General features: G+C 29.0%; 211 protein-coding genes, 3 tRNA genes and 4 pseudogenes (2 of these 218 only partly in view). 110 read left to right on the top strand and 108 right to left on the bottom strand.

The genetic code is table 11. The features are described 5' to 3' along the window. Both BLT70_RS13560 and BLT70_RS13555 read right to left on the bottom strand, forming a co-directional pair. Positions 1 to 1,487, bottom strand: the 5' portion of a protein-coding gene (locus BLT70_RS13560; RefSeq protein WP_091895377.1) for a 4Fe-4S dicluster domain-containing protein. Its footprint begins 136 nt before the window's first position; the window shows 1,487 of its 1,623 coding nt (coding positions 1–1,487); the start codon lies at positions 1,485 to 1,487; its stop codon lies beyond the left edge, outside the window. Between the two features lie 61 nt (positions 1,488 to 1,548). Then, positions 1,549 to 2,895, bottom strand: coding sequence for an NAD(P)/FAD-dependent oxidoreductase (locus BLT70_RS13555; protein WP_091895374.1), 1,347 nt, complete (start codon positions 2,893 to 2,895; stop codon positions 1,549 to 1,551). A gap of 201 nt (positions 2,896 to 3,096) precedes the next feature. Between BLT70_RS13555 and BLT70_RS13550 the strand changes: the two genes are divergently transcribed. From BLT70_RS13550 to BLT70_RS13500, 11 genes are all read left to right on the top strand, one after another. Next, complete coding sequence (locus BLT70_RS13550) at positions 3,097 to 4,206, top strand: sensor histidine kinase (RefSeq protein WP_091895372.1); 1,110 nt, start codon at positions 3,097 to 3,099, stop codon at positions 4,204 to 4,206. After that, on the top strand, positions 4,203 to 4,916 hold the full coding sequence (locus tag BLT70_RS13545; RefSeq protein ID WP_091895369.1) for a LytTR family DNA-binding domain-containing protein: 714 nt from the start codon (positions 4,203 to 4,205) through the stop codon (positions 4,914 to 4,916). Before BLT70_RS13550 ends, BLT70_RS13545 begins: the two co-directional genes overlap by 4 nt. A 97-nt stretch (positions 4,917 to 5,013) precedes the next feature. Next, positions 5,014 to 6,201, top strand: a complete 1,188-nt coding sequence (locus tag BLT70_RS13540; protein WP_091895366.1) for a DUF1566 domain-containing protein — start codon at positions 5,014 to 5,016, stop codon at positions 6,199 to 6,201. 148 nt (positions 6,202 to 6,349) lie between these two features. Next, positions 6,350 to 7,588 carry a DUF1566 domain-containing protein gene (locus BLT70_RS13535; RefSeq protein WP_091895364.1) on the top strand — a complete coding sequence of 413 codons (1,239 nt, stop codon included), beginning with the start codon at positions 6,350 to 6,352 and terminating at the stop codon, positions 7,586 to 7,588. Between the two features lie 24 nt (positions 7,589 to 7,612). Continuing rightward, the gene (locus tag BLT70_RS13530; protein WP_091895361.1) at positions 7,613 to 8,683 is read left to right on the top strand and encodes an arylsulfotransferase family protein; all 1,071 of its coding nucleotides are present in this window, start codon (positions 7,613 to 7,615) and stop codon (positions 8,681 to 8,683) included. 74 nt (positions 8,684 to 8,757) lie between these two features. Beyond that, positions 8,758 to 9,630 (top strand): hypothetical protein, encoded by an 873-nt coding sequence (locus BLT70_RS13525; RefSeq protein ID WP_091895359.1) that lies wholly within the window; start codon positions 8,758 to 8,760, stop codon positions 9,628 to 9,630. Between the two features lie 25 nt (positions 9,631 to 9,655). Further along, entirely contained in the window at positions 9,656 to 10,657 is a 1,002-nt protein-coding gene (locus BLT70_RS13520; protein ID WP_172824419.1) for a glycoside hydrolase, read from the top strand. Between the two features lie 79 nt (positions 10,658 to 10,736). Further along, positions 10,737 to 11,570, top strand: coding sequence for a universal stress protein (locus tag BLT70_RS13515; protein WP_091895352.1), 834 nt, complete (start codon positions 10,737 to 10,739; stop codon positions 11,568 to 11,570). A gap of 8 nt (positions 11,571 to 11,578) precedes the next feature. Beyond that, entirely contained in the window at positions 11,579 to 12,976 is a 1,398-nt protein-coding gene (locus BLT70_RS13510; protein WP_157691910.1) for a hypothetical protein, read from the top strand. Beyond that, entirely contained in the window at positions 12,976 to 14,250 is a 1,275-nt protein-coding gene (locus BLT70_RS13505) for a POTRA domain-containing protein (protein ID WP_368086338.1), read from the top strand. The genes BLT70_RS13510 and BLT70_RS13505 overlap by 1 nt, the downstream gene beginning before the upstream one ends. Before the next feature lie 67 nt (positions 14,251 to 14,317). After that, entirely contained in the window at positions 14,318 to 15,049 is a 732-nt protein-coding gene (locus BLT70_RS13500) for a metallophosphoesterase family protein (RefSeq protein WP_091895343.1), read from the top strand. A 176-nt stretch (positions 15,050 to 15,225) separates the two neighbouring features. On the opposite strand, the gene BLT70_RS13495 is transcribed toward BLT70_RS13500, so the two are convergent. After that, positions 15,226 to 17,316, bottom strand: a complete 2,091-nt coding sequence (locus BLT70_RS13495) for a S46 family peptidase (protein ID WP_091895340.1) — start codon at positions 17,314 to 17,316, stop codon at positions 15,226 to 15,228. A 38-nt stretch (positions 17,317 to 17,354) separates the two neighbouring features. After that, complete coding sequence (locus tag BLT70_RS13490; protein ID WP_091895337.1) at positions 17,355 to 18,239, bottom strand: sterol desaturase family protein; 885 nt, start codon at positions 18,237 to 18,239, stop codon at positions 17,355 to 17,357. Positions 18,240 to 19,057: 818 nt separating this feature from the next. Between BLT70_RS13490 and BLT70_RS13485 the strand changes: the two genes are divergently transcribed. Beyond that, the gene (locus tag BLT70_RS13485; protein WP_091895334.1) at positions 19,058 to 19,426 is read left to right on the top strand and encodes a hypothetical protein; all 369 of its coding nucleotides are present in this window, start codon (positions 19,058 to 19,060) and stop codon (positions 19,424 to 19,426) included. Between the two features lie 224 nt (positions 19,427 to 19,650). Here BLT70_RS13485 and BLT70_RS13480 read toward each other — a convergent pair whose 3' ends face one another. Continuing rightward, positions 19,651 to 20,205 (bottom strand): hypothetical protein, encoded by a 555-nt coding sequence (locus BLT70_RS13480; protein ID WP_091895332.1) that lies wholly within the window; start codon positions 20,203 to 20,205, stop codon positions 19,651 to 19,653. Positions 20,206 to 20,520: 315 nt separating this feature from the next. Beyond that, positions 20,521 to 20,997: pseudogene (locus tag BLT70_RS17445) on the bottom strand (VOC family protein). A 136-nt stretch (positions 20,998 to 21,133) separates the two neighbouring features. Here BLT70_RS17445 and BLT70_RS13470 point away from each other — a divergent pair. Both BLT70_RS13470 and BLT70_RS13465 read left to right on the top strand, forming a co-directional pair. Next, positions 21,134 to 21,409 (top strand): helix-turn-helix domain-containing protein, encoded by a 276-nt coding sequence (locus BLT70_RS13470; RefSeq protein WP_091895329.1) that lies wholly within the window; start codon positions 21,134 to 21,136, stop codon positions 21,407 to 21,409. A gap of 379 nt (positions 21,410 to 21,788) precedes the next feature. Then, positions 21,789 to 24,032, top strand: a complete 2,244-nt coding sequence (locus BLT70_RS13465; RefSeq protein ID WP_091895325.1) for an LruC domain-containing protein — start codon at positions 21,789 to 21,791, stop codon at positions 24,030 to 24,032. Positions 24,033 to 24,225: 193 nt separating this feature from the next. On the opposite strand, the gene BLT70_RS13460 is transcribed toward BLT70_RS13465, so the two are convergent. The 11 genes from BLT70_RS13460 to BLT70_RS13410 all read right to left on the bottom strand — a co-directional run bounded on the left by BLT70_RS13460 (position 24,226) and on the right by BLT70_RS13410 (position 36,242). After that, a complete protein-coding gene (locus BLT70_RS13460; protein WP_091895321.1) occupies positions 24,226 to 25,044 on the bottom strand; it encodes a purine-nucleoside phosphorylase in 819 nt (272 codons plus the stop codon). A 5-nt stretch (positions 25,045 to 25,049) separates the two neighbouring features. Beyond that, positions 25,050 to 25,652, bottom strand: a complete 603-nt coding sequence (locus BLT70_RS13455) for a TIGR04282 family arsenosugar biosynthesis glycosyltransferase (protein WP_091895318.1) — start codon at positions 25,650 to 25,652, stop codon at positions 25,050 to 25,052. Continuing rightward, the gene (locus BLT70_RS13450) at positions 25,645 to 26,139 is read right to left on the bottom strand and encodes a rhodanese-like domain-containing protein (RefSeq protein WP_091895315.1); all 495 of its coding nucleotides are present in this window, start codon (positions 26,137 to 26,139) and stop codon (positions 25,645 to 25,647) included. The genes BLT70_RS13455 and BLT70_RS13450 overlap by 8 nt, the downstream gene beginning before the upstream one ends. Before the next feature lie 6 nt (positions 26,140 to 26,145). Continuing rightward, entirely contained in the window at positions 26,146 to 26,973 is an 828-nt protein-coding gene (locus BLT70_RS13445; RefSeq protein WP_091895312.1) for a metallophosphoesterase, read from the bottom strand. After that, positions 26,961 to 28,292: a sodium:solute symporter gene (locus BLT70_RS13440; protein ID WP_091897701.1), complete on the bottom strand. Its 1,332-nt coding sequence runs from the start codon at positions 28,290 to 28,292 to the stop codon at positions 26,961 to 26,963. The genes BLT70_RS13445 and BLT70_RS13440 overlap by 13 nt, the downstream gene beginning before the upstream one ends. 1 nt (position 28,293) lies before the next feature. Beyond that, positions 28,294 to 29,730 carry a SusD/RagB family nutrient-binding outer membrane lipoprotein gene (locus BLT70_RS13435; RefSeq protein WP_091895309.1) on the bottom strand — a complete coding sequence of 479 codons (1,437 nt, stop codon included), beginning with the start codon at positions 29,728 to 29,730 and terminating at the stop codon, positions 28,294 to 28,296. 38 nt (positions 29,731 to 29,768) lie between these two features. Continuing rightward, positions 29,769 to 32,963, bottom strand: a complete 3,195-nt coding sequence (locus BLT70_RS13430; protein WP_091895306.1) for a SusC/RagA family TonB-linked outer membrane protein — start codon at positions 32,961 to 32,963, stop codon at positions 29,769 to 29,771. A 199-nt stretch (positions 32,964 to 33,162) separates the two neighbouring features. Continuing rightward, the gene (gene arsS, locus BLT70_RS13425; protein ID WP_091895303.1) at positions 33,163 to 34,218 is read right to left on the bottom strand and encodes an arsenosugar biosynthesis radical SAM (seleno)protein ArsS; all 1,056 of its coding nucleotides are present in this window, start codon (positions 34,216 to 34,218) and stop codon (positions 33,163 to 33,165) included. A 197-nt stretch (positions 34,219 to 34,415) separates the two neighbouring features. Then, on the bottom strand, positions 34,416 to 34,751 hold the full coding sequence (locus BLT70_RS13420) for an arsenosugar biosynthesis-associated peroxidase-like protein (RefSeq protein WP_091895300.1): 336 nt from the start codon (positions 34,749 to 34,751) through the stop codon (positions 34,416 to 34,418). Between the two features lie 38 nt (positions 34,752 to 34,789). Further along, positions 34,790 to 35,500, bottom strand: a complete 711-nt coding sequence (locus BLT70_RS13415) for a DUF547 domain-containing protein (protein WP_091895297.1) — start codon at positions 35,498 to 35,500, stop codon at positions 34,790 to 34,792. A gap of 55 nt (positions 35,501 to 35,555) precedes the next feature. After that, positions 35,556 to 36,242 (bottom strand): queuosine precursor transporter, encoded by a 687-nt coding sequence (locus BLT70_RS13410; protein ID WP_091895294.1) that lies wholly within the window; start codon positions 36,240 to 36,242, stop codon positions 35,556 to 35,558. Between the two features lie 193 nt (positions 36,243 to 36,435). Between BLT70_RS13410 and fabD the strand changes: the two genes are divergently transcribed. Then, entirely contained in the window at positions 36,436 to 37,323 is an 888-nt protein-coding gene (gene fabD, locus BLT70_RS13405; RefSeq protein ID WP_091895291.1) for an ACP S-malonyltransferase, read from the top strand. A gap of 98 nt (positions 37,324 to 37,421) precedes the next feature. Here the strand turns inward: fabD and BLT70_RS13400 are convergent, their stop codons facing one another. From BLT70_RS13400 to BLT70_RS13390, 3 genes are all read right to left on the bottom strand, one after another. Continuing rightward, a complete protein-coding gene (locus BLT70_RS13400) occupies positions 37,422 to 37,874 on the bottom strand; it encodes a GNAT family N-acetyltransferase (protein WP_091895288.1) in 453 nt (150 codons plus the stop codon). Continuing rightward, the gene (locus tag BLT70_RS13395) at positions 37,864 to 38,805 is read right to left on the bottom strand and encodes a TIGR01212 family radical SAM protein (protein WP_091895285.1); all 942 of its coding nucleotides are present in this window, start codon (positions 38,803 to 38,805) and stop codon (positions 37,864 to 37,866) included. Before BLT70_RS13395 ends, BLT70_RS13400 begins: the two co-directional genes overlap by 11 nt. Positions 38,806 to 38,977: 172 nt before the next feature. Then, positions 38,978 to 41,827 carry a pitrilysin family protein gene (locus BLT70_RS13390; protein WP_091895282.1) on the bottom strand — a complete coding sequence of 950 codons (2,850 nt, stop codon included), beginning with the start codon at positions 41,825 to 41,827 and terminating at the stop codon, positions 38,978 to 38,980. A gap of 215 nt (positions 41,828 to 42,042) precedes the next feature. Between BLT70_RS13390 and BLT70_RS13385 the strand changes: the two genes are divergently transcribed. The 16 genes from BLT70_RS13385 to tsaB all read left to right on the top strand — a co-directional run bounded on the left by BLT70_RS13385 (position 42,043) and on the right by tsaB (position 56,176). Beyond that, on the top strand, positions 42,043 to 42,606 hold the full coding sequence (locus BLT70_RS13385) for a porin family protein (protein WP_091895280.1): 564 nt from the start codon (positions 42,043 to 42,045) through the stop codon (positions 42,604 to 42,606). A gap of 191 nt (positions 42,607 to 42,797) precedes the next feature. Continuing rightward, positions 42,798 to 46,157 (top strand): class I tRNA ligase family protein, encoded by a 3,360-nt coding sequence (locus BLT70_RS13380; RefSeq protein ID WP_091895277.1) that lies wholly within the window; start codon positions 42,798 to 42,800, stop codon positions 46,155 to 46,157. Positions 46,158 to 46,244: 87 nt separating this feature from the next. Then, positions 46,245 to 46,502 carry a SemiSWEET family sugar transporter gene (locus tag BLT70_RS13375; RefSeq protein WP_197678366.1) on the top strand — a complete coding sequence of 86 codons (258 nt, stop codon included), beginning with the start codon at positions 46,245 to 46,247 and terminating at the stop codon, positions 46,500 to 46,502. A 130-nt stretch (positions 46,503 to 46,632) separates the two neighbouring features. Next, positions 46,633 to 47,403 carry an enoyl-CoA hydratase/isomerase family protein gene (locus BLT70_RS13370; RefSeq protein WP_091895274.1) on the top strand — a complete coding sequence of 257 codons (771 nt, stop codon included), beginning with the start codon at positions 46,633 to 46,635 and terminating at the stop codon, positions 47,401 to 47,403. Positions 47,404 to 47,433: 30 nt separating this feature from the next. After that, positions 47,434 to 47,991 carry an MOSC domain-containing protein gene (locus tag BLT70_RS13365; RefSeq protein WP_091895270.1) on the top strand — a complete coding sequence of 186 codons (558 nt, stop codon included), beginning with the start codon at positions 47,434 to 47,436 and terminating at the stop codon, positions 47,989 to 47,991. Further along, positions 47,991 to 48,548, top strand: coding sequence for a hypothetical protein (locus BLT70_RS13360; RefSeq protein WP_091895267.1), 558 nt, complete (start codon positions 47,991 to 47,993; stop codon positions 48,546 to 48,548). Before BLT70_RS13365 ends, BLT70_RS13360 begins: the two co-directional genes overlap by 1 nt. A gap of 289 nt (positions 48,549 to 48,837) precedes the next feature. After that, the gene (gene cyoE / locus BLT70_RS13355) at positions 48,838 to 49,740 is read left to right on the top strand and encodes a heme o synthase (RefSeq protein WP_091895263.1); all 903 of its coding nucleotides are present in this window, start codon (positions 48,838 to 48,840) and stop codon (positions 49,738 to 49,740) included. Between the two features lie 3 nt (positions 49,741 to 49,743). Further along, positions 49,744 to 50,331 (top strand): cytochrome c oxidase subunit 3, encoded by a 588-nt coding sequence (locus BLT70_RS13350; RefSeq protein WP_172824418.1) that lies wholly within the window; start codon positions 49,744 to 49,746, stop codon positions 50,329 to 50,331. 55 nt (positions 50,332 to 50,386) lie between these two features. Next, entirely contained in the window at positions 50,387 to 51,367 is a 981-nt protein-coding gene (locus BLT70_RS13345) for a cytochrome c oxidase subunit 3 (RefSeq protein ID WP_091895262.1), read from the top strand. Positions 51,368 to 51,387: 20 nt separating this feature from the next. Further along, positions 51,388 to 51,729, top strand: coding sequence for a cytochrome C oxidase subunit IV family protein (locus BLT70_RS13340; protein ID WP_091895261.1), 342 nt, complete (start codon positions 51,388 to 51,390; stop codon positions 51,727 to 51,729). Positions 51,730 to 51,879: 150 nt separating this feature from the next. Further along, on the top strand, positions 51,880 to 52,551 hold the full coding sequence (locus tag BLT70_RS13335; protein ID WP_091895260.1) for a hypothetical protein: 672 nt from the start codon (positions 51,880 to 51,882) through the stop codon (positions 52,549 to 52,551). Beyond that, entirely contained in the window at positions 52,548 to 53,192 is a 645-nt protein-coding gene (locus tag BLT70_RS13330; protein ID WP_091895259.1) for an SCO family protein, read from the top strand. The genes BLT70_RS13335 and BLT70_RS13330 overlap by 4 nt, the downstream gene beginning before the upstream one ends. Next, positions 53,185 to 53,727, top strand: coding sequence for a DUF420 domain-containing protein (locus tag BLT70_RS13325; RefSeq protein WP_091895258.1), 543 nt, complete (start codon positions 53,185 to 53,187; stop codon positions 53,725 to 53,727). Before BLT70_RS13330 ends, BLT70_RS13325 begins: the two co-directional genes overlap by 8 nt. Further along, entirely contained in the window at positions 53,720 to 53,941 is a 222-nt protein-coding gene (locus BLT70_RS13320; protein WP_091895257.1) for a hypothetical protein, read from the top strand. Before BLT70_RS13325 ends, BLT70_RS13320 begins: the two co-directional genes overlap by 8 nt. Before the next feature lie 125 nt (positions 53,942 to 54,066). After that, on the top strand, positions 54,067 to 55,398 hold the full coding sequence (locus BLT70_RS13315; protein WP_091895256.1) for a TolC family protein: 1,332 nt from the start codon (positions 54,067 to 54,069) through the stop codon (positions 55,396 to 55,398). Between the two features lie 91 nt (positions 55,399 to 55,489). Continuing rightward, the gene (gene tsaB, locus BLT70_RS13310) at positions 55,490 to 56,176 is read left to right on the top strand and encodes a tRNA (adenosine(37)-N6)-threonylcarbamoyltransferase complex dimerization subunit type 1 TsaB (protein ID WP_091895254.1); all 687 of its coding nucleotides are present in this window, start codon (positions 55,490 to 55,492) and stop codon (positions 56,174 to 56,176) included. Here tsaB and BLT70_RS13305 read toward each other — a convergent pair. The 3 genes from BLT70_RS13305 to BLT70_RS13295 form a co-directional block, all read right to left on the bottom strand. Further along, positions 56,166 to 56,966 carry a mechanosensitive ion channel family protein gene (locus BLT70_RS13305; protein ID WP_091895252.1) on the bottom strand — a complete coding sequence of 267 codons (801 nt, stop codon included), beginning with the start codon at positions 56,964 to 56,966 and terminating at the stop codon, positions 56,166 to 56,168. The two genes, tsaB and BLT70_RS13305, sit on opposite strands and share 11 nt — an antisense overlap. 63 nt (positions 56,967 to 57,029) lie before the next feature. Further along, on the bottom strand, positions 57,030 to 57,386 hold the full coding sequence (locus BLT70_RS13300; protein ID WP_091895250.1) for a DUF1304 domain-containing protein: 357 nt from the start codon (positions 57,384 to 57,386) through the stop codon (positions 57,030 to 57,032). Positions 57,387 to 57,459: 73 nt separating this feature from the next. Further along, positions 57,460 to 57,660, bottom strand: coding sequence for a dodecin family protein (locus BLT70_RS13295; protein ID WP_091895248.1), 201 nt, complete (start codon positions 57,658 to 57,660; stop codon positions 57,460 to 57,462). Positions 57,661 to 57,824: 164 nt separating this feature from the next. On the opposite strand from BLT70_RS13295, the gene BLT70_RS13290 reads away from it, so the two are divergent. Next, positions 57,825 to 58,178 carry a toxin-antitoxin system YwqK family antitoxin gene (locus tag BLT70_RS13290; RefSeq protein ID WP_091895246.1) on the top strand — a complete coding sequence of 118 codons (354 nt, stop codon included), beginning with the start codon at positions 57,825 to 57,827 and terminating at the stop codon, positions 58,176 to 58,178. Positions 58,179 to 58,250: 72 nt separating this feature from the next. Here BLT70_RS13290 and BLT70_RS13285 read toward each other — a convergent pair whose 3' ends face one another. The 7 genes from BLT70_RS13285 to BLT70_RS13255 form a co-directional block, all read right to left on the bottom strand. Beyond that, positions 58,251 to 58,655 carry a hypothetical protein gene (locus BLT70_RS13285; RefSeq protein ID WP_091895243.1) on the bottom strand — a complete coding sequence of 135 codons (405 nt, stop codon included), beginning with the start codon at positions 58,653 to 58,655 and terminating at the stop codon, positions 58,251 to 58,253. A 306-nt stretch (positions 58,656 to 58,961) separates the two neighbouring features. Next, a complete protein-coding gene (locus BLT70_RS13280) occupies positions 58,962 to 59,681 on the bottom strand; it encodes an energy transducer TonB (protein ID WP_091895241.1) in 720 nt (239 codons plus the stop codon). A gap of 65 nt (positions 59,682 to 59,746) precedes the next feature. Next, positions 59,747 to 60,031 carry a VanZ family protein gene (locus tag BLT70_RS13275; RefSeq protein WP_231962724.1) on the bottom strand — a complete coding sequence of 95 codons (285 nt, stop codon included), beginning with the start codon at positions 60,029 to 60,031 and terminating at the stop codon, positions 59,747 to 59,749. A 58-nt stretch (positions 60,032 to 60,089) separates the two neighbouring features. Further along, on the bottom strand, positions 60,090 to 60,470 hold the full coding sequence (gcvH, locus tag BLT70_RS13270; protein ID WP_091895235.1) for a glycine cleavage system protein GcvH: 381 nt from the start codon (positions 60,468 to 60,470) through the stop codon (positions 60,090 to 60,092). Positions 60,471 to 60,501: 31 nt separating this feature from the next. Continuing rightward, positions 60,502 to 67,572: a cell surface protein SprA gene (gene sprA / locus BLT70_RS13265; protein WP_091895231.1), complete on the bottom strand. Its 7,071-nt coding sequence runs from the start codon at positions 67,570 to 67,572 to the stop codon at positions 60,502 to 60,504. A gap of 4 nt (positions 67,573 to 67,576) precedes the next feature. Further along, on the bottom strand, positions 67,577 to 68,158 hold the full coding sequence (gene ruvA, locus BLT70_RS13260; protein ID WP_091895229.1) for a Holliday junction branch migration protein RuvA: 582 nt from the start codon (positions 68,156 to 68,158) through the stop codon (positions 67,577 to 67,579). Between the two features lie 31 nt (positions 68,159 to 68,189). Continuing rightward, positions 68,190 to 70,466, bottom strand: a complete 2,277-nt coding sequence (locus BLT70_RS13255) for an NADP-dependent malic enzyme (protein ID WP_091895226.1) — start codon at positions 70,464 to 70,466, stop codon at positions 68,190 to 68,192. 213 nt (positions 70,467 to 70,679) lie between these two features. Between BLT70_RS13255 and BLT70_RS13250 the strand changes: the two genes are divergently transcribed. Both BLT70_RS13250 and moaD read left to right on the top strand, forming a co-directional pair. Beyond that, a complete protein-coding gene (locus BLT70_RS13250) occupies positions 70,680 to 73,151 on the top strand; it encodes a DUF5686 and carboxypeptidase regulatory-like domain-containing protein (protein WP_091895211.1) in 2,472 nt (823 codons plus the stop codon). A gap of 19 nt (positions 73,152 to 73,170) precedes the next feature. Beyond that, entirely contained in the window at positions 73,171 to 73,413 is a 243-nt protein-coding gene (gene moaD / locus BLT70_RS13245; protein WP_091895210.1) for a molybdopterin converting factor subunit 1, read from the top strand. 67 nt (positions 73,414 to 73,480) lie between these two features. On the opposite strand, the gene BLT70_RS13240 is transcribed toward moaD, so the two are convergent. Then, on the bottom strand, positions 73,481 to 74,482 hold the full coding sequence (locus tag BLT70_RS13240; protein ID WP_091895209.1) for a phosphotransferase: 1,002 nt from the start codon (positions 74,480 to 74,482) through the stop codon (positions 73,481 to 73,483). A gap of 27 nt (positions 74,483 to 74,509) precedes the next feature. Then, positions 74,510 to 74,785: a DUF3817 domain-containing protein gene (locus BLT70_RS13235; RefSeq protein ID WP_091895208.1), complete on the bottom strand. Its 276-nt coding sequence runs from the start codon at positions 74,783 to 74,785 to the stop codon at positions 74,510 to 74,512. 136 nt (positions 74,786 to 74,921) lie between these two features. Here BLT70_RS13235 and BLT70_RS13230 point away from each other — a divergent pair, with 136 nt between their 5' ends. Next, complete coding sequence (locus BLT70_RS13230; protein ID WP_091895207.1) at positions 74,922 to 75,344, top strand: molybdenum cofactor biosynthesis protein MoaE; 423 nt, start codon at positions 74,922 to 74,924, stop codon at positions 75,342 to 75,344. Between the two features lie 233 nt (positions 75,345 to 75,577). On the opposite strand, the gene BLT70_RS13225 is transcribed toward BLT70_RS13230, so the two are convergent. Beyond that, a complete protein-coding gene (locus BLT70_RS13225; protein ID WP_091895205.1) occupies positions 75,578 to 76,606 on the bottom strand; it encodes a heme A synthase in 1,029 nt (342 codons plus the stop codon). Between the two features lie 93 nt (positions 76,607 to 76,699). After that, a complete protein-coding gene (locus BLT70_RS13220; RefSeq protein WP_091895198.1) occupies positions 76,700 to 76,891 on the bottom strand; it encodes a cold-shock protein in 192 nt (63 codons plus the stop codon). A gap of 357 nt (positions 76,892 to 77,248) precedes the next feature. On the opposite strand from BLT70_RS13220, the gene BLT70_RS13215 reads away from it, so the two are divergent. The 6 genes from BLT70_RS13215 to BLT70_RS17345 all read left to right on the top strand — a co-directional run bounded on the left by BLT70_RS13215 (position 77,249) and on the right by BLT70_RS17345 (position 87,325). Continuing rightward, the gene (locus tag BLT70_RS13215) at positions 77,249 to 78,220 is read left to right on the top strand and encodes a ribonucleotide-diphosphate reductase subunit beta (RefSeq protein WP_091895197.1); all 972 of its coding nucleotides are present in this window, start codon (positions 77,249 to 77,251) and stop codon (positions 78,218 to 78,220) included. 140 nt (positions 78,221 to 78,360) lie between these two features. Continuing rightward, the gene (locus tag BLT70_RS13210; protein ID WP_091895190.1) at positions 78,361 to 80,760 is read left to right on the top strand and encodes a ribonucleoside-diphosphate reductase subunit alpha; all 2,400 of its coding nucleotides are present in this window, start codon (positions 78,361 to 78,363) and stop codon (positions 80,758 to 80,760) included. Between the two features lie 187 nt (positions 80,761 to 80,947). Next, on the top strand, positions 80,948 to 82,711 hold the full coding sequence (locus BLT70_RS13205) for a Na/Pi cotransporter family protein (protein ID WP_091895189.1): 1,764 nt from the start codon (positions 80,948 to 80,950) through the stop codon (positions 82,709 to 82,711). Between the two features lie 10 nt (positions 82,712 to 82,721). Next, the gene (locus tag BLT70_RS13200) at positions 82,722 to 84,059 is read left to right on the top strand and encodes a deoxyguanosinetriphosphate triphosphohydrolase (protein ID WP_091897691.1); all 1,338 of its coding nucleotides are present in this window, start codon (positions 82,722 to 82,724) and stop codon (positions 84,057 to 84,059) included. A 62-nt stretch (positions 84,060 to 84,121) separates the two neighbouring features. After that, positions 84,122 to 86,842, top strand: a complete 2,721-nt coding sequence (locus tag BLT70_RS17440) for a T9SS type A sorting domain-containing protein (protein ID WP_231962722.1) — start codon at positions 84,122 to 84,124, stop codon at positions 86,840 to 86,842. Positions 86,843 to 86,851: 9 nt separating this feature from the next. Continuing rightward, entirely contained in the window at positions 86,852 to 87,325 is a 474-nt protein-coding gene (locus BLT70_RS17345; protein ID WP_197678365.1) for a hypothetical protein, read from the top strand. A gap of 58 nt (positions 87,326 to 87,383) precedes the next feature. Here the strand turns inward: BLT70_RS17345 and dxs are convergent, their stop codons facing one another. Then, complete coding sequence (gene dxs / locus BLT70_RS13180; RefSeq protein WP_091895188.1) at positions 87,384 to 89,150, bottom strand: 1-deoxy-D-xylulose-5-phosphate synthase; 1,767 nt, start codon at positions 89,148 to 89,150, stop codon at positions 87,384 to 87,386. A gap of 68 nt (positions 89,151 to 89,218) precedes the next feature. Here dxs and BLT70_RS13175 point away from each other — a divergent pair, with 68 nt between their 5' ends. Both BLT70_RS13175 and BLT70_RS13170 read left to right on the top strand, forming a co-directional pair. Next, the gene (locus BLT70_RS13175; RefSeq protein WP_091895175.1) at positions 89,219 to 89,668 is read left to right on the top strand and encodes a nucleoside deaminase; all 450 of its coding nucleotides are present in this window, start codon (positions 89,219 to 89,221) and stop codon (positions 89,666 to 89,668) included. Between the two features lie 104 nt (positions 89,669 to 89,772). Then, positions 89,773 to 92,280, top strand: a complete 2,508-nt coding sequence (locus tag BLT70_RS13170) for a DPP IV N-terminal domain-containing protein (RefSeq protein ID WP_091895174.1) — start codon at positions 89,773 to 89,775, stop codon at positions 92,278 to 92,280. Positions 92,281 to 92,511: 231 nt separating this feature from the next. Here BLT70_RS13170 and BLT70_RS13165 read toward each other — a convergent pair whose 3' ends face one another. From BLT70_RS13165 to BLT70_RS13130, 8 genes are all read right to left on the bottom strand, one after another. Beyond that, the gene (locus BLT70_RS13165) at positions 92,512 to 92,718 is read right to left on the bottom strand and encodes a helix-turn-helix transcriptional regulator (RefSeq protein WP_091895173.1); all 207 of its coding nucleotides are present in this window, start codon (positions 92,716 to 92,718) and stop codon (positions 92,512 to 92,514) included. 1 nt (position 92,719) lies between these two features. Further along, positions 92,720 to 93,340 carry a DUF2975 domain-containing protein gene (locus BLT70_RS13160; RefSeq protein WP_091895154.1) on the bottom strand — a complete coding sequence of 207 codons (621 nt, stop codon included), beginning with the start codon at positions 93,338 to 93,340 and terminating at the stop codon, positions 92,720 to 92,722. 4 nt (positions 93,341 to 93,344) lie between these two features. After that, positions 93,345 to 93,848: a DUF2975 domain-containing protein gene (locus tag BLT70_RS13155; protein WP_091895151.1), complete on the bottom strand. Its 504-nt coding sequence runs from the start codon at positions 93,846 to 93,848 to the stop codon at positions 93,345 to 93,347. Between the two features lie 4 nt (positions 93,849 to 93,852). Continuing rightward, positions 93,853 to 94,437, bottom strand: coding sequence for a DUF2975 domain-containing protein (locus tag BLT70_RS13150; protein WP_091895149.1), 585 nt, complete (start codon positions 94,435 to 94,437; stop codon positions 93,853 to 93,855). Positions 94,438 to 94,512: 75 nt separating this feature from the next. Further along, positions 94,513 to 94,947, bottom strand: a complete 435-nt coding sequence (locus BLT70_RS13145; protein WP_091895148.1) for a LexA family transcriptional regulator — start codon at positions 94,945 to 94,947, stop codon at positions 94,513 to 94,515. A gap of 167 nt (positions 94,948 to 95,114) precedes the next feature. After that, complete coding sequence (locus BLT70_RS13140) at positions 95,115 to 95,393, bottom strand: DUF2007 domain-containing protein (RefSeq protein WP_231962719.1); 279 nt, start codon at positions 95,391 to 95,393, stop codon at positions 95,115 to 95,117. A gap of 108 nt (positions 95,394 to 95,501) precedes the next feature. Beyond that, positions 95,502 to 96,767 carry a Y-family DNA polymerase gene (locus BLT70_RS13135; protein ID WP_091895146.1) on the bottom strand — a complete coding sequence of 422 codons (1,266 nt, stop codon included), beginning with the start codon at positions 96,765 to 96,767 and terminating at the stop codon, positions 95,502 to 95,504. 80 nt (positions 96,768 to 96,847) lie between these two features. Then, entirely contained in the window at positions 96,848 to 98,347 is a 1,500-nt protein-coding gene (locus tag BLT70_RS13130) for a PLP-dependent aminotransferase family protein (RefSeq protein ID WP_091895139.1), read from the bottom strand. Between the two features lie 66 nt (positions 98,348 to 98,413). Between BLT70_RS13130 and BLT70_RS13125 the strand changes: the two genes are divergently transcribed. The 3 genes from BLT70_RS13125 (at position 98,414) to BLT70_RS13115 (ending at position 102,752) form a co-directional block, all read left to right on the top strand. Continuing rightward, positions 98,414 to 100,234: a TonB-dependent siderophore receptor gene (locus BLT70_RS13125; protein WP_091895137.1), complete on the top strand. Its 1,821-nt coding sequence runs from the start codon at positions 98,414 to 98,416 to the stop codon at positions 100,232 to 100,234. 326 nt (positions 100,235 to 100,560) lie between these two features. Beyond that, on the top strand, positions 100,561 to 101,130 hold the full coding sequence (locus BLT70_RS13120) for a hypothetical protein (RefSeq protein ID WP_231962716.1): 570 nt from the start codon (positions 100,561 to 100,563) through the stop codon (positions 101,128 to 101,130). An 8-nt stretch (positions 101,131 to 101,138) separates the two neighbouring features. Next, complete coding sequence (locus BLT70_RS13115) at positions 101,139 to 102,752, top strand: flotillin family protein (RefSeq protein WP_091897685.1); 1,614 nt, start codon at positions 101,139 to 101,141, stop codon at positions 102,750 to 102,752. An 830-nt stretch (positions 102,753 to 103,582) separates the two neighbouring features. Here BLT70_RS13115 and rseP read toward each other — a convergent pair. Further along, on the bottom strand, positions 103,583 to 104,929 hold the full coding sequence (gene rseP / locus BLT70_RS13110) for an RIP metalloprotease RseP (protein ID WP_091895133.1): 1,347 nt from the start codon (positions 104,927 to 104,929) through the stop codon (positions 103,583 to 103,585). Between the two features lie 175 nt (positions 104,930 to 105,104). Between rseP and BLT70_RS13105 the strand changes: the two genes are divergently transcribed. The 5 genes from BLT70_RS13105 (at position 105,105) to BLT70_RS13085 (ending at position 108,933) form a co-directional block, all read left to right on the top strand. Then, entirely contained in the window at positions 105,105 to 105,785 is a 681-nt protein-coding gene (locus BLT70_RS13105) for an SCO family protein (protein ID WP_091895131.1), read from the top strand. Positions 105,786 to 105,836: 51 nt separating this feature from the next. After that, the gene (locus BLT70_RS13100) at positions 105,837 to 106,064 is read left to right on the top strand and encodes a FeoA family protein (protein WP_091895127.1); all 228 of its coding nucleotides are present in this window, start codon (positions 105,837 to 105,839) and stop codon (positions 106,062 to 106,064) included. Between the two features lie 5 nt (positions 106,065 to 106,069). Beyond that, positions 106,070 to 108,181, top strand: a complete 2,112-nt coding sequence (gene feoB / locus BLT70_RS13095) for a ferrous iron transport protein B (protein WP_091895124.1) — start codon at positions 106,070 to 106,072, stop codon at positions 108,179 to 108,181. Continuing rightward, positions 108,181 to 108,297, top strand: a complete 117-nt coding sequence (locus BLT70_RS13090; RefSeq protein WP_091895116.1) for a FeoB-associated Cys-rich membrane protein — start codon at positions 108,181 to 108,183, stop codon at positions 108,295 to 108,297. Before feoB ends, BLT70_RS13090 begins: the two co-directional genes overlap by 1 nt. Before the next feature lie 93 nt (positions 108,298 to 108,390). Next, positions 108,391 to 108,933 (top strand): DUF2911 domain-containing protein, encoded by a 543-nt coding sequence (locus BLT70_RS13085; protein ID WP_091895114.1) that lies wholly within the window; start codon positions 108,391 to 108,393, stop codon positions 108,931 to 108,933. 84 nt (positions 108,934 to 109,017) lie between these two features. Here BLT70_RS13085 and galE read toward each other — a convergent pair whose 3' ends face one another. Beyond that, complete coding sequence (gene galE / locus BLT70_RS13080) at positions 109,018 to 110,031, bottom strand: UDP-glucose 4-epimerase GalE (protein ID WP_091895112.1); 1,014 nt, start codon at positions 110,029 to 110,031, stop codon at positions 109,018 to 109,020. A 23-nt stretch (positions 110,032 to 110,054) separates the two neighbouring features. After that, positions 110,055 to 111,218 carry a DegT/DnrJ/EryC1/StrS aminotransferase family protein gene (locus BLT70_RS13075; protein ID WP_091895102.1) on the bottom strand — a complete coding sequence of 388 codons (1,164 nt, stop codon included), beginning with the start codon at positions 111,216 to 111,218 and terminating at the stop codon, positions 110,055 to 110,057. Between the two features lie 74 nt (positions 111,219 to 111,292). On the opposite strand from BLT70_RS13075, the gene BLT70_RS13070 reads away from it, so the two are divergent. Continuing rightward, a complete protein-coding gene (locus BLT70_RS13070; RefSeq protein ID WP_091895097.1) occupies positions 111,293 to 113,677 on the top strand; it encodes a penicillin acylase family protein in 2,385 nt (794 codons plus the stop codon). A gap of 220 nt (positions 113,678 to 113,897) precedes the next feature. Here BLT70_RS13070 and BLT70_RS13065 read toward each other — a convergent pair whose 3' ends face one another. The 4 genes from BLT70_RS13065 to BLT70_RS13050 all read right to left on the bottom strand — a co-directional run bounded on the left by BLT70_RS13065 (position 113,898) and on the right by BLT70_RS13050 (position 118,966). Next, positions 113,898 to 116,642 carry a helix-turn-helix domain-containing protein gene (locus BLT70_RS13065; RefSeq protein WP_091895096.1) on the bottom strand — a complete coding sequence of 915 codons (2,745 nt, stop codon included), beginning with the start codon at positions 116,640 to 116,642 and terminating at the stop codon, positions 113,898 to 113,900. A 213-nt stretch (positions 116,643 to 116,855) separates the two neighbouring features. Further along, positions 116,856 to 117,542, bottom strand: coding sequence for an RluA family pseudouridine synthase (locus BLT70_RS13060; protein ID WP_091895095.1), 687 nt, complete (start codon positions 117,540 to 117,542; stop codon positions 116,856 to 116,858). 6 nt (positions 117,543 to 117,548) lie between these two features. Then, on the bottom strand, positions 117,549 to 118,160 hold the full coding sequence (yihA, locus tag BLT70_RS13055; protein ID WP_091895094.1) for a ribosome biogenesis GTP-binding protein YihA/YsxC: 612 nt from the start codon (positions 118,158 to 118,160) through the stop codon (positions 117,549 to 117,551). A 41-nt stretch (positions 118,161 to 118,201) separates the two neighbouring features. Beyond that, positions 118,202 to 118,966, bottom strand: coding sequence for an alpha/beta fold hydrolase (locus tag BLT70_RS13050; RefSeq protein ID WP_091895093.1), 765 nt, complete (start codon positions 118,964 to 118,966; stop codon positions 118,202 to 118,204). Positions 118,967 to 119,171: 205 nt separating this feature from the next. Between BLT70_RS13050 and mraZ the strand changes: the two genes are divergently transcribed. From mraZ to BLT70_RS12980, 14 genes are all read left to right on the top strand, one after another. Then, the gene (gene mraZ, locus BLT70_RS13045; RefSeq protein WP_091895092.1) at positions 119,172 to 119,639 is read left to right on the top strand and encodes a division/cell wall cluster transcriptional repressor MraZ; all 468 of its coding nucleotides are present in this window, start codon (positions 119,172 to 119,174) and stop codon (positions 119,637 to 119,639) included. After that, positions 119,626 to 120,546, top strand: a complete 921-nt coding sequence (rsmH, locus tag BLT70_RS13040) for a 16S rRNA (cytosine(1402)-N(4))-methyltransferase RsmH (RefSeq protein WP_091897682.1) — start codon at positions 119,626 to 119,628, stop codon at positions 120,544 to 120,546. Before mraZ ends, rsmH begins: the two co-directional genes overlap by 14 nt. 7 nt (positions 120,547 to 120,553) lie before the next feature. Beyond that, the gene (locus tag BLT70_RS13035) at positions 120,554 to 120,880 is read left to right on the top strand and encodes an FtsL-like putative cell division protein (protein ID WP_091895086.1); all 327 of its coding nucleotides are present in this window, start codon (positions 120,554 to 120,556) and stop codon (positions 120,878 to 120,880) included. A gap of 58 nt (positions 120,881 to 120,938) precedes the next feature. Next, the gene (locus BLT70_RS13030; protein ID WP_091895084.1) at positions 120,939 to 122,900 is read left to right on the top strand and encodes a penicillin-binding protein; all 1,962 of its coding nucleotides are present in this window, start codon (positions 120,939 to 120,941) and stop codon (positions 122,898 to 122,900) included. 1 nt (position 122,901) lies between these two features. Beyond that, complete coding sequence (locus BLT70_RS13025) at positions 122,902 to 124,368, top strand: UDP-N-acetylmuramoyl-L-alanyl-D-glutamate--2,6-diaminopimelate ligase (protein ID WP_091895082.1); 1,467 nt, start codon at positions 122,902 to 122,904, stop codon at positions 124,366 to 124,368. A gap of 1 nt (position 124,369) precedes the next feature. Further along, the gene (mraY, locus tag BLT70_RS13020; protein ID WP_091895081.1) at positions 124,370 to 125,596 is read left to right on the top strand and encodes a phospho-N-acetylmuramoyl-pentapeptide-transferase; all 1,227 of its coding nucleotides are present in this window, start codon (positions 124,370 to 124,372) and stop codon (positions 125,594 to 125,596) included. A gap of 140 nt (positions 125,597 to 125,736) precedes the next feature. Beyond that, complete coding sequence (murD, locus tag BLT70_RS13015) at positions 125,737 to 127,122, top strand: UDP-N-acetylmuramoyl-L-alanine--D-glutamate ligase (protein WP_091895080.1); 1,386 nt, start codon at positions 125,737 to 125,739, stop codon at positions 127,120 to 127,122. Between the two features lie 130 nt (positions 127,123 to 127,252). Then, a complete protein-coding gene (locus BLT70_RS13010) occupies positions 127,253 to 128,440 on the top strand; it encodes an FtsW/RodA/SpoVE family cell cycle protein (protein ID WP_091895079.1) in 1,188 nt (395 codons plus the stop codon). Next, positions 128,427 to 129,518 (top strand): undecaprenyldiphospho-muramoylpentapeptide beta-N-acetylglucosaminyltransferase, encoded by a 1,092-nt coding sequence (murG, locus tag BLT70_RS13005; RefSeq protein WP_091895078.1) that lies wholly within the window; start codon positions 128,427 to 128,429, stop codon positions 129,516 to 129,518. The genes BLT70_RS13010 and murG overlap by 14 nt, the downstream gene beginning before the upstream one ends. Next, complete coding sequence (murC, locus tag BLT70_RS13000) at positions 129,515 to 130,867, top strand: UDP-N-acetylmuramate--L-alanine ligase (RefSeq protein WP_091895077.1); 1,353 nt, start codon at positions 129,515 to 129,517, stop codon at positions 130,865 to 130,867. The genes murG and murC overlap by 4 nt, the downstream gene beginning before the upstream one ends. Beyond that, positions 130,857 to 131,582, top strand: a complete 726-nt coding sequence (locus BLT70_RS12995; RefSeq protein WP_091895076.1) for a cell division protein FtsQ/DivIB — start codon at positions 130,857 to 130,859, stop codon at positions 131,580 to 131,582. Before murC ends, BLT70_RS12995 begins: the two co-directional genes overlap by 11 nt. 7 nt (positions 131,583 to 131,589) lie before the next feature. Next, the gene (gene ftsA / locus BLT70_RS12990; RefSeq protein ID WP_091895075.1) at positions 131,590 to 132,924 is read left to right on the top strand and encodes a cell division protein FtsA; all 1,335 of its coding nucleotides are present in this window, start codon (positions 131,590 to 131,592) and stop codon (positions 132,922 to 132,924) included. A gap of 61 nt (positions 132,925 to 132,985) precedes the next feature. Next, on the top strand, positions 132,986 to 134,872 hold the full coding sequence (ftsZ, locus tag BLT70_RS12985; RefSeq protein ID WP_091895073.1) for a cell division protein FtsZ: 1,887 nt from the start codon (positions 132,986 to 132,988) through the stop codon (positions 134,870 to 134,872). 203 nt (positions 134,873 to 135,075) lie between these two features. After that, positions 135,076 to 135,291, top strand: a complete 216-nt coding sequence (locus BLT70_RS12980; protein WP_091895072.1) for a hypothetical protein — start codon at positions 135,076 to 135,078, stop codon at positions 135,289 to 135,291. Between the two features lie 316 nt (positions 135,292 to 135,607). Here BLT70_RS12980 and BLT70_RS12975 read toward each other — a convergent pair whose 3' ends face one another. Both BLT70_RS12975 and BLT70_RS12970 read right to left on the bottom strand, forming a co-directional pair. Then, the gene (locus tag BLT70_RS12975; protein ID WP_172824416.1) at positions 135,608 to 136,795 is read right to left on the bottom strand and encodes a pyridoxal phosphate-dependent aminotransferase; all 1,188 of its coding nucleotides are present in this window, start codon (positions 136,793 to 136,795) and stop codon (positions 135,608 to 135,610) included. 27 nt (positions 136,796 to 136,822) lie between these two features. Further along, entirely contained in the window at positions 136,823 to 137,914 is a 1,092-nt protein-coding gene (locus BLT70_RS12970) for an acyl-CoA desaturase (protein WP_091895071.1), read from the bottom strand. A 122-nt stretch (positions 137,915 to 138,036) separates the two neighbouring features. Here BLT70_RS12970 and rsmG point away from each other — a divergent pair, with 122 nt between their 5' ends. Beyond that, positions 138,037 to 138,666 carry a 16S rRNA (guanine(527)-N(7))-methyltransferase RsmG gene (gene rsmG / locus BLT70_RS12965; RefSeq protein WP_091895070.1) on the top strand — a complete coding sequence of 210 codons (630 nt, stop codon included), beginning with the start codon at positions 138,037 to 138,039 and terminating at the stop codon, positions 138,664 to 138,666. Positions 138,667 to 138,739: 73 nt separating this feature from the next. On the opposite strand, the gene BLT70_RS12960 is transcribed toward rsmG, so the two are convergent. The 19 genes and pseudogenes from BLT70_RS12960 to BLT70_RS12870 form a co-directional block, all read right to left on the bottom strand. After that, positions 138,740 to 139,441 (bottom strand): hypothetical protein, encoded by a 702-nt coding sequence (locus BLT70_RS12960; protein ID WP_091895069.1) that lies wholly within the window; start codon positions 139,439 to 139,441, stop codon positions 138,740 to 138,742. Positions 139,442 to 139,678: 237 nt separating this feature from the next. After that, positions 139,679 to 140,527, bottom strand: a complete 849-nt coding sequence (locus BLT70_RS12955; protein WP_091895068.1) for an SDR family oxidoreductase — start codon at positions 140,525 to 140,527, stop codon at positions 139,679 to 139,681. Positions 140,528 to 140,625: 98 nt separating this feature from the next. Further along, the gene (locus tag BLT70_RS12950; RefSeq protein ID WP_091895067.1) at positions 140,626 to 141,291 is read right to left on the bottom strand and encodes an aspartate/glutamate racemase family protein; all 666 of its coding nucleotides are present in this window, start codon (positions 141,289 to 141,291) and stop codon (positions 140,626 to 140,628) included. A gap of 2 nt (positions 141,292 to 141,293) precedes the next feature. Further along, the gene (locus BLT70_RS12945; RefSeq protein WP_231962713.1) at positions 141,294 to 142,295 is read right to left on the bottom strand and encodes an L-histidine N(alpha)-methyltransferase; all 1,002 of its coding nucleotides are present in this window, start codon (positions 142,293 to 142,295) and stop codon (positions 141,294 to 141,296) included. 1 nt (position 142,296) lies between these two features. Continuing rightward, complete coding sequence (gene egtB / locus BLT70_RS12940) at positions 142,297 to 143,445, bottom strand: ergothioneine biosynthesis protein EgtB (RefSeq protein ID WP_091895066.1); 1,149 nt, start codon at positions 143,443 to 143,445, stop codon at positions 142,297 to 142,299. Between the two features lie 15 nt (positions 143,446 to 143,460). Beyond that, positions 143,461 to 144,189, bottom strand: coding sequence for a siderophore-interacting protein (locus tag BLT70_RS12935; protein ID WP_091895065.1), 729 nt, complete (start codon positions 144,187 to 144,189; stop codon positions 143,461 to 143,463). A gap of 6 nt (positions 144,190 to 144,195) precedes the next feature. Continuing rightward, positions 144,196 to 144,816, bottom strand: coding sequence for a ferric reductase (locus tag BLT70_RS12930; RefSeq protein ID WP_091895054.1), 621 nt, complete (start codon positions 144,814 to 144,816; stop codon positions 144,196 to 144,198). Continuing rightward, the gene (locus BLT70_RS12925) at positions 144,816 to 145,196 is read right to left on the bottom strand and encodes a nuclear transport factor 2 family protein (protein WP_091895052.1); all 381 of its coding nucleotides are present in this window, start codon (positions 145,194 to 145,196) and stop codon (positions 144,816 to 144,818) included. Before BLT70_RS12925 ends, BLT70_RS12930 begins: the two co-directional genes overlap by 1 nt. Positions 145,197 to 145,200: 4 nt before the next feature. After that, on the bottom strand, positions 145,201 to 145,398 hold the full coding sequence (locus BLT70_RS12920) for a hypothetical protein (RefSeq protein ID WP_091895050.1): 198 nt from the start codon (positions 145,396 to 145,398) through the stop codon (positions 145,201 to 145,203). A 93-nt stretch (positions 145,399 to 145,491) separates the two neighbouring features. After that, positions 145,492 to 146,121, bottom strand: coding sequence for an O-methyltransferase (locus tag BLT70_RS12915; RefSeq protein ID WP_091895048.1), 630 nt, complete (start codon positions 146,119 to 146,121; stop codon positions 145,492 to 145,494). A gap of 205 nt (positions 146,122 to 146,326) precedes the next feature. Beyond that, positions 146,327 to 146,776, bottom strand: a complete 450-nt coding sequence (locus BLT70_RS12910; protein WP_091895046.1) for a MoaF N-terminal domain-containing protein — start codon at positions 146,774 to 146,776, stop codon at positions 146,327 to 146,329. 90 nt (positions 146,777 to 146,866) lie between these two features. Further along, on the bottom strand, positions 146,867 to 147,736 hold the full coding sequence (locus BLT70_RS12905) for an AraC family transcriptional regulator (protein WP_091895045.1): 870 nt from the start codon (positions 147,734 to 147,736) through the stop codon (positions 146,867 to 146,869). A gap of 264 nt (positions 147,737 to 148,000) precedes the next feature. Further along, positions 148,001 to 148,918, bottom strand: coding sequence for a glutaminase (locus BLT70_RS12900; RefSeq protein ID WP_091895043.1), 918 nt, complete (start codon positions 148,916 to 148,918; stop codon positions 148,001 to 148,003). A 111-nt stretch (positions 148,919 to 149,029) separates the two neighbouring features. Continuing rightward, the gene (locus BLT70_RS17255; protein ID WP_091895041.1) at positions 149,030 to 149,221 is read right to left on the bottom strand and encodes a hypothetical protein; all 192 of its coding nucleotides are present in this window, start codon (positions 149,219 to 149,221) and stop codon (positions 149,030 to 149,032) included. 266 nt (positions 149,222 to 149,487) lie between these two features. Next, positions 149,488 to 149,658, bottom strand: a pseudogene (locus tag BLT70_RS12890) (phage tail protein); the annotation flags it as partial. Positions 149,659 to 149,967: 309 nt separating this feature from the next. Next, positions 149,968 to 151,662 carry a lysine--tRNA ligase gene (lysS, locus tag BLT70_RS12885; protein ID WP_091895039.1) on the bottom strand — a complete coding sequence of 565 codons (1,695 nt, stop codon included), beginning with the start codon at positions 151,660 to 151,662 and terminating at the stop codon, positions 149,968 to 149,970. Positions 151,663 to 152,005: 343 nt separating this feature from the next. Then, a complete protein-coding gene (locus tag BLT70_RS12880; RefSeq protein ID WP_091895037.1) occupies positions 152,006 to 153,106 on the bottom strand; it encodes a DUF4407 domain-containing protein in 1,101 nt (366 codons plus the stop codon). 122 nt (positions 153,107 to 153,228) lie between these two features. Next, positions 153,229 to 155,235, bottom strand: a complete 2,007-nt coding sequence (locus BLT70_RS12875) for a M56 family metallopeptidase (RefSeq protein ID WP_091895035.1) — start codon at positions 155,233 to 155,235, stop codon at positions 153,229 to 153,231. Then, on the bottom strand, positions 155,232 to 155,603 hold the full coding sequence (locus tag BLT70_RS12870) for a BlaI/MecI/CopY family transcriptional regulator (protein ID WP_091895033.1): 372 nt from the start codon (positions 155,601 to 155,603) through the stop codon (positions 155,232 to 155,234). Before BLT70_RS12870 ends, BLT70_RS12875 begins: the two co-directional genes overlap by 4 nt. Positions 155,604 to 155,716: 113 nt before the next feature. Between BLT70_RS12870 and BLT70_RS12865 the strand changes: the two genes are divergently transcribed. Further along, positions 155,717 to 156,340, top strand: a complete 624-nt coding sequence (locus BLT70_RS12865; protein WP_091895031.1) for a peptidylprolyl isomerase — start codon at positions 155,717 to 155,719, stop codon at positions 156,338 to 156,340. Positions 156,341 to 156,418: 78 nt separating this feature from the next. Here the strand turns inward: BLT70_RS12865 and BLT70_RS12860 are convergent, their stop codons facing one another. The 4 genes from BLT70_RS12860 to BLT70_RS12845 all read right to left on the bottom strand — a co-directional run bounded on the left by BLT70_RS12860 (position 156,419) and on the right by BLT70_RS12845 (position 163,310). Then, positions 156,419 to 157,600: an OmpA family protein gene (locus BLT70_RS12860; protein ID WP_091895029.1), complete on the bottom strand. Its 1,182-nt coding sequence runs from the start codon at positions 157,598 to 157,600 to the stop codon at positions 156,419 to 156,421. A 163-nt stretch (positions 157,601 to 157,763) separates the two neighbouring features. After that, entirely contained in the window at positions 157,764 to 160,091 is a 2,328-nt protein-coding gene (locus BLT70_RS12855) for a DPP IV N-terminal domain-containing protein (protein WP_091895027.1), read from the bottom strand. Between the two features lie 104 nt (positions 160,092 to 160,195). Continuing rightward, complete coding sequence (locus BLT70_RS12850; RefSeq protein ID WP_091895025.1) at positions 160,196 to 161,845, bottom strand: M1 family metallopeptidase; 1,650 nt, start codon at positions 161,843 to 161,845, stop codon at positions 160,196 to 160,198. A 76-nt stretch (positions 161,846 to 161,921) separates the two neighbouring features. After that, complete coding sequence (locus tag BLT70_RS12845) at positions 161,922 to 163,310, bottom strand: dipeptidase (protein ID WP_091895023.1); 1,389 nt, start codon at positions 163,308 to 163,310, stop codon at positions 161,922 to 161,924. Between the two features lie 104 nt (positions 163,311 to 163,414). Here BLT70_RS12845 and BLT70_RS12840 point away from each other — a divergent pair. Both BLT70_RS12840 and BLT70_RS12835 read left to right on the top strand, forming a co-directional pair. Then, positions 163,415 to 163,496: transfer RNA gene (locus BLT70_RS12840), tRNA-Leu, on the top strand. Positions 163,497 to 163,628: 132 nt separating this feature from the next. Further along, positions 163,629 to 163,919 (top strand): hypothetical protein, encoded by a 291-nt coding sequence (locus BLT70_RS12835; RefSeq protein ID WP_091895021.1) that lies wholly within the window; start codon positions 163,629 to 163,631, stop codon positions 163,917 to 163,919. 12 nt (positions 163,920 to 163,931) lie between these two features. Here BLT70_RS12835 and BLT70_RS12830 read toward each other — a convergent pair. From BLT70_RS12830 to BLT70_RS12820, 3 genes and pseudogenes are all read right to left on the bottom strand, one after another. Next, positions 163,932 to 164,731 (bottom strand): annotated as a pseudogene (locus BLT70_RS12830) (DNA/RNA non-specific endonuclease). 2 nt (positions 164,732 to 164,733) lie between these two features. Next, positions 164,734 to 165,177, bottom strand: a complete 444-nt coding sequence (locus BLT70_RS12825) for a thioesterase family protein (protein WP_091895019.1) — start codon at positions 165,175 to 165,177, stop codon at positions 164,734 to 164,736. Positions 165,178 to 165,249: 72 nt separating this feature from the next. After that, positions 165,250 to 167,388, bottom strand: coding sequence for a carboxy terminal-processing peptidase (locus BLT70_RS12820; RefSeq protein WP_091895017.1), 2,139 nt, complete (start codon positions 167,386 to 167,388; stop codon positions 165,250 to 165,252). Positions 167,389 to 167,621: 233 nt separating this feature from the next. On the opposite strand from BLT70_RS12820, the gene surE reads away from it, so the two are divergent. Genes surE through BLT70_RS12795 form a run of 5 tightly spaced genes read left to right on the top strand, consistent with a single transcriptional unit; the run spans position 167,622 to position 172,323 of the window. Continuing rightward, complete coding sequence (gene surE, locus BLT70_RS12815) at positions 167,622 to 168,392, top strand: 5'/3'-nucleotidase SurE (protein ID WP_091895015.1); 771 nt, start codon at positions 167,622 to 167,624, stop codon at positions 168,390 to 168,392. After that, complete coding sequence (locus BLT70_RS12810; RefSeq protein WP_091895013.1) at positions 168,380 to 168,667, top strand: hypothetical protein; 288 nt, start codon at positions 168,380 to 168,382, stop codon at positions 168,665 to 168,667. The genes surE and BLT70_RS12810 overlap by 13 nt, the downstream gene beginning before the upstream one ends. Next, complete coding sequence (lpxB, locus tag BLT70_RS12805; RefSeq protein WP_091895011.1) at positions 168,668 to 169,780, top strand: lipid-A-disaccharide synthase; 1,113 nt, start codon at positions 168,668 to 168,670, stop codon at positions 169,778 to 169,780. A 7-nt stretch (positions 169,781 to 169,787) separates the two neighbouring features. Then, positions 169,788 to 170,267, top strand: a complete 480-nt coding sequence (locus BLT70_RS12800; protein ID WP_091895009.1) for a C40 family peptidase — start codon at positions 169,788 to 169,790, stop codon at positions 170,265 to 170,267. Between the two features lie 34 nt (positions 170,268 to 170,301). Then, a complete protein-coding gene (locus BLT70_RS12795; RefSeq protein ID WP_091895007.1) occupies positions 170,302 to 172,323 on the top strand; it encodes a ComEC/Rec2 family competence protein in 2,022 nt (673 codons plus the stop codon). A gap of 5 nt (positions 172,324 to 172,328) precedes the next feature. Here the strand turns inward: BLT70_RS12795 and BLT70_RS12790 are convergent, their stop codons facing one another. The 4 genes from BLT70_RS12790 to BLT70_RS12775 all read right to left on the bottom strand — a co-directional run bounded on the left by BLT70_RS12790 (position 172,329) and on the right by BLT70_RS12775 (position 178,273). After that, positions 172,329 to 172,874, bottom strand: coding sequence for a thioredoxin fold domain-containing protein (locus BLT70_RS12790; protein ID WP_091895005.1), 546 nt, complete (start codon positions 172,872 to 172,874; stop codon positions 172,329 to 172,331). 51 nt (positions 172,875 to 172,925) lie between these two features. Then, positions 172,926 to 174,473, bottom strand: a complete 1,548-nt coding sequence (locus tag BLT70_RS12785; protein WP_091895003.1) for a peptide MFS transporter — start codon at positions 174,471 to 174,473, stop codon at positions 172,926 to 172,928. Positions 174,474 to 174,538: 65 nt separating this feature from the next. Next, entirely contained in the window at positions 174,539 to 176,044 is a 1,506-nt protein-coding gene (locus tag BLT70_RS12780; protein WP_091895001.1) for a peptide MFS transporter, read from the bottom strand. 33 nt (positions 176,045 to 176,077) lie between these two features. Further along, complete coding sequence (locus BLT70_RS12775) at positions 176,078 to 178,273, bottom strand: S9 family peptidase (RefSeq protein ID WP_091894999.1); 2,196 nt, start codon at positions 178,271 to 178,273, stop codon at positions 176,078 to 176,080. Between the two features lie 143 nt (positions 178,274 to 178,416). Between BLT70_RS12775 and BLT70_RS12770 the strand changes: the two are divergent. The 5 genes and pseudogenes from BLT70_RS12770 to BLT70_RS12755 all read left to right on the top strand — a co-directional run. Beyond that, positions 178,417 to 179,685: pseudogene (locus BLT70_RS12770) on the top strand (hydroxymethylglutaryl-CoA reductase, degradative); the annotation flags it as partial. A gap of 93 nt (positions 179,686 to 179,778) precedes the next feature. Then, positions 179,779 to 180,150: a DUF1569 domain-containing protein gene (locus tag BLT70_RS17435; protein WP_368086357.1), complete on the top strand. Its 372-nt coding sequence runs from the start codon at positions 179,779 to 179,781 to the stop codon at positions 180,148 to 180,150. Then, complete coding sequence (locus tag BLT70_RS12765; RefSeq protein WP_091894995.1) at positions 180,150 to 181,106, top strand: GYDIA family GHMP kinase; 957 nt, start codon at positions 180,150 to 180,152, stop codon at positions 181,104 to 181,106. The genes BLT70_RS17435 and BLT70_RS12765 overlap by 1 nt, the downstream gene beginning before the upstream one ends. A gap of 12 nt (positions 181,107 to 181,118) precedes the next feature. Beyond that, the gene (locus BLT70_RS12760) at positions 181,119 to 182,387 is read left to right on the top strand and encodes an NAD(P)/FAD-dependent oxidoreductase (protein WP_091894993.1); all 1,269 of its coding nucleotides are present in this window, start codon (positions 181,119 to 181,121) and stop codon (positions 182,385 to 182,387) included. A gap of 100 nt (positions 182,388 to 182,487) precedes the next feature. Beyond that, positions 182,488 to 183,042, top strand: a complete 555-nt coding sequence (locus BLT70_RS12755; RefSeq protein WP_091894990.1) for a thioredoxin family protein — start codon at positions 182,488 to 182,490, stop codon at positions 183,040 to 183,042. A 16-nt stretch (positions 183,043 to 183,058) separates the two neighbouring features. On the opposite strand, the gene BLT70_RS12750 is transcribed toward BLT70_RS12755, so the two are convergent. The 9 genes from BLT70_RS12750 to BLT70_RS12710 all read right to left on the bottom strand — a co-directional run bounded on the left by BLT70_RS12750 (position 183,059) and on the right by BLT70_RS12710 (position 189,935). Further along, positions 183,059 to 183,442, bottom strand: a complete 384-nt coding sequence (locus BLT70_RS12750) for a VOC family protein (protein ID WP_091894988.1) — start codon at positions 183,440 to 183,442, stop codon at positions 183,059 to 183,061. 240 nt (positions 183,443 to 183,682) lie between these two features. Next, complete coding sequence (locus BLT70_RS12745) at positions 183,683 to 184,180, bottom strand: hypothetical protein (RefSeq protein WP_091894986.1); 498 nt, start codon at positions 184,178 to 184,180, stop codon at positions 183,683 to 183,685. 109 nt (positions 184,181 to 184,289) lie between these two features. After that, the gene (locus BLT70_RS12740; RefSeq protein WP_157691908.1) at positions 184,290 to 184,667 is read right to left on the bottom strand and encodes a hypothetical protein; all 378 of its coding nucleotides are present in this window, start codon (positions 184,665 to 184,667) and stop codon (positions 184,290 to 184,292) included. Positions 184,668 to 184,759: 92 nt separating this feature from the next. Further along, positions 184,760 to 185,719 (bottom strand): L-lactate dehydrogenase, encoded by a 960-nt coding sequence (locus BLT70_RS12735; protein WP_091894982.1) that lies wholly within the window; start codon positions 185,717 to 185,719, stop codon positions 184,760 to 184,762. A 244-nt stretch (positions 185,720 to 185,963) separates the two neighbouring features. Then, positions 185,964 to 186,845, bottom strand: coding sequence for a ChaN family lipoprotein (locus BLT70_RS12730; RefSeq protein ID WP_091894980.1), 882 nt, complete (start codon positions 186,843 to 186,845; stop codon positions 185,964 to 185,966). Positions 186,846 to 186,925: 80 nt separating this feature from the next. After that, complete coding sequence (locus BLT70_RS12725) at positions 186,926 to 187,159, bottom strand: hypothetical protein (protein WP_091894978.1); 234 nt, start codon at positions 187,157 to 187,159, stop codon at positions 186,926 to 186,928. 9 nt (positions 187,160 to 187,168) lie between these two features. Beyond that, positions 187,169 to 187,774: a thiamine diphosphokinase gene (locus BLT70_RS12720; RefSeq protein ID WP_091894976.1), complete on the bottom strand. Its 606-nt coding sequence runs from the start codon at positions 187,772 to 187,774 to the stop codon at positions 187,169 to 187,171. A 78-nt stretch (positions 187,775 to 187,852) separates the two neighbouring features. Beyond that, positions 187,853 to 189,295, bottom strand: coding sequence for a hypothetical protein (locus BLT70_RS12715; RefSeq protein WP_091894974.1), 1,443 nt, complete (start codon positions 189,293 to 189,295; stop codon positions 187,853 to 187,855). Positions 189,296 to 189,398: 103 nt separating this feature from the next. Further along, on the bottom strand, positions 189,399 to 189,935 hold the full coding sequence (locus BLT70_RS12710) for a hypothetical protein (protein WP_157691907.1): 537 nt from the start codon (positions 189,933 to 189,935) through the stop codon (positions 189,399 to 189,401). Between the two features lie 101 nt (positions 189,936 to 190,036). Between BLT70_RS12710 and BLT70_RS12705 the strand changes: the two genes are divergently transcribed. From BLT70_RS12705 to BLT70_RS12680, 6 genes are all read left to right on the top strand, one after another. Beyond that, a complete protein-coding gene (locus tag BLT70_RS12705; protein WP_091894970.1) occupies positions 190,037 to 191,137 on the top strand; it encodes a diphosphomevalonate/mevalonate 3,5-bisphosphate decarboxylase family protein in 1,101 nt (366 codons plus the stop codon). A 27-nt stretch (positions 191,138 to 191,164) separates the two neighbouring features. Next, positions 191,165 to 191,560: a toxin-antitoxin system YwqK family antitoxin gene (locus BLT70_RS12700; protein ID WP_091894968.1), complete on the top strand. Its 396-nt coding sequence runs from the start codon at positions 191,165 to 191,167 to the stop codon at positions 191,558 to 191,560. 60 nt (positions 191,561 to 191,620) lie between these two features. After that, complete coding sequence (locus BLT70_RS12695) at positions 191,621 to 192,547, top strand: mevalonate kinase (RefSeq protein WP_091897672.1); 927 nt, start codon at positions 191,621 to 191,623, stop codon at positions 192,545 to 192,547. Positions 192,548 to 192,557: 10 nt separating this feature from the next. Then, the gene (locus BLT70_RS12690) at positions 192,558 to 193,475 is read left to right on the top strand and encodes a geranylgeranylglycerol-phosphate geranylgeranyltransferase (protein WP_091897669.1); all 918 of its coding nucleotides are present in this window, start codon (positions 192,558 to 192,560) and stop codon (positions 193,473 to 193,475) included. 38 nt (positions 193,476 to 193,513) lie between these two features. Further along, entirely contained in the window at positions 193,514 to 194,482 is a 969-nt protein-coding gene (locus tag BLT70_RS12685; protein ID WP_091894966.1) for a pseudouridine synthase, read from the top strand. A 73-nt stretch (positions 194,483 to 194,555) separates the two neighbouring features. Then, entirely contained in the window at positions 194,556 to 195,005 is a 450-nt protein-coding gene (locus BLT70_RS12680; protein WP_157691906.1) for a DUF1569 domain-containing protein, read from the top strand. A gap of 98 nt (positions 195,006 to 195,103) precedes the next feature. On the opposite strand, the gene BLT70_RS12675 is transcribed toward BLT70_RS12680, so the two are convergent. Further along, a complete protein-coding gene (locus BLT70_RS12675) occupies positions 195,104 to 195,574 on the bottom strand; it encodes an Lrp/AsnC family transcriptional regulator (protein ID WP_091894962.1) in 471 nt (156 codons plus the stop codon). 161 nt (positions 195,575 to 195,735) lie between these two features. Between BLT70_RS12675 and BLT70_RS12670 the strand changes: the two genes are divergently transcribed. Beyond that, a complete protein-coding gene (locus tag BLT70_RS12670; protein ID WP_091894960.1) occupies positions 195,736 to 196,668 on the top strand; it encodes an NAD-dependent epimerase/dehydratase family protein in 933 nt (310 codons plus the stop codon). A gap of 58 nt (positions 196,669 to 196,726) precedes the next feature. On the opposite strand, the gene BLT70_RS12665 is transcribed toward BLT70_RS12670, so the two are convergent. Continuing rightward, positions 196,727 to 196,799, bottom strand: a tRNA-Phe gene (locus BLT70_RS12665). A 99-nt stretch (positions 196,800 to 196,898) separates the two neighbouring features. On the opposite strand from BLT70_RS12665, the gene BLT70_RS12660 reads away from it, so the two are divergent. The 7 genes from BLT70_RS12660 to BLT70_RS12630 all read left to right on the top strand — a co-directional run bounded on the left by BLT70_RS12660 (position 196,899) and on the right by BLT70_RS12630 (position 204,531). Further along, positions 196,899 to 197,627 (top strand): type III pantothenate kinase, encoded by a 729-nt coding sequence (locus tag BLT70_RS12660; protein WP_091894958.1) that lies wholly within the window; start codon positions 196,899 to 196,901, stop codon positions 197,625 to 197,627. Further along, positions 197,624 to 198,910 carry a hypothetical protein gene (locus BLT70_RS12655; protein ID WP_091894956.1) on the top strand — a complete coding sequence of 429 codons (1,287 nt, stop codon included), beginning with the start codon at positions 197,624 to 197,626 and terminating at the stop codon, positions 198,908 to 198,910. The genes BLT70_RS12660 and BLT70_RS12655 overlap by 4 nt, the downstream gene beginning before the upstream one ends. Before the next feature lie 15 nt (positions 198,911 to 198,925). Further along, positions 198,926 to 200,257 carry a lipopolysaccharide assembly protein LapB gene (locus BLT70_RS12650; RefSeq protein ID WP_091894954.1) on the top strand — a complete coding sequence of 444 codons (1,332 nt, stop codon included), beginning with the start codon at positions 198,926 to 198,928 and terminating at the stop codon, positions 200,255 to 200,257. Between the two features lie 5 nt (positions 200,258 to 200,262). Continuing rightward, positions 200,263 to 200,829, top strand: coding sequence for an LPS export ABC transporter periplasmic protein LptC (gene lptC, locus BLT70_RS12645; protein ID WP_231962709.1), 567 nt, complete (start codon positions 200,263 to 200,265; stop codon positions 200,827 to 200,829). A 4-nt stretch (positions 200,830 to 200,833) separates the two neighbouring features. Further along, positions 200,834 to 201,034 (top strand): hypothetical protein, encoded by a 201-nt coding sequence (locus BLT70_RS12640; RefSeq protein ID WP_091894950.1) that lies wholly within the window; start codon positions 200,834 to 200,836, stop codon positions 201,032 to 201,034. A gap of 14 nt (positions 201,035 to 201,048) precedes the next feature. Further along, positions 201,049 to 202,317, top strand: coding sequence for a hemolysin family protein (locus BLT70_RS12635; RefSeq protein WP_091894948.1), 1,269 nt, complete (start codon positions 201,049 to 201,051; stop codon positions 202,315 to 202,317). A gap of 123 nt (positions 202,318 to 202,440) precedes the next feature. Beyond that, positions 202,441 to 204,531 carry a peptidylprolyl isomerase gene (locus tag BLT70_RS12630; RefSeq protein WP_091894946.1) on the top strand — a complete coding sequence of 697 codons (2,091 nt, stop codon included), beginning with the start codon at positions 202,441 to 202,443 and terminating at the stop codon, positions 204,529 to 204,531. Between the two features lie 301 nt (positions 204,532 to 204,832). Here the strand turns inward: BLT70_RS12630 and rho are convergent, their stop codons facing one another. Then, positions 204,833 to 206,548, bottom strand: coding sequence for a transcription termination factor Rho (gene rho, locus BLT70_RS12625; protein ID WP_091894944.1), 1,716 nt, complete (start codon positions 206,546 to 206,548; stop codon positions 204,833 to 204,835). 197 nt (positions 206,549 to 206,745) lie between these two features. Here rho and BLT70_RS12620 point away from each other — a divergent pair, with 197 nt between their 5' ends. From BLT70_RS12620 to BLT70_RS12605, 4 genes are all read left to right on the top strand, one after another. Next, entirely contained in the window at positions 206,746 to 207,177 is a 432-nt protein-coding gene (locus BLT70_RS12620; RefSeq protein ID WP_091894942.1) for a DUF4293 domain-containing protein, read from the top strand. Positions 207,178 to 207,459: 282 nt separating this feature from the next. Continuing rightward, positions 207,460 to 208,125, top strand: a complete 666-nt coding sequence (locus BLT70_RS12615; protein WP_091894940.1) for a response regulator transcription factor — start codon at positions 207,460 to 207,462, stop codon at positions 208,123 to 208,125. Between the two features lie 97 nt (positions 208,126 to 208,222). After that, positions 208,223 to 208,915, top strand: a complete 693-nt coding sequence (locus tag BLT70_RS12610) for a hypothetical protein (RefSeq protein WP_091894938.1) — start codon at positions 208,223 to 208,225, stop codon at positions 208,913 to 208,915. Between the two features lie 11 nt (positions 208,916 to 208,926). Next, positions 208,927 to 210,702 carry a tetratricopeptide repeat-containing sensor histidine kinase gene (locus BLT70_RS12605; protein WP_091894936.1) on the top strand — a complete coding sequence of 592 codons (1,776 nt, stop codon included), beginning with the start codon at positions 208,927 to 208,929 and terminating at the stop codon, positions 210,700 to 210,702. Here the strand turns inward: BLT70_RS12605 and BLT70_RS12600 are convergent. Next, the gene (locus tag BLT70_RS12600; protein WP_091894934.1) at positions 210,699 to 211,196 is read right to left on the bottom strand and encodes a metallophosphoesterase; all 498 of its coding nucleotides are present in this window, start codon (positions 211,194 to 211,196) and stop codon (positions 210,699 to 210,701) included. The genes BLT70_RS12605 and BLT70_RS12600 overlap by 4 nt on opposite strands. A 98-nt stretch (positions 211,197 to 211,294) precedes the next feature. On the opposite strand from BLT70_RS12600, the gene truA reads away from it, so the two are divergent. The 3 genes from truA (at position 211,295) to BLT70_RS12585 (ending at position 214,390) form a co-directional block, all read left to right on the top strand. Further along, entirely contained in the window at positions 211,295 to 212,020 is a 726-nt protein-coding gene (gene truA / locus BLT70_RS12595; RefSeq protein WP_091894932.1) for a tRNA pseudouridine(38-40) synthase TruA, read from the top strand. A gap of 3 nt (positions 212,021 to 212,023) precedes the next feature. Further along, on the top strand, positions 212,024 to 213,790 hold the full coding sequence (locus tag BLT70_RS12590; protein WP_091894930.1) for an ABC transporter ATP-binding protein: 1,767 nt from the start codon (positions 212,024 to 212,026) through the stop codon (positions 213,788 to 213,790). A 153-nt stretch (positions 213,791 to 213,943) separates the two neighbouring features. Next, positions 213,944 to 214,390 carry a hypothetical protein gene (locus tag BLT70_RS12585; protein WP_091894928.1) on the top strand — a complete coding sequence of 149 codons (447 nt, stop codon included), beginning with the start codon at positions 213,944 to 213,946 and terminating at the stop codon, positions 214,388 to 214,390. A 78-nt stretch (positions 214,391 to 214,468) separates the two neighbouring features. On the opposite strand, the gene cdaA is transcribed toward BLT70_RS12585, so the two are convergent. The 4 genes from cdaA to BLT70_RS12565 form a co-directional block, all read right to left on the bottom strand. Beyond that, the gene (cdaA, locus tag BLT70_RS12580) at positions 214,469 to 215,245 is read right to left on the bottom strand and encodes a diadenylate cyclase CdaA (RefSeq protein ID WP_091894926.1); all 777 of its coding nucleotides are present in this window, start codon (positions 215,243 to 215,245) and stop codon (positions 214,469 to 214,471) included. 52 nt (positions 215,246 to 215,297) lie between these two features. Next, a complete protein-coding gene (locus tag BLT70_RS12575) occupies positions 215,298 to 215,903 on the bottom strand; it encodes a biopolymer transporter ExbD (RefSeq protein WP_091894924.1) in 606 nt (201 codons plus the stop codon). A gap of 265 nt (positions 215,904 to 216,168) precedes the next feature. Next, positions 216,169 to 216,990, bottom strand: coding sequence for a dihydropteroate synthase (folP, locus tag BLT70_RS12570; protein ID WP_091894922.1), 822 nt, complete (start codon positions 216,988 to 216,990; stop codon positions 216,169 to 216,171). 1 nt (position 216,991) lies between these two features. Next, positions 216,992 to 217,573, bottom strand: a complete 582-nt coding sequence (locus tag BLT70_RS12565; protein ID WP_091894920.1) for a TIGR00730 family Rossman fold protein — start codon at positions 217,571 to 217,573, stop codon at positions 216,992 to 216,994. Between the two features lie 88 nt (positions 217,574 to 217,661). Between BLT70_RS12565 and BLT70_RS12560 the strand changes: the two genes are divergently transcribed. The 3 genes from BLT70_RS12560 to BLT70_RS12550 all read left to right on the top strand — a co-directional run bounded on the left by BLT70_RS12560 (position 217,662) and on the right by BLT70_RS12550 (position 219,920). Beyond that, positions 217,662 to 218,198, top strand: coding sequence for a DUF1599 domain-containing protein (locus tag BLT70_RS12560; protein ID WP_091894918.1), 537 nt, complete (start codon positions 217,662 to 217,664; stop codon positions 218,196 to 218,198). 121 nt (positions 218,199 to 218,319) lie between these two features. After that, positions 218,320 to 218,955, top strand: coding sequence for a hypothetical protein (locus tag BLT70_RS12555; protein ID WP_091894916.1), 636 nt, complete (start codon positions 218,320 to 218,322; stop codon positions 218,953 to 218,955). After that, positions 218,952 to 219,920 carry a BT_3928 family protein gene (locus BLT70_RS12550; protein WP_091894914.1) on the top strand — a complete coding sequence of 323 codons (969 nt, stop codon included), beginning with the start codon at positions 218,952 to 218,954 and terminating at the stop codon, positions 219,918 to 219,920. The genes BLT70_RS12555 and BLT70_RS12550 overlap by 4 nt, the downstream gene beginning before the upstream one ends. Positions 219,921 to 219,950: 30 nt before the next feature. Here BLT70_RS12550 and BLT70_RS12545 read toward each other — a convergent pair whose 3' ends face one another. Then, positions 219,951 to 221,252: a voltage-gated chloride channel family protein gene (locus tag BLT70_RS12545; RefSeq protein WP_091894912.1), complete on the bottom strand. Its 1,302-nt coding sequence runs from the start codon at positions 221,250 to 221,252 to the stop codon at positions 219,951 to 219,953. A 165-nt stretch (positions 221,253 to 221,417) separates the two neighbouring features. Here BLT70_RS12545 and BLT70_RS12540 point away from each other — a divergent pair, with 165 nt between their 5' ends. Continuing rightward, complete coding sequence (locus BLT70_RS12540; RefSeq protein ID WP_091894910.1) at positions 221,418 to 222,119, top strand: crotonase/enoyl-CoA hydratase family protein; 702 nt, start codon at positions 221,418 to 221,420, stop codon at positions 222,117 to 222,119. Positions 222,120 to 222,378: 259 nt separating this feature from the next. On the opposite strand, the gene BLT70_RS12535 is transcribed toward BLT70_RS12540, so the two are convergent. Continuing rightward, positions 222,379 to 222,993, bottom strand: a complete 615-nt coding sequence (locus tag BLT70_RS12535) for a DUF1684 domain-containing protein (RefSeq protein WP_091894908.1) — start codon at positions 222,991 to 222,993, stop codon at positions 222,379 to 222,381. Positions 222,994 to 223,050: 57 nt separating this feature from the next. Continuing rightward, complete coding sequence (locus tag BLT70_RS12530) at positions 223,051 to 223,362, bottom strand: hypothetical protein (protein ID WP_091894906.1); 312 nt, start codon at positions 223,360 to 223,362, stop codon at positions 223,051 to 223,053. A gap of 259 nt (positions 223,363 to 223,621) precedes the next feature. Between BLT70_RS12530 and BLT70_RS12525 the strand changes: the two genes are divergently transcribed. Next, positions 223,622 to 224,830: an MFS transporter gene (locus tag BLT70_RS12525; RefSeq protein WP_091894904.1), complete on the top strand. Its 1,209-nt coding sequence runs from the start codon at positions 223,622 to 223,624 to the stop codon at positions 224,828 to 224,830. Here BLT70_RS12525 and BLT70_RS12520 read toward each other — a convergent pair. Continuing rightward, positions 224,827 to 225,759 carry a calcium/sodium antiporter gene (locus BLT70_RS12520; RefSeq protein WP_091894902.1) on the bottom strand — a complete coding sequence of 311 codons (933 nt, stop codon included), beginning with the start codon at positions 225,757 to 225,759 and terminating at the stop codon, positions 224,827 to 224,829. The two genes, BLT70_RS12525 and BLT70_RS12520, sit on opposite strands and share 4 nt — an antisense overlap. Before the next feature lie 499 nt (positions 225,760 to 226,258). On the opposite strand from BLT70_RS12520, the gene BLT70_RS12515 reads away from it, so the two are divergent. The 4 genes from BLT70_RS12515 to BLT70_RS12495 all read left to right on the top strand — a co-directional run bounded on the left by BLT70_RS12515 (position 226,259) and on the right by BLT70_RS12495 (position 227,789). Next, positions 226,259 to 226,411 (top strand): SsrA-binding protein, encoded by a 153-nt coding sequence (locus BLT70_RS12515; RefSeq protein ID WP_091894899.1) that lies wholly within the window; start codon positions 226,259 to 226,261, stop codon positions 226,409 to 226,411. Positions 226,412 to 226,422: 11 nt separating this feature from the next. Further along, positions 226,423 to 226,653: a DUF2007 domain-containing protein gene (locus BLT70_RS12510; RefSeq protein ID WP_091894898.1), complete on the top strand. Its 231-nt coding sequence runs from the start codon at positions 226,423 to 226,425 to the stop codon at positions 226,651 to 226,653. Positions 226,654 to 226,711: 58 nt separating this feature from the next. After that, positions 226,712 to 226,785, top strand: a tRNA-Arg gene (locus BLT70_RS12505). A gap of 482 nt (positions 226,786 to 227,267) precedes the next feature. After that, positions 227,268 to 227,789: a hypothetical protein gene (locus tag BLT70_RS12495; RefSeq protein WP_231962706.1), complete on the top strand. Its 522-nt coding sequence runs from the start codon at positions 227,268 to 227,270 to the stop codon at positions 227,787 to 227,789. A gap of 248 nt (positions 227,790 to 228,037) precedes the next feature. Here the strand turns inward: BLT70_RS12495 and BLT70_RS12490 are convergent, their stop codons facing one another. The 5 genes from BLT70_RS12490 to BLT70_RS12470 form a co-directional block, all read right to left on the bottom strand. Beyond that, complete coding sequence (locus BLT70_RS12490) at positions 228,038 to 228,310, bottom strand: hypothetical protein (RefSeq protein ID WP_091894894.1); 273 nt, start codon at positions 228,308 to 228,310, stop codon at positions 228,038 to 228,040. Positions 228,311 to 228,313: 3 nt separating this feature from the next. Further along, positions 228,314 to 228,589: an ATP-dependent Clp protease adaptor ClpS gene (locus BLT70_RS12485; protein ID WP_091894892.1), complete on the bottom strand. Its 276-nt coding sequence runs from the start codon at positions 228,587 to 228,589 to the stop codon at positions 228,314 to 228,316. A 24-nt stretch (positions 228,590 to 228,613) separates the two neighbouring features. Continuing rightward, a complete protein-coding gene (gene prmA / locus BLT70_RS12480) occupies positions 228,614 to 229,450 on the bottom strand; it encodes a 50S ribosomal protein L11 methyltransferase (RefSeq protein ID WP_091894890.1) in 837 nt (278 codons plus the stop codon). Between the two features lie 78 nt (positions 229,451 to 229,528). Beyond that, complete coding sequence (tpiA, locus tag BLT70_RS12475; protein WP_091894888.1) at positions 229,529 to 230,287, bottom strand: triose-phosphate isomerase; 759 nt, start codon at positions 230,285 to 230,287, stop codon at positions 229,529 to 229,531. A gap of 82 nt (positions 230,288 to 230,369) precedes the next feature. Next, positions 230,370 to 230,686, bottom strand: partial view of a TlpA disulfide reductase family protein gene (locus tag BLT70_RS12470; protein ID WP_091894886.1) — the 3' portion only. 178 nt of this gene lie beyond the right edge of the window; 317 of the gene's 495 nt are visible here — the last part of the coding sequence; its start codon lies off the right edge, out of view; it ends in the stop codon at positions 230,370 to 230,372.

The raw sequence follows: 230,686 nt of genomic DNA, 5'->3' as shown, positions 1-230,686 counted from the left end.
CCTACACAGCTAGAACGAACAATGTTTTCACCTTTTTGTGCATAAGCTCTAACATCAATTCCTTGCTCACAATAGGTAGAGCAATTTCCGCAAGAAATACATTGACCACCATTTGTAGTAATTCTAAAACGCGATTTAAAACGCTGAACAAATCCTAGATAAGCCGCTAAAGGACAACCAAAGCGACACCAAACTCTGTTGCCAAAAATTGGATAAAATCCTGTACCAATTACACCCGCAAAAATAGAACCGATTAAGAAACCGTAAATATCTTGTATGGTTTGTGTTTTAATACCTAAAACTTGGTATTCGCCAGAGAAAAAAGTGTACAAAGCAAAAGCTGTCATCACTAAAACGAAAACTAAAACAGAATGAATTACAATACGTTCTGTTCTCCAAGAAAGTAATGTTTTACTAGAATTTTGTCTATACGGATCTCCTAAAGTTTCTGCTAAACCACCGCAACCACAAACCCAAGAACAATACCATCTTTTACCAAAGAAATACACCATTACTGGCACAACTACAATCGTTAAAAGAATTCCCCAAACTAAAATAAATAAACCTAAACCACCACTTGCAATTAACTCTTCTAAATTCCATTTAAAGAAAAAATCATAATCTAAAGGAAATGCATTTTTAAAATCGTACCAAGGTTGATTAAAACGCACTAATATTTCTGGAATTAAAAAAGCAAATACAATTTGGAAAAATAATACAGAGGTTGTTCTTAAAATTTGATATTTATTATGTCGATATTTTATATACATTCTTATCGCCATAACTGTCATTACCACACAATATAAAAATCCGTATAAAAACCATTGACCTGCAGGATTACCGCTAAGAGATTTACTAATTGGGTCTACTAAATATACCCAGTTTACTATAAAATCTGGATAAAAATAAAGGAGAATATAAAAGGTAACTAAAAAGATAAACGTAAACCAACCAATCCAACCACGGTTTGTAGCTGCGCTAAGAAAAATTCCATCATTTTTAATGCCAGGTTTTCCTAATAAAACAACATCAGGAATTATAAACATTAAAGCTCCTAAAATGCCTAAACCAAAAGTTAAAAACCAAGCTAAACCTGTATTATCAGCAGCTAAACCTTTACCAGATTTTTTTGCCAGTTCAAAACTGATACTATGTGGTTTTCCAGATATTTTATATTTAAATTGTGCTCCTTTTTTAGTCCAATTTTTTTCTGCATTGTATTTTGCAATCAAGGCATCATAATGATTATTAGAAGCTTCAAAAGCACCAATAACTTTACTAGAGAATTGAAAAATATTTAAATTTTCTTCTGTTACAATTGCTTTTGTTAGCTCTTCTTTTAGAACTTCACTTTTATATCCCTTTTCTTGGATAAAAGTATCTAATTCTGGTTGCGTTAAATTAAAAGAACCTGTAAAAAGTATGCCTATGAAGAAGGTTAATCCTGCTAAAAAAATGATTAAACCTGATTGTTTTATAAGTTTCAAAATAATTATAGGGTGTTATGAGTTAAAATTGGATTTTTTTTTGACGTTTTTATCATTCTAATTAATGACTAAAAATTCGTTTCCAACTTTTCTTTTTTAGGGTGATATTTGTATTATTTTCTTTATTAAATTTTGCTAAAATTTCAGCTTCATGTAGTTTATAAAATTCTGGATCAAAATTTGCATCGGCTAAAAATTCCAAAACATGTTTTATAGATTTTTTTTCGGTTAACCATTTATCAAAAATCTCATGACGCATTCTAATTCCGAAGGTATTTATACCTAAAAATTTATTGGTATTTTTATCAAAAGAAATAGTAATACATTTATTATCTGTTGGATGTTGCCATTGAAAATAGGCTTCATTCTCTTGTTTACTTCTTTCGCTAAAAACCCAACCGTATGTTTGGTATTCTATATCTAAAAATTTTGCAGAATTAAACCAATGACCTGGTTTGTATGCCGTTTTGTTACCGCAAATTGTTTGAGCAAGTGTTTCTCCCATCATTCTACCTGTGTACCAAACTGCTTCAATATTTCTACGTTGCCCAATCGCTTCGTGTTGTTCTGCACAATCACCAATTGCAAAAACATCTTTTACATTTGTTTCTAAAAAGCGATTTACTTTTACACCTCTACCTAGTTCTATTCCAGATTCTTTTAAGAAATCTATATTTGGTGTTACACCAGCAGTTAAACCAACTACATTACAAGGAATTTCTTCTCCTGTTTCTTGAATAACAATCGATTTTACGCGTCCGTTTTCATCAGATTTAATCTCTTTTAAATTGGTACTTAAACGTAAGTCTATATGGTGATCTTTTATATGATTGTTAATCATTGCAGATTCTTGAGCGGGTAAAACTCCATTCCAAAAACTAGTTTCTCTTACTAAAAAAGTAACTGGAATTTTTCTGCTTCGTAACATTTCTGCTAATTCAATTCCAATTAATCCACCACCAACAATAACAGCTCTTTTACAAACTTCTTTATTGGGCGCATATTTTTCTAATTTTTCTAGATCTTGTTTATGATACATACCTAATGTACCTTCTAAATCTTGACCAGGCCATCCAAATTTATTTGGCTTAGAACCTGTTGCAATAATCAATTGGTCGTAAGAAAGTGTAGAAGAATCTTTAAATTCTAATTTTTTTTTCTCCGTATTTACATTGCTAACTAAAGCTTCTTTAAGTTCTATTCTATTTTTTTTCCAAAACCAATTTTCATAAGGTTGTGTATGTTCAAACTTCATATGTCCCATATATACATACATAAGGGCTGTTCTAGAAAAGAAATATTTAGTTTCTGCAGAAATAATAGTTATTTTATGATCAGAGTTTTTTCTGATATGTCTTGCTGCAGTAACTCCAGATATTCCGTTACCAATTATTACAATGTGCTTCATAAGTAGATTAATTCTTAGGTTGAGTCGTAGTTAAAGTTAAGAACTTAATTCCGGATATTAATTTAGAATGGTTTTAAATAGATTTTTATATTTTTTCATTGATTTAAATCAACTTTCTATTGATAATAATTAAATGTTATAAATAGAAATACCATATTTGTTTTCTATTATAATTAACTGTATTTTAAATAAAAATAAACGATGTCTAAAAATCTACTTAATAAGCAAAGTTCTAGTTTTTTTGAGTCTATTTTTATTTTTCTATTTTGGATATTATTATTTTTATTGCCACTATTTTATCAATGGGTTAATAGTGGTTTTATCCGATGGAGTGTCATTTTTAATGTGTGGATTGATTACTTACCTTTATTAATCGTTTTTTGTGTAAATAGGTTTTTATTAACTCCGTTTTTATTATTTAAAAGGAAACAATTTTTTTATTTAGTTGCTGTTGTTGTAGTTATTTCTTTTACCGTATTTGGTTCTATTAATATACGTAAAAATGTAATATTTCAAGAAATAGTTCCTTTGCATAAACAAGGTGGACTTCAATTTCCTGATTCAAATAAAACGGGAATAAAAAAAGGTTTACAAAATCGGCAAGCTCCCGTAGGAACATATCCTCCATATGTAAATTTAATTTTATTATCTATTTTATTGGTTGGTTTTGATACCGGAATGAAACTTTCTGTAAAATGGGCAGAAACACAACAACAAAAAGCAGAAGTAGAAAAAGAAAGTGTTAAAAATGAACTGGCTTTTTTACGAAATCAGGTAAGTCCTCATTTTTTAATGAATACACTTAATAATATTCATGCATTAATTGATTTTGATACGGTAGAAGCAAAGCGTTCTGTAGTAAAATTATCAACTTTAATGCGCTATTTATTATATGAATCTAATGATAAACCGATTGCTTTATCCAAAGAAATTAAATTTATAGAAAGTTATGTAGAATTGATGAAATTGCGTTTTTGCGAAGAAGTAATCATAGAATTGAACCTTCCAAAAAACCCACCTAACATTTCAATTCCAACGTTGTTATTTACCAATATTATTGAAAATGCTTTTAAATACGGAATTAGTTACGAGCAAAACTCGTTTGTTAATATTCGTCTATTTGTTCATGAAAATGAACTTGAATTTACAATTCAGAATAGTGTACATAAAAAATTAGAAACTGTAGAAAGTTTAGGAATTGGTATAGAAAATACAAAGAAACGTTTAAAGTTACTTTACAATAATGATTATATATTTACATCCATAGAAAATGAAAATGTATTTAGTTCAACTATAAAAATACCGATATGATAACTTGCATCGCTATAGATGATGAACCTTTAGCACTTAGACAAATTGTTTCTTATATTGATAAAACACCTTTTCTTCAATTGAAAGGAAAATTTACCAATGCGTTGGATATTGGCGATTTTTTGAAAGAGAATCCGGTAGATTTGTTATTTTTAGATATTCATATGGCAGATTTAAACGGATTAGAGTTGGCTAAAACGTTAGAAAATTCTCCTAAAATTATCTTTACGACTGCTTATAGCGAATATGCTGTTGAAGGTTATAAAGTAAATGCAATTGATTATTTATTGAAACCGATTGAATATGTAGATTTTTTATCCGCAGCAAATAAAGCTGCAGATACAATCAAAAAAGAGCGTCAATTATCAGAAGTAAAAAAGAAAGACGATTTTTTATTCATAAAATCTGGTCAGCAACATATTCGTATCAATTTTAACGATATTAAATATCTAGAAGCTCAAAAAGAATATGTTTCTTTAAACTTAGTAAATGGAGAACCTGTAAGAACATTACTCCGTCTTAAAAATATCGAAGAAGTGTTACCTAAAGAAAACTTTATGCGTATTCATCGTTCATTTATTGTTAACCTCAATCATATTGTTACAGTAGAACGCAACCGAATTATTTACAGTAGAAAAGAATCTATAGTGGTAAGTGATACCTATCAAGAGGAATTTAAAAACTTTTTAAATAAAAATTTTTTCAGTTAAATTTTCATTGATAGAAACCTTCCTTCTGTTGATTTCGTTCTTTTCTTTATAATTTGTTTTAGACCTTTGATTAAGCTAAATATTAAAACGTAGTATTATGAAAGATTTTATAAATGAAGAATTGATCTTATTAGTTATTTGTTTCACAGTTTTCTACACTGTAACCGGACAAACAACATACCCAATTGTAGATACAAATGTTTCTGAATTTTATAGTAATAATGATGTAATTTCAGAACCAAATATTGGTGATGTTTTTTACGGGCAAGATGCTACTTATAAAGGAAATCAATCATCCTATACAGATAATGGAGATGGTACAATTACCGACAATGTAACGGGTTTAATTTGGGAAAAAGATATGGGTGATAAAATGACATATGAAGCCTCGTTTTCTAAAGCTCAAAAATCTAATTTAGGCGGATATTCAGACTGGAGAGTTCCTACAATTAAAGAATTGTATTCTTTGATATTATTTACTGGTAAAGTAAAAGGAGCGAAGTCTTTTAAATTATTTATTGATACCAATTATTTTAATCAGCCGTTAGGAAATACTAATATTGGCGAACGAGAAATTGATGCACAAACATGGTCATCTACAAAATATGTAGGAAAAACGATGAACGGAGATGAAACTGTTTTTGGTGTTAATTTTATTGATGGCCGTATAAAAGGATACCCTACATTTAAGAAGCGAACTCACTCTGAAAATATCATGTATTTTAGAATGGTAAGAGGAAATACAGATTACGGAAAAAACAATTTTATAGATAATGGAGATGGTACTGTAAGTGATTATGCAACAGGATTAATGTGGCAAAAAGCAGATGATGGTAAAGGTAGAGATTGGCAAGCATCCTTAGCGTATTCAGAAGATTTAGAACTTGCAGATTATACTGATTGGCGTTTGCCAAATGCCAAAGAGTTACAAAGTATTGTAGATTATTCAAGATCACCTCAAACCACAAATTCACCAGCTATAGATCCTATTTTTTCTACTACAGAAATTAAAGATCCAGAAGGGAAGTCTGGACAATATCCCTTCTTTTGGACAAGCACAACGCATTTAGATGGTGTAAATCCATCAGCTAGTGCTGTATATATTGCTTTTGGAGAAGGACAAGGAAAAATGAGAAATCAGTTAATGGATGTGCACGGTGCTGGTTGTCAAAGAAGTGATCCTAAAAGTGGAAATGAAAATCAATATCCTACATTTTTTGGACCTCAAGGAGATGTACGTTATGTGTATAATTATGTAAGAAGCGTTCGTACAATTAAAATGTAATTTTCAATTATTAAAACTTTTCAGTCCCTTATTAAATTGGGCATAAAATAACAATTCATGGGCTATATTATGGATTTCGTTGGTACTTTTTTTATTACAGAAATTCATTATAGATCTGTGAAACATGTTAAAACTAAAAACATAAATTATGAATTTTAAATTTTTAAAAACAGCAATAAGTTTACTCACAATTTTAACTATTTTCTCTTGTGAAAAAGATTCCGAAGCGAGTATTGTAGAAGAACAAGAAGAAGGAGATGAAATTGTTACAACGAATTTTTCTTATACAGTTGTAGATACAAATGTTTCAGATTTTTATAGTAACGACGCTATAATTTCAGTACCTATAAAAGGTGATGATTTTTATGGTCAGGATGCAACATACAATGGCAATCAACCTTCTTATACAGATAATGGAGATGGTACGGTTACTGATAATGTAACAGGATTAATGTGGCAGCAAGACATGGGGGATAAAATGTCTTATGCAGATGCTGTTGCGTTAGTAGAAACATTTAATTTAGGAGAATATACAGATTGGAGAATTCCAACAATTAAAGAGTTATATTCTTTAGCTCAATTTACAGGACGATGTTTTGGTGATGATGCTGTAGATATGTTTATTGATGTAAATTACTTTAACCAACCAATTGGTAATGAGTCTATTGGTGAAAGGGAAATTGATGGGCAAACTTGGTCTGTTACACAATATGTAGGAGAAATAATGACAGGAAAAGAAGCCGTTTTTGGGTACAATTTTGTAGACGGAAGGTTAAAAGGATATCCTAAATATAAGCCAGCAACAGGAGCTGCTAATACTATGTATTTTAGAATGGTAAGAGGAAATACATCTTACGGTAAAAATGATTTTGTAGATAATGAGGATGGTACAATTACAGATAATGCTACTGGTTTAATGTGGCAACAAGCAGATAATGGAGAAAATTATGACTGGGAAAATGGTTTAAAATACGCAGAATCTCTTATCCTTGCAGATTATAGTGATTGGAGAATGCCTAACGCAAAAGAATTACAAACTATTGTAGATTATACTAGATCTCCTCAAACTACAAATTCTCCTGCTATTGATCCTTTATTTAGTTGTACAGAAATTACAGATTATAATGGTAACTCTGGTCAATATGGTTATTACTGGACTAGCTCTCCTTTACAAGATGGGCCAACTCCATATACAGATGCTGTGTACTTTTGTTTTGGAGAAGCAGAAGGAGAAATGAATGGTGTATTATTAGATGTTCATGGAGCTGGTGCACAACGTAACGATCCTAAATCTGGTAGTACAGCTGATTATCCTGATACTTTTGGACCTCAAGGAGATATTCGTAAGGTGTATAATTTTGTTAGATGTGTAAGAAATGTAAATTAAAGCTATTTTTAATCAAGATATATAATGAGAAGTTTTAAAATAAGAAACATTAAAATAACAAGCATTCATTTATCATTATTAATGGTATTGCTATTTTTAATTATTGCTTGTGATAAAGAAGATATTATAAATGATGAAACAAATACAAATCCCGATGTTGAGGTAACAAATAATATAACCGATGGGTTTGTCTTGTATTCTTTTATTGGAGATACTACAACTCATCTCATAGATTCTTTAGGTGCAGATGTTAAAACATGGTCATCTTCGAATACGTCTGCAGGGGGCTGTTATTTATCAGTAAATAAGAATCTATTGCGTTTAGGTAAATTATCAGAAGTAAATAACGGATCATTTTCTACAGGAGGTTTAGTTGCCGGAGTCATTGAAGAATTAGACGATAATAATAAGGTGGTTTGGTCTATTGAAAGATTTAGTGATGCATCAACATTTCATCATGATTTTAAAGAAATAGATGCTAATACAATTATTGCTTTATCTTGGGAGTTAAGAGAATATAACAATTCAGATTATTGGAATGAGTTGATTGTTATGATTGATAAGACAGACAATTCTGTTATTTGGAATTGGAGTGCCATGGATGATGGTGGTATTGTACCAGAAAATAAAGATAAAGTAGATTATTTACATTTTAATTCTATTGATTATAAAAATGGTGAAATTCTTATAAGTTCAAAAAATAAAAATACTCTGTATATAATTAATAAAGAAAGTAAAAAAATTACAAAAAGCTTAACTGCTGATGAAACTTTAGTAGGGCAACATGATGCAACCTTCTTAGAGAATGGAAACATACTTGTTTTTAATAATAATGCAGAAACTAACAAATCTGCTATATTAGAAATTACAAAATTAGATGTTGTTGTTTGGGAGTATTCAAATAGTTTTTATTCAGACCATATTTCAGGAGTTCAACGTCTAGATTCTGGTAATACTTTAATTTGTTCAGGTGTGGAAGGGCAGTTTATAGAGGTTACCGAAAAAGGAGAAGAAGTTTGGAGTTATATACCAGAGAATGTAACTTTAAGTAAGTCTTCTAATATATTTAAAGCTCGTAAATATGCTGATTATTAAGTTTAAGATAAAATGTAAGTTATAGGTAAATGTTAAGACTGATGTTATAATAAAATATAATTAATCAGGAAAACATGAAAAAACAACAACTTAAAATTTTAATAACAATACTTTCTTTTTTTAGCATACATTCTTATGCGCAAGAAGACGTAGATGCAAGTAAAAGTAACATCCAAACCTATACTCCATCAAAATTATTAAACAAAGGTCAATGGGATATTAAGTTTTTTAACAATTTGTATACAGAAACCGAAGGGAATTATAATGGAGTAAAATCTGACAAAGTAAGAGAAACCTATTTTACATCGACTTTAGATATTTTTACAGGAATTTCTGATAACAATCGATTAAATATTGGATTATTGTTAGAATACCGATCAAATACAAAAAATGGAGAAAATGCTACTTCAGTTTTTGGTTTTAATGATGATGTAAATTCAAGAAACGGATTATCCTCATTTGCACCAGCTTTAAAATGGCAACCAATTGAAAGTATTGGCAATTTCTCAATTCAAAGTGCATTTCATATTCCTGTTATTTCCGATGAATCGGATGAAAACGGCGTTTATTTAGACCAAACCGCATATACATTTCAAAATCGTTTTTTCTATGATTATACTTTGCCAAGTGGAGATTGGCAATTGTTTACAGAGTTAAATACAGAATATAATTTTGGTGACAAAGAGAGTTTTGCTAATAAAACATTTGTGCTAGCACCAGGTGTTTTTATGAGTTATTTTCCTACAGATAAATCTACAATTTTAGGTTTTGTGCAACATTATCAGCGTTTTGGAGATTTTACACAAAATTTTTCTTCGGTAGGTTTTGGAGGTAAGTATCAGTTAAGTAACGCTTTAAATTTAGAGGCTTTATACAGTAAATTTGTAAGAGGAAATGATACAGGTTTGGGGCAAAGTTTTAACATTGGTTTAAGAATTTTGTTTTAGTAAAAAGTAGTATTTTGTGAGAAATATGAAAGCAACAAAATTCCTTTTTTTACTTCTTATCTTTTTGCAAGTTTCTTGTAAAAGTCAAACCAAAAAAATTAATGGATTAAGTTTTGTAGCTTCAAGAGATAAAATTGATACTACACATATAAACCCGGCTTTAAAGGTTCATAGTAATTATGTTGCATTAATGCCTTTTGGTTCTATAAAAGATTTATCATCACCATCAATTAGATACAATTCTGGAAGAGAATGGTTTGGAGAGAGTAAAAGAGGTTTGTTACAATACGCAGAAGAATTTCAGAAAAAACAAGTAAAAATTATGGTAAAACCTCAACTATGGGTTTGGCGTGGAGAATTTACAGGTTTAATAGAAATGCAATCTGAAGAGCAATGGAAAATTTTAGAAGATTCGTATTCGAGTTTTATATTAACGTATGCAAAAGTAGCGCAAGAAATTAATGCAAATATTCTTTGTATAGGTACAGAATTAGAAAAATTTGTTCTTAATAGACCTCAATATTGGTTAAATCTAATTGTTAAAATTAGAGAAATTTATAAAGGGAAATTAACCTATGCTGCAAATTGGGATGAATTTAAAAGAGTACCTTTTTTAAATGAAATTGATCTTATTGGTATCGATGCTTATTTTCCTTTAAGTGATAAAAAAACACCAACCGTAAAAGAATTAGAAATTGGTTGGAAACCTCATAAAGAAGAAATTATTAGAATTCAGAAAAAATTTAAAAAGCCAGTTTTATTTACCGAATTTGGCTACAGAAGTGTAGATTATAATGCAAAACAACCTTGGTTTGTAGATCGTTTTGAGGGCAATGTAAATTTACAAGCACAAGTAAATGGTTTACAAGCAATTCATAATCAATTTTGGAAAGAAGAGTGGTTTGCAGGTGGTTTTGCTTGGAAATGGTTTCATAAACACAAAAATGTTGGCGGTAAAAAAGACAATAGATTTACACCCCAAAATAAACCTGCGGAAGCAACCATTAGAAAATTATACCAACAATAATTTTTTAAATATGATATATATCTTATAATAAATTGTCAATTCTAATTAAATTTGTTTCAGAAACCTTAAATTAATCAACATGAAAAAAATTATTGTACCAATAGATTTCTCAGAACATTCAGAAAACGCTTTAAAGGCTGCAGCTCTTTTTTCAAAAAAAGTTAAAACAGAGGTTTATGCTTTGCATATGTTAGATATTCAAGAGATTAATTTGTCTCAAAGTGAAGATTTTAGTCAAGAAAAATCAGTCTTCTTTTTAAAATTAGCAGAAGAACGTTTTAAAAAGTTTTTGCAAAAAAGCTATTTAAAAGGTGTTAAAATAATTCCTATTATTAAGCATTATAAAGTTTTTAGCGAAATAAATGAAATAGCTAAAGAAATAAATGCAGATTTAATAATTATGGGCTCTAATGGAGCAACTGGGTTAAAAGAATTTTTTACAGGTTCAAATACCGAGATTGTTATTAGGTATGCAGAAACGCCAGTTTTAGTAATTAAAAATGAGTTAAATGATGTAGATTTTTCTGATGTTGTTTACGCAACCGATTTTTCTGAAGAATCAATACCAGCTTTTAAAAAAATGCTAACTTCTTTAGCTTTTTTAAATGCAGAAATTCATCTTTTGTATGTAAATTTACCCAATGATAAATTTTTAACAACTCCAGAAATGGATGCTTTAGCTAACAACTTTTTAATGACTGCAGAAGGTCATATAGATAGATTTATAAATGTAAATTTTGTTTGTGCAAAAACTATAGAAAAAGGTATTTTAAGTTTTTCTAATGCTGTGGGTGCAGATTTAATTTCGGTAGCTACACATGGTAGAAAAGGATTATCTCATATTGTTGCTGGTAGTATTTCTGAAGATATTTCGAACCATTCGACCTTACCAATAATGACATTTCAAATTTAAATTAATTTATGAAGAAAATCTGTTTTCTATTACTTCTTGCTTTCTCAATGTTCTTTTTTTCTTGTTCAGAAGATAGTGATATTACAACTCCTAGAAATTTAGAGGCTTATGTGGCATCTATATCAAACAAAGAACTAGGAGAAGTTACTGCCTTTGCAGCAAGTACAGGAGAAAGTAATTCTTATATTTATTATTATCCAGAAGAAGGTGCTACAGATATTAGATATTATGAAGCAGACAGTTTAAATATTGATGAAACTGATTTTTCTAAATATAGAAGAAAAGAATTAACGATAACAGATGTTTTTGGTGGAAAATTAGAAAGTTTTTCAAGATCAGATTCAGAAGATAATTGGTGTTTGGTAACTTATATGTTAGATGGAAAGTTGCATAAATCTGATCCTATTCATTTAAAAAATGAAACAAGTTTAACCGGTTGGACCGATGTTGCAACAATTAAATATCCAGAAACATTAACGCCAAATTTTACGTGGTCAGATTTTGGAATATCGGGAAATACAATTTATTTTGAAGCAATTTCAAGAACAGAAGATGATGAATTTATTTCAGGGACTTTTACATATGATAAAGTTTTTAATTATTTTGATTCATCAAATATTGTTAAAAATATTAATGTTCCAGAAACTCCAGATGATTTAGAAGAAGATACAGAATATCTATTTACTATGATGGCAATTAGTGATGATAACTGGGTTAATTTAGTGATTCAGAAAACATTTATGCTAAAAAATTTACAAGAGTATTTAGATGATAATTCAGAAAAAACTATAGAAACCGGAACAGCTTTTGCAGCAAGTAGTAGCTCATCAGAAAGTTTATCATACATTTATTATTATCCCTTACTTGGTTTTTCTGAAATGAGATATTATGAAACAGAAAGCTTAACTGTTGATGAAAATGACTTTAGTAATTATAGAAGAAAAGATTTAACAGATGCAGCAGCTTTTGGTGGTAAACTTAGAAGATTTTCAAGAACTGATGATGAAGAAAGTTGGGGTATTGTTACGTTTGTTGTTGATGAGGTTTTGTATAAATCAAATCCAATAAAAATAAAAAATGTAACAAAACCTACAGAATGGTTTACAGATGTTACGATCGAATATCCAGAATCTTTAAATCCAAAATTTACTTGGTTAGATGGTACTTATTTAGATAGCTCTACTTATTTTCAGGTAATTACAGACAGTGAAAGTAGTTTTTTATCTGGCACATTTACAACAGAAAAAACGTTTCAATATAATAATAACTCTAATGTAACATCAACCATAAATTTAGAAACACCAGAAACTTTAATTTTAGATGATGAATATAAATTTACATTAATGGGTATAAGTGATGATAATTGGGTAAATTTGGTTATTCAAGAATCATTTATAGTTGAATAGTGTGGTATAAAAATATTTTTCTTTTTCTTTTTATTTTATTTTCGTCACTTTTATTTTCTCAAGAAAATATAATTGCTGATGTTAAAATTAAAGGCGAAAAAAAGATTAAAGCATCTTTTCTTCATAAACTTTTAGTAACAAAAAAAGGAATCGTTTTAGATTCTTTAACGATAGAAAAAGATATAGTTCTTCTAAAAAGATTGCCAGCAATTAGCAATGTGTATTATCAAGTATCTCATTCTCATGATAATTTTTATACAGTTTTGTTAAACATAGAAGAAAATTATACGATAATACCAAAATTAAATCTTTGGAGCACAACAAATAAACCAATTTCTTATAAATTAGGTCTCTATGATTATAATTTTTTAGGAAGAAATATGACTTTTGGAGGTTTTTATCAAAATAACGGATTTCATTCTTACGGTATTAATTTTAGTGCGCCCAATTTATTTTCTAAAAAATGGGGTTTAGAGTTAAATCATAAAAACTGGAAAAGTGAAGAGCCACTTTATTTCGAAGATGAAACGGCTAATTATTTATACAATAATATTTCTTTTGAAGTGTTGGGTTCGTATCAAGTTGATTTAAAAAATCAGCTTATTTTTAGTGTTAATTTCTTTAATGAAAAATATCAATATTTATCTGGCGTAACAGACGATTCTATTCCTCTAAGTTTAGATTTAAATAAAGTGCAGCTTAAATTTGTTTATACTTATGATAATTTAGACTATAATTATCAATATATAAACGGTTTTAAAAGTGTTTTATACACGCAGTTTGTAACTTCAAAAAATCCTTTTCAAAAAGATTTTTTTATTGCTTGGAACGATTTTTTTTACTACAAAATAATTGGTGATAAAGGAAACTGGGCAAATAGATTGCGTTTTGGTTTATCAACAAATGAAAAAACACCTTTTGCACCTTTTGCTTTAGATAATAATGTAAACTTACGCGGAACCGGTATTTTGGTTGATAGAGGTACAGGAAGTTTTGTATGGAATACAGAGTATAGACAAACAGTCTACGATAAAAAATGGTTAGCAATTCAAACCAATATTTTTACTGATTTTGGTTCTTGGCGAAATCCTGGAGGAAAAATAAATGATTTTTTTGAAAGTAAAAATTTAAGAGTATATTCTGGTTTAGGTTTGCGTTTTATCAGTAAAAAAATATACAATGCTACTTTTAGAGTCGATTATGGTTTTCGAATTTCTAACAATCCTGGTCAATCTAAAGGAGGTCTGGTTTTTGGAATTGGGCAATATTTTTAATCTAAATTTAATATTAGTTTCTAGTAACTTAAAATGAAACCCTTAGTTTTGCAAAAACAAAATTTAGATGAGCACTTTTGCAATTGGCGATATTCATGGAGGATTAAAAGCCTTACTACAGGTATTAAATCAATTAGAAGTTAAAGAAGATGACACCATTATTTTTATGGGCGATTATGTTGATGGTTGGAGCGAATCTGCACAGGTTGTTGACTTTTTAATTGGTTTATCAGAAAAAATTAACTGTATTTTTATCAAAGGAAATCATGATGTTTGGTGTCAAAACTGGTTAAAAGATTCAAACGATGTAAATCCTTCTTGGTTTTTGCATGGAGGTAAAGAAACCATGGAAAGTTATGAAGGTTTTTCTGATGAGAAAAAACAACAGCATCTTCATTTTTTTGAAAATTTGCCCTTATATCATTTAGATAATCAAAAAAGATTGTTTTTGCATGCAGGTTTTACTTCTTTACATGGAGTTGAAAAGGAAAAGTTTCAAGAATTGTTTTATTTAGACAGATCTTTGTGGGAAATGCTTTTGGTAATGGATAAAAGTATTGAAAAAGATTCTATGTTTTATCCGAAGCGATTACAGCATTACAAAGAAATTTATATAGGTCATACGCCAACAACAAACTATAATGAAACTTCACCAATAAACATTGCCAATGTTTGGAATGTAGATACTGGTGCTGCTTTTAAGGGAAAAATAACAGGTTTAAATATAGAAACTAAAGAATTTTTTCAGAGTGATAATTTGCCAGGTTTATACCCAAATGAAAAAGGTAGAAATAAGTAATTTTTATATTACTTATGGTTTGTTTTGATATTTCAAATGAGAAACGATATCGAAACCTTCTACTAGATATTACTATTTAGTGACAATAATACTTTGATTTTTAATACAAAAGAAGGTTTAAGAAACATTAACTTTGATGTTTCATAAACCTTCTTATTTTTTAATAAAAAAAATAGTTATTTTTTCTTAGGATGAACTAATGTCATTTCATCGATTAAATGAGTAGCTCCGGCATATTTATCAACAATAAATAAAACATATCTTAAATCTACCATGATGTTTCTACAAATTTCAGGATCGTAGTTCATATCACTCATTGTTCCTTCCCAAACTCTATCAAAATTTAAGCCTATTAAGTTACCTTCTGCATCTATTGCAGGACTGCCAGAGTTACCACCGGTTGTATGGTTTGTGCCTAAAAAACAAACAGGTACTTTCCCGTTTTTATCAGCATATTCTCCATAGTTTTTAGTTTTATAAAGTTCACGTAATTTTTCTGGAACATCAAATTCATAATCTCCAGGAATATATTTTTCAATAACTCCATCTAAATAACTTACAGGGTTGTAATAAACAGCATCTCTAGGCGCATAACCTCTAACTTGCCCGTAAGTTACACGTAAAGTACTATTTGCATCCGGAAAATAGCGTGCATTTGGTAAAGCTTCCATTAAAGCTTTCATGTATTCTTTTTGAAGCGCTACAATAGGTGCATTTTTTTCTGAGTATTCTTTGTTAATACTGGTGTAAAAAGCTTCAATCATAGGTTTTGCATATTGATATGCAGCATCATTATTTAATTTTTTAAGTACCTTTTTAGCTTTTCCATTAAATAAACCTAAAGCGGTATTTAAATTGGTAAATGCTGTTTTATCATAAATAGTAGCATCTATATTTTTAGTATAAAAAGGCATTACATTTTCAAAAACGCCTTTGTCTACAGTAACATCATAATTTTTATGAATACTTTTTAAAGTATTTTCTATAGAAGCCCTTGCCTTGTCTAAGTCTTTTGGATTTTTAGTAACAGCTTGCTCAAATTGATAAGCTCTAAAAGTCATTGACATTAATTCATTTGTTACTAAAAAGACTTCTATAAAGTTTCTTCTTTTAATATTTATAGCCGCAAAATCTGTATACAATTTATCAAATTCTGGAAGTATATTTCCATATTTTTCTGTTAAGTTGTTTTCTTGTAATGCTTTTGTAAAAGTAGCTTCAAACTCTTGTCTTTTTTCTATTGCGTTACTTTTTTGAATACCTAAATTCTCTCCAATCCATTTTTTCCAATAATTTGCAATTCTAGCTTGTTTAGAAGCGTATTTAATGCGAATTGCATCGCTCTCTTTCATTTTTGCATCAATCACTTTTAAAGCAGCTTCTCTAATAGCAATATTTGTTGGGTTGTATTCTTGAGTAATGTGTTTAATGGCAACGGCAGGTAAATATTCGTCTGTAGTTCCTGGAAAACCAAAAACTAAAGTAAAATCGCCTTCTTCTACACCGTCTAAAGAAACGGGTAAAAAATGTTTTGGTTTGTAAGGAACATTGTCTTTACTGTATTTTGCAGGATGATTGTTTTTATCAGCATAAATTCTAAACATAGAAAAATCGCCAGTATGTCTAGGAAAAACCCAATTGTCTGTATCGCTACCAAATTTACCAATATTTGTTGGTGGTGCACCAACTAAACGGATGTCTTCAAAGCGTTCTGTAACAAATAAAAAGAATTGATTTCCTTGAAAAAAGGATTTTATTTTGGTTTGTTGCCAAGCTTCTTTCTCGGTTGTTTTTTGTAAAGCATTCCCATTTTTTGTAATAATAGATTGTTTTTCTCTTTCAGTTAAAGAATCATTTACACCTAATAGAACACTGTCTGTTACATCTTCTATACGAACAATAAATTCTACATATAATCCTGGGTTTGGTAATTCTTCATTTAAATTCATGGCCCAAAAACCATCTTTTAAATAATCATTTTCTAAAGTAGAGTGTGCCTGAATTTGTCCAAAACCACAATGATGGTTTGTTAAAATTAACCCTTTTGGCGATATTATTTCACTTGTACAGCCGCCATTAAAATGCCCAATTGCATCTTTTAAGCTAGAGTTGTTTACGTTGTAAATGTCTTTTGCTGTTAACTTACTTCCTAAAGAAGTCATTTCTTGTTCATTCATTCCTTCTAAAAGAGAAGGAATCCACATACCTCCTTGTTGTGCAGATATTTGTACAACAAAGAAAAAAAGTACTATTTTAATATATTTCATATAGATAAAAATTAAGTGGCATAAAGGTACGGAAAGCTTTACTTTTTAACTAAAGGATACATTTCTTGATGCATAAAATCTTTAGGGAAATTTTCGTCATCATCAAAACCAAGTTCTATATCTCTACCATTATAGGGAATGTAATTGGTTTTAAAAATATAATCCCAAATACTTAGTGTAATTCCAAAATTAACACCATTTCTTCGTTCTTTTGGCAACTCTTTTGCATGATGCCAAATATGCATTCTGGGGTTGTTTAAAATGTATTTTAAAAAACCATAATCCCAATTAATATTTGCGTGGTTTAAATGCCCAATGGTAATATTAAAGAAATGCACAAGTGCAACATCTTGGGCGTTAAAGCCGCCAATAATTGCTAACGGAATGTATTTTAATGAACTGTAAACAACAGGTTCCATCCAATGATAACGTAGATGTGCAGCAAAACCCATTTCTTTTACAGAGTGATGTACTTTGTGAAAATTCCAAAGAAATTCGAATTGATGTAACAGTCTGTGCGTACACCATTGCACAAAATCAACAACAATAAAGAAGACTAAAATTCTAGCCCAAAAAGGAAAATCGTTGATTTCGAAAAGTTGAAAATCTGAAATTGAGATATTAAAAATACTTAAAACATCGTTGAATAATTGTGCGGCTGAATTGGATAGGGCAATTAATATAATAAGGTTTAATAAAAAGAAATTAAAGAACATGTAAAATGTATCTAGCCAAAAATCTTTTCTAAAAACAGCTTGATTTTTGCGCCAAGGAAATAGCATTTCTAAACTCCAAACTACTAAAGATATGAGGATTAATCCGTAGAAATAATTTTCCCAATTGAGTTCCATCAATACAGATTTTTGGAGGTAATTCCAATAACCATTGTATGAATTTTTTATAATATCTAAGTAGGTGTCCATGATAAATTCAAATTTACAAAGAGATTTTAAATTATAGATACTCTTGGTGTCACTTTTATACTAGTCGTAATAAAAATCTAATTTATACAATATATTCATTACGTATTAAGGTTGAAATAATTTTGATACACCCAATTTAGAAATAGCTGCTTTTTAGTTTGCAATTACTGTTGGAAAAGGATCCGTAAAAACAGGTGTCAGCATTTGAATAGTTAGGAGGTACTTTGACAAGAATACGTGTAAAAATGTTTTTAAATCATTAATGTTAAAAGCGTAAAAGTATTGCGAAATATATTTTATAGTTTGGCAATCTTTATAAACGAGTTTTAGTGGTAATTGCTTAAAGGAGCAACTTTGACACGCGTTAGTAACTTTTTTATCACCGGTCAGTAACTTATTTGTCATCGAATAGGGAGAGTTTTCTAAAAGTATTAGTAAAGTTGGCAGAACATACTAGTATAGTTGATTAAAAATACTAGTATAGTTTATTGAAAATTGTAGTATTTTAACAAAGCGATGAAATAGCTTGTAAAAACAATGCTTGGATAAAGATACACAAAAAATAATCAAAAATTATAGGCATAAGATACAGAATTACTAAAAAGAACCAACAGTATTCAAAATAAAAAAGAATAGTACATTATACAAGCGATTACCACAGATGTGCTAGATTTAGAGATGCTAAGCAGCTCCATCAGCAGCGAATATAGTTTGAATAGAGTAGGTGTGTAAGCAGTATTGTATTCATTGGGTATTAAATTAGAGTTTTATTTACCCCGCTGGCACGGATTTGTAATCCGTGACCATTTCAATGATGAATGAAATTAATTGCCTTACTAGTACTCGGTGTAATATATACGAGTAGCTCAACTAATGAAGAGGAAAAAACAGATACAACTGCACTAACAGTTTTAATTCAAAGTCCTAATTTAAATCAAACTTATGTAGGATATTGGGGTGGCGCATGGCCAGAGGCAGATAAGGTGAGTTTAAAAGCATTAGGGGTTGATGATACAAAAATTGCATCAATGAAACTGACAGTTATAAATGATAGCGGAACTGTTGTCTTTGCAAAAACAGTTAATAGCTCTAAAAGTACTCAAACAGAACTTGTTATTTCCGAAAGTTTCACACCACCAGAAATTGGAACTTATAGTGTTATATTTAATGCTATTGATCAAAACTGAAATATTGAAAATTCATCAGCTCGAACTTTTTTAGTTGAATAGTATTGATTTTAGAAGAACTACATACTTTACTTTAAGCACTCGCTATCGTTGTTGTATATGGTTTGTTGCGTGTTTCAAGCAACTAATTTACTAAATAATTACGGACAAAGAAAGTCCGCGAGGACTTTCGCAAGTAAGCAAGAAGCCAGCAATAAATTATATACTTTGTTACCCAACGTTTTTTATTCATTATCTATTTTTCTGTAAATATCATTTATTGTTTCATTGTGTGATTCTTTCAGATATTTATAGACTAAATTATTATAACACTCAAATTCAGATTGAATCAGACAACCCATTCCGAAAGTTTCTATTTTATATTTATTGTCTAATATTTTTGCTAATTCCGTATCATAACCAATTCCGTAAAAGAAATACTTTATTTCTTCTTTTTTTAAATCACTTGCAAATCGAGTTTCCATTTCTTTACAAGATTTCAATTCATAATATTCCGAAAGAATTTTATTCCTTTTATTCATTTGATATTTATAAAATCCAACGTAAGAATTTATTGCTAATGAAATAAAAACCAGTCCAATAGTAATATTTTTAATTTTCCTACTTTCTTTAGCTATTAAATAAATAATAAATCCGATAATTCCAATTACTATTAAAATGGCAGAAATATTCAGTAATAAGTTGAAGTTATTAATATTCCTAACATTAGAATTGGAAAACAATAAATATATTACTAAAGAAGAAAGAATTAAAATTATTATTGATGTTTTGAGTTTCATTTTCTATGTTGGGTAACGTTGTTTAAAGAAATATATCCGAGCGATGGGTTTCATTGTACTTGCAAAGTTACAAATACCTTTTTAGTTATAAAATCTTACTGTTTTAGATAAAAGATAAAATTATATAACTTAAAACGAAAATGTTTATCAAACGAAAAAAGAGGAAAGTTAAATTTTTTCCTCTATTGATTTTTTTTGACACAAAATATCAAATTATGTTTGCTAATTTTTTATTTATAAGTTAACAGTTATGCCTTATTTATTTTTATTAGTAAGTGTTTATTTAGCGTAAGCGCCAGAAGAGTAAGTTAACTCTTAACTGTGTGTGTAAATTTCAAAAACAATACCAAACGGGTCTTCTACATAGCACATTTTAAAAGGTTTAGCTTTTGGATAATATTCTCAAATTGGCATTCTTTGCTTTCCTCCGTAAGAAAAAATTTTATCAATAAGTTCTTTAATAATTGGATCTTGTATGCAAAAATGAAAAGACCAGTATTAAAAGGATTAAATTCTGGTGCTTCTTTAATTCCGTTAGGAAAAGAAAATAATTCAATTCCAATTCCGTCTGAAGTTGCTAAATGAGCAATTTCAAATTCAGTACAGTCGTTTCCAAAAAGGTCATTGCATATTTGACCAATAGCTGTTTCGGTTTCTTTTTTTAACAGTAGCAGCTTCCAAAATAATGCACCATTCCATAACTTCTATATAGAATTTTACAGCTTCTCATATATTTGGTACTGTAAGACCAATATGAGAAAATGATTTAGGGTAATTTTTATTAGCTATCATAATATTTAATTAAAAGTGCAAAATTAATTTATATTTGTTTGTAGGCAATAATTTACTAAAAATAGTAAAATAATGATAATCAGTAAGATGAAATTATAATTTGGATAAAAATAATAACTGTCCTTTAAATTATACAATGAATTTAATAGACACAAAATGGAAACCTTTAATTCTATTTCATTTATTAGAAGATGGTTTGCGTTCTGGAGTTTTACAAAAACAAATAGAAGGCATTTCTAACAAAATGTTTACCCAAACTGTTAGAGAATTAGAAAAAGATGGTCTTATTTCTAGAAAAGTTTATCAGCTAGTTCCTCCAAAAGTTGTATATAAATTAAGTCAAAGAGGAGAATCGCTTGAAAATATTTTAAGAAGTTTAGATAAATGGGTTTTAGAAGATGTTAAAAGTTAATTAGATAAATTGTTGTGTATTTTAAGTTGTATTACTTTTTATAGTTTTAGCTTGTTGTATTTTTTCTTGTAAAATTATATCAAGAATTTAGTTATTAATGAAGAATCCTTATTCCTGGTGTAAAATTTACTCATTTCAATTTTAAGAGTTAATTGAGTAAATCTGGTTTATAAGATTGTAACAAGGTAAGCTTAATACCTGTTTTTTTAAGTGTTTTTGTCTGCTTAAAAAGTCAAGTCGTCGATATTAATTGGTTAATTAACGTGTAAAAATTTTTAATAGAGTTAAAAACTATAATTTTATACAAGATTTAAGAGATTCTTATTTTTAATAACAAAGAAAATATAAATTTATTACAATTAACCCAATACCAATTATTATGAAAACTAAATTTTTTACACTAATTTTTTCCTTTGCATTATTACTAAGTTGTACTAATGAACTACCAAAAGGCGAAACTGAAATAGTTGAATATATTACTGATGACATAACAACATTAGTAGTACCAGAAGGTCATGATTTAAGACCAATTGCATTGCAAAATACTAATATAAATTTATCAGAAGATTCTCGTGCAGACATTGTTAAAGTAAGAATTTATAAAATTGAAAATGATGAGAATAAATTAATATACAGTGGTGCAATAGACAGAAATACATCAATAAATAGTATTGTTAAAGTACCAAATCATGTAAGTTTATTATCTGTACAAGCAGATTTAGCAGCAGGTACAAGAGAATGGATAGTTACACCTGCAGAATTAGAAAGTTTAATTATTGAAGATGAAGAAGTAGTAGATGTTGATGAAGATGAAACTGAAGCTAAAGCTAAAAGCGCTACAGCAGCTAAAACAAGTGTAACATACGCTCAAAAAGATGCACCAACTTGGAGTTGTGATGATTATAAAGATTTTTCTGGCAACGATAATGGCGATTTTAAAATAAGTAATAATTCAACTCAAGGAATTAATGTTGATAAAAAAACAGAAATATATATCTGTAGTGGAGGTTCTTGGAAACCAGGTTATTTAAATGATAATGGTGGTAAGCTTACTATTTATGTAGCTAGTGGTGCAACTTTAACACTTTCAGGATCTATAAATTCTACTATTTACAATATTGGTACTTTTAATGGTACAAACTTAGAGGTTAAAGAAGATAGTAAATTTGAGAACTGGGGAACAGCAAATATTACTGGAGCTTTTAATGTTTCTTCTAATGATGTAGAAAATTATGAAGGTGTTTTTAATGTTTCTGGCTCTTTAAGTGTTAGAGATAAAGGAGATTTTGATAATGAAGGTGGTACAATAAATGTAGGCGGACATGTTACAGTTTCTGGTAATCTTCATAATAAAGAAAATTCAACTCTTAATGTTGCTGGGCATTTTACTGTCAATAGTAAAGGAGATTTTGAAAATGAATGTAGAACTATTATTTCTGGAAATTTTATAAATAATCAAAAAGTTAATTTTGATAATGCTTCTTATACAGTGGTTACAGGGAGTTTTACAAATAATTCTAATGGAGAAGTTTCTATTAAAGAAGGTTCTATTTTTAAATGTGCTAGTATTATGTCTAATGCTAAAATAAAAGGAAGTAAAGCATATTCTATTATAGAAACTGGCGCTATAACTTTTAATGGAAATTCAAGGTTTGAAGGGGAATTAGATATTTGCTCTGATAGTTTTAAAGACGACATGGGAAATAACAAGGTATTGAGCACATGTACTACTTTTATTTCATCAGGAGGTTGTTCTCCAGGATATAATAATTTAATTGACGAAGATAAAGATGGTGTAATTGCAGGTGTAGATGTAGATGATAACAACCCAAATGTATCATCTTATAATTATCCACAAGGACAAAATAGTTTTTTTACAACGATATACGAAGATTTATATCCATGTATGGGAGATTATGATTTAAATGACTTGGTACACAATTACAGTTATAGTGAAGGGGTTAACACAAGTGGTTCTGTAACAGAGATTGCATTTGACTATAAGTTTCCTGCAATGGGAGGAGCTTTTAATAACAGTTTTGTTTTAAGAGTTATGGATGAAGATGATAATGCAACTTTAAGTTTAGAAAATTCAACTTATTATTCAGCAACAGGAATACAAAGATTACATGATAGCGAAAATAAAACAACGTTATTTATCTTTAATAATATTAAATCTATATATACTAGTAATACTGGTGCAATTGTAAATACAGCTCGTGAAGATTATACAGTTATTCCTGTAATTTCTGGAAAGGTTTTAAATATAAACGGAGCTTATGATGAATTTTTATTACAAGATGGAAAATTAGGTCATGAAATTCATCCATTGTATAATAAATTACATGCTAATTACGCAGCTTTAAATAATCCTTCTATGTATAATGATTCTAGTAATTTTTTAAGATGTGATGATAGTTCTTCTGTAATTACAAGTCTTTTTGTAAACTCTAACGGATTTCCTTGGGTGTTAAATGATTTGCCAATGGATTTACCTTGGCCAAAAGAAGGAGTTTCAATATTAGAAGCGTATCCTAATTTTGATGATTTTGTAATCTCAAATTCATCTTTAGATTGGTATTCAAACATTAATGGAAACAGAATTTTATCTAACTTAAATTAAAGTTAAGTCATAAATTTAAATCCCTCAATACTATTAAGTAAATAGTATTGAGGGATTTTTTTGTGATAAAAATGAAGAAATTAGATTTCAAAAATCGTTTTTAATTTCTGAAATAATTTCAAGTAAACTCTTACTTTGTATAGTAAACTTTACATTTTTTTTCTTTGGATAAATGCTGTTTTAAATATCTAAATTATAAAACTTTAATTACTTCTTTAAAAAGAGTAATCATTTTAGGTTCTGCTTCACCAGCAATTGCAATAATTTCTGCAATATCTACAGGTTGTAAGTTTTTAGGATCACATTCATCAGTTAACACAGAAATAGCTGCACAAGGTAAATTTAGTTGTTTGGCAACAATTACTTCTGGAACTGTACTCATGCCAACAGCGTCAGCTTCTAAAATTTGTAACATTCTATATTCTGCCCTAGTTTCTAATTGAGGACCTAATACACTTGCATAAGTTCCTTGATGTAAAAGAATATTTTCCGTTTTTGCTACTTCAATAATTTTTGAGTTGATTTCTTTTGAATATGGTGCTAACATATCTGCAAAAATATTACCAAAAGTATTTGCCCCTTTAAAGGCTAATGGAGATTGACCTTGCAAATTAATGTGATCTTCAATCAACATTAAATCGCCTTTTTTGTAAGATAAATTAATAGCACCTGCAGCATTAGAAATTAGCAAATTTTTGATTCCTAATCCGTGCATTGTTCTAATTCCGTAAGTAACTTCCCAAGGAGTATACCCTTCATATAAATGAAAACGACCAGACATTACAAGTACTTTTTTTCCTGATATTTCTCCGTAAATTAATTTACCTGAATGAAACTCTACAGTTGCAACAGGAAAATTTGGTATATCTGTATAAGCAACTTGTTTTTCTATGGATATTTCATTAACTAATTTCCCTAAACCTGTACCCAAAACGATTCCTATTTCTGGATTTGTAATTCCTGCTGATGCTAAAAAATCGATAGTTTGTGCTAATTGTTCTTGCTTACTCATTACTTTTATTTTAAAAATTTTTGAAATGCAGGATGAAACTCAATGTCTTCAAAAACATCTACATCATTTAATTCTTCTAACAAATGTACTTTTTTATCCTTTAAATCTAACATGGTTTTTGCTCTAACACTTGCTGTACCCCAATCTTTATTTTTGAATACTTTTTCTTCTAAAAAATTCATCCCTAAAAGGTAATAACCACCATCTTCTGCAGGACCAATTACAACATCATTATTATTTAATTGATAAAAAGCATCATCTATAATTTCTGTTGTTAAATCGTACAAATCACTACCAATAATCATTACTTTTTCGTAGCCAGAATCAAAACCATTTTTAAAAGCATTTAACATTCTGATACCTAAATCTTCACCAAATTGTTGTTGTTTTTGATAAATGCTTGCATCCCAAATGTCATTTTCTCTGATTTTGACGGAATAATAAACGGCCTTATCTGCATTTACTTTTAATGAAATATCTCTAGTTTTTAGCAGTAAAAATTTATAAATTTCTAATGCAATTTTATCACCAACTGTTTTTGCTAAGCGTGTTTTTGCTTTACCTAACTCTGGGTTTCTTGTAAATATTAATAGCAAATTTTTACTCATAAACTTTCTTTCCTTTTTTTAGCCATTTGCTCCAATTTTTATTAAAAGCATGTACTTTTTCTGTGTTATTACCTAAAGTATCTATTACTTTAAAATCGGCGTTTTTCCATTCGAAAATTCCACCATACAAATTATAAACATTGGTATAACCAGCTTTTATCAACTTATCCGCAACAATTTCTGAGCGAATACCTAAAGAGCAATACACAACAATTTTTGCTTTTTTATCTTCTGGCAATTTTGCGATAGTTTCCTCTAATTTAAAATTATCAAAACCAACACAAATTGCATTTTCTAAATGACTTACTTTATACTCTTTTTCTTCTCTAGCATCCAATAAAATTGCATCTGTTTTTGGTAAAGCCAAAGTTTTTACAGACATATAGGGTACATTTCTGGTATTCCATTTTTTAAGTAATTTATCTAATTTTTTCTGCCCAAAAGTTGCTGAGCTTATCACTAAGAAAAGTAAAACTATTTTTTTCATAAACGATTATAATTGAATTCCAAAACCTTGTAAACCACTTTCTATAGCTGGTAAAATTTCTGTATTATCCCAAATTCCTGTAACGATTGTTCTAGAATATTCTTCTGGCAATAACCCATTTCGCATTAATTTACTAGTTAATTTATAGTTATAATCTAAGGTTTTGTGTGTAAAACTAAATTGATCATTAGCATCATCTAAAATTGCATACCAAACAGAAGAATTACCGTCATTTGCAGGCATACCTATAACACCAGGGTTTAACCAAATTTTATTTTCTTGCTGATGACTGAAAGGCAAACCACAATGCCCTGCAATAATTACATTACTATTTGTAGCTTTAAAATTTGGATTTTTTACACTCCAATCTGTAGATTTATAAATAAATTCTGATACGTTAAAAAATGATCCGTGAACAACACTCACTTTTTTATTTGCGTAAGTAAAGTTAATATAATTTGGTAGCGTTTTTATAAATTTCAATGAATTTTCTGACAATTTACTTTGTGCATAAGGATACCAAAGTTGCGAAAAACTATCGCATCTAGAGCCTTCTCTAAAATCACAACCACAATCTTCTGCATTTTCTCTAAGTTGTATTTCTACATTACCTAAAATACTTTTTGCTCCCCAAATTTTAAAAAGCTGAACTGCTTCTTCTGGTTGTGCACAATACCCAACAATATCTCCAGTACAAATACAGTTTTCTGGTGCAATGTTTTCTTTTTCAGAAATTTGTTTTAAAGCCTCTAAAGCTTGTAAGTTACTGTAAACACCTCCAAAAACCAGCATTTTTCCTGATAGCTTGCCTAAGCAATGTGTTATTTGATCCATTTAGGAATAAAGTATAAAATGATACAACTTAAAATTCCCCATAAATTTACCCAAAGTAAACTTGCATATTTACCTTCTGTAAAAATTAAAGCCTGAGGAAAAGCATTAAAAACCAATAAGATTCCAAAAACCAAACCACAACCAATAGACAAGTAAAAGCTAATTTTTGGCACTTTATATTTCCAGAAAATAAACATTGGTGTAAGCCCAATAACCATAGTTCCAGAAATAGTAGTTGCAGATAGAATTTCTGCATTTAAAAAAACGGGTATTGTACCTAAAACAGCAACTGCAACCATTGCAATTCTACCAAAAGAAACAGATTTTCCTAAATTTAAATCTACTGCTAACAATTTAGAAAACGACGAAAATGTAGAATCTAAGGTAGATGCTGCAGAAGTAATCATTATAAAATTAATAACCAATAAAATAACTACGCCAAATGCTTTACCTACTTCTACAGCAGCTTGACCTTTTAAGCCTTGTGATTGTGCATAAATACCAATAAAACTAAAAAAGATAATACAAAAAGCACCTAAAAGACCTGCCCACAAAAAACTTCTTCTGGTAACTTTAGGACTAGAAATAAAACCTCTATCTGTTAAAACAGGATCGTGAAAAGGATAACTAAATGATTGTAAAAGTGCTGCAAAAAAGAGGTTTAAACCAAGCTCAAAACTCCAAGTTCCTGAATTTATTATTTCTTTGGATGAAAAATCATCTGTAGCAAAAATAGTTCCTAAAATAACGATGAGTAAAACAGAAAATAAAACCATTTGAATTACATCTGTAAATATAGAGCTACTTAAACCACCTTTTAATGCATAACTTAAAGTTAATAAGGTAAAAACAACAATTGACCAATAATAAGGTGTACTGCCTTGCGCACCAAAATAATTACCAATAACCATAGTATTACTCCAAACCTCATTAAATAAACGAAAAGCAATTAGAATAGAAAAAATAGCTACTGCTTTTTTACCGAATTTTGTGGTTAAAAACTCGTGAATGCTTTTATAGTTTCCTTTTGTCCTTAATTGATAAATAACAACACCAGCAACTGCAAAAGACAAATAATAACCTGCATAGGCTACACCACCAACCAAACCATAATCTAAACCTAGGTTTGCTGCATTTGTTATGCTTTTTGCAAAAATCCAGGAGATGATTAAACTACCTGTTAATACTAAAGTATTTGGGGCCTTTTTTTTATGAACAGCTTTAAAAAACTCATCTGTTGTTTTTGCTAGTGGCGATAAAAAGAACATGATTAAACTTGAACATATTACTAAAAGCCATTGCCAATTTATTACATCCATATTATTCATTCCACCAAACTTTTACATCTAAACTATTACCATTTGTTGCTGCTTCTGCTACACTATAATTCTCTTGATTTAAAGTTGCTGCTTCTGCAGGATAAGGCATTCTTGCAGGAATTAAACCGTTATTTAAACTTGCAGCAACATCTTTTAATGCAGGAAAACCTGTTCTTCTATACTCAACCCAACCTTCATAACCATTAATTACAGCAGCAATCCATTTTTGAGTAATAATTTGCGATAAAGGTGATGTACCAGCATTATAATTAGCATTACCATTTAAATAATTTGTTGGTAATTCTGTATTCCAATATTCAAAAGCTTGTGCAATTCCTAAATTATACAAAGTTTCTGCATCTGTAGAAATGTATCCTTTTAATGCTGCTTCTGCTAATAAAAAACTGGTTTCCCAAGCTGTCATAAAATTAGCATCTAAAGTAGAAGTATCTTCTCTAAAAATAGTACCTGCAAGCGAATAATCTGCTATTGCTATAGAAGTTGTAGATGAGTTTATTCCGTTAATTAATCCATTAAACTCATTTGCTGTAGAGTTGGCAAAAGTTCTAAAAAATGTTGACATTCTATTATCACTTAAATCAAACAAAATTTCTTCCATAGTTTCAGACATTACAAAGTTATTGAAATCTCCAACTCTTAATTGCGCTAATCTAAAACTGTTAGGTTCTGAGTTTGTAAAATCAAATACTGCATTCTCTGTATTTGTGCTGATGTAATTGCCATTATTAAATAAAGTTTGTAATTCTGCAGAAACATCAACCTTATCAGAAATACGAATTAAATATTTTATTTTTAAAGAATTAGCAAACTGAATCCAAGATTGAAAATCGCCATTAAATAGAATATCACCTTCTAAAGCAATAGAACTTGTATAAGCGTTAATAGCTGCAATACCTTTGTCTAGATTATCTAAAATTCCGTTTTCGTTTTGATAAATATCTTCTTGTAAATCGTATTGTGGAGTAACAGATCCATCAACTCCATTAAAAGCATCAAAATAAGGAACATCACCAAATAAATCTGTTAACCCAGCAGCCATATATGCTTTTAAAATTAAAGCAGGCCCTTCGTAAACAGCATAAGCAGCTGTTTCTCTACTCTTATTTAAAATGATTTCATTATCACGTAAATTAACGTAAAAAATAGACCAAGGATTACCCCCTAATTGTGGACTTTTTAAATCGTGTCTATCAAATAAATTAAAATCTAAAGCTGTTCTGTGTTGTGCTAATAAATCTCCTGCAACAAAACCTTCGTAACTCATTTGTTCACCAAAATCGTAAATAACTTGTCTTAACAACAAACTGGGTTGTACAGCAACTGGAGCATTTGGGTTGGTATTTATCTCTTCAAAATCTTTGGTGCAACTTGTAGTTATAAATGCTAAAATTGCGAATATGTATATAATTTTTTTCATTGTATTATTTTTTATTTCGATTTTCACCTTAGTGAAAACTAGAAGTTAAAACCTACTTTAAAACCTAAACTTCTGCTAGTTGCATAACTCATATCTTCAACTCCACTTACAAAACCATTACCTTGTACAGCAACTTGCTCTGGATCGAAATGCGGATTTTCTGTAATTACAAATAAGTTATTACCTATAAAAGAAAAGTTCATTGTAGACGGGTTTTTTAACCCTAAAAAACCTTCGTTTAACTCTAAAACATAACCAATTGAAAATTGACGTAATTTTAAAAAAGAAGCATCATACACATTATTTTCTTCGTGATTTCTATCGTAAAACTGTCTATAATAACTTTCTGCAGTTACTGCAACAGTATTAGGTAAACCTGTATTTACATTAACCCCTTGTGCAATAATACCTGCATCTGGTCTGTAGGCTGTTTCTGCTAATTGCCCACCAACATTACCTAAAGCTCTTGTTCTAGATACAATTTCTCCTCCTTGTCTCCAATCAAACAAAAAGCTTGCATTCCAGTTTTTGTAGGTAAAGGAATTGTTCCATCCTAAAGTGAAATCTGGATTGTAATTCCCAATTTTTATCAACTCATTATTGGCAATATATCTTCCATCATCATCTAATAAAAATTCTCCATCAGCATTTTTTTCATAACCTGTTCCATACATATCACCTATTTGACCTCCTTCTTCTACTTGAAACCAAACTGTTTGATTAGCACTGTCGTATATTCTACTATAAGCTAAAGTTAAACGACCATCATTTTGAGGTAAATCTTTAATTACAGATTTGTTACTTGCAAAATTAAAAGTGGTATTCCATTTAAAGTTTTCATTTCTAATAGGTGTACCACCTAAAATAATTTCTACACCACTTGTATTTACTTTTCCTCCATTAATTACTTGCTGATTATAACCTGAAGAAATTGGAATTGGTAAAGAAATAATTTGATCTTTTGTGGTAGCATTATAATATGTAAAATCGATATTTAATCGATCTTTAAAGAAACGCAAATCTGCACCCAACTCATAAGAAGTTGTAATTTCTGGTTTTAAATCTGAATTTGGTATAAAATCTTGATTGCTAAAAGTGGCTTGACCATTAAAAGTTGTTTGAGATACAAACGCGCCTGAAGTTTGATAAGGATCTGTATCATTACCCACTTGTGCAACACTTGCTCTTAATTTTGCAAAAGAGATACTTTCTGGCAAATCTGTGTAGTTTGATAAAATAAAACTAGTAGATACTGAAGGGTAAAAGAATGATGTGCCATCTACAGAAAAAGGTGTAGCCAAAGCACTAGACCAATCATTACGTCCTGTAATATCTAAAAACAGATAATCTTTATACCCTAATTTTGCAATTCCGTAAAGCGAGTTGATTCGTTTTTTAGATTCGAACTCAAAAACCTCTATAGGCGAAGCTGCATTATTTAAACTAAAAATACCTGGCTGAGCCAAATTTGTAGTTTGTGTTTGTTTGGTTGATGCATTTTGGTCTAAACGATTTCCTCCAAATGAAACATCAAAAGAAACATCACCAAAATTATTATTGTAATTAATTAAAAAATCTGTATTAATTTCTCTGTAAAAAACATCGTGCTCTGCATACGCTCCGTTTTTAAAACGATTGCTACTAAAATTACGTTTAAACTCTCTATTTTCTGATGAAAAATCCATCCCTGAACGTAAAGAAACACTTAAATTATCTGTAAAATAATGTTGTAAGGCAATGTTCCCAAAAACGCGATCTCTATTAAATGAGTTTGTGTTTTCGTGTAAAATAAAAAACGGATTATCGAAATAGGTATAGTTAAATGAATATTGTTGTACACCCTCTAAACCTGGTTGCCAATAATTGCGTAAGTTATCTATATTCAACGATCTTGGACCCCAAGCTACTAAAGAATAATTGGCGTTTTCACTACCATAACCATTTGCTGGTCTATTATCTGAACTTGAGTTTACATAATTTATAGAACTTGTAATTTTTGTTTTTTCTGATGGATTAAAATTTAGTTTTAAAGCAGCTGTTTTACGTTCTAAATTTACACCAGGAATTATAGACTCACTATCTAAATCTGTAATAGACAATCTGTAAGAGCCTCTTTCAAAACTATCGTTAATAGCTATATTATTAATGGTTGTAACCCCTGTTTGATAAAAATCTTTTAAATTATCTGGATTAGATTCAAATAAAGTTGGTGTAATTGACAAACCATTATACAAAGAAGTATCTCCACCTCTAACTACTGTTCCATCTGCTAAAGTTACTGGAGAATCGAATTGAGGAATTAAATTACCTGCATCTAATTTTGGCCCCCAAGAATAGGTAATTACATCATTTACTCCACTACCTAAACCATCTACATATTCGAAATTTCCTGAATTTCCTTGTCCATATTCGTTTTGGAAATCGGGTAAACGAAAAGCTGAATCAAAAGTTATGGATGAATTTATACTTACTCCTAATCCTTTTTTCTTACTACCATCTTTAGTATTAATAACAATAACTCCATTAGATGCACGTGTACCATATAAAGCTGCAGCACTTGGCCCTTTTAAAACTGTTATAGATTCTATATCATCTGGATTTACATCCATAGCACCATTACCAAAATCAATTTCTTGAAAACCAGCAGCAGCTTCGTTTGTAAAATTAAATACTGAATTATTGTTTATTGGTGTACCATCTACAACAAAAAGCGGATTATTATTAGAGAAAGAAGCCTCACCTCGAATTGTAATTTTTGAAGATGAACCTACACCTGTTGCTCCTTGAGATATAGTTACACCTGCTAATTTACCAGATAAATTATCTAAAAAATTTACTGTTTTTACATTAGCAACATCTTTTGCTTTTATTTCTTGCACAACATAACCTAACTCTTTGGTTTTTCTATTTAAACCCAAAGCTGTTACAACAATTTCATCTAAACCTGTTTCATCTTCTTCTAATTGAATGTTGATGTTTGTTAGATTGTTAATTGGTATTTTTTGAGTTTTATAACCCAAATAAGAGAAAGTAAGAAACTTGTTTTCTTTTAGAACAGTTATGGAGTAGAATCCGTTAATATCTGAAACTGTTCCGTTTTTTGGTGACGAGGTAATACTTACGTAAGGGAGTTTTTCTTTGGTTTTTTTATCGGTAATTGTACCCGTAATTTTAGTTTGTGAAATGCTAATACTTGTAAAGAGTAAAAACATCCACAGATAAAGGTGCTTCATTTAAAATGATTTATTTTTTGTTTTGGTTAATTTTTTGTGATAAAATCGAGATATGCACAAAATACAAAAACATAGATTAAAATACGCGTTATATTATTGAAAAAATGCGTTTTTTACAAATACAATAAGTTATTCATAATAATTATACTTATTTTTTGCAAATACAATAATTAAATAGCATGGGTTGTTGCTTTAAATTTTAAGCTACAACCCCCTGACAGCTACTACCTGCACCTGCAGTACAACCATAGCAATGTTGGTTAATGATGATATTTCTATTTTGCAATAACTCTTCATTATATTCTGAAATGTGCTTTACCTTAGCGTTTACTTTTAAATTTAGCATCTGATTAAAATCGCAATCATACAACCAACCATCCCAACTGATAGATAGTGTATTTGTACACATTACATTTTCAACAGCAGCAGGATTGTAAGCATCAACCAAAGCAAACATATAATCTTCATAATTTTCTGATGCAATTAAATAATCTAAAAAACGACTGATAGGTAAGTTTGTAATAGCAAATAAACTATGAAAATCAATATTAAAATCAGCTTTTAAAGCCTTTTTAAAATCGTTTTCTAAAGCCATTTGATCTCCAGGTAAAAATGCACCTGAAGGATTGTACACTAAATCTAATTTTAAATCAGAATCTGGCATACCATAACCTACTGCATTTAACTCTTGTAAAGCTTTTATAGATTTATCAAAAACTCCACTTCCTCTTTGTTTATCTGTTTTTCCACGCGTCCAGTGAGGCATTGAAGAAACTATATGTACATTGTGTTTTTTAAAGAATTCTGGTAAATCGTAATATTTTTTATTAGCTCTAATAATTGTTAAGTTAGAGCGAACAATAAAATCTTTAATTCCGGCTTTAGCTGCTTCTTCTACAAACCATCTAAAATTAGGATTCATCTCTGGCGCTCCACCAGTTAAATCTAAAGTATGTGCATTTGTTTTTTTGATGACTTCTAAACACTGATTCATGGTATCAATAGTCATTATTTCTTTACGATCTGGACCAGCGTCTACATGACAATGAGAGCAAACTTGGTTACACATATAACCTAAGTTTATTTGCAAAATTTCTAATGTTTTTGGGCGTAAAGGAAACTGATTTGTTTCTTTTATTTTGTTTGCAAAAGTTGGTAATTCTCCATTAGCAAAAATTCCTTCAGAAAGAATTTCCATCTGTCGAGATGTATTTGCAATATCGTTGTTTCTTGCTTTTAATGATTTTGTAGCCATATATTAATTCTGTCAGGTCGAGCGCAGTCGAGACCTAAATATAATCTCTCGACTGCGCTCGAGAAGACAATTGTTTTCTAAAGTGAATTTTTTCTGAGGATAAGCGATTCACGTTATTTTGATTCATGAGATCCTTCGTGAAAAACTCAGGATAAGCGATCTCTAAAATTTTGCTAAAAAGCAAAATTAGAGCCTGCTTACATTTCTAATTTATTAACTTTATTCATCATTTGAACTCCATGCACTAAAGTTGCACCACTTTTAATTGCAGCACCAACATGAATGGCTTCCATCATTTGTTCTTTTGTAATTCCTCTTTGCAAACCGTCTTTTGTGTAAGCATCTATACAATACGGGCATTGTTCTGTATGAGCAACAGCCAAAGCAATTAAAGATTTTTCACGAGCAGTAAGTGCACCTTCTTCAAAAACTTTACCATAATAATCAAAAAACTTGTTACCAAGTTCTTCATTCCATTCTGTTATTTTTCCGAATTTTCTTAAATCGGCTGCATCGTAATATGATTTTGACATTTGTTTTTTTTGTTTATTTTGGATGAAAAATAAAAGTACTATTTTCCGTTTAAAGTCCAGTCGTATTTTAAGTAACTAATTTTTGCTTTTGGGCTAATTTTAGTTTCTGAATATTTGTTAAAAAAGTCGATAATAGAACCGTTTTTTGTAAAATCTTCCTTAAACCAATCGAAAATTGAAGAAATTTGAACTTTCTTTTCAGAGATTTTATTTCTTGAAGAATCGTTGATGAAATCTTTCATTAAACGCGTTAATTCTGCTTCTACGTTTTCTTCTGTAAAAGCTTTGTTGCCTAATTTAGGACAAGAACCAGAAGCACAATTTACGCCAACGTGAATTTTTGGGTCTGAAAAGTTTTTTCGTAAAATTTCATGTTCTATAAAATCTAACGTATAAGTTTTATGACCAACTTTAGCAAAAGGAATTTTCCAAGCAGTTTTTCCTTCTTGTTTGATATCTAAGATAGATTTTAATGGATAATTTTCTAAAATTATTTTGATAGTATATGCGTTGTAAGCGTTTATCCAAAAGGCTTTTTGTTTATTTTCTGACCAAGATTCTGCTGGCGAAGTTTTTTCTAAATAAGAAATGTAGTTGTCTAATTTAGCCTCGTCATTTTTGAAAGATTTGTAATCTACAATTCCGTTTTTTGAAACATGTTTTCGTAATAAATCATTAAAAACAGCAGTTTGTGCATTTACTTGCGACACCAATAAAAAGGCAACTAATAATAAACCTATTTTTTTCATTCTTATTTTCATTTCTAAATATATAGACGAAGCTTGTTTGAGTTAATTACAAAAATTACTCCAAAATTTCTTCGCCAACTTTTAAGTTGAATCTTTTTCTAAAAAGAAAAACAACTCCATATAAAACAGGCGTATCCAAAGCTGCAATAATTATTTTAAAGAGAAAACCACTTATTAATAGACTTGTAAAAATATTCCAAGGTAAAACGTTGAATGAGCATAATAGAAAAACGACTGTAAAAGTGTCTATAAATTGAGAAGCAAATGTGGAAAAATTATTTCGCAACCATAAATGTTTTCCATTGGTTAGTTTTTTCCAGAAGTGAAATATTTTGATATCTACAAATTGTGCAAATAAATACGCCATCATAGAAGCAAAAACCGCTAAAGGAGATAACCCAAAAACTTGATGGAAAATTTTATCATTAATTGGAGAATTGGTTATAGCAGGAGTGAAATCTGCAATTAAAATAATAAACATTGAAAAAAAGGAAGCAAAAATTCCTGCAATTACAACTTGATTCGCTTTTTTCTTTCCATAGATTTCTGATAAAATATCTGTAATTAAAAATGTAATTGGATACGGTAAAATTCCAACAGAAATTTCAAAACGATAAATACCAAAAGGTTCCCAATAAAAGAATTTTTGAAAAATTAAATTGGATGCAACTAAAGAAGCTATAAATAATGCAGCAAGAATTAAATAAATACTATCTGCTAATTGTTTGTCTTTTATTGTCATTGAGCAAAGTTAATAAATATTTTATCAGTTTTAGAATTGCTATTTGTTCATTGATAGACTTAGCCCTGATTGAAACGGCATCCTTTTTGTTTTTTACAAAAAGATATAGTGGAAAGCAGGAAATAGCTTCAAATAAAAATGATTATTTTTGCCAAATATTAAATGAATAAATAGTTACAAAAACACATATTTTATGAAAGCATATATTTTTCCAGGACAAGGAGCACAATTTACAGGAATGGGATTGGATTTATACGAAAAATCTAGTTTGGCGCAAGAATACTTTGAAAAAGCAAACAAGATTTTAGGTTTTTCTATAACAGATATTATGTTTGAAGGAACTGCTGAACAATTAAAAGAAACGAAAGTTACACAGCCAGCAATTTTTTTACATTCTGTGATTTTAGCAAAGGTTTTGGGAGATTCTTTTCAACCAGAAATGGTTGCAGGTCATTCTTTAGGAGAATTATCGGCGTTAGTTGCAAACGGAGTTTTATCTTTTGAAGACGGATTAAAATTGGTTTCTCAAAGAGCTTTGGCAATGCAAAAAGCGTGTGAAGTTCAGAAATCTACAATGGCTGCAATTATTGGTTTAGAAGATGCTTTGGTTGAAGAGGTTTGTGCTGCAATTGATGGTGTTGTTGTTGCTGCAAATTACAATTGTCCAGGTCAATTAGTAATTTCTGGAGAAATTGAAGCAGTAGAAAAAGCATGTGAAATCTTAAAAGAAAAAGGTGCAAAAATGGCGGTAATGTTGCCTGTTGGAGGTGCATTTCATTCGCCAATGATGGAACCTGCAAGAGAAGAATTAGCTGCTGCAATTGAAGCAACTGTTTTTAGTAATCCAACTTGCCCAGTTTATCAAAATGTACCTGCAAGTGCTGTTACAAACCCTGATGAAATTAAGAAAAACTTAATGCTTCAATTAACAGCACCTGTAAAATGGACGCAATCAATACAAGCAATGATTGCTGATGGTGCAACTGAATTTATCGAAGTTGGCCCAGGAAAAGTGTTGCAAGGTTTAATGCGTAAAATTGATAGACGTATGGCTGCAAGTGGCGCTACTTTGCCTGAATAAATTTTATAGAATTAGTTATAAATAAAAAAAACGAACTTGAGAGAGTTCGTTTTTTTATGCCTGATTTTTAGTTGAAATAAACAAATTGATTTAGAGCGTTAAAAGTGTAATTTCATTCCTTCGTGAGTTGCTTTAAAACCTAGGTTTTCATAAAATTTAATTGCTCTTGGTCTTTTTTTATCAGAGGTTAATTGAACCATGTGAGCGTTTTTTTCTTTAGCTCTATTTATTGCCCATTCAAACATTTTTTTTCCAATTCCAAGTCCTCTTTGCTCTTTTCTGATAAAAACATTTTCTATTTGTGCTCTAATTCCTCCGCAATAAGAAATATATTGAATAAATGATAATTGTAAAGTTCCAATAATTTCAAGGTTTTCATTTTCCAGAACAATAAGTTCTTGATTTTCATCAGTATCTATTTTTTTAAAAGCATTTATATATGAAGTAGGCAAAGGATCTTGAAGGTTTTCTCTTTTTTTGCCGAGTATATCATCAGCCATCATTTCAACGATTGTATAAATATCTTTTTCTGTTGCTTTTCTAAATTTCATTGTTGATGTAGTTTTTTCCTTGCCAAGTATTTTCTAGTTCCATTTGTTTATCAATTTTAGAAACAATCTCAAAGTTTTTAAGTCCGTTCCAATTAGGAGCAATTAATAAATCAAAAGGCGCTTGACTTATAAAGCGTTCAATCACTAAATTTGGTCTTACTAATGTTACAAATTCAGAAATAAATTTGATATAACTTTCTGAAGTAAAAAGATCAAAATTTTCTGGATTTTTTTTGTATTGTGATGCCATTATAGATTGTTTTACAATTTGCAAATGGTGTAATTTTAAAGTGTCAATTGGTAATTTAGAAACCTCAATTGCATGGTTTAATAAATCCTTTTTTGTTTCTCCAGGTAAACCAATAATTAAATGTGCACCTAAATGAAAGCCTCTGTTTTTACATTTTTCATAAGTTGCAATGGTTTCATCATAAGAGTGACATCTGTTTACTTTTTCTAAGGTTTTGTTTAAGGTGCTTTCTACCCCAAACTCTAAAGAAATAAAGTGTTTTTTTGATAATAATTCTAAATAATCGATTATTTCATCAGAAATACAATCTGGTCTTGTGCCAATTACTAAACCAATAACATTAGGAACGCTTAAAGCTTCATCGTACATTCTTTTTAAAGATTCAAAATCTGAATATGTATTTGTGTAGGCTTGAAAATAAGCTAAATATTTTTGAGATTTATATTTTGTAGAAAACCTAGAAATTCCTTCTTCTAATTGTTGTTTAATTCCTTTTTGAGGTTCACAGTAATCTGGATTAAAAGTATTATTGTTACAATACGTACAGCCGCCAAAACCTTTAGACCCGTCTCTATTTGGACAAGAAAAACCAATATCTAAAGATATTTTTTGAACTCTTTCTCCAAAGTTCAATTTTATAAAAGAGGAGTAATCTAAATAACGTTTCCCTGTAAATTTCATTAAAAGTAAGGTTAAGAAGTTGTGTAAATTAATTTGTTAGTTAGAGAATGAATTATTACTACAAAAACTCCAATTGTTAATGATTGGAGTTTTTGTAGTGAAAACTTTATTTTTAAGCTTTTTATCATTTGTAAAAAACTTTTAATATTTTTTTCTGCTATCTCTTTTAACGTTAGTTTTTTATTTGCTTTTGTCTTTCGTTTAATAAAACGGGTTCTCCATAACCTAATTCTTTCATTCTTTGTAATTGCGTTTCTGCATCACCAACAACTAACCAAATCATTTTATTAGGATTTACATATTTATTAGCTAACGTTGTAATTTGTTCTTTAGTCATATTATTAACAGTGTTTTCTCTGTCTTTAACATAGTCTGGTTTTAAATCATAATTACTTATGTTGGCTAACATATTTAATTTAGCTCTATCAGTTTCAAAAGCTCTAGCGTTACTTTTTATTAAGAAACTTTTTGTGGTTTCTAAATCTTTATCAGAAAATGTAATTGGGTAATCTTCTAAAATTTTCTTAACCAATTGTGCAGATTCTAAAGTAACATTACTTCTTACGCCACTAGAAATGGTAAAAGCACCTTTTGCTTTTGTTCCAGAAAATCCAGAACGAATTCCGTACGTATAACCTTTTCCTTCACGTAATTCTTGTGTTAAACGCGATGCAAAACCACCACCACCTAAAATATAATTCATAACAGAAGCAGCATAAAAATCTTTATCAGTTGCAGCTAAAGCAGGCGCACCAAATTGTAAAACAGATTGTTTTGCATTTGGAATATCATAAAAATAAACTGTAGGTTTTGTAGGTGCTTCTGGAGTTTTATATTCAGGAATTGTAACTTCTTTAGCAATCCAATTTTTGTTTAAGCTAGTTAATGAAGCAACTACTTTTTCTTTAGAAATATCACCAACCACTAATATTTTTGCAACTGAAGGCGAAATATAGTTTTTGTAAAATATTTTAAGATCATCAATAGTTATTTTTTCTACGGATGCTACACTTCCTAAAGTGTTTTTAGAACGAATATTGTCTTTTCCGTAAATTAATTCGTTATAAGTATTTCTTGCAACAGCATTAGGGTCTGCTTCATCTTGACGTAAATTTGCAATTGTTGCTTTTTTTAATAAATCGAATTCTGTTTCATCAAAACGAGGTTCTAAAAGCATCTCTTGTGCTAAAGCTAATGTTTTGTTGTAGTTTTTAGCTAAAGTAGTTCCGCTTAAAGTAATATTTTCTGTATTAGAATACACATAAATAGAAGCACCTAATTCTTGAATAGCTTCTTCTAGTTCTTTAACCGTTTTGGTTTTAGTTCCTTTATTTAATAAGTCTGCAGTTAAATTTGCAACTCCTAATTTATCGAAAGATTCTAATAATTGTCCGCCATCAATAGTAATATTAAAACGAACAAGTGGTACTTCGTTGCTTTCAATTCCAAATATTTTTAAACCATTTTCTAAACTACTTTCATATACTTCTGGAACCGCTAAAGAAGGCGTTTCTCCATAAGGAGGTTCTATGCTTCTATCAAAAGAAGAAGGAGTTTTCTCGTAAGTTGCAGCAATTTTTGGGTCGAATTTTTCTTCTGCGCCAGTAACAATTTGTTCTTCAACAATATCAGCTAAAACGGCGCCTTTTAAAGCTAGTTTTGCAGCGTTTTTAGGAACAAAACTAGTAGCAACATAGTTTTTGTTTTTAATGTATTTGTTATAAACACGCATTACATCATCTGTTGTTACTGCAATTGTGTTTTTTAAATCTTCTGTTACAAAACCAGGATTTCCTGTATATGTGTTGTAAGAAGCTAAGCTAGTTCCTTTTCCTAAAACACTAGATAAACTTGAATAAAATCTTGTTTCTTGACCTGCTTTAATTCTGTTTAAATCTTTTTCTGAGATTCCTTCTGCTTCAAATTTTGTAAACCCTTTTTCAATTCCAGCTTTTACATCATCTAAATGTATACCATCAAAAGCTCTCACTATTAATTGCGTTTCTCCTGCAATTTCTGATGCATAATTATACATTGTTGTGTTTGATGTTAATTTTAAATCATCTACCAAAACCTGATTTAAAGGAGCTGATTTTCCATCAGTTAAATATTGTGTTAAAACATCTAAGGCGTAAGAATCTGCATCATATTGTGCTACACTTGGCCAAACCATTGTTAATTGCGGAACTCTAGCAAAATTATCTTCATAATATAAAGACTTAATTTTGTCAACTTTTCCAGGTCTTTTTACAAGTGCCGGAATTTCATCTGTTCCTTTAGGAATTTCATCAAAATATTTATGAACCCATTTTGTAGCTTGATCAACATCAATATCTCCAGATAACACTAAAGTTGCATTATTAGGAACGTACCATTTTTTGAAAAAAGTTTTTACATCTTCTAAAGTAGCGTTTTGTAAATCTTCTAAAGAACCAATTACTTGCCAGTTGTATGGATGATCTTTTGGATACAAATTTTTACCAATTACATATTGATTATGTCCATAAGGTCTGTTATCTATACTCTGTCTTTTCTCATTTTTAACAACTTGTTTTTCTTTAGCTAAAACAGGATCTGTAACAGTGTTTATAAACCAGCCTAATTTGTCTGCTTCTGCCCAAATCATTTTTTCTAAACCATCTTTTGGTACAGTTTGTAGGTAATTTGTTCTATCTCTAGAAGTAGAACCATTTGCGCCAGAACCACCAATTCTTGCACTCATTTTATCTAAACCGCCTTTTCCTAAGTTTTCTGATTCTAAGAATAATAAATGTTCAAATAAATGAGCAAAACCAGTTCTACCTTCAATTTCCCTAGCAGAACCCACGTGAACCATTAGTTCTACAGCTACAACAGGGTCAGATTTATCAACATGAAAAACAACTTCTAAACCATTGTCTAGTTTTATTTTATTATAGTTGATACTTAGTTCTGGAATTTTATCTTCCGTTTTTTCTTCGGATGAGTTTTTACAGCTAATAAAAGCAGCTGCAAGTAAAAAAGTAAATAATATTTTCTTCATTTGGGTTGATTTTTAAGACTTTAAAAATACAGAAATCAAAAAAAATATAACTCTTTTTTTTAGTTAAATTAAAACTAAAAAAAGCATAGTGTTATTATTTAGAGGTATTCGTCAAGTTTTCAGTTAGTTAATTTTAATGCTTAAAAAAATAATAAATCAAGTAACAAAATGGCATAACATTTGTTTTTATTGGCGTAAATAAAAACTAAAAAATTATGATTAAAAAATTATGGATTGCTTGTTTTGCAATTGTTTTTGCAAGTACAATAAATGCTCAAGATGTAAAAATCGGATTTAAATTAGGAATGAATGTAGCTTCTGTAAATGGTAACGATGCTAATAATCTTGATTCTAGAACTGGATTTGTTTTTGGAGCAACGGCAGAAGTTCCTTTGTCAGAAAAATTTTCTATTCAACCAGAATTATTGTATTCGGCACAAGGTGCACAACAAAGAGATAATTTTAAATACGATTTAAACTATGTTTTACTTCCAATAATGGCAAAATATTATATTGCAAACGGATTTACTGTAGAAGCCGGCCCGCAATTTGCTTTTTTAGTAAAAGATCAATTGGTACCAATAGATCAAAATAATGGAGGGTCAAAAGAAAATACAAATTCAGAAAACTTTGACCTTGCCGCAAATTTAGGTTTAGGTTACCAGTTTCAAAGTGGTATCTTTTTTCAAACAAGATATAATTTAGGATTAATTGCAATTACCGAAAATCCGGATATTAAAAATGGTGTTTTTCAAATGACTTTAGGATATCAGTTTTAAATAAAAAAGTATAATATAAAAGCCTCTTCATTTTTTTAGATGAAGAGGTTTTTTTGTTTTATAGAAGCCTGATTTTATGTTTGTTTTTGTTGATTTTAGAACGCGTAATAGTATCAATTTAAGCAAGTTCATTTTTACTTTAATCTTCTAAAGAATAAATGTAAATTTGCACACTTTAATAAAATAATCAAATGCAATATAATCATCAAGATATAGAAAAGAAATGGCAAAAATTTTGGGCAGAAAACCAAACTTTTAAAGCCAGTAATGAATCGGAGAAGCCTAAATATTATGTGTTAGATATGTTTCCTTATCCTTCTGGAGCAGGTTTACATGTTGGGCATCCTTTAGGTTATATTGCAAGTGATATTTATGCACGTTACAAACGTCATAAAGGGTTTAACGTATTGCATCCGCAAGGATATGATTCTTTTGGATTGCCGGCAGAACAATATGCAATACAAACTGGTCAGCATCCAGCAAAAACCACAGAAGAAAACGTTGCAACGTATAGAAGACAATTAGATAATATTGGTTTTTCTTTTGATTGGAGCAGAGAAGTAAGAACTTCAAATCCTGAATATTATAAATGGACTCAGTGGATTTTTATCCAACTATTTAATTCATGGTATAATAAAGATTCAGACAAAGCAGAAGATATTTCTGAGTTAGAAAAAACCTTTAAAAAAGAAGGAAATGCAACAGTAAATGCAGTTTCAGATGAAGAAATTACTATTTTTTCTGCAGATGAATGGAAAGCATTTTCTAAAGCAGAACAAGAAGAAATATTATTACAATATCGTTTAACATTTTTATCAGATACAGAAGTAAACTGGTGTCCTGCTTTAGGTACCGTTTTAGCAAATGATGAAATTGTAAACGGAGTTTCAGAACGTGGAAGTCATCCTGTTGTTCGTAAAAAGATGAAACAATGGTCTATGCGTATTTCTGCATACGCACAACGTTTGTTAGATGGATTAGAAAAAATTGATTGGCCACAACCTTTAAAAGATTCTCAAACCAATTGGATTGGGCGTTCTCAAGGAGCAATGGTAACTTTTAAAGTAGAAGAAAATACTACAAAATCAAATTCTGAAGTAAAGTTATCTTATAAAGAATTAGAAGCATTAAAAGAATTACGTCAAAATTTATCGAAAGCAGAAACAACACTTTGGGATGAATTAAAGAATAAAAAAGGAGCATCAAAATTTAGAAAAAAGTACACTATTGGTACTTTTATGGTAGATTATGTGTGTGTTGCTAAGAATTTAATTGTTGAATTCGTTGGTAAAGAAGATGAGGAAGAAAGAACCGCATTTTTTCATAAAGAAGGATTTAATGTAATTCGTTTTACTAATGAAGAAGTTTTACAAAATGTTGTAAAAGTAGTTTCAGAAATTAATTTTGCGATTCAATTTCCAAAAGTAATTGATAAATCAGCAGAAAAAGAGACTGAAGTAAAAGTTGAAAATCAATATAAAATTGATGTTTTTACAACAAGACCAGATACAATTTACGGAGTAAGTTTTATGACTTTAGCTCCAGAGCACGAATTGGTTTCTAAGATAACAACAGATGCTCAAAAAGCAGAAGTTGAGGCTTACGTTACAGCTACAGCAAAACGTTCTGAAAGAGATAGAATGGCAGATGTAAAAACCATTTCTGGTGCTTTTACAGGTGCTTATGCAATTCATCCTTTTTCTGGTGAAAAAGTTCAAATTTGGATTGGAGATTACGTTTTAGCAAGTTATGGTACAGGAGCAGTTATGGCAGTTCCTTGTGGAGATCAACGTGATTATGATTTTGCAAAACACTTTAACATTCCAATTCCTAATATTTTTGAAGGTGTAGATATTTCTGAAGCTGCTCATGCAGATAAAGACGGAACTGTAATTACAAATTCAGATTTTTTATCAGGATTAAAATATAAGAAAGCATTAAAATTAGCCATTTATGAAATGGAAAAACGTGGTTTTGGTTATGGTAAAATAAACTATAGATTACGTGATGCAGTTTTTAGCAGACAACGTTATTGGGGAGAACCATTTCCAGTTTATTATAAAGACGGAATGCCTCAAATGATTGATGAGAAACATTTACCAATTGTGTTGCCAGAAGTAGAAAAATATTTACCAACTGAAGATGGAAAACCACCTTTAGGAAATGCAACAGAATGGGCTTGGGATTCTCGTGGAAAGAAAGTTGTTTCTAACGAAAAGTTAAAAAACAAAACGGTTTATCCTTTAGAATTAAACACAATGCCTGGGTGGGCAGGAAGTTCTTGGTATTTTAATAGATATATGGATGCTACAAATTCTACTGAATTTGCAAGTAAAGAATCTTTAGAATATTGGAAAGAAGTAGATTTATATATTGGTGGATCTGAACACGCAACAGGACATTTATTATATGCTCGTTTTTGGCAAAAGTTCTTGTTCGATAAAGGAATTGTTCCTGTAGATGAGTTTGCAAAAAAACTGATTAATCAAGGAATGATTTTAGGAACTTCTGCTTTTGTATACAGATCAACTGCTTTTGTTAAAAATGGTTGTGGTTGTGCAGATGAAAAATCTTTGGATGATGTTTTAGAAAAGATACCTACAGTAATTGTTTCTAAAAATTTATTTAATTCTGATGATGAGTTTGAAACTGTTGTAAAAAATTACTTACTAGATAATAAGTTTTTAGATCCTAATTTTGCAGATTTGGTAATGATTACTAAAACAGCGATTCATTCTGATGTTTCTTTAGTAAACGCTTCTGATGAATTAGATGTTGATGGATTTAAAAATCATCCTTTAAATGCAGATTACAAAAATGCTGAATTTGTTTTAGAAGAAGGAGTTTATAAAGTTGGACGTGAGGTTGAAAAAATGTCTAAGTCTAAATACAATGTTGTAAATCCAGATGCTATTTGTGAACAATATGGAGCAGATAGTTTACGTTTATTCGAAATGTTTTTAGGACCTTTAGAACAAGCAAAACCTTGGAAAACTTCAGGTATTTCTGGAGTTTCTTCATTCTTAAAGAAATTATGGAAACTATATTTTAATGGTGAAATATTAGAAGTTTCTGATGCAGAACCAACAAAAGCGGAGTTAAAAACATTACACAAAACAATTAAAAAAGTAGAAGATGATATAGAGAATTTCTCTTTTAATACATCTGTTTCTACATTTATGATTGCTGTAAATGAGTTAACTGCTTTAAAATGTAATAAACGTACAATTTTAGAACCTTTAACAGTTTTAGTTTCTCCTTATGCACCTCATATTGCAGAAGAATTATGGAGTTTATTAGGAAAAGATGAGTCAATTTCTACTGCAGATTTCCCAGTATTTGAGCCAAAACATTTAGTTGAAAGTGCTAAAAATTATCCTATTTCTTTTAACGGAAAAATGCGTTTTACGCTAGAACTTCCTTTAGATATGTCTAAAGATGAAATAGAAAAAACTGTAATGGCACATGAAAAAACAATTGCTCAATTAGATGGTAGAACTCCTAAAAAAGTAATTATTGTTCCAGGTAAAATTGTAAATATTGTAGGCTAAATATTAAGTCTTTTCATTTTTATAAATGTTTTGTGATTTTTGTACATACAATAATCACAAAAGATTTCATTCAAAAAAGGTAAAAGAGTGATTAATCTTCATGAAATTATTGGTTTAGTTGCTGCTGTACTTACAACAGCATCATTTTTGCCGCAAGTTTTTAAAACACACAAGACCAAAAATACCTCTGGACTTTCTTTAACCATATATATTGTCTTTTTTATTGGGGTGGTTTTGTGGTCAATTTATGGTTTTTATATAAACAGTTTATCAGTAATTTTAGCAAATTCTATTACAGCAATTTTAGCTTTATATTTAATTTTTATGAAGTTAAAATATAAATAAGAAATCAAAAGTTATAAAATTTTAAAAGTCATTACATTATAAGTAATGGCTTTTTTTATACTAATATCTTCATCAATTTAGATTGATATTCTTGATATAAAAACCTACTTTTGAGTAAACTTATAATGCAATGAAAACGACAAGACAAAACGGAAGTTTATATACAAGTATTCAAAAAAATATTGCAATTATAGAATTTGGTCATCCAGCAAGTAATTCTTTTCCGAGTGAATTGTTAGAAAGGCTCACAAAAGAACTAAATTCAATTGCTAAAAATGATGCAATTTCTGTAATTGTTTTAAAATCTGAAGGAGAAAAAGCATTTTGTGCTGGTGCTTCTTTTGATGAATTAGTTGCTATTTCTAGTTTAAAAGAAGGGAAACAATTTTTTGCAGGTTTTGCAAATGTGATAAATGCCATGAGAACTTGTGGTAAGTTGATTGTTGGGCGAGTTCAAGGAAAAGCAGTTGGAGGAGGAGTTGGTTTAGTGGCTGCTTGCGATTATGTTTTGGCAACAGAAAATGCATCTATAAAATTATCAGAATTTACAATTGGTATTGGTCCTTTTGTAATTGCACCTGCTGTAAAACGTAAAGTTGGCGTTGCAGGTTTATCAGAATTAACGTTAGATGCCACAAATTGGAAAAATTCGTATTGGGCAAAAGACAAAGGTTTGTATGCTAAAGTTTTTGAAACCATTAAAGAGTTAGATGAAGAAGTAGAACTTTTAGCATCAAAATTAGCTTCTTATAATCCAGATGCTTTATCAGAAATGAAAAAAGTTTTATGGGAAAATACTCAAAATTGGGATGAATTATTAGTAGAAAGAGCTGCAATTTCTGGTGAATTAGTTTTATCAGAAATTACAAAAAAAGCATTGACTAAATTTTCTAAGAAGTAAACCTGATTCAGTATTTAAAAGAAAATATAAATGAAAATTGTTTCCACAAATATTGGCGAACGAAAGGAAGTTATTTATAAAAAGTTAAGAGTAACTACAGGTATTTTTAAATTTCCTGTTGATAAACCTGTTTTTTTAGATATAGAAGAGGTAAAAGGAGATGCAATTTGTGATCGAGAAAATCATGGCGGAATTGATCAAGCTATTTATGGATATTCTCTAAAACATTATGAGTATTGGAAACCTTTGTATCCGAAGTTAGTGTGGAGTTTAGGGATGTTTGGAGAAAATTTAACAATTGATGATCTTGACGAAACTAAAATTCATGTTGGCGATACTTTTAAAGTTGGAGAAACTATTTTAGAAGCAACATTACAAAGAAGTCCTTGTTATAAATTAGGAATTCGTTTTAATAACATGAAAATTGTAAAACAATTTTGGAATACTACTTTTTGCGGAGTGTATTTTAAAGTGTTGCAAACGGGATTTGTAAAAGCTGGTGATGAATTTGAGCAGATAAAAAGTTGCCCAAAAAAACCAACAATTGCAGATTTATTAATCAAAAGAAAAAAAGAAGAAGAAATTTAATGAAATTTAAAAAAATACATTTTACACTTATATTTTTTGCAATTTTACCCTTTTTAAATTTTATTCATTTTGATGATTATTGTTTTGGTATTGCAGATTTATTAATAATAGGGGGGCTAACAATTATGTTCTTCATCTCTTTTTTAGTGATAACTTTTTATGATTTGTATAATCTTTCTATCCGAAAGTTACGATTCAATTTTTTACCTTTATTAATTGTTTTAATTTTTTCTGTATCCTTATTTATTGGTGTTAAATATCAAGGAAAACATTTTTTAAAGAATATAACAAAATCATACAAAAATGAAGTAGGTGAAGAAGCTACCTCAAAAATTCTTTTATTTACTGATAAAACTTTTGAGTTTCAGCAAGTTGATGAAAATGAAGTTTGTTATAAAAAAGGTACTTATTATTTTAAAAACGATTCACTTTTTTTAGAAAAAAATGATAAATCTGTTAAGGATGTTGTTTTTGATAGCATTTATTATTTTAGTTATAAAGAAAATTTATTAATTCCGATTAACAAAACACTACCGAATTTTAAAACTAACAAATAGTTTTTTGTCTTTAAATAACCTTATTTATTGAGGTTAACGTATTTTTAGAATAAAAAAAAGGATGTAAATGTAGAATTCATAAAAAAAGCATAATTTAATTTTGTTTTTTTAAATAAATAATCTGTATATTTGCATGTGGTTTTTAATTAAGCCACACTTTTTCTTTTTCATAGCAATTTTCCCACTCAATTTATTGAGTGGGTTTTTTTTGAAATAAACAAAACCTTACAAAATATATTGTAAATTGATATTTATAAAATATATTTGCAACCGATTTGTAGTATTTATAATGAATTCAATAGTAATTTCAGAGACAAAAATATCAATGAACACACTTTTTACAGACTTAAAACAGCTTACAAAAGTTGGGCTTTCTTTAAGTGTGGTTTTTTCTTCTGTTGCTGGATATTTATTAGCGGTAGATATTATTAATTACGCAACACTTTTATTATTAGCTTTAGGAGGTTTCTTTATGGTTGGTGCATCAAATGCATTTAATCAAATTATAGAAAAAGAAACAGATGCAATTATGTTGCGTACTCAAAACAGACCTTTGCCAACAAATAGAATGACTGTAAATGTGGCTTTGACAATTGCTGTTTTATTTACTATTTTAGGAATTTCGATTTTATATAGTATCAACCCAAAAACAGCTTTATTTGGCGCGGTTTCAATTTTTATTTATACTAGTGTTTATACGCCTTTAAAATCGGTAACGCCTTTATCTGTTTTTGTTGGTGCAATTCCTGGCGCAATTCCTTTTATGTTGGGTTGGGTTGCTGCTACAGATCATTTTGGTATAGAAGCAGGTATGTTATTTATGATTCAGTTTTTCTGGCAATTTCCACATTTTTGGGCAATTGGTTGGTTACAATTTGAAGAGTATAAAAAGGCTGGCTTTAATATGTTACCAATGAATACCAAAGATAAAGGAGCTGTAAAACAGATCATTTTTTACACTTGTATAATGATTTTAGTTTCAATAGCACCAGTTTTAAAATTATCAGGAAAGTTTTATATTTATCCAATAACAGCAATTATTGTTGCTTTATTAGGAATTGTAATGTTATATTATGCACTACAGTTGCATAAATCAGAAAAAAATGCAGACGCAAGAAAGTTAATGTTGTCTAGTGTTTTGTATATTACCGCTGTGCAAATTATTTATGTAGTTGATAAATTTTTACATTAAAAGATGATAGGAGAACAAGCTTTAAAGCAAGAATATACTGTAGCTAAAAAAAAGTCTGCAAAACCAATGTTGTGGATTTCTATGATAAGTATGGTTATGTTTTTTGCAGGATTAACAAGTGCATACGTAATAAGTATGAAACGTGATGATTGGGTTTCTTTCGATTTGCCAGAAGCGTTTTATATTAGTACACTTCTAATTGTTTTAAGTAGTATTACATTATTTTTATCACAAAGATTTTTAAAACAAGATAAAAGACAATTATCATTAATTATGATACTTGTAACATTAATTTTAGGAATTGGTTTTATCTGGCAACAATATGTTGGTTTTAATCAGCTTAAAAGTGTAGGTTTATTTTTTACCGGCCCAGAAAGTACTGTGTCAACATCTTTTATAATTGGTATTACTTTTATGCATGTTTTACACTTATTTGCAGGTGTAATAGTGCTTTTGGTCGTTATTTATAATCATTTTAAATACAAATACAAATCGGATGATATGCTTGGTTTTGAACTAGGTGCAATCTTCTGGCATTTTGTAGATTTATTATGGATTTATCTATTTTTCTTTTTCTATTTTATTAGGTGATTAAAAATAGCTATTTTTGGCAAACTAACTAAGAACAATTAATATAAATTATTATATGGAAGCAAATATTGCTATACCTTCGGATAGTAAGGAGACTTGGAGTGGAGGTAACGTAAAACCATTTGGTGCAAGTTATGGTAAAATGATGATGTGGTTTTTTATCGTTTCTGATGCATTAACCTTTTCAGGGTTTTTAGCGGCTTACGGTTTAACACGTTTTAAATTTATCGATTCGTGGCCAATTGCAGATGAAGTATTTACACACATACCTTTTATACATGGTAATTACCCAATGTATTATGTGGCATTTATGACATTTATACTTATTTTTTCTTCAGTAACAATGGTGCTAGCTGTTGATGCTGGGCATAAAATGCAAAAAAGTAAAGTAGCATGGTATATGTTTGCTACAATTATTGGTGGTTTAGTGTTTGTAGGTTCTCAAGCTTGGGAGTGGAATACTTTTATTAATGGATCTTATGGTGCTGTTAAAACTACAAATGGTAAAGTTTTACAATTTGTTAAAGATGGTCATCAAATAGCATTATCAGATTTTGTTGTTGGTGAAAGAATGGATGAAAGAGTTTCTAGTGTAAAACAAAATGGTTTATGGTTTGAGAGCGGAGATGCTGTTCCGCAATATTCTCTAGCACAAATTACAGCTTCTTATAATGCAGATCCTTCAGTTCAAATTAGAATTGAAAAAATGGATTTAGATACAAAACAGAAAGTTATTTTATCTAGAGAAAAAGGTTTAACAGAATTAGCAAAAGGTAAAATGGTTATTGAAGGTGCTAATTTAAAAGCAAACGAATATGGAAATACAATCTTTGCAGATTTCTTTTTCTTTATAACAGGTTTTCATGGATTTCACGTTTTATCTGGAATCATCCTTAACATTATTATTTTCTTTAATGTTGTCTTAGGTACTTACGAAAAAAGAGGACATTATGAAATGGTAGAAAAAGTAGGGTTATATTGGCACTTTGTAGATTTAGTTTGGGTATTTGTATTTACTTTCTTCTACTTAGTTTAATTATAAAATAAAAACAAAAGATGGCACACGCACACGAATCTAATGTAAAAAGAATCTGGATGGTATTTGGTTTACTATCTGTGGTTACAATTATTGAAGTTTTTTTAGGGATAGTAAAACCAGAATCTTTACACTTAACTAGTATTTTAGGTACAAGCCCATTAAATTGGATCTTTATTATACTTACATTATTTAAAGCATATTATATTACTTGGACTTTCATGCATATGGAAGGAGAAAAAAAATGGTTTAGACGTTCTGTAGTTTGGACAGCAGTTTTTTTAATCTGTTATATAGTAACATTACTTTTAATAGAAGGTGGTTATTTACACAGCACATTAGCACCACTTGTAAAATGGTAATCTAAAAAATAAAGAGGTGGTTTTTACCACCTTTTTTTATATAATAAATGTTATGAATTCGCAGCAAAAAAAATAGTATTTTTGTAACTGCTTTTTAGGAAGTAAAAGTTTATTTAATAAAAGCATTAAATTGTTTTAAAATAAGATATAATGAAATTCTTAACAAAGAAAAAAGTAGTTCTATTTTTACTTTTTATTTTTCCATTAATTTGTTTTTTAATTCTTTCTACTGGTAAAAATAATTTTATAAAATTACCAATAATAACAAAAAACATTATTGATGTTTCCCAAATAAATACTACAAAACACTTACAATTTAAAGATAATGTATCAATTGTTTGTTTCTTAGGTAATGATGTAAACACAAATAAATCTCGTCTTTTTAATCTAAATGAAAAGGTATACAAAAAGTTTATAGATTATAAACAGTTTCAAATTGTAGCTATTTATCCAGAAGGTAAAGAAGTAGAAATACAGAGGCTTAAACAAGAAATAGGTGCTTTTACAGACATGCAAAAATGGAAGTTTGTTGCAAGTTCTAAAGATGAAATAGAAGTTTTTTATGCAAGTTTTTCTTTTGATGAACCTCTTGTTGACTTAGCCTCTGCTAATGCATTTTTAATTGATAAAGATGTTAATTTAAGAGGAAGGTTAAAGGATGCAGATAGTAAAAATAGTAAGCTTTATGGTTACAATATGAACTCTGTTTCTGTGTTAAACGGAAAATTAAAAGATGATGTAAAAGTACTTTATTACGAGTATTACGCAGCTTTTAAAGATAAAAACAAGAATAAAGCAGATAGAAAAGAAGTAGGATTATGAAAAAAAAATATTCTTATGTAGGTGTTACCTTTATTATTTTACTATTCGGTATTTATACGGTTCCTAAAGTTGTAGACCATTTTAAAGAAGTAGGTTTACATAAATTTAATAAAGTGCCAGACTTTGAATTTATAAACCAAGAAGGTAAAATAATAACAAACGAATCTTATAAAGGTAAAGTGTACGTTGTAGAGTTTTTCTTTTCAACTTGTCCGTCAATTTGCCCAATAATGAATCAGAAAATGTTAACTATTCAAGATGAGTTTTTTGGAAATCCAGAATTCGGAATTGCTTCAATCTCAATAACTCCAGAAATTGATACTCCAGAAATTTTAAAAGAATATGCCAAGAAAACTGGTATCACACATAAAAATTGGAACTTGTTAACAGGTAAGTCAGAAGAGATAGTGTATACTTTATCAAACCAAGGTTTTAAATTATACGCAGGAAAAGGAGATGAAGATCATGCTGGTTTTGAGCATTCTGGTTTATTTGCGTTGGTAGATAAAGAAGGTTATATTCGTTCTCGAAAAGATGAATTTGGTAACCCAATTATGTATTATAGAGCTTTACAAGAGCAAAGTTTTCCAGATCAAATAGTAGAATTAAAAGAAGATATTAAATTGTTGTTAAATGAATAATAATCTAGCACTAGAAAAAAAGTATAGAAAGATAATTACAGCTTTATCAATTATAATTCCAATTGCAGTAGCAGCTTTGTTTGGTGTTAATTTAAGAGATTTAGGTTTTAATGTAGAACCACTTACCTTCTTACCGCCAATTTATGCTTCTATAAACGGGGTAACTGCTGTAATTTTAATTGCAGCCGTAATCGCTATTAAAAAAGGGAATAAAAAATTACACGAACAATTAAATACCTTTGCTATTATTTGTTCTTTAGCTTTTTTATTGATGTATATTGCATATCACATGACTTCTGATTCTACAAAATTTGGTGGAGAAGGAGCAATTAAATATGTGTATTTCTTCATTTTATTTACGCATATTGTGTTATCTATAATTGTAATTCCTTTTGTGTTGTTAACCTTTATGAGAGCCAAGTTAGGTAACTTTGCACAGCATAAAAAAATTGCTAAAATCACTTTTCCTATATGGTTATATGTTGCAGTTACAGGTGTTATAGTTTATTTAATGATTAGTCCTTATTATGCTTAAAAAAATAATAGTTAGTTATTTTTTATTGATGTTTTTTACAGTAAAAGTATCTTATTCTCAATGTGCAATGTGTAAAGCTGTTGTAGAAAACGGAAACGATTCTATGGCCGAAGGTGTAAATAATGGTATTACTTATTTAATGGTTTTTCCTTACTTATTAATAGGTGTTTTATTTTACACAATTTACAGATATAAAAAGAGAAGTAAAAATTAACATTTCAATAAGACTAATTTGTTGTAACATATTTTACTTTTAGTCGTCTTATAAATACTATCAAAAGAAATTGTTTTGCTTTTGAAGTATTTTAAAGTATAACCAATCAAAAAACAAAAGACGTTTTGAAAATTAAATTTATCGTATTAATTGCTTTTTTAACATCACTAAGTATTTTTTCTCAGAAACAATGGAGCTTAAAAGAATGTGTTGATGAAGCTTTAGCAAAGAACATTAGCATTCAACAGAACAAATTAAGTTTAGAATTAGCTAAAAAAGATGTTGAAATTTCGAAAGGAAATTTTTTACCAAATTTATCGGCTTCTACTAGTGGCGGATTTAATTCTGGTTTATCTTCTGATGAAAATGGTATTTTGAAAAACACAAATAACTTTTCCTCTAATGTAGGATTATCTGCAAGTGGTATTATTTTTAATGGTTTTCGAAACACAAATACTTATAAGCAAGCACAATTAGGTGTAGAAACAAGTATTTTAAATTTAAAAAATATAGAAAATGATATTTCATTATTGGTTGTAAACGGATACTTAAATATCCTTTTTGCAAAAGAAAATTTAAATGCAGCTAATGTTCAATACGAAATTAGTAAAAAACAAATTGAGGCTGCAGAAAGTAGGTTTAAAGCAGGTGTAATACCTAAAGGAGATTTGTTAAATGCACAATCTACAGCTGCTTCAGATCAACAAAGTGTAATTACTCAAGAAAACTCTTTAGATTTAGCACTCTTAAATTTAGCCCAATTAATACAAGTTCCTGTTGCTGGTTTTGATGTTGCTTCTATTAATGTTGGATCGCCATCTGCTATGTTATTGTATAACAATTCTAATTTAGTTTATCAAAAATCTTTAGTAGAAATGCCAGAGATTAAAAGAGCACAATTAGCAATTGAAAACGCAGATTTAAATATCGAAATTTCTAAAGGCGCTTTTTTACCAACTTTATCTTATTCTTTAAGTTCTGGTACTTCTTTCTATCATCAGTTTAATAATTTATTACCAAATCAAACAAATTCATCTTTCTTTGGTCAAGTAGAAGATAGGTTACAACATGGTTTAAGCCTTTCTTTAAGTATTCCTATTTTTAATAGATTTCAAACTAAAAATAGTGTAGCTAAATCTTATATTAATAAAGAAATTTCTGAAACTCAATTAGAAAGCGAAAAATTAAGTTTAAAACAAACTATAGAGCAAGCTTTTTTAGATGTTAAATCTGCATTAAAATCTTATGAAGTTGCTAAAATATCTTTAGCAGCTCAAAAAGAAGCTTTTAAAAACGGACAAGAACGTTATAATTTTGGTGCAATGACACAGTTTGATTTTGATCAAGTAAGAACTCGTTTGGTAAATGCACAAGCTACTTTAATTAGCTCTAAGTACGATTATGTTTTTAAAACTAAAGTATTACAATTTTACGCTGGCGATTTAGTTTTAGAATAAATATTAATAAAACATATTATATATAGCCTCACAGTAATATTAATTCTGTGAGGTTTTCTTTTTAATTTATATTTGCAAAAAGTTTTATATTTTGAGTATCATTTTAAACATAGAAACAACCACTAAAAATTGTTCTGTAAGTATTGCTAATAATGGAACTATTTTAGCAATTAAAGAATTAAATAATGGAAATTATTCTCACGCCGAAGTACTACATCCTTTTATTGTTGATGTTTTAAAAGAAGCTAATATTTCTTCGGATAAAATAGACGCTGTAGCTATAAGTAAAGGACCTGGTTCTTATACAGGCTTAAGAATTGGTGTTTCTGCAGCAAAAGGACTTTGTTTTGCGTTTGATAAACCTTTAATTTCTATTGATACGTTAACTTCTTTGTCTTATTCTATTTCTATTGATACAGGTTTTTTAGTACCTATGTTAGATGCACGAAGAATGGAAGTTTATGCGGCTGTTTTTAATGAAAAACATGAGAAAGTTAGGGAAATAAAAGCAGAAATTATAGATGAAAATTCTTTTTCTGAATATTTAAAAAGTAAAAAAGTTTATTTTTTGGGAGATGGCGCTCAGAAATGTAAAGGTATTATTACTCACAAAAATGCTGTTTTTGTAGATGCTAAATTTCCATCAGCAAAAGAAATGGCACAATTATCTTATGATAAATACAAAAAAAGCGACATAGAAAATGTCGCTTATTTTGAACCTTTTTATTTAAAAGATTTTGTTGTTATTCCTGAAAAGAAAAAGAAACCTATTTATTAACGTTTACTCTATGAGGATAAGGTATTTCAATTTCTGCTTTATCTAATGCTATTTTAACATTTTCTGTAACTTCAAAATACACATTCCAATAATCAGCAGTATTACACCAAGGTCTTACGGCAAAATTTACAGAACTATCTGCCAATTCAAGCACAGTAACTCCTGGAGCCGGATCTTTTAATACTTTTGGATGTGAAGTTAAAACATCCATTAAAACTTCTTTAGTTTTTTTGATATCAGCATCATAAGAAACGCCAATTACTAAATCTACACGTCTTGTACCTTCTGTAGAATAATTTAAAATTGTTCCGTTAGACATTTCTCCATTAGGAATAATTATTTCTTTATTTGATAAACCAATTAATTTAGTAGTAAAAATTTCGATTTCTTTTACAACTCCAATTTGACCTTGAGCTTCAATTAAATCGCCAATTTTAAAAGGCTTAAAAATCATTATTAAAACTCCACCAGCAAAGTTAGCTAACGAGCCTTGCAAAGCTAAGCCAACTGCTAAACCTGCAGCGGCAAGTATTGCTGCAAAAGAAGTTGTTTCTACACCTAGCATAGAAATTACTACAATAAATAATAATATTTTTAAAACCCATCCTCCAAGGTTTCCTAAAAATTTTTGAAGAGTAATGTCTATACCTCCTTTAGCCATTATTTTTTTTGCTGATTTTATAATAATTTTAATCATATATAAACCTACGATTAGAATTAATAAAGCCGCAATTACTTTTGGAGCATAAAAAAATAATATTTCTTTTGCTGATTCAATGTATTTTTCCATCTTATTTTTTGTTAGAAATTAATTACAAAAATAAAGGTTTCAATTTTAAACCTCTAATTATTTTTAGTTTAATAGAATAAATAGTATTCCTATTGTTGCGGGTATTGTTTGTATATATAAAATGCTTTTTTTCTTTGTAGAATATGCGCCATAAATACCAGCTATAAAAACACAAGTTAGAAAAAATATTGCAACATCAGTTTTATTTATAATAATAGACCAAATTAAACCTGCTGCTAAAAAACCATTATATAAACCTTGGTTTGCAGCCATAACTTTAGTTTCTTCTGCAAATTCTTTGTTTTTTAGTCCAAAAGTTTTTATTCCTTTTTTGGTAGTCCAAAGTGCCATTTCTAAATAGACAATGTAAATATGTATAAGAGCAACGAAACCAATAATAATATTTTGAATTATGTTCATAATTGAATATTTAAAAATTAAAACGATTTAATATCTTTATTAAATCGTTTTAATAATGTTTGAGTCTTTATTATTAATTTATTTCGAAACTAATTTTTAGGTTTACTCTAAATTCTATAACCTCATCTCTATCAACCACTGCACTTTGAGACTGTACAAAAACAGATTTTATATTTTTTACAGATTTTGATGCTTGTTTTACAGCTTTTCTTGTTGCGTCTTCCCAGCTTTTTTCAGAATTTGCTAATACTTCAATAACTTTCATTATTGCCATAATATTTATAATTTATGAAGATTAATATTATGTAAATATAAAAATTAATAATTTAAGTTTAGTTTTTGAACCTCAATGTTAATTTAATGTTATGTAAATGTTTTGTAATTGTAATATTATTGTTATATTTGTAAAAGTAATGTTAACCTTAAAATACAATCATCATGAAAAATATAATAACAATTTGTATGCTTAGTCTTGCAACTATTGGATTTACACAAGATAAAGAACCTACTTTTAAAGCAGAAGGAGATTTAGTAAAGGCTACATATTATTTTGAAGATGGTTCTGTTAAAACTCAAGGTTTTTTTAAAGATAAAAAACTTGCAGGAGAATGGACAAGATTTGATAAAAAAGGTAATAAAACTCAAATTGCTTTTTATAACAAAGGTAAAAAAGTAGGAAAGTGGTTTATTTGGTCTAAAAATTCGTTAAAAGAAATTAATTATGAGGATAATGTAATTGCTTCTGTTAATGAATGGAAACCTGAATCTAAAGTTGCTTTTATTAATGAATAAATAGTAAAATAATATTTTAAAAAAGGCTCATTAAATCTTTAGTTTTAATGAGCCTTTTTTATTGAGTTATATTTATTTTTTAAATTCGTTATTTTCTATAACTTCAAAACCAAATAAACCTTTATTTATAATAAATTTAATTGTGTTATACTCAGAATATTTTTTATTTAAATTATAATGTTCAGATAAAGTTCGTTTAACTATTTTTCCATCCTTTTCTAAAGTAACCTTCAGATTATTCCTTCTAATTTTTTTTCTTCCACGGGTTTTATACTTAACAATTTTTTTAATATTGTATTCAATTTTTTTTGAATTACTATTTTTCCCTATATAATTTAATCCAAGAATAGTCGCATTTATTACATATCCAAAAATTACTGTAGCTCCTATTATGGTTAAAAAACAAACTAAAAACATATAGAAATTCAATTTCTTGCCTTTTATCTTTTTATAACTTTTAGTATTCAATAATTCCATTTTACGAATAAAATATATTCCTTAATCCCTGCAATAACTAAGTTTACTCAAAATAATGTATTGTTATAGAAAGTTAAATCAAGTAAGAGATAAACCAAGAAATGAAATATTCCTCCAATTATTGTAAACAGTTTATAATTCAACGATTTTCTTTTTGACTTTTTCTTTTTTATTATTCAATTTAAAATTTTGCTTTGGCAATTATAGAATGCTTTATGATATAGGATAGGCTATTAATAGATTTTAAAATTAAAAAAAGCGTTTAGAATAACTCTAAACGCTTTTTTTAATTTTTGTGTCTTTTTTTTACTCAACTAGTAAAGTAAAAGGAATACTATATTTTACACCTACTGGTTTCCCTCTTTGTTTCCCAGGTTTCATTTTAGGTAATTGTTTCATTACTTTAATAACTTCATCTTCAATTTTTGGATGTGGTCCTCTAGCCTGAACGTTTACAATATTTCCGTTTTTATCAATTTTAAAACCAATGAATACTCTTTTTCTACCTGAAGATAAACCAAGTTCATTTGGTAGTTCTGCATCAAATTTTCTAGAGAAGTGTTTTTGTACCATTTTACTAAAGCAATCTTTTAACTCGTCTTTATTTCCAGAACAACCAGGAAAAACAGGTACATCTTCAATAATCATGAAACTTACGTCTTCTATAACTTCTTCTACTTCTTCTACCTCTACAATTTCAGCAACTACTACAGCTACAGTTTCATCAGTTTCAGTAGTTTCTATTACCGTTTCTACAATTTCTTCTTCATCCTTAACGATTTCAATCTTTTCTGGAGCTGGTGGTGGTGGAGATTTTGGTTCTATTCGTTCTGGTTTAACAGTAATAGGAATTTCTTCTTCCATTTCTGCACTCATATTAACGACACCTAAATCGCCGTAGGTTTTGTCAAAAGTTTTGTATTCTATAGACTTGTACGTAACAAATAAAGCCAAAACTAGCCCAATTTGCATAAAAATTTTACTAAAATTTTCTAAATTTGATTTAGGACTTTTCTTAATTTCCATTCTTAAAGATTTTTTAATAGGTTGCTAATTTAATTAAATTATTGTGTAAAATACAAGTGTTATGGTTAATTAATGTATTTTTTTTTAGAAAACACATTAAAAATTAATAAAGCTAATAGAATTCCGCATGAATTTGCAATGGCATCTAGATAATCTCCTGACCTGTAACTTGTTAATTTACCTTGCATTACCTCAATTATTATGCCAAAAATAATACAACAAATAACAATTAAATATTTCTTTTCTGGTTTCTTATAATATGAAAACAACCAAGTTATACCTAAAGTAAAGTATGCTATACTATGATAAGCTTTATCAATATTGGCAATTTTTACGTCACTACTTGGCATTTTAATAAGACTTAAAAACACAATGGTAAACGTAATAATTATCGCTACTATATAAAGTTTATCCTTCAATAAGTTTTTTATAAGCTTCAGCATTTAGTAATTTTTCTATTTCAGAGCTATCTTTAATTTCTATTTTAATCATCCAACCTTTGCCATAAGGATCTGTATTTACCAATTCTGGCTCATCTTCTAATGTTTCATTAAACTCTACTACTTCTCCAGTTAAAGGCATAAACAAATCTGAAACTGTTTTTACGGCTTCTACCGAACCAAAAACTTCTCCTTCTACTACAGTATCATCTAAAGTATCTACATCAACATAAACAATATCTCCTAATTCTCCTTGGGCAAAATCTGTAATTCCTACAGTTGCAATGTTACCTTCAATTTGAATCCATTCGTGATCTTTAGTGTACTTTAATTCAGCTGGGATATTCATTTTATTTAATTTTTATTTTATTGATTTGTTTTTAATTTCCTCCTAAGTTATATACTAAGTTAATACCTCCATTAATTGCTTGTCTAGGAAAAGTCGTAGAAATAGCATATTTTGATGTTTGATGATTGTAATAAAACGATGCGGTTAAATTACTATTTAATGTGTAATCTGCGGTAAATTTAATAGAAAATAATGTTTGACCACCACTAATTTGATCATTATCTTCATCTACATATCTAATTTGTGTTAAATTGTCTCTTAAAGACACATCTGCTCTTAAGTTAATATCACCTTTTAAAGTTGTTTTTTTACCGGTAAAACGAGTATTCATTTTTACATCTTTAAATACATAACCGAAGCCAAAAACATATTCTGTACCAGCAATATCTGTTAACGTACTATTGTTAAAATTTAGAGTTAAAGTTCTGTCTTTTTTGATTTCACCTCTTAGTGAGAATGAATTTTTCATTTTCATATCTACTTTAATTAATGGTGAAAATTCATCAACCAAAGTAGCCGCTGCAACTAATCTTTTTGATTCATAATTTCCTGCAGCATTTGTTTTTGAATATGCAGTGTCATCACTGTATTGTAAGTTATTTGTAAAACTTGAAATTGTATATGATGATCTATATCCGTGAGAAAGTACAAATGTAGAGAATGTTTTCTTAAACCAATTTAATTTCATTAAACCATTATAACGTAAAGTCCAGTTTGGTATTGGTATGTTTCTAAATAAACCTGTGTTTACTTTATTAGGGTTTTTACCAGAATATGCAGCCATAAAAGAAGGTAATAATACTTGTTGGCTATTTTCTCCAAAACCTGCAGCTGGCTCACCTGTTTCTGTAGCTAAACGATTAGAAATAATACTTCTGTAATCTTTCATTGTTTGAAAAAGTTCATCACCATTTGTAAACGCTGTTGAAAGCATAGAATAACTTGTGCTAAAGTTTCCGGTTTCAAAAACTGGAGTATCTTCAAAAGCACTTTTACCTTCTATTAAATCTATTTGTTGAGAAATATCAGAAGTATTTATCTTATTACCTATTACATCAATATTTAAATCGTTAATAGGTTTTAATGTAAATGTATAATCTAACTTATCGTATTTAGTTCTGCTAAATGTTTTGCTAAAATATTCGCCTCCATCAGTTCTTGTAACTAGCCAGCCATTTTCTAATGCTTTGTTTCTAATATTAACTTGACTACCAAAAGCGAACGAGGTTGGTGCGCCGCCTAAAAAACCTATATCTTCTATATATCCTTGTAAGTATTGGCCATTATTTTCGGTGTAACTTATTTTACCTTGTTTTACAGATGTAACAATATCCCAAGTGGTTTTTAATATTTTTTTACCAAGTGGTAGATTTTTATTAGGTTTTATTCTTGCAGTGTTTTTACCTTTTGCATTTTTACGTTGTGTTTTTGTTAGTAGTAATTTTTCAAAACCAATTTGTTTGTAAAGTTTATCAAAAGTAAGTGTTGTATTTATATTATGTGTATTTGCATTCTGAATAACATTACCAATTTGTTCTACAATTGTTTCATCTTGCGAAGAAACTTGCCAATCAAAATCTGCTGTGTAGGCATAATCTGCTTTCATAAAACTTAGAAAAGGAAATTTATTTAAAGGAATGTTGTAGGTTGTATTTAATTTTTGATGATAATGGTTTGGTCTTCCTGTGTTAAAGAAGTCATCAAAAACTTGTAAATCTTCTCCGTCTCCAAAAGTATCATACATATAACTATTAGTAGCATTAAAGTTTAATTGTAACGATTTTGTTAAGTCGAAACCAATAGCATAATCCCAATCAAATAAAAATCTACGTTGTTTTAATTCTGGTTGAGCAGATAATCCTTCAACTAAATTTCTAGATTGTTGTTCGTTATAACTTCTATTAATTCTAGAGTTTATGGCTAATGTTTGTGGTATTGGATTAAAATTTAAATCTTTTATAAATTTCCAATATTTACTTTTAAAGCTTTCTGAGTTTTTAAATAATTCTATAGATTTTGACTCAAAGTTAAAATTATAACCGGCAGAAGCGGTAACATTTTCGTTTATATACTTTTCTATGTTATAGTCTCTATGATATTCTTTGTTATGAGAATAGGAAACAGCTAAGTTTTCTACATCATAAAATTTCGGTTTTTTTGTAGAATTAGGGTTTCTATTCTTTTTAACATTTATAAAGCTGATGCTTGTTCTTTTGGTATAATCTCTAGAAAACTCACTATTATCATTTTGTTCTAGTGCATCTTTTAGAGTTACATCTTGGTATTGTGGGTCGTATTTTGGATCTATAAATTCTTCGCCAACACTATAACTCATAGGTAATTGAATTCCCCATTTTGCAGGCGTAAAGACTTTTCCTAAATTTATGGTTGTTGAAACATTATATTGTTTAGTCTCATCTAAACTTCTTTGGCTAACTCTATCATCTACACTACCAAAACCAATTGTTTCTATACTACCAGAAACAGATACGTTTGCTACATCTGCAAAATTTGCATCAGCACTAACTACGGCTGCCCAACCGCCTTCATTATCAAAATTAGCAGAGCGTAATTCATTAAACCAAATTTCACCACTTTTGTTAATTGAAGAATTGTTTTTTACACCTAAAGTTATTGTTTTTATCTGTGCCAAAGTAGGGTTTCCTTTAACTCTTACTCTATATTCTGGAGCTTCACCAATAATTTCTGCAGGATAAATGTCATTTACTAATAAACCTAAGCCATCTCTTTCTACTTTTAAAAGTCCTAACTCTTCTAAAAGGGCATCTAAGTTGTTTGCTTCTGGCCAAATATCAAAATCAGTAGTACTACTTGTAGATACTTTTAAAGGTACTTCTATTTGATAAAAGTTATCTGTTAAATCTGTTCCTAATCTAATAATTGCAGAAAAATCATCATCGCTAACAGATTCTCTACCTTCATTTTCTTCTAAATGCATAAACATTTTTAAGTTTTTAAAACGTCTTAAATCTATGCTTATATTTTTATAAATTGCTCTTGTTTGGTTTGGTTCTAAATCGTTAACTGTTAATGTTACAGATTGCTCATTTTGTAATTGTACAGTAGTACTACCTTGTAAACTTTCTCTATCTATTCCTGGTGGTTCAATATAGCTTCCGTTGTTTTGTTCAATACTAACAACACCAACTTCAAAATTACTTAATTCTGTTTGTGTTAAATCTGTTTCAGTATCAGAATTAATGTCAATAGTTTTTGTGTAACGTCTCCAATCTCCACGAACTAAATCAAGTTCACCAAAACGAACAACCACAGGCATTTTAAAATTGGTTAAAAACATTCTAATAAAACGGATACTATTAAAATCTGTAATACCATTGATAGCTGTTCCGTTATTAATTGGTACTCTAAATTGATACCATTTTGTTTGCTGTGTGTTTCCGTTTTCTAAAGAAACAGAAGTTGTTTTTTCATCAACAATATAATTTCTACCATTTACTAAATCGGCTTGGTTTAATGATATTTTATATTCATAATAACTCTCAACAGTATTCATTGTTTGATCTTTGTTGATGTCTTCTACATCTGGATATGTAGATGATGATGTTGTATATGTTTCTGTAGATTGATTTAATGTGGGCGAGTTGCCTTGTGTATTGTTATAATTTTTATATCTTCTTAAAATTGAAGCATCGATATTGTCTAATTCTGAGCCTCTAAAAAATTGAAAGTTATCTCCCGCCGGATCACTTAAAGAACTATAAGCACCAATGTTTGCTAGTGATTTTTCTTCAATATCATTTAAACCATCTAAACCGATATCTTGATTTAGCCTGTCTTCATCATTTTCACTAAAAGCATAAATAATAGAAGTTGTTTTTGGTACATCTCCCCAAGTAGTTCTATCAACATTTGATCCATTAAGTTTTAAACCATCTTCTGGTAAACCATTTTCAAACATTTTTCTATTATCTTTTACAATATCTTCCGAAATGTTTCCTAAGTTAATATATAAATCTCCTACTTGATTACTTATATCTTTAGGGTTTATATTTGTTGGTAAACCTTCTTCGTTTGTAATAGAATAGTTTTGATATGGATCCATTACCCAAAATTGAATGTACTCTACATTAGCTTGATCAAAATTAGTGGTTGTTAAAGCACGCATAACTCCACCCCAATTAGATTCAGGATTTGTTAACGTTACATTATCATTCTCAATATTTGCTGTTGGATTGTAGTTATAAGAACCTCTTTCTTGTGGAAAATAGGCTAAATTTAAGGTGTTAATCAAAGAATTTTGAGTAATATCTAATTCTACATTTGGAAATAATTCATTATAATTAATTTGTCTTGTTTCTGCTCTAGACAACTCATCAGCATCAATATTTGCGGGTGTATCTCCATATCCATAAAAAATTTGATCAATACTATACCAAGCTAATTTTCCTCTTTTATAATTGTAAGATAAATCGCTTTGGTTGCCAAAAAAACCATCAAAATATTTAGGAGTACTTGCTTCATGCCAATCTAATGGAGAGAGTAAACTTATTGGTATTTGTGATGCTTCAAAATCATCAATATAAGAAGTTGCAGCACCAGTAACATCTATTCCGCTTGGAGTTCCTGGTATTAAATAAGCCATATCTGCTCTTACAGATAAATTAGAAGGCACATCTGTATCTACAAAAGGTAATTTATTAGCCAATTTTGTAAAATAAGGAACCTCTGTAGAATAATCGATATTAAAACCAAACATGGTGTTATTTATAGGTTCTGATCCATAATTAACTTTAGATGTTAATGGTCTTTCATTTACATTTAAAATAGTAGCACCAACAATAAAATCTTTAGAAAATTGATGCTCTACATCTACACCCATAAAAGTTTTTCTTTGTTGATTAAAAACAGCATTATTTTCTGTTGATATATTTATAGGCGTGCCAGAAGCTTCTAAACTAGGATCTATAATTTGCACTTTACCAGCTAAATAATCTACCACAAAATCTACTCCTTCTATCAACTGTTTTCCACCTGCGGTAACCGTTACAGAACCTTGAGGTACGTTGTAAGCGCCAATAGAAATTCCTCCAGAATTTTCGGAAGTAAAATATCCTTTTAAGTAGTATTTGTCTTTGTCTTGATAATTGTTTTTTATATTGGTTTTTGTGTTTAAGTATAGTTCTTTAAATAAATATGCCTCATCACTTGTGTTAGTTAATTTTTCTGCTAATCCATTTCCAAAAGGTTCTGGATCTGGAAAAATAATATAACCATTATCAGCATTTACAGTTATGCCTTCTACAAAATCAAAATATCCATCAGGAGTTTTATATTGACTTTGATCTAGTTGATCTAGTTTTAATACCTGAATTAAAGGTGTGTTGGTAATATCTGCAGTTTGGGCGTTTTGCAATACATTTGATGAAACTCCTGTTTTATCATCTCTATATTGAATTTCGAAAAGAAAACCATCTTGCGTTAACGGATAGGCGCCTAAAGCATAAACGTTTTTCATCATTAATCGCCAAGTAGGAAAAGCTTCTTTTCCACCAAAACCATCACTTCTAGTTGTTGTTAAAATTTCACTTCTTAATAATTTTACAGCTAAATTGTCGGGTGAAGATATTCCGTCGTTAGAAAATTCACCAACTTTAAAAGATTTTTCTGTACTTCCGTTTACGGTTCCTGCCACTGTATATTCATAAGCAACAGCTAAAACTTCGCTATCATTTAATCTTCTGTTTAAAGAAATATATCCTAATTGCGAGTTTAAAGTATATTCACTTGTACTTAATTTTCTAGCATTTTCTAACATAGAATAATCTGTGCCTTGCTCCATTTGAAAATTACCGTTTAAGGTGCTTTCTACAGTAGAAATATCTCTAATACCATCTAAAATATTAGTAGTGTAAATATTATTAGAATTATTTTGGGGTAAGTTTAAACTTTGTCCGTTAGCAGTAATACTAACAGGGTTTGTGTTTTGAACGGTTCCATTATCATCAACTAAATTTTTGTAGGTAGCATTTGTATTATTAGATTCTCCAATATCGGCAAGTGCCACAATACTTCTAAAATCTTCTGTTGTTGCGCTTGTATTAGTTACCCAAACCTCTATTCTTGTAATATTAATTTGACTACTTATTAGAGGGTAATTTTTTAAAGAGTTAGCATAATTATCTATAAAAAATTGCGATAAGAAAAAGTGTCTGTCATTATCATAATCTGTAGTTTGTAACTCAAATTCTTGTATAGAAGCACCTGCTTCTGCTACTACAGTTTTACTTTCAGAATTTTGCTGAGAGAAAACTGCGGTTACATTTGTGTTGCCAAATTTTAATTTTGTTTTAACACCAAATAAACTTTGAGCTCCGTTTATTAAAGAGTTCTTTATTGGCATTTCTATATTACCAGCTTCTAAACCTTGTAAAATATCGTCTTCTGTTGGTGTAAAATCTATTTTTACTTGGTTTTGAAAATCGAAACTAGATTGAGTATCGTAATTTGCAGTAAACTCTAAGCGCTCACCAACTTTAGCACGTAAACTAGCATTAATTTGTTGATCAAAATCAAAAGTAAAACTACTCCTATTTTCTTCGGATATTTGAGGGTTTTCTGTATTCTGATAAATAACACCAAGTTTTAGATTTAAATTCCCTGTAGGTGTAAATTTCACTGTATTTCCACCAAAAATAGATTCAAAAAACTTAGAGTTAACATAATAAGAAGGTAATAAATCTTTTTGAGCATCTAAAGAACCTTTCTTTTTACTATTAGTTGCACTTACTTTATCTTTAAAATATTGCAACATATCTCGTTTTAAACGATATTGTTTATATTCTTTTTGTGTTAAAAAAACAGGTGTTTTTGTATAATAATTACCAATTTTTTCAATAATTACATATCTATTCAGCTCTTTATCAAAAATAACTTCTTTTTCTGCTAAATTATCTAAAAAAAGATTCCCTTTTTGGGTGTGATTAAAATCGTATTTTAATTTTAAAGTGTCTTTTTTAACCTTTGTAGAGTCTTTATTTTGAGTTGTTTGGGCATAACTAGATGCGTTTACTGCGAAAGTAAAAAGTACTAATAAAAGTATTTTTTTTAGTGATGTAATCAATGTACTATAAGTTTTTTAAAGCTAGTTTTATGATTTTTTCTACAGAAGCGTCTGGGTTTTCTTTTAACACAGCTGTTATAATTTTTTCTGATTGTTTTCTTTGAAAACCTAAAACCTCTAATGCAGATAACGCTTCATCTTTATTTGTATTGCTTGTTTTTACAGAAACTTCATCAATATCAAACGTTTTTAAAATTTTATCTTTTAAATCTACAATAACTCTTTGAGCTGTTTTAGCACCAATACCTTTTACAGATTGAATTAAAGCCACATTTTCTGATGCTATTGCGTTTTGTATCTCTTCAGATGTCATAGAAGAACACATTGTTCTTGCAATACTTGGTCCTACACCAGAAACTGAAATTAATAATTTAAAAACTTCTCTTTCTGTTTTATTAATAAACCCAAAAAGTGTGTGAGCATCTTCTCTTATTGATAAATGTGTATATAAAACTACATTTTCATCTGCAGGTAAACCAGAAAAAGTATTTAAAGAAATGTGCAATAAATAACCAACACCATTGCAATCTACAACAACCTCTGTTGGACTTTTTTCTACCAATCTTCCTCTAACTTGTGTAATCATAAATTCTTTTTCTGGGCTCTAATGTAATAAATTATTTACTCTTTTGCTTTTGTTGTGCATCAACACAGGCTAAAGCTGCCATATTTACCATTTCATCTACACTTGAACCTAATTGTAAAACGTGTACAGCTTTACTTAATCCTAAAATCATTGGTCCTATAGATTGCGCACTTTCTACTTGTTTTAGAAGTTTATAAGTAATATTAGCAGACTCTAAATTAGGGAAAATTAATACATTTACTTTTTTACCGTTTAATTTAGAAAATGGAAATTCTTTAGCTAGTAATTCTGGGTTTAAAGCAAAATCTGCTTGCAATTCTCCATCAACAATTGCATCAGGAAAATGTTTGTGCATAAAAGCAACAGCTTCTCGAATTTTTTTGGATGTATCTGTATCTGAAGATCCAAAATTAGAAAAAGACAACATGGCAACATTTGGTTTCATACCAAACATTTTTACCAAATTAGAAGTCATTTGAGTTGTCTTTATCATATCTTTTGCAGAAGGATTGATATTAATTGTGGTATCTGCTAAAAATAAAGGACCTTGTTTGGTTAACATTAAATTACAAGCTGCAATTTTAGAAACTCCTTTGTCTTTATCAATAAGTTCTAAAATTGGTCTAAGAACACTTGGGTAAGGTCTAGAATATCCTGTAATTAAAGCGTCAGCTTCATTTTCATTAACTAACATTGCGCCAAAATAATTACGCTCTCTCATTAATTTTATTGCTTCGGATAAAGTTCTTCCTTTACGCTGTCTATTTTTCCAATAAACTTCTCCAAAACTCTGTCTTCGTTCTTCTTCTTCATCTGTTTTTGGATCAAAAATTGGTACATCAGCAGTAAAACCAATTTCTTCTTTTAGCTCTAGAATCAACTTTTTTCTACCTAATAAAATAACTTTTCCAAGTTTTTCTTCATGCACTCTTTGTGCAGCTTTTAAAACATCTAAATGATCTGCTTCTGCAAAAACAATTCGTTTAATATTGCTTTTAGCTCGATTATGAATCATTCTAATTTCTTTGCTTCCAGATCCAGAGCGTTCCATTAATTCTTCTCTGTAATTTTCCCAATCTGTAATTGGTTCAAGTGCAACTCCAGAATCCATAGCAGCTTTTGCAATTGCTGGTGGAATTTCGTAAATTAATCTAGGGTCAAATGGTTTAGGAATAATATATTCTCTACCAAAAGAAAGGTTTACTTCATCATAAACAATATTTACTTTTTCTGGTACAGATCTTTTGGCTAAATCTGCTAAAGCATGAACAGCAGCCATTTTCATTTCTTCATTAATCTTAGTAGCTCTTACATCTAAAGCACCTCTAAAAATAAACGGAAATCCAAGTACATTATTAACTTGGTTAGGATGATCTGATCTACCAGTAGCCATAATAATATCTTTTCTAGTGGCAATTGCTAAATCGTATTCTATTTCTGCAACAGGGTTTGCCATTGCAAAAACAATAGGATCTTTAGCCATTGATAATAACATTGTTGGAGAAACTACGTTCCCTTTAGATAAACCGATAAAGACATCTGCATTTTGCATCGCGTCATCAAGTGTGTGTAAATCTAGATCTGTTGCAAATTCTGCTTTTTGAGAAGTTAAATTATCTCTATCTTTTCTGATGACACCTTTGCTATCGCACATTACAATATTTTCTAATCTTGCACCAAGTTTTACATATAATCGTGTACAAGAAATAGCTGCAGCTCCAGCTCCATTAACTACAATTTTTGTTTTAGAAATGTCTTTTTTTGTAATTTCTATAGCGTTTTTTAATGCAGCAGCAGATATTATTGCGGTTCCATGCTGGTCATCATGCATTACCGGAATGTCTAATTCCTCTTTTAACCTTCTTTCTATTTCAAAAGCTTCTGGAGCTTTAATATCTTCTAAGTTTATTCCGCCAAAAGTAGGGGCAATCGCTTTTACAGTTTCTACAAATTTATCAACATCAGTAGCATCTACTTCAATATCAAAAACATCAATATCAGCAAATATTTTAAATAACAAAGCTTTTCCTTCCATAACTGGTTTAGAAGCGTCTGGACCAATATTACCTAAACCTAAAACAGCAGTTCCGTTAGAAATTACAGCTACTAAGTTTCCTTTAGAAGTGTATTTGTATGCGTTATTTTTATTTTTTTCAATTTCTAAACAAGGTTCTGCAACTCCAGGAGAATAAGCTAGTCCTAAATCATGTTGAGTTGCGTATTTTTTAGTAGGTACAATTTCAATTTTACCTGGTTTTGGTTTCGCGTGGTATAATAAAGCCTCGTGTCTTTTTCTAGAATCGCTCATAAGATAATTGTTTGCTTATTTATAACTTACAAATATATGCATTTCAGTTAAAGAGTTAAGTAACTTTTTAATCTTTTAAGTGGTTGTTATTTCTATGTAAATCGATGGTTTTTTAAGTTTTATCATTTTTTATTTTGTGATATTATTATAACTGGTTTAACTTTTTTTTTAAAACATAAACTTTATGTTTGTGTTTTTAATAAAAATCTACCTATGAAAAAAACTACTTTTCTATTTTTTCTTTTTATTTCATCAGTATTTATTGCACAAGTAAAAGGGAAAATTACCGACATTAATAACAATCCATTATCTTTTGTAAGTGTTTATTTAGATAAAACAGTTACAGGAACAACTTCTAATGATAATGGCGATTATATTTTAGAGCTTAAAAAGAAAGGAAAACATACAGTTGTTTTTCAGTTTTTAGGCTATAAAACATTAAAAAAGGAAGTAGATATTGCTTCTTTTCCTTTTGAGTTAAATGTGATTCTAAATGAAGAAAATGTAGAATTGACAGGGATTTTAATTTCTACAAAAGACAATCCGGCAAATGGAATTATTAGAAATGTAATTGCTAATAAAGATAAAAATACCGATAAATTTGCACAATACACGGCCAATTTTTACTCGCGAGGTTTGTATAGGATTAAAGATGCCCCAGAGAAATTTTTAGGTCAGTCTTTGGGCGATTTTGGTGGTGGTTTAGATTCTACAAGAAGCGGAATTATTTATCTTTCTGAAACAGTTTCTGATATTAAATTTAGGAAAAAGCCTAAAGATTTTAAAGAAAATATTATTGCATCTAAAGTTAGTGGGCGAGATAATGGTATTAGTTTTAATAGGGCAGAAGATGCAAATATTAACTTTTATGAAAATAGTGTAGAGTTTGGTAATGATTTAATTTCGCCAATTTCTACAAATGCATTTAGTTATTATAATTATAGATTAGAAGGAACTTTTTATGATAAAAACGGGAAACTTATCAATAAAATAAACATCATTCCTAAGCGTAAAAATGATCGTGTTTTTAGCGGTTCTTTGTATATTGTAGAAAATGATTGGGCTTTGTATGGCGCAGATGTTGCTGTTACTGGAGCTCAAATAAATATACCAATGGTTGATGTTTTAAAACTAAAACAGAACTATAATTATTCTGATGAAAATGATGCTTGGGTTTTAATTAGTCAGAGTATAGATTTTAAGTTTAATGCTTTTGGATTTAAGCTAGATGGTCGTTTTTCTTCTGCTTTTTCTAACTATAATTTTACGCCTAATTTTACAGAAAAAACGTTTACTAACGAAGTTTTAACGTTCGAGAAAGAAGCTACAGAAAAAGACACAACGTATTGGAATAATTTAAGACCTGTGCCTTTAACATCAGAAGAAGTAAATGATTATTCGATAAAAGACAGTCTTAAAATTGTGCGAAAATCTAAAGTGTATTTAGATTCTATAAATAAAAAGGAAAATAAATTTAGTTTTCTTTCTCCAATTATGGGTTATACGTATCGAAATTCTTACGAAAAATGGTCTTTATCTTTTGATGGAATAATTAGTGATTTTAATTTTAATACAGTCCAAGGATTAAACTCTTCTGTTGGAATACGTTATTTTAAAAGTCTAAATGAAACTGGAAAATGGTGGAGTATTGGCGCAAAAGTTAATTATGGTTTATCCGAAGAAATAGCAAGACCAACTTTCTTTTTTGCTAAAAAATGGAACAATTTATCAAGACCAAGATTAACTATTTCTGGCGGTGTAACAACATCTCAATTTAACGATAGAAAACCAATTTCGAAGTTAGATAATATGATTCGTTCTTTAATTTATAGAGAAAATTACTTAAAAATTTACGAAAAAGAATTTTCGAAAATTCAATATTCAGAAGAAATTAAAAACGGAATTTACCTTTCTACTTCTTTAGAATATGCAAATCGAAAACCGCTTTTTAATACCAGTAATTATTCTTTTGCGCGTCAAAGATTAAACGAACCTTATACTTCTAACAATCCTTTAGATGCTACAGATTTTGTAAATGCAGGGTTTACAGAACATAAAATTGCAACTTTAAATGTAGGTGCAACTTTTGTTTTTGGTCAGAAATATTTGTCTTATCCAGATCGAAAATTTAATATCGGAAATGAGAAATATCCAACCTTAAGTGTTAATTATAGAAAAACTTTTGGCGCACCAAATGCTGATTTTAATTCTGATTTATTTGTAGCTAATTTAAGACATAATATTAACGCTGGTAATTATGGGAAACTAGCTTATAATATTAGAGCAGGTGTGTTTTTAGAAAAGAAAAATATTGCTTTTATGGATAATTTACAGGTTAATGGAAATCAATTAAAATATAATTTAAGCGATCAATTAAATAATTTTGGTTTGTTAGAATATTACAAGTTTTATACAAACGATAAATATGCAGAAGCACATATATCTCACAATTTTAAAGGTGCTCTTTTAGGTAAAATTCCGTTAATAAATAAACTGAATTTTCATTTAATTGGTGGCGCAAAAAGTTTAATTATGGCTGATAAAAATCCGTATACAGAATATTCTGTAGGTTTAGATAATATTGGTTTTGGTAAATGGCGTTTTTTAAGAGTTGATTATGTGAAGTCTTTTAATGCAGGAATTAAAAATGACGGATTTTTATTCAGTTTAAATATGTCAAACTAATATTTTATCTTTGTATATAATGAATATAAAAACACTTTTTTTCGGAATTACAACAGATCTTGTTGGCGCATCAGAATTACAAATTGATGTTACAGAAAATACATCAGTAAAAGATTTTAAATTAGTTTTAAAGAAAGCGTATTCTCAATTAGAAAATATTAATTCGTACGCAATTGCTGTAAATGAAGAATATGCAACAGATAATTTAATTCTTAAAAACGGTGATGTTGTTGCGGTAATTCCGCCTGTAAGTGGCGGTTAAAAATCTTGACTTTTATTTTTTACAGAAGATTCAGACTTCGATTAAGTACTAAAATAGTAATTAATTTTTACGTGTTGGTAGTAGTTATTTCTTTTGCTTTATAATAATTCATCCAAGATTTTATTCTTCCAACAAACATTTTTAGATAGTTTTCAGTCAAGAATATATTAGACCAATCAAATCTTTGTGCTTGTACGCCAAGGTAAAAAGCAAAAATAGACGCTCCAGATTCTGGAATTAATTTAATTTCTTCGGCTGTAAGTTTTCTTATTTTTTGATAACCGTTTAAAAAACTTTTAACTTTAGATTCGTATTGTTTTTTGTCTGATTCTATGAAAAATAGTTGTTTACAGAAATAACCAATATCAAAAATCAATAATCCATTTCCGCAATTATCAAAGTCAAATATTGTGATTTCGTTATTGCTATTAACGGCTAAATTATCATACCAAATATCAAGATGAACAATTCCTTTTTGAATTTTTGATTCGTTAATTTCTTCAAAGGTTTTAGAAATTTCAGAGCCAAGTTCTTTTAAATATTTCATTTCGGATAAATCCTCTGCAAAAAATTGTGTTAATTGATTATAAGATTTTTTTAAAAGTAATTCAGAATTGTATTTTGTTCTCTTAATTGTTTTGTTTGCTGTAATATTATGAATTTTAGCCATGCATAAACCGATTTCAAAACAAGTATCATTGTTCATGAATCTCATTTTTTCTCCTTCAGCAAATGAGAAAAGAACAACATAACGAAGTCCTTCTGGTGCATTTATTTCTTGAATAAATTCTCCTTTTGTATCTTTAATAGGAAAGGAAACACCTAAATTATTGTCACTTAATAAGTTTAAAAGTTTTATTTCTTCAATAATTTCAGATTTTGATCTCCAATTATGGCTATAAACTCTCAAAGCATATTTAGTCTCATTATCCGAAAGAAAATAAGTGTGATTTATTCCTGTTCTAAATAATTTACAATCGTAATTATTATTTAGGTCGTATTTTTCTTTTGCAAATTCACCCAATTCTTTTGCTGAAATTGTAGATGCTGTAACTGGGAAAACTGTCATTTTTTAATTATGGATAATCGTCAGTAACTATTTCTGCAAATACTTATAATCCATATAAAAAGTACCAAAAGGAAGCATAGAACAAAGTAAAACGATGCCTAAATCTTTGTTGTTCCAATTCATTTCTTTTTTAAGCATAATTGCTAAAACAATATAGAGCATAAATAAAATTCCATGAGGCATTCCAAACATTTTTACAAAACTTGGATCGTTTAAAACATATTTGTAATACAAGCCTAAACTCATTAATAATAAAAAAGAGATTCCCTCTAAAAGACTAACAACTCTAAAGATATTTTTCATGTATTTATTTTTTGTCATTGCGAGATTACGAAGCAATCTATCAATTAATAAGTAGATTATTTGCTTTTAAAACCTTTGTAAAGACGTTTCATTTAATTGCAAAAATACAATTTTGTTTTCCTATTTTTGTTGATGTATGCAAAGAACTTCAATTAAAATTACGGCAGAAAAACTAGATTTACAAGAATGTTACAATTTTGTAGAAGATGCTTCTTGTGGCGGAATTTCTGCATTTATTGGCACAGTAAGAAATGATACGCAAGGAAAAGAAGTTACGCAACTAGATTTTTCTACTTATAAGCCAATGGCAATTAAAGAAATGCAAAAAATTGCTAATGAAACTTTATCAAAGTTTGATATCAAAAAAATAGCCATTCATCATGCAGAAGGAATGTTGCAAATTGGTGATATTCCTGTAATAATAACAGTTTCTTCAAAACATAGAAAAGCTGCTTTTTTAGCCTGTGAATTTGCAATTGACACTTTAAAAGAAACCGTTCCTATCTGGAAAAAAGAACATTTTTCTGATGGTGAAATTTGGGTAAATGCACATCCGTAAATGAGTTTTAGAGTTTTAGAGTTGCCGCGTTTTAAAAGAGGGGCAAGTCAGTTCGAGTGAAATTATTTTTTCAAGAATTTTGTATCGAGAACTTTTTTCTGTCAATGACTTTTTATTTTTGCTAACTGCTAACTGCTAACTGCTAACTGCTAACTGCTAACTGCTAACTGCTAACTGCTAACTGCTAACTGCTAACTGCTAACTGCTAACTGCTAACTGCTAACTGCTAACTGCTAACTGCTAACTGCAACTGTTTTTCTACTTTGAATCCATAAATAAAATTGCAATCCAAATAAAATTGCGCCAGACAATAAATGTATTGCTTGTGTTCCTAGTGGGAATTCTGCATAATACATTAAAATTCCTGTAATCGTTTCTATAAAAATTAAGAAAACAATCCAATTTACCAATTTGTAACCTAAGTTTTTAATTTGATTGATGTAAAATAATCCGAAGTTTACAAGTACAATTGCAATTGTAAAAGATCTATGAAAATAGAATTTAAAACTAGGATTCATCAAGCTGTAATCCTTATTTTCAAAACCAAATAGTTTTATTTGTTCGTCTATAAATTGTCTTACTTGTGTTCCCATTGCAATTTGAATTAAAGAGAAAATTACAGAAACAATCAATAATTTACTAAATAACGAGTTGTAGTTGTGTTTCTTTTTATTGTCAGAAACTATAAATTTTAATTGTAATAAAAGGGCAATAATTACCAAGCCAATAACCATGTGTATTGTTATGATACTTGGTTTTAAGTTAGTGTCTACAACTATTTTACCTAAAACAGCTTCAACTAACATCAAGAAAAAAGCGGTAAATGCCAATAACGGAATTCTTTTGTCTTCTTTTCTAAATTTAAAGGCGGCAATAATTAAAAATAAGAATACAAAACCAGATAAAACCGATGATAATCTGTTTATATATTCTGTCCAAGAATGATATTTATTAAATTTATTATAATCGTGTTTTGTGTATTTAGCCCAATTTTTTTTATTAAAGTTTGCTTCAGTTTTTAAATCATGTTCTGCTACAAATAAAGCTTCGTCTTTAATAATAATCATTCCTTTTTTAAAATCAGAATTTGGTTTCCAAGTAATTTGTTCTTCAGAAGTTGGCGGAATATAATATCCAAAACATTTAGGCCAATCTGGGCAACCCATTCCAGATCCAGTCATTCTTACAACAGAACCAGCTAAGAAAATTATATAGACAGAAATAAGAGCTATTTGAACAATTTGTGGAAACTTATTTTTCATTATTTATAAAGTTTTCGCAAAAATACGGCAAAAAAAAATCGTCTAAAACTAATTTAGACGATCTTTTTTCTGTAAAAAATTTAAGTTATACGCTTAGATAACTCTAACGTCTACTGCATTTAAACCTTTTCTACCTTCTTTAAGATCAAATTCTACTACATCGCCTTCTCTAACTTCGTCGATTAAGCCTGATACGTGTAAAAAATACTCAGTTTTTGATCCATCTTCAATTACAAATCCAAATCCTTTAGATTCGTTGAAGAATTTAATTGTTCCTTTTTTCACTTTGATAAATAATAAATGTTAATAATACACAAATATACATATTTTAAGTGTCCATTTATTGTTTTTTTGATAAAATGATGTAATGTTTATATTAATTTTTCTTTAGAATAAAACTTAAAAAAAGAATGTCAGTAAAATTAGGGGCTTGAGCGTTTTTTTATTTTTAAATATTTGATATACAGTTTTTTGAAAAGTATAATAAAAATCGTCAAAAAATTAAAAAATAATCATTTTGTTAAAAACTTCAAGGGTTTTGTGAATAAGTATGGCTTTCATTTTGGGACAAAAAACTACATCTTTGTACGAGTCGTTTTTAGCGATTTATACTTTATATTAATTCTCAAATCTCAATAATAAATGTCTTTTATAGAACCTATCTTACAACCAAATGACAATCGCTTTGTAATTTTTCCTATTCAACATGATGATTTATGGGAATGGTATAAGAAACAACAAGCTTGTTTTTGGACAGCAGAAGAAATTGATTTACATGCAGATATTGTAGACTGGACAAGTAAATTAACAGATGATGAGCGTTATTTTATAAAACATATATTAGCCTTTTTTGCTGCTTCGGATGGAATTGTAAACGAGAATTTAGCAGAGAACTTTGTAAATGAAGTTCAATATTCTGAAGCTAAATTTTTCTATGGATTTCAAATTATGATGGAAAATGTGCATTCTGAAACCTATTCTTTATTAATTGATACCTATGTAAAAGATGAGGTAGAAAAAGATAGATTATTTAGAGCGATTGAAGTTTTTCCTGCAATTAAGAAAAAAGCAGATTGGGCATTAAAATGGATAGAATCAGATTCTTTTGCAGAACGTTTAATTGCTTTTGCAGCAGTTGAAGGAATTTTCTTTTCTGGTGCATTTTGTTCAATTTTCTGGTTAAAGAAAAGAGGATTATTACCAGGATTAACTTTTTCTAACGAGTTAATTTCTAGAGATGAAGGTATGCATGCAGATTTTGCTGTGCATTTACATAACAATCATATTGTAAATAGAGTTTCTCCAGATCGTATTAGAGAAATTATAATTGATGCTTTAAATATTGAACGTGAGTTTATTACAGAGTCTTTACCAGTAAGTTTAATTGGTATGAATTCTAAATTAATGACACAATATTTAGAGTTTGTTACAGACAGATTATTGCTAGAATTTGGCTGTGAAAAAGAATACGATGCTACAAATCCGTTTGATTTTATGGAAATGATTTCATTAGAAGGAAAAACTAATTTCTTCGAAAAAAGAGTTTCTGAGTATCAAAAAGCTGGTGTAAAATCTGGTGGAACAGGAAGTATTAGTTTCGATTCAGATTTTTAAATTTAGTTTAAATCCCAAAACTAAATCTCTATAAATATTAAATATAAATTCTGATTATCATCAGGATGAAAAAATCAACTGCCAAAAAGTGGATGTTTTGGTGGCTACATAAATAAGTCTAAAATAAAACAAGAAAACCAATGTACGTAGTAAAAAGAGATGGCAAAAAAGAACCAGTGATGTTCGATAAAATCACTGCAAGAGTAAAAAAGATGTGTTATGGATTAAATAAAATTGTTGATCCTGTAAAAGTAGCAATGCGTGTAATTGAAGGTTTATATGATGGTGTAACTACTTCAGAACTTGATAATTTAGCAGCAGAAACAGCCGCAACAATGACAACTGCTCATCCAGATTATGCAAAATTAGCAGCAAGAATAGCCGTTTCTAACTTACATAAAAACACCAAAAAATCATTCTCAGAAACAATGGATGATTTATATTATTATGTTAATCCACGTACAGAAAAGAAAGCGCCATTGTTGGCAGATGATGTGTATAAAATCATTAAAGACAATGCTGCAAAATTAGATTCTACTATTATTTATAATAGAGATTTTAACTACGATTATTTTGGTTTTAAAACTTTAGAACGTTCTTATTTATTAAAATTGAACGGTCAAATTGCAGAACGTCCACAACACATGTTAATGCGTGTTTCTATTGGTATTCATAAAAATGATATTGATGAAGCAATTGCAACTTATGAGTTAATGAGTAAAAAATATTTTACACATGCAACTCCTACTTTATTTAATGCGGGTACGCCAAAACCACAAATGTCTTCTTGTTTTTTATTACAAATGCAAGACGATAGTATTGAAGGAATTTACGATACTTTAAAACAAACTGCAAAAATATCGCAATCTGCTGGTGGTATTGGTTTGTCTTTACATAATATTAGAGCAACAGGAAGTTATATTGCAGGAACAAATGGAACATCCAACGGAATTGTGCCAATGTTAAAAGTATTTAATGATACCGCACGTTATGTAGATCAAGGAGGAGGAAAACGTAAAGGTTCTTTTGCAATGTATTTAGAGCCTTGGCATGCAGATATTTTCGCTTTTTTAGATTTAAAGAAAAATCACGGAAAAGAAGAAATGCGCGCAAGAGATTTATTTTATGCAATGTGGATTTCAGATTTATTTATGAAACGTGTAGAAGAAGATGCAAACTGGACTTTAATGTGTCCTCATGAATGTCCTCATTTATATGATACGTATGGCGAAGAATTTGAACGTTTATATACAAGTTATGAAGTTGCTGGAAAAGGAAGGAAAACAATTAAAGCACGAGAATTATGGGAGAAAATCTTAGAATCTCAAATTGAGACAGGAACTCCTTATATGTTATATAAAGATGCTGCAAATAGAAAATCTAATCAGAAAAATTTAGGTACAATTCGTTCATCAAACTTATGTACAGAAATTATGGAATACACAGCAAAAGATGAAGTTGCTGTTTGTAATTTAGCATCTATTGCATTGCCAATGTTTGTTTCTGAAAAAGAAAATGGAGAGAAATTCTTTAATCACAAAAAATTATATGATGTTACTAAAAAAGTAACTCGTAATTTAGATACCGTAATTGATGCCAATTTTTACCCAGTAATTGAAGCAGAAAACTCAAACTTTAGACACAGACCTGTAGGTTTAGGAATTCAAGGTTTAGCAGATACTTTTATTAATTTACGTTTGCCTTTTACTTCTGATGAAGCTAAAAAACTAAATCAAGAAATATTTGAAACAATGTATTTTGCTGCTGTAACTTCTTCAATGGAAATAGCAAAAGCAAAAGAACCATATTCTACATTTAAAGGTTCGCCAATGGCGCAAGGAGAGTTCCAATTTAACATGTGGGGAATTAAAGATGATGAATTAAGTGGAAATTGGGATTGGGCTAAATTGCGTAAACAAGTAATGAAACATGGTGTAAGAAACTCATTATTAATGGCGCCAATGCCAACTGCATCAACGTCACAAATTTTAGGAAATAATGAAGCTTTTGAGCCTTATACTTCTAATATCTATACGCGTAGAGTTTTATCCGGAGAATTTATTGTTGTAAACAAACATTTACTAGAAGATTTAGTAGAATTAGATTTGTGGGATAATGATATGAAAGAAAACATTATGCGTGCAAATGGTTCTATTCAACATATACCTGAAATTCCTGCGGATTTAAGAGAATTGTATAAAACAGTTTGGGAAATGAGCATGAAAGATATTATAGATATGGCGCGCCATAGAGGATATTTTATAGATCAATCTCAGTCTTTAAACTTGTTTATGAAAGATCCAGATTTTGGTAAATTAACTTCAATGCATTTCTACGGATGGAAATCTGGTTTAAAAACAGGAATGTATTATTTAAGAACAAAATCTGCAGTAAATGCAACGCAGTTTACAGTTTCTAAAGAAAAGAAAGTAGAAGAAATTGTTGAAGATAAACCAATGAGTCCGGCAGAATTTAAAGCAATGGTTGATGCTTCTAAAAATGGAGCGCCAGATGATGATTGCTTAATGTGTGGTTCTTAAACTATAAAACGTCATTGCGAACAAAGTAAAGTAATCTATCAATTAAGATTCTAAATCTTATTTATGATGTAAGAATTAAAACAATCAAAAAAAGAGAAGTAGAAATGCTTCTCTTTTTTATTTATAAATAATATCTTTATGTTTACAAATTCTTTACAAAACCTTAAAAATTGAAGCATCCTTTAAAATGATTAAAAAAATAGTCTTTATTTCTTTTTTAGCGATTTTAGCTGTAATTCTATTTTTTAATCCGAATCTTAAAACAATAGCAGCAGGAGTTGCAGTGCTGTTATTTGGAATGGGAATGTTAGAAGAAGGATTTAAAGTATTTACGAAAGGGCCGCTTCAAAATATTTTAAAAAAGTCAACAGATAAATTATATAAAAGTATTACGGCAGGTGCTGTTGTTACAGCTTTAATACAATCTAGTTCTCTAGTTTCTGTAATTACAATTTCTTTTATAAGTGCAGGTTTGTTAAGCCTTTCTGGAGGTTTAGGCTTAATGTTTGGCGCCAATATTGGTAGCACAGCAACCGCTTGGTTAGTTGCAGGTTTCGGATTAAAAATTGATATTTCTGCTTTGGCAATGCCAATGATTATTTTTGGATTAATTTTTACTTTTCAAAAAAAAGAAAGCTTAAAAGGAACAGGAAATGTTTTAGCAGGATTAGGTTTTTTCTTTTTGGGAATTTATTTTATGAAAGCAGGATTTGATGTTTTTAGTACACAAATTAATTTAACAGAATACGCTGTTTCTGGTTTTAAAGGAGTTTTAATATATACAGGTATTGGCGTTGTACTTACAGTAGTTTTACAATCTAGCGCAGCTTCATTAGTATTGGTTTTAACTGCGTTAGCGGCAGGGCAAATTGAATATGAGAACGCGTTGGCGCTGGCTATTGGTGCAAATATTGGTACAACTATTACTGCGGTTTTAGGTGCTTTAAATTCTAATATAGCCGGAAAAAGATTGGCAGCTGCACATTTAATTTTTAATGTTCTTACAGGTGTTGTGGCTTTATCCTTAATTTATCCTTTGGCAAAATTAGTTAATAATATTGCTGATTTTGTACATATTAAACAAACAGATTATACTTTAAAATTGGCATTGTTTCATACCATATTTAATGTTCTTGGTGTTGTTATTATGGTTCCGTTTATTAAAAAATTAGAGATATTTTTATTAAAATTATTCAAAGAAAATATAGATAAAGATGTTGATAAACCTAAATATTTAAATGAAGCAATTTTAAAATTTCCAGGAACACTTATTTCATCACTTTTAAAAGAATCGAAAGATTTGTACAAAAACACCATTTTTGAAATTGTTGCGCATTCATTAAATATCCATAGAAATGCAATTACATCTGATGAAAAAATTAAAAAGATTGTTCAGAATTCTAATGAACAAATGAATGTAGATATAGATCAATTATACTATAATAAAGTAAAAAATATCTACGGACAAATTATTAGTTTTGCGGCTAAAGGTCAACAAAATTTAAAATTTACCAATGCTCAAAATAAACAACTTACTCAAATTAAAGTTGCAAATAGAACCATGGTTCAAATTGTAAAAGACACCAAAGAGCTATCTAAAAATGTTGCTATTTTTTCTAATTCTGATAATGAGCATATTAAAAAAGAATATGATAAATTTAGAAAAAAAGTAATTAAAGTTCTTAGAGTTATTTATTTGTTTAGAACAAACGACAAAAAGGAAGAACATTATCAAGAGTTATTAAAGCTAAAAAAGAGTGCTAAAAAAGCTGTTAATTCTGATAATAAATCGATTGATAAATTGATACGGAAAAATCTAATTACAATAGATATGGCGTCTTCTTTGGTAAATGATAATGTAAACGTAAATGATTTAGTAGGAAATTTAATTCAGGTAGCTGAATTATTATATTCAGAAAAAGATGCAATTTTAGATAATGATAACAAATAATAAAAAGTTAATGAACTGGGAACAATTACTTTCTCTAAAACGTTTTGGAGATACACAAAAACGACCAAGAATTGCACAAGATGAAACTCGTTTGGGTTTTGAAGTAGATTTTGATAGAATTATATTTTCATCAGCATTTAGAAGTTTACAAGACAAAACACAAGTAATTCCGTTATCGGAAACCGATTTTGTGCACACTCGTTTAACACACAGTTTAGAGGTTTCTGTTGTGGGTAGAACTTTGGGTAGAAGAGTGGGGAAGGTGTTGTTAGAACGTCATCCAGAATTAATAGAATTAGGATATACTTTTAACGATTTTGGAGCTATTGTTGCAGCAGCTTCTGTAACACATGATATTGGAAATCCGCCTTTTGGACATTCTGGTGAAAAGGCAATTGGCGAGTATTTTAAATCTGGAAAAGGAGCAAAATACAAAGACCAATTATCAGCAAAAGAATATCAAGATTTAATAGATTTTGAAGGAAATGCAAACGGATTTAAAATTCTTACAGAATCTAGAGAAGGTGTTTTTGGCGGATTAAGATTGAGTTATGCAACTTTAGGAGCGTTTTTAAAATATCCAAAAGAAAGTTTACCAAAAAAGCCAACCAAACATATTGTTGATAAAAAATATGGAGTTTTCCAATCAGAAAAAACAGAATTTTTAGATGTTGCTCAAGAGTTAGGTTTGTTGCAAAAATCGACAGAAAATATTTCTTTTTATAGACATCCGTTAGCTTATTTAGTAGAGGCTGCAGATGATATTTGTTACACAATTATTGATTTTGAAGACGGAATTAATTTAGGCTTAATTGAAGAAGAATTTGCTTTAGAATACATGATAAAGTTGGTTAAAGATACCATTGATATTAAAAAATATCATTCTTTACAACATAAAAAAGATAGAGTAAGTTATTTACGAGCATTGGCAATTGGCGTTTTAATTAATGAAGCTGTAGCTATTTTTCTTGCAAATGAAACACAAATTCTAGAAGGAACTTTTGAGAAATCCTTACTAGATAAATGTAAGTATGAAGCACAAATTAACGACATTATAAAAATTAGTGTAGATAAAATTTACAAAAGCAAAGAAGTGGTAGAAAAAGAAGTTGCTGGTTACAGAATTATTGGCGATTTATTAGATGTTTTTGTAACAGCTTTAAATAATAAGTTTGATGAAAATACATCTAATTATGACAGGTTAGTTTTAAATTTATTACCAGAAGAATATCAGATAGAAAGCAATAGTGTATACAACAGAATTATGCTAGTTTGTAGTTATGTTGCAGGTATGTCTGATAGTTATGCAATAAGAATGCATAAAAAAATAATGGGGAATATTGTCTAAAATTGATTATTAATTAATAATAATAGCTAAATTAGTGCTTTTATTAAATACTATATAAAATTATGAATAAAAAATTACTACTTCCTTTTATTGCAATAATCGTTATTTGTGTTTTTTATGTTAAAAAACAAAATGAAAATAACGAATCCTTTATCATAACGCCAGAGGGTAAATTAAAACTTAAGTCAAAGCCAGAAAATGCTAGACAACTTTATTCTATTGAAAGAGAAAAGTTTGAGTTTGATATGCAAAAAAATCCTCTAACAGGGTTAGTGCCTAAAGATGAGAAAACAAAAGAATATGAAACATCCTTAAAACTAAAACAACAAAAAAGTTATCAAAAAAGTGCTTCTATGTCATTTACGTCAAGAGGTCCATCAAACTTAGGAGGAAGAACAAGGGCTTTTGCTGTTGATATCTCTGATCCTACGAGTAACACTATGCTTTCTGGTGGAGTTAGTAGTGGTTTGTTTAGAACTACAGATGGTGGCGCAAGTTGGGTAAAAGTAACATCAGAAGGAGAAATAAATAATGTTACCGCTATAGCACAAGATCCAAGAGTTGGTTTTCAAAATATATGGTATTATGCTACAGGAGAATTCTCTGGAAATAGTGCCGCTTTAGGAAGCTTCTATTTTGGTCATGGTATTTATAAATCTATTGATAGTGGATTAACTTGGACTAAATTATCAGGCACAGACTCTGATCAAACTATTTATGATAGTTATTTTGATCTTACTAATAAATTAGCAGTAAGTCCTATTACTGGAGATCTTTTTATAGCCGTTTTAAATAGAGTTTATAGATATGATGGAGCGAGTTTTACATTAGAAATTGAAGACACTTCTGATGGTAATGATTGGACAGATGTTGTAGTTACAAATTCTGGAAAAGTATATGTAGCTATCGATGGTTCTAGTACAGGAGAAAATGGAGTTTGGGAATCACCAACAGGAAATGGTTCGTGGACACAAATTGCCCAAAACGGAATACCAAATGGTTGGGCTGCAACCGGTAGAATGGTGTTAGCAAAAGCACCATCTAACGATGCAATAATTTATGCACTTTTTATGAATGATGATGCGGCGGTAATAACAGCAGGTTTGTGGCAATATAATTCTACTGCAAATACTTGGACAAATTATACTTCTAAATTACCAGATGAAGCAGGAGGAGATTTAGCAGGAAATGATCCTTTTGATGCGCAAGGTGGTTACGATCTTGTGGTTTCTGTGAAGCCAGATAACGAAAATTTTGTTGCTATTGGAGGAACAAATGCATACAAAATAGAAGATATAACAACAGATACAATGTTTGTTAGAATTGGCGGTTATGCAGATAACTTTAGTTACGCTCAATATAGTGTAGGCGGTGTTACACATCACTCAGATATTCATGTTTTAGAATTTGATCCAAATAATAATAGTGTTTTATTTAGTGGTACAGATGGTGGTATTCATAAAACAATAGATGTAACTGCGGATATTATTCCATGGATAAGTTTAAATAATAATTACATTACGTATCAATATTATCATGTTGCTTTAGACCCTTTAACTGGTAGTAATATTGTAATTGGTGGAGCCCAAGATAACGGAACTACTCTAGGAGGTACAGATTCTGGTTTATCGAATAATACAATAATGAATTCTATTGCTGGTGGAGATGGTGTTGCTGTTGGTATTGCTAGAAGAAGTACTAAACAACAAGCAAACGTGTATACACAATTGTACTTTGGTACTCAACAAGGTTCAATTTATAGTAATTATCAAGGTTCTACTTCAGAGATTACACCAACCGATGCTCCTAGTGGAAATGATGCACAATTTGTTACTTATTTTTACTTAGATCCAGATAATAATGATAATCTATATTATGCTGCAAACGATGAGTTATATAGAACGAGTAATGCAACATCTGTTACTTCAGAAACTTGGATAAGTGCAAATACATTAGCAACAAATGAAAATATTCGAACCATGGCAACTACTAGAGGGGCTTATAATGCTGCAACAAGTTTCTTGTTAATAGGAGGTAGTAGTGGTGGAGTTTTTAAAGTAGATAATCCAAAAAGTGTTACAAATATTAGTTTAGCTAAAAATATTACTCCTTCAGGAGCCTCAACTTCTTCAGGAACAATTGTTAGTGATATTGCTATACATCCTACAAATTCGGATATAGTTTTAGTTGTATATTCAAATTATGGTGTTTCAAATATATTTTTAACAACCAATGCTACTGATCCTTTACCAACATGGACTTTAGTTGAAAGAAATCTATCTGCGCACTCAATTCGTTCAACAGAAATAACTCAAGTAGGTTCTGAGATTATATATTTTGTAGGAACTGCAAGAGGTTTATACAGTTCAACAGATCCTACAACTAAAGATTGGGAATTAGAAGGAGCAAATACTATAGGCCTTTCTTTAATAAGTGGGTTAGTATATAGACCATCAGACAATAAATTATTGATAGGTACTCATGGTAATGGAATGTTTGAAACTACTGTAGAAGGTACTCTTTCTACAAATGATTTTAATAAAGATAAAATTGATGTATCTTTTTATCCAAATCCTGCTCAAAACGAATTAAATATACAAAGTAGTACAATTGATTTAAGTAATAATGTAAGTTATTATATTTCTGATATTACAGGGAAAAGGGTAAAAAAAGGAGTTGTAACTGATAAAAAGATTAATGTTCAGAACTTAAATTCTGGAGTATATCTTATTAATTTAAATATTGAAGGTAAAAAACAAGGTTTTAAGTTTATAAAAAATTAATAAAGGATTATGACTAAAATAAAATTCTTAAATTTTCTTCTTTTATTCATTCTTATAGGATGTGCAAATAGCTATAAATTAGAAAAAAAATCTATTCTTAGTTTTAATGAATCTTATTATAGTCCTTGGTCTTCTGGTGTTAAAGGTGGTGGATCTGGATATCATGTTTATTTATTAATTGATGAAAATATAAATCTTATAGATAAAAATATTAAGATTGAAGGTGTTTATTTTAAAGGGAAATTTGCCAATCTTAAACTCCAAGAATTAAATAAATATCAAGCATTTATTAGGGAGAATAGTAATTCGGATATGTTAGAATTTGAAAATAATTTAAAAAATAAAACTGAAGAAACTAAAACAGAGAAAATACCTTTTGTCTTAAAAGATAATGAAGCGGTTATAAGTTATGTTACTAAAGGTAAAAACAAGTATGTTAAAATAAAACTTAATAAAAAACAAACAAAAGGTTTTCCTATGTAAGAAATAATAAAATACTGTTTTAATCATAAAAAAGACGTCAATTGACGTCTTTTTTATTTTATTGTTTCTCTATATAACAAGTTAAACTCTTCACATCTAGCCCAATTTTCTGTTGCAATATTTCTACACTTCCATGTTCTATAAATTCATCAGGAATTCCTAAAACTTTAATGTTGTTTTTATAGTTATTCTTGGCTGCAAATTCTAGAATTGATGACCCAAATCCGCCTTTTATAGTTCCATCTTCAATGGTAATTATTGTTTGATCTTTCTCAAAAATACCATGCAATAATTTTTCATCCAAAGGTTTTATAAAACGCATATCAAAATGCGCAATTTCATCACTTTTTTTCGATAAAATAATTGCTTCGGATACGTTGTCTGCAATTGTGCCAACAGATAAAATAGCAATGCTTTTTCCTTCTTTTAAACAAATTCCTTTTCCAATTTTTGTCTTTTCAAAAGGTTTTTGCCAATCAATAATTTTTCCTTTTCCTCTTGGGTAGCGAATTGCAATCGGATTTTTTAAACCTAATTGAGCGGTGTATAAAATATTACGCAATTCAATTTCATTTCTTGGCGCAAAAATAATCAAATTAGGAATGTACCTTAAATAAGCCAAATCAAAAACGCCATGATGTGTTGCGCCATCTTCGCCAACCAAACCAGCTCTGTCTAAACAAAAAATTACAGGTAAATTTTGCAAAGCAACATCATGAATTATTTGATCGTAAGCGCGTTGTAAAAAAGTTGAATAAATATTACAAAACGGAATTAATCCTTGAGTTGCCATTCCTGCCGCTAAAGTAACTGCATGTTGTTCTGCAATTCCTACATCAAAAGTTCTTTTTGGAAATTCTTGCAACATAAATTTTAACGAACTTCCTGTTAACATTGCTGGTGTAATACCTACAATGTTTTCATTTTGTTGTGCTAATTCTACAATTGTTTTTCCAAAAACATCTTGATATTTCGTATATAAACTTTCCTCTTTTTTAATTCTTTCTCCAGAAATTTTATCAAATTTTCCAGGAGCATGATAAGTAACTTGATCGTCTTCTGCTTGCTGTAAACCTTTACCTTTTGTGGTAATTACATGTAAAAATTTAGGGCCTTTTATGGTTTTTAATCGTTCTAATTCTGATAAAATTTTGGGTAAATCATGACCGTCAATTGGGCCAGAATAATCAAAATTTAAAGCTTTTATAATATTGTTTTGAGCAGCTAATCTTTTATCGGTTTTTACTTTTGTTAAATATTCTTTTAATGCACCAACAGAAGGGTCAATTCCAATAGCATTATCATTTAAAATAATTAATAAATTGGCTTTAGAAACTCCTGCATGATTCAATGCTTCAAAAGCCATTCCGCTAGCAATAGAAGCATCGCCAATAACTGCAATATGTTGTTTTTCTGTTTCTCCTTTTAAGTTTGATGCAATTGCCATTCCTAAAGTTGCAGAAATAGAAGTAGAAGAATGCCCAACGCCAAAAGCATCAAATTTGCTTTCTTTTCTAGACGGAAAACCTGCAATTCCACCAAATTGTCTATTGGTGTGAAAAACGTTTTTCCTGCCCGTTAAAATTTTATGACCATAAGCTTGATGCCCAACATCCCAAACCAATAAATCATTGGGTGTGTCAAATAGATAATGCAGCGCAATTGTGAGTTCTACAACACCTAAACTTGCGCCTAAATGGCCTTCTTTTGTTGATACAATATCAATAATAAATGCTCTCAATTCTTTCGCTAATTGAGGCAATTGGTCTTGATTTAATTTTCTTAAATCTGATGGATTTGATATATTGTCTAACAAGTTTTTCATTCGAATGCAAAAATACAATATTACTCCTCAAAAAGTTTTTGTAATATTGAAAACTTAATTTTTTATAAATGATACAACCTTTTGACGATATTTATTTTATGAAAAAAGCTTTGCAAGAAGCAGAAACTGCCTTTGATAAGGGTGAAGTTCCTGTTGGTGCAATTATTGTTTTTAAAGATAAAATTATAGCAAGAGCACATAATTTAACAGAAACATTGAATGATGTAACTGCACATGCAGAAATGCAAGCTTTTACAGCTGCTGCAGATTTTTTGGGCGGCAAATATTTAAAAGATTGTGTGTTGTATGTTACTTTAGAACCTTGCCAAATGTGTGCTGGTGCAAGTTATTGGGCACAAATTGGTAAAATTGTGTTTGGCGCTTCAGAACCAGATAGGGGTTTTATCAATTTAAAAACTACTTTACATCCGAAGACAAAAGTTGTAAGTGGCGTTTTAGAAAATGAATGCTCTCAACTTTTAAAACGTTTTTTTGTTGAAAAACGAAATCTGAATTAATGTTAAAATGTGTTAAACTTTAAACATAAATTGCTTTAAAATTTGTGGTATAATTTGTTTTCTTGAACTTTAGCTCGTAAATCAAATTAAACAAATACTACAAAATGAAAAAAACTATTTTATTTTTTGTGCTGTTATTTACTGTTTCAGTAATTTCTGCACAAGAAACTCCAACTCCAAACTATAGGCAGGCAGCTAAATATTCGCCAAAGAATTTAGCAAAAATGGTGCACTCAACAAGTGTAAATCCGCATTGGTTAAAAAAAGGAAACCGTTTTTGGTATGCTTATAAAACATCCGAAGGGTCAAATTATTATTTAGTTGATGCTGATAAAAAGACTAAAAAAGAACTTTTTGATAATGTTAAAATGGCAAAATGGTTAACAGAAATTACAAAAGATCCTTATGATGCAAAACATTTGCCTTTTTTTAGATTTAAGTTTAATGATGCAGAAAATGCAATTCGTTTTAGAGTAACATCAACAGAAGAAGTTGATGTAGTTGATGAAAAAGAAGAAGTAAAAAAAGATTCGATTTCTGCTAAAAAAGAAAAATCAAAAAAGGCAAAAAAACCAAAGAAAGAAAAGAAAACATATTATTTAGAATATAGATTAGGTAGTAATGGTTTAACAATTATCAACAATAAAAAAGAAGATAAAAAACCTTGGAAAAAATGGGCAAATGTTGCTCCAGACAGTTCTATCGTTTTATATGGCAAGAATCATAATTTGTATTGGATGGATAAAATAAACTTTAAAAAGTTTATAAAAGATGAAAAAGATAGCACTGTTGTAGAAAATCAATGGACAAAAGATGGTGAAGAAAACTATGGTTATACTTGGGATGGAAGAGATGATAATGTTGATAAAGAAAAAAATAAAGACAAACGCAAAGGAGTTTGGGGAACTTGGTCTCACGATTCTAAAAAGTTTGTTTTTCAAAAATCAGACTCTAGACATATTAAAGATTTATGGGTAATTAATTCTACTGGTAAAAAAAGACCAACTTTAGAAACCTATAAATACCACATGCCAGGAGAACAAGAATATTATAAATCAGAATTATTAATTTTTGATATTCCTACAAAAACACATGTAAAAGTTCCTTTAGATACTATTAAACAACAAAGTATTTCTGTTTTTAGAGCGCCAAGAAAACAATCTGAAAGAGATGATGATTTTACACCTTCTTTGCTTTTATCAAAAAAAGGAAAAATATATTTTAGTGTAATTTCTAGAGATCGTAAAAAGTATGATATTAATGTTGCTGATATTAATACAGGAGAATATAAAACCTTAATTGAAGAGCGTTTTAATACGTATATAGAATCTCGTCCTTTAATTTTATTGAATAATGAAAAAGAAATGTTGCATTGGGCAGAACGCGATGGTTGGGCACATTTTTATTTATATGATACAGAAGGAAACTTAAAAAATCAAGTTACAGAAGGCGATTATCATGTTGCAGGTTTCGAAGGTTTAGATGAAAAAAGTAGAACGTTATATTTTACAGCTAATGGAGTAAACAAAGAGCAAGATCCTTATTATACACATTCTTATAAAATTAATTTAAACGGAAGTGGAATGAAGACTTTGAATCCTGGTGACTTTACAGCAACATCTTCTATGTCAGATTCTAATCAGTATTTTGTAAGTAATTATTCTCGTGTAAATACGGTTCCGAAATCGGAAGTTAGAGATGTTAACGGACGTAAAGTTATGGACTTAGAAACAGCAGATTTATCGCAATTATTTGCATCAGGATATAAATTTCCAGAACCTTTTAAAGTAAAAGCAGATGACGGAATTACAGATATTTACGGAGTTATGTACAAACCTTTTGATATGGATTCTACAAAAGTTTATCCGCTTTTAGAATATGTTTATCCTGGTCCACAAACAGAAGCTGTTAACAAATCTTTTTCTTACAGAATGGATAGAGTTGATAGAATGGCGCAAGTTGGTTTTGTAGTAATTACGTTAGGAAACAGAGGTGGTCATCCAGACAGATCTAAATGGTATCATAATTATGGTTACGGAAATTTACGTGATTATGGTTTGGCTGATAAAAAGTACGTTGCGCAACAATTAGCAAATAAACATAAGTTTATCGATATCGAAAAAGTAGGAATTTACGGTCATTCTGGTGGTGGATTTATGTCTACAGCGGCAATGTTGGTGTATCCAGACTTTTTTAAAGCAGCAGTTTCATCTGCAGGAAATCATGATAACAATGTGTACAATTCTTGGTGGAGTGAAACGCATCATGGTGTAAAAGAAGAAATTGACGAGAAAGGAAAAAGTTCTTATAAATATAAAATTGATGTAAATCAATCTTTAGCAAAAAACCTAAAAGGACATTTAATGTTGATTCATGGAGATATGGATAATAACGTAAATCCTGCAGGAACGATAAGAATGGCAAACGAATTAATTAAAGCAAATAAACGTTTTAAATATATGATTATGCCAGGACAAAGACATGGTTTTGGTAATATGACAGAATATTCTTTCTGGTTAAGAGCAGATCATTTTAGTAAATATTTGTTAGGTAAAGAAGCTACAGATGTAGATTTTATGTATATGAATTTAGACAAACCAATGAATAGATAATTTTTTAGAATGTCTGTTCGAGCGAAGTCGAGAACTAATTAATAGAATTAAAATTAACCAAAAACTCCGAATGAAAATTCGGAGTTTTTTTGGTTGAATTTAAAAGTTCTCGACACCTTTTTTTCTTCCTTTGTCAGAAAAACCACTCGAACTGACAATTAGATTTCTTTAAAGTTTTAGTCTGTTACATCGAGTGATTTTGCTTTTTTGCAAAATTGTATCGAGATGCTTTTAATCTTGTTGATACTCTAAAATATCCGCAGGCTGGCACTCTAATGCTTTGCAAATTGCCTCTAAAGTAGAAAACCGAATTGCCTTTGCTTTTCCTGATTTTAAGACAGATAAATTTGCGGTGGTAATTCCGATTATTTCTGCCAATTCTTTACTCCGCATTTTGCGTTTGGCAAGCATTACGTCTAAGTTTACTATGATTGCCATATTATATTGTTAAATCGTTTTCTTGTTTTAATTCTTGGCCTCTTTTAAAAACTTCTCTTAATGTATAAAAGAAAATAATTGCAAGAGGATAATAGATTAAAAAATCAAAAGTTATTCTTCCAGATGTTATAAAATGGGGTTTTCCAGAATCTTCAAAAACCATACTTATAGGATCACTATAACCTTTTACGACGAAATTAAATAAGAATAATAAAATTATAAGTTTCAAAATATTATTAATTAGTCTAATATTTTTTTGAAAAAACAAGTCGAAATTTTTAGTATTTCTAATAATTTTATCAAACAAAAATAATACAATAAAGAAGATAGTAAAAGTGGCTACTTTTGTCCATATTATACTAAATTTAGAATAATTATCTAATTTTACATAATAAAATAATTTATTGGAAGATTCCCATTCTTTATAGGTTTTAGGAGCTTTTTCTATGTCAAATATATATTGAATATTTCTTTCTTTATTAACAATTAAATTTGAATATTTTTTGGGATAAAACATCGAATGAAAATAAATAAATGCTAAAGAAAAAGCGATTAGAAATGAGATACTCATTAAAAATTTTAAAAAGTAAGATGATATTTTTAAGGTTTTTACTGTTTTCATAGCTTTATATTGTTAAATCGTTTTCTTGTTTCTGATGTTTTGCAATTTTAAATACTTCACTTAAAACTAAAAAGAACAATCCTAAACAGATAATTACTAAATGTTGATTTAAACCAAATTCTAAAGACACTTTTTGTTCGAAATAAACTTTACTAATCATAGAAATGGTGAGAGAAATAACTCCTGAAATGGATAATAAGTGTCCAATTTTTTTGAAGGATGAAATAACGATTTCTTCAAATATTTTTATTCTTACAAAGTAGTTTAAGGTTTTTCTAAAAAAATACAAAGCAGCAATGATTAATAAATGATTTAGTCCAGAAACAACCAATAATATTTTTGATAATAAAGTATTTTTATCAAAGTTTACTGAATTTATTGTGATGTTTAATTCTCCTAAATCCACAAAGAAAATTGCGATAGAAAATCCAAGAATTACTAAGATTATTGGCATAGAGAGTATCCAAAGTAAATCTACAATTGCTTTTAAAATATTAATTTTTCGCATGGTTCTATATCGTTAAGTCGTTTTCCTTTTGTAATAAATTACCTTCTTTAAAGATTTCTGCCAAGATAAACGCAATAAGCATAAATATTAAAGGTGTAAAATTCATGGAAAAATTGGTCATGCCTCCTTGTTGAAACCGAATTTTAAAATAACTAGAGAGCAGGAAAATAATAAAAAGATATTTCCCTATTTTTCTAAAGGAATCAACATTATTTTTTTGAAATGTATTAAGATTTTTAACAGATTTCATTATTTTTTGAAATTCTTTAATAGATAAAAACAAAAGAAATAAAACCGCACTCAGTTTCATGTAATTAATAAATAAAGATGTTTTTGTTATTTTATTTAAAGCATATACTTCTTTATCTTCAAGTTGTTGTTTACCGGGAAGTCTAATTTTCCATCTACTAGATTTGGTAATATTAACTAAATTTGAATTTTTATACGTATAATCGACACCTTTATAAGAGTCTGGTGAAAATAGAACATGTATAAAAAGTGTTGTTAGTACTATAAAGATAAATACATAAAAAACTTGTATTATTTTACAAAGAACAACTGCAATACTTAAAAGTTTATTTTTTTTCATGACTTTACATATTTGACACTGCAAATATATAAAAATTATTGAATAACAATAATAAAATATTTAAAAAGAGTAATTTTATACTTTTTTGATGACGCTTGTTACAATTCCCCAGATCATAAAATCATTCTCTTCTGTAATGTTTATAATTGGGTAATTAGGGTTTTCTGGTTGTAACCAAACTTCATTTTTTTCTACACGAAGTCTTTTTACGGTAAACTCGCCATCTAAAAAACAAACAGCAATTTTATTGTTGGTAGGTTCTAAACTTCTATCAATAACTAACAAATCGTTATCATCTAAACCTGCATTAATCATAGATTGTCCTTTTACTTTGGCAAAAAAAGTAGCGTCTTTGTTTTGTATCAATTCATCATCTAAAGAAATTCTGGTTTCTCTAAAGTCATCTGCAGGCGAAGGAAATCCAGCAGAAATGCCAACATCAACCAAAACGGCTCCATCTCCAGAAGAAGCCTTTGGTGTAAAAAAAGTAAGATTTTTAGTTCCAATCATAAGTAGTTGCAAATTATAACTTTTCTTGAAATATTTTAGATATTATTTTAGAATTAAAAATGTTGTGAATTTTAAGTTATTAAATTGTTCTCGATACAATTTTTCGTGCCTCAAAATCACTCGAACTGACATATTAGAATTAAGAAAGGTAAAAATAAAACAGGTAATTAAAATACTGTTTTACAATTATTACAGATGTGTTTTGTTTTTTCAAAAAAAGGAAATAGCATAAAAAATATATTTTTTCTTTTAAGAGGAGCAATTAAAATTTTAGTAGAATTACAGTTAGGACAAAAAATATCGTTTCCATTTTTATCTTTTTGATACGTTCTAATTTCATTGTAAATAGTAGCAGCTTTTTCAAAATCGTTTTTATGAACCAACAATTTTACGCCACCAATTGCATTGCTAACCAAAGGATCAGTATCTATCGTTTTTTCGTCCATTAGTAAGGTTCTTAAACCTTCTGAATCTAATTTAGATTTGGTAACATGTGCTTCTGTAGAATAATCAAAAACGGCTAAAATTTTAATTGCTCCTCTTAAAAAAAAAACTTATTTAGTGGCTTTTACAATTAAAATATCATTAATATTTGTTGTAAATCTAGGTGATAAACGTTCTTGACGCATTTTCCAAGTGCGTTTTAAATCTTGATTTCCTAATTTAATTTTGTCTGCTTTAAATTTACGATTTAATTTGTCAATTGCAGACATTAATGGCTTGTGTTTTGGGTTTTCGTGCGAAAATAAATTGAGTTGAAAATTATCATTAGGTACTAAACCAGTAACAATTACACCAGCTCTTTTGTATTTAATTCCGGATTTAAAAATCATTTTTACAGCTTCTACAGCAGCTTTAGAAATAGTTAATGTAGAATCCGTTGGATACGAAAAAACCACTGTTTTACTTTCTCTATGTTGTGGTGCGTTTTTTTGATGACGATCGCTAGACAGTTGTACAATTACCATGTGACAACTCGATGCTTGGTTGCGTAATTTTTCTGCACAACTTGCTGCAAAAGTAGAAATACGTTCTTTTATGTTGTCAATATCAGAATAAGTGTACTCAAAACTGCGCGTTGTTGCAATCATTTTTTTTGAAGAAACTTCTTCTAAAGGAATTTTAGAAATGCCTTGTAAATCTTTTTGCAAACGCCATTCTACAACAGAAAATTCTTTTAAAACCCAATCGCTAGAAAGTTGTGTAAAATCATAGGCAGTTCTACAACCTTTTTCTTGCAATCGTTTTTTTAAACGACGGCCAATTCCCCAAACGTTGCCAATTTCTGTCCATTTTAAGGCTTTAATTCTGTTTTCTTCACAATCAATAATACAAATTCCTTTAGATTGTTTTAGGTTAGAACGCGCAATTTTATTGGCAACTTTACTCAATGCTTTGGTTGGCGCAATTCCTACACAAGTAGGTATTCCGGTCCATTTTAAAATTCTATTTCTAATTTTTGTAGCATATTCTTCTAAGTCATAATTTTCAAAACCTTTTAATTGTAAAAAAGATTCGTCAATAGAATACACTTCTACATCCGGAGAAAAATCAGCTAAAATATTCATTACTCTAGCACTCATATCTCCATATAAAGGATAATTAGAAGATAAAACCGTAATATTTTTTTCTTTGCAAAATTGTTCCCATTTAAAAATTGGCGCACCAAATGGGAGTTCTAATTTCTTAGCTTCGTCGCTCATAGAAATTACACAACCATCGTTATTGCTTAAAATAGCAACCGGTTTTCCTTGCAAGTTTGGATTAAAAACTCGCTCGCAAGAAGTATAAAAATTATTACAATCTATTAGTGCAAACATGCTATAAAAGTACCTAAAAAAAGCAGGTAAAAAAGCATCGTTAATATTTTAATTTGTTAAAATAAGTAAGAAATTACAATCTAACTAACAGACAATTTGTTATAAGCATTTTTTAGTTTTTTAATAATAATTGCTATTTCTTCTGTTTCTAAATGACCAAAACCAAAACGTATGGCGCAAGTATTTTTATCTTGATATAGAACTGTTTTTGGTAAAAACAAATCGTTTTTTTTTGCTTCTTCGGCTAATTTTACTAAGGATATTTTAGGCTGAAATTGTAACCAAATAGCCAATCCGCCAGCAGGAATTTTCCAATGTGCAATTTCGGAAAAATGTTGCGTTAAAAGTTGGCACAAACAATCGCGTCTTTGTTTATAAATAACAATATTTTTTTTCATGAGACGATAAATTTCACCTTCATGAATTAATTCTGATAACATTTGTTCTTGAATTAAATCGCCTTGTTTGTCTAATAATTGTAAATAATTTTTTGCTTCAGAAATTAAATTTTCTGGCGCAATTACAAATCCTGTTTGAAAACTAGGAAACAATGATTGTCCTAATTTTCCTAAATAAATAATCATTCCGTTACTATCTGCACTTGCCATTGGTAACATTGCAGAACCATCAAACTGAAAATCGTAATCGTAATCATCTTCAATAATTGCAAAGCCATATTTTTTTGCTAAATCTAACAAAGCTAAACGTCGTTCTACGCTTAATTTTACACCTGTTGGATAATCTCTATGCGCACAAATATAAATACATCGAATGCTGTTTTTTATAAAATGTTTTTTGATGTAATCTATGTCTAAACCATCAGCATCTACAGGAATTGTTTTAATAGTTGCACCTGTTTGCTGAAAAATCATATTAGCAACATAATTACTTAGATTACCAACCAAAACCACATCGTTTTGTTTTATAAGTAATTGAGAAACAATGTATAAGCTCATTTCTGTACTACGAGTGCTAATTAAGTTTTTTGGGTTTATATGAAAACCTCTAGTTGCGTTTAAAAAGTTGCAAAGTTGTGTTTGAAATAAAGAATTAGAAGATTCATTTAATTTATTCCATTTTTTTACCAACGTTTTTCGTTTCATGGAAGCGCTGTACCATCTTGTAAATTCATTTATAGGATGTAAACGTAAATCTGGTTTACCGTCGTTAATACTGTATTTTGCATTTGTTAATTCTGCTGTTGATGCTAAATGAAAAGATTTTTGAAAGGGAAAACCTGTAGTTTTAGCATAGTTATACGCTTGATTTATTTTTTGTGAAGTTGCTTTTATTTTTGCTGTTTTTAATTCTGGTTCTAAAACAAAAGTACCTTTATTGGGAATTATTTCTACCCAACCTTGCGATGCTAATTCTTCGTAAATTGCAACTGCTGTATTTCTATGGATTTTTAATAATTTTGCAAAGATGCGAGTGCCTGGTAAAATGGTTCCTTTTGTTAAATAATTTCGTTGTATTGCGTTTATAATTTGCTGTGAAACTTGTATGTAAACAGGTTGTGATATCGATTTATCAAAATTAATTAATTGTTTAAAAAGGGTATTAACCGGACTATCTATCATTTTAAAACTGGACTATTTTAATCGTCCGGAAAGTTACGACTTTTGCACTGTTTTTAAATCACTATTATGAAAATTAAAATTACTGTAATAATTGCATTATTATTTTATGCTGTGCAAGCAAAAGCACAAGTAGAACCTGTAAAAAGAGATACTTTAAAAGAAGTTATTATTACTTCTACAAGAATAGATTTACCTTTTAAGAAAAATTCTAGAACGATAAACGTAATTTCATCCGAAGAAATAAAAAATAGTGCCGCAACAAATGTGGCAGATTTGTTACAACAAGTTGCTGGTGTAGATATTAGAAGAAGAGGAACTGCAGGAAGTCAAGCAGATTTATACATTAGAGGTGGAGGTTTTGACCAAACGTTATTATTAATAGATGGTATTAAAATGGATGATTCACAAACTGGGCATCATACTTTAAATGCAGTTTTACCAGTTGAAGTTATCGAAAGGATAGAAGTAATTAAAGGACCTGCAGCAAGAGTTTTTGGTCAAAATGCATTTACAGGAGCCATAAATATTGTTACTAAAAACAAGTTAAATAATTTAGTTTCTGTAAATGTGGAAGCTGGTTCTTTTGGTCAACTAAATGGTTCTGTAACTATTGGTAAAGAGTTTGAAAATTCGTCTGTAATGGCACATGTTGGTATTTTAACTTCAGATGGTTATAGACATAATTCTGATTATAATAACAAGAACTATTTTATAAAAGGAATTTTTAATAAAAAAGAACAACCTATAGAAGTAATTGCTACTTTTTTCGATAAAAAATTTGGTGCAAATGGTTTTTATGCAAGTGCAACTGCTACAGAACAATATGAGGAAACTCAAAGTAGTTTATTAGGAGCTTCTACTACTTTTAAAACCGAAAATTTTAAAATTACACCAAGAGTTTATTGGAAAAGAGGTCAAGATGATTATGTGTATATAAGAGACAATCCAAGTGTGTATAGAAATTTACACATTACTAATAAAATAGGTGTAGAAACAAATGCTTCTTACACATCAAACCTAGGAATTACAGGTTTTGGTATAGATATTTCTAGAGTTTTTATTAGTAGTAATAATTTAGGAAATAGAAACAGAACAATGGTAAATTTGTTTTTAGAACACCGTTTTAAATTAGCAGATGACAAAATAGATATTACTCCTGGAGTTGCGGTTACTTATTTTTCTGATTTTAAATTTCATGCGTTTCCTGGAATAGATGTTGGTTTTAAATTGTCTGATAATTTAAAAGCGTATGGAAATTTAGGGATTACGTATAGAATACCAACGTATACAGATTTGTTTTATAATGACAGAACTACCATTGGTAACGAAAATTTAAAATCAGAAGAAGCGTTTTCTCAAGAAATTGGATTGAAATATGACACAGAAATACTTACAACTTCTGTAGCATTTTTTAATAGAGATGCTGATAATTTAATTGATTTTATTAGATCTGATTTAACATCAAAGTATGCTGCAACTAATATTCCAAAATTTAATACAAAAGGTTTTGAATTTAATGCCGATTATCGTTTTAAAATTAATGAATTTAATCAGACTTTATCATTTGGATATAATTTTTTAGATGATAACTTTACAGAAGAAAAGAAAGAATTTTCACGTTATTCTTTAAGTACCTTAAAACATCAATTTATAACTCGTTTTGCAAGTAAGCTGTTTAAAAATGTAAGACAAAATATTATTTACAAATATGCAGAACGCACCGTTGGTACAAGTTATAATGTTTGGGATGCTTCCGTAATTGTAGATTTTAATCAATTAAGTTTTACAGTAACTGCTAGTAATATTTTTGATGCAGATTATATAGAAACAGGTTATGTGCCAATGCCGCCAAGTAATGTTTTATTCGGATTTCGTTATAGTTTTTAATCTCAGGGCGATAGCCGAGATTTAATTCCTCAAGGCTTGTCTTGAAATACTAAATATTTATTTCGGAAGCATAATTCGTACCTTTGGGTTGAGGTTGTTGATTAAAAAAATAGCCTCATTTAATAAAAGCCTTGATAAATTGTTATCAAGGCTTTTTTATTTTATCATCAAATTATAATATTTTAAATATTGTTTGTAACAAAAGGTTAGTTTTAGCTACTTATATGTAAAGATTTATTTTAAAAATTGCTATTTTATTGACAAAATAAATCACTTTATTAGGTCAAAAATCTTTATATTTATTCACTTTAAAACTACACGTTATGATGGAATGGTTTGCAGAGTTACCCTCTTTTTTAAAAACGTATTGGATTATTACAATTATATCAACTTTTCTGTTTTTAATTGTGTTAATCTCTACAGTTATGGGCACAGATTCTGATGATATTGGTGACGTTGATGCAGAAATAGATGCAGATACTGGCGCAAGTTTTCAGTTCTTTACAGTTAAAAACTTAATTGCATTTTTTACCATTTTTGGTTGGAGTGGAATTGCAAGTTCTGATGCAGGATATTCTAATCCAGTAATTATTGCAATTTCTATATTTTGTGGTTTAGCAATGATGACGGTAATGGCTTCTTTGTTTTATTACATCAGTAAATTAAACTCAAGCGGAACTTTAAAAATGCAAAACGCATTAAATGCTATTGGCGAAGTTTATTTAACGGTTGGTGCAAACAGATCTAAAATAGGTAAAGTACAAATAAAAGTACAAGGAGCGTTAAGAGAATTAGAAGCTTTAACAGATTTTGATAAAGATTTAAAACAAGGAAATGTTATAAAAGTAATTGAAGTAACAAATAACGGAATATTAATTATAGAACCTCAAAAATAATAATGACTATGTTAAATTTAATTGTATTAGAAAGCAGCCCATTTGCTGGATTAGTTGGAATAGGAATTGCAATTCTGTTCATATTTATAGTGTTAATGACACTTATAAAACGCTATAAAAGATGTCCTTCGGATAGGATTTTAGTAGTTTATGGAAAAGTAGGTGGCGGCGAATCTGCTAAATGTATTCATGGTGGAGCAGCTTTTATTTTTCCGGTAATTCAAGATTATGAGTTTTTAGATTTAACACCAATTTCTATAGAAGTAAATTTGGTAAATGCACTTTCTAAGCAAAATATTCGTGTAAATGTGCCAAGTAGATTTACAATTGGGGTTTCTACAGAGCCAGGAATTATGCAAAATGCAGCAGAAAGATTGTTAGGTTTAAATCAAGATAATATTCAAGAGTTAGCGCAAGAAATTATTTTTGGTCAATTACGTTTGGTAGTTGCGTCGATGGATATTGAAGAAATAAACAATGATCGTGATAAGTTTTTAACGAATATTTCTCAAAGTGTAGAAACCGAGTTAAAGAAAGTAGGTTTAAAATTAATTAACGTAAATATTACAGATATTGTTGATGAATCTGGTTATATACAAGCTTTAGGTAAAGAAGCTGCAGCACACGCAATTAATGCCGCACGTAAATCTGTTGCAGAAAAAAATAGAGATGGTTCTATTGGTGAGGCAGATGCTGTACAAGATGAAAGAATTAAAGTTTCTGAGTTACAGGCAAAAGCAAAAATTGGAGAAGCAAAAGCTGCTCAAAATGAAAGAACTCAAGTTGCAGCCTCAATGGCAGAAGCAAAAATTGGAGAAGCAAATGCAAATCAGAATGAAAGAGTGCAAACAGCAAACGCAATTGCATTGGCTAAAATTGGTGAAGCAGAAGCATTAAAATCAGAAAGAATAAAAACATCCGAAGCAAATGCACAAGCAATTACTGGAGAAAATACAGCAAAAATATCAATTGCAGAATCTGATGCTTTAAGAAGAGAACGAGAAGCAGAAGCAGAAAAAAGAGCTGTTGCTACAGAAAAAATACAAGCCGCAAAAGCGTTAGAAGAATCTTACTCAGCAGAAAAAGATGCAGAGAATGCACGTGCATCAAGAGATAAAGCAACTAAATATGCAGATATTGTTGTGCCGGCAGAAATTGCAAAAGCCAAGGTAGAAATTGATGCAGAAGCAGAAGCAGAAAATATTAGAAGAATTGCAAAAGGTGAAGCAGATTCAATTTTCTTAAAAGCAGAAGCAGAAGCAAAAGGGTTGTATGAAGTTTTAACAAAACAAGCAGAAGGTTTAGATCAAATTGTAAAAGCTGCTGGTAATAATTCTAAAGACGCGGTATTACTTTTAGTTGCTGATAAATTACCTGAGTTAGTTAGAATTCAAGCAGAAGCTATTAAAAATATTAAAATTGATAAAATTACTGTTTGGGAAAATGGTGGTGGAAAAGATGGTAAATCTTCTACATCAAACTTTATTTCTGGTATGTACAAATCTGTGCCACCTTTACAAGAAATGTTTAATATGGCAGGTATGGAATTGCCAGAATATTTAAAAGGAAAAGAAATTCCTGCTGCTTTAGTTGAAGAAAAAAAAGAAACAACTGAAGAATAAAGTAAAAACAAGTTTAAAAGTTAGCTTTTAAAGCATTCATATAATAAATAAAAACCATCCTTAATTTTTAAAAGGATGGTTTTTTTATGATTTTATTTAGAAAGAGCAGATTAAATAATTGTAAATATAAGCACTACTACTTACTTTTAGGTAATTGGTTTTTAGTAAATTGCTTGCGTTAAAAAAAGCTATAAAAAACCAAAACTAACTAATTAATGAAAGCTTGCCCTAAGTGCAAATCTGATTCAAAGCACAGAATGAAGCGAAGACCGTTTGTAAAAATAATACCAGGTAGTAAATCATATTCTTGTGATAAGTGCAATACTGTATATACTTGGTTTCCTTTTGTAAATATATCTTTTAGAGTTTAAAAATTTTCTTGCAATTTAAAACTATAAGGCTTTTTTATTTGTCTTGTTCTAAAAAGCAATACATTAAAAATATCTAATTAAAGAATTAATTAATTATTAGTCAATAGAATGAAGTTAGTTATTTATATAAGTTAAATTGCTTTGTTAGAATAGTATAGAAATAAATCAATTCTACATTTCTTTGAATATAAAATTTTAAATATATTGCAAAACCCCCAAAGCTTTAAATAAACTAACTAACTATGAAAGCTTGTCCAAAATGTAAATCTGAGTCTCGGCACAGGTTAAAAAGAAAACCGTTAACGAAATTAATTCCGGGAACTAAAACTTATGGTTGCGATAAATGCAATACAATGTACACTTGGTTTCCTTTAATTAATTGCTCATTTAGAGCTTAAAAAAAACCTCACAAATTTTAAATTTGTGAGGTTTTTTTGATTATTTCAAAAAGGATGTTTTTTATTTAAACAACCTAAAAATATCATTTCCGTTTGCAAAAAGTAGTAGTATTATTAAAAGTACAAAACCAACAACTTGAGCATATTCTAAAAATTTATCACCTGGTTTTTTACCTGTAATTATTTCCCATAAAGTAAAAACTACATGACCACCATCTAAAGCAGGAATTGGTAGTAAATTCATAAAACCTAACATGATTGATAAGAATGCTGTAATATTCCAAAAAGATTCTGCACTCCATTCATCAGGAAAAATACTTCCAATAGAAATAAAACCACCTAAACCTTTGTAAGCGCCAGTACTTGGGTTAAAAATCTTTTTTAATTGCTTAACATAGTCTGTTAGTGTTTTCCAAGATTTATTCCATCCAGCAGGTATTGCTTCAGCAAAAGAATATTCTATATCAGCTAAATCATAATATCCTAATTTTTCTAAATCTTTAAAAGCGATACCAGAAAAAGCAACGCCTAATTTTCCTTCATCTGTAACTTTTAAGCTAATTTCTTTTGTTTCTTTTCCTCTTAAAACGGTCGCTTTAATTTTTTGACCTTTATGGTTTGCTAACAGAGCTTCTGCTTCGTCATAATATTTTAAAGGAGCACCATTTATACTTGTAACAATATCTTTTGGCTTTAATTCTGAATTTAAATTTGGTGAATCTTCAGAGATTTTACCAATTGCAAAAGGGTAACGTGGATATATAAAAGCGCCAGCATCTTTACCTCTGTCCATTAATTGCGAAATAAAATCAGTAGGAATAACTTTGTCTATAACTTCGCCATTTCTTTCAATTTGAAAATTATTTCCGTTAACAAACTCTAAAGTTAAAGAAGAAAAGTTTCTTATTTTATCTCCATCAACAGTTAGAATTTTATCACCTGTTTGTAAACCTAAGTTAACAGCCAAAGAATCTTGTACCCAAACACCATCTTTTACGTTGTCATTTGGTAAATATTGTTCACCATAAGACCACATTAACATTATGTATATAAAAATACCTAATATAAAATTTACAAAAACACCACCTAACATAATAATTAAACGTTGCCAAGCTGGTTTAGATCTAAATTCCCAAGGTTGTGGCGGTAAAGCCATTTGTTCGGTATCCATGCTTTCATCAATCATACCAGAGATTTTTACATAACCTCCTAAAGGAATCCAACCAATACCATAAACAGTGTCGCCTATTTTTTTCTTAAAAAGAGATACTTTATAATCGAAGAATAAGTAGAATTTTTCTACTCTCGTTTTAAACAATTTTGCAGGGATAAAGTGCCCTAATTCATGCAAAACAATTAGTAAAGATAAACTTAAAATAAATTGTGATGCTTTTATTAATATTTCCATTCAGTCTTAAAATCAAAAATTTACATAGCGACAAATGTACGTTTTTAAAGAGAGTTTAAAAAGCACAAATAGAAGATGATTTCTATTTTAACAAAGATTTTGCATCAGATATATATTACTTGCCTTTTCTAAAGGGTTTTTAAGCTGTAAATTTGCAGAAAAATAAACTAGTTTAATGGACTTCAATTTTTTTAAAAAAAGCAAATTAACAATCATTTTTATACTTGTTTTTTCGGCAATATCAATTCCTGTTTTTTATCATTTAGTAAAGGTTGATAAAAAACTAAAAGTGTATAACCCTGCTGATGTAAACCCTAGTTTGGTAGATGTTTCTTTAAAGCATATTACAAAAGATCATACAATTTCAGATTTTGAACTTATTAATCAGAATGGAGAAATTATTACCAATAACAACTATAAAAATAAAATTTATGTAGCAGATTTCTTTTTTACACGTTGTCAAACGATTTGCATTGCAATGGCTTATAATATGAGCGAATTGCAAGAATATTATAAGAACGACAAGGATATTATGTTTTTGTCTCATTCTGTAACGCCTGTTATTGACAGCGTTTCTGTGTTAAAAGAATATGCAGATAGAAAAGGAGTTATTGATGGTAAATGGAATGTAACTACAGGTTCTAAAAAACACATTTATGAGTTGGCTAGAAAAAGTTATTTTGCTGTTTTAGAATCTGGTGATGGAGGTGAAGATGACTTTATTCATACAGAACAATTTGTGTTGGTTGATAAAGAAAGACGCATTCGCGGATATTATGATGGTACAGAAAAAAAAGATATGGACAAATTAAAGAATGATATCGCTCTTTTAAAAGAAGAATATACTAACAAATAAACTGTTTAGAATCATTCTAAATTCCTATCTTTGTCAGCCTAAATAGAAACTTTGAGCACAATAGCAGATTTACATATTGGAGAAATAGGATATATTTCTGAAGATTCACTAGATTTTATTCCTTTAAAGTTATTAGAAATGGGCTGTTTGCCGGGTGCAGAAGTTCAACTAATTCAGTTTGCGCCTTTAAAAGATCCACTTTATATCTGTGTTAACGGGAGTCATTTGGCAATTAGAAAAGAAACCGCAGATCAAATTAAAATACTAAAAAACGAGTAAATAAAATGTCTAAAAACGATATAAAAGTTGCTCTAATAGGGAACCCTAATACAGGAAAAACTTCACTCTTTAATCAACTTACAGGATTAAATCAAAAAGTTGGTAATTATCCAGGAGTTACTGTAGATAAAAAGGAAGGAATTAGTAAATTATCTGCAACTCAAAATGCAATTATTACAGATTTACCAGGAACTTACAGCATAAACCCAACTTCATTAGATGAAAGCATTGTTTTAAAAACATTGCTTAAAAAAGATATTAAAGAATCGCCAGATGTAATTTTGGTAGTTGCAGATGTTGAGAATTTAAAGAGAAATCTATTGTTGTTTTCTCAAATAAAAGATTTAGAAATTCCTACAGTTTTGGCTATTAATATGGTAGATCAAATGCATAGAAAAGGAATTTCTATTGATTTATCGCTACTAAAAAAAGAATTAAATACAGAAGTAGTTTTAATTAGTGCCAGAAAAAATGAAGGAATTAAAGAAGTAAAAGAAGCAATTATTCGTTGCCATGTTGCAGCAAAAGCTTCTCCTTTATGTGGTATTAATCATAAAATTGATCCAGACTATTTTCATAAATTAAAAGAAATTAGCCCTAATTATACTTTGTATGAATTATGGTTAATGGTTACTCAAAGTAATTTTCCAGAAACGATTACAAAAGAAGAAAGAGAAAAACTTTTAGCTTTTAAGCAAGATGTCTCTAAATTAAAGAAATATCAACATAAAGAAACTATTTATAGGTATCAAGAAATTAATAAAATTTTAAAGAAAACTTATATTGTAGATAAAACGAAAGCAACTGATTTACGAGGTAGGTTAGACAGAATTTTTACACATAAAATTTTTGGTTATGTTTTATTTAGTTTGATTTTACTTGTAATTTTTCAATCTATTTTTGATTTAGCATCTGTGCCAATGGATCTTATAGATGGGGTTTTTGCACAAATAGCAGATTTTGCTAAAAGCAATTTGCCAACAGGAGTTTTTACAGATTTATTGGCAGAAGGTATTATTCCTGGAATTGGAGGTGTTATTATATTTATTCCGCAAATAGCAATTCTATTTTTATTCATTGCCATTTTAGAAGAAACAGGTTATATGAGTAGAGTTGTTTTTTTAATGGATAAAATTATGAGACGTTTTGGAATGAATGGAAAAAGTGTAATTCCGTTAATTTCTGGTACAGCATGTGCAATTCCTGCAATTATGGCAACAAGAACTATTGCTAGTTGGAAAGAGCGTTTAATTACCATTTTAGTTGTTCCGTTTACAACTTGTTCTGCAAGGTTACCTGTGTATGCAATATTGATTGCGTTGATAATTCCTGATAAAAAAATCTTTGGTTTTTTAAATCTTCAAGGTTTGGTATTACTTTCTTTATATGCTTTAGGTTTTGCTTCTGCAATAATTGCTGCTTATATTTTGCACAAAACTTTAAAAGTAGAATCAAAATCATTTTTTGTGGTAGAGATGCCAAATTATAAATTGCCATCTGTAAAAAATTTGTTTTTTGAAGTTGTTGAAAAAACCAAAGCTTTTGTTTTTGGTGCTGGGAAAATTATTTTAGCATTGTCTATTATTTTATGGTTTTTAGCATCAAACGGAGGTTCTAGTTATGAAAATGCAGAGAAATCTGTTGTTGAAAATGTCGATAATCAGAATTTAAATGATGATGAGATTCAACAAAAAATTGCTTCTTTAAAATTAGAAAATTCTTACATAGGAATTCTTGGAAAAACAATAGAACCTGTAATAAAACCTTTAGGTTACGACTGGAAAATAGGAATAGCGTTAATAACATCATTTGCAGCAAGAGAGGTTTTTGTAGGTACACTTGCAACAATTTATAGTGTAGAGTCTGATGATGAAAATACATCAACAATTAAGCAAAAAATGGCATCAGAAATAAATCCTGATACTGGTGAAAAACGTTTTAATTTTCCTGTTGGGATGTCTTTAATGGTTTTTTATGCATTTGCAATGCAATGTATGGCAACTTTAGCCATTGTAAAACGTGAAACTAAAAGTTGGAAATGGCCTTTAATTCAGTTGTTTGGATTAGCATTTTTAGCCTATGTTTCGTCATTTTTAACCTATCAAATTTTAAGCTAATGCAAGAAATAATAACATATACTTTAGTGGTTTTAGCCGTTGTTTTTTTAATGAAAAAATTTATTTTTCCTTCAAAGAAAGAAAAAGGTTGTAGTACAGATTGTGGTTGTCATTAAAAACCTTAACAGAATATTAGTAGTTAATATTCGTAAGGTTTTCTAATTTTGAAGACTTACTAATGATAAAATCAAAACATAAATATTAAACACATGAAGAAAGCTTTTTTATCAATTGCAATTTTTACAATTGTATTAATGTCATCAGCAGAAGTTACTGCTCAAAAATTTGCTAAAGTAGATGTAAGTCCTATGGATGCAGCCTCTTTTCCAAATAATTGGAAAGAATCTAACAAGTTAGTTAAAATTATATATAGTAGACCACAATTAAAAGGAAGAACGCTAGATAAATTAGCGCCAATTGATAAGGTTTGGAGAACTGGGGCTAATGAAGCGGCTGAAATTACTTTTTACAAAGATGTTACTTTTGGTGGCAAAGAAGTAAAAGCTGGTACTTATACGTTGTTTACAATTCCTACAGAAGGAGATTGGACTGTTATTTTAAGTAATCAGAAAAATATTTGGGGAGCTTATTTTTATGACATGAAAGAAGATGTTGTTAGAGTAAATGGTAAAATGTCTAAATCTGAAGATTCTATCGAATCGTTTTCAATAGTTTTTGAAGGTGAAGAAGAGAGTGCAATGATGTATTTAGGTTGGGCAAATACAATTATTTCTGTACCTGTAAAAGGATAAAATTAGAATTCGTTATACAATAAAAAACCTCAAAAGTTTAAAAGCTTTTGAGGTTTTTTTATGTGTTTAAAAGTTTTGTAAATCTTAAACAGATTGTTTTTGTTGCCATTTCCAAGCAGATTCTAGAGAATCTTCTAGAGTCATTTCTGTTTTCCAATTAAGTTCTTTGTTGGCAGTTGTAGTGTCTGCATAAGCGGCTACAACATCACCTTCACGTCTTCCAACAATTTTATAATTTAGTTTTAAATTATTTACTTTTTCAAAAGTTTTTATAATTTCTAAAACAGAACTTCCTTTTCCAGTACCAATATTAAAATACTCAAAATCTGCTTTATGATTATTGTTTATAAGTCTAGATAAAGCTGCAATGTGTGCTTTTGCTAAGTCTACAACATGAATGTAATCACGAACAGCAGTACCATCTACAGTATCATAATCATCACCAAAAACAGATAATTCTTTACGTATTCCTGCTGCAGTTTGTGTAATAAAAGGAATTAAATTTTGAGGAACACCTAAAGGTAATTCACCAATTTTTATAGATGGATGACCTCCTACAGGATTAAAATATCTTAAAGCGATACATTTAATACCATGTGCATTACTAGTATCTCTAATTATTTCTTCGCCAATTTGTTTTGTGTTTCCATAAACAGATTCAGCGGGTTTTACAGGTGCTTTTTCTGTAACAGGTAATTCATCGGCTTGGCCATAAACAGTACAAGAAGAAGAAAAGATAAAATTATCTAATTTTCTGTCTCTCATTTCTTGTAAAATGTAAACCAAAGAGCTTAAATTATTTTCATAATATTCTAAAGGTTTTCCCATGCTTTCTCCAACCGCTTTATAAGCTGCAAAATGAATAATTCCATCAATTTCATGAGCATCAAAAACAGATTTTACTTCACTTTTTATTCTAACATCAACTTTATGAAAAGCTGGTTTTTTGCCAGTAATCTCTGTAATTTTATCTAAAACATCAATCGTTGTGTTAGATAAATTATCAATAATTACTACTTCAAAACCTTCGTTTTGTAATTCTACAACTGTGTGAGATCCTATAAAACCAAGGCCACCTGTTACTAATATTTTTTTCATAATTCGTTATTTTTAATGTTATTTTATTTTAAGAAATCTGTAATCGTTTTTGTAATAAATGTAAGTTGTTCTTTATCTAATTCTGTATGCATTGGTAAAGAAATTACAGTTTTTATTAAGTTGTTAGTTACTGGAAAATCTTCTTCATTATACCTTGCATCTGTGTATGCTTTTTGAGAATGCAAAGCAACTGGATAATAAATAGCATTCGGAATTCCGTTAGCTAATAAATGCTTGTGTAATTCGTCGCGTTTTCCGTTTGTAATTTGTAATGTATATTGATGAAAAACATGGCAATCGCAAACGTCACAAATAGTGTCGCAATTTCTTGTTTTGTTAGATTTTGCAGTTGGTGTTATAATGTTTGGGTTGTTTGCAAAAGCATTATTATAAAAACGAGCAGCATCTCTACGAGCATCACAATACCCATCTAAAAGGGGTAGTTTTGCTTTTAAAACTCCTGCCTGAATAGAATCTAACCTAGAATTTACACCAACAACATCATGATAATATCTTTCATACATTCCATGATTTACAATTCCTCTTATTGTATGAGCAAGTGCATCATCATTTGTAAAAATTGCGCCTCCGTCTCCATAACAACCTAAGTTTTTAGAAGGGAAAAAAGAAGTTGTTCCTACATTTCCTATAGTTCCTGCTTTTTGTTGTTTACCATTTTTAAAGGTGTAATTTGCTCCAATTGCTTGTGCATTATCTTCTATAACAAATAGATTATGTTCTTTTGCAATTTCTAAAATAGCATCCATGTTTGCTACTTGTCCAAATAAATGAACAGGAACAATTGCTTTTGTTTTTGGAGTAATTGCCTTTTTTAAAGCTTCAATATCAATATTGAAAGTTTTTGCATCAACATCAACTAAAACGGGTGTTAATTTTAATAATGCAATTACTTCTACAGTTGCTGCAAATGTAAAATCTGCTGTAATAACTTCATCACCTTGCTCTAAGCCTAAGCCCATCATTGCAATTTGCAAAGCATCTGTACCATTTGCACATGGTATTACATGTTTTACATTTAAATATTTTTCTAAATCTTCTTGAAATTCTTTTACTAACGGACCATTAATATAAGTAGATGAGTTTAAAACTTCTTGTATAGAATTATCTACTGTTTCCTTTATTTTTTGATATTGACTTTGTAAGTCAACCATTTGAATTTTTTTCATAAACGAGGTAAGTATTAATACTTCAAAAATACAATATAAATCTATTATCTTTGGTTAGAATAAAATTTTTTCACATGAAATTCTTAAAAAAACTTCTAAAAATCGTTGTAGTAATACTAGTGCTTGTTGTTATCGGAGCATGGTTGTATTCTAAAACCTATCATCCAAAGTATGATGGAGAAATAAAGCTTAAAAATTTATCAGAAAAAGTTACTGTTTATTTTGATGATATTGGCGTGCCACACATTAATGCTCAAAATCAACAAGATGCTTACACTGCTTTAGGGTATGTGCATGCTCAAGACAGATTGTGGCAAATGGAATTAATTAGAAGAATTGCTGGTGGAAGATTATCAGAAATATTTGGAGAAAAATTGATAAGAACCGATAAACTTTTTTCTGGTTTAGGTATTGAAGAAGCATCAGAAAAAACAATTAAGAATTTAGATAAAAATTCGCCAAAATATAAAATGACAATGGCGTATTTAGATGGTATAAATCAATATATAGAAGAAGGGAAAACGCCGATAGAATTCACTTTAGTTGGTGTAGAAAAAGAAAAATATACGATAAAAGATGTGTATAATGTATTTGGTTATATGGCTTTTAGTTTTGCAATTGCCCATAAAACAGATCCGTTGTTAACAGAAGTAAAAGAAAAATTAGGAACTGCTTATTTTAATGAATTGATAGGAGCAGAGTCAGAAAATTTAACGCTTATCAAAAATGAAAAAAATACTGAATTAACAGGTGGTTTTGCAAAAGCAATGAACGATTTGTATGATATTTTGCCATTATCACCTTTTATAGGAAGTAATTCTTGGGTTATTGGAGCCGATAAAACTAAAAACGGAAAAGTAATTTTTGCCAATGATCCTCATATCGGATTTTCGCAACCTTCTGTTTGGTATCAAGCGCATTTAAAAACGCCCGATTTTGAGATGTATGGATTTCATTTAGCCTTAGTTCCTTTTCCGCTTTTAGGGCATAATAGAGATTATGCGTATGGTTTAACAATGTTTGAAAATGATGATGTAGATTTTTATGTGGAAGAAGAAAACCCGAATAATAAAAATCAATATAAATTAGAAAATGGTTTTGTTGATTATAAATTGATTGAAAAACATATCAAAATAAAAGGAAGAAAAGATTCTATTTATACTATAAAAGTTAGTAGACATGGCCCAGTTATGAATGGAATTATTGACCATTTAGATGATAAACGTTCAATTGCAATGCAATGGATTTATACAAAATTAGATAACCAAATTTTAGATGTTGCATATGAGATTTCTCATGCTAAAAACTTATCAGAATTTAAAAAAGGAGCAAGTAAATTGCACGCACCAGGTTTAAATATGATGTATGGTGATGCGAAAAATAATATTGCGTGGTTTGCTTCTGGAAAGTTATATAAATATAGAGATTCATTATATACAAAAACCTACTTAAACGGTGCTTCTGGTAAAGATGAAATTGTAGAATATTTAGATTTTGAAGAAAATCCGCAAGCGATAAATCCTAATAGGGATTATGTGTATTCTGCTAATAATCAGCCTGATTCTATTGATGGGAAATTATATCCAGGATATTATTTGAACGAAGATAGAGCAAAAAGAATTGTAGAACTTTTAGAACCAAAAAACGATTGGACAAAAGAAGATGTAGCAAAAATGACCTATGATGTTACTTCGCCAAATGCGCCAATTATTGCTTCGGATTTTGTAAAATCCATCAATAAAAAAGATTTATCAGTAAGCGAAAAACAAGCAATTTCTTTTTTGAAAGATTGGAAAGGTAATTTTGAAAAACAAGAAGTTGGTCCAGTAATTTATAATAGAATGGTGTATGAGTTTCAGAAAAATACATTTGCAGACGAAATGGGAAAAGCATATAATCAATTTACAAATACGCCTTTTATAGAAAAAGTTTTGCCTGTTCAGGCTAAAAGAGAAAAATCTATTTGGTGGGATAATGTTACAACAAAAGATAAAATAGAAAACAAAGAAGAAATTGTAACGAAATCTTTTAAAAATGCATTTGCCTTTTTGCAAAATCAATTAGGAGAAAATGTGAAAAATTGGACTTGGGACAGAGTTATTACAGTTGAATATAAACATGCAGTTGGTGAAGTTGCTGTGTTAAGGAAATTCTTTAATGTAGGGCCTTTTGTAACAACTGGTGGCGATCAAGTAATAAATAATCAAATATATGATATAGATTCTACAGGAGTTTATAAAGTAAAAGCTGGACCTTCAACAAGAAGAATTATAGATTTTTCTGATGTAGAAAATAGTTTAGCAATTATTCCTACAGGTCAATCTGGCAATGTTTTTAGTGCACATTATAAAGATCAAGCTAAAAAATACTTAAATGGAGAGTTTGTAAAAATGAAACTAGATAATAAAGAGATTTTAAAAATAAAAAACCAACTAATCTTAATAAAAGAAAAAGATTAGTTGGAAAAAAAGTTCATTGGTTTCTTACTAATATGTTTTACTTAATTATCTATCCCCAAATAAAAGCTTGAAATATATTTGTTATAAGAAACCGAAAGAACTTGAACGTGCTACAAACATAATTCATTTTATACTTTATAAATCGGACATTAAACCAAATTTTAAGGACATTTTGTAGAAAAAAAGGACAAAATGTCTAGAAAAAAGACATTTTTAAAAATTAAAAATAATCTGAAGGCTTTTTACCAAACTTATTTTTAAATAATTTAGAAAAATAATCTGGTGTAGTGTATCCAACTTTTATAGAAAGCTCTTTTACCGTTTCTACTTCTTTTTCTTCAATTAAACGAAAAGCTTCGTTTAATTTTATTTCTGTTATATATTTATTAGGTGTTAAATCTGTTAAATTTTTAATTCTTCTTTGAAGTTGTCTTTCGCTTAATTCCATTTCTTGCGATAAAAACTCCATTCCAAAATTAATAGAATTCATATTTTTTAGAATCGTCTGTTTTAGTTGATTTAACCATTCTTCTTGTTTTATTTTTGATAAGGAGTCACTTTCGGTAATTTCAGTTTTTTCTTTTTGAACTGATTTTTCTTTATTATTTAGTTCTTTCTTTTTGGTTTTCTTTCTTTTGATGATAAAAAATAAAACGATTGCAGATGTTGCGCAGAGTAAAATTATTAGGATATTTAAATAATCGCCAGAAATATTATTATTAATTTGTATTGGTGTTTTTAATTCGGCCCAAGTACCATCAGAACTTTGTGCTTTAACATGTAGTAGATATTTTCCTTTTTTTAATTTGGGTAATACTACTATGTTGTTTTCACAGACTACATAATCTTTTTGAAAAGGCGTTATTTTGTATTGATATTGAAGCGGTAAATTGTTTTTGAAATCGAGTAATAAAAATTCTAACGCTGTGTTTTTTACTTCAGAATTTAAAGTAATAGTATTGTTGTTTATTTGATGTTTTTCAATTACAGAATTATTGCTTAATGTAGTTTTAATATGGTTTAAAACTACATTGTATTTTGTGTTATCAATAGTTAAAAAATCTTCTGGATTAAAAACATTTAACCCATTTAATCCGCCTAGATATAAGTCGCCATTTTTATCTTGAAAATGAGATAAATGATTAAATTCTTTATGGCTAATTGTATTTGGTAAAAAGATGTGATTTTTTAACGTTTTTGGTGCAAATCTATTTAAACCATTGTCTGTTGGTAGCCATAAAAAACCAAATTTATCTTTATAAATAGCATAAATGTTATTGTTAGAAAGTCCGTCTTTTGTAGTAAATGTTTTAAAAGTATTTGTTAGTCTATTCCATTTTACTAAACCTTGACCTTGAGTTGCAAGCCAAAAAGTAGCATCGTTTTCTATGAAAATATACTGTATAGTTAAGTTTTTAGGAAATCCGTTTTTAGCGGTAAAGGCTTTGCTAATCTGTTCTTTATGATCCATTAAAAACACACCTTTTGCAGTTCCTATCCAAAGACTATCACCATAAACTTTAAAACATCTAACATTTAATTTATCTCTATCTTTTTTATCTAAATATTTGTCTAAACTATTTACGGCAATAGCAGTTTTTTTAGCTTCATCAATTTTGGCTAAATAAGTAAGACTTCCAATAAAAAAGGTTTTAGTTTTAGGATGGCGAGCTATAGCGCCATACCCAACCTCTTCATTATCTACTTTACTTCCTCTCTTATAATCTGTAGTTGTTTTTGTTTTAAAATTATATCTTAAAATTCTAGAATATCTTGCAGCCCACAAAGTATCTTTATGATAGAAAGTGCCAAAAAAACTATATTGTTTGGTTAAGTGTTTAGATTGGTGAATGGTGTTTTTTGAATCTAATTCTTTTAAACTTGAGCTAAAAGCTGAAATGTAAAAAGTAGAATCTCTTTTAAAAATTGATTTTAAACTATAGCCATCTAAATATTTTTTGAAATTATTTTCATGCATAATAATCTTATACAAACTTGTTTGAGTAATAATCCAAATAATATTATTTCTATCAACAAAAAAAGCTCTGTACCTATCACCAAAAGGTAAATCTGCTTTTTTAATTTGAAAGATAATTTTCTTGTCTTTATCAATTTGTTTTAAATACTCTTTTTCATTGATCCAATACTTGTCGTTATTTATATTTTGAAATATTCTATCTTTTTTAAAGTGATAAGCGCTATTTAGTTTAAAAGTCTGAAAAATATTAACAGCTTTATTATCTTTAATATGCTCTGCAAATATATTATCTGACCTTATATCCTTTTGTGTAAAAAAAATAGCTTCGTTGTTAAAAATATTAGCACCTAAAATTTCTGAATTTGCACTAAAAGTATCTTCTAATAGAGTTTCTTTATTTTGCTTGATAATTTTTTTGTCATAACCAAACCAATTATGAGTTATTGTGCTTACAAAATATATAGGTAACTTGTTTTTTTCTTTAATAGATTTTACAACTTCAATTTTTTTGCCATCAAATTTATAGAGTCCTTTGTTTTTTACAGAAATGTAAATGTTATATAAGTGATCTCTATAAATTATATTTATAATTTCGGATTCAGAAAAAGGAAGATTTGGAAAAAAATCTTTTATAGAAGATGCTTTGTTATTTTTTGTATTTAATATTTTAAGACTAAATTCGTTTTGAGGAAAATACCAGATATTTCCATTAGCATCAGAAACTAAGTTGATCGTTGAATGATGTGGTTTTAAAAGAAGTTCTTTTTGAGAGAAATTTATGAAGTCTTTATTGTTGTATTTGTAAATAGATTGGTTTGAAGCAATCCAAATAAAGCCATCTATATCTTGCTCAACATCAGTAATAATACTCTCATTTAGAACAGATATTTTTGATGTTTCGATTTTAAATTCCTGACTTAAAGTGTTTAAAGTAAACAGGCATAATAGTTGAAAAATAATTAATGTTGTGAGGGGGTTTCTGTTCATCAATATTTTTTGAAATCAAATGTAATAATTTTTTAAATAAATAGTGTTACAATAAAGTTGTATTGTTTTAAAAATGAGTTTATTTGTTTTTTTCTTTTGATGTAATTATCAATATTATAGGTTTTACTAATGTTTAAATTATTAAGTACTTTAAAAATAAAGTGTTTTATAATATTGTTTTTTTGAATGAAAATTAACTTTTAAATAAAAAAGTCAGCAACAAGCGTCCCAAATTACTTCTTTAGGAGTAGGAGCAATTACAGAAATTTGTTCTTTAGAAACAGGATGTGTAAATTGGATTTTTCTCGCGTGTAAATGAATGCTTCCATCTTTGTTACTTCTGTTAAAACCGTATTTTAAATCCCCTTTTATAGGGAATCCGATAGATGATAATTGCGCTCTAATTTGATGATGTCTTCCTGTTTCTAAATCAATTTCTAGCAAAGAGTAATTGTCTAATTTTTTGATAATTTTATAATGTAAAATAGCCTTTTTAGAATCTGTAATTTCTTTAGGATATACAGAAGATTTATTATTTTTAGGATTCTTTTTTAGGTAATTTATCAAAGTGTCTTTTTCTTTCTTTGGATGATCCTTTACAACAGCCCAATAGGTTTTACTGATGTTTTTATCGCGCAACATTTTATTTAAACGCTCTAAAGATTTTGAAGTTCGTGCAAAAATAATAACACCAGAAGTTGGTCTGTCAAGTCTGTGAACAACACCTAAAAAAACATCTCCAGGTTTGTTGTATTTCTCTTTAATATATTCTTTAACAACATCACTTAAAGGTTTGTCGCCAGTTCTATCACCTTGAGTAATATCACCAGAACGTTTGTTAACAATTATAATGTGATTGTCTTCGAATAAGATTTGTAAGTTGTCTTTGTTAGAATGCATTATCGATTATTTAAAATCTTTTGCAACATCTTCATTTACGCCACCGATAAAATCTAAAAACTCTTTACGACCTAATCCTGAAGAAGATGAGGTTAAGAAAGTCATTGGTAAACTTTCCCAAGTGTTTAGTAATTTCTTTTTGTAAGCAGTAATTTGTTTGTTTAGTTTAGAGCTTCCTAGTTTATCTGCTTTTGTAAATACAAGGCAAAAAGGAATTTGGTTTTCACCTAAAAACTGCATGAATTCTAAATCTATTTTTTGAGGATCGTGTCTGCTATCAATCAATACGAAAGTACAAACTAATTGCTCTCTTTCTTTAAAATAGTTTTCTATAAAAAATTGAAAAATAGTTCTTTTCTTTTTTGAAATTTGGGCATATCCGTAGCCAGGTAAATCTACTAAAAACCATTCATCATTTATTTTAAAATGATTAATAAGTTGTGTTTTACCAGGTTTTCCAGAGATTTTTGCTAAATCTTTACGTTCCATTAACATGTTAATTAATGAAGATTTACCAACATTAGAACGACCAATAAAAGCATATTCTGGAATTCTATCTTTCGGAGCATTGATAACGTTGCTATTGCTCATCACAAATTCTGCAGATCTTATTTTCATAATAGCAAGTATTTTATTTTTAGAATTTTTTCAGAAAAAGATTAGATATTTCTAGATGTTAACCAATCTTGAAGAATTTTATTAAATTCTTCAGGTTGTTCCATCATTGCTGCATGACCACATTCATCAACCCAAAATAAATCTGAATTCGGTAATAGTTTGTGAAAATCTTCGGCAACTTCAGGAGGCGTAACTGTATCTTGCTTACCCCAAATTAAACAAGTTGGTTGTTTCATTTTTGGTAAATCGCCAGCCATATTATGTCTTATAGCACTTTTTGCAATTGCTAAAGTTCTAATAACAGAATGTCTGTCGTTTACAATTTTATAAACATCATCTACCATTTCTTTCGTTCCAATTTCTGGATTATAAAAAACAGCTCTTGTTTTTTCTTCTATATATTGATAGTTTCCTCTTTTTGGAAAGGTGTCTCCCATTGCTTTTTCATACAAACCAGAACTTCCGGTAAGTACTAATGCACTTACTTTTTCTTGATAATGTTTTGTAAAATATAAACCAATATGTCCACCTAAAGAGTTTCCAAGTAAAATTGCTTTATCTATTTTTTTATACTCTAAAAATTCTTTTAAATATTTTGCTAAATTTTTAACATTTGTTTTTAAAAGAGGGAGTGAGTATAAAGGTAATTCAGGAATTAAAACCGTGTAGCCATTCTTTGAAAAGTGATTAAATGTACTTTCAAAATTACTTAAAGCACCCATTAATCCATGTAAAACAATGATTGCAGGTCCTTCTCCAGCTTCTGCATATGTAAACTTACCTTCAGTTTTTAACTTATCAGTCATTGATTTTTGTTTGATTTTCACTAACCACAAATGTAGTGCTTTTTTATAACATAGTAATCGATTTATAGGTCAGTAGATTAGAGTTTTTTACATTTTTTAAAGTTGCATAAATAGGGCGAAATTTCAATACTTATTAACAATGTGGTAAAATGTGGTAAAAAGTGGTAATTTTTGTATATTTTTGATACCTAATAAACGATTTTTTGTGATAAACCTAATTGGTACATATGAATGTAAGGCAGATGCTAAAGGAAGGGTGATGATTTCATCAGCTTTTAAAAAGCAGTTGTCTTCTGTGTTACAAGATGGTTTTGTAGTAAAAAGAGCAGTTTTTCAACCTTGTTTAGAATTGTATCCAATTCAAGAATGGAATTTGATGATGGAGAAGATTAACAAGCTAAATAAGTTTAAGAAAAAGAACAATGATTTTATTAGAAGATTTACAGCAGGTGTGCAATTGGTTGATTTAGATTCGACTGGTAGAATTTTAATTCCTAAAAATTTAATGGATTTTGCAGGAATTGAAAAGCAAGTTGTAATGTCTTCATCAGTAAATATTATTGAGATTTGGGATAAAGATAAATATGAAAAGGCAATTGATGATGCTGCAGTAGATTTTGCAGATTTGGCTGAAGAAGTAATGGGAAATACAGATGAAGATGAAATATCATAATCCAGTTTTATTGCAAGAAAGTGTAGATGCCTTGGCTATTAAAGAAGATGGTGTTTATGTGGATGTTACTTTTGGTGGCGGAGGTCATTCTAGAGAAATATTAAAAAGATTAGGAAGTAAAGGAAAGTTGTTTGCTTTTGATCAAGATCCTGATGCTTTAGAAAATATAATTGATGATGAGCGTTTTGTTTTGATTCCAGAAAATTTTAGATATATATCCAGGTTTTTAAGATTTCACGGTGTTAGAAAAGTAGATGGTGTTTTGGCAGATTTAGGAGTTTCTTCTCATCAGTTTGATGAAGCAGAAAGAGGTTTCTCTACACGTTTTGATGGCGATTTAGATATGAGAATGAATCAGAAATCTAAAACATCAGCAAAAGAAATTATCAATACCTATACAGAAGAGAAATTAGCAGAAATATTGTTTTTGTATGGCGAGTTAAGAAACTCTAGAAACCTAGCAAAAACGATTGTTGAAGAAAGAGCAAAAGAAAGAATTGATACAAGTTTTCAGTTAAAAAGCGTATTAAAAAAATATTTGCCAAATGCAAAAGAACATAAAATTTTAGCGCAAATATTTCAAGCAATACGAATAGAAGTTAATGAAGAATTAGAGGTTTTGAAAGAATTTTTAACTCAGATTCCTAATTTATTAACAGATGAAGGAAGGTTGAGTGTTATTTCATATCATTCTTTAGAAGATAGATTGGTAAAAAGATTTATAAGTTCTGGTTTGTTTAGTGGTGAGTTAGAAAAAGATGTTTTTGGTAACACAGACGAACCTCTAAAAAAAGTTGGAAAGTTAATTATTCCTTCATCAGAAGAAATAAAGATTAATAATAGGTCTAGAAGTGCGAAATTAAGAATTGCAACTTTGAAAAGCAATAAACAAAAACTAAAGTCATAAGTATATAATGTCTAAAGTAAAACAAGGTGTTTATGATTTTCTACGAGGAAGTTTCCTTACAGATGAATCTGCTTTTAAAAACTGGCGAATCATAATTTTTGTTGTGATTCTGCTCTTAGTTATGATTTCTAGTGCGCATAGTGCTGATAAAAAAGTAATTAAAATATCAGAATTAAATAAAAGAACAAGAGAATTACGAGCAGAATATGTAGATACTGGTACCATTTTAATGCGAATGAAAATGGAATCTAGCATAAGGGAAAAAGCAAAGGCAAGAGGATTAAAGCCTTCAGAAACACCTCCGAAAAAAATAAAAGTAACGTATAAAGATTAATAAATTGGCAACTCAGAAAAAAAGCATACTAACCAAATTCTACATAGTAGCTGCTTTTATGACGCTTTTTTTGTTGGCTGTAATTTTTAGAGTCATCAATATTCAATACGTTCAAGGAGAAAAATATAAAAAACTTTCTACAGAACTAACGATAAAGCAAGATACAATTCGCGCAAACAAAGGAAATGTTTATGCTGCGGATGGTAATTTGTTGGCAACTTCTATGTCTAAATTTACCATTAGAATGGATGTTGTTGCGGTAGATGGTAATGTGTTTGAAAAGAATTTTGTTGATTTATCTAAAGAACTTTCTAAACTTTTAGGGAAGTCTGTTGCGCATTATCAAAGTAGATTAAGAACGGCAAAGAAACGTAAAAACAGGTATTTGTTAATCGCCAGAAATGTTGGTTATACAGATTATTTGAAGATGAAGGAATTCCCGATTTTTAATTTGGGCGTGTATAGAGGTGGGTTTATTGCCGAGCATAAAACAGTGCGTGCGCATCCAATTGGTAAAATTGCAGAACGTACAATTGGTTATGATGATTTTAGAGGTGAAGCTGGTATTGAAGGTGCTTTTGCTGATTTTATGCAAGGTGAAAATGGTTTACGTTGGAAACAAAAAATCGCAAAAAATCAATGGAAACCAATTTCTGATGTAAATGAAAAAGAGCCAATTGATGGTCATGATATTATTACAACAATCGATGTAAATATTCAAGATATTACGCATCATGCATTATTAAGTCAGTTGCAATATTACGAAGCAGATCATGGTTGTGCTGTAGTTATGGAAACTGCAACAGGCGAAATTAAAGCAATTTCTAATTTAGGAAAAGGCTCTAAAGGAGGATATTTTGAAAAGAGAAATTATGCAGTTTGGGAAAGTCACGAGCCAGGTTCTACTTTTAAATTAGCGAGTTTAATGGTTGCTTTAGATGATAAGGTAATTGATACATCTACAGTTGTTGATACAGAAAAAGGAATTTTTTATGTAAATAATAGAAAGGTTGAAGATTCTCACAGAGGTGGTTATGGTAAAATTTCTGCAGCAAGAGTTTTTGAAGTTTCGTCTAATGTTGGTGTTGTAAAAATAATTAAAGAGCATTATGATAATAATCCTCAGAAATTTTATAAAAAAATAGAAGAATACGGATTTACAAAACCAATTGGTTTTCAAATTAAAGGAGAAGGAATACCATATGTGCCAAATCCTAAAGATAAAAGTTGGAGTAAAATTTCATTAGAATGGATGTCTTGGGGTTATGGAATTTCTGTTACACCAATGCAAACATTAATGTTTTACAATGCTGTTGCAAATAACGGAATTATGGTAAAACCTCGTTTTGTAAAAGAATTAAGAAGACACGATAAAGCAGAGAAAATTTTTGAAACAGAAATTGTAAATCCTAAAATTGCTTCTGATGAAACTATAAAGAAACTGAGAAAAGTAATGGAAAATGTGGTCATAAAAGGTACTGCAAGAAACATTTATTCTCCAAATTTTTCTATGGCTGGTAAAACGGGAACTGCTAAAAAATACATGCCAAGAATAAAAAATGATAAAGGAGAATGGGAAGGCGGCTATTATTCAACAAAAAATTATGTAGCCTCATTTGTTGGTTTTTTTCCTGCGGATGTTCCAAAATATTCTTGCATAGTTGTGGTGCATAATCCTAATAAAAACACAGGTTATTATGGTGCGTCTGTTGCAGCGCCAATTTTTAAAGAAATTGCTCAAAAAATATACACAACTACGCCTATAGATAATCAAACTGTAGAAGATAAAGTTGAGTTTACCTCTATAAACAATCAATATAAAGAATACAATAAAAACATTAATAAAGAATATGCAAGTGTGCCAAATGTAAAAGGAATGTCTGGTATGGATGCCGTGTCTTTATTAGAAAATATAGGATTAAAAGTAAAATTCTCTGGTATTGGTAAAGTCAATTATCAGTCAATAAAAAAAGGAGAAAAATTAGTAAAAGGATCAACCATTATTTTAAAACTTTCGTAAGCTGAAAAACTTAAAAGACATATTATATAAGGTTTCAATTCATCAAGTATTTGGTAGCACAGATGTTGCTATAAATCAGCTTGTTTTCGATTCTAGAAAAATTGAAAAGAACGATGTTTTTGTTGCTCAAAAAGGAGTTTCTGTTGATGGTCATTTGTATATTGATAAAGCAATTTCTTTAGGTGCAACTGTTATTATTTGTGAAGATTTTCCTTCGGATAAAAAACAAGGAATTACATATATTCAAGTTGAAGATTCAAATGTTGCTTTGGCAATTATGGCTTCTAATTTTTATGAGAATCCTTCTAGTAGATTTCCTTTAATTGGGGTTACTGGCACAAATGGGAAAACTACTATCGCATCACTTTTATATCAGTTGTTTTATAAAGCGGGTTATAAAGTTGGATTACTTTCTACCGTTAAGATTTTGGTTGATGAAGCCGAATTTAAAGCAACACATACAACGCCAGATTCTGTTACCATAAACAGGTATTTAGATATGATGTTAGAAGCTGGAGTTGAATATTGTTTTATGGAAGTGAGTTCTCATGGAATTCATCAGAAAAGAACAGAAGGATTAACATTTGCTGGCGGAATTTTCACCAACCTTTCGCACGATCATTTAGATTATCACGATACGTTCGCAGAATATAGAGATGTAAAAAAATCATTTTTCGATTCTTTGCCAAAATCGGCTTTTGCTTTAACAAATATCGATGATAAAAATGGCGACTTTATGTTGCAAAATACCAAAGCAAAAAAGAAAACCTACGCTTTAAAAACAATAGCAGATTACAAATCTAAAATTTTAGAAAAGCAAATTTCCGGAACTTTAATTTCTGTGGATGGCACTGAGGTTTGGACCAAATTAATAGGCGTTTTTAATATTTACAATTTAACTGCAATTATTGCTACAGCAGAATTATTAGGATTAGAAAAGTTAGAGGTTTTAACAATTGTAAGTCAGTTAGAAAGTATAAGTGGTCGTTTTCAATATGTAATGTCTGATGACGGAATTACTGCAATAATCGATTATGCACATACGCCAGATGCATTAAAAAATGTGTTAGAAACCATTAATGATATTAGAACAGGAAACGAAAAAGTAATTACAGTTGTGGGTTGTGGTGGTGATAGAGATAAAACTAAAAGACCAAAAATGGCGCATATTGCTTCTCAATTAAGCAGTCAAGCAATTTTTACTTCGGATAATCCGAGAACAGAAAATGCACAAACCATTTTAGATGAAATGGAAACAGGTGTTTTTGCAGAAAATTATAGAAAAACATTAACAGTTTTAGATAGAAGACAGGCTATAAAAACAGCGTGTAAATTATCAGAAATTGGAGACATTATATTGATTGCTGGAAAAGGACATGAAAATTATCAAGAAATAAACGGAATTCGTTCTCATTTTGATGATTTAGAGGAGGTTACTAATTGTTTTAATCAATTAAAAAAGAACTAGAATGCTGTATTATATATTCGAATATTTAAATAGTCAATTTAATTTACCAGGAGCAGGTGTGTTTCAGTACATCACATTTAGAGCGGCATCAGCTTTTATTTTGTCTTTGTTGATATCAGCAATTTATGGTAGAAGAATTATTAATTTTTTACATAGACAACAAGTAGGAGAAACTGTTAGAGATTTAGGTTTAGAGGGGCAAAAGCAAAAAACAGGTACTCCAACAATGGGAGGGATTATTATCATTTTGGCAACATTAATCCCTGTGTTTTTATTGGCGAAATTAGATAATATTTATATTGTAATTCTAATTATTACCACTGTGTGGATGGGTTTAATTGGTTTTTTAGATGATTATATAAAAGTATTTAAAAAAGACAAAGACGGTTTAAGTGGTAAATTTAAAGTTCTTGGTCAAGTGGGATTAGGAGTTATTGTTGGTTCAATGTTGTACTTTAATGATGGTGTAACTATTAAAGAACAATTGCCTGTAAAAGATCAGTTAGTTCAAGAAAACGGTAGAAAAACTGTTTATGGAAAAGCTCATAAATCAACAAAAACAACGGTTCCGTTTTTTAAAGATAACGAATTAGAATATTCAAAAGCATTCAACTTTTTAGGAGATGGTTATGAAAAATATGGTTGGATCGTTTTTATTTTAGTGACCGTTTTTATTGTTACAGGAGTTTCTAACGGAGCTAATTTAACAGACGGAATTGATGGTTTAGCAGCAGGTTCATCAGCAATTATTGTAGTTACACTTGCGGTTTTTGCCTGGGTTTCTGGTAATATCATTTTTGCTGATTATCTAGATGTAATGTACATTCCTAATTCTGGAGAAATGACAGTTTTTATTCTTGCTTTTGCTGGAGCTTTAATTGGGTTTTTGTGGTACAATACCTATCCTGCTCAAGTTTTTATGGGTGATACGGGAAGTTTAACAATTGGCGGAATTATAGCTGTTATTGCAATTTCAATCCGAAAAGAATTATTGTTGCCAATTTTAGCAGGAGTTTTTGTAGTAGAAAACTTATCTGTAATCATGCAAGTTTTTTGGTTTAAGTACACAAGAAAGAAATTTGGAGAAGGCAGAAGAATCTTTAGAATGGCACCTTTGCATCATCATTTTCAAAAAAAGAGTTACCATGAAAGTAAAATTGTAGTCCGTTTTTGGATTATCGGAATTTTATTAGCAGTATTTACAATTGTAACACTAAAATTAAGGTAAAAAAAGAAGCCATCCCAATCTTCCTAAAGGGAAGGAGTAGCAAGTTTGTGGAGAAAATTCCATCTTAATCTTTCTAAAGGGAAAAACGTTGATGAAGAGTGAGCAAGGAAAAAAAAAAGTATTAAGAATAGATAAAATAAATGAAAAACCAAGATAAACATACGATTCCAGTTTTACATCCTTCGGGGGAAAGAGGATTTCTTGTAATTCTTGGTGGTGGAGAAAGTGGCGTTGGAACTGCAATTTTAGGAAAGCAAAAAGGATATGATGTTTTTGTTTCTGATAAAGGCAGTATATCCAAAAAATATAAAGAAGTTCTTTTAAATAATGAGATTGATTTTGAGGAAAATCAACATACAGAAAGCAAAATAGTAAATGCTGATGTTGTAATGAAAAGTCCTGGAATTCCAGATAAAGTTGCATTGATTCAAAAATTGAAACAAAATTCGATTCCTGTTATTTCAGAAATTGAATTCGCGGCTCAATTTACGGATGCAAATATTATTGGAATTACAGGGTCAAACGGAAAAACTACGACAACTTTATTAGTGCATCATATTTTAAAGAAGGCGGGTTTAAGTGTTGGGGTTGCGGGAAATATTGGAGACAGTTTTGCACAACAAGTTGCAGAAGAATCCTTTGAGAATTATGTATTAGAATTAAGTAGTTTTCAGTTAGATGGAATTGAGAATTTTAATAGTCATATTGCAATTTTGACCAATATTACACCAGATCATTTAGATAGATATGAATATGATTTTAATAAATATATAGCATCAAAATTTAAAATTACAAAAAATCAAAAAGAAACAGATTATTTAATTTACGATGCAGATGACGAAGCCATAAATAACTGGTTAAAAGTAAATAAAACAAGCGCAAAATTAGTTCCGTTTTCGCTTGAAAAAGAATTAGAGTACGGAGCGTATATAAAAGACAACAATATAATTATCAATATTACTAAAGATAACATTAATATGCCAATATCAGCATTATCAATTAAAGGAAAACACAATACTAAAAATGCCATGGCGGCAACAATGGCTGCTCAATTATTAAAAGTTAGAAAGCAGTCCATAATGGAAAGTTTAGAAGATTTTGAAGGAGCAGAACATCGTTTAGAAAATGTAGCAAAAATTAGAGATGTAGAATATATAAACGATTCTAAAGCTACAAATGTAAATGCTACTTTTTATGCATTAGAATGTATGGAAAAACCTACAGTTTGGATTGTTGGTGGTGTAGATAAAGGAAATGATTATAACGATTTATTGGCTTTAGTTAGAGAAAAAGTGAAGGCAATTGTTTGTTTAGGTCTTGATAATGATAAAATTAAAAACACATTTGGCAATGTCGTTGATATTATTGTAGAAACTGCCGGTGCAGAAGAGGCTGTAAAAGTTTCTCAAAAGTTATCAGAAAGAGGTGATGCAGTTTTATTGTCTCCTGCTTGTGCAAGTTTCGATTTGTTTGATAATTATGAAGATAGAGGTCGTCAATTTAAAGATGCAGTAAGAAATCTTTAAAAAAAAAGCTTATCCCAACCTTTCTTAAAGGGAAGGAGTTAGCAAGTTTGAGTGAAAAGAATATTAGATTTAATAAAATACAAATAAATATAACAGTGTTTCTCTCCTTTGGAGAGATTAAGAGAGGCTAATGAAAACCATTTTTAAACATATAAAAGGAGATAAAACCATTTGGGCAATTTTTGCCGTTTTGGCAATATTCTCGTTTATGCCTGTCTATAGTGCAAGCACAAACTTGGTGTATGTTGTAGGTTCTGGTTCTACTTTGGGGTATTTAGTAAAACACATGGTTTTATTAATTATGGGCTTTGGTATTATTTACGGAGTTCATAAAATTCCGTATAGATATTTTTCTGGTGGATCCGTTATCATGTTGCCAGTTGTAATTGTTTTATTGATTTTTACATTAACACAAGGAACTACGATTGGTGGGGCAAATGCAAGTAGGTGGATTAATATTCCTTTTGTTGGTATTGGTTTTCAAACATCAACTTTAGCTGGTTTAGTGTTAATGGTTTATGTAGCAAGATATTTGGCGAGAAATAAAGAGAAAGAAATTAAATTTAAAGAAAGTCTAATACAGCTTTGGTTACCAGTAGCTGCTGTTTTAGTTTTAATTTTACCTGCAAATTTCTCTACAACAGCTATCATTTTTGTAATGATTTTAATGGTAACTTTTATAGGTGGTTATCCAATAAAATATATAGGATTAATTTTAGGAATTGGGTTTGTATTTCTAATGTTTTTTGTACTAGTAGCAAAAGCGTTTCCAGACGCAATGCCTAATAGAGTGCAAACTTGGCAAAATAGAATTGAAAATTTTTCAAATCCGGATGAAAAAGAAGCATATCAAGTAGAAAAAGCTAAGATTGCAATTGCAATGGGAGGTCCTATTGGAGTTGGTCCAGGTAAAAGTGTTCAGAAAAACTTTTTACCACAATCTTCGTCAGATTTTATTTATGCAATTATTATTGAAGAATATGGTTTGGCAGGAGGTCTTTTAGTGATTTCGATTTACTTTTTACTATTCTTTAGAATGTTTGTGGTGATTAGAAAAACAACAACGATTTTCGGAACATTATTAGTTGTTGGCGTTGGTTGCCCAATTATATTTCAAGCAACCATTAATATGGCAGTTGCTACCAATTTATTTCCTGTAACTGGGCAAACTTTACCGCTAATTAGTAGTGGAGGAACTTCTATTTGGATGACGTGTTTTGCATTAGGAATGATTCTAAGTGTGAGCGCATCAAAAGAAGAAACAGAAGAAGATATTTTAGACGATAACCCTTTAGATATTTTACATGAAACCATATAATATACTTATTTCTGGAGGAGGAACAGGAGGTCATATCTATCCTGCATTAGCAATTGCTAACGAAATTAAAGTGCGTTATCCTGATGCAAATTTTTTGTTTGTTGGCGCAAAAGACAGAATGGAAATGGAGAAAGTTCCGCAAGCGGGATATGAAATAAAAGGTTTATGGATTTCTGGAATTCAAAGAAAATTAACGGTTGATAATTTGTCTTTTCCTTTTAAACTGATAAGTAGTTTATGGAAAGCAAATAAAATAATTAAGCAATTTAAGCCAGATATTGCAATTGGTACTGGTGGTTATGCAAGTGGGCCAACATTGATAATGGCAAATAGAAAAAATATTCCAACGTTAATTCAGGAACAGAATTCTTTTCCAGGAATTACGAATAAAATGTTGAGTAAAAAGGCGAATAAAATTTGTGTTGCTTACGATAATTTAGAACGTTTTTTTCCTTCGGATAAAATAATAAAAACAGGAAATCCTGTTCGTCAAGATTTGCTAACGATTCATTCTAAAACTGATGAAGGAAAAGATTTTTTCAGTTTAGATAAGAAAAAGAAAACCATTTTAGTTTTAGGTGGAAGTTTAGGAGCGCGAAAAATAAATCAATTAGTAGAAAGTAATTTAGAGTTTTTTAAAAATCAAAATGTTCAAGTGCTTTGGCAATGTGGAAAACTTTATTTTGATGAATATAAAAAGTATGATGGATTAGAAAACGTTCAAGTTCATCAATTTGTAAATAGAATGGATTTTGCTTATGCAGCGTCTGATATTATTATTTCTAGAGCAGGCGCAAGTTCTGTTTCCGAATTATGTATTGTAGGTAAACCGGTTGTTTTTATTCCGTCTCCAAATGTATCGGAAGATCATCAAACAAAAAATGCAAAATCGATTGCAGATAAACACGGAGCAATATTATTGCGTGAAAGTGAGTTAGAAACGTTTCCAATTGTATTTGAAACGCTTTTAAAAGATAGAGGAAAACAAGAAGGTTTATCAGAAAATATAAAAGAATTAGCGTTGCCAGGAGCAACAACATCGATTGTTAATGAAATTGAAAAATTATTAAGAAAGTGAATTTAGAAAATATACATAACATTTATTTCATCGGAATTGGTGGCATCGGAATGAGCGCAATTGCTCGTTATTTTGCTACTAATGGAAAACTGGTGGCTGGTTATGACAAAACTCCTTCTCAAATAACTGCTAGTTTAGAAGAGTTAGGTGTTGAAATTCATTTTGAAGATACTGTAAAAAATATTCCAAGTTCTTTTTTTAATAAAGAGGAAACATTGGTGGTGTTTACGCCTGCAGTTCCTAAAAACCATTTGGAGTTCAATTACTTTTTAGATAATAATTTTACAGTTCTAAAAAGAGCAGAAATTTTAGGAAAAATAACGGCAAGTACTTTTTGTTTGGCGGTTGCTGGTACACATGGAAAAACAACTACTTCTTCTATTTTAGGGCATATTATGCATCAAGAAAAAGCGACCTCTTTTTTAGGCGGAATCTCAGAAAATTACAACTCAAATCTAATTCTAGGAGATGATAAAATTTCTGTGGTAGAAGCAGATGAGTTTGATAGATCATTTATGCAATTGAGTCCTAATATTGCCTGTATAACTTCTATGGATGCAGATCATTTAGATATTTATGGTGATGCAAAAGAATTAGAAAAGACATTTTTAGATTTCTCTAAAAAAGTTTCTGACACCTTAATTGTTGCGAAAGGTTTGCCTTTAAAAGGGTTAACGTATGCTATAAATGAAGATGCAGATTTCAAAGCTTTTAATGTAAAAATTGAAAGTGGAAAATATATTTTTGATGTTCAAACTCCATCAGAAATTGTAAAAAATATTGAGTTTCATTTACCAGGAAAACACAATGTAATGAATGCTCTGGCTGCTTTGGCAATGGCAGATGTTTATGGAGTTTCGTTAGAGAATATCAAACAGAGCTTATCAACTTTTAAAGGTGTAAAACGTAGATTTTCTTATAAAATTAAAACCGAAGATTTTGTATTGATTGATGATTATGCACATCATCCAACAGAAATAAATGCTGTAGAAAATTCAATTAGAGAAATGTATCCAGATGAAAAAGTGTTGGTTGTTTTTCAGCCACATTTATTTTCTAGAACCAGAGATTTTATTGATGATTTTGCAAAAGTACTTTCAAAGTTTGATGAAATTTTATTATTAGATATTTATCCTGCAAGGGAATTGCCAATTGCTGGCATAGATTCTGATTGGTTATTGAGTAAAATTAATAACGAGCATAAAAAATTGACGCAAAAAAATAATTTAATAAAAGATATTAAAAATTCATCAGCAAAAGTAGTGGTAATGTTAGGTGCTGGTGATATTGGAGTGATGATACATGAAGTTATGAACCATTTTTTAAATGCTGATAAATATGAAGTTTAAACAATTTTTAAAATACATGTTGTTTGTAGTGTTAATAGTTGGTTTAGGGGTGTTGTATGGTTTTTCATCAGCAAGAAATAGTCAAATAAAAATTGGCGAACCCGTTATAGAAATTGATGAAGGAGGTAATAATTTTTTAACACATTTAATGGTTCATAAATTGTTAATACAAAATAGCGAAACTATTAGTAACAATACAAAATCTATGATAAATTTGTATGGTTTGGAAAATACGGTTCTTAAAAACCCATATGTTGAAAATGCAGCCGTTTTTTTAACGGTAGATGGGCAATTAAAAACAGTTATAAAACAACGTACTCCTGTAGCAAGAATTGTATCAAAAAATGATTCTTATTATGTTGATAAACAAGGTGTAAAGATTCCTTTGTCAAATAATTATTCTGCTAGGGTTCTGCTGGTTTCTGGAATAGAAAATGATGGGGAAATCATTGAAGTTTTGCCCTTAATTTCTTTTATTTTAAAAGATGATTTTTTGCAAAAAGAGATCGTTGGAATTGAGAAATCTGACGTTAATGAATATCAATTTTCTGTAAGAAGTGGAGATTATAAAATCGATTTTGGAAATTTATCTCAAATTGATATCAAATTTAAGAAGTTAAAAGCGTTTTATAATAAAACATTTAAAGATAAAACGATTAAAAGTTATAGCGTAATAAATGTAAAATATCACAACCAAGTTGTGTGCACAAAATAAATCAAAAATGGAAAACAATAAAATAGCTGTTGGTTTAGATATTGGTACCACCAAAATTGTTGCCATGATTGGTCGTAAAAACGAGTATGGTAAGATTGAGGTTGTAGGTATTGGAAAGGCTAAAAGTTTAGGCGTAAAGCGTGGTGTAGTTAGTAATATTACACAAACGATTCAATCTATACAGCAAGCGGTAGAAGAAGCAGAAAGTGTTTCTGGGCTTAAAATAGAAGATGTTGTTGTTGGTATTGCAGGGCAACATATTAGAAGTTTACATCACAGTGATTATATTACAAGAGTAAATGCAGATGAGGTAATTGAAAATGTTGATATTCAAGATCTAGAGAATCAAGTGCATAAATTGGTAATGTTGCCAGGAGAAGAAATTATACATGTTTTACCTCAAGAGTTTAAGGTAGATTCTCAAGCAGATATTAAAGAACCAATAGGTATGTATGGTGGTCGTTTAGAGGCTAATTTTCATGTAGTTGTTGGGCAAGTTTCTTCAATTAGAAATATTGGACGTTGTGTAAAAAGTGCAGGTTTAGGCTTAAGTGATATTACTTTAGAGCCTTTAGCATCTGCAGCAGCAGTTTTAAGTCAAGAAGAAAAAGAAGCAGGAGTTGCTTTAATAGATATAGGTGGTGGAACAACAGATTTGGCTATTTTTAAAGACGGAATTATTAGACACACAGCTGTAATTCCTTTTGGAGGTAATGTTATTACTGATGATATAAAAGAAGGTTGCTCTATTATAGAAAAACAAGCTGAATTATTAAAAATTAAATTTGGATCTGCTTGGCCTGGAGAAAATAAAGAAACAGAAATAGTTTCTATTCCAGGTTTAAGAGGTAGAGAACCTAAAGAAATCACATTAAAAAATTTATCAAAAATTATACATGCTAGAGTGCAAGAAATTATTGAGCATGTATATTTAGAAATAAAAAATTACGGACACGAAACTTCAAAAGGAAAACTAATTGCAGGTATTGTATTAACAGGAGGAGGTTCTCAATTAAAACATTTACGTCAATTAGTAGAATATATTACTGGTATGGATGCAAGAATTGGTTTTCCTAATGAGCATTTAGCTGGTGATTCTGATGAAGTATTGTCTAGCCCAGCATATGCAACAGCAGTTGGTTTGTTAATGGTAGGTTTAGATAAAACGATTAAAGAAGAAGAAAAAAAAGAAGAGGTTGTGCCAGAAGTTAAAATTGAGCCAGAACCTGTTTTAGAAATAGAACCAGAGCCAATAGTTGAAAAAAAACTAAAGCCAAAAAAGAAATCTTTTTTCGAAAAATTTACAGAAGGATTAAAGGATTTTTTAGATAATGCTGAATGATAATTCAGCAAGTACAATAAGATAATATAGAACAATAACAATTTAAAAGATAAACGTTATTATGAGCGCAGAATTCGATAACATTTTATTTGACATGCCAAAAACACAATCTAATACCATAAAAGTAATTGGTGTTGGTGGTGGAGGAAGCAATGCAGTAAATCACATGTTTACCCAAAGCATAACAGGCGTAGATTTTGTAATCTGTAATACAGATTCACAAGCTCTAGAAAATAGTCCAATTCCTAATAAAATTCAGTTAGGAGCTAATCTTACATCTGGTTTAGGAGCAGGTGCAAACCCAGAAATAGGAGCACAAGCAGCTAAAGAAAGTTTGCAAGAAATTCAGAAAATGTTAAACACACAAACAAAAATGGTGTTTATTACTGCTGGAATGGGGGGTGGAACCGGTACTGGAGCCGCGCCAATTATTGCTAAAATTGCAAAAGATATGGATATCTTAACGGTTGGTATTGTAACCATGCCTTTTGCATTTGAAGGAAAAAGGCGTACGAGCCAAGCTCAATTAGGAATTGATCAACTGCGCAAAAATGTTGATTCTTTAATTGTTATAAACAATAATAAATTACGTGAGGTTTATGGAAATCTTGGCTTTAAAGCAGGTTTTTCTAAAGCTGATGAAGTATTATCTACTGCATCTAAAGGTATTGCAGAAGTAATTACACATCACTATAAACAAAATATTGACTTGCATGATGCAAAAACTGTACTTTCAAATAGTGGAACTGCAATTATGGGTTCTGCAAAAGAAGAAGGTTCTAGTAGAGCAAAAAATGCGATTGTAAAAGCATTAGATTCTCCTTTATTAAATGATAATAAAATTACAGGAGCAAAAAATGTATTGTTGTTAATTGTTTCAGGTAAAACTGAAGTTACACTTGATGAAATAGGAGAAATTAACGATTATATTCAAGATGAAGCTGGTTATGATGCTAATATTATTATGGGTATTGGTGAAGATGATAATTTAGGAGACGCTATTGCTGTAACAATTGTAGCTACTGGTTTTGCTGCAGATCAACAAAGTACAATTACTAATACAGAGGTTAAAAAAGTTGTTCATATTTTAGAGGATGAACAAAAAGCTACATATAATTTTGATGAAAAAACTATATCAAAATCTCCAACTTTAGATACACCAGTTGTTAATACAACACCCCAAAAAATAGTACATGATTTAGGTGATGAAATTGAAGATACAAAACCAAATATGGATTTAGTTGCTACAAACCCAATTATAGCAAGTATGCCAGTAACTTTTGAAGAAGTTTCTTATCAAACTGTTTCTGATGACGATTTTATAATTACTGATGTTGCAAAAGCTGAAGAAAAAATTGAAGAAGAACCAAAGCAAATACAAGCAGATTTATTGTTTGATTTACCTTTAGCAGCTAAAAAAGAAGTAAAACCTGAAGAAGAAATAAATGTAGAGAAAGAATTAAATGTAAATGAAATCCAGGTTTTTGAAGCTAAAGAAATTAAAGCAGAACCAAAATCGGTAGAAAAAAGATATGTTTTAGAAGATTTTGATGCTCAACCAACAATTGGTAAAAGTTCTGGTTTTGCAGAGAAGAAAAAAGTTGAAGAACAAGAAGTTCAATTTGAACTTAAAACTAGAAAACCTCAAGCAGAAATAAATAAGATTGAAACCTTGAGTGAAGAAGTTTCTCCTATGGATTTAACAATTTCTGAATTGCAACAAAGAGCAGAAGAAAGACGTAGAAAGATGAAAGGTTTCAATTATAAGTTTACAGATCAATTAAGCAAAAACATTGATGAAATTGAGCGACAACCTGCATATAAAAGAATGGGAGTTAATTTAGATAAAAATGCTTCTATTAGTAATTCTGAAACTGCATTAAAAAAAGATGATAATGGTATAGATTTTAAATCTAATAATTCATTTTTGCACGATAATGTAGATTAATTTTTACTTTAAATACATATAAAAATCACATCTTTTTAAGATGTGATTTTTTTGTTTTTACAATTTTTTTTCATTTTTTTTCTGATTGTCGTAAACCATCAATCCTATAAAAATGATGTTTTCTTATTGACAGCATGAGTTTTAGCTTGTAACAAAATTTTTTATGTCTCGTCTAAACTATGTAATCAATTAAACAAAACACCATGAAATATTTAAATACAGAAGTTGTAGAAGAAAGAGGAATTTTAACATCTGCATACAAACAAGAAATTAAAAGGAATATGAGATTAGAGAAATCTAAATCAATATCTAAAATTAAATCTATGATTTTAAATCATGAAGGAAAAATAGAAAGTCAGACAGGAGTTGTTTTACAAGTTTCATTATTTGCCTTTGCTATTATCTTAATTGCTTTTTAAATAAAGAGTGTGTTTATTCAGGCTTTTAATTCCTGAAATTTTCTCTTATAACGTTTTGGATATTTGTTGCTGAATCAAAAAAAAAGAGTTATTAAATTTTAAAACGATCTTATAATTTTGATGATTAAATTATTTTATAAATATGCAAGCGTGAAGGATTAAAGCAATTGTTTGAGCTCTTTTTGTTTTTACAAAAAAGCGAGTGCGCAAAGCCTGACCGATAGGGCACGCCCAAACAAAAAAAATCCATCTAAAAAAAGATGGATTTTATATTTATAAAAGAGTTCTTGACCGCTCGAACTGTCATTTTTAAAGTTTAGCTTAACGCTTCTTTAATTCTCTTGATTGCTTCTCTAATTTGTAACTCAGAAGCTGCATAAGAAATTCTAATACAGTTAGGCGTGCCAAAAGCATCACCAGTAACGGTTGCTACGTTAGCTTTTTCTAAAATGAATAAAGAAAAATCACTTGCAGTTTCAATTTTTACCCCATCTATTGTTTTACCAAAAAATGCAGAAACGTCTGGAAAAACGTAAAAAGCACCTTCTGGTACGTTTACTTTAAATCCATCAATTTCTCTTAGTAATCCAATAATGATATCTCTACGAGTTTTAAACTCATCTACCATATATTGAATTTTAGAAACTGGTGCTAATAAAGCTGTAATTGCTGCTCTTTGAGCGATACAGTTTGTACCAGATGTAATTTGTCCTTGCATTTTTGTACAAGCTTTAGCAATCCATTCTGGAGCACCAATATAACCAATTCTCCAACCTGTCATAGCAAATGCTTTTGCCAAACCGTTAACAGTAATTGTTCTATCGTACATGCTTTCTATTGCTGCAAAACTAAATGGTCTAGAATTGTAATTGATATGTTCATAGATTTCATCTGATAAGATAAAAATCTGTGGATGTTTTTCTAAAACTGCTGCCAACGCTCTGTATTCTGCTTCGCTATAAATAGTTCCGCTTGGGTTGTTTGGAGAGTTAAAGAAAATCATTTTTGTTTTAGGAGTAATTGCTGCTTCTAATTGTTCTGGAGTGATTTTAAAATCAGTATCTATAGAGGAAGGAATTTCTACATATTTTGCTCCGCATAAAATTGCAATTGCAGAATAACTTACCCAATAAGGAGCTGGTAATAAAACTTCGTCTCCTGGGTTTAATAATACTTGAGCAATGTTTGCAATAGATTGTTTTGCACCTGTAGAAACTACAATTTGACTCGGTTTGTAAGTTAAGTTATTATCACGTTTAAACTTTGTGCAAACCGCTTCTTTTAAATCTGCATAACCATCTACTGGTGAATACGAATTGTAATTTTGATTGATAGCTTCAATGGCAGCGTCTTTGATAAATTCTGGAGTATTAAAATCTGGTTCTCCCAAACTTAAACCAATAATATCTTTTCCTTCTGCTCTTAATTCTCTTGCTTTAGCAGCCATTGCTAAAGTTTGAGATACAGGTAAACTGTTAATTCTGTCCGATAATGGATGTGTCATTTTTGCTGTTAGTTGTTGTGTTTTTTATTATGCTAATTCGGGTTTTTGTCCTAAAACGCCTAAATGTCTAAAATGTTCTACAATTGCTTTACGCATAGTTTCATACTCGTTGTATGGCAAGTTAAACTCTTGAGCCGTTTCTTTTACAATTTTAGCTAATTTATCATAATGTACATGAGAAATATGTGGAAAAATATGATGCTCAACTTGATGATTTAAACCACCAGTATAGAAATTTACCAAACTATTACTAGGCGCAAAGTTAGATGTTGTATATAATTGATGGACTGCCCAAGTGTGTTCTAAATTTCCTTCTTTATCAGGAATTGGCATTTCTGTATTTGGTACAATATGTGCTAATTGAAAAACTAAACTTAAAATCATACCTGCAGTATAATGCATTACAAAAAAGCCTAACAATACTTTCCACCAAGAAACATCTAAAATTAATAAAGGTAAAACAATCCAAAGTGCATAATAAACAATTTTAGAAATTATTAATTTTGTCCATTCTGTAGCAGGATTTGGGAATTCACCATAAGATAATTTTCTTTTTAAGTATCTGTGCATTTGTTTAATATCTGTAGTAATTGCCCAGTTAATAGTTAATAGACCATATAAAAAGATAGAATAATATTTTTGAATTTTATGAATCTTTAACCACTTAGAATGCATAGAAAAACGAATAATTCTACCAGCATCAATATCTTCATCATGCCCTTCTACATTTGTAAAAGTATGATGTAAAACATTGTGTTGCACTTTCCAGTTATAAACATTACCTGCTAGAATATAAATGCTACTTCCCATTAATTTGTTTACCCATTTTCTTTTAGAAAAAGAATCATGATTGGCATCGTGCATTACATTCATACCAACACCAGCCATTCCTATTCCTGTAACAACCATTAATAAAGCCATTACCCATTGTGGCATAGCAACTGTTAAGATTAGAATAAATGGAACTAAAAATAAAGAAAACATAATAATTGCTTTGGAATATAATTTCCAGTTTCCTGTTCTTTTTAGGTTATTTTCTTTAAAATATGTATTTACCCTTTTGTTTAGAGTTCTAAAAAATTTAGCTTTATCTACTCTAGAAAAGTTTATTGTTTTCATTTATGTTATATATAATTAGCAAAAATAAACTATTTAAATTTGCTTAATATGATAAACGTCAATTTTTGTGAAGAATTGTTGATTACAAATAACTATTTTTGCAGCTCAAACTTTTACTATTGATGGAAATTATACACAAATACTTTAAAAATTTATCAGAAATTCAAATAGCACAATTTTCTAAACTTCAAGAATTATACCAAGATTGGAATTTAAAAATAAATGTTGTTTCTAGAAAAGATATAGACGAGTTGTATTTACGACACGTATTACATTCTTTAGCAATTGCAAAATTGGTGCAGTTTAAACCAGGTTCTAAAGTAATGGATGTTGGTACAGGTGGAGGTTTCCCAGGAATTCCGTTGGCAATTTTATTTCCAGAAACACAGTTTCATTTGGTCGATTCTATTGGTAAAAAAATAAAAGTTGTAAATGAAGTTGTTGAGGGCTTAGGTTTAGAAAACGTAAAAACTACAAATGGTAGAGTAGAAGAAATTAAAGATACGTACGATTTTATTGTGAGTAGAGCAGTAGCGCAAATGGAAACTTTTGTTGGTTGGACAAAAGGTAGAATTGCTAAAAAACAAAATCACAAATTAAAAAACGGAATTTTATACCTTAAAGGAGGCGATTTAACAGAAGAATTAAAGTTGTATACTTCTGCAACTATTTATGAATTAACAGATTATTTTGATGAAGAATTCTTTGAAACTAAGAAATTGGTTCATTTAGGGATGAAGTTTAAAAATTAATTTTTTGAAGTTTCTTATTGTTTTCAAAAATTGATAGTTTTTTTGTGTGATATGGGAATTCCATAAATTATATTTAACAAATTAATAATAACCGATTTTCTCCAGTATTTTCTTTTGGTGCTCTATGAAGACAAGGTAAAACTTTGCTTTCAGGATGATCTATTGCTAATTTCCAGATATGACCGTTTCCTAAGCTAATTGGATTAGTATTCGGTTTTGGTTGATAATGTAAATCAAAGAAAAATTCGCTTAAAAAGGATTCAAAACCTTCTTCATCACTTTCACCGTATAATTTTTTGAGTTCAGATCGTATTTCTGGAATCAATATTTTTTGTGTGCCTTGCGAATTTGGTAAAATATCACTCGAAGCGCCAAAATAGGTGCATAAAAAAGTATCAGTTGCAATTGGAGAACGATCTACATGAAAAGAATATACATCCGTAGGAAAAAAAGGAAACGCATCATCGCTCTCATAATTTTTAATGATATTTATAGTTGGCGATGCTCCATGAGCTTTCAAAACATTGAAGTCATTTAAAAGAATTTCGCGAGCAAGTTGCCCTTGTTCACTTAGTTTTAGTTCGAGAAGATCTTTTGGATGAACTATTTGTATATTTTCGTTTAATGTTAGCTTTTTAACAATTTCAGAAAAATCGCCTACGAGTTTTCGGTTCCAACACATCGCATTAATTTCTCCCTGAAAAGGAGTAGAAAGAAGCTCTTCAAAATTTGTAACACAGTAAATCTGAGCATCTGAATGAGATGTGTTTATCATAATTGGTTATGTTTTTTTGCTGATGTCTTTTTTGTCAAATGTAAATAATATTACTTTTAAGAAAAACAGTTTGAGAATAAATGATTTTAATCAGAAGTTAGGGAAATTCGATTTTTTTCTTTTTGAAACAAATTAATTTAAAAGCTTTATTATAGATAATTGAAATTTAATTAAACGTAATAAAAAGCACTAACTACTTGTATGATGCTAGTGCTTTTTTATTCTGTAGGATGTTTTTTATTCTCCTTTAAATGCTTTTATCATTTTTAAAGGAGATTGATGCAATCTACCAGTGGCTTTTTCAAAATCTGAAGGAACTTCATTTGCACCTTCTTTTATGCCTTCGTAAATTCCTGCAATTACAGTCCCAATAAAATCGCCTAATGCTGCTTTTCGTTCAGCGGCATAAGCATCAACAGAAACAGAATTATAGGTTAAATTAGTGTAATAAACCTGGTTTATCAAAGAAGCTAACTCACTTTGGGTAATTGCTTCTCCAACTAAATTGTACGTATTACCATTGTGTTTTTCTTCTAAAAGCATTTTAGAATACGCAAATCCTAATTCTTCTCTACTTGTATAAGTACATTTACCATCGCCAGCACAATTTCTAATTTCGCCTTCTTTTATATACGTGTCAATGTATTCTAAATCAGGTTCAATATAAATACCGTTTCTTCCAATAACCCAATCCAAACCAGAATTGATAACATCTTTTTCTGTCTGTCTATTTGTTTGTACAATAGGGCTAAAAGCATTGTTTTCTTCTGCACCAACAATACTTGTATAAACTATTTTTTTAACGCCGTTACTTTTTGCAGCTTCAATTACATTTCTATGTTGTAAAATTCTTTTCTGCGGATCATCCATTCCAGAAACTAAAAGAACTGCATCTATTCCTTGTAATGCCTTCTCAAAATCTTCTCGATTGTTATAATCTCCTTTTCTAATTTCTACATCTAAATAGACTGCTCTTTCGGGTGTACGAGCGATTGCTATTACATTTTCTTTTCCTATTGCTTTAATTAAGTGTTTTACAATAGATGCTCCTAATTTTCCACTTGCTGATGTTACTGCTATTTTCATAATATCTTTTTAATAGGTTTTATTTTAGACTACAAATATCTGAATGTTACTTTTTAAAAGATTGATACATCTTCTACTAAAAATGGTAAAAGTTAGCTTTACAACTTAATTTTTAACGCTGCTTCAATTTGAAGTTGAGCCATATCTATAACATTTTTTTGGTCTTTAGGTTTTAAGATTGACAATTCTGTACAACCTAGAATCACAGGATTATTTTCGCTGTATTTTTTAATCAATTCGTGGTAAATATTGATGATTTCTTTGGTTTCCGTAGAATTATAAATGTGCGTTCTAACTTCATCTATAAATATCATATCTTTTAAACTTGGAAGTAACACTTCAATTGAATTAAATTCTAAATAAGAACGAATATAGCGAGACTGCATCGAATGTAAAGAACCAAAAAGCATCACCTTTTTAGTATCAGTTTCTCTCATTTTTACAACAGACAAAGGCAACGGATGTATAATATTTTTTTGAAGTTCTAAACGGTCTATCGTTTCGTGCAATGTAATATTAGGAATTAATATTTCTGCAACTTCTAGAGATTCAATTTGATCTAAATAATTTTGTAAAATAGCATCTAATTGCACTGAAGTATTTGGTAAAAGCTGATTAATATTATCGAAATTTGTGTTTAATAAAAAAAACGGACAAGTACTATACCCTCCGTTTTTAGCATTGTATAACTTATTTAGTTGTTCTAAATAATATAAAGTAGATCTGCTACCCAACCCTAATATGGCAAATTGCGTTTTACTCATTTTTAATTTCTAGTTAAAATATAATCTGCAAAATAGGCTTTGCTATCCATAATTTTTGTGTCGATACTAAAATCGGTATTTGCTATAATTTGTTCAATCAATTCATCATTATATTTTCTAGATATTTCCGTATGAATTTTTTCACCTTTGATAAAATTAAAAGATGTATCGATAGCTTTAATGGTAACAGTTTGATTTATTTTACTTACTATATAACTCTTTGCTATTCCTTCTTTTTCAACATATTCTGGCTGATGTTTAAACTGATTAAGGTTAAAATCACCACCCAATTCATGATTAATTCTATCTAATAAATTCAAATTAAACGCAGCAGTTATCCCTTTACTGTCATCATAAGCTGGAAGTATAATTTCTTTAGATTTTATCAGATCTACGCCTAACAATAATTTATCATCAGGATTTAAATTTACTCCTAATTTATAGATAAATTGAGCAGCTTGTTCATCGGTCATATTACCAATATTAGAACCTAAAAACAAGATGATTTTTGGATGTTTGCTCTTTTTTAAGGAATCTAAGACTTCAAAATAATCTCCTTGTTGTGTTTTTACAGACAAGTTTGGTATTTCAGTATTTAAATCTTGTTTCAACTGACCTAAAGCATTCGAAGAAATATCAATAGGAAAATATTCAAAATTGTAATTTTGCGCAGTTAAACTTTTTAATAATTCTTTTGTTTTTAATCCATCTCCGGCACCTAATTCAATCAATTCAAAATAAGAATCGGCTTTGATTGTAAAACTATCTATTAATTTTTTCGTTTTATTTTTGAATATATCTAATTCGCTGCGCGTTAAATAATACTCAGGCAAATTCATTATTTCTACAAAAAGTGCATCGCCTTTTTTATCATAAAAATATTTTGAAGAAAGCGTTTTAGGATTGCTTAGAAGTCCTTTTTTAACATCATTTCTAAATGTTTCATTGATATTTAAGCTGTTTGTAAGCCCTTTTTTATCTTTATTCTTAACGATTTCAATCATATTATTTTGCTAATCTAATTCCTGTAAATTGCCACCTTTCGGTAGGGTTGAAAAAGTTACGATAGGTTGATCTACTATGTTTTTGAGAAGTTGCTACCGAAGCGCCTCTCAATACCATTTTATTGCTCATAAATTTTCCGTTGTACTCTCCAACTGCTCCATTTTCTTTTTTAAATTTTGGGTAAGGCAAATAAGCGCTATTCGTCCACTCCCAACGTTTACCCCAATCTAATTGACTGGCTGCAATTTCCCATTCAAATTCAGTTGGCAACCGCATTCTTTTCCATTCTGCAAAAGCATTGGCTTCGTAATAATTAATATGACTTAAAATAGCATCTTCATCTACTTTTTTTAATCCTGCAAGCGTGTAAGAATGCCATTCTCCATCAATTTTATGCCAGTATAAAGGGGTTTTAATGTTGTTTTTATTTACCCAAGTCCAACCTTCATCTAACCAAAGATTAAAATTTGAATAAGCGCCAGATTCCATAAATTCTATAAAATCTCCATTGGTTACCAAATGGTTATCAATTTCAAAATCATTTAGATATACTTTGTGAACGCCCAATTCATTATCATAACAAAAATCTTTTCCTTGGTGTCCTATTTCGTATATTCCAGCAGGTATTTGTATGTTTTTTGTATCCGTATTTTTATCTTTAACAAGGTTGTAATCCGTATTAAAAACAGGAAAAATAGGATTGTGACCAAACATATATTTCACATCAGTCACTAATAATTCTTGGTGTTGTTCCTCATGATTTAACCCCAATGTTACCAAATCAATTATTTTTTCATCAGAAAGATTCTTTAAAAAAGCAATCATTTTAGCATCTACATACGCACGGTATTCAAAGATTTCATTGGTACTTGGTCTAGACATATTACCTCTATTTGCTTGTAATATTCTATTACCAACATTATTGTAATAACTATTAAATAAAAAGTTGAAATCCGAATTAAATTCGGTGTAATCTGCAACGTATTTTTTTAAAATAAAAGTTTCAAAAAACCAAGTAGTATGTGCTAAATGCCATTTTGGGGGACTGGCAAATAGCACTACTTGAATTGCATAATCTTCTATATTTAGATGATTACAAAATGTAGTTGTTTGCAATCTTACTTGTTTGTATTTATCTGCTAATTTCATTTCGATTTTATTACTTTATTCCAATCCTTTTTTATCAGGATTCCAAAATGGTTTTGTTTTAATTTGTTTGGTATTCCAGTTTAATTCATTTCTAAAATAGTGGTTTAAGGCCACACAAACTCTACTGTCTCCTGCAATATAAACAATTGTATTTCCTTTTAATTTAGGGGTAATTTCTTTTACCTTTTCTAAAATTTCGTTTATTGAGTTTTGCTCTAAACAATAACTATCAAATGGTGTAGAATGATCTATATCATCAAAAAAAGCACTTTGGTTTTCGCTATATAATAAACTTTCTACTTGTTTATTATTTGGTAAGTTCCTGTTTAACATGTATAAATGTGACAGAGCCGATAAATCACCAATCATTAAATAGCTTTCTGCAGTTTCGTCTAATAAAAAGTTTCCTTTTTTCCATTTAAAATAGACAGTCTCTCCAATAGTGCAATTTATTACCCATTTCGATCCAATACCTTTGCTATCTGTAGCAATGGCAAGATCTAAATAGCCTTCGGTTTGGTTTATATCCCAAACACTATAGCTACGTACTTTATCTTTCATGGATAAATTATCATTACCAATTCCGATCCCTAAACGTAAAAAATAGCCAGGTTTAAAGTCTACTTTTTTTATGCTTTCACTTTTCAATCTAATTTTATAAACAGATGCAGAAATTTTTTCCTTTTTTTCAATAACACCAGTTTCTAAAACAACTTTTTTAAGTATGTGCTCCAGTAATCCCATTTTAATTTAAGATTTTAGTTTTTTTCTTCTTTCAATCAATTTATTTTTGATAAAAGGTATTCTAATAATAAAACCGACACCAACAACTATTGCATAAATAAGCCACGTTTTGTTTAAAATAGCCACATGCAATAAGCTTAAGAAAATGGCTGCATACGCATATCTTTGTAATTTTTTCCAGTTCGATTTTAGGTACTTCATCGACTTTCTGTTAGAAGTAAAAAACAACGGAATTAAAATTAAAATAGCGACAAAACCAGCTACATAATTAATTTGTGTAAAGGTTTCTAAAAAACCTTCTGCCCAAATAAAAATAATAAAATGTAAAAAACTCCAAACAGCTGTTGCAATTCCCATAGCTTGACGCACAAAAAGGTTCATTACTCCAAAAAGGATAAAAACCGGAGTTAATGTTAATACGGCCGTCATCCATCGGATGGCAAACTCACCAGAAATATGATACAACATTTCTAAAGTTGTTTTTCCGTCAGCACCTTTGCCTTCTATCAACGAAAGAGAAAATCCGTTAGACAGATCTACATTAAACATATTGATAATAACAAGCATTGGTAATAGTGCTAGAATAGCCACAATTATCCAACCGTAATTCTTTTTTATGGCTTTCATTATTTATACATCGTATTATTGTTCAGAGCTTCTTTTGGTACTTGCTGAATGCTGTCCCAGTGTTCTATAATTTTACCGTTATTATCAAACCTAAAAAAATCCATGGTCACATATTTATCATTGTCTGGCCATTCTTGATAGGTGTGTAAGGCAACCAAATCTCCTTCGGAAACAGCTCTTACAAACTCAATCGTTTTTACCGGATATTCTTTTTGCATTCTATCAAAATAATCAATAAATGCCTGTGGTCCATCTCCTACCATTGGGTTGTGTTGGATATATTTTTCACCTACATATAACTCAACAGCCTTTGTAGGGTTTCCTTCATAAGCCATTTTGTAAAAAGCAATTGCATTTTTTTTATTTTGATCTATATTCATAGTATTATAAATTTGCTTTTAAAGCAGCTAATTCTTTTTCTAAAGTTTCTGCTTTTAGCTTAAATTTTTCCATCGCTTTTTTCATCTGACCTATTTTTTTGAAAGCTTCATCATCATGTACTGCTGTATAAATAGTATTTCCTTCTTTTTCTTTTATTTTTGATTTGCTGCCACATGTTGGGCAAATTTCTACTTGGCTCACGTTGTTTGTTTTATAATTTACAAAGGTCTAATTATCTTTCTGTTATAAAAGGTAAATCTAGGGTTCTCTATGGTAAATGTGAGAAATCTATTATTATTTCTTCATTGATATTAAGACTACTTTTCCACCAAATTTAGATTCTAATTGATGTTTTTCAGTTTCAGCAATTTCTTTTAAAAACAACTTAGATGCTGCCATATTTGCATTATCTACATAAATAATAGTGTGCTTATGAAAGTTAGATGCTAGCATATTGAATAATGGTAAATATAAATCCTTCCAACCGTCTAAAAATAATAAATCGATAGGTTCATCATGGTCTTTTAAAGTGTTCATTGCATTACCAATTCTTACATCTACAAGATCTTTAACACTTGCTTTTGTCAAATTTTCTATGGCTGTTTTTGCTTTAGATTCAATTAATTCTGTAGTAATAATTTTACCTTTGGTTTCTAATATTCCTTGTGCTAAAAAAAGGGTAGAAATTCCGAAAGATGTACCGAATTCAACAATATTTTTTAAGTTGTTTTCTTTAATAAGTGCTACTAATTCTTTTCCTTGTTCTTTTGATATGGACAAATAAACATCTTTAAAATCTATAGGTTGAATTGGTCTAAAAGCACTTTTTGCCAAACCTTTCATTATTTTATAATGATCGTTCTTTGAATCATTAAATAATTGATTTAATATCAGGTCAATTTTATTTGATTGTTCAATTACCATAGTTTGTTTTTTAATTATTTAGTACTGCAAATTTGATAAGATTCTATGTAATTGTTTTTATCAAAAGAAGCTTAAAAATGGTAAATATGAACCCCGATAATTGAAATGCTTTATTTAGGTAAAAAAAATCTGATAAACACCAAATGGAATTTATCAGATTAGATATATATTAATAAGAAGTAATTGCTTCTATTATCCTAAAAACTTATTCGGGTCTTTTTAAATGATCTATAATACCACTTGTAAAGACTGTTTTTAAAGTTCTTTCTGGTTTGTTTTGATAACCAACTATAATAGAACTGTGCATTACCATTTTATCAAAATCAAAAACAATGGTTAAATAGTCTTTTAAACCTGTTTCGTGCCAATTCACTAAATACATGTCGTTACCAAGTTTTGTGGATTTATAAGGAATGTCTTCGTTTCCGTTTCCTTTATTTGGTCCAGCAACCCATTGGTATTTTGCTTTTCCATCTTTAAACTCCATGTGCAATCCAGTGCCGTTTTGATATTGAAAGTTAAAAGAATATCCATCTAAAAAGTGCTCTGCTTGTCCAAACAAGAAGTTATTTTCTGCTTTTGTTTCGTTTTGAGAAAAACCAAGTTCTACTGTAAATAGTGCAATACATAATAAAGTAATTAATTTTGCTTTCATCTTTTTTGAGTTTTAAATTTAATACAAAGTTGCTTTAAAACTCTTTAATAAGAAAGGTTAATCCTTATGAAATAATGGTAAATATGAGAATTAGTATAATTGGTTGCTTTTAAATTCTTTCGGACTTAAGTTCATTTTCTTTTTAAAAAATTTGGTAAAATTGGTAACTTCATCAAAACCAATATCAAATGCAATTTCTTTCAAACTTTTATTGGTACTCATCATTTCCCGCTTTATTTCTAGGATAACATAATCATCAATAAAATTTTTAGCTGTATTTAAAGTAAATTCTTTTACAGAAGCATTTAACGTTTTGGTAGAAATATATAATAAATTGGCGTAGTCTTTTACATTTCTGGTTTTTGTAAAATTGGTCTCTACCAAACTTTTGAACTGATCAAAAGTACGAAACAGTTTTGATTTATTTTTTGGAATATAATTATCTGGTGATTTACGTTCTAACTTTAATAAATACAAATCTAGAAAAGCCGCAACAATATTATGATGTGCAAAATTAATCTCTAGTGCAATTTCCGACTGCAGTTGATGTATTAAAATTTCATTGTCTATTTTATTCATAGAAAAAGGAGACGATAAATGATAATTGTATAAATTTGAAATTAAATTTATAGAAGATTTAGAGAAGTAATTCATCAGAAACTCTTCTGTAAAAAGTATTAAAAAACCTTGGTATGTTGCATTTCTTTGAAAAGAATGCACTTGCCCTTTCGCTATTTTTAGAACCGTTCCTTCTTTAACCTCATAATCCTTTAAATCTATTTGATGAGTGCCAGTTCCCTTTGTAACCACTAGCAGCGCAAAAAACGCAATTCTATGTGGTTGTCTTGGTTCATGATCCTCAATACTATCTAACCTTTCAAATAAACTAGTTAAGTTTAAAAGCTCAAAATTTCTTTTGTGTTCGTTACTTTGAAAAGTTATGTTAGGTATGTTTTTCAAGCTGTTAATTTAATTTCTAAGAAATAACGATATTTATAATACAAGATGTCAACATCTTTTTTAATATTAATATTGGCTAACTTATACTGATTTTATAAAAGTAGTTAGCTAAGTTATCTTTTTTTTCGTAGAGAAACAAACTAAATTATTCTCAAAAATAAGTTTTAAGTATAAAAAAAGATCGTATAAAAGACCTTCTTATTTTAACTTTAGATGTTATTGTAAACTTTGTTATAAAGCAATTTCTTTTTTACTGATAAAAAACTAAAAAATAGAAGAAGCAGTTTTTGATGTAAACTTCTCTAAAAACAACATTCCTTTAAAAGAATTTCCTTTGATATTCAATTTCGGACTCCAAACAGCAATACAATATTTATCAGGATGAATTGCTACAATTCCGCCACCAACACCACTTTTTCCGGGTAAACCAACTCTAAATGCAAACTCACCAGATTCATCATAAAAACCACAGGTAAGTAAAATTGCATTCATTCTTTTTGCCTTACTCATTGTAAGAACTTTGTTGCCTTTATGAGTTGTAAAATTATCATCCGCTAAAAAAAGAGCAATTTCAGAAAGTTCTTTACAGCTCATTTCTAAAGAACAAATATGAAAGTAAAAATCTAAAACTTCATCAACATCATTTTTAATGTTTCCAAAAGATTTTATAAAATTACACAAAGCAATATTTCTAAAACCAGAAATTTTTTCTGAATGTGCAATTTTTTCAGAATAATTTAGACTTTCATTGTTAGAAATTTCTCTACAAAAATCTAAAAACTCTTCCTTCGGATTTTTTAAATGACCAACCAAAACATCGCAAACAACAATTGCACCCGCATTTATAAAAGGATTTCTTGGTTTTCCTTTATCAGCTTCTAATTGTAAAAGTGAGTTAAATGGATTTCCAGAAGGCTCAACATCAACTCTTTCCCAAAGATTTACACCCTCAAATTTATAAGCTAAAGCTAAAGAGAAGATTTTAGAAACACTCTGAATTGAAAATTTTTTATTAAAATCGCCAATACCAAAGTTTTGTCTATCAATGGTAGTAATGTTTATGCCAAAATTATCAGGATTTATCTTAGATAATTCAGGAATATAATTTGGAACTTTACCAATATCTTCAACGTTTTTTATTTCAAGATAAATATCTTCAATAATTTTTTTATAATTTTCCATTGATGTTTTTTAAGCCTGACAAAGCTATTAGAAAATAATATAGTAAGCAACCTCACTTAGTAAATAAAAAAAGATTTTTATGCTGTGAAATTTGATCTTGTTTAAAGGAATTTAGAAATTAACTAAACCCCAAAAACCGATTATAACTCCAGTTAAAGCAACTAGAATTAAGCTAAAAATAAATGGAGAAATCAACCCAATTAAGAAACGAAATAATTTTAAAATACTTCTAACAATAGAAAGTTTATAAATTTCACCAAAAGTATACATGTAGTATAAAATAGCACCAAGAAGACTAGCCATAATTCAACCATTAATTGTTTAAAAGTTATTCTTTCTAAAATAATTTTTTCCTCCACAATTGTTGCGGAAATTAGCTTCTTTTTCTAATGGATTTTGACAATTTTTACAATTCATAATTTATCAAAAGAATAAAAAAAGGAACTACATTTTGTAGTTCCTTTTTTTATTCTTATAGACGTGTATCTATCTTATTTTCTCCTCTATCTTGAAGGAAATATGCCTTTCAATGCAATAATATAATTAACTCCATTTGGTTTATTTTCACTAAGGTCTGGAAGTCTAAATGTAGTTCTTCCATTTCCACCATATGTATTGCCTAATATAGAGAATAAAGCAGTGTTTTCAGAAAGATCAAGTAATTGTCCCTCGCAAAAAGCCCAACCTCTAGGAGCAAAGTTACCTGCAAATAAACCTACTTCCCCGATAAAAGGATCCATAGAATAAGTTTCATTTTTATTGATTGCCTTTAAGTTTTGTAATTCTTTGTTTATTTTAATTATTTCTATACTTAGTTCAGAGATTTTTTTCTCATCGGCAGTTTCTTTAACATTAAAAGAAATTAATATGAAGCTTACGGTTAGAATGCAAAAAGTAAAAAGTGTCTTGGTAAAAATGTTTAAATTTTTCATTGGTTTTTATGTTAGATTGTTAATATTGACTTAATTCAAATATAACAAGAATTTTTACAAAAAAAAGGAATTACATTTCTGCAATTCCTTTTTAAATTTTTTATAAGGTATTAAGTTTTACACAATTTCTACAAACAGACCTTCATCTGTTTTAGAAACTTTTGCAAATTTATTTTTAGTTAAGTGTTTTAAAGACTTATCCCATTTTTTGTTTGATAAACCAGATTGTTCTTTTAAAGTATTTAACTCAATTTTTTCTGCTTTTTTGATAGTTGCAAGTAACTCTTTTTCTCCATCATTTAATTCTACAGTAACAATTCTTTGTTCTGGTCTCATTTGAGGAAAGAAAAGTACTTCTTGAATCGATTGATTATTTGTTAAAAACATAATTAGTCTGTCCATTCCAATTCCCATTCCAGAAGTTGGCGGCATTCCGTATTCTAACGCTCTTAAAAAATCGTGATCTATAAATTCAGTTGCTTCATCATCACCTTTTTGCGCTAATTTTAGTTGATGTTCAAAACGCTCACGCTGATCAATTGGGTCATTTAATTCAGAATATGCATTTGCAATTTCTTTACCACAAACCATTAATTCAAAACGCTCTGTAAGTTCTGGGTTATCTCTATGTTCTTTACAAAGTGGCGACATTTCTTTAGGATAATCGGTAATGAAAGTTGGCTGAATGTAGTTTCCTTCACATTTTTCGCCAAAAATTTCATCAATTAATTTTCCTTTTCCCATTGTTTCATCCACAGGAATATTCATTCCTTTAGCAGCTTCTCTAATTTCATCTTCTGTTTTACCAGTTATATCAAAACCAGTAAAATGTTTAATAGAATCTGCCATTGTAACTCTTGCGTAAGGCGCTTTAAAGTTTATCTTGTGTTCACCAAAAGTAGCTTCAGATGTTCCGTTAACCGCAATTGCACAGTGCTCTAAAAGTTGCTCTGCAAAATCCATCATCCAATTGTAGTCTTTGTAAGAAACATAGATTTCCATGGCAGTAAATTCTGGATTATGAGTTCTGTCCATTCCTTCATTTCTAAAGTTTTTAGAGAATTCATAAACGCCATCAAAACCACCAACAATTAATCTCTTAAGATACAATTCGTTGGCAATTCTCATATATAAAGGAATATCCAAAGAATTGTGATGTGTTATAAAAGGTCTTGCAGCAGCACCACCAGGAATTGGTTGTAAAACCGGAGTTTCAACTTCAAAATAACCCGCATCATTAAAGAAAGAACGCATTGCATTAAACAATTTTGTCCTTTTTATAAACACTTCTTTTACCCGCGGATTTACCACTAAATCTACATAACGTTGTCTGTAACGCATTTCTGGATCTGTAAAAGCATCAAAGATTTTTCCGTCTTTTTCTTTCGGAAAAGGCAAAGGTTTTAAAGCTTTACTTAATAATGTAAAAGATTTTACTTTAACCGTCTTTTCGCCAACTTTTGTTGTAAATAATTCGCCTTCAATACCAAGAAAATCGCCTAAATCTATTAAGTTTTTAAAAACAGTATTGTATTGTGTTTTGTCTTCACCAGCACAAATTTCATCGCGATTAAAATACACTTGTATTCTACCTTCTGCATCTTGCAATTGCCCAAAAGAAGCTTTTCCTTGTAAGTTTTTTGCCATTAATCTACCGGCAATAACTACTTTTTTTCCTTCTATATAATTTTGTTTTATTTCAGTTGAATTTGAATCTATTGGGAATAAATCTGCAGGATAAGGATTAATACCTAAAGCACGTAATTTTACGAGCTTTTCTCTACGTACAACTTCTTGATCTGATAATTGCATTTGCTATTTTTTTCTGATGTTTGTTAAAGAGCACAAAGATACAATCAATTGAATTAATAAGCAATTGAGAAATTTGTTAAAAACAAACTATTTATTTGAGAATTATTAAAAACTGTGTATATTTGCAAGCTGTTTTTTAATAAAGCAGTATTTAGTTGTGTTGTTTTGACGCCTTAATTAAGGTGTCGTGGTTTTGTTAACCAATGGAAAGCTTCCCTGAAATGGGACGCTTTTTTTATTTTAGAGAAATTTAGTTTTTTAATAATAGGTTGTTATTAATTAAAAATAGTTAGTCCAATTTATTTCTCTTTAAGTATAATCACTCTCAATAAATAATACTTTTCTACAACATTTTTTGTTGCTTTTTGTAAAAAGAATCAGCTTGTAATTTCATTAAATCTCTTGCTAATTTTTGTTTATAAGTATGCAATTCATCTTCTTCTGCAATATCTTTATAAACTTTGTTATCTATACTAATATCTGCTTGTAACATTTGTTCTCTTTGATGTACTTGTTGCTTTACCAAAGTTTTAATAGCAGTTTCATAATCCTCTAGTTTGTAATCATATTCACCTTTTGGAGATAATAGTTTTGCAATAATTGGTGATGTTTCTATTGCTAAAAACAACAAAAAGATAAAGAATGATGGTAGCCAAGGTAATTGATCAAGTGCTGTTACTCTTGCCATTAATCCATCAAAATTAGATATAATTGGTTGTGATTTTGTTTCTGCTAATTTCTGATTTTCAATTAGCGCAGCAATTGAACTTTCTTTACGTTCAATTTTTTCTAGATTATCTTTTCTAAGTTGATTTAAAGCTGCTAAAGAAACGTCATGTTTTTCTCTTTTTTCTTGATAAACAGGTCCTTTTCCTAATTTTTTTGTTCCTTTTGTTCCTTCTGCCTCTGTAATATAAGTTTCATATAAAGCATTAGTTACTTTTTCTTTACTGATGATTTCTTGTTTTAAGAATTCAATTTCTAAATTTATTTTTTCAATTTCAGGAGTAAATTGTTGTGCAATCTGAGTTTTATTATCCAAAGTCATTTGGTTTTTCTCTGTCAATAAAACTTGATTGATTTCTTTTTCAAATAATTTTAATTCTAAAGGTTTAGAAATTACAATAGCAATAATTACTGCTAATATAATTCTTGGTGAAGCTTGTAAAAATTCTTTGAGTTTAGAATCTTTTTTTTTGATTGTAGAAACTATAAATCGATCTAAATTAAAAATCAATAAACCCCAAACTAATCCGAAGAAAATAGCTGCATACAAATTATCAAAAACGGTATATAAAGCATAACTTCCAGCAATTGTTGCCATAATTGCAGTAAAAAAAACGGTTGCGCCAATACCAACAAATTTATTTTGTTCACCATTACCACAGTTCTCAATAATATTTTTATCAACTCCAGAACACGTAAGAAAGAATTTTTTAAGCACAGTTATTTATTTTATAATACAACGGATAAACTTTAAAATTGTTACTTAAAGACCTCGAATTTTATTAAAATACTTACACAAGTTTCGTGTTTTACATCAATATAAATTCGAGGTTTGTATAATTATTTTCTTTCTATCGTTATTGGTTTTTGAGATATTTTAACTATCGGTTTTTCTGAATCTTTATTTCTTGTATCGATATTTAGTTTTTTGTTATTTTTTAATAATTCAATCGCTTTATCGGCAGTAATTTTCGTTCCTTCAAAATAAAAAGTAGCGTCTTTTTTTGCCATTTTTATTACATGATCTAAAGCTGAAATTGGCGGTGGAGGAGTAGATATTGTGTTTCCAGTTCTCATTTTCCATTCTTCATAAGCCTTTTTAGCTTTTAAAATTTGTTCTTTTGATGCATTTGGAACTGGTGGAGGAGGAGGGATTAATAACTCATCTTCTCTTGTTAATTCGTCTTTTAATTTATAGAAAACTTTATTGTTTTTCATCAATCTTAAATAAGGATGATGAGGATGAATTGGTCTTTTGTTCCTTTTTTTATTTTCTTTTGAAAGTTTAAAATACATACTTCCTAGCTTAGAATATAAGTCTGTTAATACCTTTTGTCTTTCTGCTGAACTTTCTGTAAAATGAGGTTTTTTATTTCTTTCAATTTCATATGATTTATTTAATTCACTATAAGGATTAGTGTCATATTTTTCTCCAATCTCATTTATTATTTTTCTAAATTCTGTGTCTCTTTGCTCATTAATTGTTTCAACTTTATGCTCTTTTTCTAAATATTCTTTAAATGCTTGAATTCTTTTTTTATTTTTATTTTCAAAATATTTTGTAGTTTCTAAATGAGCCTGGTTTTCTTGTGGAAAACGTTTGCTTCTAGCATTTTTATAAACATGGCTGTTAGAATATCTAGCAAAATCTGTATTTTTAAAATTGTTTAAAACTTCATTTTTTACAACTTTTCCATCAATCCAAATTGCATATTTAGAGTTGTCTTTTAAGTCCTCTATTTGTTGTTTTGTAGGAACTATTTTTTTAAATTTTAATGATGGAGGAGGAATTAACCTAGCTTTTTCTTCATCATTTAATTCGTTATACTTTTTAGAAATTTTATTACCATTTTCATCCTTTCTGATGAATGTTAATTTTTTATAATAATATTCTTTATAAATTTCTTTTTCATCGGAAATTTCTTCAATTTCTTCTACTACTTCTATTTCTTGAATTTCTTCAACTATTTCAATAGTTTCTTGCGCTTCAACTCTTTCTGCAAAGAGGAAAATAAATCCTGTTAAAAGCGGAATTACCGCCAGTTTTTTTAACAAGATTTTTGTCTGTGAACTTTGTGTTGTCATCATTAATAATCTTTTTTTAGTAAGTGAATAATTCAAATTACTGGCCAAGTAATATTCGTTTTTCCAAGCAGCAGTGTTTAAAAGTAAATGCTGATATTGAAATGTGTTTTTATGTTGTTTGATAACAGTTTCATCTGCTAAAAATTCATGGTTTAATTGAACCGCTTTTTTAAGTAAAATAAAGAAAGGATTTATCCAAAAGATAATCTGAATTAATTCTAAAATTAAAACATCTAACGTATGTCTTTGAGTAACGTGTGTTAGCTCGTGTGTAAATAATTCTTGTTCAATTTTCTGATTTTCATAATCATTTTTATTGATGAAAATGTAGTTCCAAAAAGTATGTGGAAGTATTTTATCAGAAACCAAAACTAACTTAGCTTTTTGATACTTAACTTTTGTGTTTGTTCTTATTTTATTAATGATTTTAAGTAAGTTTCTACCAAACCTGAGAAGTAAAATAGAAGAGATTGTTAAATAAATACCTATTAAAATCTGAGTGTAATTAATTTGTTTTTCGATATTAGCTTCTGTTGCCGTAAATTCTGAGTAATTAACATTAGAAACAGGCAATGTGGTTTCAATAATAATAGGTGTAGCGTCAATATAAATAATATATAAAGGTGCTAAAAAAGAAAAAAAAACACTTCCTAATAAATAAAATCGATTAAAAGTGTGCATTTTTTCTTTTTCTAAAATAAAGTGATAAAATGCTAATAATAGTGCTAAACAAGTTGCAGATTTTAAAAAGTAGGTAATCATAATTGTTGCTTTTTAATTTGAGAATCAATCACTTTTTTTAATTCTTCTAATTCTTCGGTAGAAAGGTTGGTTTCTTTGGTAAAGAAAGATGCAAACTGACTAGCAGAATCGTTAAAGAAATTTTTAATTAAACCATTTACATGTTTAGAAAAATAATCTGTTTTTTTAACTATTGGATAATATTCTCTTGATTTTCCAAACAATTTATAGTTAATAAAACCTTTATCAGTAATTCTTTTTAACAAAGTCGCTACCGTTGTTGTTGCTGGTTTTGGTTCTGGAAAATCTTCTAATAAATCTTTTAAAAATGCTTTTTTGCGTTTCCATAAATACTGCATTAATTGTTCTTCGGTCTTAGATAATTGCATCTTTTTTTATTTTACTCTACAAACATAGAATAAATATTTTAATTCTACAAGTGTAGAGTTGAAATATGTTTTAGATTTTGTATACATTTGTTTAAAATCAGAAAAAAACGACAATGAAAAAAATAGTTCTATTAGCAAGTATTGTTTTATTAAGTTCTTGCGCTACGGTTAAGTTTAAAGATAAATGGTTAAAAGAAAAAGCACCAAACACTTTTACAGCAAGATTTGAAACTACACAAGGTAATTTTGATATTGTTGCCAGAAGACTTTGGTCTCCAAAAGGTGTGGATAGATTATATCAAATGATAAAAAAGGATTATTATACTGATGTTGCCATTTTTAGAGTTGTGCCTAATTTTGTTGCTCAATTTGGAATTCATAATGATTCTTTAATCAATAAAAGTTGGCAAAAAGGAATTGAAGATGAACCTGTTTTAGCTAAAAATGATTCGATGTCTATTTCATTTGCTAGAGGAGGAGTTAATACAAGATCTAATCAAATATTTATCAATTTAAAAAATAATAATAGATTAGATACGCTAACTTATTCTGGTGTTACAGGTTTTCCTGTAATAGCAAAAGTAATTTCTGGTAAAGAAAATGTGTTAAAATTTTATAATGGTTATGGAGATAAATTAGGTTACAAACAAGATTCTATTGCTAAGTTTGGAAACAAGTACTTAAGAGAAAAATTTCCAAAAGTAGATTATATTATAAAAGCTTATATTCTAAAATAATTTAGATTTTATTGTAAACAAAAACAACCCACAAATTTAATTTGTGGGTTGTTTTTTATAAAATTATTTATGAATAAGTTATTTAATTTTAAAAGTAACTTTTCTTGCAAATTGTCTAGCTTTTTCTTTAACACTTGCATCTACACCTCCGCCAGAAAAAGAAAGTCTATTTGCATTTATACCCGCCGCAACTAAAATTTCAAATACACTTTTAGCTCTGTTTTCAGAAAGCTGTAAATTTTGATCTGCATTACCGGTTTCATCAGCAAAACCAATTAATTGAGCGCTAACTGTTGGGTTATCAATCATAAATTGTTTTAAATAATTCACAGAATTTAAAGAACCTTCTTGAATAGTTGTTTTGTTAGTGTTAAAATATACATTTATATATCCGCTGTTTAATAATTCTCTAATAAAATCTACATTAGATGAAGTAACTTTACTAGCATATTTAGAGTTAGATTCACCTTTTAAAAGATATCTTGTGTCTAATTCATAAATTAACTCTTCTTTATTTATATCTGCTTTTCTAACTTTTAAATCAGAAATTTCTGTTTCAGCTTTATCCAAGCGTTCTTTAATTTCTGATAATTCATTATTCACGTACACTTCTTCATCTGGAAGAAAATCTGCATTTTCTTTCTTTTTACCTAATGAAACACTTACACCTATAGAAGTGTTAAATATACTTGCAGTTATATTGTCTGCATTACGTGTATTTGCTGCTCCATCAAAAGTAATATCTTGATTATCGTGCATTATTGTAGAAAAATCTAAAAATAGAGAAACACGATTTGATAATTTATATTGTGGAGTAAAACCTATCATAATATTAAAAATAGATTCACTATTATCGATTGGTGTTATTGTGTTTAAATTAGAAAGACCAAAACCAGCATGAAATAAAAAATTGAATTTTTTTGTCCAGCTACTAAATTTAAAAAGATTTCCAGCATTTACAACACCTTCTAAGTTCGTTCTGTAATAATTAGCTTTGTATGGTAAACTTCCGCTACCTTCTTTAAATTCATTATATCCAACACCTAAACGTAAACCAAATTTTTCGTTAAACATATATCTAACACCAAAGTTTGCTTGTCCTGGGTCGAATGAGTTAGATCTATATCCATCAGAAAGTGGATTAATAATCCTTGTTACACCACCGCCTAAATCTATAGACCATTTATTATACTCTTGTTCTTGTGCGTTTACTATAATAGTAGAGCAAAATAAAAAAGCTCCTAAAATAATTTTTTTCATAATTTTTTGTTTTATCCCCTTATACAAATTTATAACTTTTTTTTATAATAGGTTTAATATTATGTAAAGAGTCTAATAATTAAGTTAAAACGTTTGTTTAACTAGTTTAAAAGGCAAGTTTATCTGTTAATTTGAATAGAAGCAGATAAAATTGGTTTTAGAGTTATTTAATTTGAAATTCTTTTGGTGGTTTTGCATTTAAAAGATGAGTTACAAAATAATCCCAGCGTTTACGCGTCATATAATTTGTCATATCTCCATAACCATGTCTTTTATTTGGAAATAAAATCATGTCAAAATCTTTGTTTGCTTTTATCAAAGCTTCTACAACTAACATTGTGTTAGATGGCGGCACATTATCATCTACAGAACCATGTGTAATTAATAATTTACCTTTTAAATTTTTGGCAATTAATTGATTTGCTTGATTGTCGTAATTTGTAGTTCCGTCTCCATTACCTTCTAAACTTCCATCCACTAAAAGACCTTGCCATTTTTCTCCCCAATCTGCTTCATAATTTCTATTATCATGATTTCCTGATCCAGAAACAGCAACATCGTAAAAATCTGGATATTCAAAAACCGCTCTTGTTGAGGCAAATCCTCCACCAGAATGACCCCAAATTCCAACCCTTTCAATATCCATTCCTTTATATTTTTCTGATAATTGTTTAATCGCAGTTATATTATCTGGTAAACCATTATCACCCATATTCCCATAATAGGCATCATGAAAAGATTTAGATCTCATTGGTGTTCCCATCGCATCAACAGCAACTACAACAAAACCAAGTTCTGCAACTGCTTGGAAATCTCTCCAAACAGCTCTAAAACCATAATTACCAACCGAACCAGATTGTGGACCTGGATAAATATAATTTAAAACAGGATATTTGTTGCTTTCATCATAATTACTTGGTAAAAATAGCAGGCCATATAAATCTGTTTTTTTATCACGTGCTTTTACAGAAAACTCAACGGGTTCTTGCCAGTTTTTTGCTTTTAATTCAGAAATATCTGCGGATTCTAAATCAATTATTTTTTCTCCATTTCCATTTCTTAAAACTGATATTGGAGGGGTTTTTGTTGTAGAATACGTATCAACTAAAGTAGTATAATCATCAGAAAAAGTAGCAGTATGTGTTCCTTTGGATGGTGTTAAATTTGTAAGATTCGAGCCATCAAAATTTACTTTGTAATAATAATTGTGATACGGATTTCCTTCTTCTTTTCCACCAGCTTTAAAATAGATTTGCCTATTATTTTTATCTATATTAATAATTTCTTTTACAATCCAATTTCCTGTAGTAATTTGATTTTTTAATTCTTTTGTTGTTAAATCATATAAATAAATATGACCCCAATTACTTTTTTCTGAATACCAAATAAACTCATTCGAATCAAATAAAACTTTCCAATTTTCTGCATTAACACCAGATTCATAAAAAGTGTCTACTTTTTCTTTATGAATCGATTCAACAACTCCAGAATTAGCATCAGCTATTTGTAAGTGTGCTATTTTATGATCTCTAGAGCCAGAAACAAACGCAAATTTTGTTCCTTCGTTATTCCATTGTGCGTCTAATAATTCGTTATTCCAATCAGCAATATGATCTGTAGTAGTTCCTCTTTGATAATCTTTATCCATTTTTAAACGAACCGTTTTAGGTTTATTTCCCACATGAATAATTACTCTTTCGATTGTGAAAATAATTTTATCGCCTGGCAGCGGATGTTTCCAAGCTTCTAATTTTTGATGGCCAACATTTGTAGAAGTTAAATACATCATACCAACACCTCTTGCATCTTGTTGAAACGTGGCAATTTTATCAGAATTTGGAGACCATTTTAAAACAGCTCCATCACTTTTTGTCCAGCCAGCATTATTTGTTGCGTAGCCATAATCTTGAATTCCATCAAAAGTAAGTTGTGTTTTTTTATTGGTTTCTAAATCACGAACCCAAAGGTTATAATTATCTATATAAGCAGCCAATTTTCCATTAGGAGAAATATGCTCATTTCTCGAAGTTCTTTTTAAACTTAATGCTTCTTTTGATAGTGAATTTTTCTTTAGATTATAACTAAATTTTTGTCGATAAGCAGAAAAATGAAGTGTTTTTAGGTCATCAGAAAAAGATAAACTGTAAATTGGTAAATCGTTTGCTTTAATTTCTTTCTCTAATTCTTTTGATAAAATTTCGGCTAATTTTTCATGATTAAAAGCCTCTTTTTTAGTTTTTGAAGTTGCATCAACTAAAATAAATTTTTTGCCTTTTTTAGTTTTTGTTGCATAAATAAAACTACTGTTATTTATAAAGTTAGTTCCAGTAACCTCATTGTAGACTAAATTGTATAAACTTCTATCCATTTGGGCTGCTGCAGCTTCATATTCTGCAATTGTAAACTCTTTTTGTTCTTTTGTTTTAGAGCAAGAAGTAATAAATAAATAGAAGCATAAAAATGCAATAAATTTTAAATAGTTTGTTTTCATAAAATAGTTTTCTGTTAAATGGTTTTTATTTTGATAACTTTTTAAAATATTGATAAATGAGGGGGGATTTTCAAACTCCTAATCTTCTTTTAAAATAGAGTTATTTATAATTTATTTTTAGTAAAAATATAAAAGTTATCATCAATCTTAAAATTGTTATTTATGGTTTTTAAATCTAAAGATTCCCAATTCTCTCTAGGATAAATCCATGTTTCTTTACTGTCAATAGTAACCTTTAAAGGCATTTTAAAGTTAGAAACAGTGTTTGTCCAGCGATATTTTAGTGTTTTATTTTCAATTTTATATTCTAAGATTGGTATTCTAATATCTCTTAAATATTGATTAAAAAATGCAGATAAATCAATGCCAGTTTCAGTGCTTAAAAAATTTTCAATTTGAACTGTTGTAACTGTTTGATGGTAAAATGTTTTATTCATTTTTCTTAAAATAGAGCGCCATTTTTCGTCATTATCAACTAGTTGTCTTAAAGTATGCAACATGTTTCCTCCTTTGTTGTACATGTCTCCAGAACCTTCGTTGTTTACATTGTATTTGCCAATAATTGGTTTTTTGTTAGCAATAGATTTTCTAAGGCCAATTATATATTCAGAGGAGGCTTTTTTGCCATAATAATATTCAACAAAAAGACTTTCTGAGTAATTAGTAAAGCTCTCATGAATCCACATATCTGCAATATCTTTATTGGTAATATTGTTTGCAAACCATTCATGTCCAGATTCGTGAATTATAATAAAATCGAATTTTAGCCCCCAACCAGTTCCAGATAAATCACGTCCTAAATATCCTTTTTTATATTGATTTCCATAGGTAACCGAACTTTGATGTTCCATACCTAAATAAGGTACTTCTACCAATTTATAACCATCTTTATAAAAAGGGTAAGGTCCAAACCAATGTTCGAAAGCTTTCATCATTTTTGGAGCGTCTTTAAAATGGTTTTTAGCTTTTTCTAATCTACCTTTTAGCACATAATAATCCATGTCTAAATTTCCATTTTCACCATAAAAAACTTCAGAAAAATGAGTGTAATTGCCAATATTTACATTTACGCCATAATTATTGATAGGATTATCTACAAACCAATTGTAAGTTTTTGTAGTTCCATGATCTTCTATACTTTCTAAACGTCCATTAGAAACATCCATTAAATTACTAGGAACTGTAACGCTAATTCGCATGCTATCAACTTCGTCGTACATATGATCTTTACACGGCCACCAAACACTAGCGCCTAAACCTTGACAAGAAGTTGCTACAAAATGATTGCCTTTTTTATCTTTTTTCCATGAAAAACCTCCATCCCAAGGAGCGTTTTTTGCTTCTTTTGGATTTCCTTCATAATAGACAACAATAGACTCTATTTTGCCTATATTTTGATTTTTTACAAGTTTTACAAAATGAGCATTTCCGTCGTGTATTACTGTCAATACTTTACCATCTTGTGTTACTTTTGTTATTTTAAGTGGCGCTTGTAAATCAATTTGCATTGTTTTGTTCTCATTTAAAACTTTGTATTTGATGGTGTTTTTTCCTGAAATGAATTTTTTATCAGGATCAACTGTAATATCTAAATGGTAATAAGTTAAATCCCACCAAACTCTTTCTGGAGTAATAGAACCTCTTAAGGTGTCTTGTTTGGTAAAATTGTTTTTCTCGCTTAATAAGCCTTGAGAAAAGGTGTTAATTGAACTGAATATTACAAAACTTATTAGAATGTAAAAACCATTTTTCATGTAGAATAAATTATTTATTTTTAAAAAAAATAGCTTGTCAAAATATAATTTCGACAAGCTAAATCTAAAAGATTATTTATTTTGATAATTCTGTGAAATATTTATAAAAATACGGAATTGTTTCAATCCCTTTTAGGTAATTCCAAACGCCAAAATGTTCATTTGGTGAGTGAATTGCATCAGAATCTAAACCAAACCCCATTAAAATAGTTTTGCTTTTTAATTCTTGTTCAAACAAAGCAACAATTGGGATACTTCCTCCACTTCTTTGCGGAATTGGAGTTTTACCAAAGCTAGTTTCGTACGCTTTACTTGCAGCTTGGTATGCAATCGTATTAATTGGTGTAACATAACCTTGACCGCCATGATGAGGTTTTACAATAATTTTCACGGATTTTGGAGCAATATTTTCAAAATGATTTTTAAATAATTCTGTAATTTCTCTCCAATCTTGATTTGGTACTAAACGCATAGATATTTTTGCAAAAGCTTTGCTTGCAATTACTGTTTTTGCACCTTGGCCAGTGTAACCTCCCCAAATTCCATTTATATCTAAAGTTGGGCGAATAGAATTACGTTCGTTAGTAGAATATCCTTTTTCACCATAAACGGCATCAACTTTTAAAGCGTCTTTATACTTTTCTAAATTAAAAGGAGCTTTTGCCATTTCTGCTCTTTCTTCGGATGATAATTCTTCAACTTTATCATAAAAACCAGGAATTGTAATATGATTATTTTCATCATGTAAAGAAGCAATCATTTTTGTTAAAATATTAATAGGATTTGCAACTGCACCTCCATAAAGCCCAGAATGTAAATCTCTATTTGGCCCTGTAACTTCTACTTCTACATAACTTAAACCACGTAAGCCTGTTGTAATTGAAGGAATATCGTTTGCAATCATTCCTGTATCAGAAATTAAAATTACATCATTTGTTAGTTTTTCTTTATTTCTCGGAACAAACCAAGCCAAACTTTCAGAGCCAACTTCTTCTTCTCCTTCAATCATAAATTTTACGTTACAAGGTAAATTTCCTGTTGATGTCATGTATTCTAATGCTTTAACATGCATAAACATTTGCCCTTTATCGTCACAAGCTCCACGTGCAAAAATGGCGCCTTCAGGATGAATATCTGTTTTTTTGATAACAGGTTCAAAAGGTGGAGAAGTCCAAAGGTCGATAGGATCTGCTGGTTGAACATCATAATGGCCATAAACTAAAACTGTTGGTAAGTTTTTATCGATTATTTTTTCTCCGTAAATAATTGGGTAACCTGGAGTTTCGCAAAGTTCAACGTTATCACATCCTGCTTTTTTTAGGCTTTCTAAAACAAAATCAGCAGTTATTAAAACATCTTTTTTATAAGCAGAGTCTGCACTTATAGATGGAATTTTAAGCAACTCAATTAGTTCATTTAAGAACCTTTTTTTGTTGTCTTTTATATAAGATTGAATTGTATTCATATGGAAGTTATTTTTTCTTCATCAAAAATAGAAAAATAATAACGAACTGCTTTGTAGTTTGTGATGTTTGTTTATATTTGCATCCCGAAATCTTCGGAAAAGTTGCAGGCGTGGTGGAATTGGTAGACACGCTAGACTTAGGATCTAGTGCCGCGAGGTGTGAGAGTTCGAGTCTCTCCGCCTGTACAATAAGAGAAAAACCTCAGCTTTATAGTTGAGGTTTTTTTATTTCTGATTTTTAAAATACCTAATAATAGGTATTTTAAACTTATAATTTTGTTTATAAGTTTGCTTTTCTTGATAAAACTTAAAAATAAAATGAAAAAAATTATTATTATTCTTGTTATAGGTTTTCTTTTTTCATCTTGTGAAAGTGAATCTGATTCTGATTGCGATGGACCTCTATTAACTTTTAAAAACGGAACTAATTTTAGTATTACTCTTATTATTAATGGAAAAGTAGAAAAAACAATTAGTGCAGGGCAAACACATTTAGTTCGTTATCCTTCAAATTCTATAACTTATTCTGCAGCTGCAGGTAACCATCGTTGGGGAAAAACAATTACATTAGATGATTGTGATGCAAAAAGTATTACGTTAACTGTTTAAAAATAGTTTTAGTTATCTAAAACTCCAATTTTTATAATTACTAGAAGATTCAAGTTTATTTTCTAAATTATCTGGTAAATTAGGAAAAAAATCAATGCCAGTTTTTTGCTCAATCTCATCAATAGAAACAACAAAATTGTACAAAGGTTTTTTACTTTCTTTATGAGGGAATAAAAATGCAATTGCTTTTATTTCTGGTTTTGTGTAATCTAGTAGAATTTTATAAAAGTGATTAGGAACAGAGACTTTTTCTGATCCAATAGTTTTTAAATTTCTTTCTAAAACCCCGCCAGAAATAACATATAAATGATTGTATTTCTTAGCCCAATAACGTGTTTTTTGTTCTAATTTATTCCAGATTCCTGCATTAAAATCGTGTTTTTGAGGAGAAATATTAGAAGTGTAAAAAGTTTCATTATAACTTTCTTTGGATATTCTTCTATCTGCAGCAGGACATAAATGACCTCTGTCGTAACCAGATTTTTTATAGTTGCGCCAATTTGCAGATTTTGTTTTTACTTTAGGATCTTCAATAAAAAAAGGGCGTTTTCTATCACTATAAACAATATCTTTTTTATCTAAAGAATAAGCGCAACCCATTCTGCTTGCTCGTGTTTTTCTGAATAGGATAAAACATATCCATTATGATTTATAATTGCACCAGTGGTAGAAGTTGGTAAATAATTAAATCCTTCAATTTTTACATCAGTAATAACTGTTTTATCCGAAGAAATGAGTTCTTTTTTTTCTTGATATAAATAATATGACAATACAATTACCAATAAAATCGCAGAAATAACTTTTTTATTCATGCTTATTTTTTAAGCTGAATTACCTCAAAATCATCCGTTTTATCAACATTTAAAAATATATCTTGAGCTTCTTTTGGAGGCGTCGTTAATTTTCTTGTATTTAAATCAATCCAAGCTCCATATACTTTTATAACTGCAGATAATTTTCCAGCTTCATTAAAAACTTCATGCACAATTTTCCAACGTTCATTGTTTTTAGAAAGTCCAGATATTTTAATGTTTACAGAAATATTTTCTCCAATATGAATTTCTTTTCTAAAAGATGTTTCTTCTGTAAATAAAATAGGGCCAATATTAAGTTTGGTAAATTCATCAATAGAAAAGTTTTGTTCTTTAAAATAACGAACTCTTACTTCTGCTGCATATTCATTATATGCTGTATGACGCATGTGTCTGTTTGGGTCAAAATCAGACCATTTTGTGGCAAATGTTACTTGATAACTCATAGTGCGAAATTAAAAAAAAACCTGATACGTTTCTAAAACATATCAGGCTTTTATATTTAAAATTTTATGTTTTTAGTTTTTTATGATGGTAGATTTATCTCTCAATTTTAATTCACTTAAAACGTTTAAAGCTTCAGAAACATACATGTCTTTTGATAAATTTTTATGCCAAGCAACTCTTTTATCAGCTAGACTGTTATCTATTTTTAATAAATCTTGTTCATATTTTGGCGATGAAAAAGTAAAATCTGATTTGTAATCGAAAACAGATTTAAACTTTTTAGCTTCTACTTCTTTTACTTCACTTTCTTCATAAAACTTTTTATAATTTAAAGAATACGAAGTTTCATCTTGATTTTTCTTTAACCATTTTGCATACTCATTTACGAGTTGAAAGTTTTCGCTTGAAGCAATTCTTTGTTTGCTGTTATAAACTACATCAGCAAAATTAGAATAAGAATTTGATTGTGTATATTTTGCTTGTGGCACTTTATCCCAAGCTAAAGCTCCTTCTAAATCGCGCTCACCAAACTTCATATAGCTATATCTGCTTGGCATTGCAATATCAGAATAAACACCTTCTATTTGAGTTGAACCACCATTAACTCTATAGAATTTTTGAATCGTCATTTTTAAATATCCTAAATCTGTTTCGTATTTTGGATAAAACTGATTAATTGGCAATACATTTTGTACTGTTCCTTTTCCATAAGTTTGGTTTCCACCTAAAATTACAGCTCTTTTATAATCTTGCATTGCTGCAGCAAATATTTCTGATGCAGATGCAGAAAATTCATTTACCAAAACAACAACAGAACCTTCCCATTGTGTTTTAGGGTCGATATCTTCTTTAACAACAGGGTTATCTCCTCTATATTTTACTTGTACAATTGGACCTTGATCTATAAATAATCCTGATATTTCAATAGCTGTTTTTAAAGAGCCACCACCATTATTTCTTAAATCTACAATTAAACCTGTAACGCCTTCTCCTTTTAATCTTTCAATTTCTTGCTCCATATCTTTTGCAGAATCTCTGTAAGCATCATCAGAAAAATCAATATAAAAACTTGGTAAATCTATAATTGCAAATTTTTTGCCATTTTTTTCTACAATACTAGATTTTACGTACGTTTCATCTAGCTCAACAACATCTCTAATTATAGAAATTACTTTTATAGAATTATCTAGTTTTTTCTTAACAGTTAATCTAACTTCTGTTCCTTTTTTTCCTTTAATAAATTTAATGGCATCATCTAAACGCATACGAACAATGTCTATAGGTTCTTCGTCTCCTTGCGCAACTTTTAAGATAATATCTTCTGGTTCTAAATCTCCTTGTTTTGATGCAGGTCCACCGGGAACCAATTCAAAAACATGTGTGTAAATTCCTTTTTTTTGTAAACGAGCACCAATTCCTTCTAATTTACCAGATATATCTTGATCAAATTTTTCTTTAATATTTGGAGACATATAGGTTGTATGAGGATCAAAAGCGCCAACAACCGAGTTTAAAAAAGTAGAAAACCAATCATCGTTTTCTAATTCTTCGATTCTTACATATAATTCGTCCATGTTTTTTAAAACTTCTTCTCTTGCTTCTTTTTCTAAAGTTGCAAAAGATTTTACTTTAAAACTACTGTCTTTTTTTACTTTATTTTCTTGAAGTTCTGTTTGTTCTTCTATTCTGCCTAAAGTTTGTAATTTTAATTGTTTTCTCCAATAATCTATTAATTCATTATTGTTTTTAGCAAACGGAATTTTTTCATAATCAATTTCTATGGTTTCGTCTTCGTCAAAATCAAAAGGCTGACTCAATAAAGCAGCATAATATGATTTTGCTTTTTTCATTTCGTCTAAAAAACGATTATAAACTAAGTTGTAAAAAGTTAAATCATCTCTTAATAATTGATTATCTATTTCATATTTGTATTGAGAAAATTCTTTTAAATCTTCTTGTGTAAAATAACGTTTACTTGGATCTAAACCATCAATAAAAGAATTGTATACTAATTCAGAAAAATCATCATTTAATTCTTTTGCAACAAAATGGCCACGTGTTAAAATATTTTTTAACACATAAATTAATACTTTATCCTTGTCTGGATCTGGGTCAGAAAAGTTGTTTTTTTCTGATGCATTTATCACAAAACTATTTATTAATAAGGTAATTACTAAAAGTATTGTGTTAAACTTAAATTTCGTTTTCATAAATCTACGATCGTTTTTTAATTATTTTATAATTTCAAACTACTAAAATAGTGCCAAAAATTATAGCTATACAATGTTACATAAAATTAAACTTTCTTATTCTTTACAAAATGTTAAAAAGAAAATAGGTTAAAATAAATTACATTTGCTTTAAAGAATGGAAAAATCAGCATTCAAAGTTAATTTTTTATTTTGAAAACTGCAATTAACTTTGAATCTTAAACCTATAAAGTATGCAAGAAAGACCTTTGATTTTAATAACAAATGATGACGGAATTACTGCTCCAGGAATTAGAGCGCTTATTAAAATAATGAATAAAATTGGTGAAGTTGTGGTTGTTGCTCCAGATAGTCCGCAAAGCGGAATGGGGCATGCAATTACTGTTGATAATGTGTTAACTTGTAATCCTATTACGATTGATGATGGACCTCAACTAGAATATACATGTTCTGGAACGCCTGCCGATTGTGTAAAAATGGCAATTAGTGAGATTTTAAATAAAAAACCAGATTTATGTGTTTCTGGTATTAATCATGGAGCAAATTCTTCTATAAATGTAATTTATTCTGGAACAATGAGTGCTGCAATTGAAGCTGGTATAGAAGGTGTACCTGCAATTGGGTTTTCTTTATTAGATTTTAAATGGCATGCAGATTTTAAACCTGCAGAAGAATTTGTAAAAAAAATTACGCTAAATACCTTGTTAAATGGTTTGCCAGAGGGCATTGTTTTAAACGTAAATATCCCAAATTTAAAAGCTGAAGAAATAAAAGGTGTTAAAATTTGTAGACAAGCAAATGGCTTTTGGAAAGAAATTTTTGACAAACGTAAAAGTCCTTTTGGAAAAGAATATTATTGGCTTTCTGGTGAATTTGTTAATAAAGATAAAGGGCAAGATACAGATGTTTTTGCTTTAGAAAATGGTTATATTTCTATTGTACCTGTTCAGTTTGATTTAACAGCACATCATATGATTCAAAAAATAAACTCTTGGGAACTGTAAAAAAAGACATACTTATTGGTATTTTAATTTCCTTTTTTGCAACTGCTGCAGGAATCTTCTTATACTTAGAATATTTTTCTAAGTATAGTTTTGATGACACTCTAAAAATGATTCAAGAAGGAAATTTGTATGGAAAAATTTTGTCTTTAGCTGCAATTCCTAATTTATTTGTCTTTTTTGTGTTTATTAAAAAGAAACAAGATAACAGAGCAAAAGGCGTTTTATTTGCTACAATTTTAATAGCTTTAACAACATTAATTTTAAAGTTTTTCTAAATGAAATATTACATTATTGCTGGTGAAGCTTCTGGAGATTTACATGGTTCTAATTTAATGAAAGAATTGTACAAAGAAGATGCACAAGCAGACATCCGTTTTTGGGGTGGAGATTTAATGCAAAATGTTGGCGGAACTTTAGTAAGTCATTATAAAGAAAGAGCTTTTATGGGCTTTTTTGAAGTTTTAAAAAACCTATCAAAAGTATTGGGTTTTATGAAGTTTTGTAAAAATGATATTGTTGATTTTAAGCCAGATGTACTCATTTTTATAGACAATTCGGGCTTTAATTTACGAATTGCAAAATGGGCAAAACTACAAGGTTTTAAAACCAATTATTATATTTCTCCACAAGTTTGGGCAAGTAGAGCAGGTAGAGTTAAAGATATTAAAAGAGATATTGATAAAATGTTTGTAATTCTTCCTTTTGAGAAAGAATTTTATAAAAAACACGATTATGAAGTTTCGTTTGTTGGGCATCCTTTAATTGATGCAATTGCTGATAGAAATCAAGTTGGAATTCAAAAATTTAGAGAAGAACACAATTTAGGAGCAAAGCCAATAATTGCGTTACTACCAGGAAGTAGAAAGCAAGAAATTACCAAAATGCTTTCTGTAATGTTGTCTTTAGTTGATGATTTTTCTGAGTATCAATTTGTAATTGCAGGTGCGCCAAGTCAGGATTTTTCTTTTTATCAGCAAATAATTGGCGATAGAGAAGTGCGTTTTATCAACAATAAAACCTACGATTTATTAAGTATTTCATATGCCGCTTTAGTGGCATCAGGAACCGCAACTTTAGAAACCGCTTTATTTAAAGTACCACAAGTGGTTTGTTATAAAGGCGGAACGATTTCTTATCAAATTGCAAAAAGAATTATTACGCTAAAATTTATTTCTTTGGTAAATTTAATTATGGATAAAGAAGTTGTTACAGAATTAATACAAAATGATTTTACAAAAGAAAAATTAGTAGTAGAATTGCGCAAAATTTTAGATGCTAAAAATAGGGAGAAACTATTTTTAGAGTATTTTGAATTAGAGAAAATTTTAGGAGGTAAAGGAGCATCAAAAAAAGTAGCAAAATCTATATATAAAAACCTTAAAAATTAAACTTGCAATGAAAAAAATAAGCTTTATCTGTTTGTTCTTTTTGTTTATATTGAATTCATGCGGAACAGTAAGTCCTTTGGTTTTAAAAGCAAATAAAGGAGTCTCAGTTACAGATAAAGTAGTTTACAATGCCTTACAATTTGAAGGTGTAAGATATAGAAGAGGAGGCGTTACGGCTAATGGTTTTGATTGTTCTGGGCTTATTTACACTTCTTTTAATTTAGAAAATATTCAATTACCAAGGCAATCTATGTATATGGCAAATGAAGGTGTTGAAATTTCATTAAGCCAAGTTAAAAAAGGGGATTTATTATTTTTTATTACAGGTAGAAAAAGTAAAAACATTAATCATGTTGGGTTGATTGTTTCTAAAGATGATAACGAAATTAGTTTTATACACGCTACAACTGCTAGAGGTGTTATTGTTTCTAGTTTGTCAGAAAGATACTGGAAAAATGCATTTTTAAAGGCTACAAAAGTATTATAATACTTTAAAAATATTTTTGTAACTTTAGTTCGCTATGAAAAGGTTACTTAATTATTTACCCTTCCACTTTGTGGGACTTCTTATTTTAGGAATTTATTTACAATTTTACCATCAAATTTGGCAATTTGGTTTTCTAAAATTATTTGCATCAATTTTAGTTACTTCTTTATTCTTGTTGATTCTCAAAAACAAGAAAATAGTTACAGTCGTATCTTTTATTTTGTTCTTTTTTATTGGCGTTTCTGCTATTTATTTTACGAATGATGTAAATTACAATAGCTATTATCAACATTCTTTAAAAGACAATTCCTCAGTGGTTTTAAAGGTTGATAAAGTGTTAAAATCTAGCACTTATTATGATAAATATGAAGTTGAAGTCACACAAGTTGATGGAATCAAATCCAACGGAAAAGTTTTATTAAATGTAATAAAAGATAGTTTAAATACAGCCTTAAAAGTAGATGAGTTATTGGTTGTGAAATCTAGCTTTCAAGAAATAAATTCGTCATTAAATCCGCATCAATTTAACTACAAAAACTATTTAGAAAGGCAAGGAATTCATCAACAGTTATTTTTAGAAAATAAGCAATTAAAAAGAATTGGATTTCAGGGTTTTTCTTTACTTGGTATTTCAGCAAAATTCAGAAACATTATAGAAGAATCTCTTCAAAAATATAATTTTAAAACGGATGAATTAGCGGTTATAAACGCTTTGATACTTGGGCAAAGACAAGATATTTCTAAAGAATTAATTTCTGATTATCAAAAAGCAGGAGCGATACATATTTTAGCAGTTTCTGGTTTGCATGTTGGTATTATTTTACTCATTTTATCCTGGATTTTTAAACCTTTAGAAAGATTAAAAAACGGGAAAATTATCAAAACAATTTTGGTTGTTTTATTTCTTTGGATGTTTGCCTTCGTTGCAGGGCTTTCTGCATCTGTAGTTAGAGCTGTAACCATGTTTACTTTTCTGTCTGTTAGCTTAACTTTTAAAAGGAAAAACGTGATTGAATTTTCATTAATTTCATCTATGTTTTTATTATTAGTTGTAAAACCTATGTTTTTGTTTGATGTTGGTTTTCAGTTAAGTTATTTGGCTGTTTTTGGCATTATTTGGGTGCAACCTAAATTGTATAAAATGTACAAACCAAGATTTAAAATAGTTGATAAATTTTGGCAATTGATAACGGTTTCTTTTGCTGCTCAAATGGGGATTTTACCTCTGAGTTTATTTTATTTTCACCAATTTCCAAGTTTGTTTTTGTTGTCTAATTTGGTAATTATCCCTTTTTTAGGTGCTATTTTAATTGGCGGAATTGTAATTATTTCTCTTTCATTACTTGGTTTTTTGCCTCAGATCTTAGCAACTATTTATGGGTTTGTAATTTCGTTAATGAACAACTTTGTTGGTTGGATTTCTATGCAAGAACAATTTTTGTGGAAAGAGATTTCGATGTCTTTTTTATGGATGATTACATTCTATTTTCTTGTGATTTTTGGCACGCGTTTTTTGATTGATACATCAGCTAAAAAGCTTATTTATTTTTTAATTTCAATTGTACTAATTCAAAGTGTTTTTGTGTTTGAAAATCATCAGAAGAAAACAAAAAAAGAGTTTATTGTATTTCATAAAAGTAGAAACTCAGTAATTGGAATTAGAGTAGGGGAACAGCTATTAATTCATCATGATTTAGATACTTTGGCGATTGAAAAATCAAACTTTATAACGTCTTATAGTATTGGAGAAAATATTAACAAGGTTTTTAAAAATACTATTCCTGCAGTTTTTCAATTTAAAAAAGAGCAAATTTTAATTATTGATAGTTTAGGCGTTTATCAGCTAAAAGGTTTGATAAATCCCATTGTAGTTTTGCAATATTCGCCTAAAATAAATTTAGAAAGATTGATTAAAACCATCAGTCCAAAACAAATTATTGCAGACGGAAATAATTATAAAACCTATGTAAATAATTGGAAAGCTATTTGTGAAAAGCAAAAAACTCCATTTTATTACACAGGTAAAAATGGAGCTTTTGTTTATGAAAAAAAATGAATGAACTAACTTTTAAATTCAGGTATAAATGCTTGTTGATATTCATTATATTTCTCTTGATTCGTTAACTCAATATGTTTGTCTTCAGCTAACATTTTAAGATAAAACTCTAGTTGTTGAGGATTGTAAAAACCTTTTAACGGAATTACAAATTCGCCTTTTTCATTTAAAAAAGCAATTGTAGGATATGCACTTATCCCCATAAAATCAGCAAATTCATGAGCGCTATTTCTAGAGTTTGCTCTTGTTTCATCGTAATTAGGATTGCCAAAAGTATGTTCTTTATAGTTTATAGTTTCATTACCTTCTCCATTAAATTTTACAGCATAAAAATGTTCATTAACATACGCTACAACATCTTTATTATGAAAAGTTTCTTTGTCTAAAAGTTTACAAGGTCCGCACCAATTTGCATACACATCCATCATTATTTTTTTAGGATTTTCTTTCTGAAGTTCTAAAGCTTTATTTAAAGACATCCAATTTATTTCTTGTGCTTTTAAATTGAAATTAAAAGCTAAAATTGTTATAAGTACTATTATTTTTTTCATGTTTTAAAAGTCGAAATTTATAGGTTAAATTTACAAAAAGTTGAATATTTTTTATCTAATTCCATGCATAAGTTTTTTAATAATAGGGTTTAATACTAAAAATATCAAACCTACAGCAGCTGGAATTATTGTAAATATCAGAAAGAAAAAAGACATAGAATATTGCTCTACAATTGGGTCTATATAACTACCTGTTTTGGCCGCTAAATAATTTCCTAAAGCGTTTACCAAATACCAAATACCAAACATCATACCAATTTTCTTTGCAGGAACTAATTTAGAAACGTAAGAAAGACCAACAGGAGAAACACATAATTCGCCCATTGTATGAAAAAGATAAGCTAAAAACAACCAAACTAAACTTACGGAAGCTGTTTTTGCTCCTTGCGGAATTGAGCTAGATCCATAAGCTAAAGCACCAAAACCAACTCCTAGAAGAATCATACCAATTCCGAATTTTACTGCAGCTGATGGATTGAATTTACTTTCCCACCATTTAGAAAATAAGGGTGCTAAAAAGATGATAAAAAGTGAATTTAAAATTAAAAACCAAGAAGCTTCTATTTCTGCATTTTGTTGCGGAATAATAACAGAAAGTTTCCAGATTACAATTCCCCAGATACTTAAAAAACTTATACCTAAAACCGTATTTGATAGTGTTATTTTTTTGAAAGTTTGCCCAAATAATTTTAGTAAAACCCATGAAATAATGATTAACGGAACTGTAGAAACTAAAACATCTACAATTTTAAAAGTTAAGGCAGCGTTGCCTGTTAACGCTCGTTGTGTATAATCTTTTGCAAAAATATTCATAGAACCACTTGCTTGCTCAAAAGCCCACCAAAAGAAAACGGTAAAGAAAGCTAAAATTGCAACTACAATATATCTATCTCTTTGAATATGATTGGCAACTGTTTCTTCTGGAGTTTCAACATTTGCAACAGCGTCAGATAAGTCTACTTTTTTACTTGGCGAAGTTCCTATATTTTCGAAAATTTCTCTACCAAACCAAAACTGTAAAGTTCCTAAAAACATAAAAATTCCTGCTAAACCAAATCCCCAAGAATAACTTAAGTTATTTGCTAAAAATCCGCATAATAAAACACCTAAAAAACCACCAGCATTTACACCCATATAAAATATGGTAAAAGCGCCATCTTTTCTTTCAGGATATTTGTCATACAATCCACTAACGATAGAAGTTACATTTGGTTTAAATAAACCGTTTCCAATAATTAATAAAGCAATACCAATATATAAAGTGGTTTCTGTTTCTAAAGACATTGCTGCATGACCTAAAGTCATTGCTAACGCTCCAAGTGCAACAGCTTTTTGATATCCTAATAATTTATCAGCAATAATACCACCTATTAATGGCGTTAAATACACCGAACTTGTGTAGATTCCTAAAAGTCCTAAAGCTCTTTCTCTTGTCCATTCCCAACCTCCATCAGAAAAAGATGCGGTTAAGAATAATACAAAAATTGCTCGCATTCCGTAATAAGAAAAGCGTTCCCACATTTCTGTAAAGAATAATACAAAAAGTGCGGGTTTATGATTTAATAAACTAAATTCTTTGTTTGTTGTAACTGTACTCATAATGATTGTTATTAAAAGAATAAAACCTCATAAATTTTAGTTTATGAGGTTTTGATTGATGTTTTTTAGTGAACGTTACCTAATAGTTTTTTCATTAATGGGGAGAATACTAATACGATTGCTCCAGCTCCAATTGCATAGAGAGCAATTAGGTGAAATCCATCAGTATATATTGTTAGTGTTTCTAAACCACCAACATTTGCGTCTGTACTTTCAATTGCCAATTGTTCTGAAATAAACCCTACAATTTGAAAAGCAAAAGCAGATGATAAAAACCACACTCCCATCATAAAAGCTACAATATTTTTTGGAGATAAATCTGTAATTTTTGATAATCCAACAGGAGACATAAATAACTCTCCAACAGAAATGATAAAATACATCGCAAATAAATAATAGAAAGGAACCATACCATTTTCGTCTGCACTTGCACCACTTATAGATAAAATATAGAAACTTGCACCAGCTAAAAGTAATCCTAAACCAAATTTATATGGTGTTCTTGGATTCATATTTCTTTTAGATAAATATCCCCATAAAAGTGAAATAGGAATTGCTAAAATAATTATGAACATGGAGTTTAGTCCATTAGTTTGGCTTGCGCTCATTATACCGTCTAGGTCAACATTTCTTGATGCAAACAGAGTAATTACACTTCCAGATAATTCATGAAAACCCCAAAAGAGAGTCATGAAAAAGGTAATTAAAACTGCCATAATTAATTTTTTTCGAGCTTCATTAGTTTTTAAATTAAAAATAATGTAACCTAGATATACTAAAACAGCAACTCCAATAAATTTAAAAATAAAGCTAACATAATTATCTCTCCATGCTGCTAATAACCATGCAATTCCTGGAGCAGCTAAAAATGCTACAATCGGAATTAGAGTTTTTTGAGGAATACCTACTAATTTTTTCTCGTAAACTTCTTTGCTTGGTGGCATTCCTTTATCACCAAAAACATTGGTTTTAATTCCTCTCCAAAAAGCAAATAATCCAGTTAACATTCCAATTCCTGCTAATCCAAAACCATAATGATAACCATATTTAAGAGCTAATAATCCGCATAAAAAAGGCGCAACCATACCTCCAATATTAATTCCCATATAGAAAATAGTAAAACCAGAATCTTTTCTTACGTCTCCTTCTTTATATAAAGAACCTACAAAAGTAGAAATGTTTGGTTTAAAGAAACCATTACCAACTACAATTAAAGCTAGTGCTAAAAAAAAAGCAATATCATTTTCTATAGCTAAAACAAAATGGCCTAATGCCATTAAAATTCCGCCTAAAAATATCGAAGCTCTCATTCCTAGTATTTTATCAGAAATTTGCCCGCCAATTACAGTTGAAGCATATACTAAAGAACCATAAGAAGCGTAAACTACAGCTGTTGCAGTATCGCGCTCGGCAATTGCTTTAAATATTTTTTCTACCATGTAAAGCGTTAATAACGCCCTCATTCCATAGAAACTAAAACGTTCCCAAAGTTCGGCAAAGAACAAATAAAATAACCCTTTTGGATGCCCAAATAGTTGTTGTTCTTCTGTTGAAATAATTGATTTTGACATATGTTTCTCTTTTGAATTCTACTGATTTATGAATTACTGTTTATTTAAATTTTCGTCGATAAAGTTAGTCATTTTTGTGTACAAATTTAATCGCGTATTTTTTCCTTCTACAATTGCATGTGTTCTGTCTGGATACATAAACATATCAAATTGTTTGTTGGCTTCGATTAAAGAATTTATCATTCTATACGAGTTTTGTACGTGTACATTATCATCACCAGTTCCGTGAATTAATAAATAATTGCCTTGTAACTTTTCTGCGTAATTTATTGGTGAATTATCATCATAACCACTTGCATTTTCTTGTGGAGTTTGCATATAGCGTTCTGTGTAAACAGAATCGTAAAAACGCCAAGAAGTTACTGGTGCAATTGCAATTGCTGTAGAGAAAATATCACTTCCTTTTAAGATGCAATTTGTACTCATAAAACCACCATAAGACCAACCCCAAATACCAATATTATTTTTATCAATATAAGAAAGTTCAGCTAATTGTTTTGCTGCAGCAATTTGATCTTCAACTTCATATTTACCTAATTCTTTTTGCGTAATTTTCTTGAATTCGGCACCTTTAAAACCAGTACCTCGTCCATCAACACAAACTACAATCATTCCTTTTTGTGCTAACATATTGTGCCAATAATCTTTGTCGATGTTCCATTTATTTCCAACTTGTTGAGATCCTGGACCAGAATACTGAAACATCAACATTGGATATTTTTTATTCTCATCAAAATCAACAGGTTTTAGCATCCACATATTTAAATCATTGCCATTTATGTTGATCGTAGAAAACTCTTTCTGACTCATTTTATAAGTCGATAATTTTGTTTTTAACTCAGCATTGTCTTTGATTACTTTTATTTTTTCTCCTTCAGCAGCATACAAAGAATAAATTGGTGGAGTTTCTGCGGATGAAAACGTATTTATAAAGTAGTTTAAGTTTTTGCTAAAAGCAGCAGTATTTTCTCCCTCATTATTACTTAATAACTTTTTATTGTCTCCGTCTAAACCAATAGAATAAACGCCTCTATTTGTAGAGCCATTTTCTACAGATTGATAATAAATAGTGTTTTTAGCTTCATTAAAACCATAATATCTAGTTACTTCCCAATTTCCTTTTGTAATTTGATTGATCAATTTTCCGCCAAAATCATAGTGATAAATATGATTAAATCCGTCTTTTTCGCTAGTCCAAATAAAGCTATTATCATTTAAAAAAGTAAGATTATCAGTAATATCAATATACGCTTTATCAGTTTCTTCCAAAAGTAAAATAGAACTGCTTCTAAGCGCATATATTTTATGCAGTTTTAAATTATTTTGATGGCGATTTAAAGTCGTTGCAACGAGAATATTTGCATCATTTGTCCATTTAATTCTCGGAATATATTCATAATCGCCCAAGGCAATATTTTTACTATTTTTTGATGAAAGCGTATACATGTGTAAAGTAACATCAGCATTTTTTTCTCCTGCTTTTGGATATTTAAAAACTTGCTGTTTTGGATACAATTCCGACCCAACAATATCCATAGAAAAAGTAGGGACATCAGTTTCATCAAAACGTAAAAAAGCTAAATAATCACTGTTTTTACTCCACTCGAAAGCTTTTACAAAACCAAATTCTTCTTCGTAAACCCAATCAGTTATTCCGTTTATAATAGAATTAAATTTACCATCTTTAGTAACTTGAGTTAATTTATGATCATTCGTTAAATTTAAAATATAAATATTATTATTTTTAACGTAGGCAATTTTTTTACTATCAGGAGAAAATGTTGGTTCTTGAATATCTTCACCAATCAGCATTAATTTTTTAGAGCCAATATTGTAATAATAGAAAGTACCTGTAAATGAGTGTCTATATATTTTTTTAAAATTTGTTCCTAAAATTAAAGAAGATTCTTCGGCATTAAAACTATAGGAAGAAAAACTATCTAAACCCTCTAGATTTTTGCTGTTTACAATTGTTTCTACTTTCTCTAAAGTTTTGTAACTATAAGCGTCTACAGTAGTTTCTTTTGTTGTTTTATCAACATTTATTAAAGAATAAAAATCGCCATTCATAGAATTTAAAGCGATCATACTTTGTGGTTTAAATGTGTCATCCCATATTTCTTCTAGGGTGATTTCTTTAGTTCCTGATGTCAAATTTGAAGTAGTTTTTGTGTGTTCTTTACAGCTAATTAAAAGTGATATTGATACTAAAATGAATAATTTTTTCATTTGATACTTTATATTTCATGAAAGTTTGCCAAGTTTACGCAAAAATTCGCAAAAAATATCTTAAAAAAGGATAAAAGTTGATTATTTCACATTTTTAGAAAGGTTTCAATTATATTTGTTGATTATAGTTTATAGATACATAAATGAGTAAAATTATAGCTGGATTTTCAAAGTTTACCAAAGAAGAAAAAATTGATTGGTTAACTAAAAATTACTTTCACAATCAAACAGAAACTGTAAATATTATTAAACAATATTGGAATATTGATACTGATTTACAGGAACTTCATGATGATTTTATAGAAAATACTATTTCTAATTTTTACATGCCTTATGGCGTTGCGCCAAACTTTATAATCAATGATCGTGAATATGTAATTCCGATGGTTGTTGAGGAAAGTTCTGTAGTTGCGGCAGCTTCTTTGGTGGCAAAATTTTGGAGCACAAGAGGCGGATTTAAAACGAAAGTAATTGGCACTAAAAAAATTGGTCAAGTTCATTTTATGTTTGCTGGTGATAAACAAGATTTAGAAAGCTATTTTAATCAGAATAAAACAGAACTTTTTGCAGCTACAGCTTCCATCACTAAAAATATGGAAAAACGTGGTGGTGGAATTTTATCAATTAATTTGGTTGATAAAACAGCTAAACTTGCAAATTATTATCAATTGCATGTCACTTTTGAAACGAAGGATTCAATGGGCGCAAACTTTATCAATTCTTGTTTAGAAGCGATTGCAAAAAAGTTTGAAAATGAGGATATAGAAATTGTAATGAGTATTCTTTCTAATTACGTTCCAGAATGTTTAGTTAGAGCAGAAGTAAGTTGTAAGATTGAGGAATTAGGTGGCGAAAATCCGCAGAAATTTGCAGAGAAATTTCAGCAAGCAGTAAAAATAGCAGAAATTGAACCTTACAGAGCGGTAACTCATAATAAAGGAATTATGAACGGAATTGATGCTGTTGTTTTAGCAACTGGTAACGATTTTAGAGCAATTGAAGCGGGTGCACATGCGTATGCGTCAAGATCAGGGCAATATTCTAGTTTATCTCATTGTTCTATTGATGATGGAGTTTTTAAATTTTGGATAGAAATTCCGTTAGCTTTAGGAACTGTTGGTGGTTTAACAGCTTTGCATCCAATGGCTAAACTTTCTTTAGAAATGTTGCAAAAACCATCCGCAAGAACTTTAATGCAAATTATAGCAGCAGCAGGTTTAGCACAAAATTTTGCAGCTTTAAGAGCTTTAACAACCAAAGGAATTCAGCACGGACACATGAAAATGCACTTGCAAAATATCCTAAATCAGTTTGAAGCAAATGAAGAAGAAAAAGAAATAATTACCGTGTATTTTGAGAAAAGAACGGTTTCACATTCTGCTGTTGTAGAAAAATTAAATTCCTTAAGAAAGCCAAAAATAAATTGGATTAATTTTTTAGATGAAAATAGCGTAAGAGCTCATTTATCAAAATTAACTCTAAATTCTAAACCCAATTTTGGTTTGATGAATGCACAACAAATGATTGAACATTTAAGTGCAGTAACGCAAATTGCTAATGGAAATTGGGTTGTAAATACCTTTGTTTCTGATGAAAAAACAGCTCGTAGAAAACCATTTTTAAACACAGAAAACGAATTACAAACAGGTTTTAAAGCTTCTTTTTTAGCGGAAGAACCAAATGATTTAAAATTTAATTCTATAGCAGAAGCTATTGATGATTTAATAAAACAAGTAGCCATTTTTGTAAAAGTTTTTTCTGATGATAAAAACAGAACAGTAGTTCATCCTTTTTTCGGAGAACTAGATTTTGAGTATTGGCAAAAGTTTCAAGTAAAACATTTTACGCATCATTTTAAACAATTTGGATTATTATAATGAATTTTTATTCTAACGGAAAACTTTTATTAACAGGAGAATATTTGGTGTTAGATGGCGCAAAATCTTTGGCTGTTCCAACAAAATTTGGGCAAGATTTAATTGTTGATAAAATTGCAGCACCTCAATTAATTTGGGGAAGTTTTACATATTCTGGAGAATGTTGGTTTGAAGCTGTTTTCGATTTGCCAAAACTACGTTTAGTAAGTTGTACATTTAATTCTGATAAAGAAGGAAATGGAGAAATTATTGCAGAAACTTTGTTAGATATTTTAAAAGAAGCTAAATGCTTAAATCCAGATTTTTTAAATTCAGAACATGGCTTTTTGGTAAAAACAAATCTTACTTTTCCAAGAAATTGGGGATTAGGAACTTCATCAACATTGATTAATTCTATAGCTTCTTGGTCAAATGTAGATGCTTTTAAATTATTATGGAATTCCTTTAAAGGAAGTGGTTATGATATTGCTTGTGCACAAAATAATACATCAATATTTTATCAAATAGAAGATGAAAAACCAATTGTAGAGAAAGTAGCATTCAATCCAAGTTTTAAAGAAAATTTGTTTTTTGTGCATTTAAATCAGAAGCAAGATTCAAAAGAAGGAATTGCAAAATTTAGAGAAAGTAGTATCAATTTTGATAAAGAAATAAAAAGGATTTCAGAAATTTCTGATGAATTTTTATCAGCAAAATCAATTGTTGATTTTGATAAATTAATAGTTGAACATGAACAAATTATCAGTTCGATTATAAAATTGAAACCAGTAAAAGAAAAATTATTTCAAGATTATTTTGGAGCAATAAAAAGTTTAGGAGCTTGGGGAGGAGATTTTGTTTTAGTAACAGGAAATGAAAAAACTCCAACTTATTTTAAAAATAAAGGATTTGAAACTGTATTGACTTATAATCAAATGGTTAAGCCCACCTTAATCCTCCCAAAGAGAGGAAACTAGAACGTAAAAAACATGCAAGAAAAACATACAGATAAAGAGAATAGTGGATTTTCCCCTTTGGGGAATAAAAAGGGGCTTCAAATAATAATTGTTGGAGGTGGAGCAGCAGGTTATTTTACAGCAATAAACGCAAAAGAAAATAATCCTGATTTAGATATTACAATTCTTGAAAAAGGGAAAGACGTTTTGCAAAAAGTAAAAATTTCTGGAGGAGGAAGATGTAATGTAACGCATGCGTGTTTTGAGCCAAAAGAATTGGTGAAATTTTATCCAAGAGGAGAAAAAGAATTACTAGGTCCTTTTCATAAATTTATGACTGGCGATACTTTTGAATGGTTTGAAAACAAAGGTGTTCCGCTTAAAATTGAAGATGATAATCGTGTTTTCCCAGAAGCAAATACAAGTCAGGCTATTATAGATTGCTTTCAAAATGCTGTTGATAAGTTGAATATTAATGTGTTGACAAACTGTGGAGTGAATTCAGTTTATCAACAAGAAAATAAATGGATTATCAACACAAAAGAAGAGGTTTTTGAAGCTGATAAAGTAGTTATTGCTGCAGGAAGTTCTAAGAAAGTTTGGGAATTATGTGAAACTTTAAATCATACTGTTGTAGAACCTGTTCCGTCTTTATTCACGTTTAATATCAATGATAAAAGATTGGTAGATTTATTAGGTATTTCTGTGCAAAATGCAACTGTTTCTATTTCTGGAACAAAATTAGAAGCTTCAGGACCTTTGTTAATTACACATTGGGGAATGAGTGGACCGGCAGTTTTAAAACTTTCTGCTTTTGGAGCAAGAGTTTTGGCTGATAAAAAATATCAATATAATGTGGAGGTAAATTGGTTGTCTAGACCAACCGAAAAAGTACTAAATGTTCTTTTAAATTTAAAAAAGAAAGAGCCAAGAAAAACCGTGATTTTAAAATCGCCTTTTACAGAAATTTCTAAAAGATTGTGGGAGCGTTTTGTGCTTGCAGCTGGAATTAGAATTGACCAAAATTGGGCAGATTTAAATAATAATCAACTAGAAAATTTAGCAAATCAATTAACGAAAGGAGTTTTTAACGCAAATGGTAGAACTACTTTTAAAGATGAGTTTGTAACAGCTGGAGGCGTTGATTTAAAAGAAATTGACTTTAAGCGTTTTGAAAGTAGAAAACATAAAAACCTCTTTTTTGTGGGTGAAGTTTTAAATATTGACGCAGTTACAGGTGGATTCAATTTCCAAAATGCATGGACAGGTGGTTTTATTTGTGCGAATGCTTTGGCGGAATAGATAAATTATTAAAAACGTCATTGCGAGGAACGAAGCAATCTGCTATTTAAGAGAGAGATTGCTTCGTTCCTCGCAATGACGAATTGAAAAAAAATAAACAATGGCATTAACAGAATCAAACGAATTTAGAATTGGCACAAAAGCTCAGGATTTTAATTTAATCAATACAGTTGATGATAATTTCCTTTCTTTAGAAAATGCAAAAGGAGAAAAAGGAACTGTTATTATGTTTATATGTAATCATTGTCCGTTTGTAATTCATGTAAATTCTGAATTAGTAAAAATGGCGAATGACTATCAAAAAAAAGGCATTCATTTTATAGCAATAAGTTCGAACGATGTTGAGAATTACCCACAAGATTCACCAGAATTGATGAAACAATTAGCAATAGATGAAAACTATCCTTTTCCTTATTTGTTTGATGAAACTCAGGAAGTAGCAAAAGCGTATGATGCTGCTTGTACACCAGATTTTTATGTTTTTGATGCTGATTTAAAATCAGTTTATCACGGGCAATTAGATAATTCAAGACCAGGAAATGGAAAACCAGTAACAGGAATTGATTTAAGAAATGCTCTTGATAATTTATTGGCTAATAAATCAGCAATAGAAAATCAAAAACCAAGTATGGGTTGTGGAATTAAGTGGAAATAAGTTTTTATAAACTGTATCAAACATCATTATTTACTTCAATCCAATATCCATTTGGGTCTTGAAAATAAATTTGTAGAATTCCATCATTTCTAACATAATCTTTTTTTTGTGTGTTTTTCCAATCAGAATAATCAATTTGTAGTTCTTTTAAATCGACTACAAAAGAATCTATATCAGCCGTTGATAAAGCAAAATGAACTGCCTTGTTTACCTTTATTTCAAAATTAGGACGCGGAATTAAATGAAGTTGTTTGTCTTCTCCAATAGACAACCATCTGGTTTTAGAATTAGAAGCTGTGTTTTTAATTTCTTTAAAGTGAAACACTTTTTGATAAAATTTGATAGATATATCTACATCTCTTACAGAAAGTGCTATATGATTGAATGAAAAAGTATGCATTTATAAAATTTTAAAATGTTTAAATAACATTTTTGAAATTTAATAAAGAAAATCTAATTTTAATTGTTGTTTAGCTTTTATTTTTCTAGAATTGATTTTTTTTTTGGGGAGTGATGATTGCTATTATTTCAAAATTCGACTTCTTCTCTAAAAACTGATTTAATATTTGTAAATATTGAGGTAATAACGAATCTTACAAACAGATTTTGTTGTAAGTAAGATTCGTTATTATTTATTTAATTAAGCAACTTTGTTTTGTTTTTTGGTGTTTAATAGGTTGTTAATTAGTTTATTCCATTTTTCTATAGATTCTAATTCTCTATATGGTTGATAGCTAATTTCTGAATTGTAAAATTCTAAAATAACATCAGGTTTGTTATTATCAACAGCACTTAAGTTTAAATTTAACTTGTCAATTATTTGATCATTATTAGATGATGAGCTACTGATTTTGTTTATTTTACAATTCTTAATCAATGAAAGATTAACAAACTGAATTTTAAATACTTCATATGTTTTTATAATAAAGGAAACAGAATTTTTAGATTCATCAATACCAATAGCGTAATTACCGCAAATTTCATATTGGGTAATTTCAGAACCATTCTGTTTTGCTAAATTTTTTAGTGAGTTTATCAACTCTTTTTCCTTTTTCTTTTTACTTCTACTTGTTAATATAAAAGGCATTGCGCATAATGCAACACATACTAATCCTATAATTGTTGTTCCTAAATTCATTTTATGTTTTTTAATTTTTGATACACTAATTTTTATATGTTGTGGTAATTCACAACATATAAGTACTTAAATTTTAACTACAAAAGATGTAGTTCTTAGTGGAAAAGTATTACCAAAAATTATGGAAAGGAAAAATAAGATCAGACTTTCGATGCCTAATCAATATGTTTTTTAAGTAATTATTATACTGTTTAAACTTTGAATTAAACAATAATTCATTTGAATTGGAAATTAACCAAAATAAATTATCAGGCGATTCAAAAGTTGGTAATGAGTATTCTGTTAAATTAGATTGTAAGCTTTCATATTGTTGCGTATGAATAAAAAGAACTTTTGATGTTGTAGATACATATTCTTTCTGTTTATTATCTTTTACAACATTTTGTTCGCTAAAATAAGCAGATGAATTTGCAGAAAGATAAATACCAAAACAATAAATTGAAATTAGTAGCAATACTTTTATTATTTGATGCTTATTCTTCATCATTTTTTATCTTCTTGTTAGACAAATCAAATTTAGCTTTTTTTATGAAATAATAAATTTAAAAGTTTGATAGCTTTAAAATATTTTTTGATATTTTAAATATCCATTTGGTTTAAAATATTCTTTAAAATAGTAGCTGATTCATCCAGTTGTTCTAGCTCTTTATTATTGAGTTTTAGTTTCATAATATGGTTAACTCCGGATGCATTTAATACTGCGGGTAAACCAATATATAGATCTTTTTCTGTGTCATAAATTCCGTCATTATAAACAGAAATCGGAATAATTCTATTTTCATCATTTAAAATAGCAGAGGTAATGCTTACCAAAGTCATACCAATACCATAATAAGTTGCTTTTTTACGCTTAATAATTTCATAAGCTGCATTTTTTACCGAATTATGAATTTCTTCTAAATCTTTAAATTCAATTTCTTTCATGGTTTCAATAATCTCTATAAGAGGTTTTGCGCCAACATAGGCCTGAGACCAACAAACAAATTCAGAATCACCATGTTCACCCATAATATATGCGTGAATGTTTTTAACAGAAATATTAATTTTTTGTGCAATTTCAAATCGAAGTCTTGCGGTATCTAGAGAAGTTCCGCTACCGATTACTTTAGAAGGAGGAAGACCAGAAGCTTTCCAGGCAACATACGTTAAAATATCAACAGGGTTAGAAGCAACTAAAATAATTCCGTCAAAATTATTTTTCATTACTTGCCCAACAACTATTTTCATAATTGCTGCATTTCTATTTAATAAATTAATTCTTGTTTCTCCGTCTTTTTGAGGAACTCCAGCGGTAATTACAACAATATCTGCACCTTCACAATCGCTATACTCACCAGCGTAAATTTTCATTTTTCTTGGAGCAAAAGACATACCGTGATTTAAATCCATTGCTTCTCCAATGGCACGCTCTTTATTGATGTCAATTAAAACTAATTCTTTAGCAGTACCTTGGTTTAATAAAGAGTAAGCAAAACTCATACCAACCATTCCTGTACCAATAATTACAACTTTGCTATTTGTTTTATTATTTGTTACCATTTTTTCTTTTTTAACTAAGAGATAAAATAAAATTTAAAATTTCAATTGTTAGTTAAAGTTACTTAAAAAAAATGGAAACAATATAAAAAGCTAAGTTTTATCAGTATAAAGTTTTAAAGAAAAACACGATTATTTTTTATGTTTTTTAGCATCAAAAATATAAGTAGAAAGTGATATTTTTAAATAAGATCAACTTTATGAAATGTTATGTTTTTATTGGTTGTTAACAAACACACATAAAAAACTATTGATTTGTCTGTGTCATATTATTTGCAACTACAATTATATAATTAGCAATTGTGTTTTTTTTCTCATCATTCATTTCATCCCATTCAGATTGTGTAACAGTAGTAATTGATTTTAGTTTTAACCCAGGTTGAATTTTATGAATCCACCAAATTATTCCTTGTTCATAATTAGAATGGTAAGATCCTTCAAAATGTAATAATAGATTTCCTGGTTTAAAGTTTTTAAGAGAAAAATGTGCCATTGTAGCATCTTTAGCAGCTTGTGCTGTTTGTATATTTAACATATTAGGTGGAACGTGACCGCCCATATTATCTGCCATTTCTGCATACGCTTTTACAGTTGGATCAAAATATTTTTTTAAATCTGGGCCAATCAATGCAAGTGCTTCAGTACTTAATTCATCTAAGGCATTTATTCCCTTTTTGTTAATCATTGCAGCATATCTTCTAGGAATATTAGATGCAATAAAACGAAGTTCGTTATCTTTTGCAAATTCAACCAATGGTTTATAATCTGTTTTATAATTACTCCATAATTGTGTTATTTCTGGAATCATTTTGTTTTCTGGATATAAACCAGCTAAATATTCATTTAAAACTAATTGGTTTCCACTTTCAAACATTTCTGCACCAAAAAACAGATTCTTTCCTTTAATCTCAAAAAAGCTTTTACTTATTTCTAGTTGCAACCAATGAGAAATAGGATTTGTATGATATTCGCCAAAGAAAACCATATCACTTTGTGCAAGATCTTTAACCATTTCATCATAATTTGCTAATTCCCCATTATTTTGAAATAATTGATAAGCAGGTTTATTTTGAGCTTTTGTAATGTTGATGATTGATAATAGTAGAAAACTTACTATAAAATGTTTCATAATGTTTAAATTTAATTTGAGGGTTTTTTAGTGATGTGAAAAATAGTTGTCAAAGGTAAATAAAAAATAGTTTTAGCGTGTTATCCTACTTCTCCTCTGTGAGGTTTTAAAGCATCTCTATATGTTTTCATATCAGCTTCATTTACAGTTATAAATGCAGAAAATAACATAGAATTTTTTTCTTGAATGTCAATTTCATGAAAAGCTAAGTTTTCGATAGTTGCAAATTCTTTTAAATGAATCGTATGATGTTTTGCTGTTTCTTGTGCATCTGGACCTCTAAAATCCCACAATAATTTTATTTTTCTGCTCATTTTTTATTTTTAATGATTGATGAAAATGAATAATTCTCCACTTTCAAAAGTAATTTTTAGTTTGTTTTTGATGGACTTATTTCTAGTACCAATTCTTTCTCCAAAAATTAAATCTTCTTTTCTTAACGGATATTGTAATCCATCAGTAATAATATTGGTTGCTTTTGGGAAAGGAACTAAAGAAACAATTTTGTCTTTAGAAATTGTAAGTTCTGTGCTTTTATCAGCTAAAAAATAACGACTATGATTGTCAAAAAAAGTAAGTTGTAATTTTTCTTTCCACTGAATTGTAGTGTGCAAGTTTCCTAAAAAATGATCTTGTTCTTTTCCACTTGCGCCAAAAATATCAATAGTTGTAAAACCTTTATCAAACAAAATTTGAAGTATTTTATCAAAATCTGTAAAATCTTGATTTGGTGTGTGAATTACTTCAATATCTTTTGGTAAATTTTCTAAAGAATCAAAATCACCACTTATGAAATCAGGAATTATTTGTTGTTCTTTTAAAAATTGATAAGCGCCATCTGTTGCACAAATTATTGCATAATCAGAAAATTCTGGAAGTGTTTTTGGTGGTTCTCCATTTAAAAGTAAAAAGACTTTTTTTTGTTTCATCAATTACAAAAATACAAACAAAAAAGCATCATTTCTAAAAAATTAGAAAGATGCTTTTATAAATAGAATGTTATGTTTTTATTTGATTGAAATTTCTAAAGAAGAAAATTCTTTTTGCAATTTTAATAAATCATTTTCTTTGTTTTTTAAATGATTATCAAAAAATGAAATTACAGTTTTATTAATAATTTTATAGGCTTCTTTTGGTTCGATAGTTCCAGATTCATTTAAAGTTGGAATATTAAACATTAAAGGAATATCCATAAAACTTGCATGACCAGAGTTTTTTATTTTTGCATCATAAAAAATGTTTTTACTACTATTTCTATATGCAAAAATGTTGAAGTTTGGATGTGGAGAAATCCATTCTGAAGAAATATTTAAAAATGGTTTTGTAAGAGATGTATCAATCATTTCTCCCCATTGAACGCCATCTAAATTTACACCAGCAGAAATTCTTTCATCATCTAAAATTGCTTGTCCTGCAGAAGAGCCGCCTTGCGAGTGCCCAAAAACACCAATTTTTGAAAGATTTAAATGATTTTCTAAAAATGAATTTCTGTTCCAAGTTTTTAAAGCATCTATCACAGAAACAAAATCTTTAGACCAATTTCTAGTAATCTCTGCTGCTATATAGTTTTTTAAAACCTCTTTAGAAACAGCTAATTTTTCTTCTTCAGTTTTAGCATTGTTATAATTTTGAGTTCCATTCCAAGCTAATTCAGCCATTTTTTGAGTGCTAATATATTTCTGATCATATTCTTGATTGTAGAGTTTTATGCTGCCATCAGGAAATAAAGTTCCAGTACTTTCGTAAGTGTGATTTATGTTTAAAACAATATAACCATGACTTACAATTTCTTCAATAATAGCATAATAACCAGAAGCTTTTGAGTAAGAGCCGTGAGAAAAAATAAGGATAGGAAATTTCTCGTTCGCAACTTTTGGACTTGCATACGTATTGGTTTCAACAGAATTTAAATAGTTAAAAGTACTGTTTGGTAAGCCATATTTTGCAGCAAAACTAAATCGATCTCCATTGTTTAGATAAGGCTCTTTTTCTTCATTTTTGATAATTGCAGGATACCAAACTTTTATCATCAATTCCCTTTTATCATCAGGATTTTCTGTAATTATTTCTTCTCTATCTGTTTTTAGAAGAATGTATTGTGAACCTACTTTATAATTTCCGGTTGTTTTTGGTAAATTAAAAATAGGCAAAACATTGGGTAGTAGAAATCCGATGATTAATAAGAGTAGTAAACCAATTATTTTTATCGTTTTTAGAAACCATTTTCCTTTTAAAAGAGAAAGTTCTTTATAAGAATAAATAGCTACAATAAGTAATAAAAAATAAATAGTAATCATTTGCCATCTGTAACCTTCAAAAATTAGATGAATTGCTAGTAACCCTAAAATTATGGGCAATTCTATTTTTTTGTTAGTTGTGGTTTTTCTGATAGAAAAATAAAAAATTGAAGCTATAGAAAGGATTAGTAAAATGATTTCAAAAATTCTCATACTTTATATTTTTAAAGGTTTAAACAAAAGAAATATAATACGGATTACTATCCAAAAAAAAGGAATGGACAAAGAATAGACAGGTTGTTTATTTGTTTGATATTTAGATGTTTAAAATAAAAGTGGTTAAGTCGTTATTTATTGATAGATTTAATTTTTTTCTTAAACGATATCTGGCTTTATTAACACTATCGGGATTAATATTTAGTAATTTACTAATTTCTTTTGATGATAAGTTTAATCGTAAAAAAGCAGCTAGTTTTAATTCGTTTGATGTTAATTTAGGTGCTATTTTAAAAAGATTTTCGTTAAAATTTGGATGAAGTTTTTCAAAATTAGAGAAAAAAGAATCTAAGTTTTCTTGGTTGTTATTGTTAATAATTTTAGCTAAATCATTATTTAAAGAAACTTGTAGTTTACTGTTTTCTAGTTCTAAATTCCTTATTTTTTCTTCCTTTTGTTTGTTTTTTAGTCGCTCAAAATTATCTAATTTTCTATGAAATCTTAAGTGTCTTCTTTTTGTGTTTTTAATTCGAGTTCGATAAGGTATTACAATGTATAAAACAATAAATAAAGCCAAAATACCTATAAATAATAAGCAAAAAATGAACCAAGTGTCTGTATTTATTTTAAAATTCAAATTATTAAAGAATTGTTTATTTAATGATATTTAAAATCGAATGTAAATTTATAATAATTTAAAAAAGGATTAGTTTTATCTTTGTAATAAATTTTTACACCTTGAATACAGATCAATTTTTAGTAAAATCGGAATTAAAACATATAGATACAGCAAGTTTTACTTGGCAAACACCAAGTAATATTGCACTAGTAAAATATTGGGGAAAAAGCAATCCTCAAATATCAAAAAATGCTTCTATCAGTTTTACTTTAAACAATTGCCATACAATTACTACAATAGATTTTTCGAAAAAACAAAACTCAGAATTAGTTTCAGAATTTAATAGAACGGTAGATTTTGATTTGTTTTTTGAAGGAAAGCAAAAGGAAGAATTTAAACCAAAAATTGCAGAATTTTTTAGAAGAGTAGAAGAATATTGCCCTTATATTTTTGATTATAAAATGACAATAAATTCAGAAAATTCTTTTCCACATTCAAGCGGAATTGCTTCATCCGCAAGCGGATTAAGTGCAATTGCAATGTGTTTAATGAGTTTAGAGAAAGAAATAAATGCCGATTTATCTGCAGATTTTATCAATAAAAAAGCTTCTTTTTTAGCCCGTTTAGGATCTGGAAGTGCAAGTAGAAGTATAGAAGGTCCTTTAGTTGTTTGGGGAAAACATCCTGCAATTGAAGGAAGCTCAGATTTATTTGGAATTCAGTTTCCTTATAAAGTGCATTCAGTTTTTGAAAATTATCAAGATGCAATTTTGCTGGTTGATGAAGGCGAAAAACAAGTTTCGAGTACAATAGGTCATAATTTAATGCACAATCATCCTTTTGCAGAAAGTCGCTTTTTGCAAGCCAATGAAAATTTAGCTAAAATGGCTAAAATTCTTCAAGAAGGAGACATAAAAAGCTTTGTTAATTTAGTAGAAAGTGAGGCCTTAACGTTGCATGCAATGATGTTGACGAGCAATCCTTATTTTATTTTGATGAAACCCAATACATTAGAAATTATCAATAAAATTTGGGAATATCGACAAGAAAATAACAGTAATATTTGTTTTACTTTAGATGCTGGCGCAAATGTACATGTGTTGTTTCCAGAGAGTGAAAAATTAAATGTATTGCAATTTATTGATAGTCAGTTATCTAAATTTTGTCAGAAAAATCATTACATTTGTGATACTGTAGGTTTTGGGGCAAAAAAACTTTAATTTTACAGATACTAAAATTGATCTCTTATGAAGGTTTCATCGCTATTTATTTTGATAATTATAAGCTTTTTAAGCATTTCAATTCAAAGTCAAGAAACTATTTGGTTAGATGAAAATTTAGAGAAAACTACAGAGCATAAAGCAAATTATTATAAAGTTGGTACTAAATTAGAAGGTGAAGTTTCGTATTTTTATAAAAATCAAAATATTTACAGAAAGGTGTTTTTTGTAAATGGTAAAGCAGAGGGGAATTACTCTGAATTCTATATTTCTGGAGAATTAAAAGAAACAGGAAGGTTAGAAAATGGTTTGCGTGATGGTGTTTGGAAAACCTATTATAAAAACGGTAAAATAGAATCTCGTGGTAAATATAAAGACGGCGAGAAAGTAGGAATTTGGAAGACTTTTTATAAAAATATTTAAAAAGTATACCGTACTATTTTTATTTGTATTTTTGCAATGAAAATTGATAAAGAAAAGAAAATGAAAGGACCACTTTTTTATGCTAAGATTCTACTTTTTGGAGAATATGGAATTATAAAAAATTCTAAAGGGTTAGCAATTCCGTTTAATACTTATAGAGGAGCACTAAAAACAACAGAAGTTTTAGAGGGTAAAGCAAAAGTTTCAAATGAAAATTTGTACAAACTTTACAATCATCTTTCTACTCTAGAGACAGAATTAGTTTCTTTTAATTTAAAAAAATTTAAAACTGATTTAGAAAAAGGAATGTATTTTGATTCTTCTATTCCGCAAGGTTATGGAGTTGGCAGTTCTGGCGCTTTGGTGGCGTCAATTTATGATAAATATGCATCAGACAAAATTACCGTTTTAGAGAATTTAACAAGAGAAAAATTATTAAGGTTAAAAGAAGTTTTTTCTTTAATGGAATCTTTTTTTCACGGTAAAAGTTCTGGCTTAGATCCATTAAACTCTTATTTAAGTTTGCCAATTTTAATCAACTCTAAAGAACATATAGAGCCTGCTGGTATTCCTTCTCAAAAACAAGGTAAAGGAGCTGTGTTTTTATTAGATTCTGAGCAAATTGGTGAAACAGAACCAATGGTTAGCATTTTTATGAATAAGATGAAAAACGAAGGTTTTAGAAAAATGTTAAATGAACAATTTGTTACTTATACAGATGCTTGTATCGAAGATTTTTTACATGGAAATGTAAGCTCATTGTTTTCAAACGTTAAGAGTTTGTCTAAAATAGTTCTTAAAAACTTTAAACCAATGATTCCGGATGCTTTTCATAAAGTTTGGGCAAACGGAATTAAAACAAACGATTATTACTTAAAGCTTTGTGGCTCTGGAGGTGGAGGTTATATTTTAGGTTTTACAGAAGATTATGAAAAAGCTCAGAAAAGTTTAAAAGGTTATAAAACAGAGCTTGTTTACAGGTTCTAAATTAGAACTTATAAATTCTTCAAAAGTGAAGGCATTCCTAAAAAAAATATTCAGTTTATTATCTGTAGTTAGGGGTTATAACATTCTTATTTTAGTTATTGCACAATATCTAGCGGCTATTTTTATTTTTTCATCAGAAAAATCGATTAGACACGTTATTTTTGATTTAGATTTACTTTATATTGTTTTGGCTTCTGTTTGTGTTGTGGCTTCTGGTTATATTATAAATAATTTTTATGATGTTAAAGTAGATCAAATTAATAGGCCTCTTAAAACCTCTTTAGATAATTATGTAAAGCAAGAAACTAAATTGTCGCTTTATTTTTTCTTAAACTTTTTAGGCTTTGTTTTTGGTTTATTTGTGTCTGTAAAAGCGGCACTTTTCTTCGCAATTTATATTTTTGGTATTTGGTTTTATTCTCATAAACTAAAAAAACATGCGTTTACAGGGTTAATTTCTGCAACAATACTTACAATTTTGCCTTTTTTTGCTGTTTTTGTCTATTTTAAAAACTTCTCCAAAATTATTTTTGTCCATGCAATTTTCTTATTCTTAGTAATTATGGTAAGAGAATTAATAAAAGATTTAGAAAATATAAAAGGAGCTTTAGTTAATAATTATAAGACGTTTTCTGTGGTTTATGGAGAGGCAAAAACAAAACAATTGTCAATATTTTTATTATTATTAACCATTTTTCCTGTAATTGTGTTGCTGAGTTATCCGGCAATAAGTTATATGAAATATTACTTTTATTTATCTTTTTTAACCCTTTTTTATGTAGGTTTTTATCTTTGTAAATCAAACAAACAAAGACAATATGCGTTTTTACATAACATTCTAAAAATCTTATTGTTAATTGGTGTTTTTAGCCTTGTTTTTATTGATACTTCTTTACTTATAGAAAAAGTAATTGATAGATTGAATTAGAGATTCTAATTTGAGTATCTTTGCCAAAATTTTAAAAAATGGAATCAAATAAAAACTCGTCGCGAGGACGACAAGAAGGTGGTAAAAGTAGACCTCAAAAAGACACAAAAAGAAGTACTTCACAAAGAGGAAGTGGTAAAAGTTCATCTTCAAGAGATGCAAAAAAAGCTACTTTTAAAAGAGTTGCTAACAAGCCAACATTTAAAAGAGACGCTAGAAAAAGCACGCCTTTAAATAGACAAAATGTTAAAAAGGAGTATAAAAAAATAAATCCTGATAAAAAATCTGACGATTCTTTAGGAATTCGTTTAAATAAATATATAGCAAATTCTGGTGTTTGTTCTCGTAGAGAAGCAGATACTTATATAGAGCATGGTAGTGTAGAGGTAAATGGAAAGTTAGTTACAGAAATGGGCTACAAAGTACAACCTGATGACATAGTTCGTTTTGATGGAACCTCAATTTCTCCAGAAGAAAAAAGATATATTCTTTTAAATAAACCAAAGAATTATATTACTACTATGGATGATGATCGTGGTCGTAAAACGGTTATGGAATTAATTGCAAATGCATCAAAAGAAAGAATTTATCCTGTTGGTCGATTAGATAGAAATACAACCGGTTTATTACTATTTACAAATGATGGAGATTTGGCTAAAAAATTAACGCATCCAAAACATAATGTACGTAAATTATATCATGCTTCTTTAGATCGTAAATTAGAATTAAACGATTTAGAAAAATTAAGAGGAGAAGTTATCATTGAAGGTAAAAAAGTATTTATTGATGCAATTTCTTATGTTAATAACGAACCAAAAACAGAGGTTGGAATAGAAATTCATTCTGGTAGAAATAGAATTGTTCGTAAAATATTTGAACATGTTGGTTACAAGGTTAATAAATTGGATAGAGTTATTTTTGCTGAGTTAACTAAGAAAAACTTACCAAGAGGAAGATATAGAGAGTTAACTAAATTAGAAGTAACCAATCTTCAAATGATGAAATAAAATTACAATCCAGCTTTTTAGCTGGATTTTTTTTTGAATCCTATTTATGTATATTAGAGAAATTAAATGTATTATGTTAGAGAGAGAATTTAGTTTTATAAAAGCCAATATACAGCATCTAGAAGATGAGAATTTAAAGATTTCTAAAGCTAAGGTTGGTTGGCACTTAGATCATTCGTTAAAAGTAATAAATAGTGTTGTTGCTAATATAAAAGATTCTAAATCTAAAGAATATCAGCATAAATTTAACGGTTTAAGATTGGTTGTTTTTACTTTAGGGTTTTTTCCTAGAGGAAAAGCAAAATCGCCAAAAAGAGTTTTACCACCAGAAATTATATCAAAAAACGATATTGAATATCAGCTTAAAATAGCAGAGAAAAATGTGGAAATTATCGATAAGTTAGATAAGAATCAATTTTTTACACATCCATTATTTGAGCAATTAAATAAAAAACAGACAATTAAATTTTTAAGATTACATACCAATCATCATTTAAAAATTGTAAAAGATATTTTAAAGTGATTTTTAGTCGCATAGCGATAGCTCAAGGTTTTAAAACCTTTAAGTCTTGCCTTAAAATGTAAGATACATACCCTTGTATTGAAGTTGTTAATTAGAAACTATATGCAATATTCTGTGCTAGATACTATTTCTTTTAAAACAAAATAGCTTTCTAATACACCAATGTTTTCAATTCTAGATAATTTACTTCTAACAAACTCATGGTAATCATCTAAACTTTCCATGTTTATTTTTAAGAAAAAATCGACTTTACCAGCCATGTGATAACATTCTTGCACTTCTTTTAATTCTTTAATTTGTTTCTCAAATTTATCAATAAAACCTTCGTTATGATATCTTAAAGAAACCATACAAATTGCTGTAATTGGTATGTCTAGCTTTTTTTTGTCAATTAATGCAACATATTTTTTTATTATCTTTTGCTTTTCTAACCTTTTAATTCTTTCATAAACTGGCGAAGAAGTTAGGTTTAGTATTTCTGCAATTTCTTTGGTTGTTTTTTTTGCGTCTTTTTGCAGTATTCTTAATATTTTAAGATCAGTTTCGTCTATTTTTATAGTAGGAAGCATATTTATCTTTTTAGATGATAAATTTAATTCTTTAAAAGTTAAAATTTCTTATTTATCTGGTTAAAAAAGAATATAACGCTTATTTTTTTATAAATAAGAGTGTAAATATTCTTTTTATTGTTAAATAATATAAATTTATTCTTTTAAAACTTTATAAGAGAATGAGTAAAGAAGTTATTTTAATTGTTGGAGCTAATGGTCAATTAGGAACTGTTTTATCACAAAAACTCCAACAAATTTATGGGAATTCGCATGTTATTACTTCAGATCTATTTAAAAAAAATGATTCTGAGCCTAATTTTATAACATTAGACGCTACTGATTTTAAAGCTGTAGAAGATGTGGTTTTAAAAAATAAAATTACTCAAATTTATCATCTGGCGGCTATCTTATCAGCAAAAGGAGAACAAAATCCTTTAGCAACTTGGAGTTTGAATATGAAAACTTTATTTAATGTTCTAGAAGTTTCTAGGTTGCATAAGATTCAAAAAGTCTTTTTTCCGAGTTCAATTGCGGTATTTGGTCATAATATTGATAAAGAAAATACGCTTCAATATTCTAATTTAACACCTACAACTGTGTATGGAATGAGTAAAGTTGCTGGTGAAAACTGGATACATTATTACTATCAAAAATATGGTTTAGATGTTCGTTCTTTAAGATATCCAGGTGTTATTGGTTATCAATCTTTGCCTGGAGGAGGTACAACAGATTATGCGGTTGATATTTATCATAAAGCAATAATAAACGAAGTATTTGAGTGTTTTTTAGCTCCAAAAACCACATTGCCAATGATGTATATGGATGATGTAATTAGAGCAACAATAGAATTAATGGAAGCGCCAAAAGAAAATATTTCTGTTAGAACTTCTTATAATATTGCAGGAATAAGTTTTAGTCCAGAAGAGATTGCCCAATCAATAAAAGAGTTTTATCCAGATTTTAAAATTAAATATAATCCAGATTTTAGACAAGCAATTGCAGATTCATGGCCAAAAATAATAAACGATTCAGAGGCAAGGAAAGATTGGAATTGGAAACCAGCATTCGATTTAAAGTTAATGACTAAAACAATGATCAAAAATTTGAAATAAGTTTTTGAAAATTTCTAAAAACAAAAAATCCGAACAATTTAATGTTCGGATTTTTTTGTGGTACCTCCAGGAATCGAACCAGGGACACAAGGATTTTCAGTCCTTTGCTCTACCAACTGAGCTAAGGTACCATTGCCTTAGCGGATGCAAATATATAATGTTTTTTGATATCTGCAAGTATATTTTTAAAAAAATCTATTGTATTTTTGATGTTCATATAAATTAGAAAAATGAAGTTAATCATTGATGCGGGTAATACAAGGATAAAAGTAGCTGTATTTGAGCAGAGTACACTTGTTGAAGTGGTTTTAATTGATAAGAAAAGATTTTTATCAGAAATAAAAAAAATAGTAAAAAAATATAAAATTCATATCGGTATTCTATCTTCTGTGAGTTTTATATCAGAAAAAAAAATTGAAAAACTTAAATTTTTACTTAAATTAGTTGTTTTATCATCGTCTACAAAAGTACCTTTTATAAATTTGTATGAAACTCCTAAGACTTTAGGGGTAGATAGAATTGCTTTGGTAAGTTGTGCCGTTAAAAAGTTTCCAAATAAAAATATTTTAATTATTGATGCAGGTACTTGTATCACTTTTGATTTTGTAAATGATAAATCAGAATATTTAGGAGGTGCTATTTCGTTGGGCGTAGAAATGAGATATAAAGCACTTCATTATTTTACAAGTAAATTGCCGGTTTTAGAGAAGAATTATCCTAAAAACTTTATTGGAAACAACACAGATGAAAGTATAAATTCTGGTGTGGTAAATGGTGTTATTCAAGAAATTGAAGGTATAATAAGCCAATATAAAAAGAAATATATGGATTTAACAGTTGTTTTAACAGGAGGAGATACAAATTTCTTGTCAAAACAATTAAAAAGTAGCATATTTGCGCATCAAAATTTTCTCCTAGAAGGATTAAATGAAATATTGATTTTTAACGAAAACAAATGATTAGAAAGATTCTAGTAGCTTTTTTACTGTTAACTTCTGTAACTTTTTTAGCACAAAGAACAAATTCATCTCCGTATTCTTATTTTGGTATTGGCGATGAATTTAGTCAAACAACGGTAGAACAAAGTTCAATGGGAGGTATTGGTGTTGCTTTTAACCATTATAAATATTTAAATTTTACAAATCCAGCGGCTTATTCAGATCTAAGATATACTACATACAGTTTTGGAATTCTTAATAACGATTTAACAATTAGAAGTGGTGATACTAAACAAAATGTAAATTCTACAAGTTTGTCTTATTTTGCTTTGGCTTTTCCTATTGGAAAAAAAGCAGGTCTTTCTTTTGGATTACAACCAGTATCTTCAGTAGGATATTCTTTATCTAATTCAATTACTGGTGATGATGGCGATATTTCTGAGATATCACTTTTTTCTGGTAATGGAGGTGTAAATAGAATTTACAGTAGTTTTGGAATTAAAGTAGTAAAAGGGTTATCTGTTGGTTTAGAAGCAGATTATAGTTTTGGTAATATAGAAAATAGTATTATTAATCAAAGAGCAGATGTAATTCTTGCTACTAAATATAATGAAACTACATTTATAGAGGGGTTTTCTTTAAAATTAGGAGCTCAATATCAAAAAGAATTAAAAAATAAATTGGTTGTAAATGCAGGAGCTACTTTTAAATTAGATAATGATTTAAAAGTTAGTGGAGACGATTATTTATATTCTTTATCAATTGGTTCATCTGGTTATGAAATACCAAGAGATACAATTTCTACAACTATTATTGATGGGGAATTTAATTTGCCTTATAAAGCGATATTAGGAGTTGGAGTAGGAAAAATTGATAAATGGCATGCTGGTATAGAGTATGAAAACCAAGATGCAATATCTACTACAACATTATTAGCAAGTTCCAATGGAGTTTACAGATATGGTAGTTCTAATAGAATTTCTTTAGGGGGATTTTATTTGCCGAAAATAAACTCAATATCAAGTTACTGGGATAGAGTGGTTTATCGAGCTGGTGTTCGTTTTGAGAAGACAGGCTTATTAGTAGATGGTTCTGGTAATAATACAAATTTTACCGCTATAGACGACTTTGGCATATCTTTTGGTTTAGGTTTACCACTACAACGATTATCTACACTAAATATGGGATTTGAGTTTGGTAAAAGAGGAACAGCAACAAATAATTTAATACAAGAAAATTATTTTAATTTTAGATTAAGTTTATCTTTGACAGATACTTGGTTTATAAAAAGAAAGATTGATTAACAAAAACAACAAAAAATGAAAAAATTTACTTTTTTATTAGCAGTTACATTGCTTTTAGCAACTGCGAAGACAAATGCACAGGATGATGCAAAAAGAGAATGTACAATAAAATACAACCTTTTTAAAGGAGATTATCAATCGAAAAAGTATGATGAAGCTTATGCTAATTGGATTTATTTAATGGATAATTGTCCAGATTTATCTGTAAGTATTTATCAATATGGTTCTACTTTAGCAGAAGATATTAGAAAAGATCCTGTTTTAGCTAAAAGAGTTTACGAACAAAGATTAAAATATTATCCAGATGCAAAACCAGCTAAAGTGCATAGTGATTATGCTACTTATTTAGCAGATAATAATTTAGCTTCAAAAGAAGAAGTTTTTGTTTACTTAGAGAAAGCATACGAAATTTCTCCTCAAGATATGGGAGTTAAAAATATCTATAAGTATTTTCACGGAATTACAGATAAATATAAAGACGAAAACCCTCAAAAAGTTTTTGATACATATGATGATGTTGTAGAATCTGTAGGTGAGAAGTTAGATGATTATGCAAAAAAAATTAATGTATTGTCAGACTCTACAAGAGTTTTAGATGCTAAAGAAAAAAGAAGATTAAATGCGTATCAAATTAACTCTAGAGCACTTGGTCAAATTGAAGGTGGTTTAGATAATATAATTACAGAAATTGCTACTTGTGAGAGATTAATACCATTATATCAAAGAAATTTTGAAGAAAATAAAGGAAATGCTGTTTGGTTAAGAAGAGCTGTTAATAGATTGTTTAACAAAGAGTGTCAAGACGATCCAATGTATGAAAAATTAGCAAAAGCATACGCAGAAGCAACACCTTCACCAGATTCATACTCATTTTATGCAGGTGTATTAGAGAAAAACGGTGATGCAAGTGGAGCAGCAGCAATGAGACAGAAAGCATTTGATTTAGAAACGGATCCTATTAAAAAATCTAGATATAAATTAAAATTTGCTGAAGCTGCAAGAAGTAGAGGTCAATTAAGTACTGCTAGACGTTTAGCAAGAGAAGCTTTAAAATACAACCCAAGTTCTGGTAGAGCATATTTATTAATTGGTAGATTATATCAATCGAGTGTAAATGCTTGTGGTGAAGATGAGTTCGAAAAAAGAATGGTGTATGCAGCAGCATTAAGACAAGCTGAAACTGCCGCAAGAGTAGATCCTAGTATGTCGTCTGTTGCAAGAAGATATATAAATTCTTACCGTGCTAATTTACCAAGCAAAACAGTAATTTTTACATCTGGTGTTGAGCCTGGAAGTAGTTATACTATTAAATGTTGGATTGGAGAAACTGTAACTGTACCTAAATAATATTTGTGAGTACTTACAAAAATATACTATCAAAAAGCATTGCTGTTCTTTATGTAACAGCAATGCTTTTTTCTTGTGATAACAATACACAAAAAGTAAGAGACTTATTGGCTGATAAAAATTTACCTGTTGGTACAGCTAAAGATGCTTATCATGTTTATAAAGATTCAGGTAGAATTACATCAAAATTAATAACACCAATATTGTTAGATTTTAGTAATCGAAAAGAACATCCTTATAGCGAGTTTCCAGTAGGAATTAAAATTATTAATTTCGAAAAAAATGGCATTGATTCTATAACTATTACAGGTAATTATGCAATTTCGTATCAAAAAACTTCTCTATCAGAAATTAAAGGAAATGTTGTTGTCGTAAATCATACAGATAAAACAAGATTAGAAACAGAACAGTTATTTTGGGATCAAAAAACAAAATATTTTGTTTCTGAAAAAGCCTTTAAATTGATGACAGAAAAAGATACAATTTATGGAATAGGTTTTGAATCTAAAGAGGATTTATCTAAACATTTAGCTAAAAAAACTACAGGAAAATTAGAAACATCAGAAGAATAATTTTATGAATAATATTTGGAAATTTTTTCAATACGGATATTTATTAGTAGCCTTAATTTGTTTAATTGAAGGTGTAGTTCGTTTTAATACCGATAAAGAAAAAGCGCTCTTTTTTATTGGCTTCTCAATTTTTATTACCTTAGTGTTTTTCTTAAAAAGACATTTTAGAAAAAAAGTTGTAAAAAGAAACAATCAAAATAAATAGTATTTTATTCTTTAATGGAATTTGAACTCATAGTTATAATTATATCTATTTTGCTATCTGCGTTTTTTTCGGGGATGGAAATTGCATTTTTTTCGGCAAATAAAATGCACATTGAATTAGAGAAAAAAAGAGATGGTTTTATACCCAAAGTTCTAACTAAAATAACTCAAAAATCTTCGAAATTTATTACTACAATGTTAGTAGGTAATAATATTTCTTTAGTAATATACAGTTATTACATGGGTAAATTGTTAGTAAGGGTTTTTTCGTTAGATACCAATTTTAATGATTTTACTAATTTATTAATTCAAACTATTATTTCTACTATTGTTATTTTAATAACTGCAGAGTTTTTACCCAAAGCTATATTTAGAATTTATGCAAATGAAGTTTTAAAAATATTTTCTGTTCCTGCTTATATTTTTTATAAATTATTTCACTACTTCTCTGAGTTTATTACGCTAATTTCAGATTTTTTCTTACGAGTTTTCTTTAAAACAAATGCAGATGAAATGCAAACTGAATTTAGTAAAGAAGAATTAGGAAACTATATAAATGAGCAGTTAGAAACTGGTAATACAGATGACGAAGTAGATTCAGAAATTCAAATTTTTCAAAATGCTTTAGGCTTTCATAATGTAAAGGCTAGAGAGGTTATGGTACCAAGAACAGAAATTGTTTCTGTTGAAATTCATGAAACCGTGGTTAATTTAAAGAAAATATTTATAGAAACAGGGTTGTCTAAGGTGTTAGTTTATAAAACATCTTTAGATGATGTAGTTGGTTATGTAAATGCCTTTGAATTATTTAAAAAACCTAAAACAATTAAATCGATTTTATTACCATTAGAAATTGTTCCAGAATCTATGATGATTAATGATATACTAAATACGTTGATAAAAAAACGTAAAAGTGTAGCTGTTGTTGTAGATGAATATGGTGGAACTTCTGGGATGATTACAATAGAAGATATTGTTGAAGAATTATTTGGCGAAATTGAAGACGAACATGATTCTCAAGAATTTTTAGAAGAAAAGATTAGCGAGTCAAAATTTAATTTTTCTGCAAGATTAGAAATAGATTATTTAAACGAAGAATATGATTTAAATATTCCAAAATCTGAAGCCTACGAAACTTTAGGGGGTTTTATTATTGAGCATACAGAAAATATCCCTAGTGAAAAAGAGCTTATTGATATAGAGGATTTCGAATTTAGGATTTTAAAGATGAGTGGCGCTAAAATAGATGAAGTTTCTCTTAAAATTTTAAATGAAGGGGCTTAAAATATATAATTAAAGTTCTACACTAAAAATAGCTCCTAACTTACTACTAATAAGTGAAAAATGGGTTGCAATATTAAAACCAAAAATCGTATATTCGCCAACTGAAAATAAATAAAAACACGTATGGCAGTTTTATCAAAAATTAGAGAACGATCAATGTTCTTAATCATCATTATTGGATTAGCCCTTTTTGCATTTGTATTAGATCCTTCAACTCTTGGTGATTTTTTTAACTCTAGTAAAGTAAATGAAATAGGTGAAATTAATGGAGAATCTATTTCTAGAGAAGAATTTGTACAAGAATTAGAAAATTATAAACAACAAACTGGAGGTCAGGTTTCAGAAATGCAAGCAGCTAAAACTGTTTGGGATAATATTCTAAGAAAAAAAATATATGAAAATCAATTAACCCAAGCTGGTATTACTATTGGTGAAGCAGATATTTGGAAAGAAATTGTTAGTGCTCCCTTTGTACAAAGTAATCCTCAATATCAAACTGAATCTGGTTTGTTTGATGAATCTAAGTTCAAACAATTTTTAGCAACAGAAAAAGAAAACAAAACAGAACTTTGGGCGCAATGGTCTGGTTATATGAACCAAATTAGAGACAATGAAGAAACTAATACTTACAATAATTTAGTTACAGCTGGTTTAGGTGCTTCTTTAAAAGAAGGAGAATTAGAATACTTATTAGATAATACTAAGTTAAATGCACAGTTTGTTTATATACCGTTTACAAGTATTGCTGATAGTATAGTGAAAATAAAAAAATCTGAAGTTGAATCTTATATTAAAAATCATAAAAATGATTTTAAAGTAGAAGCTAGTAGAGATGTTTCTTATGTTCAATTTAATATAGTTGCAACTCCTGCTGATGAGAAAGTTATAAAAGATGATGTTGCTACTTTAATAGAAGATCTTAAAAATACGAAAGATGAAAGTATATTTTTATCAGATAATAATTCTGATACAGGTTTAAATGAAAACTTTCAATTTAAGAATTTAGTAAATCAAGAAGCTGCAACTCAAATTTTTGAAGCTAATAAAGGTGATGTAGTTGGGCCGTATAAAGATAAAGATTACTATAAAATTTCTAAAATTACAGAAGTTTCTAAAATGCCAGATTCAGTAAGAGCAAGCCATATATTAATTCCATTTATAGGTGCTCAAAGAGTTGGTGCAGACGTAACAAGAACAGAAGAAGAAGCTAAAGTTTTAGCAGATAGTCTTTTATCTGTAGTTAAAAGAAACGTTCGTAAATTTGGAGATTTAGCAAAAACTTTTTCTTCGGATTTAGGCTCTGGAGCAAAAGAAGGAGATTTAGATTGGTTTACATATTCTAGAATGACACCTTTTTTTAGAGACTTTTGTTTTGAAGGTAAAAAAGGAGATATTGGTGTAGTTAAAACTCCGTTTGGTTTTCATGTTATAAAAATTGACAATCAAAAGAATAGTCAAAAAGTTGTAAAATTAGCTACTTATAGTAGAAAAATTGAAGCATCTGAAGCTACTGAAAATGATGTTTTTAAAAATGCTGAAGAATTTGCTTTAGCGATTTCTAAAAATAATAAATTTTACGATTTAGCAACAGAAAAAAAATATACACCAAAAATAGCTGTTGGTTTAAAAGTGTTAGATGAAAATGTTCCTGGGTTAGGTAATCAAAGACAAATTGTAAGTTGGGCATTTGGTAAAGAAACAAATGTAAATGATTTTAAACGTTTTGATTTAGAGGGTAGTCATGTTGTTGCATTTATAACTAGTGCAGAAGAAAAAGGAGTAATGTCTGCAGAAAAAGCAACAAATACTGTTAGACCTATTTTATTAAACGAAAAGAAAGCAGCATTATTGAAAGATAAATTACAAGGTGCTTCTCTAGCTGATATCGCAACTGCAAATAACACAAACGTAAGAACATCTAATGGTTTAACATTAAAGACGCCTACTCTTTCTGGAGTTGGTGTTGAGCCAAAAGTTGTTGGTGCAATGTATAATGCTTCGTTAAATAAAGTTGTTAATTCTGTTATAGGTGATAGAGGTGTTTATGCTTTTATGGTAACAAAAAAAGAACTACCAACAGCATTACCGAACTATGATGCTAATAGAAAGAGAATTTCTGAATCTAGAAAAAGACTTACTAATAAAATGTATGAAGCAATTAAAAATGCATCAGATATAGAAGATAACAGAGCGATGATGTATACTGCAAACTAATTGTAGTTTTTATTTTCAATCATAAAAAAAACCGTTCAGAATAATTTTTGAACGGTTTTTTTATGCTCTAAATTTTCGTCTTTTGTTAGGTTTGAGCAATTAAGATTAGTTCTTTTAATGTTTCTTGTTTCTTAGTAGAAAAGTGAGATGTTGTTTTTTTTGATTTTAAAACTCTCTTTTAGAGATTTAGAATAATGGAATGTTTATTTTTTAGATTTAAACCAAAATAATATTACAAAAAAACCTTCTTGATTTCTCAAAAAGGTTTTGTGTTTATTCTTATATTTAATAATTAAAGGTTTTAACCATTCATAGAGATTAAAAACTCGTCATTATTTTTAGAAAACTTAATTCTTTCATTGATAAATTCCATTGCTTCTATAGGATTCATGTCTGCAAGATATTTGCGTAAAACCCACATTCTTTGTACTGTTTTAGCGTCTAATAATAAATCATCACGTCTAGTAGAAGATTTAATTAAATCAATAGCAGGGTAAATACGTCTATTAGAAATATTTCTATCTAATTGAAGTTCCATATTACCTGTTCCTTTAAATTCTTCGAAAATTACTTCGTCCATTTTAGAACCAGTTTCTGTAAGTGCAGTTGCAATAATAGTTAAAGAACCACCTCCTTCAATGTTTCTAGCAGCTCCAAAGAAACGTTTTGGTTTGTGCAGTGCATTTGCATCGATACCACCAGAAAGTATTTTTCCTGATGCAGGAGCAACTGTGTTATAAGCTCTTGCCAAACGTGTAATTGAATCTAAAAGAATTACAACATCGTGCCCACATTCTACTAAACGTTTCGCTTTTTCTAAAACAATATTTGCTACACGAACATGTTTATCTGCAGGTTCATCAAAAGTAGATGCAACAACCTCGCCACGCACACTTCTTTGCATGTCTGTAACTTCTTCCGGGCGTTCATCAATTAATAATACAATTTGATAAACTTCTGGATGATTCATTGCTATAGCATTGGCAATGTCTTTTAGCAACATTGTTTTCCCTGTTTTCGGTTGGGCAACAATCATTCCACGTTGTCCTTTTCCGATAGGAGAAAATAAATCGATTATTCTAGTTGATAAAGAACTTCCTTTTTCTGCTAAATTAAACTTTTCTTCAGGAAATAAAGGTGTTAGGTGTTCAAAAGAAACTCTGTCTCTAACTATATTAGGGTTTAATCCATTTATTTTAGAAACTCTAATTAAAGGAAAATACTTTTCACCTTCTTTTGGCGGACGAACATTTCCTCTAACAGTATCACCTGTTTTTAAACCAAATAATTTAATTTGAGATTGAGAAACATAAATATCATCTGGAGATGATAAATAATTATAATCAGAAGAACGTAAAAAACCATAACCATCAGGCATCATTTCTAATACGCCTTCACTTTCAATAATTCCGTCAAATTCAAAATCAGGATCTTTATATCTGTTTCCAGATTTGTTACCTCTGTTTGAATTGTTTTTAGAATTGTTTTGTTCTTTACTCTTTTGTGAGTTATTTTTTCTAGGAGGATTTCTGTTTGGATTATTATTAACAGGTTTTTGCTCCTTTTTAGTTTTGATATCTGTAGTTTCTTCAGTTGATTTGCTAGAAGAATCAACTTCCTCCTTTTTTTCTTGTTTAACCCTAGGTCTTGCAGGAGTTCTTTTTTCAATAACTTTTTTTACTTCTTCCTTTTTAGCTGCAGGAGTAGCTTTTTCTATAGGTTTAGAATTTTCTTTTGTTTTTGTGTTCTCTGTTGTTATTTCTGGAGTAGTGGTTTCAACAACAGTTTTTTTAGGTTGAATTTTTTTAACAACCCTTCTTCTTTTAGGTTTGTCCGTTTTTGGAGTTTCTGATCCCTCCGTATTTGAGACTTTTGTAGGATTCGCTGCTTGTGTGTCTAATATTTGATAAACTAAGTCTAATTTTTTTAATTGACTTGTTTTAGTTAATCCAATGGATTTTGCAATTACCTGTAAATCAGCAAGAGTTTTTTCTTTTAGTTCAGAAATTTCGAACATTTATGTGTATATTAAGTTAATTTAATCTTAAGCTTTTAAGATGTCTATAAATTGTTTTTTTTGATTTTACTTATTGTATATAGTGCTATACAATATTTTTTGTGCGGTTACTATATTACAAATATATACTTTTTTTTTTACTTATAGGTTTTCTTTTTTAAAAAAGAAGCGCTATTTTTGTCATTATAATAAGAGGTATGTTACAAAGAATACAAAGTATATATTTATTTTTAGCTTCTATAATTTCTGGAGGATTAATTTTTGTGTTTTATTTATGGAATACTTTAAAAGAACAAATATTTGTTTTAGATTTGTTTTCTAATGAAGAAATTATTTTAAAAGTAATTCCTTTTATGTTCTTTGCGTCGGCAATTTTGTCATTGGTAACTATATTTCTATTTAAGGATAGAAAGTTACAGTTTGTATTAGGACGCATTATAATTTTGATTAATCTTTTTTTATTAGGATTGTTGATTTATTTATCTCTAACTTTACCTGGAGAAAATGCTGTTTCAGAGAAAGGTATTGGGATGTTCTTACCAATTTTGGTTATATTGCTTATTGTTTTGGCAAATAGAGCTATTAAAAAGGATGAAGATCTCGTAAAATCTGTAGATAGATTGCGATAAGACTAACAAATAGTATATTTAGTGCGAAAAAAAACCGAGAAATTTTCTCGGTTTTTTATTTTTTAAGAATTTATCTGATAAAAAATCTTTTTATCAGTTTCTTTAAATACAAGTTTTTGTGATTTTCTAGGTATTTGTAAGTTTCTTAAAATCAGTGTTTTAATAAATCTCTTCTCCCCGTAAATGGGGGTGTTTCTCCCCTTTTTTGGGGAGAAGTAAATTACCCCATAAAAGGGTATTGTGCAATCTACTTTAGTGATATAAATTTGACAATAGATAATAATGAAGAAAAAGATTTACGTTCATGTTGCCGATGATCATAAGATATTAATAGAAGGTATCATCGCTGTAATTAATACTGATAAAGATATTGAAATTAAAGATTATTCTTTAACAGGAAAAGAAGTAACAGATTGGTTTGATAAAAAAGGAAACATAGCAGATGTTTTAATTTTAGATATTACAATGCCAATTTTAGATGGTTTTGAAGTTCTTAGACATTTTAATAAAAAAGGAATTGCTCAAAAGGTTATTATTCTTTCTAGTTATGATGATATTAAAATTGTTCAAGAAATGTTGAGTCTTGGTTGCAAAGGTTATATCACAAAAAATAATGCTGGTGAGCATATAGTAAATGCCATAAAAGCAGTTGCAAGAGGAGAACAATATTTTAGTGATGATATTCAAAAGATTCTATTAAAATCTTTCTCAGGACATCATGTTCCTGCAGGTGAAGCACCAGTTAAAAAAATAATTGAGGCTTTAACAGAAAGAGAGATAGATGTTTTAAAGTTAATAACAAAAGAATATAGTTCGCCAGAAATAGCCGAAAAATTAAATTTAGCTCTTAGCACGGTTGAAACATATAGAAAAAATTTATTAAGAAAATTAAAAGTAAAAAATGCAGTAGGTTTAGCAATGTACGCAGTTAAAAATAAAATAGTATAAAAATCCCCCAACAAAGTATTAAAGATGTTCCCCAACAGTTTTAAACTGTGTGCTTTAGCTAAACAATTATAAACCCCTAGTATAAATTATAGTAAAAATGAAAAAAAGAAATTTTTTAGCAGTAGCAGTAGTATTTTCTTTAGTGTTTTCTTCATGTTCTAGTGAAGAAGAAGCTCTAATGCCAGAACAAAGTAAAGAATTATTTAAAACTTTTGAATTAAAAAGAGATGCAACTGGTGCATATTCTATCGATTTAGATTTGGACAGTAATGTTAAAGTTGCTAAGGTTAAAAATACGGCAGAGAATATAAATGAGTTATATTTAAGTGTCTCTGATGATGATCTTGAACAAAAAAGTAATTTACAATCAGATTTATTCTTTGATGACGAAAACTTTAAGGTAGATTTTATAACAGAAAACTCTAATAAAGTTCCAAGTATTTCTATTTTTGATGATAACATTAAATATGTTAAAAAATCTGATGATAGTTTTCTGGAAGAGTATAGCGTTATAAAAAACGAAAACGGTACCTATGAATTAGATTTTAAGGTTAGTAATAATGTTTCTGTAGATTTTGTTTATAATGACGAAATTAGTGTATATGAAGTGCATTTAGAAGAAAGTGGGAAATCTCAACAAAATGATAGTTATTCTAGAACTTTAGAAAAAGAAGAAAATGAGTTATTACAAATTCATTTTGTAAACCATACAGGAGACAATGCAAAAGGAGATGCTACATCAGCAGATAGAAAGCCAGTTATCATTATCGATGATGGTGAAGATTGGTAAAAATTAATTAATTGAAAGAGAAAATAGTAATATTATTTATTTGTTTTAACTTTTATCCAGTAAAAGCATTTAAATTCATAAAAAAAGAAACCTTATTTAATAAGGTTTCTTTTTTGTACACACAAAAGAACGACAGTCTATATCAAAAGAAGTATCTTGGAATTCAAAAGTTATTTAATAACGCTCGTTATCCTGAAGCTTTAGAAAAAGCACTTCCATTATTAAAATCTGATTTAGACCCTGAAATAAGCTTTAAACTAAATTTTCTAGTTGCTGAGATTTATAGTATTAACAATAATCATAATATATCAATAATACATTATAAAAATGCATTAAATATACTTGAGTTAGAAAATAATAGTATTTATGACCTTAATTATGATGAATATTATGAGGTAGAGAAAATTAGGACATATTTAAAATTAGGAAATGAATATTTAAGGAATAGTCAAATTGATTCTGCTAGATATTTTTATCATAAAACATTAGAAATAGAATCTTTAGAAACTAAGTCCCTTTCTTATCAAGCTAGTGCTTCAACAAATCTTTCAGGAATTCATAGGAAAGATTCTTTATATGATTTAGCTAAACAGTATGCAATAAGAGCAGTTTCTATTCATCAAAAACGTAATAATAAAATTTCTGAAGCTGCTGCTAAAGGAAACTTAGCGAGTATTTTTTTAGATCAAAACAATTATAAAGAGGCAAAAAAAACATACAAGGAAGCTTTAGATCTAATTAAAAATGAAAGTAGTGATAGAGCACTAAGAGTTAAAGAGAATTTATATTACAATTTAGCTTATAACTTATATAAAATGAAAGATTATGAGGCTTATTCATTTCAAGAACTTTCTTATGAAATTAAAGATACTTTAAGGGGAAAAGAAATAAGAAGAATTATTGAAAAATTAGGTTTTGAATATGATTTTAATACTCAAAAAGAACTTTTAGAAAAGAAACAAGACATCAAACTTTTAGAAGAAAAAGACAGAGCAAATACAATTGTTGTAATAAGTTCCTTAATCCTTATTTTTCTACTAGTAATTATAACCTATTATAGTTTACGACAAAAAAACTTGCAAATTAAACTGAGTAAAACAGAACTACTTCAAAGTCAAAAATTAGATAAATTAAAATCTGATTCTCAAGTAAGAATTTTAAATGCCACGATTGATGGAAAAGAATCTGAAAGAAAAGAAATTGCAGAAACATTGCACGATAGTGTTAGTGCTTTATTATCATCTGCAAACTTACACTTACAAGCATCAGTAAGACAATTTGAAGGAGATGTGCCAATTGAAATTGATAAAACTCAAAAAATAATTAATGAAGCTTCAGCAAAAATTAGAGATTTATCACATTCTTTAATGTCATCAGTTTTGTTAAAATTTGGATTAAATTTTGCTATAAAAGATATTGCAGAAAAATATTCAAATTCAGAATTATCTATTGATACACAAATTGGAAGTTTGAGAAGATATGATCAGAATTTTGAAATTAAAACATATAATATTATTCAAGAATTTATAAATAATATCTTAAAACACAGTAAAGCAGATAGTGCATTTATTCAATTAAAAGAAGAGGAGGGTAGTCTTATTTTAGAAATTTCTGATGACGGAATTGGTTTTGATAAAAAGAAAACTTTCTCTAAGAAAGGTATAGGAATCAATCAAATTTATGCTAGAATAAAAATGATGAAAGGCAAGTTTAAGATTATTACTTCTAAAAATAACGGAACTATCATAAAAGTAGAATTACCAATTCAAGAAAGAGAATATGTTTAACCTCTTTTAGCTAATTCTATAATTTCTAAATTTTTAATTTCTCCTTTTTCTATTTCAAAACGTAGCATAGTTCTAATAGAATGAAAACCATGATTTCCTGCAGCTCCAGGATTTAAATGCAATAAATTTAGTTTCTTGTCAAACTGAACTTTTAAAATATGTGAATGACCAGAAATAAAAATTTTTGGTGCGTTTTTAGCAATTTCTTCTCTAATTCTTATGTTATATCTGTTTGGATATCCACCAATATGAGTCATCCAAACTGCAACATTTTCTACAGAAAACTTTGCATCTAAAGGGAATTCTGCTCTTGCATCAGTTCCGTCAATATTACCAAAAACGGCTCTTAAAGGTTTCAGTTTTTTAATTTTATCAGTAACTTCTAAATTACCAATATCACCTGCGTGCCAAATTTCATCAGCCTGTTTTACAAACTTTAAAATTTGATCATCAATAAAACTATGAGTATCAGATAGTAATAAAATTTTTTTCATCAAAAAATAGTAAGAAAAGTTTAACGTCTCTTAGAAGGTCAAAAGTAAGGATAACAAAATAAAATTCGTAATTTTGAAGACTTCAAAAATATATATTCTTGAGATATTTTATAGAACTTTCTTATAACGGAAAAAATTATCATGGTTGGCAAATTCAACCAGATGCAATATCTGTTCAAGAAAAATTAAATAATGCAATAAGTACTATTTTTCAAGAAAAGATTCAAGTTGTTGGTGCAGGAAGAACAGACACAGGAGTTCATGCATCGCAAATGTTTGCGCATTTTGATATCGAAAAAGAATTGAAAAAGAATATTGTTTTCAAATTAAACTCCATTTTACCAAATGATATTTCTGTACATCAAGTTTTTTTGGTTGATGCAGAAAAACATGTTCGATTTGATGCAACATCAAGAAGTTATGAGTATAAAATTTGGTTGGGACGAAATCCGTTTTTATTAGATTTTTCTTGGCAAATTCACTCTCAAAAACCAGATATTCATTTAATGAATGAAGCAGCTAAATTGCTTTTAGAATATACAGATTTTCAAACTTTTTCTAAAGTAAAAACAGATGTCTATACTTTTAATTGCGATGTAACAGAAGCTTTTTGGGAGTTAAAAGGATCTGAATTAACATTTCATATTTCAGCAAATAGATTTCTTAGAAATATGGTTAGAGCTATTGTTGGCACGCTTGTAGATGTTGGTTTGGGTAAAATTTCTATTGATGGTTTTAGAGCAATTATAGAAAGCAAGAATAGAGGAAATGCAGGATTGTCAGTTCCTGCAAAAGGTTTATTTTTAACAAATATTAAATACTAAGTTTTGGCAGAAAAAACAGGAAATGCTTTCGATATTCAAATTTTCTCAAGACTAATGTCTTTTGCAAAAAGGTATCGCTTGTATTTTTTTATTGCAGCTTCATCAACCATACTTTTGGCATTATTTTCGGTTTTATCACCCTACATTTTAATCAATACTGTAGATGACTATATTTTATCAAAAGACAAAGCAGGTTTATTAGATTACACCTTATTAATGCTTGCCGTTTTATTAATTGAGGTTTTGCTTCAATTTTCGTTTATCTATTTTGCAAATTGGGTTGGACAACATATTATTAGAGATATTAGATCAAAAATATTTAGACATATTTTACAGTTTAAAATGTCTTATTTTGATAAAAATTCAGTTGGTAAATTAGTTACAAGAGTCGTTTCTGATATTGAAACAATTGCAGCTTTTTTTAGTAATGGCGTTTTTACAATTTTAAGCGATATACTTAAAATGCTTGCTGTAACTGTAGTAATGCTTTTTTTAAATTGGAAGTTGGCATTAATTACGTTAGCAATTTTACCGATTTTAGTGTATGCCACAAAACTTTTTCAAGTTGCCATAAAAGCTACTTTTCAAGAGGTTAGAAATCAGGTTGCAAATTTAAATGGTTTTGTACAAGAAAGAGTTACAGGAATGAAAATTGTGCAACTTTTTAATCGCGAAAATATAGAATATCAGAATTTTAAAGAAATAAATGAAAAACATAAAAAGGCACACGTAAAAACAATTTGGTATTACTCCGTTTTCTTCCCTATTGCTGAAATTTTATCATCAATTGGAATTGGATTAATAGTTTGGTTTGGAGGTGGACAGGCTATTCAAAATTCAGGGATTTCCGTTGGTATGATTATGGGTTTTATACAATATGCACAAATGTTGTTTAGACCTTTACGCCAAATTGCTGATAAATTTAATCAGCTTCAAATGGGAATTGTTGCTGGAGAACGTGTTTTTAAAGTAATTGATACAAATAGTAGTGTTGCTAAAAGCGGAACAATAAAAGCCGAAAATTTAAAAGGAAATATCAGTTTTAAAGATGTAACATTTAGCTATATTCAAGATGAAGAAGTTTTAAAAGGAATCTCTTTTGACGTGAAAAGTGGACAAACTGTTGCTATAGTTGGTGCAACTGGAGCAGGAAAATCTACCATTATCAATTTAATAAATCGTTTTTATGAAATTGATAAAGGAACCATTGCTGTTGATGGAGTTTCTATTGATGATTATACCTTAGAAAGTTTAAGAAATCAAGTTGCAATTGTATTGCAAGACGTATTTCTGTTTTCTGATTCAATTTTAAATAATATTACCTTAAAGGATGAAAACATTACTTTAAAGGATGTAGAGAATGCAGCAAAACAAATAGGAATTCACGATTTTATTATGACGCTTCCTGGAGGTTACGATTATAACGTAAAAGAAAGAGGCGCAATGTTATCTTCTGGTCAAAGACAATTAATTGCTTTTTTACGTGCTTATGTAAGTAAACCAAGTATTTTAATTTTAGATGAAGCTACATCGTCTGTAGATGCTCAAGCAGAACAAATGATACAATATGCTACAGAAACGATTACAAAAGAGCGAACTTCCATTGTAATTGCACATAGATTAGCAACAATAAAACAAGCCGATAAAATTATTGTAATGGATAAAGGTTTGATTGTTGAAGAAGGTATTCATTCCGAATTGTTAGAAAAAGAAAATGGATATTATAAAAACCTATATGATAAACAATTTAGTTTAGATGTAGCTTCTTAAAAGTAACATTATTATATTTTATTCAAATAAACTTTCTTTCATAAGAGTTAAAAATTAATTTATTAGAGATAATAACTTTTTTCATACAAATATATATTTGCATAGAATTAGTTTTAAAAACTGATGAATAATAATTTTAAAAATTAAATAATTATGAAGAAAATAGTTTTAACAATAATGGTAGCTGCTTCTATTGTATTTACAGCTTGTAAAGAAAGTACAAAAAAAGAAGTAAATAACGAAATGACAGAAATTGGAAATGATCTTGAAGAAGGTGTAGATGATTTAGGAAATGACATTAAAGAAGGTTATAATGATGCAAAAGATGGTATAAATTCTGCGTTTGATAACATTGAAATTCCTAAATTAGATGATGAAAAAGCTGAAGCATATTTAGAAAATTATGCAAATTACGTAAAGACTCAAATGGATAAGGGTGCTGAAAATATTAAAAATTCAGAATTTACAATGAAAACAAAAGAATTTGCAAACGATAGTGAGCAATACATGAAAAATTTAGGCGAAGAGGCAAAAGAATCTTTTAAAGCAACAATGGCTAAAATTGATGCAAAAGTTGAGGAAATGGAGAAAGATATGTAAGATTATTTTAAACCTTTTATAAAACTAAAACTCTCAAAATTGAGAGTTTTTTTATGGACAAAATTTATAAAAATTGTATTACATTAAGTCTTTTTTAAGTTTTTCATTAAGTTCCTCAAGGTTTTTAAAGAGAACAAATTCGCCATCTTTAATATAAGAAATTTCGCCAGTTTCTTCTGAAACTAATAAACAAACGGCATCTGTTTTTTCACTAACACCAATTGCAGCTCTGTGTCTTAAACCAAATCTTGAAGGTATTTTTGTACTATCAGAAATGGGCAAAATAACTCTAGTTGCTACAATATAATTATCTCTAATAATAGTTGCTCCATCATGTAATGGGCTGTTTTTAAAGAAAATACTTTCTAAAATAACTTCATTAATAAGTGCGTTCATAGAATCACCATTATTAATTAAAAAATCTAAACTATTTGTTCTTTCAATTACAATTAAAGCGCCCGTTTTCGTTTTAGACATATTGCTACATGCCTTTAAAATTTTATCCGTATCGATTTCTGGACCAATTTCTGAATTCAAAAACTTTAATTGTTTTAAAAAACTTTTTTTGTTTGTAAAGTTAGTAGTACCAATCATTAATAAAAATTTTCTAATTTCTTGTTGAAAAACAATAATTAGGGCAATAACTCCTCCAGAAAGTAAGTAACCTAAAATGCCGCTTAACATTTCCATTTTTAAGGCTTGTGTAATTTGCCAGATTACAAATATTAATGCAATACCAATTACAATATTAATGGCTACAGTACCTTTTAAAAGTTTGTAAACATAATATAATAAGATTGCAACAAGTACAATATCTAAAATATCTAAGAAAGAAAATTCAATAAAATCTAGCATGAAAATAGATTGATTTTAGGTAAAAGTACTAATAAATTCGGAGTGTACAATATCAGTTTTTTATTTCAACATCAGAAAGTAATAACGGGTATTTTTCACGGATTAAATTAATTTTAGATTCTATCAATTTGTCATTATTATTTGATTTTTTAAAATCCTCTTCTAAGCTTACATAATTTTTATTGTACAATGCTACAGACAACTTATTTCGTAAATGTGTGTAAGCACTATTTAAATTATCTAGCACAGTAATATACGTTTCATAATTGGTGTTTCTATCAGCATTTATAGAAATTAATGCTTTTGATGGATGATCTGAAGATGTATCAATTTGTTTGCCATTACACCAATCGCAAGGTTTTTGGTTGGCATCTAAACCAGCGCCGTTGTCAATAAAATCGATAGCAATTTGTTTTAAATCTGTTAATTGAACAATTTTCTCATCTACTAATAACTCGTTATTAAAATTGATGTTTACTTCTAAAATGTTTTTTTCTTTGATATCAATAACTCGATTGTCAATTGGTTTTTCTGCAATTTTTCGCATAATTCCTGAATCGATATTCATAGTTGTAGTCACTAAAAAGAAGATTAATAATAAAAATGCGATGTCTGCCATTGAGCCAGCATTAATTTCTGGAGATTCTTTTCTACTCATAATTCCTAGTTTTTAAAAATTAATAAATTTTGTTTTTTCCGCTTGATAAAATCAAGAAGTTTATTAAAGTTTAGGTAGGTTGAGTTTTTGTGTTAACATTTCTTTAACAAAAAGAATGCCAAAAAAAGGAAATAAGATTATTGCAAAAAAGAATTAGCTAGTATACAAGTTTAGCCCTGATTGAACGGTTTGTTTGAGCTCTTTTTTGAGTTTTTACGAAAAAAAAGCGAGTAGTGAAAGCAGGAAATAGCTTCAAAAAAAAATATTATAAAATTTGATTTACAATTTTAACAGCTTCTATAGCTTCTTTTACATCATGAACACGTAAAATATTTGCGCCGTTTAAAAGTGCAATTGTATTTGCAGAAGTGGTTGCATTTAAAGCTTCTTGCGCAGAAATATCTAAAGTTTTATACAACATAGATTTACGAGAAATTCCGGCTAAAATTGGAGCGTCTAAACTTTTAAAAAGTGATAAATTCTTAAGAATTTCAAAATTATGAGTGTTCGTTTTTCCAAAGCCGAAACCAACATCAATAATAATATCATTTAATTTAAGTTGATGTAATTTGAAAATCTGTTCGGCAAAAAAGGAAATAATTTCTTGAGTAACATCTTTATAGACAGGATTTAACTGCATGTTTTGTGGCGTGCCTAACATGTGCATTAAAATATAAGGAACTTGTAAGTTAGCAACAGTTTCAAACATTTTATCATCCATTTTTCCGCCAGAAATATCGTTTACAATTGCTGCGCCAGCATTTATGGTTTCTTTGGCAACTTTACTTCTAAAAGTATCAACAGAAATAATAATTTCAGGAAAGTTTTTAATCAATAAATTGATAACAGGAACAATCCTTTTAAGCTCTTCTTCTTCGGAAATATGTTTTGCACCAGGTCTAGAAGAATAAGCACCAACATCTATAAAAGTTGCGCCATCAGAAAGCATTTTTTCTGTTTGATTAAGAATGTCAGCTTCGTTTTTATATTTTCCGCCGTCAAAAAAAGAATCTGGAGTAATATTTAAAATTCCCATCACTTTTGGTGATGCTAGATCTACTAAAGTACCTTTGCAGTTTATTGTCATTTTAACGTACTACTTTATTAATTATAGGACTTATTTTTGGTGCTTTGTAAGCGTTCATTTTTTGCATTAAATCGTTTACAGAAGTGCCAACTATCAACATATTTCTATTGATTTGCTTTAAATAACCTTCTTCGACCATTTTATCTAATTGCAATAAAATAGCATCAAAAAAACCATTTACATTTAAAAGTCCGATTGGTTTTTGCTCTATTTGAAGTTGACCTAAAGTGAGTGCTTCAAACAATTCGTCTAATGTTCCAAAACCTCCGGGAAGCGTAATATAGCCATCAATTAATTTGCTCATGATTACTTTTCGTTCACTCATTTTTTTGCAAACAATCATTTCTTCAACGCCAGCATGAACAACTTCTTCTTTTTCTAATAATTTAGGAATTACACCAATAACTTCGCCATTATGATCGAGAATTGTATCGGCAAGAATGCCCATCATTCCTAATTTTCCTCCACCATACACCAAACCAATTTTGTTTGCGGCAAAATAATTTCCTAATTCTATGGCAGCTTCTTTATAAATAGGGTTAAAGCCTAAGCTTGAGCCACAAAAAACAACAATTCTTTTCAATATATGGGTTTTAAAATTCTTTTGTAAAAATAAAAGAAAAGCTTTTAGGATTTAGTATTTTTGAGCAAATACTTTTTAACAGAAGAAAATGCAAGATACCTCTAAACAATATGATGCTGTAATTGAAGAATGCAGAAGTTTATTTATCAAAAAAATGAGTGATTATGGAAGCGCTTGGCGTATTTTACGTTTGCCTTCTTTAACAGATCAGATTTTTATTAAAGCCCAAAGAATTCGTCAATTGCAAGAAAATGAGGTAAGAAAAGTTGATGAAGGAGAAAAATCTGAGTTTATTGGGATTATCAATTATTCTATTATGGCGTTAATTCAGTTAGAAAATGGAGTTGTAGAAAATCCTGATTTAAATACTGAAGAAGCAACAATTTTGTATGATAAACATTCTAAAATCACCAAAGAATTAATGATGAATAAAAATCATGATTATGGTGAGGCTTGGCGAGATATGCGTGTTTCTAGTTTAACAGATTTAATTTTGCAGAAATTATTACGCGTTAAACAAATTGAAGATAATAAAGGAAAAACAATTGTTTCTGAAGGTATTGATGCAAATTATCAAGACATGATTAATTATGCTGTTTTTGCAATGATTCATTTGGCGGAATAAGTTTTAAAGTTCTTAAAGTTGAAAAGTTTGTAAAGTTTCAGTGTAACAAAGTTGCAAAGTTTGTCATTGCGAGGCACGAAGCAATCTATTTAATTGTATCAAGAAGTTTTAAAATAATTGTATGAAAAAACTAGTTTATTTAATTGCTGTTTTGTTTTTTGTGAGTTGTGCAGTAGAAAAATCTTCTACTTATAAGGAAATGAAATCTGATGTATCTATGTCAGAATTTTTTACTGATTCTGAATTACAAGATTTAGCTAAAATTGTCGATTTTTTTGATAGTGAAATTCATTTAGATAAAAGTAAGCCTAAAGACGAGGCTTATTTTGAATTCAATAAAAATATCATTGAAGAATGCATAAATGAAATAAAAGGATTTAAAATTCCTTTAAATTACAAACTTCAAGAGGAAGTGTATTCGAAAATTGACACTGCTTTTTTTAAAGAAATTTGGGTGCATAAAACTTTTTATAAGGGATCAGGTATGGAAAAACCAATTCTTGAAAAAGCTTATGATTTAAATTTATTTGGAAAATATATGTTATTTCTAAAGAGTTTAAAAAATGAAGATGTTTTATTTAGAGACTTTTATAAAAGGTTTAGTCTATCTAATGAGATTTCTTTTGGAGTTCAATCAGCAGCATTTTATCAATTTGAAATGAAAGAATTTAAAGGAATAAAAAGAAGAATGTTTTTTGCCGTTTATTATTTAACAGTAAATGATAAAATGCATAATTATATAAATAGAAAATCATGATACAAAAACTGATTACCCAAATTTCAAGAATATTAGTCGGAGCCTTATTTATATTTTCAGGCTTTGTAAAATTGGTAGATCCTATTGGTTCTCAATATAAGTTTCAAGAATACTTTTCTGAAAGTGTTTTAAATATGGAATTTTTAATTCCGTATGCATTAATATTTTCAATAGTTTTAATTGTTGCAGAAATATTATTAGGAGTCATGATTTTAATAGGCTACAAACCAAAATTAACAGTTTGGAGTTTGTTTTTCTTAACACTAATTTTCTTGTTTTTAACTTGGTATTCTGCACATTATAATAAAGTAACAGATTGTGGTTGTTTTGGAGATGCAGTAAAATTATCTCCTTGGGAAACCTTTTATAAAAACGTGATTTTAATTGCGTTAATTATCATTTTAGTGATAAAAGTGAAACTTATAAAACCCATTTTTGGCGGTAAAATTCCAAAAGTAATTACGTTAGTTTCTTTGGCTGGTTTTATGTTTATTGTGCAACATGTACTAACACATCTACCAATTATCGACTTTAGACCTTATGCAATTGGTAAAAATATTACAGAAGGAATGCAATATAAAGATGATGGCGAAATTCCTCCTGTGCATGATTTTATGTTAGAAGATACTCAAAATGATTTGGCTCCAGAAATTTTACAAATGGAGAAAGTGATGTTAATTATTACTTCTAGTTTAGAAAAATCTAATTCTGATGGATTTCCTCAAATTAAAATAGTTGCAGAAAAAGCGATTGAAAAAGGGTATAAAGTTTATGGAGTTTCTGCTTCTTTTACTGATATTATTTTAGAAACAAAAGACACTTACAACTTGCCTTTCGAGTTTTTATTTTGTGATGAAACAACTTTAAAAACCATGATTAGAGCAAATCCTGGAATTATCATTTTAAATAAAGGTACTGTTACTCAAAAGAAAAATTGGATTGATGCAGATGAAATAGAGTTGTAAATTCTCTTTTCTTCTTACAAAATAAATGGACTATTTTTTATTGCGTAGCTTATCTACGTCAGTAAGAGTTAGTCCTTTTTCTTTATTAAAAAATATATGTTTTGGACTTCCAATAATTTGAGCAGCATAAATACCAGAATGGCCAGAAAATAGATAAGCTGTTGTACAAGCTAGTGCAATAAAAACACCAGATTCTATTCCAAATAATTCAATTCCCATTATTGTACAAGCAATTGGTGTATTTGTTGCGCCAGCAAAAACAGCCACAAATCCCATTCCGGCTAAAAGTGGCATTGGCAAAGGAATAAACCAAATTAAAACATTTCCTAAAGTAGCACCAATGAAAAATAACGGAGTTACTTCGCCGCCTTTAAATCCTGCGCCTAAAGTGAAAGAAGTAAATAATATCTTTAAAAAAAAATCATAAGAATTCAAATCGATATTAAATGCATCAACAATTGTTGGCACACCTAAACCTATATATTTTGTAGTTCCCATAAAATACCAAGTAACTGCTAAAATAATACCACCAATTACTGGGCGAAGTGGTGGATATTTAATGTTTTTCTTAAACAAATTTCCCCAAAAGTGTGTAGATTTTGAAAACAACAAGCTTGCCAATCCAAAAATAATTCCTGCCAATAAAGACCATAAAATAGTTGCCGGAGTTAAATCTGCAATTGTTGAAATAGTATAATGTGTATGATGAGAAATTTCCCAAACATCACAAAAATAGTTTGCAAAAATAGCCGCTAAAAAGCTTGGTAAAATAGCGTCAAATTTTATTCTTCCAATCACCATAACTTCCAACGCAAAAATAGCGCCTGCTAAAGGTGTTCCAAAAACGGATGCAAAACCTGCACTGACACCAGCAATTAATACAATTTTTCTGTCTGAATCAGAAAGTTTAAAAACTTTGGTAAACTGATCTGCAATTGCGCCACCAACTTGTACAGCCGTTCCTTCACGACCTGCAGAACCACCAAATAAATGAGTAAGAACAGTTCCTATAAACACTAAAGGAGCCATTTTAAAAGGAATTACTTTTTTAGGAGAATGATATTCTTCCAATAATAAATTGTTTCCTTTTACAACACTTTCGCCATAATAATGATAAGATAAACCAATTACAAGACCCGCAATTGGCAGTAATGAAATAATCCAAAAATTGGCTTCTCTATAATTTGTTGCCCATTCTAAACACCATAAAAAAACAGCAGAAGTACTCCCAGTTAATGCGCCAATAAGTAAGCAGATAAAACTCCATTTTAAAAGAAAAAGTAAAGAAAAGCTTTGCTCAAACGAAAGAAAGAATTTTTTAATTTTATCCATATATTTTATGTCCTCTATAACAAAGGAGTTATAGTTTTTAAATGTTCCTTTTGGGGCAAATTTAAACAAATAAAAGTAAAGAGATTCTGTATTCTAAAAGATGATTTTTAAACCAAATATTCTTCTTTTTAAGAATTTATTGTAACTTGTTTCAAAATCAAAATAATGAACGAATTTGTAACCTATCAATCGGAAGAAAAGTATGCAATTATTACCATTATTAACGGAAAAGCAAATGCGATTTCTAATGAAGTTATTGCGGGTTTAAATATAAGTTTAGACAAGGCTGCACAAGATGGTAAAATTGTAATTTTAACAGGGACTTCTGGTATTTTTTCTGGCGGATTTGATTTAAAAGTGATGTCAAAATCGGTAGAATCTGCTAAAGAATTAGTAACAAAAGGTTCTAAATTATCTTTAAGAATGTTGTCTTTTCCGAAACCAATTATTATTGCTTGCAATGGTCATGCAATTGCAAAAGGTGCGTTTTTATTACTTTCGGCAGATTATAGAATTGGTGTAGAAGGCGATTTTAAAATTGGTTTAAATGAAGTAATGATTGGCATGACCATGCACAATGCAGGTATTGCGATTGCAAAATCTAGACTTTCTGAAGTGTATGTAAATAGAAGTGTAAATAATGCAGAAATATTTAATTCTAAAGACGCAGTAAAAGCTGGTTTTTTAGATGTAATTGTTCCGGAAAATCAGTTGTTACCAACAGCAATTAAGGTTGCAGAAATGTTTACAAAACTGAATAAAAAAGCACACGCAGCAACTAAGTTAAAAGTTAGAAAACCACATTTAGAAGCTTTAGAAAATGCAATTGAATTAGATTTAAAAAGTGATATTTTTATAAATGTTTAATTTTTTTAGAAGCTATTTCCTGCTTTCACTACTCGCTTTTTTTTCGTAAAAACTCAAAAAAGAGCTCAAACAGATCGTTCAATCAGGGCTAAGTTTTTTTGCTGACTTTATAGCTTTTTTAAGCTATTGGCTGTTTAATTAACTAATAGTTTAAAGATTGTGAAAAGGTTTTAAGAAAGCCTAGCCCTGATTGAAACGGCATCTTTTTTGCTTTTTTAAGCAAAAAAATACAGTGGAAAGCAGGAAATAGCTTCTAAAATTAATGTTTCTTAAAAACTTTAACGCCCGCTTTTATTTCTAAATCTAAATGATTTTTTCTGGGTGTTAATGGGCAAGAATATTTGTCGTTATAAGCACAATATGGATTGTAAGTATTGTTGAAGTTTAGTCGAATTGTTCCATCAGGATTTTCATCAGTAGTCATTACATCCATATAACGTCCACCACCATAAGAATCCTCGCCAGAAGTGTCATCTGTAAAAGGTAGAAACAGATAATCTTTGTATTTTTCATCACGCAAATTATCTTGACTTTGGTAAATTGTTAACTGACATTCTTTCCCTTTTAAAGTGAAATTTAAAATTCCGTATTCTTTGTATATTGGCTTTCTGTCTGTAGTTGTTGCCATCTCAAAAGTTGGCGCATTTTCTGTTTTTGTTAGTTTTGCTGTGACAATAAAAGTAGAATCTATAGGGAAAAAATCTAATCCTTTAAAGTTTTTTAAATCCTTCTTTTTTAAAGGTGATTTTGATGCATCTTTATAACTTGCATTTAATTCTTTCTGATATTCGGTTTCGCCCATTAATGGACGTTTGTCTTGTGAATTGCAAGACATTATAAATAATAGAGAGAAAAGTATCGTAATTTTTTTCATAGTAGCAAAAATATAAAATAATAGCTGCTTAATAAACGTATCTTTTTAAACTTCAATTTATTTTTTCAATTTAATGATAATTACACCATTAATTTTTTTGTTTGTATATTTTGCAACTTCTTTTTTATTTTTAATTACATTTAAAGATGCTATATTTTCTGGTTTTAGTTTCTTTATATCATTAGCAGAAACTTCTTTTCCGTCTATTAAATAAAGAATGTTTTTATCTAAATTATGATTATCATATTTTTTAGTTACTACTTTTTCGTTTACAATAATTTTACTCTTTTTAGAAGCACAACTTTGAAAGTTAAAAGCAAAAATGATTAATAATAAGTGAGTTAAATAAACAAGGTTAATTTTTTTCATGATAAAATTCTTTCTATAAAAATACAACTTTAAATTATTTTATGTAGATTTATACTTTCAAAAAGAAAATAAAATGAGAATTGTCATTACATATTTAACCAAGTTATCGTGCAAAAAGCACAAGAATCGGCCCGTATATATGTTTTGATACTATCAATGTAAAATAAAACAATTATAAAAAGTCCGACTTCAAAGTCGGACTTTTTATTGTTATAAAGAATTTCAAATTTAGTTTGTAATTCAAATAAACCAAACCAAAATGAAAAAACTATTTCGCAATTATATCAATACTTTTAAAGGCCTTTCTAAAGAAGTTTGGTGGTTATCATTAATTACTCTTATTAACAGAGCAGGCACAATGGTCATTCCGTTTTTGTCTTTATATCTTACCAAAGATCTTAACTTTTCTTTGTCTGATGTTGGCTGGATTATGTCTTTTTTTGGTTTAGGCTCTGTTATTGGTACTTGGCTTGGTGGTAAATTAACAGACAAAATTGGCTATTATAAAGTAATGTTTGTTAGTTTGATTTTAACAGGAATTTTGTTTGTTTTATTACAATATTTAACAACTTTTAAAGAATTTTGTGCAGGAATATTTTTAGTAATGTTAGTTGCAGATTCTTTTAGACCAGCAATGTTTGTGGCTTTAAGTGCGTATAGTAAACTAGAAAATAAAACACGTTCTGTAACTTTAATTCGTTTGGCAATTAATTTAGGTTTTTCTGCTGGGCCAGCAATTGGCGGATTAATCATTGTAGGTATTGGGTATCAAGGTTTGTTTTGGGTAGATGGAATTACCTGTGCGTTGGCTGCTGTTTTATTGCTGCAAGTTTTACATCCGAAGAAAGCAAAAGTGCAAGATGATGTAAAAGTACAGAATCCTGTTTCTGCTTATAAAGACAAAGCTTTTTGGGTGTTTTTTGTAGCGATGTTTATCTTCGGATTTGTGTTTTTACAATACTTTTCTACCATTCCGTTATATTATAAAGATGTTCGTTTTTTATCAGAATTAGAAATTGGTTTGTTAATGGGCTTTAATGGATTTTTTATTTTCTTGTTTGAAATGCCGTTGATTAAGTGGTTAGAAAATCCGAAGAATTCAAAAATTAAATTGGTTTTAATCGGGTTATTTCTAGTTGCTATTAGTTTTGTTGTTCTAAATTCAACTTCTTGGATGGGGATTTTAATTGTTGGAATGTTCTTAATGACAGTAGGAGAGATGATTGCTTTTCCGTTTTCGAATGCATTTGCAGTTCAAAGAGCTAAAAAGGGAAATCAAGGAGAATATATGGCATTGTATGCAATTGCATTTTCTTTGTCACATATTTTTAGCCATAATTCAGGAATGCATTTGGTTGCAAAATTTGGTTTTGAAGTTACCTTTAATTTCTTAACAATTTTTGGGTTAATTGGTGTTGCAATTCTGTTTTGGTTGATGATACTCCTAAAAAAAGAAAAAACGGTTTAAATAGTTAAATAGATAAAAATGCAATAAGCTGCGAGTAAAATAATTCCGTCTTTCCAGTTTAATCTATATCCTTTTGGTATAAATACTAAAGGAAGAATGATAAATGAAATACCTAACATCCAAAAAATATCGCTTGTTAAGAGTCTGTCATCAACAAGCGTAATAGGTGTTATGATTGATGTAATACCTAAAACTGCTAAAATATTAAAGATGTTAGAGCCAATTAAATTACCAAGAGAAATGGCTTTTTCTTTTTTAACGACTGCAATTATAGAAGCTGCTAATTCAGGAATACTTGTGCCAATAGAAACAACTGTTACGGCAATAACACGATCTGTAACGCCAAATTCTGTTGCTAAAGTTGTTGCGCCTTTTATTAATAATTCTGATCCTCCCCAAAGCCCTAAACCACCTAAAATGAAAAACAAAACTATTTTATATAAAGGTAAAGGCTCATCATCTTCTGGCAATTCATCAATAACAGCCGTTTTTTGAAAACGCAAAAGAAATATTAAAAAGATAATTAAAAATGAAAATAAAATAACGCCTTCATATTGCTCTATAACGTTATCACCAATTAAAAAAAAGTATAATAATCCAGAGGCAATCATCATTACTGGCCAATCTGTTTTATAGAAACTTTTTTGCACTTCCATAGTTCCTAACAAAAGGGTAATCCCTAAAACCAAACCTAAATTGGCAATATTAGAACCAATTACGTTTCCTAAAGCCAAATCTGATTTGCCGATTAAAGCTGCATTTATGCTAACAATAAGTTCTGGAGCAGAAGTTGCAAAAGAAACAACAGTCATACCAATAACTATTTTTGGAATATCTAATTTTAGAGATAAAGCTACAGCAGATTTCAGTAGCCAGTTTCCTCCTAAAATTAATAAAACTAAACCACCAATTATTAGTAAAAAATTCATCTATTTTAATTTTTTGCGAAGATACATTTTTATCACTTTAAGAAGTAGTTAAAAAATTAAAAGCCCTTTTTGGCGATTTTAAAAAATTACGTTGTCTTTACTTTCTTAAAATTGTTAAAAACTTCCCTTTGTTTTCTAATAGTACTATTAATTTTGTGTTGATTATAGTTTTAATTTAAAACTTATTTGTAATAATGTTGTTTTATATTATAACTATTATTGTTTTTATGATTACAGATGTAAAAGCAAACTAAATGATTTTAGTTTTAATGTTTGGTTGATAGCATTTAATCCTCATATATTGATAAAACAATTGTGAAATTAACCTTATAAACTAACTTTTAAAACTACTAATTATGATTATTTTGATACTAAAAATTATGAAATTTATTGCTGATGTTATAATTGCTATTTTCTCTTAGGTACTTTTGATATCAACTTTTTATTAAGCCGATTTGTTGTTTATTTTCATTAAATTTGAATATCAATTAAATTAAGAATGAAAATTAAGATTTTTAAAATCTTGGCAAAAATTAATAAAGCTATTTTGCCTTCTTTTACAAAACAAAAACTTGATATAACAAAAGCTACTAAAATTCAATTAGCAATTATAGGTTGGAGAGCTTTTGTAACGAAGAACTCAATTAATTAAAATATAAAATTATGAAAACCGAACATACAAAATTATTTACAGGATCTAATATTATTGTAAACGGATTAAAAAATTTATTAGATACAGAAGATATAAGCTATATTATTAAAGATAAATTTGAATCTGCTAGATTAGGAGGTTTTGGAGAACAAATGGATTCTGTAGAAGTTCATGTGTTAGATTCTGATGTGGAAAAGGCAAAAATGATAATAGAAAGTTATAAAGGAAAAATAAACGAATAAAAAACCTGTATAGATTTCTTTATTAAAAAAAATGCTATTATATTTGCACCCGCTTAACGGCCATGTGGCGCAACTGAATAGCGCACTTGATTACGGCTCAAGAGGTTACAGGTTTGAATCCTGTCATGGTCACTAAAACTCATCTTTTTTTAAAAGATGAGTTTTTTGTTATTTATAAAATGTTATTAATATTAATGTTTTTGGTACTTATTTAATATTTCTTTAATTATATTGGTGTTTATGTATTTATAACATTAAAAGTTTTTACTATTGCTATTAATGTTTATATTTGTTAATGTCTATTTATCTAATTTCTATAGAAATATGGTTATTTAATAGATCCTAACCCCCCTAATAATGGATAAGATAAAAACTAAAATTAAAGTAAGTTTAAATAAATTAATTAAGAAGCACTATATTAATGTGGTTCAGTTTTGTGAAAAAGAGCATTTATTAAATCTACTTAATACTAATCGAACTATTTCTATAAGATATAGAATTCATTTAGTTTTAGAAAGGTTTAAAAAATATTTTGGCATAAATTTTCATGCAATTCTTATAAGTGTTTTATATTCAAATGAAGCTTTTTTGTTTAATCTTAAAAATGAAAAAGTATGAATAAGTTTGCTCTAAAATCAAGAAAACTTCTATTAACGGTTTCCGATTTAGAAAAAAAACATAAAATTATAACGTATGTTTCTTTACTGTTCTTAACTGTTTCTACCTATTTTCTAAGAAGTGAAAATCAAAATGTAAAAATTGAGTTTGCAACTTTGCAAGAGAGAAATTTAAATTTACAAAAAAATATGGTTCTTTTTAATAGGAGCTATGAAGAGTTTCCATTACCTCTTTGGCAAAAGGTTAAAAGAGGAAATCAATTTGTTATGAATTATGTAAATCCAGAATACATTAAAAAATTTGGACATCATTTTAATAATGATAAGTTTTCGGTTCTGGGTAAAAATAATTTTGAAATATTTAAAGATCAACCAAATATAGCTCAATCTTATTATGAGCATGATATTACTGTTTCTGTTACTGGTAAAGAGCTTGAAAGTATTGAATATTCAATAGATAAAGAAGGACGTAGGATGAAACTTCTTGTTATAAAGTGGAGAGATATAAAAGGATCTTAAGGATACTTTAATTTATGGCATGGTTAAAGAATTTATAATAGATAAAAAAATTAAAAAATAATTTACCAAAATTAAAAAGACCTTGAACATGTTCAAGGTCTTTTCGTCTAACCAAACTTAGTATAAAACTAACTACTAATACTTTTCCTTTTTTAATTATTTTTTAATGTCTTCTATTAGTAAGACACAATAAAATTTAAAAAGTCACACTCTTTAAAAAATTTAAAAAAGATTTAAAAAATATTAAGTTAATTTAAGTATTGCTTAATAGCAATTCTGTGTTCTGGAATACTTTTATCATAATTTTCTACCAACAACTCTAGTATTTCTGGAGGTTTTACGCCAATTTCTCTTTTGTTAGCATATTTAGAAACATATAAATTATAAGTTGTCTCTTTTTTTTCAAAAATTAAAAAATGAGTTTCATTTAATTCAGTATATGCTATGTCGTTACTAGAGAATGTGTTAGATTCATCTTTTTTAAAAAGAGAAAATTCATAATATTTTAAAACGTTTTCCATAGTTTAAATTAATTCTGCGGATAAACCTAACTGTAATAATTTAGAGCATCTAGGTTCTAAATCTTTAAACTCACCAGATTTTACTGTGCATTTTCCTTTATAATGTACTAAAGTAGCACATTGTTCTGCTTGTTCAAAAGTATGTTCGCAAACAGAAACTAAAGAATCAATTACAAAATCAAACGTGTTTACATCATCATTATGCAACACTATTTCATGCTGAAAAGTTTCTTGTTCAAGAACATCTACTTCTTCTTGTATTTTTTCTTTTGTACTCATAGTTGTAAAAATAAAAAATATTTTTTACTCTTTGTTGTATTTTAACGCAACCCAGTTATTTCTTTGGATAAAGTTTTCTAATTTTAAATTGTATTTAGAAACTTCAGCATTAATAATAGGAATATCTTCTTCATAAAAACCGCTTAATAAAAGCACACCTTTTTCATTTAAACAGTTTGTATACACTTGCATATCCATCAATAAAATATTTCTGTTGATGTTGGCAATAATTACATCATATTTTTTATTGATTAAAAGTGATGCATCTCCTTCAAAAACGGATATGTTTTTACAGTTATTACGTTCAATATTTTCTATAGAGTTTTCGTAACACCAGTTATCAATATCAATAGCATCAATTGGATTTGCGCCTTTCATTTCAGCAAAAATTGCTAAAATTCCTGTGCCAGAACCCATGTCTAACGTTTTTTTGTTTTCTAAATCTAAATTTAATAAATGTTGTACCATCATGTGTGTAGTTTCATGATGACCAGTACCAAAACTCATTTTTGGTTCTATAACAATGTCGTATTTTAAATTTGGATTTTCATGAAACGGCGCTCTTATGCTCACTAAATCTTCTACTTGAATAGGAGTGAAGTTCTTTTCCCATTCTGAGTTCCAGTTCGTTTGTTTAACTTCTGTTTGATTGTATTCAATCGAGAATTCATCAGAATTTAAAACAAAAATATCTTCAAGAATAGAAGAATTCCATTCGCTTTTTTGAATGTAAGCAGTTACTCCGTTTTCGTTTTCAACAAAACTCTCAAAACCAACATCACCTAACTCTGCAATTAAAATTTCTGTTGCAGGTTCTTTTGGTGTAATTGTAAAATTGTACTCTATATAAATATTGTCCATAATTAAAAATGCGTCAAGATTTAAATCTTGACGCAAATTTATTGGTTTTCTATAGAAGTTTTACAAATAAACTTCTTTTTAAATTGCTTTTATAATTGCAGTAAAATCGTCAGCATTTAAAGCAGCACCTCCAATTAAACCTCCATCAACGTCTGGTTTAGAGAAAATTTCTTCTGCATTACCAGGTTTTACACTTCCACCGTATAAAATAGAAACGTTGTCAGCAATTTCTTTTCCGTATTTTTTTTCTAAAATACTTCTAATAAAAGCATGCATTTCTTGTGCTTGTTCTGGGCTTGCAGTTTCTCCAGTTCCAATTGCCCAAACAGGTTCGTATGCTAAAACGATACTTTTCCAAGCAGCGCCATCTAAGTGAAACAATCCGTTTGTTAATTGACTTTCAACAACTTTAAAATGATTATCAGATTTTCTATCTTCTAATAATTCTCCAAAACAAAAAATAGTTTCTAATTTGTTTTCTAAAATTGCATTTACTTTTTCTGCTAAAATAGCATCTGTTTCACCAAAGTAAGATCTTCTTTCAGAATGACCTAAAATAACAGTTTTAATGCCAATTGATTTTAACATATCAGCAGAAATTTCACCAGTATAAGCACCGCTTTTTGCTTGATGCATATTTTGTGCAACAACCTCTATTTTAGTGTCATCTGCTCTTTTTACAGCTAACGCTAAATTAACAAATGTTGGAGCAACAATTACTCTTGTACTTTTTAAAGATAATTTCTTAATCGATTTTTTAATGTCTTTGATAAGCTGTTTTGTTTCATCCTTATCATTGTTCATCTTCCAGTTACCAGCTACTATTTTTTGTCTCATAATTATTTTATTTATTAAAATGTAAATTTAATAAATACAGAAGGATTTCTAGTTTATAAAGTAAAATACTTACTATAACGATTTATGTATTTATTTTTAAGGCTTCTTTTATTTTTTCGTCGGATGCATTTGTTGCTTTAAACAATATAATCTTTCCAGTTTCATCAATAACCATATATCTTGGAATCCAATTTAAATTTATAAAATTCACAAAATCCCCATCATTCATTCCTTCTGGTAAATTGTAATGTTCGCCAACTAAATTGTATTTTTTAATTGCTCTTTTCCAAGAAGGATTGCTTCTATCCACAGATAAAAAAAGATACACTACTTCTGGAAATTCTTTTTGTAATTCTTTTGCTTTTGGTACACCAACAATACAATCTTTACACCACGAAG

It is taken from the genome of Polaribacter sp. KT25b, assembly GCF_900105145.1.
Lineage (GTDB): Bacteria > Bacteroidota > Bacteroidia > Flavobacteriales > Flavobacteriaceae > Polaribacter.
This window is presented reverse-complemented; position numbering and strand designations above follow the sequence as displayed.

What these genes read in the sequence shown, in the direction of transcription:
- BLT70_RS13170 (WP_091895174.1), top strand. Translation starts at nt 89,773, where the DNA reads ATGAAAAAAACTATTTTATTTTTTGTGCTGTTATTTACTGTTTCAGTA.
- BLT70_RS13510 (WP_157691910.1), top strand. Translation starts at nt 11,579, where the DNA reads ATGAAGAAAATCTGTTTTCTATTACTTCTTGCTTTCTCAATGTTCTTT.
- BLT70_RS12775 (WP_091894999.1), bottom strand. Translation starts at nt 178,273, where the DNA reads ATGAAAAAATTATTCATTTTAGTATCAATATCACTTTTAATTAGCTGT.
- BLT70_RS13120 (WP_231962716.1), top strand. Translation starts at nt 100,561, where the DNA reads ATGGAATGGTTTGCAGAGTTACCCTCTTTTTTAAAAACGTATTGGATT.
- BLT70_RS13535 (WP_091895364.1), top strand. Translation starts at nt 6,350, where the DNA reads ATGAATTTTAAATTTTTAAAAACAGCAATAAGTTTACTCACAATTTTA.
- BLT70_RS13455 (WP_091895318.1), bottom strand. Translation starts at nt 25,652, where the DNA reads ATGAGTAAAAATTTGCTATTAATATTTACAAGAAACCCAGAGTTAGGT.
- BLT70_RS13520 (WP_172824419.1), top strand. Translation starts at nt 9,656, where the DNA reads ATGAAAGCAACAAAATTCCTTTTTTTACTTCTTATCTTTTTGCAAGTT.
- yihA (WP_091895094.1), bottom strand. Translation starts at nt 118,160, where the DNA reads ATGAAAATAAGATCTGCAGAATTTGTGATGAGCAATAGCAACGTTATC.
- BLT70_RS13130 (WP_091895139.1), bottom strand. Translation starts at nt 98,347, where the DNA reads ATGATAGATAGTCCGGTTAATACCCTTTTTAAACAATTAATTAATTTT.
- BLT70_RS12715 (WP_091894974.1), bottom strand. Translation starts at nt 189,295, where the DNA reads ATGAGAATTTTTGAAATCATTTTACTAATCCTTTCTATAGCTTCAATT.
- BLT70_RS13070 (WP_091895097.1), top strand. Translation starts at nt 111,293, where the DNA reads ATGAAATTCTTAAAAAAACTTCTAAAAATCGTTGTAGTAATACTAGTG.
- BLT70_RS13125 (WP_091895137.1), top strand. Translation starts at nt 98,414, where the DNA reads ATGAAAATTAAAATTACTGTAATAATTGCATTATTATTTTATGCTGTG.
- BLT70_RS12680 (WP_157691906.1), top strand. Translation starts at nt 194,556, where the DNA reads ATGTTAGAGAGAGAATTTAGTTTTATAAAAGCCAATATACAGCATCTA.
- BLT70_RS13305 (WP_091895252.1), bottom strand. Translation starts at nt 56,966, where the DNA reads ATGGAAAAATACATTGAATCAGCAAAAGAAATATTATTTTTTTATGCT.
- BLT70_RS13540 (WP_091895366.1), top strand. Translation starts at nt 5,014, where the DNA reads ATGAAAGATTTTATAAATGAAGAATTGATCTTATTAGTTATTTGTTTC.
- BLT70_RS12960 (WP_091895069.1), bottom strand. Translation starts at nt 139,441, where the DNA reads ATGATAAACACATCTCATTCAGATGCTCAGATTTACTGTGTTACAAAT.
- BLT70_RS13545 (WP_091895369.1), top strand. Translation starts at nt 4,203, where the DNA reads ATGATAACTTGCATCGCTATAGATGATGAACCTTTAGCACTTAGACAA.
- BLT70_RS12795 (WP_091895007.1), top strand. Translation starts at nt 170,302, where the DNA reads ATGAAAAGGTTACTTAATTATTTACCCTTCCACTTTGTGGGACTTCTT.
- BLT70_RS12765 (WP_091894995.1), top strand. Translation starts at nt 180,150, where the DNA reads ATGAATTTTTATTCTAACGGAAAACTTTTATTAACAGGAGAATATTTG.
- BLT70_RS12615 (WP_091894940.1), top strand. Translation starts at nt 207,460, where the DNA reads ATGAAGAAAAAGATTTACGTTCATGTTGCCGATGATCATAAGATATTA.
- BLT70_RS12955 (WP_091895068.1), bottom strand. Translation starts at nt 140,527, where the DNA reads ATGAAAATAGCAGTAACATCAGCAAGTGGAAAATTAGGAGCATCTATT.
- BLT70_RS13525 (WP_091895359.1), top strand. Translation starts at nt 8,758, where the DNA reads ATGAAAAAACAACAACTTAAAATTTTAATAACAATACTTTCTTTTTTT.
- mraY (WP_091895081.1), top strand. Translation starts at nt 124,370, where the DNA reads ATGCTGTATTATATATTCGAATATTTAAATAGTCAATTTAATTTACCA.
- BLT70_RS13490 (WP_091895337.1), bottom strand. Translation starts at nt 18,239, where the DNA reads ATGGACACCTACTTAGATATTATAAAAAATTCATACAATGGTTATTGG.
- BLT70_RS13390 (WP_091895282.1), bottom strand. Translation starts at nt 41,827, where the DNA reads ATGAAGAAAATATTATTTACTTTTTTACTTGCAGCTGCTTTTATTAGC.
- BLT70_RS13320 (WP_091895257.1), top strand. Translation starts at nt 53,720, where the DNA reads ATGCTTAAAAAAATAATAGTTAGTTATTTTTTATTGATGTTTTTTACA.
- surE (WP_091895015.1), top strand. Translation starts at nt 167,622, where the DNA reads ATGCAAGAAAGACCTTTGATTTTAATAACAAATGATGACGGAATTACT.
- BLT70_RS13150 (WP_091895149.1), bottom strand. Translation starts at nt 94,437, where the DNA reads ATGAAAAAAAATAAACTTTTAAGTATTGCAGTTGTTCTTTGTAAAATA.
- BLT70_RS12800 (WP_091895009.1), top strand. Translation starts at nt 169,788, where the DNA reads ATGAAAAAAATAAGCTTTATCTGTTTGTTCTTTTTGTTTATATTGAAT.
- BLT70_RS13105 (WP_091895131.1), top strand. Translation starts at nt 105,105, where the DNA reads ATGGACTTCAATTTTTTTAAAAAAAGCAAATTAACAATCATTTTTATA.
- BLT70_RS13380 (WP_091895277.1), top strand. Translation starts at nt 42,798, where the DNA reads ATGCAATATAATCATCAAGATATAGAAAAGAAATGGCAAAAATTTTGG.
- prmA (WP_091894890.1), bottom strand. Translation starts at nt 229,450, where the DNA reads ATGGACAATATTTATATAGAGTACAATTTTACAATTACACCAAAAGAA.
- BLT70_RS12585 (WP_091894928.1), top strand. Translation starts at nt 213,944, where the DNA reads ATGAAGAAAATAGTTTTAACAATAATGGTAGCTGCTTCTATTGTATTT.
- rsmG (WP_091895070.1), top strand. Translation starts at nt 138,037, where the DNA reads ATGGAAATTATACACAAATACTTTAAAAATTTATCAGAAATTCAAATA.
- BLT70_RS12950 (WP_091895067.1), bottom strand. Translation starts at nt 141,291, where the DNA reads ATGAGTAAAACGCAATTTGCCATATTAGGGTTGGGTAGCAGATCTACT.
- BLT70_RS13530 (WP_091895361.1), top strand. Translation starts at nt 7,613, where the DNA reads ATGAGAAGTTTTAAAATAAGAAACATTAAAATAACAAGCATTCATTTA.
- rho (WP_091894944.1), bottom strand. Translation starts at nt 206,548, where the DNA reads ATGTTCGAAATTTCTGAACTAAAAGAAAAAACTCTTGCTGATTTACAG.
- dxs (WP_091895188.1), bottom strand. Translation starts at nt 89,150, where the DNA reads ATGAAAAACTTGTTAGACAATATATCAAATCCATCAGATTTAAGAAAA.
- BLT70_RS13450 (WP_091895315.1), bottom strand. Translation starts at nt 26,139, where the DNA reads ATGAAAAAAATAGTTTTACTTTTCTTAGTGATAAGCTCAGCAACTTTT.
- cdaA (WP_091894926.1), bottom strand. Translation starts at nt 215,245, where the DNA reads ATGCTAGATTTTATTGAATTTTCTTTCTTAGATATTTTAGATATTGTA.
- BLT70_RS17255 (WP_091895041.1), bottom strand. Translation starts at nt 149,221, where the DNA reads ATGGCTAGTCTTCTTGGTGCTATTTTATACTACATGTATACTTTTGGT.
- BLT70_RS12865 (WP_091895031.1), top strand. Translation starts at nt 155,717, where the DNA reads ATGAAAAAAATAGTTCTATTAGCAAGTATTGTTTTATTAAGTTCTTGC.
- BLT70_RS12620 (WP_091894942.1), top strand. Translation starts at nt 206,746, where the DNA reads ATGTTACAAAGAATACAAAGTATATATTTATTTTTAGCTTCTATAATT.
- BLT70_RS12740 (WP_157691908.1), bottom strand. Translation starts at nt 184,667, where the DNA reads ATGATGAAGAATAAGCATCAAATAATAAAAGTATTGCTACTAATTTCA.
- BLT70_RS13280 (WP_091895241.1), bottom strand. Translation starts at nt 59,681, where the DNA reads ATGGAAATTAAGAAAAGTCCTAAATCAAATTTAGAAAATTTTAGTAAA.
- BLT70_RS13360 (WP_091895267.1), top strand. Translation starts at nt 47,991, where the DNA reads ATGAAATTTAAAAAAATACATTTTACACTTATATTTTTTGCAATTTTA.
- BLT70_RS13235 (WP_091895208.1), bottom strand. Translation starts at nt 74,785, where the DNA reads ATGAAAAATATCTTTAGAGTTGTTAGTCTTTTAGAGGGAATCTCTTTT.
- BLT70_RS13500 (WP_091895343.1), top strand. Translation starts at nt 14,318, where the DNA reads ATGAGCACTTTTGCAATTGGCGATATTCATGGAGGATTAAAAGCCTTA.
- BLT70_RS13480 (WP_091895332.1), bottom strand. Translation starts at nt 20,205, where the DNA reads ATGAAACTCAAAACATCAATAATAATTTTAATTCTTTCTTCTTTAGTA.
- BLT70_RS12760 (WP_091894993.1), top strand. Translation starts at nt 181,119, where the DNA reads ATGCAAGAAAAACATACAGATAAAGAGAATAGTGGATTTTCCCCTTTG.
- BLT70_RS13145 (WP_091895148.1), bottom strand. Translation starts at nt 94,947, where the DNA reads ATGATTGGAACTAAAAATCTTACTTTTTTTACACCAAAGGCTTCTTCT.
- BLT70_RS13285 (WP_091895243.1), bottom strand. Translation starts at nt 58,655, where the DNA reads ATGGAATTATTGAATACTAAAAGTTATAAAAAGATAAAAGGCAAGAAA.
- BLT70_RS13295 (WP_091895248.1), bottom strand. Translation starts at nt 57,660, where the DNA reads ATGGCAATAATGAAAGTTATTGAAGTATTAGCAAATTCTGAAAAAAGC.
- BLT70_RS12850 (WP_091895025.1), bottom strand. Translation starts at nt 161,845, where the DNA reads ATGAAAAATGGTTTTTACATTCTAATAAGTTTTGTAATATTCAGTTCA.
- BLT70_RS12855 (WP_091895027.1), bottom strand. Translation starts at nt 160,091, where the DNA reads ATGAAAACAAACTATTTAAAATTTATTGCATTTTTATGCTTCTATTTA.
- BLT70_RS13485 (WP_091895334.1), top strand. Translation starts at nt 19,058, where the DNA reads ATGAAATTAATTGCCTTACTAGTACTCGGTGTAATATATACGAGTAGC.
- BLT70_RS13065 (WP_091895096.1), bottom strand. Translation starts at nt 116,642, where the DNA reads ATGAACAGAAACCCCCTCACAACATTAATTATTTTTCAACTATTATGC.
- BLT70_RS13275 (WP_231962724.1), bottom strand. Translation starts at nt 60,031, where the DNA reads ATGCCAAGTAGTGACGTAAAAATTGCCAATATTGATAAAGCTTATCAT.
- BLT70_RS13555 (WP_091895374.1), bottom strand. Translation starts at nt 2,895, where the DNA reads ATGAAGCACATTGTAATAATTGGTAACGGAATATCTGGAGTTACTGCA.
- fabD (WP_091895291.1), top strand. Translation starts at nt 36,436, where the DNA reads ATGAAAGCATATATTTTTCCAGGACAAGGAGCACAATTTACAGGAATG.
- BLT70_RS13115 (WP_091897685.1), top strand. Translation starts at nt 101,139, where the DNA reads ATGTTAAATTTAATTGTATTAGAAAGCAGCCCATTTGCTGGATTAGTT.
- rsmH (WP_091897682.1), top strand. Translation starts at nt 119,626, where the DNA reads ATGAAATATCATAATCCAGTTTTATTGCAAGAAAGTGTAGATGCCTTG.
- BLT70_RS12790 (WP_091895005.1), bottom strand. Translation starts at nt 172,874, where the DNA reads ATGAAAAAAATAATAGTACTTATAACAATTTTAGCTTTTAATTTCAAT.
- BLT70_RS13300 (WP_091895250.1), bottom strand. Translation starts at nt 57,386, where the DNA reads ATGAACATAATTCAAAATATTATTATTGGTTTCGTTGCTCTTATACAT.
- BLT70_RS13465 (WP_091895325.1), top strand. Translation starts at nt 21,789, where the DNA reads ATGAAAACTAAATTTTTTACACTAATTTTTTCCTTTGCATTATTACTA.
- BLT70_RS13230 (WP_091895207.1), top strand. Translation starts at nt 74,922, where the DNA reads ATGCAAAGAACTTCAATTAAAATTACGGCAGAAAAACTAGATTTACAA.
- BLT70_RS13350 (WP_172824418.1), top strand. Translation starts at nt 49,744, where the DNA reads ATGATAGGAGAACAAGCTTTAAAGCAAGAATATACTGTAGCTAAAAAA.
- BLT70_RS12635 (WP_091894948.1), top strand. Translation starts at nt 201,049, where the DNA reads ATGGAATTTGAACTCATAGTTATAATTATATCTATTTTGCTATCTGCG.
- BLT70_RS13035 (WP_091895086.1), top strand. Translation starts at nt 120,554, where the DNA reads ATGTCTAAAGTAAAACAAGGTGTTTATGATTTTCTACGAGGAAGTTTC.
- BLT70_RS17435 (WP_368086357.1), top strand. Translation starts at nt 179,779, where the DNA reads ATGAATGCACAACAAATGATTGAACATTTAAGTGCAGTAACGCAAATT.
- BLT70_RS12685 (WP_091894966.1), top strand. Translation starts at nt 193,514, where the DNA reads ATGGAATCAAATAAAAACTCGTCGCGAGGACGACAAGAAGGTGGTAAA.
- BLT70_RS12670 (WP_091894960.1), top strand. Translation starts at nt 195,736, where the DNA reads ATGAGTAAAGAAGTTATTTTAATTGTTGGAGCTAATGGTCAATTAGGA.
- BLT70_RS12925 (WP_091895052.1), bottom strand. Translation starts at nt 145,196, where the DNA reads ATGAATATAGATCAAAATAAAAAAAATGCAATTGCTTTTTACAAAATG.
- BLT70_RS12980 (WP_091895072.1), top strand. Translation starts at nt 135,076, where the DNA reads ATGAAATATTTAAATACAGAAGTTGTAGAAGAAAGAGGAATTTTAACA.
- BLT70_RS12555 (WP_091894916.1), top strand. Translation starts at nt 218,320, where the DNA reads ATGAAAAAACTAGTTTATTTAATTGCTGTTTTGTTTTTTGTGAGTTGT.
- BLT70_RS12545 (WP_091894912.1), bottom strand. Translation starts at nt 221,252, where the DNA reads ATGGATAAAATTAAAAAATTCTTTCTTTCGTTTGAGCAAAGCTTTTCT.
- BLT70_RS12845 (WP_091895023.1), bottom strand. Translation starts at nt 163,310, where the DNA reads ATGAATACAATTCAATCTTATATAAAAGACAACAAAAAAAGGTTCTTA.
- BLT70_RS12825 (WP_091895019.1), bottom strand. Translation starts at nt 165,177, where the DNA reads ATGAGTTATCAAGTAACATTTGCCACAAAATGGTCTGATTTTGACCCA.
- BLT70_RS12860 (WP_091895029.1), bottom strand. Translation starts at nt 157,600, where the DNA reads ATGAAAAAAATTATTTTAGGAGCTTTTTTATTTTGCTCTACTATTATA.
- cyoE (WP_091895263.1), top strand. Translation starts at nt 48,838, where the DNA reads ATGAATTCAATAGTAATTTCAGAGACAAAAATATCAATGAACACACTT.
- BLT70_RS13370 (WP_091895274.1), top strand. Translation starts at nt 46,633, where the DNA reads ATGAAAACGACAAGACAAAACGGAAGTTTATATACAAGTATTCAAAAA.
- BLT70_RS12700 (WP_091894968.1), top strand. Translation starts at nt 191,165, where the DNA reads ATGAAGGTTTCATCGCTATTTATTTTGATAATTATAAGCTTTTTAAGC.
- BLT70_RS12695 (WP_091897672.1), top strand. Translation starts at nt 191,621, where the DNA reads ATGAAAGGACCACTTTTTTATGCTAAGATTCTACTTTTTGGAGAATAT.
- BLT70_RS13410 (WP_091895294.1), bottom strand. Translation starts at nt 36,242, where the DNA reads ATGACAATAAAAGACAAACAATTAGCAGATAGTATTTATTTAATTCTT.
- BLT70_RS12575 (WP_091894924.1), bottom strand. Translation starts at nt 215,903, where the DNA reads ATGAGTAGAAAAGAATCTCCAGAAATTAATGCTGGCTCAATGGCAGAC.
- BLT70_RS12525 (WP_091894904.1), top strand. Translation starts at nt 223,622, where the DNA reads ATGAAAAAACTATTTCGCAATTATATCAATACTTTTAAAGGCCTTTCT.
- gcvH (WP_091895235.1), bottom strand. Translation starts at nt 60,470, where the DNA reads ATGAATATCCCAGCTGAATTAAAGTACACTAAAGATCACGAATGGATT.
- BLT70_RS12725 (WP_091894978.1), bottom strand. Translation starts at nt 187,159, where the DNA reads ATGAGCAGAAAAATAAAATTATTGTGGGATTTTAGAGGTCCAGATGCA.
- BLT70_RS13340 (WP_091895261.1), top strand. Translation starts at nt 51,388, where the DNA reads ATGGCACACGCACACGAATCTAATGTAAAAAGAATCTGGATGGTATTT.
- BLT70_RS12610 (WP_091894938.1), top strand. Translation starts at nt 208,223, where the DNA reads ATGAAAAAAAGAAATTTTTTAGCAGTAGCAGTAGTATTTTCTTTAGTG.
- BLT70_RS13330 (WP_091895259.1), top strand. Translation starts at nt 52,548, where the DNA reads ATGAAAAAAAAATATTCTTATGTAGGTGTTACCTTTATTATTTTACTA.
- BLT70_RS13395 (WP_091895285.1), bottom strand. Translation starts at nt 38,805, where the DNA reads ATGAAATTTACAGGGAAACGTTATTTAGATTACTCCTCTTTTATAAAA.
- tpiA (WP_091894888.1), bottom strand. Translation starts at nt 230,287, where the DNA reads ATGAGACAAAAAATAGTAGCTGGTAACTGGAAGATGAACAATGATAAG.
- BLT70_RS12495 (WP_231962706.1), top strand. Translation starts at nt 227,268, where the DNA reads ATGAATAAGTTTGCTCTAAAATCAAGAAAACTTCTATTAACGGTTTCC.
- BLT70_RS12660 (WP_091894958.1), top strand. Translation starts at nt 196,899, where the DNA reads ATGAAGTTAATCATTGATGCGGGTAATACAAGGATAAAAGTAGCTGTA.
- BLT70_RS17345 (WP_197678365.1), top strand. Translation starts at nt 86,852, where the DNA reads ATGACTAAAATAAAATTCTTAAATTTTCTTCTTTTATTCATTCTTATA.
- BLT70_RS12640 (WP_091894950.1), top strand. Translation starts at nt 200,834, where the DNA reads ATGAATAATATTTGGAAATTTTTTCAATACGGATATTTATTAGTAGCC.
- BLT70_RS12655 (WP_091894956.1), top strand. Translation starts at nt 197,624, where the DNA reads ATGATTAGAAAGATTCTAGTAGCTTTTTTACTGTTAACTTCTGTAACT.
- moaD (WP_091895210.1), top strand. Translation starts at nt 73,171, where the DNA reads ATGAATATAAAAACACTTTTTTTCGGAATTACAACAGATCTTGTTGGC.
- BLT70_RS12490 (WP_091894894.1), bottom strand. Translation starts at nt 228,310, where the DNA reads ATGGAAAACGTTTTAAAATATTATGAATTTTCTCTTTTTAAAAAAGAT.
- lysS (WP_091895039.1), bottom strand. Translation starts at nt 151,662, where the DNA reads ATGCAATTATCAGATCAAGAAGTTGTACGTAGAGAAAAGCTCGTAAAA.
- BLT70_RS12720 (WP_091894976.1), bottom strand. Translation starts at nt 187,774, where the DNA reads ATGAAACAAAAAAAAGTCTTTTTACTTTTAAATGGAGAACCACCAAAA.
- galE (WP_091895112.1), bottom strand. Translation starts at nt 110,031, where the DNA reads ATGAAAAAAATATTAGTAACAGGTGGCCTTGGTTTTATAGGATCTCAC.
- BLT70_RS12975 (WP_172824416.1), bottom strand. Translation starts at nt 136,795, where the DNA reads ATGACACATCCATTATCGGACAGAATTAACAGTTTACCTGTATCTCAA.
- BLT70_RS13415 (WP_091895297.1), bottom strand. Translation starts at nt 35,500, where the DNA reads ATGAAAAAAATAGGTTTATTATTAGTTGCCTTTTTATTGGTGTCGCAA.
- BLT70_RS12530 (WP_091894906.1), bottom strand. Translation starts at nt 223,362, where the DNA reads ATGAAAAAAATTAACCTTGTTTATTTAACTCACTTATTATTAATCATT.
- BLT70_RS13075 (WP_091895102.1), bottom strand. Translation starts at nt 111,218, where the DNA reads ATGAAAAAAATTCAAATGGTTGACTTACAAAGTCAATATCAAAAAATA.
- BLT70_RS13515 (WP_091895352.1), top strand. Translation starts at nt 10,737, where the DNA reads ATGAAAAAAATTATTGTACCAATAGATTTCTCAGAACATTCAGAAAAC.
- BLT70_RS13240 (WP_091895209.1), bottom strand. Translation starts at nt 74,482, where the DNA reads ATGACAGTTTTCCCAGTTACAGCATCTACAATTTCAGCAAAAGAATTG.
- BLT70_RS12650 (WP_091894954.1), top strand. Translation starts at nt 198,926, where the DNA reads ATGAAAAAATTTACTTTTTTATTAGCAGTTACATTGCTTTTAGCAACT.
- BLT70_RS13430 (WP_091895306.1), bottom strand. Translation starts at nt 32,963, where the DNA reads ATGAAGCACCTTTATCTGTGGATGTTTTTACTCTTTACAAGTATTAGC.
- BLT70_RS12535 (WP_091894908.1), bottom strand. Translation starts at nt 222,993, where the DNA reads ATGAAAAAAATTACGATACTTTTCTCTCTATTATTTATAATGTCTTGC.
- BLT70_RS12750 (WP_091894988.1), bottom strand. Translation starts at nt 183,442, where the DNA reads ATGCATACTTTTTCATTCAATCATATAGCACTTTCTGTAAGAGATGTA.
- BLT70_RS13010 (WP_091895079.1), top strand. Translation starts at nt 127,253, where the DNA reads ATGAAAACCATTTTTAAACATATAAAAGGAGATAAAACCATTTGGGCA.
- BLT70_RS13175 (WP_091895175.1), top strand. Translation starts at nt 89,219, where the DNA reads ATGATACAACCTTTTGACGATATTTATTTTATGAAAAAAGCTTTGCAA.
- BLT70_RS13050 (WP_091895093.1), bottom strand. Translation starts at nt 118,966, where the DNA reads ATGACTGATAAGTTAAAAACTGAAGGTAAGTTTACATATGCAGAAGCT.
- BLT70_RS12875 (WP_091895035.1), bottom strand. Translation starts at nt 155,235, where the DNA reads ATGATTACCTACTTTTTAAAATCTGCAACTTGTTTAGCACTATTATTA.
- BLT70_RS13085 (WP_091895114.1), top strand. Translation starts at nt 108,391, where the DNA reads ATGAAGAAAGCTTTTTTATCAATTGCAATTTTTACAATTGTATTAATG.
- BLT70_RS13225 (WP_091895205.1), bottom strand. Translation starts at nt 76,606, where the DNA reads ATGAAAAATAAGTTTCCACAAATTGTTCAAATAGCTCTTATTTCTGTC.
- BLT70_RS12735 (WP_091894982.1), bottom strand. Translation starts at nt 185,719, where the DNA reads ATGGTAACAAATAATAAAACAAATAGCAAAGTTGTAATTATTGGTACA.
- BLT70_RS13030 (WP_091895084.1), top strand. Translation starts at nt 120,939, where the DNA reads ATGACGCTTTTTTTGTTGGCTGTAATTTTTAGAGTCATCAATATTCAA.
- BLT70_RS12550 (WP_091894914.1), top strand. Translation starts at nt 218,952, where the DNA reads ATGATACAAAAACTGATTACCCAAATTTCAAGAATATTAGTCGGAGCC.
- BLT70_RS13200 (WP_091897691.1), top strand. Translation starts at nt 82,722, where the DNA reads ATGAACTGGGAACAATTACTTTCTCTAAAACGTTTTGGAGATACACAA.
- BLT70_RS12485 (WP_091894892.1), bottom strand. Translation starts at nt 228,589, where the DNA reads ATGAGTACAAAAGAAAAAATACAAGAAGAAGTAGATGTTCTTGAACAA.
- BLT70_RS12755 (WP_091894990.1), top strand. Translation starts at nt 182,488, where the DNA reads ATGGCATTAACAGAATCAAACGAATTTAGAATTGGCACAAAAGCTCAG.
- BLT70_RS12540 (WP_091894910.1), top strand. Translation starts at nt 221,418, where the DNA reads ATGAACGAATTTGTAACCTATCAATCGGAAGAAAAGTATGCAATTATT.
- BLT70_RS13445 (WP_091895312.1), bottom strand. Translation starts at nt 26,973, where the DNA reads ATGGATCAAATAACACATTGCTTAGGCAAGCTATCAGGAAAAATGCTG.
- BLT70_RS12935 (WP_091895065.1), bottom strand. Translation starts at nt 144,189, where the DNA reads ATGGGATTACTGGAGCACATACTTAAAAAAGTTGTTTTAGAAACTGGT.
- BLT70_RS12785 (WP_091895003.1), bottom strand. Translation starts at nt 174,473, where the DNA reads ATGAGTACAGTTACAACAAACAAAGAATTTAGTTTATTAAATCATAAA.
- BLT70_RS12730 (WP_091894980.1), bottom strand. Translation starts at nt 186,845, where the DNA reads ATGAAACATTTTATAGTAAGTTTTCTACTATTATCAATCATCAACATT.
- BLT70_RS13440 (WP_091897701.1), bottom strand. Translation starts at nt 28,292, where the DNA reads ATGGATGTAATAAATTGGCAATGGCTTTTAGTAATATGTTCAAGTTTA.
- BLT70_RS12560 (WP_091894918.1), top strand. Translation starts at nt 217,662, where the DNA reads ATGCAAGATACCTCTAAACAATATGATGCTGTAATTGAAGAATGCAGA.
- BLT70_RS12900 (WP_091895043.1), bottom strand. Translation starts at nt 148,918, where the DNA reads ATGGAAAATTATAAAAAAATTATTGAAGATATTTATCTTGAAATAAAA.
- BLT70_RS12780 (WP_091895001.1), bottom strand. Translation starts at nt 176,044, where the DNA reads ATGTCAAAATCAATTATTTCAACAGAAGAACAACAACTATTTGGGCAT.
- BLT70_RS12675 (WP_091894962.1), bottom strand. Translation starts at nt 195,574, where the DNA reads ATGCTTCCTACTATAAAAATAGACGAAACTGATCTTAAAATATTAAGA.
- BLT70_RS13160 (WP_091895154.1), bottom strand. Translation starts at nt 93,340, where the DNA reads ATGAAAACAGTAAAAACCTTAAAAATATCATCTTACTTTTTAAAATTT.
- BLT70_RS13165 (WP_091895173.1), bottom strand. Translation starts at nt 92,718, where the DNA reads ATGGCAATCATAGTAAACTTAGACGTAATGCTTGCCAAACGCAAAATG.
- BLT70_RS13460 (WP_091895321.1), bottom strand. Translation starts at nt 25,044, where the DNA reads ATGAGTAAGCAAGAACAATTAGCACAAACTATCGATTTTTTAGCATCA.
- BLT70_RS12915 (WP_091895048.1), bottom strand. Translation starts at nt 146,121, where the DNA reads ATGGTAATTGAACAATCAAATAAAATTGACCTGATATTAAATCAATTA.
- BLT70_RS12515 (WP_091894899.1), top strand. Translation starts at nt 226,259, where the DNA reads ATGAAAATTAAGATTTTTAAAATCTTGGCAAAAATTAATAAAGCTATT.
- BLT70_RS12820 (WP_091895017.1), bottom strand. Translation starts at nt 167,388, where the DNA reads ATGAAAACGAAATTTAAGTTTAACACAATACTTTTAGTAATTACCTTA.
- BLT70_RS13250 (WP_091895211.1), top strand. Translation starts at nt 70,680, where the DNA reads ATGAAAAAAACTACTTTTCTATTTTTTCTTTTTATTTCATCAGTATTT.
- BLT70_RS13435 (WP_091895309.1), bottom strand. Translation starts at nt 29,730, where the DNA reads ATGAAAAAAATTATATACATATTCGCAATTTTAGCATTTATAACTACA.
- BLT70_RS17440 (WP_231962722.1), top strand. Translation starts at nt 84,122, where the DNA reads ATGAATAAAAAATTACTACTTCCTTTTATTGCAATAATCGTTATTTGT.
- BLT70_RS12995 (WP_091895076.1), top strand. Translation starts at nt 130,857, where the DNA reads ATGAAGTTTAAACAATTTTTAAAATACATGTTGTTTGTAGTGTTAATA.
- BLT70_RS13135 (WP_091895146.1), bottom strand. Translation starts at nt 96,767, where the DNA reads ATGTTTGCACTAATAGATTGTAATAATTTTTATACTTCTTGCGAGCGA.
- BLT70_RS12945 (WP_231962713.1), bottom strand. Translation starts at nt 142,295, where the DNA reads ATGATTGAAATCGTTAAGAATAAAGATAAAAAAGGGCTTACAAACAGC.
- feoB (WP_091895124.1), top strand. Translation starts at nt 106,070, where the DNA reads ATGTCTAAAAACGATATAAAAGTTGCTCTAATAGGGAACCCTAATACA.
- BLT70_RS13210 (WP_091895190.1), top strand. Translation starts at nt 78,361, where the DNA reads ATGTACGTAGTAAAAAGAGATGGCAAAAAAGAACCAGTGATGTTCGAT.
- BLT70_RS12745 (WP_091894986.1), bottom strand. Translation starts at nt 184,180, where the DNA reads ATGAATTTAGGAACAACAATTATAGGATTAGTATGTGTTGCATTATGC.
- BLT70_RS13215 (WP_091895197.1), top strand. Translation starts at nt 77,249, where the DNA reads ATGTCTTTTATAGAACCTATCTTACAACCAAATGACAATCGCTTTGTA.
- BLT70_RS13550 (WP_091895372.1), top strand. Translation starts at nt 3,097, where the DNA reads ATGTCTAAAAATCTACTTAATAAGCAAAGTTCTAGTTTTTTTGAGTCT.
- ruvA (WP_091895229.1), bottom strand. Translation starts at nt 68,158, where the DNA reads ATGATTACACAAGTTAGAGGAAGATTGGTAGAAAAAAGTCCAACAGAG.
- BLT70_RS13385 (WP_091895280.1), top strand. Translation starts at nt 42,043, where the DNA reads ATGATTAAAAAATTATGGATTGCTTGTTTTGCAATTGTTTTTGCAAGT.
- BLT70_RS12970 (WP_091895071.1), bottom strand. Translation starts at nt 137,914, where the DNA reads ATGAAAACAATAAACTTTTCTAGAGTAGATAAAGCTAAATTTTTTAGA.
- BLT70_RS13255 (WP_091895226.1), bottom strand. Translation starts at nt 70,466, where the DNA reads ATGAGCGATTCTAGAAAAAGACACGAGGCTTTATTATACCACGCGAAA.
- BLT70_RS12835 (WP_091895021.1), top strand. Translation starts at nt 163,629, where the DNA reads ATGAAAAAAATTATTATTATTCTTGTTATAGGTTTTCTTTTTTCATCT.
- murG (WP_091895078.1), top strand. Translation starts at nt 128,427, where the DNA reads ATGAAACCATATAATATACTTATTTCTGGAGGAGGAACAGGAGGTCAT.
- arsS (WP_091895303.1), bottom strand. Translation starts at nt 34,218, where the DNA reads ATGGCTACAAAATCATTAAAAGCAAGAAACAACGATATTGCAAATACA.
- folP (WP_091894922.1), bottom strand. Translation starts at nt 216,990, where the DNA reads ATGACAATAAACTGCAAAGGTACTTTAGTAGATCTAGCATCACCAAAA.
- BLT70_RS13090 (WP_091895116.1), top strand. Translation starts at nt 108,181, where the DNA reads ATGCAAGAAATAATAACATATACTTTAGTGGTTTTAGCCGTTGTTTTT.
- BLT70_RS13495 (WP_091895340.1), bottom strand. Translation starts at nt 17,316, where the DNA reads ATGAAATATATTAAAATAGTACTTTTTTTCTTTGTTGTACAAATATCT.
- BLT70_RS12910 (WP_091895046.1), bottom strand. Translation starts at nt 146,776, where the DNA reads ATGAAAGCAAAATTAATTACTTTATTATGTATTGCACTATTTACAGTA.
- BLT70_RS13140 (WP_231962719.1), bottom strand. Translation starts at nt 95,393, where the DNA reads ATGGACGAAAAAACGATAGATACTGATCCTTTGGTTAGCAATGCAATT.
- murD (WP_091895080.1), top strand. Translation starts at nt 125,737, where the DNA reads ATGAAAAACCAAGATAAACATACGATTCCAGTTTTACATCCTTCGGGG.
- BLT70_RS13060 (WP_091895095.1), bottom strand. Translation starts at nt 117,542, where the DNA reads ATGCATTCTAACAAAGACAACTTACAAATCTTATTCGAAGACAATCAC.
- ftsA (WP_091895075.1), top strand. Translation starts at nt 131,590, where the DNA reads ATGGAAAACAATAAAATAGCTGTTGGTTTAGATATTGGTACCACCAAA.
- BLT70_RS13400 (WP_091895288.1), bottom strand. Translation starts at nt 37,874, where the DNA reads ATGAAATTTAGAAAAGCAACAGAAAAAGATATTTATACAATCGTTGAA.
- lpxB (WP_091895011.1), top strand. Translation starts at nt 168,668, where the DNA reads ATGAAATATTACATTATTGCTGGTGAAGCTTCTGGAGATTTACATGGT.
- BLT70_RS13470 (WP_091895329.1), top strand. Translation starts at nt 21,134, where the DNA reads ATGAATTTAATAGACACAAAATGGAAACCTTTAATTCTATTTCATTTA.
- BLT70_RS13155 (WP_091895151.1), bottom strand. Translation starts at nt 93,848, where the DNA reads ATGCGAAAAATTAATATTTTAAAAGCAATTGTAGATTTACTTTGGATA.
- BLT70_RS13205 (WP_091895189.1), top strand. Translation starts at nt 80,948, where the DNA reads ATGATTAAAAAAATAGTCTTTATTTCTTTTTTAGCGATTTTAGCTGTA.
- BLT70_RS12870 (WP_091895033.1), bottom strand. Translation starts at nt 155,603, where the DNA reads ATGCAATTATCTAAGACCGAAGAACAATTAATGCAGTATTTATGGAAA.
- BLT70_RS12930 (WP_091895054.1), bottom strand. Translation starts at nt 144,816, where the DNA reads ATGAAAGCCATAAAAAAGAATTACGGTTGGATAATTGTGGCTATTCTA.
- BLT70_RS13290 (WP_091895246.1), top strand. Translation starts at nt 57,825, where the DNA reads ATGAAAAATATAATAACAATTTGTATGCTTAGTCTTGCAACTATTGGA.
- BLT70_RS13335 (WP_091895260.1), top strand. Translation starts at nt 51,880, where the DNA reads ATGAAATTCTTAACAAAGAAAAAAGTAGTTCTATTTTTACTTTTTATT.
- rseP (WP_091895133.1), bottom strand. Translation starts at nt 104,929, where the DNA reads ATGGAAATATTAATAAAAGCATCACAATTTATTTTAAGTTTATCTTTA.
- BLT70_RS13365 (WP_091895270.1), top strand. Translation starts at nt 47,434, where the DNA reads ATGAAAATTGTTTCCACAAATATTGGCGAACGAAAGGAAGTTATTTAT.
- egtB (WP_091895066.1), bottom strand. Translation starts at nt 143,445, where the DNA reads ATGAAATTAGCAGATAAATACAAACAAGTAAGATTGCAAACAACTACA.
- BLT70_RS12520 (WP_091894902.1), bottom strand. Translation starts at nt 225,759, where the DNA reads ATGAATTTTTTACTAATAATTGGTGGTTTAGTTTTATTAATTTTAGGA.
- BLT70_RS12630 (WP_091894946.1), top strand. Translation starts at nt 202,441, where the DNA reads ATGGCAGTTTTATCAAAAATTAGAGAACGATCAATGTTCTTAATCATC.
- ftsZ (WP_091895073.1), top strand. Translation starts at nt 132,986, where the DNA reads ATGAGCGCAGAATTCGATAACATTTTATTTGACATGCCAAAAACACAA.
- BLT70_RS12510 (WP_091894898.1), top strand. Translation starts at nt 226,423, where the DNA reads ATGAAAACCGAACATACAAAATTATTTACAGGATCTAATATTATTGTA.
- BLT70_RS13420 (WP_091895300.1), bottom strand. Translation starts at nt 34,751, where the DNA reads ATGTCAAAATCATATTACGATGCAGCCGATTTAAGAAAATTCGGAAAA.
- BLT70_RS13345 (WP_091895262.1), top strand. Translation starts at nt 50,387, where the DNA reads ATGGAAGCAAATATTGCTATACCTTCGGATAGTAAGGAGACTTGGAGT.
- BLT70_RS12600 (WP_091894934.1), bottom strand. Translation starts at nt 211,196, where the DNA reads ATGAAAAAAATTTTATTACTATCTGATACTCATAGTTTTATTGATGAT.
- BLT70_RS13325 (WP_091895258.1), top strand. Translation starts at nt 53,185, where the DNA reads ATGAATAATAATCTAGCACTAGAAAAAAAGTATAGAAAGATAATTACA.